We start from the raw sequence: 230,686 nt of genomic DNA, 5'->3' as shown, positions 1-230,686 counted from the left end.
GGCGGCATTATACATATCGGGCGTGTCGATGACGGAGTCGGCCATCGAGCGTTCGATGCCTACCACACGCTTGAACTCCGACCACCAGTTGTGCTTGCGTCCTTTCAGACTCTCAATCTCCTCTACGGTGAGGTTATATTTCTCCATGAGAGCCTGTACGAGTGCCTTGTCGTAGAAGGGAACACCCAGTTTCTCGGCCACCTTTGAGCCAACGGTGCGTCCGCCAGAGCCAGCCTCACGGTTGATGGTGATGACAAATTTTTCGTTCTTGTTCATATCTGTAGGATTGATGGGTTGTTAAAAGAATAGGAGAGAAAGAAGATAGGCCACGATGGTCGACGTGGTGACGCAGACCAGTCCAGGCATCATAAACGAGTGGTTCAGCAGGTATTTGCCGATGACTGTGGTGCCAGAGCGGTCGAAGTTGACCGTGGCAATATCCGATGGATAGTTGGGGATGAAGAAGTAGCCATAGACCGACGGCAGCACGCCCAGGAGTACAGGGCCCTCGATGCCGAGGGAATAGGCCAGGGGCAGCATGGCCACGACAACGGCTCCCTGCGAGTTGATGAGCACAGAGACCAGGAAGAACACAAAGGCGATGCTCCATGGGTATTCCTTCACAATCTCCGTCAGCGCCGTCTGCATCTCGCCCAGATAGTTCGAGAAATAGGTGTCGGCCAGCCATGCAATGCCATAGATGGCCACCACAGCCACCATGCCCGACTGCCACACAGGACCTGCCACGGCTTTCTTGGGCGATGCATTACAGAAGATAATCATCAGGGCAGCCGCCGTGATCATCACAATCTGAATCACGATGCTCATCTTCAGCGACTTGCCGTCCCACGACGGAAGCAAGGAGGGCACAGCGGCAAACAGTACGATGACGCAGAGGGCTGCCAGGAAGATATAGACGGCGCGCTTGGCCTCAACGGGAATCACCTTGTCGAGGGTAGTGGCGCTGCTGCCATAGATATATTCGCGCTGTTCAGGAATTCTGAGTCGTGCCTGAAAGACGGGGTCTTTGTCAAGGTCGAGTCCACGCTTGTACGAGGCTGTGGCCGCCAGCATCAGTCCACACAGGCAGGAAGGGATGCTCACCATCAGCACCTGGGGAATGGTGATGTCGAAGCCGTTGGTGTTCGAGATGCTCACAAAGGCCACCACGGCAGCGGCTATGGGTGAACAGGTGATGCCCACCTGCGAGGCAATGCTGGCCACACCACACGGGCGCTCAGGACGGATGCCTTTCTTCAGGGCGATGTCGCAGATGATGGGCATCAGCGTGTAGACCACATGACCCGTTCCCACCAATACGGTGAGGAAGAACGTACTCAGGGGAGCCAGAAAGGTGATGCGGTCTGGATGCTTGCGCAGCAGTTTCTCGGCCACCTGAATCAGCCAGTCCATACCACCTGAGGCCTGCATGATGCCTGCACAGGTGACAGCAGCGATGATAATATAGATGACCTCCGTAGGCGGGGTGCCTGGTTTCAGTCCGAACCCCAATACAAGTATGGCCAGTCCGATGCCAGAGATGGCTCCAAGGGCAAGTGATCCGTATCGTGATCCTACCCATAATGCTCCCAGCACAATGAGGAGCTGCAAGATCATTATCAGCATGTTCGAATGTTATTAGGTTAGTAATGATGCAAATGTAGTCATCTTTTCAACAAAAAACAAATAAAACGACGAAAATTTTCAAATACTTGTGTGAATAACTAAAAAAAAAGCCACAAACTACTTAATTTTCTTTAAAAACTAAAGCAATTAGTTACATCGAACTAAAATTTTTAGTTACTTTGCCAACGGATACAGATATTGGCGCTCCCTTTTGAAAATGAACCAAGGTGAAATGAGTAGAAAGGACAAGAGCTGAAACGAACTTAAAACGTTGGAACAATGAAAAGACTAACCACGAAAGAACGGGAAATCATGGAGCTGTACTGGGAGCACGGCCCAATGTTCGTCAAGGAACTCCTCGAGTACTACGACGAGCCGCGACCCCACTTCAATACGCTTTCTACCACGGTCCGCATCCTTGAGAAGAAAGGATTCCTGGGTCATAAGCAGTATGGCACTTCCTATCAGTATTTCCCACTCGTCACGGAGAAAGAATACGGACGCAGCAGTCTGACGGGCATCATCAAAGACTATTTTAATGATTCCTATATGAGTGCCGTCTCGGCCTTCGTGAAGGAAGAAAAAATCTCCGTGGAAGAGTTGAGAGAACTGATTGATAAGATAGAAAGTCAAGAAGCGCTTTAGAAAATAATAAAGTGTTTAACCGTTAAAAAGAAAAAGAGTATGATGGAGTTTTTGGCATACGACCTGAAGGTAGCTGTGTTGGTGGCAGTATTCTATATGTTCTACCGACTGTTACTGAGTCGCGAGACGTTCCATGGTGTCAACCGCGTGGTGTTGCTCCTCACGGCAGTGGCCTCGTTTGTGCTGCCGCTGTGTGTCATCACACTGCACAAAACGGTGGTACTCAACCTCGCTGAGGGTGATGTGGCCATCGGCTGTCTGGATGCCGAGGTGGTGGACGACGCTGCGATGCCGTTCTGGCAGATGGCCGCCATTGCTATCTTCTTCATCGGCATGATAGTCACACTGGGCTATACGATCATGAGCGTGGTGCGTGTGTGGCTGCTCATCCAGCATAGTGAGCAACATCAGCAGACAGATGGTACCGTGATCTGCGTGGCTCCTGGCGACGTGTCGCCATTCAGTTGGATGAAGTATATTGTACTCTCTCGTAGCGACTATGAGGCTAACGATGCCTCTATCCTCGCTCATGAACGGGGGCATATCCGTCGGCACCATTCGCTCGACCTGCTCCTCGTTGATTCGCTCACCGCTTTGCAGTGGTTCAACCCCGCCATGTGGATGCTGCGCCAGGACTTGCGCGCCATCCACGAGTACGAGGCCGATGCAGCGGTACTCTCTCAAGGCATCAATATGTGCCAATATCAGTATCTGTTAATCCAAAAAGCCGTCAGCCAGTGTGGGTACTCGGTGGCCAACGGTATTAGTCATAGTACCCTTAAAAACCGCATAAATATGATGCTACATAAGAATTCAAGTCGCGCCAGCTTGCTGAAGCTGCTGGCACTGACACCCATCGTGGGTATGACCCTGGCCCTGCAGGCCGAAACCGTGAACGACTACGTGATTGAACAGCCGCAGAACCAGACAAAGGTAGTGAAGAAGGGCAACCAGAATGCCCAGGTGAAGGTAGGTACGAAGAAGGTCGAGGTGAAGGCTGTCAAGCCTGCCGCCCCAGTTCAGAACAAGGCCAAGAAGGATGCTGCTGTCAAGAACGTCGTGGTGAAGGCCAAGAAGGATGCCACCGTTTCGAATGTTGTTGTTAAAAAGAAGAATCCTGTGGCAGACGAGAAAGTGGCCATTGGTGTTATCGACGATGACAAGGATGACCGAGTATGGAATGTTGTTGAGCAGATGCCAAAGTTCCCTGGTGGCGATGCGGGCTTGATGTCGTTCTTGAAAGACAATATCAAGTATCCAGCTGAGGCTGAGAAGGCTGGCAAGCAGGGACGCGTCGTTGTGACGTTCGTTGTCGGCAAGGATGGCGCTGTGAACAATGCCAAGGTGGTGAGAAGTGTTGACGAAAAGCTGGATGCTGAGGCTCTGCGTGTTGTCAACGCCATGCCGAAGTGGCAGCCTGGTAAGCAGAGAGGTCAGGAAGTTAATGTGATGTATACTATTCCCGTAACGTTCAAACTCAATAAACCAGCTGAGAAGAAATAAGAAACATAACTATATGTATGTTGTTCTAACCGAATCGAACTTTTTCGATTCGGTTTTTTTTGTCTGTACAGAAAAAATTCTTACCTTTGCATGCACAAAACCGTAAACAATGGAAGAACTGCTTCACTACGTCTGGAAACACAAGCTGCTGCCGCTGACAGAGCTGCAGACCACGGACGGACGTGTCATCGAGATACTGGACCCTGGATTGTATAATCGTAATGCAGGGCCTGACTTTTTTAATGCCAAGGTGAAAATTGGCGGCACCCTGTGGGTGGGCAACGTGGAGATTCATATGAAGTCGAGCGACTGGTATCGCCATGGGCACGACCGCGATGCGCACTATAACAATGTGGTGCTCCATGTGGTGGCGCTGGCCGACATGGAGGCCAAGACGCAGGACGGCAACTACCTGCCGCAGATGGTACTCCAGATTCCGCAGCCCTTGAAGGACAACTACGAAGAACTGCTGCACAACGACCAGTATCCGCCTTGCTATCGCATCATTCCTGACCTCACCCGACTAACGGTTCACTCCTGGATGGCTGCCCTCCAGACGGAGCGCCTGGAACAGAAGACGGAGGCCATCCAGAGGCGGGTTGACCAGTGCGACGGCTCGTGGGAGGATGCCTACTTTGTGACCTTGGCGCGCAACTATGGCTTTGGCATCAATGGTGAGGCCTTCGAGCAGTGGGCGCTCAACGTGCCGCTGCGTGCTGTGGGTAAGCATCGCGACGACCTGTTTCAGATAGAGGCCATCTTCATGGGACAGGCTGGACTGCTGCAGCTGGAGAGCATCCCTGAGCGTTACCAGGCGGATGCCCTGAACGAGGGCTACTTTGCCAAGTTGCGCAACGAGTACCTCTATCTGGCCCATAAGTTCACGCTTACCCCCATGAGTTACGAGCCGTGGCAGTTCCTGCGTTTGCGTCCGCAGAACTTCCCCCATATCCGTATTGCCCAACTGGCCAACCTCTATTACGAGCGCAAGGCAGGACTGAGTGTGCTGCTGGAGTGCGAAACGCTGGAGCAGTTGCGCCAGTTGCTCCAGACGCATGTCACGCCTTATTGGGAAACCCACTTCCTCTTTGGAGCCGAGAGTCCGCAGAGCAGTAAAAAAACTTCGATTTCATCGGCCAATCTTTTGATTATCAATACGGCCATCCCCATGCTCTTTGCCGTGGGTCGCCATCGTCAGAACGAGAAATACTGCGACCGTGCCTTCGACTTCCTCGAGCAGTTGAAGGCGGAGGACAACCATATCATCCGCATGTGGAAGGCTTGCGGTCTGGAGGTGAACACGGCTGGCGACTCGCAGGCCCTGATACAACTCAAAAAACAATACTGCGACAAGCGCGACTGCCTTCGCTGCCGCATTGGCTATGAATACCTGAGGAAAGGTGAAAGATGATAGATGAAAGATGAAAAATTAAAATAAACCGCATATGAATTATATCTTTGAAGCGCGCATGGAAGTGCGCGACTACGAGTGCGACATCGAAGGCATTGTGAACAATGCCCAGTATGTTCATTATTGTGAGCACACACGCCACCTTTTCTTGAAGGAGTGCGGCCTGTCATTTGCCGATATGCACGCCAAGGGCGTTGATGCCGTGGTGGCTCGCATGCAGTTGCAGTATAAGGTGCCCTTGCGCCCTGACGATGAGTTTATCTCGCGTCTGAACCTGACGAAGGAAGGCATCAAGTATGTGTTCCATCAGGACATCTATCGCGCCAGCGACGAGCAGCTCTGCTTCCGTGGCAAGATCGAGCTGGTGTGCCTGGTCAACGGCCGACTGTCGAACAGTGCTGACTACGATGCAGCGTTTGCAAAGTATATCGCATGAACGAGCAGGAAGTCTATTACACCATTGCCCTGACGCGCATGACGGGCTTCAACTTCCAGACGGCACTGCGCCTGTATAGGGAGTTGGGCAGTGGACAGGCTGTCTACGAGCATCGGCTGGACATGAAGGACGTACTGCCTGAATGCACCGACCGCCTGGCCGAGAGTCTGAAGGACTGGACGGTGGCACTGGCGCGTGCTGCCCAGGAGATGGAGTTCATCACCAAGCACCACGTACAGCCGCTGTTGCTGGGCGATGAGGCCTATCCGCAGCGCCTGGCCGAATGTCCCGATGCGCCCATCATCATGTATTATATGGGTACGGCTCCCCTGAACCAGCGGCGTGTGGTGAATATCGTGGGCACACGTCAGTGCACCATCTATGGTCAGGACCTCATCCGCCGCTTTGTCCGAGACCTCAAGCAGATGTGCCCAGAGGTGCTCATTGTCAGCGGACTGGCCTATGGCGTGGATATCTGCGCCCATCATGAAGCGTTGGAAAACGGCTACGAAACGGTGGGCGTCTTGGCGCATGGTCTGGATGTGATCTATCCCAGTAGTCATCGCGATGCGGCCAAGCTGATGGTGAAGCATGGTGGACTGCTCACGGAGTATATGACCGAGACGCGTGCCGACAAGTTGAACTTCGTAAGGCGCAACCGTATTGTGGCGGGCATATGCGATGCCACCATCCTGGTGGAGAGTGCTGCCAAGGGTGGGGGACTCATCACCGCTGGCATCGCGATGGACTACGACCGTGCGGTCTTTGCCTTCCCTGGTCCTGTGGGGGCACCCTATAGCGAGGGCTGCAACAACCTGATTCGCGACAATGGGGCTTCGCTCATCACCAGTGCCGACGATTTTGTCAAGGCCATGGGATGGCAGATGGATGCCAAACTGCGTCAGGCACAGACCGAGGGTATTGAGCGCTCGATGTTTCCAGAACTGAGTGACGAGGAACAAAAAATCGCCAGAATCCTCGATGAATTCGGCGATTTTCAACTCAACCAGTTGTCGGTGAAATCAAATATTCCTATTGGCCAACTCACGGCGCTGCTCTTCCAGATGGAGATGAAGGGCGTGGTGCGTGCAATGGCCGGCGGCAGTTATCATCTCTTGAGATAAGACTTGTCGGCCTTCTTCATCCAGAGGTTCAACTGATAGATGGCTGGGATGAGGATGAGCAGCGAAAAGCCTGTTGAAATAAGAGCTTGTCTCTCTGAGCCCATAATTTGGGTGAGGGTGATGTCGGGGTCCTGATAGAGGCGGGTCATCAGATAGGCCACGGTGTTGTTGGCCCAGTGATAGGCAATGCCTGGCAGGATGCTGCCCGTGCGCTCGTACATCCAGCCCAGCAGGATGCCGATGAGCAACGGATGAATCATCTGTGCTGGGTTCATGTGGGCCACGGCAAAGAGCACGGCCGAGAAGATAATCATCAGCCAGCGATGCTCAGGCTTCCATTCCAACAGCTTGCGCAGCACGGCGCCACGAAACACCAGCTCTTCGGCAATGGGCGCCAGCAGACAGATCACGGCATAGCCGCCCCTCGTGTTCATGATGCCAATCAACTGCTGGGCGTTCTGTTCTATCAGCTTCTGAATGGCATCGGGCCATTCGGGCATCTGCTCCTGCAGGAAGGCCGATGGAACCACGGCGCCAAGGGCGGCAACAACGCTCCATGCCAGGGTGGCCCAGGGGCGTGTCATGATGTAGTTTCTCGACACCTCGGCCCATTTCCACTTCAGGAAAACGGCGATGGCCACCAGCGTATAGACCGCCAGCGAGATGATGACGCCCATATACGACAGACCCGTTGTTGGTTCGTCACTAATCAACTTCTCAATGCCCATGGCCAGATACTGGCACACCACCTGGATGAACAGGAACATCAGCACATAGGCGATGGCTATGTAGGGGAATAGTTTTTTGTTCATATCGTCTTTTTACCTTTTTTATCTTTCTAATCCTTTTAATTTTCCAAGCATCTCTTCCGCTTGCGCTTTGTCTTTCTTAATCTGGTCGGCCAGTGCTTCGGCCGAGGGGAACTGCTGCTCGCTGCGCAAACGACCGATGAAATGGATCACCAGGCGCTGTCCGTACAGGTTGCCAACGGGCTCCAGCAGGTTGGTCTCCAGCGTGCGGTTGGTGCCGTTGAACGTGGGGCGCGTGCCAATGTTCATGATGCCGGGCTTCTGCATGCCGTTGTCCAGGTCCACCATCACGGCATAGACGCCGTCCTGCGGAATCAACAGGTTGTCGTCGGGCTGCAGGTTGGCCGTTGGAAAGCCGATGGTGCGACCTATCTGCTCGCCGTGAACCACCTGTCCACTGATGTTATAGGGGCGTCCCAGACATTGGGTGGCCTCCTCAATGTTGCCTTCCTTCAGCAGCTGGCGCACCCTCGACGAGCTCACGTTCTGCTCGCCCAGCGACAGGGCCTCATGGCACAGCACCTCGATGCCAATCTCCTGTCCGTGGCGCTGATAGTCCTCAAAGCCCTCCGTCCTGTCGTGGCCAAAGCGGTTGTCATAGCCCGTCAGCAGCATCCTCACGCCCAGCCGGTCGTGCATCAGCTGCATAAACTCGCCTGCCGACAGGTCTGCCATCTGGCGGTTGAAGCGCAACACCACCACCACGTCGATGCCTGTGGCCTTCAGCAGCTTCAGCTTTTCGTGAAGCTCCGTCAGGAACTCTGGCTTCCAATCCCCCTGCACCACTTGGCGCGGATGGCGCTCAAAGGTGATGGCCATCGACAGTAGTCCACGTTCTGCCGCTTCTCTCTTCAGGCGTTCCATCAGAAACTGGTGCCCTTTGTGCACGCCGTCGAAGAAGCCGATGGTGGCAGCGTATGTGCCATCATGTACTGTCTGGTCTGGGAAAAAAATCGTCTTCATATGGGTGCAAAGTTACTAATAAGTGCGCAAAAAGCAAAAGAATCGTGGTCGTTTTACGTCTTTTTACACAAATTATTTGGATAATTCACATTTTACTCGTACCTTTGCAGCCGCAAAAAACTTTTGCTCGGACTTGTAGCTCAGTTGGTTAGAGCAACAGACTCATAATCTGGAGGTCCCAGGTTCAAGCCCTGGCTGGTCCACACTGAAAATCAAGCACTTACGAGTTTCTCGCAAGTGCTTTTTTATGTCTGCGTAAACAATGCGTAAACAAACTATTTCAGTCCCCGCTTTTCTGCAACATAATATGAATGCCACAGGGACTAATATTAAAAGAGCGCTTGACGCCAGTGAAGGGAAGGTATTTCAGCGACAATAAGAAAATCGCCCGCAGTCTACACAGACTGCGGGCGACACACTAACTAACAATCTTATCATCAAATAAAACTACTAACCAAACCTAACTATTTAACAATAACTTTCTTTCCATTGACGATATACAGGCCTTTAGCAGGATGAGCGACACGCTGACCAGCGAGGTTGAAGTATTGGCTGTTGGCAGTTTGCTCTTGGCTCTTGGCAACGGCAGCAATGCTAGTAGCACCATCCTTGACGAGCACGACGGCTGTAAAGTTGAAAGGATCGCCAGCCTCCTTGTTGCACTGAATCATAAGGCGGTCAACATCAGCAAGGGCTGCTGCCATATCGATATTCTCTACATTGAGCTCTGCATACTCGTTGGTCATAGTCATCGTGGTCTGATCGCCCAGTTTGCCACCTTCACCCCACTTGGTCAGAACATTGATGACGTAGTCGGTACGGTTGGCCTCAGAATAGAAGCGGATAGCCTTGACCTTGCTCCAGTCGACGCCAGCGAAACAGTTCTTTGTAATCTCCAGCGTGCTCCAATCGTCCATCCAGAAGAAGCCGCTCCATGCGGTGTTCTCATCAATATTATCCTTGCCATCGCCATACCATATCTTGGTAGCGGTGAAGTTGACACCGCAGACTTCAAGGCCATACTCCTTCAGGGATGCAAGCATTGCAGGGGTAGCGAAGACCTCAACACTGCTCTGGTCGGGGAAAATGTGATGTTCAAAGCGTGTGCCGGGGAGCATTCCTGCGTTGCTGTGCAGCTCGATAACCTCGCCTGCAGCGTCCTTAAACTCAATGACGAGTTTGTCGCCAACCTTCATATCTGTAAACTTACCCTTTTCGATTGTCAGGGTGTTACTCCAGCTAACAGCATGCTCTCCTTCCCAAACGTCGGTTGCTGAAGCGATAACTGTGGTTGCCATCAGGCACATGAGTAAAAATACTTTTTTCATAAGCGTTGTTGTTTTAGAGTTAATATTGTTTTTTGTTGCTGCAAAATTAGTATCAAATTACAATAAGTACTATCAATAATGTTTCATAGAATAAAAAAAATGTTCAAGGTAACATTTTTACGTTACCTTGAACGATTTTTCTTATTTGTCGCTAATAATCTCTTACTGCTGACTAATCTTCAAGTCGCTAATGGTGATGTTACCACCATAGTTGTTGATGCTCCAGCAGTTCTTCTGGATGCCATAGATGCGGTGGGTGCAGCAGACGATGTCGTTGATGTACATGACGAGGACACTATTGTCGGTATAGATGTCGATGTTGTACTCGTTGTTCTCGGGACGATAGAATCCATAGCCGTCGGCACCTTCGATGAAGCCCTTGCCATAGACCTTCTTCTCCACCATCTTCTGCTCTTCCTCGCTCCACTCTTCTACGATGCGATAGCCTTCCTGTTCGAAGTTTACCTTACGGATGTTCTCCTCATCATCATCCTGCTTCTCGGGCTGGACAACGAGCGTATAGTAGTAGTCGGGGTCAGTGCTGCGTACAAAGGAGACTCCGAACTTATCCTTGTTGTTGGAGGTGGTCACCTTGAACGAGATGTGGTTGCAGGTGCCCAGACGACTGTAGAGCACATAGGCATCGTCGCCGCTGAGCTTGCCATTGTCGTAGCCATTGGATGCCATCACCTTGGCTTCCTGGGGCTTGCTGTACTTGGCAGCCATAGCGGGCACGGCACCCATCGACAGCGTACCATCGGCATGCTGGATGAGTTTGTGGCATACCAGTGCACCACTCCAGTTGGGTTCATTGCCGTCGCCTGCACCCACGTTGACATTCTTCTCGTGGATATCGGCACCAGAGCGGTATGGTGTCCAGCCCCAGATGAAGCGGTCGGTGCCGTTAGAGGCTGTCTTGCCTGCATAGAAGGCACGGGTGTCGAGATTGCCCTCGCGCCACAGCGGACCATCGGCAGGCCACTTGGGACCGTTGTTGAAGCAGTCCTTCAGTGCATCCCAGCTGTCGGCGAACATATACTTCACCTTGCGGCTCCAGCTGGCGCGGAAGCTCTGACTGTAGACCAGATACCAGTAGTCGCCCATCTTGAAGATGTCAGGGCACTCCAGCATGCGGTCCCAGATCATCTTGAAGGGACCGACATGTTCCCAGTTCTTCAGGTCGCTGGACTTGAACTCAGCAAACTGCGGGTCGCCGCCATTCTTGGGATAGGTAGAGATCACCATGCGGTAGAGTCCATCGTCAGCTACGAAGATTTGCGGGTCGCGGAAGTCGTTGGCAGAATAGCCGTAGTCGGGACCATTGAGTGCCCACAGCTCGTCCTTTGTCCACGTCTTGAAATCGGTAGAGGTGGCACGCATGACAACCTCACGATACTGGCAGTTGCCATTGTGACCGGTATAGTAGATGTAGTACAGGCCGTTTGCCTCGTCGTAGTAGGCACAGCCGGTACCTAGCGCAGCATCCTGCACATAGTCGTTGCTGCCGTAGGGCAGCACTTCGCCCAGTGACTGGTAGCTGGCGCCGTCCTTGGTAGAGACGCCCCAGATGGGATGGAAGCGGTGACTCATATTGTTGTCGAACTCCTGCAGGTAGAGCACCTTGAAGTCGCCAGCCTTCTTATCGTAGAAAGGCATGGGGTCTCCGACGCGTCCGATAGCTGGCATGTAGTAGGTGCCAAAGCCTTGTTCGTCAGTGGGGGTGAACGCATTTGTTGTACCTGCCCAGTTGCGAGCGGCATCGCCCGTCACACCGTCGTCGCTGCTGCATGCTGTCAGCGCAGAGGCTGACAGGATGAGTGCGATTGCTGAATATATCATTGTCTTCATATTATTCCTTATTTTTTATCACTATTCACTTTTCACTTTTCACTATTGACCTACGGTCGAGCCTGCTTACGCTCGGCATTGCTCATGCAAGCATGGCACTGCTCTCGCTTAATCGCAGCCTTCTCTATTCACTTACCAAGGTACTCCAGTGCGTTGAGCATAATCTGACCCATGTTGTCGTGGTATACAGAGGTGTAAGGAGTCGGAGAGTTCCAGTCGAAGACACCAGTACCGAAGCAGACGATGCCTCCCTTACCGTAGTTGCCTGCGGCATTCTTCAACTCCCATGAAGAGACATTGCCGTCGCCACCGAGGACACGACCGCCAGTCCTGGCAGCCACAGCATTCTCGTCAGGATAGTCACCCCAGAAGCCGTACTGTGATGTGGTGTTACAGATGGTGTAGCCCTCGTCGAGTGTGATGATGCGGTCGTCGCCCAGTCCTGTTGAGCGCTTCAGGTCCTTCCACAATGGATGGTTGATGTCAGCAACACGATAGGTCCAAGGCTCTGGTCCCATCACGTCGGAACCTTCTCCGTTGCCACCCCAGACGTTGTTAGGATAAGAGTCCTCAGGCTGTGCACCCAGTGCGATGGCATAGTTGACAGCTGAGCGCTGCAGTACGAAGCCTACTCCGTTCTGGTAGAGTTCCTTCATCTTGGGCAGTGCAGTCATAGCGCCTGTCTCGGCATCGGCAAAGCCATTGTAGTTGCCATAAGCCGGGCAGTGGCGATGGAAGAATACCAGGCGAACCTTGTCAAGCGACACGCTGCCAGAGTTAATGTCACTCCATGAGAGATATGCCGAACCGGCGACATTACTTGTCAGCCACTTGGCAGCAGCCTTCTCCTCGTCGTTCAGTGCCTCTACATTTTCAGCGTCGCCCACGAAGATAGCGACAGGAGCCTGTATCAACGTCACATTGACGGTATATACATTGGTTGCCGTATTGTCATTGACGGTCAGCAGGAAAGGCTCTGTGAAGTTGCCCTTCGTACCGCTGGCAGGACTGCAGGTGGCATCCTCGCTAACCACAGCCTCGAAGGTGGCATTAGAGAGGTCGATGCCGCTGCTGGCCATCATACTGACGGTAATCGTCTTGTCATCCTGGTTGATGGCACCCTTGACACCCTCCAGCAGGAACTGTTTCAGCAGGGCCTCATCGTTGCGTACGCTAACCTGATACTCCAGCTGCAGGTCGCCATTGGTGACGCGCAGTGTCTTGTCAGCATTCAGATTGATGTGGTCGCCCAACTTAAAGTTAGCAGAGGCGCCAGCAGGAAGTGTGAGACTGGTAATCTCCATGTCGCCCTTCTGTGCAAAGGTCTCAGGGACCTTGATTTTGATGAGACGCTTCTCATGGCTGATGGTAGCCTTGAACTGGTTGTTGAGTTCAAAAGACTCTACCAGACACGAGCCGCCAACATTGATGCTGCCCGTATGGTCGTCGTTGCAGGCAGTGAACCCGCAAAGCAGACAAACCATGCAAATGATACTATATATCGTTTTCATAACTTTCAACTATAAACTTTAAACTTTAAACTCTTCATTACCACTCGCCACAGTTCTGTGTATAGTGACCGTTAGAGGCTGACAACTGCTCCCAGGGAATAGGGAGATACTCGTTCTTGTCGGCAGTGAACCGGGCGCCCTTCAGGAAGCTCATCTTCTCGCTCTCCGAAGTATAGAATTTGTTGATGACGGTAGCAGCATCGCCCCAACGCACGAGGTCAAAGAAGCGCTCGCTCTCCATAGCCAGTTCCAGACGACGCTCAGTCTTCACAATCTCCATAGCAGCATCCTTGTCGTAGGTGCCTTTATAGCTATTGATGGCAAAGTGTACACCATATTTATTAGGATAGTTAGACACGACGCTGTTGGCAGCCATCGCCTTAGCACGCTCACGCACCTGGTTGACCAGTGCGATGGCCTCGGCAGTTTTGTTCTGCTGAGCCAGCGCCTCGGCACGCATGAGCAGCACGTCAGCATAGCGGAAGACGACGCGGTTCATAGAGCTGGCCCACTGGTTGTCGGCATTGAAGATGTACTCGTTGATGGTTGCGGGGTCTACGTTCTGCTTCAGCGACACGAAGTAGCCATACTTACCACCTGAGCGGCTCCAGGTATTGGTCTTACTCATCATGTAGTTGGTGTTGAACATGTAGGGAGTACCTGGCAGACCAACGGTGACGAAAAGACGTGGATCGACAGTCTGTGCAGAGCCCACCTCGTAGTCCTTGGTGGCTGCTGTAGCCACGAGAGGCAGTCCGTCGGCATTGGTACGATAGGCATTGACTAGGTTGATAGAGGGCTTGTAGAAGTCGCAACCAGAGTCATGCACCTTAGGAATACAGGGTACTATCAGACGGTTAGAGAAATTCAAGTTGCCCCAAGTGGTACCGTCGTTCTTAGAGTACTGGATGGCCCAGATGCTCTCCTTGCCATTCTCATACTGCTCCTCCGGACGGAAGTTGTTGTGCATATCACTCTCCAAGCCATAGCCGGCAGCGGCATAGATAGAAGGATTCGTATAGTCAACGACCTTCTGCAGGTCAGCCTCATTGATGCTGGTCACCTGGTTGTTGTTGGCATTGTCCTGATGGTAAGCCTTATAGAGATAGACCTTTGCCAGGAAGGCTGCTGCAGCGGCCTTGGTGGGACGGCCCTTCTCGCTCTGTGTCACGGGCAGTACGGCATAGGCATCCTCCAGGTCGTTGATGATCTGTTGCCAGCCCTCGTCGTTGGTATACTCCGTGTTCGACATGTTGTTATAGTCGTCCTCTGTCATGTTCAGTTTGTTGACAAAAGGAATCTTCTTGAACAGGCGCTTCAGCTGGAAGTGGCCATAGGCACGCAGGAACTTCATCTCGGCAGTGCGCTGCTGGATGGTAGCATTGCTCTGGTCGGCCTCGTTCAGCATGTCGAGTGACAAGCTTACACGTGACAAGAATTTATAGAAGCGCTGCCAGATGTCATTGTATGGCCAGTCTTTGGTCATCACGGTGGTGTGCAGCTCCAGGATATGGAAAGGTTCACCATCGGAGAAGTCGGCACCGCCTACATAAGCATCGTCGGAACGAGTGTCGTAGTTCCATAGAGAGAACGAGGAGTTCATGTCCTCAATGCTGAGCAGTCCGGCATAGGCAGAAATCAGCACATTATCGATATACTCAGGTTTCTTCACCTCGTCCTGAGTCAGCGTAGCCTGTGGCACCTGCTCCTCTAGGAAATCAGAACAAGCCGTCAGACCGCAGATGGCGCACATGGCACAGATGTATTTTATATATGTTGTTTTCATAACTTTTATTCGTTTAATTGCATTCGTGGTCTTTAGAATCCTACATTCACGCCGAAGGTGAGGTTGAGAGGAATAGGATAGTCAAATCCAGGACGCTCAGGATCGTTGCCAGTGAACTTGCCGCTCTTGATGGTCAGCAGGTTCTGGGCAGAGACGTACAGACGGATGCGGTCCATCTTCAGCTTCTCAGTAATGCTCTTTGGCATGTTATAGCCCAGCTGTACGGTACGTAGCTTGGCGTAAGAGCCATTCTCGATGTAGTAGGTTTACAGACGACCCTCGCGGTTGGTGTCTGATGTGGTCAGTGCGGGGATGTCGCTGTCTGGATTGGCAGGACTCCAGGCGTTCAACACGCGTGTACCCTTGTTCAGGTAAGGCACGTTGACATTAGAGTTGGCCCAGAAGTCGGTCTGCGACTTATAACCAATACAGTTGACATCAACACCCTGCACACCCTGCCAGAACATGGTGAAGTCGAAGTCCTTGTACTGCAGGTAGATGTTCAGACCCCATGTGAAGTCGGGTGTCGGGTCGTAAATCCAGTCCTGGTCGGCCTCGGTAATCTTGCCATCACCGTTCAAGTCCTTATAGCGGATGCGACCAAGTCCTGCACCGTCCTGCTGTGCATGGTTGTCAATTTCCTCCTGACTCTTGAAGATGCCGTCAGCGACATAGCCCACCTCAGAAAACATGGGGCGACCAACGACGCTCTTCACGCCATTACCACCATACGTACCCTTGGCAGCCACCGTCTCAGGCAACTTCGTAATCTCATTCTTATAACGGCTGATGTTACCATTGATGTCCCATGAGAAGCCATTGGCCAGCTTATGACGGTAGCCCAGGCTGAATTCCCAACCGGTATTCTTCACCTCACCGGCATTGATCCACTGTGAGGCACCCTCGCCCATCGCGGCGATGCCGTCCATGAAGAGCAGGATGTCGGTGGTCTTCTTGTCGAACCAGTCAAAGCTACCATAGATGCAGTTGTGCAGGAAGGCGAAGTCGACACCGATGTTATGCTGCGTGGTGGTCTCCCACTTGATGTCCTCATTGGCACGCTGCTGACGAACGTAGCCATTGCTCAGGTCGTAGCCGCCGTTACGGCCGGTGATGTCATAGGCAGAACCTGCCTGACCACTGCCCCACAAGCCTGTAGATACCACAGACTTATAGATGGTATAGCGTGCGATGTTGGAGATTTCCTGGTTACCCGTCTGTCCCCAAGAGTAGCGAACCTTCAGGTTGTCCAGCCAGCTCTTGGTGAAGTTCATGAACGACTCCTCAGAAAGGCGCCAACCGGCACTGACAGAGGGGAAGGTACCATACTGGTTGTTCTTACCGAAACGGCTGGAACCGTCACGACGGATGGTGAACGAAGCCAGGTACTTGTCATTATAGGTGTAGTTGATCTTACCAAAGAAGGACACCAGTGAATAGCCATCGCCAGAACCTAAAGCCAACTGCTTGCCAGAACCGGCTGACGGCCACATATAGTCTGTATTCAAGATAGCCAGCTCATAGCGCTGGGCACTGCTCCACTTGGTCTGTTCGCGGTTGACCTCCATACCAATCATAGCATCACCACGGTGCTTGCCAATCTCCAGGTTATAGGTAGCAATGGCGTTCCACATCCAGCGCATCCAGTGCTCCTGCTTGCTCTCTACGGCTGTGTCGGTGCGCTTTACCTTACCATTGGCAATGGGGTACATGAAGAAGCGCTGCTCCTTCTGGGTGTAGTCCAAGCCTAAAGTGGTGCGCAGGGTAAAGTTCTTGAACGGGGTTACGCTCAGGTGAACGTCACCGAACATGCGCCACAGGGTATACTCGTTGTCCTTAGCATTGCGAATCATGCTCAGCGGATTCTCACGCTCTGAGTAAGCACCCAGAGCCTGAGCATACTGGCCGTTCTCTGCATAGATGGGGAAGTTGGGGTTGAACTGCAGTGCATTCTGCAGGATACCGCCAGGAGCATCGACACCCTTGTTGCGGTTCAGCGTGAAGTTCTCACCAATGGTCAGTTTGCCATCAAAGAGCTTATAGTCTGCATTAGCACGGGCAGACAGACGGTTGAACCAAGAGTCCTTGATGGTACCCTGGTTGTCGTAGTAACCTAATGAGAAGAAGGAGTTGCCCTTCTCTGAGCCATTGCTGACAGAGAGGTTATACTGCTGAACGACACCCGTACGCGTCACCTCCTTGAACCAGTCCGTGTCACCGGCACGTACGGTACCATTCTCGTCGAGGTACATGTTCATGGTCATCTTGTTCAGCACGGGGTTGCCATTCTGGTCGTAGCTCCAGTCGTAGTTGTAACCCAGGTTGTTGTTCGAGGGGTTCATACCATCGTTGACGTTAGCCTGCCAGAAGGCACGTCCCCACTCCGAGGCATTCATGGTCTCTATCTTGTTGGTATAGAACGAGGCAGCGACAGAACCGTCGAAGTTGACCTTGATCTTACCCTCCTTACCCTTCTTCGTGGTGATAATAATCACACCATTGGCAGCACGCGAACCATAGATAGATGCCGAGGCTGCATCCTTCAGAATCTGGATGCTCTCGATATCGTTGCCGTTCAACTCGTGCATACCGGCAGTGGTGGGCACACCATCAATAATATAAAGAGGATCGTTATGCTCCAGTGAACCATTACCACGGATGCGCACGGTAGCAGCACCCGAAGGATTACCGTCGGCAGAGATGTTCATGCCTGGAACACGACCCTGCAGGGCCTTCATCGGGTTGTTCTCGTTCTGCTTAGCCATCTCGTCAACGCTGACGGTAGAGATAGCACCCGTCAGGTCGGCCTTGCGCTGGGTAGTGTAACCTGTCACTACTACTTCCTGCAGCTGCTTGCTGTCTTCTTTCAGCATCACCTGCATGCCATTCTGAGCAGGCAACTCCTGTGTCAGACAGCCCACATAGCTAAACACCAGCGTAGTGCCGGCTTTCACTTTGAGTGTAAAGTTTCCGTCGAAGTCAGTCACCGTGCCATTGGTGGTTCCTTTCTCCATGACTGTAGCTCCAATCACTGGCCCAAAAGAGTCAGACACAGTTCCTGTCACCTTCTGTGCGTACGTCATCGTAGCGACCAGCATCGTCAAGAAACTTAAAAACAATCGTTTCGTTTGTTTCATTTGCTTTTGTTTTTAGTTAATACTCTTGTTTCAGATTCTGTCGCAAAAATAGTAATGATATAGTTATTGGTATGAAAAATATCGTTCATCCCATTCAAAAATTGTTGCAATGTAACAAAATTACAATGGAATGAACGAATAATCTTAGTATTACAAGTATTTCCGTACTATTTCCGGATGTCGCCAGGCACCATGCCGTACTCCTCTTTGAAACATTTGGAGAAGTAGCTGGGGGCAGTGAATCCGACAGCGTATGCCACCTCGCTGACACTCTTGTCGGTGGTGAGCAGCATCTGATAGGCGCGCTTCAAGCGCGTGGTGCGCAGCAGTTCTACGGGTGAGGAACCAGTTATCGTCTTAATCTTACGATAGAGTTGTACACGACTGAGGTTCATCTCTGCTGCCAGGTCGTCGACACTGACCTCGCTATCTTCCATGCGAGCCTCAACGACCTCGCGGAACCGTGCGAGGAAAGCACTTTCGGCAACGACGGACGGTTTCTCGTCTGCCGAGCTGTCTACTGTCTGCTCCTTTGTTTCGTCAGCAACAGGTGCTGGCTCTATCTCCATATTCCACAGGGTACTGACGACACGCTCTTGCTGCAACTTCACCTTACGGAGATGATACAGATAGAACAACACGATGGTTACCACCAAGAGCAGAATGACACCCATCGACATCCAGTTGACGACATGCTGCGTAGCTAACTCTTTCAGATAGGTGTCTGCCCTGCTATGCAACTGGTCGAGATACTCAGCCTGGTGCATCATCTCTTCGCTTTGCATCAACAGCACCTTAGCATTGTCGCGAGTAACCAGTGCTGACTGCAGAAGAGTTTCCTTCTCGTAGGGTTTGCCTTCAAGGATGTTGATAGCCAATTCTATGATTTTGTCACCATGGGTAGGATAGATATAGGAAGCATCCAGGATGCTGTCGCGTACCAGACGGATGCCGCCATCTTCACCAGGCAGACCGTCAATGCCACAGTAGAGTGGCTGATGGCTGTCAGCTGTTAGCTGTTGGCTTTCTTGCAAGGCACGACGGGCACCCATAGCCATACGGTCGTTCTGCCCAAAGACAAAGTCGATATGGTCTAGATTGCCAGGATAGGCTTTCACGGCCTTGACGGCACTCTCCTCTGTCCAGTCGCCTTGCAGGGTGGCAACAACAGTGATATCAGGGTAATTCTTCAGGGCATCAGCGAAACCGTTGTGGCGCTCGATGGCCGGTGACGAGCCCTTGAGTCCCATGATTTCCATGACACGTCCTTTGCCATGCAGTCGACTGGCGATGTATTCACCCATAATGCGCCCCATCTCGTAGTTGTCGGCACTGATGAATGACGTATATTTCTGTGAATTGGTCTTTCGTTCAAAGACAATAACAGGAATACCCTTATCGTAGGCACGGTCGATGGCAGGCGAGATAGTCTGCACCTGGTTGGGAGCAACAATCAGCAGGTCAATGCCGCTGTTCACCAGCGAGTCTATCTGTTGCACCTGACGCTCGTCGCTATCGTGGGCTGCAGCGAAACGCAGCTCTACATTTTCCTGACAATAGGCACCCATACGCAGCTCGGCATTCTGCTTCTCACGCCAGATATCTGCCGAACACTGAGATACACCTATTATATAATGAGGTTTAGGGTTGGCACATCCTAATATAGTCAGTAGCAACGCCAACAGCAAGCCCCCCAAAAGTTGTTTATGCATCATCGTAGAATTGTATTAACAGGTTTTGTTGGCAAAAATACGAAAAAAAATAGAAAATACGTTCATTGTCTGTCTTTTTTATTGCAATGAACGTTTTTTATTAGCTTTTGTATCATAATTTATAGAAGCAAAAAGAGAAATCATGTATATTTGCAACAAATTTCTACGCTAAAACATCAAACGACAATGAAGAAAAGATTTTTACTGACACTGATGACTGTCATGCTAACCTGTACGGTTGGAGCACAGGTGAAGCCTATCGTGCTGGGCGACAAGCACGCCATGTTGAAAATGGAGCAAAGCTCCCGCTATCTGCTGTTGCCTGTACAGGAAACGGAAGACATCGCAGCCATCGCCGTGTTAGACAACTATAATAATATGATACAACGCCTCAACGTGAAGCTGGCCGTTGACCGCGTAGACTATTATGTGCCTTACGAACTGAAGGGTGTTTGCCTGTTGGATATCGAATTCCACGGAGACCGCCGCCAGAAGGGTGCTGTGGGTGAGTTCGCTTGCTGGCGAGAGATGAAGTACTCCAACACTTTCGACACTCAGAACCGTGAGCACTTCCGTCCTGTCTACCACCACACCCCACTCTATGGTTGGATGAACGATCCCAACGGAATGTTTTACAAGGATGGTGTGTGGCACCTCTACTACCAGTATAATCCTTACGGCAGTCAGTGGGAGAATATGACATGGGGGCACAGCACCTCGAAGGACTTAATACACTGGGAGGCTCAGCCACTGGCTATTGAGGCCGATTGGTTAGGTTCTATCTTCAGCGGCTCATGTGTGACGAATGGAAACGATGTGGTGGCTTTCTACACTTCCGCAGGCCATCATCAAACACAATCCATGGCGGTATCAAAGGATGGCGGCAGTACCTTTAAGAAGTATAGTGGCAATCCCATACTGACGACCAGCGACATACCCGACTTCCGCGACCCCAAAGCATTCTGGAACGAGGATGCCAAGATGTGGAACCTCATTCTGGCTGCAGGTCAAGAGATGCGCATCTACTCGTCGAAGGACTTGAAGGCATGGAAGTATGAGTCGTCATTCGGCAAGGAGTATGGCAACCACAGCGGTGTGTGGGAGTGTCCTGACCTGTTCAAGATAGACAACAAGTGGGTGCTCATCTGCAACATCAATCCTGGTGGACCCTTTGGCGGTAGTGCTACGCAATATTTCGTAGGACAGTTCGATGGTCACAAGTTCACGTGCGAGTCGATGCCGAAGGTGACGAAGTGGCTGGACTACGGCAAAGACCACTATGCTACGGTGTCGTTCTACAATGCACCCGACAACCGCCGCACGGTACTGGCATGGATGTCTAACTGGCAGTATGCCAACCAGGTACCCACCAAGCAGTTCCGCTCAGCCAACTCCATACCCCGCGACCTGGGACTGTTCCATCATGGTGAAGAGACTTACGTCAGCGTAACACCGTCCAAGGAGATGCTGGCCGTGCGTGGCGCAAAGATAAAGAATCCTACCGAGGCCTGCGAGATTCTCATCGACACAAAGAGTCAGACGGAGATAGTGCTCTCCAACAACAAGGGCGAAAAGGTGACGATGAAATACGACGGCCAACAGCAGACGTTTATGATGGAGCGTGTGAAGAGTGGCGACGTCAGCTTCAGCGAGGCATTCCCTGCTGAGACGGTAGCCCCAACGTTTGGCACCATCAAACAACTGCGCATCTTCATCGACCGCTGCAGCATCGAGGTGTTTGATGCAGAGGGCAAGATGGCTATGACCAACTTGGTATTCCCGTCAGAGCCCTACAACACCCTCAAGGTGAAAGGTGGAAAGGCTACGATCTATCAAGTTAAGAATTAAGAATTAAGAGTTAAGAAAGATAGTGAAGAGCTAACAGCTAAGAATTGATAATTATAAAATATTATGACTAAGCAAAACAAAACGATTTACCTGATTCCCGTGATGCTCTGCTTCTTCTGCATGGGCTTCGTGGACTTGGTGGGCATTGCCTCCAACTATGTAAAGGAAGACCTCGCACTGAGCGACTCAGTTGCCAACGTACTGCCATCGCTAGTATTCTTCTGGTTCCTCATCTTCAGCGTACCCACGGGCATGCTGATGAACAGAATCGGTCGTAAGAAGACTGTATTGCTGTCGCTGGTGGTGACTGTCGTGTCGCTACTCTTGCCACTGTTTGGCGAGACGTTCAGCATTATGCTGGTAGCCTTCTCACTGCTGGGCATCGGCAACGCATTGATGCAGACCTCGCTGAACCCGCTGGTATCGACGGTGATGGGGGGCGGCAACCTGGCAGCAACGCTGACCTTCGGTCAGTTCATCAAGGCTATTGCCTCCTTCTCGGCACCTTATCTGGCTATGTGGGGCGCTACACTGGTCATTCCTGAGTTCGGACTGAACTGGCGCGTGCTCTTCGGCATCTTCTTCGTGGTGGGCATCCTGTCTACGGTGCTGCTCTTCGTAACACCTATCGAGGAGCCACCCATTGAGGGCAGGCCGTCGACCTTTGTAGAGTGCTTCAAACTGCTGGGAACACCTATCGTCCTCTTGTCGTTCTTGGGAATCATGTGCCATGTGGGTATTGACGTAGGTACTAACACTACCGCACCGAAGATTCTGATGGAGCGCCTGGGAATGACGCTCAACGAGGCGGCATTTGCCACAAGTCTGTACTTCATCTTCCGTACCCTGGGCTGTCTGACGGGTTCGTTCTTCCTCCGCGTGCTGAAGATGCGCACCTTCTTCACCATCTCTATCGCCATGATGGCCCTGTCGATGTGCGGACTGTTCATCGGCACTGAGCAGTGGATGCTCTATACTGCCATAGCTCTGGTGGGTTACGGCAACTCGAATGTCTTCTCCATGTGTTTCGCTACCGCTCTGGAGTCGATGCCTGAGAAACAGAACGAGGTGAGCGGCCTGATGATAATGGGACTGTTTGGTGGTACCATCTTCCCGCTGCTGATGGGCTTCATGAGCGATGCCATGGGACAGGCTGGCGCCGTGTTGGTAATGGCTGTTGGCGTCATCTACCTCTTTACGTATATCAAACAATTAAAAACCGCATAAGACAATGGAACAGAAACGATTTATAGTAGGTCTCGGAGAGGCTTTATGGGATGTTCTTCCCGAAGGAAAGAAACTGGGCGGTGCCCCCGCTAACTTTGCTTATCATGCCGGACAGTTTGGCTTGCAGACACTGGCCATCAGTGCACTGGGTGAGGATGCGCTGGCCGAAGAGACCATCGAGGCGCTGAAAGAACACGGACTGAACTACCTGATGCCACGGGTGCCCTTCCCCACAGGTACAGTACATGTTACGCTGTCAGGCGATGGCATTCCTGCCTATGAGATCAAGGAGAATGTGGCATGGGACAACATTCCCTACACACCAGATATTGCAGAGATTGCCCGTCAGTGCCGTGCCGTTTGTTTCGGTTCACTGGCTCAGCGCAATGTCACTTCCTGGGCCACCATCCGCCAGTTCCTTGACAACACGCCAGAGGACTGCCTAAAGATTTTCGATATCAATCTGCGCCAGCAGTTCTATACCAAGGATGTCATTGAGGAGTCGCTGAAGCGCTGCAACATCCTGAAGATTAACGATGAAGAATTGGTTGTCATCAAGCGCATGTATGGCTATGACGATCTGGACATGCGTGGCATCTGCGAGAAGATGCTGGCAGAATATAAGCTGAAGATGCTGGTTCTGACGTGTGGCACCAATGGTTCGTACGTCTTTGCGCCTGGTCTGACGTCTTTCCAGGAGACGCCGAAGGTGACCGTTGCTGACACGGTAGGTGCTGGCGACTCGTTCACGGGCTCGTTCTGCGCAGCCATCCTCAACGGCAAATCTCTGGAGGCTGCTCACCGCATAGCTGTAGAGGTCAGTGCCTATGTCTGCACACAGAATGGTGCTATGCCCAAATACCCTGACACACTGATTGCCAAGATATAACACATCAGTTCTAAACGACAGTCTGTCCTTTGACGACGATCTGGATGATGATGATATCCTAAGATAAAAGACAGAATAGGATTTTATTCGTAAATCAGCGTAGTGAGGTGGTCTGTGGCAAAGATGTCGCAGGCCACTTTTTGTAAGTCCTCGGGGGTGAGGCAGTCGATGTGGCGCATGATGTCGCTGAGGTCGCGCTCCTTGCCGCTGTGCAAATAGTTCTTGGCAAAGTCGAGGGCAAACTGCTCGCGACTGTCGCTGGCAATGGCCAACTGACCTTGCAGCTGCTGCTTCGCCTTGCGCAGTTGGGTGGGCGACAGGGGGCGCTCCATGAGTTTGCTGAGCTCGCGGCTCACCAGTCGGCAGCAGCGTTTCACATCGTGTGGATCGCAACCAAAATACACGCACCAGCAGCCTGTGTCGCCATAGCACACCATGCTGCTCTCCACGCTATATACCAGTCCGTTGCGCTCACGGAGCGACAGGTTCAGGCGCGAGTTGAGGCCTGGGCCGCCCAGGATGTTGTTCAGCAGGTAGAGGGCCCAACGGCGCTTATCGTCGGCTGCATAGGCACGCGAGCCGATGATGACGTGAGCCTGGTGGGTGCCGCGATGGCGGATAAAAGACCCAGCAGACCCAACGGACCCACTCCCGGCCCCTCCCTGTGAGGGAGGGGAGTAGATAGTTTGGTGGTCGAGGGGTTCTGTGATATTATTTGTGTTCTTTCCTAATAGCTTTGTTAGTTCTTTGAAGTTGATGTCACCACTGGCGAAGAACACGCAGTTGTTGGGGCGGTAGTAGCGACTGGTGAAGCGATGGGCATCCTCGCTGTTGTACTGACGCACCTGCTCGCTGGTGCCCAGGATGTTGTGGCCCAGGGGATGGCCCTTGAACAAAATATTCTCGATTTCATCGAAGATTAGCTCGGCTGGCGTGTCCTCGTAACTCTCAATCTCGTCGCACACCACCTCGCGTTCCTTTTCTACCTCGCTCTGTGGATAGGTGCTGTGGAACACGATGTCGCAGAGCACGTTGACCGCCTTCATGAAATGACGTGCCTGGATGGCGCAATAGAACACCGTGTCCTCCTTGTTGGTGAAGGCGTTCAACTCGCCGCCCAGTCCCTCGATGGCGTTGATAATCTGTACGGCACTGCGCTGCTCCGTGCCCTTGAACGACAGGTGCTCGCAGAAATGGGCCAGTCCCTCCTCGCCAGGCATTTCGTGGCGGGTGCCGGCCTTCACGGCAATGCCGCAATAAACCACCTGCGAGTCGGAGGGCAGGTGGATGATGCGCAAGCCGTTTTCCAGTGTTATTGTATTGTATTTTGTCATTTGCGATGCAAAGGTACGAAAAATAATTCATAGTTCATAGTTCGTAGTTCATAATTAATTCGTATCTTTGCAGCCAACAAAAAATAAGAGACTATGAGAAAAGTAATAGGTATTGGCGAGACTGTTCTCGACATTATATTCAAGGACGACCAGCCCATGGCGGCTGTTCCTGGTGGCAGCACGTTTAACTGTCTGATTTCGTTGGGCCGTTGTGGTGTGAACGCATCGTTTATCAGCGAGACTGGTAACGACCGTGTGGGTCGCCGCATCATCAGCTTCCTCGAGGAGAACGGCGTGGATGCCAAGTCGGTGTCGGTGTATCCCGACTCGAAGTCGCCCCTTTCGCTGGCATTCCTCAACGAGCGCAACGATGCCGAGTATATCTTCTATAAGGACCATCCCAAGGACCGCCTGGACTTCAACTATCCTGAGGTCAACGAGAACGACGTGGTGGTGTTCGGCTCGTATTATGCCGTGAACCCCGTGATCCGTCCGCAGGTGCATGGCTTCCTCGACTATGCCAAGTCGCACGGCGCCATCCTCTACTACGACGTGAACTTCCGTTCTTCGCATAAGGATGAGGTGATGAAACTCACGCCCAACATCCTTGAAAACCTGGAGTTGGCCGACATCCTTCGCGGCTCAACCGAAGACTTCGAGGTGATGTTTCGCAAGACCGATGCCGACGCCATCTATCGCTCGCAGGTGTCGTTCTATACCAAGAAGTTCATCTGCACCAACGGCTCAGAGCCCGTGGAACTGCGTGCCGACAACGGTTTCAAGAAGCAGTATCCCATCCTGAAGAACGACCATGTGGTGAGCACCATCGGTGCTGGCGATAACTTCAATGCCGGCTTTATCTACGGACTCCTGAAGCACAACATCACCCGTGAGGTGATTGACAACGGACTCAGCGAGGCCCAGTGGGATGCAGTTATCGACTACGCCATGAAGTTCTCGGCCAACGTCTGCAAGAGCATCAACAACTATGTAGACGAGGATTTTGCCAAGAGTATGAAGTAAGCGTGATGAATACGCGAATAAGAAAACGCTTATCCGAGTAAATCCTTGATTTCATCGAGGGTGTCAACCACTTTGATGCCGTTGCGCCACTCGCCACGAATAACCCCCTTTTGCTGCAGGTCGTCCATGCAGGCAATGAACGAATTCCAGAAGCCCTTCATATTCCACAATATGAGGGGCTTCTGGTGATATTGCAGGGTGGCTGCCGCCGCTGTGGTGAAGAGTTCGTCGAGGGTGCCAATGCCGCCAGGCAGCACGATGAACGCATCGCCCTGCAGCATCATCAGGTCCTTGCGGTCGGTCAGGTTCTCCGTAGGGATGTGCACATCCAGGTAAGGACTCAGTCGCCCCATCTCTTCAATCTTTCGTGGCACCACGCCAATCACCTGGCCGCCGTTCTCGTGCGCTGCCTTACTCACAGCATGCATCAGTCCTGCGTCATGGCCGCCAAACACGATGGAATGGCCGTTTTTGGCAGCCCACTCGCCCAATTCATGGGTCATCTCGAAAAAAACTGGGTCAATATTCTGATTGGCCGAACAGAAAATACATAGTTTCATGATGCAAAAGTAGTAAAATAATTCGTAATTCATAGTTCATAGTTCATAATTAATTCGTATCTTTGCACAGATTAAATATTTAAGATGAAGACATTTGAAGAATTAGGTGTGAGCGTAGAGATACGCCGAGCCATTGAAGAAATGGGATTTGTACAGCCCATGCCTGTACAGGAGGAGGTCATTCCAAGACTACTGACCAGCACACAAGACATGATTGCTTTGGCGCAGACCGGAACGGGCAAAACAGCCTCGTTCGGCATACCGCTGTTGATGAGACTTGACTTGAGTAACCGCGACACGCAGGCGCTGGTGTTGAGTCCCACGCGTGAACTGTGTCTGCAGATTGCCGACGATCTGCGCGACTTCTCGAAATATATGGATGGTGTTCATGTGGAGGCCGTTTATGGCGGTGCCGCCATCGAGCAGCAGATACGCGCGCTGAAGAAGGGTGTGCAGGTGATCGTGGCCACGCCAGGTCGCTTGATTGACTTGAAGAACCGTGGCTTTGCCAAATTGGAAAACGTTACCAATATTGTGCTCGACGAGGCCGACGAGATGCTGAACATGGGCTTCTCGGATGCCATCAACGAGATATTCGAGTCGCTGCCTGCCGACCACAGCACGCTGATGTTCTCGGCCACGATGAGCCGTGAGGTGGAGCGCGTGGCCAAGAAATACCTGACCGACTACGAGGAGGTGGTGGTAGGCTCGCGCAACGAGGGTGCCGAGAGTGTGAACCACATCTATTATATGGTGCAGGCCAAGGACAAGTATCTGGCCCTGAAGCGCATCGTTGACTATTACCCCAAGATCTTTGCGATTATCTTCTGTCGCACCAAGTTGGAGACGCAGGAGATTGCCGACAAGCTGATTCGCGACGGCTATAATGCCGAGTCGCTGCATGGCGACCTGAGTCAGCAGCAGCGCGACCTCACCATGCAGAAGTTCCGCCAGCATCTCACCCAACTGCTCGTGGCCACCGATGTGGCTGCCCGTGGTCTGGATGTGGACGACCTGACGCACGTTATCAACTTCGGTCTGCCCGATGATACGGAGAGCTACACCCACCGTTCTGGCCGTACGGGCCGTGCCGGCAAGAAGGGTACCAGCATCTCGATTGTTCACTCCAAGGAGAAACATAAGATTCGCGATATCGAAAAGATTATTGGTAAGAAGTTCATAGAAACGCCCATTCCATCGGCCGAGGAGATCTGTAAGAAGCAGCTCTATAAGGTGATGGACCAGATTGTGAAGACCGATGTGGACGACGATGAGATAGCGCCTTTCCTGCAGGATATCAACCGCTATTTCGAGTTTATCGACAAGGACGAGCTCATCAAGAAGATTGTTTCACTGGAGTTTGGTAAGTTCCTGGCCTACTATGCCGATGCACCTGAGATTGAGGCACCCGTTAAGGAAAAAGAGAAGAAGCCCCAGAGCGATCGCGAGAAGCGCCTCAATAAGGCTCAGAAGGGCTATAAGCGCCTCTTTATCAACCTGGGCAAGAAGGACGGCTTCTTCCCTGGCGTGCTGATGCAGACGCTGAACCGCTATGTGGGCGGCCGTCAGGAGGTGGGACATATCGACCTGCTGGACACCATCTCGTATTTCGAGGTGCCCGAGAAGGACGCCCGCAAGGTGATGACCCAGCTCACAGGCATCCGCTATAAGGGTCGCACGGTGCGCTGTAACGCCGAGGACGACAAGGACGCTGGTCAGCGCCGAGATGACAGTCCCAGAAAGAAAGGGCATAAAAAAGACGACTGGCGCTCATTGATGAACCCCAGTCGTGTGGATTTTAAAGGCGAGGTGCCCGACTTCTCGGAGGAAGGCTGGGCCCGTCGTAAGCCTAAGAAGAAATAACAGTGCCATGAAGGCCGTCGATGGCCGTGGCCTGCGTGATAATGACGCGCTTGACGCCAGCATCTGTGGCGGCGAGCGCGTTTTCTATTTTCGGCAGCATGCCGCCGCTGATAGTGCCGTCGGCCTTATACACCTCGAAGTCGGCATGGTTAATGGTGGCAATCACTGAGTTGTCGTCGTCAGGATTGCGCAGCACGCCAGGCTTCTCGAAGGCATAGATCAGCGTCACGTCGAAGCCCACGGCAGCCATGGCCTTGGCCGTCTCGGAGGCCATTGTGTCGGCGTTGGTGTTCAGCATGTGGCCCTCGCCGTCGTGCGTCAGCGGCGCAATCACAGGAATGAGTCCGGTATCGATGAAATGGGCAATTTTTGTACCGTTAGCCTGTTTGACGTCGCCCACGAAGCCATAGTCAACGGGTGTGCCGTCCACCATCTTGACAGGGCGCTTTGCCGAGAGCAGAATGTTGGCGTCGGCACCAGTGAGTCCGATGGCATCGCAGCCCAGGGCCTGCAGTCGTGCCACCACGTTTTTGTTCACCAGTCCGCCGTAGACCATCGTCACCACCTCGAGCATCTCGGCATCCGTGATGCGTCGGCCGTTCACCATCTTCGTCTCGATGTTCAGTCGCTCGGCTATCTTCGTAGCCCTGCGGCCGCCGCCGTGCACCAGTATCTTTGGTCCGTCGATAGCGCAGAAGTCCTGAAGCAGGCGACTCAGTTGTGCTTCGTCTTCGACAACGGCGCCGCCCACTTTCACGATTGTTATCTTGGGTATCATTTAAACTCGAACAGATTAGTGAAGCCCGTCATGGCAAACACCTGACGGAGGTCATCGTTCAAGCCACGGATAAACACGTGACTGCCTTTGGGTTTAGCATTTTTCAGGATAGCCAGGAAGATACGCAGACCGCTTGATGAGATATATTCCAGCTGCGAGCAGTCAAGGATGATATCATGACCGGTGCAGTCGTTCAGGGGTGTCATCTCGCTCTCAACTGCAGGTGCGGCGGCAGTGTCAAGACGTCCTTCGAAATACATCACGAAATCGTTGTTTTCTTCTTTAAATGTCGTTTTCATAAGGGTAGAATTTAGTATAATGGATAAATAATGTTCACAAGAATCAGTGCCAGCGCCAGTAGCACGATGTGCATCACGATGCCCAGGCGGGCAAAGTCGGTAAACTTAAACGAGCCAGGACCGTAAATCAGCATGTGCGTGTTGCTGCCGATGGGCGAGGCGAAGCTGATGGTGACGCTTAGCATCAGCGACATGACGAACGGCATGGGGTTGCATCCCAGTAGGTCGGCCTGCTGAAACATGATGGGGAAGAACACGGCACTCGAGCCCACGTCGCTCACAAACTCGCTCACCAGTGATGCCAGCAGACACATCACGGCCATGACCACATAGGGGTTTCGGCCGCACAGCTGCAGCACCTGGTTGGCAATATTGTCGGCAATGCCCGTCTTGGTGATGGCCACAGAAAAGACCACCGTGGCACCCAGGATGAGCAGCAGTTCCCATTCAATATATTTGGTGACGCCCGTGATGCGACAACAGCCCAGGAGCATCATCAGTCCTGCCGCCATCATCGTCGAGGCCATCAGCGGCATCAGGTGGAGCGATGAAATGAGGAACATCAGCACCAGAATGATAGCCGAGGTGATGGTCTTTTTGCCCAGATGCGGCACGAAATGACTGTCGAAGAAGGTCACCGTGTGGCGGGTTTCCTGCTCCAGCAGTCGGTCGCCCTTAGGCGGACACTCCAGCAGCAGCGTATCGCCAGCTTCCAGCTTGATCTCGCGTGGCTGACCATCTACGCGGTAGCCCTGGCGCGCCACAGCCACCAATGCCACGTTGTTCTTCTGCTCAAAATGACATTGCGCCATGGAGCGTCCAATCAGACTGCTGCCAAAGTCCACGTAGGCCGTGCGCATCTTGCGCTTGGTGTCAATGTCGTTGATGCTCCACACATGGTGGTCGGCAGCTGCCAGTCCGTGTGTGCGTTTCAGTTCCAGTATCTCGTTAATCTGGCCGGCATAAATCAGTCGGTCGCCGCCCAGCACCCATTCATCCTTAGGCACGGGCATGATAATCTCGCGGTCGAAGCGCACAATCTCCACCAGCGAGCCACCCTTCACGCTATAGAGGCCAGCCTCTTCCACCGTCTCGCCCACGGCAGGGTTGTCTGTGGGCACCAGCAGTTCCACAGTATAGTCGCTGGTGGTCTCGAACGATTGCTCAGCCGACCTGCGCGAGGGGATGTAATGCTGCAGCATCATCACCATGAGCACGCCCACCACGGTGAGCACCAGTCCTGGCAGCAGTGGCTCGAAGAGGTTCATCGACTGGCCCGTCTTATTCAGATAGAGGCCTGCCACCACCAGGTTCGACGAGTTGCCCAGCAGTGTGCACATGCCGCCCAGCGTGGCCGCATAGCTCAGGGGAAGCAGAAGCTTTGAGGGAGAGATATTCAGTTTGCGTGCCCAAATCTTTACCGCATCGATAAAGAGGGCCACCACGTTGACCGAGTTAAGAAGAGCTGCCAGGATGCTCGTGGGCACCATCAGTCGCAGCAGCGCGTTGTTATAGTTCTTAGGATCGCCCAGCACGTTCTTGGTGAGCCAGTAGAGCACACCCGTCTGCATCAGTCCGGCGATGATGACAAAGAAGGCCGCATGGATCACTACCGGCTCGCTGCCGAAGCCCGCCATGCCTTCTTCCTCGCTCACCACGCCCGTCACCAGCAGTACGGTGAGTGCACCCAGGAAAGCCACCTCGGCAGGAATGCGCGAGCGGGCCATCACCACAAAGATGCTGACCACCGTCAGAAGGGTGATCCACGCCTCAATGCTGAATCCTAGGAATATAAACTCGCTTAACATTGTTTTATATTATAGCTTTTTGACGAGCGTAAGGACGTTGCGTCCGTTATTGCGTTCGTAGTTAATACTGTCCATCAGCTGACGAATAAGGTGAATGCCCAGTCCGCCAATGCCGCGTTCCTCGGCCGACAGGGTGGTGTCCACCTCTCCCTTGGCCGTGGGGTCGAAGGGCGTACCGTTGTCGATGATGACAAAGGTGAGCGTCGTTCCATCGGCCTTGGCGTCGATGGTCACCGTGCCCTCCTCGCCAGCGGGATAGGCGTAGTTCATCACGTTGACCACCGCTTCCTCGATGGCCAGGTTCATCTTCATGGCCGTGCCCATGTCCAGACCTGTGGTCTCGCATACCTCCTCTACAAACTCGGCCAGTTGCGGCACCGTCTGTACGTCGTTGGGCAGGGTCAGACTGCGCTCATAGCGTGTGTCAGCCTCTTGGTTTGTCATGTTATCATAATTTAGTGTTTACTTCTCCTTGTAGGGCGGCTTTTACTGCTCCAGGTAGGTGTAGCCGTAGAGTCCGCTGCGATAGTTGCTCAGGAACTCCTTACCCTCCTCCAGCGAGATTCTGCCTTCCTTCACACTCTTCGACACCCAGATCTCCAGCTGGCGCACCAGCTTCTTGGGGTTATACTGCACATATTCCAGCACCTCGGCCACGGTCTCACCGTCGAAGATCTGGTCGATGTGGTACTTGCCGTCCTTCACCGATACGTGAACGGCCGTGGTGTCGCCAAAGAGGTTGTGCATGTCGCCCAGAATCTCCTGGTAGGCACCCACGAGGAACACGCCCAGATAGTAGGTCTCGTTCTTCTTCAGCGCATGAACGGGCAGTGAGTGTGAGTTGTGACGGTTGGTCACGAAGTTCACAATCTTGCCATCGCTGTCGCAGGTGATATCCTGCAGCGTGGCATTGCGCGTGGGGCGCTCGTCCAGTCGCTGGATGGGCATGATGGGGAACATTTGGTCGATGGCCCATGAGTCGGGCAGACTCTGGAACAGTGAGAAGTTACAGAAGTATTTGTCTGCCAGCAGCTTATCAATATTCATCAGCTCCTCAGGGATATGCTTCAGGTTCTTCGCCAGGGCGTTGATCTCGTGACACACACTCCAGTACATCGCCTCGATTTCGGCACGCGTCTTCAGATCCACGATGCCGTGTGAGAACAGGTCGAGCACCTCCTCGCGAATCTGCTCAGCGTCGTGCCAGTCCTCCAGCACGTTGCGAGGCGAGAGGTTGTCCCAGATCTCGTACAGGTCCTTCACCAGCTGGTGCGAGTTTTCATCGGGCTCAAACTCCTCGGGCATCTCAGGCAGCGAGGCCGTCTCCAGCACGTCGATCACCAGCACAGAATGGTGGGCAGCCAGCGAGCGGCCGCTCTCCGTGATGATGTTGGGGTGGGGGATGTTATTCTTGTTGGCCGCATCCACAAAGGTGTAGATACAATCGTTCACATACTCCTGGATAGAGTAGTTCACAGAACTCTCACTCGATGGTGAGCGCGTGCCGTCGTAGTCGACGCCCAGACCGCCACCGCAGTCCACGAAGTCCACGTTGTAACCCATCTTATGCAGCTGGATATAAAACTGTGAGGCCTCGCGCAGGGCCGTCTGGATGCGGCGTATCTTGGTGATCTGCGAGCCGATGTGGAAGTGAATCAGGCGCAGACAGTCGCGCATGCCCTTCTTGTCGAGCAGTTCCAGGGCCTCCAGCAGCTCGGCACTGGTCAGTCCAAACTTCGAGGCGTCGCCGCCGCTCTCCTCCCATTTGCCACTGCCGCTCGATGCCAGCTTGATGCGGATGCCGATGTTGGGGCGCACGTTCAACTGCTTGGCCACGCGTGCAATGATGTCGAGCTCGTTCAACTTCTCAACCACGATGAAGATCTGCTTACCCATCTTCTGCGCCAGCAGGGCCAACTCGATGTAGCTCTCGTCCTTGTAGCCGTTGCACACGATAATCGAGTCGCTCTGACACTGTACGGCGATGACGGCGTGCAACTCAGGCTTCGAGCCTGCCTCAACACCCAGGTTGAACTTGCGGCCGTGACTGATAATCTCCTCGACCACAGGCTGCATCTGGTTCACCTTGATGGGGTAGACCACGTAATTCTCGGCCTTGTAGTCGTATTCCTTGGCTGCCTTCTTAAAGCAGCTCCAGGTCTTCTCGATTCTATTGTCCAGAATATCTGGGAAACGCAGCAGCACAGGGGCGGTCACGTCGCGCAGCGACAGCTCGTCCATCACCTCGCGCAGGTCTATCTGTGCATCGTCTTTGCTGGGCGTCACATAGACGTCGCCCTTGTCGTTAATTCCAAAGTAACTTGTGCCCCATCCGTTGATGTTGTACAACTCGCGGGCATCATCCAAGGTCCATTTCTTCATCTTTTGTTTTATTTTTGACTGCAAAGATAAGTTTTTTTTTGCTTATACGTGCGTAAAATAAAGAAAAACATCAAAATATATAAGAATTTGATGTTTTTTTCTTTTTAACAAAGAACCCTCAACCCTCTCTTACCTTCAACGAATTATTTTTTTTCACAACCACCCAACCCTCCTTGCCTAAGGAGGGCTTCGACCTACCCCCGGCCCCCTCCCTTTCCAGGGAGGGCTCCAACCGCGACTACTCGTCGCTCTTACATTAAGGTAAGTTGACCTTCGGTCCCCCTCCTCCTCGTAAGGCATAGTTCGAACAAGTTCGACTCTGCCCTTACTTCGTTCGTCGGCTCGGACCATCAAAGGTCCGGCTTGTCTCTTATTTCGGCTGGCGCGACGTCCGCCTCGCGTTTGTTCATTGTACATTGTTCATTGTTCATTGTACATTGTTCATTGTACATTGTTCATTGTACATTGTTCATTGTACATTGTTCATTGTATATTGTAAAGAAATAGTGCCGAAAAAAGGGGTTCTGAAAAAATGCAAACTAGAACGCAAAAATGGGGTAAAAATGACCTTTCGGAGGACCCCTATCGATTTTAGGATGCAACGGAGGCTGTTTTACGATGCAACTCATGCTGTTTTACCATGCAAAACAGGCTCCGTTGCAGTGTAACTCAGGCTCCGTTACAACCTAAACGAATATTCGATTGCGTTCTAAATCATTACACTTTTCGAGCCAATTTTGTAAACCCCTCATTTTCAGTGATTTACAAACATGCTCATATTTCGCCTGTACGCACAGAAAAAATTTTTGGCTCAGAATTTTTAAATCTCAGAGGCGCTATTGTAAAATAATATCAAAGCAAAAGCGGTTGGAAAGCATGCACTTTCCAACCGCTTGTTATTGTTGTTCTCACAGAGCCTTAGATGCCCAGCAGCGAGCGAAGCTTGTTGACGGTGATCTGGATCTTCTCGTAGTTCTCCATCAGGTCGACATTGAGCGTGAACTGCGCCTGCGTATAGTAGGGCTCACGCTGTTTGAGTTGCGCCTTGATGAAGTCCAGCAGTTCCTCCTTACTCTTGTTCTTCAGGAGCGGACGCTCCGTCTTACCCATGAGCAGATGACCATGCAGCACCTCGGGCGAGGCCTGCAGATAGACCACCTGGCCCTGCTGGTTCATATACGCCATATTGTCGAAGAAGCAAGGCGTGCCGCCACCACAGCTGATGATGACATCCTCGAACTCGGCCACCTCGTGCAGCATGCTACGCTCTATCTCGCGGAACCCTGCTTCGCCCACCTCGGCAAAGAGCTGGGGCACCGTCTTGCGACGGCGACTCTCGATATACCAGTCGAGGTCGTAGAAGGGGATGTTCAGCTCCTTGGAGAGCGCCTTGCCGACGGTGGTCTTGCCGGCTCCCATATAGCCTATGAGAATGATTCTTTTCATGACGGGTTAAGCCTCGGGCTTCTGACCTTTATTCACAATCTTCATGCACTCCTCGTAGGTCAGGTCCTTAGCACGCTCGTGCATGGCCTTGGGCAGGCGGTAGTTGGTGCCGTCGTAGGCCAGGTAGGGGCCGTAGCGACCGTTGAGCACCTCCAACTTAGCGTCCTCGCTGAACGTCTTCAGGTGCTTCTGTGCCTCTGCCTTACGCTTGCTCTCGATGATCTTCACGGCCTCGCCAATGGTGATGGTCATGGGATCGGTACCCTTGGGCAGTGAGGTATAGGTCTTCTTGTGGAGCACGTAGGGACCAAAACGACCAGTGCCGATGGTCACAGGCTCGTTCTCGTAGGCACCCAGCATGCGTGGCAACTTAAACAGTTCCAGTGCCTGCTCCAGGGTGATGGTCTCCATGCTCAGCTCCTTGGGCATGTGGGCAAACTGAGGCTTCTCCACATCCTCGGCCGAGCCAATCTGAATGACGGGTCCGAAGCGACCGATCTTCACGAACACGGGCTTGCCGCTCTTGGGGTCGATGCCCAGTTCGCGCTCGCCGGCCTTGTGCTCAGAACGGGCGTTGAGGGTTTTTTCGACCACGGGCTCGAAGTCCTTGTAGAAGTCCTTCATCATCTTGCCCCACTTCTGCTTGCCTTCGGCAATCTTATCGAACGACTGCTCCACCTTGGCGGTGAAGTTGTAGTCCATGATGCCAGGGAAGTTCTCCATGAGGAAGTCGTTCACCACGATACCGATGTCGGTAGGCATCAGCTTACCCTTGTCGGAACCAGTGAGCTCAGTGCGATATTTTGTAGCTATCTGCTTGCCTTTCAGGCTGATAACAGCATACTGATGCTCCTCGCCCTTGTGATCACCCTTCACCACATACTCGCGCTGCTGGATGGTGCTGATGGTGGGAGCGTAGGTAGAAGGACGACCGATGCCCAACTCCTCGAGCTTGTGCACCAGCGAGGCCTCCGTATAGCGCTGGGGGCCCTGACTGTTGCGCTCTGTGGCGTTGATCTCGCGACGAACCAGTTCCATGCCCTTCTTCAGTGGGGGCAGGATGTGCGAGAACTCGTCCTTGTTGTTGTCGTCGTCATCGTCCACCGACTCGCGATAAACCTTCAGGAAGCCGTCGAACTTCACCACCTCGCCCTGAGCCACAAACTGCTCGGTGCTGGTGCTGATGGTGATATTCACTGTGGTCTTCTCGATCTCGGCATCGGCCATCTGACAGGCCACCGTGCGCTTCCAGATAAGGTCGTAGAGGCGCTTCTCCTGTGCTGTGCCCTCGATGTTCTCCTGATTCAGGTAGGTGGGACGGATGGCCTCGTGAGCCTCCTGTGCACCCTTCGATGAGGTGTGATACTGGCGCACCTTGCTGTACTGCTCGCCATAGCGGTTGGTAATCTCCTCCTTGGCAGCCTCGACGCACAGTGACGACAGGTTCACTGAGTCGGTACGCATGTAGGTGATGCGTCCGTTCTCGTAGAGGTGCTGCGCCACCATCATGGTCTGACTCACCGTGAAGCCCAACTTACGGGCGGCCTCCTGCTGAAGGGTAGAGGTGGTGAATGGGGGAGCAGGGGTGCGCTTGGTGGGCTTCTTCTGGGTTGACTCCACCGTGAAGGTGGCGTCCTTACAAAGCTCCAGGAACTTCTGCACCTCGTCCTCGGTCTTCAGGCGCTGGGCCAGCGTGGCCTTCACCTCGCTCATCGAACCGTCAGGGTTGGTGATGGCGAAGATGCCGTTCACACTATAGTAGGTCTCGCTCTTGAAGGCCTGCAACTCGCGCTCGCGCTCAACGATGAGGCGCACGGCCACACTCTGTACACGGCCAGCCGAGAGGGCGGGCTTTACTTTTCTCCAAAGCACGGGTGACAGTTTAAAACCTACCAGGCGGTCCAGTACACGACGTGCCTGCTGGGCGTTCACCAGGTTCATATCCAGCGTACGTGGATGCTCAATGGCATCGAGGATGGCTGGCTTGGTAATCTCGTGAAAGACAATACGCTTGGTCTTCTCCTCGTCGAGGCCCAGGACCTCGCACAGGTGCCATGAGATGGCTTCTCCCTCGCGGTCTTCATCGGATGCCAACCACACCTGATCGGCTTTCTTGGCTTGCGCCTTCAGTTCGTTCACCAGTTTAGTCTTTTCCTCGGGAATCTCGTACTCGGGTTCCAGCGAGTTGTCGTCGATGCTTAGTTCGCGCTTTTTCAGGTCGCGAATATGTCCGTAGCTGGACATCACCTTATAGTCTCCGCCCAGGAACTTCTCAATTGTTTTGGCCTTGGCAGGCGACTCCACAATTACAAGATTTTTCTGCATACTTTTGCTTGTTATGATAATTTGGGGTGCAAAAGTAAGCAAAAAGTTTGTTTCCACCTTATATATATAGGAGATTTTTTATTTTCTTAACGATTTAGCTAGAAAATAGGGATGGGTACGCAGTTTTTTATCTGAATAGGAATCGTTGTTGTCTTGACTTGGCTTTTGGTCACTTCGACCTTCACCACGCATGCCTTACTGTTCAGTGGCTTTTGCTGGTCGAAGATGAAATTGCCGATGCTATAGTAGATGGGCTTTCCACGATAGTTCTCGATGGTTTGCAGCGTGTGGGTGTGGTGACAGATCAGGGCGTCGGCACCAGCGTTGATCAGTCGGTGAGCCTCCAGCCGCTGACTGGGAACGGGCTTCAGCGTGTGCTCGCCACCCCAGTGGAGCGACACGATGACCACGGCCTGCGGGTCGGCCTTTTTGAGTTGCCTGACGCGCAAAATCACTGATTCCATCGGCTCCTGACTCACGCAGGCCTTCTCTGGCAGATAGGCGTAGTTTTCCAATGCCAGACGGAGCGAAGGCACCAGCCATACCTTGCGTGGGTGGGAGCAAAGGAGCACGGGTTGCACGGCCTCCTGCATGTTGCGACCAGCGCCGACGGGCGTCATGCCCGCCTTACGGATCCTTTCTGTCGTGTCCAGGAGTCCCTGGCGTCCTTGGTCTATGCTGTGGTTGTTGGCCAGGTTCAAATGTGTAAAACCATGCTGACGGAGCACCGTCAGCCATTCTGGCTCGGCACGGAAGATGAAGCGCTTTTGTACAGGAGCCTTCGTCTTGGTGGCAGGGCATTCCAGGTTGCCCACCACCACCTGCGACGCCCTGAGGAGCGAGTCCATCTGTGGGGTGAACAGGTGATGCATGCCGTGCTTGTCGATGACGGTGCGCACCCCTCGGTCCAGAAGGATGTCGCCAGTAAAAAGCAAACATGTCTCTCTGGATTCCTTGGAAAAACCAGAGAGACATGTTATACTAGCAACCAGAGCTATAAAAAACGCTTTCATTATCTATGGGTGCCTGATTCAACGGCACAATGATGGGGTTCATCCATTCTGGCACGCCCCATCTGGGGTGGTGCTCCAGATACTGCTGCCATTCCTCGTCGTTCATGCGCTGTTCGTCGATGGGACGGTCGAACTCGCGATACGAGAAGACAGCGCCACGGGTGAGCCACAGGTAGCCGCCAATCTCCACCACCACGTAGATCTCGTCGGCATCGCCGATGGCCTCGTAGAGGATGCTCTTGTCTGGGTTGTTGTCGGCATTGGCGGTATAGACATCGGCCACCAGCGCCACCTTGCGGTCGGGGCCCTGGATGGCTTCCCAGCTCCAGAACTCGTGCTCGCTGTCGCGCAGCAGGTCTAAAGACATGTTTTCGAACTTCGCGCCGATATATTCCAGCTGGTCGTACTCCACGTCTTTCAATACCTCGCCCTTGAGTTCTTTCTTACTCATGGCCAGCAGGAACTCAGCCTGCTCGATGAGTTGCTGGTTGGCGTTGGCAATCTTTTCTGTGAGCAGGTCGTGGGTGCTCAGTATCTTCTTGTTCTCCTTCAGCAGGTCGATGGCCTTCTGCCAGAACTGGATGTTGGGCTCCACATAGCCCTTGACGATGGGGTCGGGAGGACCAGCGCCTCCACACTCGGCACCCATGGGCTGCTTGGCATAGAGGATGGCGTCGTGTTTCAGTTCTGTCCAGGAGCCCAGCATGGCGTTCAGCGACTTCTTATCCCATTCGGGCGTGAGCATGAAGTAAGGTGCATGCTGGGGTTTGTCGGCGATGGTCTTCAGCGCGCTCATCCACTGGGTCGAGGCATTCTCGCTCCATTTGATCTCGTTCATGCGCTTCTTCATGCGTTTCAGGTTGGTGGTGTACTTGCCCCAGCGATTGGGCTCGTTCAACTCGTCAACGAGAATCTTTTCGGCAGCACTCACGCCCATGGCGGCAAACACGTCCAAGCCCTTGGGTGCTTTGCGCTTGGTGGTCTCAGAATCGTAGTCCACCATCTCCTGCAGCACCTCAGCATCGGGCTGATAGCGCTGGGGCATCAGGCGCACCTTGTTTCTGCTCGTACGCAGGAACTTCGGACGGATGCGTGTTTGTTTTTCTGCGATTTCATCGATCTTTTTGCAGAGTTTCTTGAAGTCGGGCTCTTGCTGGTGTAACTGCCAAACCTGCAGGATACTCACGTCGTCGGGCTGTCCCATCAGATAGGTCATGGGTTCTGTCAACTGCTTGTAGAGCTTCGTTAACTTGGTGTTGTGACCAATGAGTTGGGCCAGCATGAGTGCCTTTTTCATATCCTCTTCCTTGTCGGTCTGGAAAGGTACGGTTTGCAGCCACATCATGGTGCGGAAGTAACGGCCTAACGCCTCGTTGCGGGTGTAATGGCCGCGAGGGCGGAACAGACTGTAGTTGAACAAGACGTCCGTATAACCCAGGAACTCCGACGGGGCGTCCTCGCTCTCCATCACCTTTTTATATTCTGTTTGTGCCGTTTCATCGGTGGTTAAAGGGCATCCGTCCAACAGGGCGTTGGCCACGGTGAAGTAGGTGGAGAGCCACTGTTCTGCTGGGTCGTCGTTCTCTGTCGACAACTTGTTGCGGGCTTCTTTGCAGAACTCATCCAAGAGTGGTATGAACTTCTCCTGCTCTACCTCACGCAACATGCAGTCGAAATAGAGGTGATAGAGCTGTAGGAAGAGGTCGGTGGTGACGAAGGCAGGGAACTCGTGGTAGTCGTTCTGCTCATAGACATGGAACAGTTGCTGGTGCTGGGCAGGTACGATGGCAAAGCCGTTGCGTCCCAGGTAGTCCCATAGTTGCTGGTCTGGATCTTTCAGCAAGGCAGGGTTCACGATATTGAGGATGTTCACCTTGTCGCCTTCCTTCTCTGACTTGAAGTTCAGCTTGCGCAACTCGTCCTCGCGCTGTCGCACACGGTTCACAAAGGCGCGCTGTTCGTCGGTATAGGCGATGAATTCGGGCTTTATGCTGTTATAGTAGCTTTCGCGATACGACATGTTTTCGTTGTATGGGGCGTCGACGAAGTGTTGCTCGTTCTGGTCGAATTCCCACATCAGCGAGTCGTACCATGTTGTTGAACCATAGACACTGCGGATGTAGGCATCTTCAAAGGGATAGCCTTTTTGTGCCAGGAAGACGTTTTCCAGGATGCGCAGGTCGCTGAGTGACAGACCCGTGATGTCCATGTCGAGGTCCACACTGTCGCGCAGACTTTCCACGTCGAGTGTGCTCACGGGTGCCGTCTGGTCTTTGGTGGCACAGCCCACCAGGAGCATGGCGGCGAAAACCAAGGAAATGATTATTCTCATAGATTAAATTGTTTTATGGCGTTATTTTTATTGGTGTCTTTGATGATGAACCGTTTGAAGGCCGGTCCGAAGTCCTTCCAGGTATAGTCTACCACCGCATAATGGCCCTTTTCATCGGTCTCCAGGGCCCTGATGCAGCCATCAACGAAACGGAAGTCTACCAGGGTGGCTCCCAAGCGCGAGCCTAACCACAGGGGGCGCACCTTGCCATCTACCTGTTTGAAGATGAAGATACGGCGTGCTACCTCCCGATGGAATCGCGTGTTTTTGACGACGCCCACCAATGCGTCGAGGCTCCCGTCTCCATCCACGTCGCCTGTGCAGAAACGGTACACAGGGTAGGGCAGCCGCCAGTCGTTCAGCCAGTAGAGACTATCGCTTACTTGGCTGAGCTGGTAGGGTTTGCCAGGAGCGTGCGAATCTCGGCCTCCACGTCGTTCATCTGCGACGAACGCTTGTAGAGCGTGTTGCTGCGGTCAATCAGGAAGTACTCGGGCAGGTCCTGCACGTTATAGCGCTGGGCCGAGGCATAGGTGGGATCGTATACGCATATCCAGGGCAGATTGTCTGTCTGCTGCTTCCAAAAATGCTCGTTTTCATCGAGTCCTACCTGATAGATCTCAAAGCCCTGGGCATGGTATTTGTTGTACAGCTCGCGCAGACTCAGGATGCGGGCAGCCGACTCCTTCATGCCAAAGAGGTGGAAGTCGAGCAGTACCACCTTGCCATTGAGACTGGTGAGTGTGCGCGTGCGTCCGCTGGCATCGGGCAACTCCAGGTCGAGGATGCCAGAGGTCACCACCTTCTCGGCTGTCTCGGCGGCCATCATCTCGCGGGCCATGGCCTGACGGTTGTCGTTCATGCCCTTCAATGCCATGTTGTGCAGGTGCTTGGCACGGTCTGACTCAGGATAAAATGTGTCCCAACTGGTGGCCACGGCGGCAAAGATGGGCACATCCTCGGCCACCTGACGGTCGAAGAGGTTCCACTGACCTAAGGTCTGGAATAGACCGAAGTAGGCGTAGATGGTCTTGGGATCAGGGTAGATGTAGTTCCGCACCACGTCGTATTTATAAGCCTTGACCAGCGTCTGGATAGAGTCGAGGGCCTGCTGGCGACTCAGGTCGAGGTTTTGCTCTAGGGCGATGGCCTGCTGCTGCAACTGCTGCTGCTTCAGCGCCAGCTCCTTGATCTTCTGACAGTTTTCCGAGCCCTCTACCTCGTAGCGCTGACTCATGTTGGGATATTTCGCCTTGATGGTGACCGTCTCGGTTGAGTCGATACCGATATAGATGATCTGATTGTCAATGTTCAGGCAATAGAGGTCGGGTGCCTGCGGTGCCTCGCTCTCGAAGCAGAACGCACCGTCCTTGCCCAACTTCACAGAGTCGAGTTTTACAGGACCGCTCAGTGAGTTGTTGTAGAGATAAAGGACTGAGTCCTGAGCACCCTCTACGGTGCCCTTGACAGTGAACACTGGTTTCTTCTCGCCGCAGGCTGCAAAGGCTAATGTAGCGATGGCCAAAACAAAGATATTCTTCATCGTTTCTTCAAATTTTGCGTGCAAAGTTACGATTAAACGACAACAAAACAAAAAAAAACTCTTTTTTTTAACAAGAAACGGATTTTTTTAATCGAAACGCCATTAAAATCATAAAAAAGAGTAAAATATTCATTTTTCGTGCACTAAATACTAAAATAATATGTATCTTTGCACGATTTTATTTTTTTAGATGTTTTAAACAAGATGAACGTAATTACAAAAACCATTCAATTGGCTGATGGCAGAACCATCACCATTGAAACCGGGAAAGTGGCAAAACAGACCGACGGTGCTGTCATGCTGAAGATGAACAACACTGTGCTCCTGGCCACTGTTTGTGCCGCAAAAGATGCAGTTCCCGGAACCGATTTTATGCCTTTGCAGGTAGACTATCGCGAGCAGTATAGTGCTGCTGGCCGTTTCCCCGGTGGATTCACCAAGCGCGAAGGTAAAGCCTCTGATAACGAAATCCTGACCAGTCGTCTGGTGGACCGTGTGCTCCGTCCTCTGTTCCCCAGCAATTATCACGCAGAAGTTTTCGTCAACGTGATGCTGCTTTCTGCAGATGGCGTTGATCAGCCCGATGCATTGGCTGGCTTTGCTGCTTCGGCTGCACTGGCCTGCTCGGATATTCCCTTCGAGTGCCCCATCTCTGAGGTGCGCGTGGCTCGTATCAATGGCGAGTATGTAATCGATCCTACCTTCGAGCAGATGAAGGAGGCCGACATGGATATCATGGTTGGTGCCTCTGCCGAGAACATCATGATGGTGGAAGGTGAGATGAAGGAGGTTTCTGAGCAGGATCTGCTCGGTGCCCTGAAAGCTGCCATGGATGCTATCAAGCCTATGTGCGAACTGCAGAAGGAGTTGAGCAAGGAGCTCGGCAAGGATGTAAAGCGCGAGTACAACCATGAGATCAACGACGAGGACTTGCGCGCACGCATGAATAAAGAGTTGTATCAGCCCGCATACGATATCACCAAGCAGGCTCTGCCCAAGCAGGACCGTGCCGACGCTTTCGAGAAACTGCTCGAGGACTTCAAGGAGAAGTTCTTCGCTGAGCGCGCTGCTGCTCCAGAAACTCCGGAAAATTCAGAAACTCCGGTCATCTCTGACGACGAGTACAGCGCTATGATGGATCGCTACTACCACGATGTGGAGCGCGACGCTATGCGCCGTTGCATTCTGGACGAGGGTATCCGTCTGGATGGTCGTAAGACCACCGATATCCGCCCCATCTGGTGCGAGGTATCTCCCCTGCCCATGCCTCACGGAAGTGCCATCTTTACCCGTGGTGAGACACAGTCACTTTCTACCTGTACGCTGGGTACCAAGCTCGACGAGAAGATGGTTGACGATGTGCTCGACAAGAGCTACATGCGCTTCCTGCTTCACTATAACTTCCCTCCATTCTGTACTGGTGAGGCTAAGGCTCAGCGCGGCGTAGGCCGTCGTGAGATTGGTCATGGTCACCTGGCATGGCGCGGTCTGAAGGGTCAGATTCCTGAGGACTTCCCTTACACCGTACGTCTGGTTTCTCAGATCCTCGAGTCAAACGGTTCTTCATCAATGGCTACCGTTTGTGCTGGTACCCTCGCCCTGATGGACGCTGGTGTGCCCATGAAGAAGCCCGTTTCTGGTATCGCCATGGGTCTGATCAAGAATCCTGGAGAAGATAAATACGCTGTATTGAGCGATATCCTCGGCGACGAGGACCACCTGGGTGATATGGACTTCAAGACTACTGGTACAAAGGATGGTCTGACTGCTACCCAGATGGATATCAAGTGCGACGGTCTGAGCTTCGACATCCTCGAGAAGGCTCTGATGCAGGCTAAGGCTGGTCGTGAGCACATCCTGAAGTGTCTCACCGATACTATCGCTGAGCCACGTGCTGAGTTCAAGCCTCAGGTTCCCCGCATTGTTCAGATCGAGATTCCTAAGGAGTTCATCGGTGCTGTCATCGGCCCTGGCGGTAAGATCATTCAGCAGATGCAGGAGGATACCAAGACCACTATCACCATCGAGGAAACCGACGGTGTTGGTAAGGTACAGGTGTCTGGTCCCGATAAGGATAGCATCGACGCTGCCCTGGCTAAGATCAAGGCTATCGTTGCTATTCCTGAGGTAGGCGAGGTTTATGATGGTGTGGTTCGCAGCATCATGCCTTACGGCTGCTTCGTAGAGATTATGCCTGGTAAGGATGGCCTGCTTCATATCTCTGAGATCGACTGGAAGCGCCTCGAGACTGTCGAGGAGGCTGGCATCAAGGAGGGTGACCACATCCAGGTGAAGCTCCTTGAGATCGATCCTAAGACAGGTAAGTATAAGCTCTCACACCGCGTGCTGATTGAGAAGCCCGCCGATTATGTAGAGCGTCCTGCCCGTGGCGAGCGCCGTGAGCGCCCTGAGCGTGGTGACCGTCGCGACCGTGGTGATCGCCGCGACCGTCGTGAGCGCCCTGAGCGTGGCGAGCGTCGTCCCCGTCCTGAACAGCAGCAACAGCAAGAGGCTGAGCCCTATCGTGATCCTACCGAGAGTAAGGAGCCGAAGGACTTCAGCGACGCGCTGGACCACATGGATTTTTAATTAAATCCGTTTTAAGTTTTCATATTTTGCCTCGCGACCTCAACGGGTTGCGAGGCTTTCATTTTTCTCAGTGTTTCATGAACACTATATTTTTTTGTTAAATTCAAAAAAAACTTCAATTTTTGATACGAGTTATTAAAAAAATAACTATATTTGCACCCGAATTGGCCTAAAGTGGGTCTTTTCACCAATAACAATATGTGAAATTTAACTCTTTTAATTAACTTTATATTTTTACTAACTTACTAATTAAGGCTTATGAAAATTTCAAGACTACTAGTTTTGTCGGCGCTCTGGTTGGGATTAACCGGAACTGTTCAGGCAACGATTGTAGATGGCGTACGTCAGAAGCCCGCTCCTGCTCAGACCCAGGGTTTTGAGGCAAGCGAGACTACTGATACGTATTTCTATCTCTACAATGTTGATGCCAAAGCTTTCTTCACCGAAGGCAATGCTTGGGGTACCCAGGTGAGTATCGGTGACAAAGGCTTGAAGGTCGCTTTCACGGTTGATGGAAATTATGACCTCACCTATTTGTTTAACGACTTCTCTCTTGCTAAGAACGCATGGAAACTGACGTTCTTCGACAACGAGAATTCTATGTTCGTTGACCTTGGCAACCAGGCTAACTACCGTTGGGGTGTTGAGGATAATGGTGCGACATTCCGACTCTTTGCTCAGAGTGAGGAGAATGGTAACCCCGGTTGGGATGCTACTACCGATGCAGAGACTGGTGAGACCATTGAACATCCTGCATATCGTGAGGGAATGTATATGGGTTGGAAGACCGGCAGCACAAGTACCGCATGCGTACCTTATCTTCCCGTGGAAGAGGGTAACTGCATTAACTGGGCTTTCGTGACTGAAGAGAACTATGCTCCCTATGCTGAGGCTATTGATGTTTGGGTTGTTGCCGAGAAATTACGTGTCTTGATTGAGGACGTGAAGGCAAAGGGCTTTACCGAGACTTCTGCATATGAGGCTATCTATGCTAATGAGGCTGCAACTAAGGCTGAGCTTGAGAAGGCTATCAGCGATTTGAATGCAGCATTCGTAGAGTGGGGTAAGACCAATGCTTCTTTGGAGAATCCTGCTGACTTGACCAATAAGATTGTGAACCCCAGCTTCGATGGAAACGACCTTACTACTGGTTGGAGCACTAAGTTCAACGCAAATGGTGGTAAAGAGAATGCTGAGTACTGGAACATGAACTACAATACCTATCAGGATATTAAGGAACTTCCTGAAGGTGTGTATGCTTTGGGCGTAAACGCATTCTATCGTGCTGGTAGCAATGGCTCAAGCGCCATCCAGAACTGGTTGGCTCACAACGAGGCTTCTAAGTATGCTAAGTTGTATGCTGTAGCAGGTGGCAATACACGTCAGACCGCTATTGCTAATGTGTTTAGCGGTGCTCAGGCTGAGAACCAGAATGTTGGTGACGTTGCTGTAACATATGACGATCCTGAAAGTGGTGAGAGCGTAACTGTTTACGTTCCTAACAACATGGGTGCTGCAGAGTATTATATGCACACTCTGGGACAGTACAAGAATACCCTTTATTTGGCTGTTAACGCTGGTGACACCCTGCGTATCGGTGTGAAGAAGGATGTTAATATTGGTGATGAGTGGTCTATCTTCGATGACTTCTCTCTGACTTATTATGGTAAGGCTGCCGATGCTTGTCAGTTCTACCTGCAAAAGGCTATGGAAGATTACAGTGATTATGTAATCGAGCCAGGTACTCTCTACACCAAGTCTTATTTGGAGGCTTATCAGGCTGCTTACTCAAACAATAGCGCTTCTGCTTCTTCTTTGGCTGAGGTTAACGCTATCCTGAAGAGCGTTGACGAGACCAAGGCTGCTCTGGATAAGAACATCAAACTCTGGAAGGAATATACTTCTGTTATTAATGAAGCTAGAAATATGGTTGTAAATCCTGATTATGAAGAGATGGAACCTGCACAGGATTTGGCAGACTATATTGAAGATGATGAGGAGGGCTATGAGTTCTTTATTGACGAACTTAGCTTGACTAATGAGGAAATTGAGGCTGAGATCGCTAAGGTTAAAGCTTGGATGAATGAAATTATTGAACTTGATAAGCTTGGCGTTTACGAAGGCAAGAACATGACCAAGTTCATTACCAATCCTACTTTCGAGAAGAGCACAACAGAGAACAGCGGTACCAGCGAGGGCTGGACTGTTGATCGTGTAGATGGCGGTAACGTAACTCCTGGTCCTATCAATGGCGATGGTGATACCTTCCTGTCTACTGTTGGCTACTACAATGCTTGCTTCGAGTCTTGGCACTGTCACAAGTGGGATGTATGGCAGGAGATTAAGAATCTGCCTGTAGGTATGTATGAGTTGCAGGTTCAGGGTTATGTTCGTTGCGAGGTTGGTGGATACCAGCGTGGTGATGAGCTTGTAGAGCCCTATACTTCTCCTGTATACCTCTATATGAACAATGCTATGAGTCAGTTCCCCAGTGTTTACTCAGAGATTCCTGCTGAGGCTGGTGTTAACTTCCAGATTGTTGAGAGCTGGACTAAGGAGGAAGTTAATGGCAATGAATTCCCCAACTCAATGGGTGGCGCTGCTCAGTGCTTCCATATTGACGAGGAGGCTGGCTTGTATGGTATGTATAAGACAACTGCCTATGGTCTGATTGCCAAGGAGGGCGATACCTTCCGTATTGGTGTGAAGATGGATAAGAATGAAGACTGGTGGTGTATCTGGGATAACTTCAAGTTGATTTACCACGAGCCCACAGCTGAGCTGGTTCAGCCTGTACTTGAGGAGGCTCTGAAGAGTTTGAACCTTGACCAGGCTATGGGTAAGGATATCTATGAGCAGGCTTCTGCTTTGAATCAGGAGGCTCAGGACGCTATTGCTGCTAAGGATGGTAAGGCAATGTTCGCTGTGCTGACTAAGGTTTATGACCTGAGTGCTGCTATCATTAAGTCTGTAGCCCTGTTCCAGAAGTTGAGTTCTGCTGCAGAATCACTCAATGAGGCTATTAGCAGTTCTGAGAACCAGGATGCTAAGGATGAGGCTAATAATCTGTACACTACCATTATGAATGGTATTGAGGAACACTCTATTACTGATGCTGAGGCTACTGAATACCTTGAGAAGATTGCTGTCGTGTACACCAAGTTGATGTTGCCCTCTGATTGGGCTTCTGCAAGCGACGATGATCCTAAGGATGTTACTGCAGTGATCAAGTCTGCAAGCTTCTCTGACGTTGACGAGACTGCTAACTCTTCAGAGGGTTGGACAAATCCTGGTAACCTGGGTAATGATGATACTCAGAAGAGCGCTCTGGCTATCGAGTTCTGGCAGTCAGCATTCGATATGTATCAGACCATCAAGGGTCTGCCCGAGGGTACTTATGAGCTGACTGTTGACGCTTGGGTACGTAACGGTGAAAACGATGAGAACTTCACTGGCTGGAAGGAAGATCCTTCTAACTCAATGGCTCTGCTCTATGGTGTTGATGGTGACAGCGTTGTTTACACTGCTCCTATCGCCAACATGATGGCTGCTGGTGACGCAATGCTCGAGTCTACTGGCTATGAAGGTGAGGGTGAATTCTCTGTTGATGGCGTTACCTACTATGTACCTGGTTCACTGGTAAGCGGTAAGGGTCTCATCGAGATGAATCCTGGAACTTACACCAATAAGGCTATCGTGAAGGTGAAGGCCGACGAGACGCTGACCATCGGTATCAAGAAGGCTCAGGAAAAGACAAGTAGCTGGGTTGTTGCTGACGACTTCAAGCTCTATTACCTCGGTAAGAACAGCTCTAAGGCTGGCAGCCCCGACCTCACTGGTATCGCTACTGTGGAAGGCAAGACCGCTAAGGTTGAGTACTTCACACTGGATGGCCGCAAGGCTACCAAGGCTCATAAGGGCATCATGATCCAGAAGGTAACCCTGAGCAATGGCGCTACCCTGATTCAGAAGATTCGTAACTAAAGAAATGTTCAGAAATAAAAAACTGACCAATCTCTCATAAAAAGGGACTGGGGGCAGCCGAAAAGGCTGTCTCCGGTTCCTTCGTTTATTTAATTGACAACCAAAACCACCAGAGAAATGAATTTGCTAACTCTGCTCCTCTATGGAGCCCCAAATATGGAAGACCATGATCCTGGCAACAGGACTCAATATATATAGACGACGGACGAAACATAAACAACCGTTGAAACTAAGGAAAGAAGCATAAACAATAATTACATATTAAATAACTAACAAAACTTATGGAACGTAAAACTATCGTAAAGCAAGGACGAAGCGTGGCTCTGGCTGCCTGTGCACTGCTGATAGGGGCCTCCGTGATGCAGTCGTGTAAAGACGACGATCTGATCCTGACAGGACAGCCTGACTGGCTGGGAAACTCTATCTATGAGCGTTTGCAGGAAGACGGTAACTACAAGACCATGCTGCGTTTAATCGACGACCTTGGCCAAAAGGAAGTCCTTAGCCACACTGGTTCAAAAACTCTGTTCGTTGCCTCAGACAGCGCATTCAATGCGTGGTTCGGTTCGAACAAATGGGGCGTGAAGAGTTATGATGAACTGAGCGATGCAAAGAAGAAAATGCTGTTGAAGAATGCTATGATCAACAACGCTTATCTTCTGGAGCTTATGTCTAACGGAAAGGCACAGGGTGATGCCGCCACACCTGAGTGGGGACGTACCATGCGCCGCGAGTCTTCTGTGGAAATCTATGACTCTGTCTATGTGATGCCACTGGACTCTATGCCTAAAGTGAAGTATTGGGATTATCTGCGTCAGCGTGGAAAGGCTGTTCCCTTGTTCAAGGACGCTACCAAGCCTACGATGATTCACTTCCTTCCTGCTTACATGGAAAACAACAACATTACGGCTGAAGACTTGAAGGTGCTGACCAATGGTCGTGCCAGCAGTCTGAACGAGGCTTGGGTGAACGGCATACAGGTGCTGAACTCTGGTGATCCCAACCGTAAGAAGATTGACTATGATATCACTTGTAAGAACGGTTATATCCACAAGGTGGACGGCGTGATTGAGTCAAGTCCCAACATGGCGGAGATTATCCGTCAGGATGCGTCTACCTCTATCTGGAGTCACTTGCTGGACCGCTTCTCGGCTCCTTACTTCTATGAGGTGGGTACCCGTGAGTACGACCGTATCTATAACACCGAGGACTCTGCCTTCGTGCTGCGCTACTTCAGTCAGCGTTGCTATGATCACAGAACCGGTCGTATTGTGAACTACACCAACAAGAATACTGACAAGCCTACCGATCCCGAGGGAAACTTGGTATATGCTTACTTGAAGTATGATCCCGCTTGGAACCAGTATATCGATAACAACTCTAAGAACGATAACGACGTGCACTATGATGCCGGTGTGATGATTGTGCCTACCAATAAGGCTATCCTTGACTGGTGGAACGGTTCTGGTAAGGAGTTGCAGGACGAGTACAAGGAGATGGACTCTATTCCTGACGATATCATCGCTAAGCTGATCAACGTGAACATGCTGACCACATTCTCGGAGGCTGTTCCTTCTAAGTTCGACATGGTGCTGAACGATGCCAAGGAGTCTCTGGGTATCAAGGCTTCCGACGTGATTGGTACCTACATGGGCTGTAACGGTGTTGTCTATAAGACTAATAAGGTGTTCACTCCTGCCGAGTTCTCATCAGTGGCTTATCCCGCTCTGGCTCATGTGTCAAACATGAACATTATCTATCGCGGTGGTATTGATGCACGCGGCTTCCTGCCTTATCTGCTTTCTATGGACTCTAAGTACGCCCTGCTGTTGCCTACCAACGGTGCACTGCTGAACTATGTGGACCAGGGTTCGTATGGTAAGACCACAAAGATGGAGATCGACGGCGATAGCGTTGTTGTGGAGACTCCCGATATCTTCGAGTTTAAGTGGGACCTCACCAGCAAGAGCGTGAAGGCTAGCCGTTACGAGGGTCAGGTGGATGCCGATGGTAACATCACCAAGGGCACTCGTAAGCAGCTTCAGGTGGCCGACAACGTGATTAACACGGTGTTCGACGGTATGATGGACCAGCTGATCATTGTCATTCCCGACAAGAGCATGACTGTGGAAGACTATGTGAAGGCTGGCTATAACTACTTCAAGACCAAGGGTGGTGCTATCATCCGCGCTTCTTACGAAGGCGACAGCCTCTGCTTTGAGGGTGGCTGGCAGATGGAGCACAACGGCAGAAAGATTACCAGTGTGCAGCGCTATGACAAGCAGAATGGTAACTCTTATCAGTTGGAGAGCCAGTGCCCCATGGGCGCACAGTCTACTGTGTACCTCACACTGCAGGCTCATCCCGAATTCCATGGCTTCCTGAATATCTTGAAGAACGACTACTGCGACCTGCTTGCAACGACGATTAAGGGTTCTACCACTTACTATGCTGGTCAGACCGCTCAGGGTAGTGAGAACCTGCGTATCCTCGATAACTACAACTACACCGTTTATGTGCCAACAAACGAGGCCATCAAGAAGTTGCAGGATGAGAAGAAACTGCCTACCGACGAAGAACTCTCTCGTGGCGATTTCAGTGAGGTGACTGAGGAAGAGCCTGCCGTTGACAGCATGTGCGTGGCTGAGGGCTGGTATCAGTACAACTCTGACCAGAAGAAGGTGCGTAAGGCCGTTATCGAGGCTATCCGTGGCGTTGTGAACGACTTCGTTCGCTATCACGTGCAGGATAACTCAGTGGCCATCGGCCTGGCTAAGGCTGCTAATGCCTCTACCTCTTTCGAGAGTATGAAGCGTAATCCTAACACTGGCCGTTACTATCCTATCAAGGCTGTCTATGACAATACAAGCCTGACCGTGACCGACGCCTTCGGTAAGCCCCACCAGGTGCTGAAGGACAAAAATCTGTATAACAAGATCTGTCGTGAGTACTGGTTCGAGACCAAGCCTTATACAAACACTTCACGTATGTTCATGGCAAGTAACGTGGTTCTGCACCAGATTGACGGTGCTATGTGCTACGGTTATAAGTATGCCGACGGTAAGACTGTTGACATGCGTCCTTGGCGTGAGGTTGTGGTTGAAGCACTGAAAGCACTTAAATAAAAGAGAGGAGGAAACAACGTATGAAAATACTTAAATCAGTCATGTTTATCCTGGCGCTGATGTTCTCAACAACACTGAGCGCACAGAATATTACGTCTGTACACGGTACGGTAAGTGACGATATGGGACCTCTGATGGGTGCCGCCGTACGAGAGATTGATGCCAACGATCGTAACATCAACTCAACAATCACAGACTTGAACGGTAACTTCACTATGAAGGTGAGTGGTAACTCAAAGAACAAGCTGAAGATTACCTATGTGGGTATGACCGACGTGGTGCTGCCCATCAACAAGAACTCTTTCAAGATTACAATGAAATCGAAGACCGTGCTGAAGCCCGTTGTCATCAAGGGTGAAAGACGTCTGCAGGGTAACACACTGCCTATCCCTCAGCGAGAGATTTCTTATGCTACTCAGACCATTAACATGAAGGAATTCGAGGGTCTGGGTATCACCTCAGTGGATGAGGCTCTGCAGGGACGTATTGCAGGTCTGGATATTATCGGTAACTCAGGTAACCTGGGTTCTGGCTCTACCATGCGTCTGCGTGGTGCTTCTTCTCTGTCAACACTGACTGACGCTAACCCGCTGATCGTGGTCGATGGTAACATCCGCGAGGTGAACCTCGATAACTTCGATATGCAGGGCGCCAACGATGAGAAGTTTGCTGAGTTGCTGAACATCAACCCTGAGGATATCGCTTCTATCACGGTGTTGAAGGATGCTGCTGCTTGTGCCGTTTATGGTTCACAGGGTGGTAACGGTGTTATCGAGTTGACCACGAAGCGTGGTACTCAGGGTAAGCCTCACGTAACCTACTCTCTGAAGCTGACTGGTACTTATCAGCCTAAGGGCTACGACCTGCTGAATGGTGACGACTACACCATGATGCTGAAGGAGTCGTACTTCAACCCCCGTCAGGACGATAACGCTTCAGACGGTGACCGTATTCCTGAGATTAACTACCTGGACAATACCTCTGGTTACTCAGAGTGGCGTCAGTATCGCGACAACACTGACTGGCGTGATGCCGTTACTCAGTGGGGTCTGCGTCAGAACCACTATGCTACCATTACTGGTGGTGGTGAGAAGGCCAGCTTCCGTATCGGTGCCGGTTTCGACCATGAGACGGGTACGATTATCAAGCAGAAGTTGAGTCGTTTCTCTACACGTGTGAACTTGGACTATAATGTCAGCCAGCGTATCCGTGTGAGCACCAACTTCTCAATGACCTACACGAACAATAAGCGTAACTACGAGGAGCTTCTGCCTATCGCCCTGAAGAAGATGCCTAACATGAGCATCTACGAGAAGAATCCTTTGACAGGCGAGGACACCGACACCTATTATAATATGTTGCAGAGTGGTCCTTACATCGGATCAAGTGTATTCGAGAAAGACCAGCGTACATACTCTAACCCTGTGGCTGTGGCCAACCTGGCTCGCAGAAACCAGCGTAACTACGACATGAACCCTGAGTTGGTTGTTAGCTACAACCTGTTGGGTCTGGACAGCGACCACTGGCAGTTGAACTGGCGTGGTTCGGTTTACATGAACATCTCTAACGGCTATAACGATGCCTTCTATCCTCAGGAACTGGTTTCTAAGTCATGGAAGGATAAGCTGAACACCGCTTCTTCTGGTTCTTCAAAGAGTGTTTCGTTCAACACCAAGCACACCCTGACCTTGATTCCTGCATTTGCAAACAAGGATCACAGTGCCATGATGATGGGCCGCTTCGAGCTGACTTCTGGTTCAAGCAACTCGCAGTCAACCTCTGCTTACGGTCTGCCTTCTACTGGTAGTGTTATCGTATCGCCTACTGCTGGTATGATTGACTCGCCTTCTTCTGGCTTCAGCCAGTGGCGTTCAATGTACTACACATTCTCTGCTCACTATGCTTATAAGGGACGCTACGTGGCCGACGTGACTCTGCGTGCCGATGGTACCACCAAGTTCGGCCCTGATAACCGCTGGGGTTACTTCCCCTCTGTATCTCTGAAGTGGATTGTTAGTGACGAGCCTTGGATGCAGAAACTGAAGCCCCTGCTCTCTATGTTTGCTATCCGTCCTAGCTGGGGTCTGAATGGTAGCCAGCCTGGACAGAACTACCTCTATACCTCTAAGTATGGTTCTGCTGCGAAGTATATCGATATGCCTGCCATGAAGCCTCTGAACATCCGCCTGTCAGACTTGCGTTGGGAGCAGATTCAGAGTTATAACTTCGGTATCGACCTGGGCTTCTTCGACGGTAAGTTGAACCTGACCCTCGAGGGTTATCAGTCTACACGTTCTGACATGTTGCTCGGTGGCTTCCATATTCCTTCAAACTCTGGTTTCGAGACCGTTCCTACTCATAATAACGGTAGAATGCGTAACACCGGTTGGGAGTTCCACATCAACACCAACCAGTTGATCAAGGCTGGTAAGTTCAAGATGGATATGAACGTGAACTTCGGTAACAACCGCAACGAGATCCTGGAGATGGATGCTAATATCCTTGAAAGTAAGAACCCCGACTTTGGCTATGCTAACCGTGAGACCTTGAAGCGCGTACAGTTGCACAACCCGTTCGGCGCTATCTACGGCTTCAAGTACCTGGGTGTTTACCAGTATAACTACAACACCTTTAAGAATGCTGTGGCTGGTATGACTCCTGAGGAGATTCAGGCTTACTGGCAGAAGTTCCGCGCAGAGGGCAAGACGGCTCCTGTGGCTGTTGACGCTAATGGCAACCTGATTCTGAGTGGTAACAACGTGCCTGTTCGTATGCGTTACGACTATCGTATCGATGGTACTGGTCACGACCAGAACTTCCCCGGCTTTAACGGTGGTGATGCTATTTACGAGGATTTGAACCACGATGGTCAGATCAACGCTCTGGATATTACCTACCTGGGTTCTTCTCTGCCTAAGCTGACTGGTGGTTTCGGCTTCAACTTCAGCTATGGCGACTGGCGTCTGTCAACCCAGTTCACTTATCGTGTGGGTAACAAGATCATCAACCTGGCTCGTCTGGATGCCGAGGCAATGATCGGTAACGACAACCAGAGCCAAGCTGTGAACTACCGCTGGCGTCAGGAGGGTGACGTAACTGTTATCCCACGCGCTATGTATGGTAATACCAGTAACTACAACACGCTGATCAGTGACCGCTTCGTTGAGGATGGTAGCTATCTGCGTATGAGCTATGCTCAGCTGAACTACAACGTGAAGAAGAAGTACTTGACATGGCTGGGTCTGAACCGCCTCTCGTTCTATGCAAGTATCAACAACCCCTTCGTCATCACCAAATACTCTGGTGTTGACCCCGATATCGCATTCGGCGGCGAGTCGCCTGCAACCGACGGTGCACAGACTCCTCGTTCACGTTCGTATACGCTCGGTATAACTGTTGATTTCTAATAAGTGGATTGACAACTCTAAAGAAACATGAAGATTATGAAAAAGAATTATTATAAAATAATCAGTGCCATCTGTGTCATCTGCGGTCTCACGTCGTGTGCCGACTTCTTGGAAATCAAGGACCAGCGTGAGATTATTCTGGAGGACTTCTGGAATGAAAAGGCCGACGTGGAGAATATCGTTTCTGGCTGCTATTCCGCACTTCAGGATGGCGAAGCCCGTAAACGTATGATGGTGTGGGGTGAGTTCCGCAGCGATAACATCATGTCGGGTAACAATATCAATAGTGATATGAACCTGGCTAATGTGCTGAAGGAGAATATCACCGCCAAGAACCCTTTTACCAAATGGGTGTATTTCTATGATGTGATTAACCGTTGTAACACCGTGATTAAGTATGCTCCTGAGGTGGCTGCCAAGGACCCCGCTTATACGGAGGGTGACTTGAAGGCTAATATCGCCGAGGTGACTGCTCTGCGCTCACTGTGTTACTTCTACCTGATCCGTACGTTCCGCGACGTACCTTTCTCTCGTGAGGCTTATACGGATGATAATCAGGTGATGGACCTGCCCGCAACACCTTTTAAAGATGTGCTGCATAATATTATCGATGATCTGGAGAGCGTGAAGGGCGATGCCGTGAAGCGTTATCCTGTCACCAAGGACCGTTATCAGACGGGTCGTATCACCTATGACGCTATCAATGCCATGCTCTGTGAGATGTATCTCTGGGATGGTAACTATGACATGTGTATTGCCCGAGCAGACGATGTGATTAAATCTAAGAAGGCTTATGCTGAGGATTACTACAAGGAGTACTATCGTAACTTCAGCTATCAGACACAGGTTGATAAGCGTCTGAATGGCTTCCCCTTGATTTATCACACTTTGAATGGATCAACCTTTGGTGATGCCTATGCTACACTCTTTACGGCTGAAAGTAGAACAGAGGCTGCCAAAGAGATTATCTTTGAGTTGAACTATGACAGAGACCCCAATTCAACAAAAGGTACCAATAACAGCGCCATCGCTTCGTACTATGGTAATGAAAGAAACGATGTGGGCTTGGTAACTGGTTCTTCTTATGTTGACGGTGAGGTGAAAGAGCCTAAGGCTAAGGAAATCTTCGAGATGGAGTCATCTAAGGACAATGATGTGCGTCGTTACATCTACTATAGCTCAAACGTGCAAGCCATCCTCAAGTTTGCTTGTGAAGAGGTGCTCGTTTCTGGCTCAGGAACAACAAAGTCAACCTCAAGGTCGGTTTATCCTGATAACAGCAATGGTAGCCACTGGCCCATCTACCGCCTGGCAGACATCATGCTGATGAAGGCAGAGGCCCTGTGTGAGAAGATGGTTGACGGAACCGATGAGGAGGCTATGGCAATCAACGAGCCATTGAGAACGGAGGCCTTCTGGTTGGTTAACGCCGTTTACAAGCGTTCTCTCATGAAACCTGTGACCCAGCTCTTGACCGATGCCGATACGATTAAGTATGCCGACTATGGATCAAAGACTTTGATGACAGAGTTGGTGAAGCGTGAGCGTCGCCGTGAGCTGATGTTCGAGGGTAAGCGCTGGTACGACCTGGTACGCTATGCTATGCGTGCCGGCAATACCCAAGAGATTATGTCGGCTGTAGGTAAGCGTGATGATGTGAACGGTACGTTCGCTCAGAACTTCTTCAGAAAGATGGATGCTATTTTCTGGCCTTATAACTATGACGAGCTGAAGGTGAACCACAACTTGGTTCAGAACCCGTCGTTCGGAAGTGGTGTGAACACAAGCACGGAGAAAACAGCCAAATAATAATGAATACTCAAAATAAGAAAACTATGAATATCAAGAAAAATATTAGAGTTGCTTTCATGGCACTGGCTGCCCTCCTGGCTTCAGGTTCGCTGACCAGCTGCTCTGATGAGCCCGATAGCGAGTATTTCTATGCGTTCACGGGTGAAATGATGAGCGACTATCTGAAAAACCGTGAGCAGTACAGCGAGTTTGCTGCCATCGTAGAGAAGGCTGGCCTGATGCCAACACTGTCTACCTATGGTAAGTATACTTGCTTCCTGCCAGACAATGATGCTATCAACGTGTACCTGCAGGACCGCGGCATGAAGAGCGTTGAGGAGCTGACAAAGGAAGACTGCGACACCATTGCACGTACGCACTTGGTGAATAATATCTACTCTACCTTTGAGATGACACAGGACCGTCTGCCTAATGCCAACCTGCTGGGTCGTTATATCGCTACCTCACAGGGCGTGGATGCCGACAGCAATGCTGTGGTTTATCTGGAGGGCCTGAGTCATATTATTTTCGAGAAGACTTATCCCAACGGAAGTATTGTTCATCAGAACGACTCTGTCGAGAATGGTATCGTTCAGCCTATCGACATGGTGATCGAGAAGTCGAACAGCACCGTGACTGATATCCTGCGTGATAACCCCAAGATTAGTCTGTTCTATAAGGCTTTCGAGGCTACAGGCCTGAAGGACCTGCTCGTTGAGAAGGTGGCCGATGAGAACTGGGATCCCAAGAAGTATCCTAAGTACTACTATAAGTCGCACATCAGAAAAGAGGTGGGTTGGGTGCCTGATACCAGAAAGTATGGCTTCACAGCTTTCGTAGAGCCCGACTCAATCTATCGAGAGTATTTCAAGAATGGTTATAAGGGTCAGCCTATTGACACCAGCAAGGGTGATCTCTATGCACTCTATGACCTGGCATGTAAGGTATATGGTCCTGTTTATGGACATGACGAGGAAGGTAACTTGCTCGATGAGGCTAAGGATGGCTGGAAGTTTGAGAACCTGACAGACAGCATCAACCCTCTGAAGCGTTTCATCCAGTATCATATCATGACTCGCTACGTGGCCGGTACTGCCGACCTCACCGCTCTTGTTATTGATAAGCCACAGGCTGCTGCGTCTGTAAGAGAGGCTTTCGGTACAGAGACGAAATGGGTGAACCCTGTTGACTGGTACGAGACTCTGCTGCCTCACACCATGCTGAAGATTGAACAGCTGAGTAAGAACAAGCGTGAGGACGTGAATGGTAAGGCTCTGCCTGTGGACATCTGGGGTCCTGATGCTGACAAGAAACTGGGTCACTTTGTGAACCGCCGCTATGAGTCTCCTGAGTATGAGTACCGTGGCTCTTATGTGGATGGTACTGTTGAGAAGACACCTAACCACGATGCCTTGAATGGTCACTACTTCTATGTGGACGATCTGGTGGTGTTCAGTAAGGAGGTTCGCGACGTGGTACAGAACATGCGTATCCGTATGGACTTCTCGACGGTGTTCCCCGAAATCATGACCAATGATATGCGTCTGAAGGGCAACTACGACCAGGATGATAATCAGGATGTGCCTGATGACTCTGAGCAGCCAAAGAACGGTAAGAACCGTTACTTCCCCATGGGCTATCTGGAGAACGTGAAGTTCAATACCAACTGTCACCTGGTTTATCGCCGTCCTCACTGGGAGTTCTGGTCTTGGCAGGGTGATGAGGTGAACCTCTTTGGTGACTATGACTTCATCTTCCGTATTCCTCCCGTGCCCTATAGCGGTGAGTGGCAGCTGCGCTTAGGCTTCGCTCCGCTGGAGACCCGTGGTGTGATGCAGGTGTACTTCGATGGTGTACCTCAGGGTATCCCCTTGGATATGATGAACACACTGGATTCTGAGATGTATCTTGGTGACCGTGCAAAGGACGATCCTCAGCTCAGTACTTATAAGACCACCTCTATCGAGGATTTGGCTTCTGAGCAGAAACTGCTGAAGAACTTGGGTGCTTACCGCGGACCGCGTTCATGCTACAACATTGGTAACAACGGTCAGCAGAAGAACTACTCATGGGGCATTGTTCACATGATGCGCCGTGTGCTGTGCCAGACTTACATCGATGCTACGAAGGACCACTACCTGCGTTTCCGTGTGGCTTCGGATGGTAAGCAAGGTAATGATAACGAGTTCATGCTCGACTTCTTCGAGATGGTTCCGAAGAGTGTCTACAGTGTTGACGGCTCTGGTGAGATGGAGGATGACCTCTAAAAGAACAACAGACAATTTGAAAATTGATAACTATGATTTCCAAAAAACTATTATACAATAAGGTGTTAGGGCTGGCAGTAGCCGCCCTCACCTTCGTGGCTTGTACCGATACTTGGGACGACCACTATGAGAGCCTGGGTGGTGGCGCCAATGGCATGCATGAGGGTACTCTGTGGCAGGCTATCTCTAACAATCAGAACCTGTCAAACTTCGCCAAAGTTCTGGAGAAGTGCCAGTATAAGCCCATCTTGGACGGTAGTCAGGTGTTCACGGTCTTCGCTCCTACAAACGATCAGTTTACACTGGAGCAGGCTAATGCCCTGATTAAAGATTATGAGGAGCAGGTGGCTGCTAACGTGAATCAGGAGAACAATACGGTGTTGAAGGAGTTCGTTCAGAACCACATCGCTCTCTACAACCACTCTGTAACGAGCCTGAGAACAGACTCTATCGTGCTGATGAATGGTAAGTATGCCGTGCTGAGCGATACCGCTATTAATAACGTGAAGCTGCTCGACAAGAACCAGCTTTATGAGAATGGCGTGCTCTTTACGCTGAACAATAAGGTGAAATTCTTGCCAACTGTATTTGAGTATATTGCCAAGGATCCTGAGTTGGACAGCTTGAGAAGCTTCCTCTATAACAGTCATTACTACTATAGAGAGTTTGATCCGGGTCAGAGTGTACCTGGTAGTATCGTAAATGGTAAGATGCAGTATCTGGACTCTGTGTTCTATCAGGTTAATGAGCTGTTCAGCTATGTTGGCCGCATCAACTCGGAGGATAGTACTTACCTGTATCTGGCTCCCACCAACGAGGCGTGGAAGGAGCTTGTGGCTAAGTATGAGCCTTACTTCGTTTATCCTGAGAAGCTGGTTCAGCGCGACTCTTTGATGTACACCATGCCGCGTCTGTATACCATCGCAGGCTCTTCGTTCAGCCGTACCTTCAACTCTGATAAGCAGTTGCAGGACTCAGCCATGTCTACTGAGTGCACCGTCAACTATCAGTCTCGTTTGTCAGACTGGTTCCGCCCGTTTGAGTACTACCAGTACTACAAGCCCCTCGAGGCCAATGGCGCTATGGGACAGGTGGAGAAGGTGGATTGTAGTAACGGTCAGGTGCTGAAGACCTCAAAGTGGAACATCAGCGATCTGAATACGTTCAACACGTATAAGTTCTCTATTTCAAGATTCAAGGAGGTTAGTAAGATCAGAGACCCGAAGAGTACCAGCGAGAAGGACTCTATCGAGACAATTAGACCCGTGGTTCACTACGTGACCTCTGACAATAAGTTCTACAACAAGTTGTGGGGCAACCAGTATATCGAGTTTGAGCAGGAGACCACTGCATTGAACCATACGGTGACCTATATCCTGCCCAGCGTACTCTCTAACATGGGCTATGATATCTACCTGATTAGCGCTCCAGCCTTGGCAGGTGACTCTACCGCTTCTGACTACGAACGTCTGCCAACGGAAGTACGTTGCTACATTTATAGCCCAGGTAAGGGTGAGGAGCAGCTGATGGGTGCTGATGGCTCTCACAAGTCGTTCGTAACGGCTACCGATGCTGTTGACTATATCTTGCTGGCAGAAAACTATAAGTTTGATAACTGTACCTATGGTGTCACAGATGAAGATCTGCAGGCGTTGCTGAAGATTGAGACACGTGTAAGTAACTCAGATATTCGTAACGGTAAGAAGACACGTACCATGCGTTTTAACTGTGTGCTTCTGGTGCCTCACGGAACACTTGAGCTTGTTGACGCTCTGCCCGGTGAGGTTGGTAATCCTGGTGTGGCTATTCCTGCCAAGCATCAGGGCACTCCCGGTGTTCTGCTGTATCCTCACGGAAAATACAATGACAGGTCGTATAAAGCCTGGTATTTGCAACGCTAATGTTCACATAAATAAAGAAAGAACGATATGAAACGATATATCTTATTCGGATTTTCGCTGCTGATGGCTTTCCCCTTGAGTATCTCTGCTCAGGATTATGAAGACGATGAGGAGGAGGTTGTAGAGGAAGCTCAGGTACAGCGTGTTGTAAAGAAAATCAAGCAGTATGAGACTCGCTCGGTTAAGGGCTTCGTCTATGATGCTGCTACCAAGCAGCCCGTTTCGGGTGCTATTGTTCGTGCTGCCGAGATCGATGGTTACAGTGCGCTGACCGGTGATGATGGTAGCTACACAGTGAAGGTGCCTGTCTTCGCTTCTGGTATCTATTTCACAACACCAGACCACAACCCTGTGAAGATTGGTTTGCAGGCTGGTGAGAAGCAGAAGGATGTGTATCTGTATCCTACTGTCTTTAAGTCGGAATATGGCACGCAGACCAATGTACGTGGTGACTATCAAGTGAAGGACTTTAAGTATACCAATGCACTGAATATCAAGGACGAGATTCAGAAGCAGCTGGGTGCTCAGGTCTATACCACTACCTTCAATGGCACACCTGGTGTGGGCAGCGTGATGTTCATTCAGGGTCTGAACTCTCTGAACGTGAACGCACAGCCTCTGGTTGTCATCGATGATGTGATTATCGACCAGCAGTATGGTCGTACGCTGCTTCACGATGGCTTCTATAACGACGTGCTGACCAACCTGAACCCTTCTGATATCGAGAAGGTGACGGTGATGCGCAACGGTACGGCTCTCTATGGTTCAAAGGGCGCTAACGGTGTGATTCTGATTCAGACTCGCCGTAACAAGTCTATGGCTACCCGCATTACTGCCAACATCTCGGCTGGTGTGGTGCTCGAGCCTAAGTATCTGTCAGTGATGGATGCCGGTCAGTATCGCAGCTATGCATCTGAGATGCTGAAGACCACCAACACCAAGTTGCAGGAGTTCAGCTTCTTGATGCCTGAATACGACCAGAAGGGTAAGAAGTACTACTACTATGATCAGTATCATCAGAGTACTGACTGGAAGGACTACGTTTATCAGACAGCAATGACTCAGAACTATGGTATTAACATTGAGGGAGGTGACGCTGTGGCTAACTACAACCTGTCAGTGGGCTATACCAGTGCTGAGAGTACCTTGAAGTACAACGATATGGACCGCCTGAACGTACGCTTCAACACGGATATCTCGCTGAGCCGCAAGTTGTCTGTTCGCTTCGACGCTTCGTTTGCCAACCAAACACGCGACATCCGTAACGACGGTGCTCCTGAGAGCTATGATGAGGGTACACCTACATCGCCCGCTTTCCTGGCTTATGTGAAGAGCCCATTCTTGAGTCCTTATAGCTATGGTCACGATGGAAAGGGTAACGGTCGCTTCTCTGACTCTCACTGGGATATCGATCCTGAGACATACCTGACCGAGGCGCTGTACAACTACACCAAATACAACTGGAAGTTGGGTAACCCCGCTGCTATTAACGAGTATGCTGAGGGTGAGTCGAAGAACCGCTTCGAGACTTCTATGCTGAACCTGACTGTGACTCCGAAGTATGAGATTAACCAGAATCTCTCGGTGAGTGAGCACTTCAGCTACAACCTGGTGAACACCAACGAACTGTTCTATATTCCTATCAATGGTACGCCTGACAACTACTATGTAAGTCGTCTGGGTGGCTTCCGTCAGAACGAGACCCGCTCGCTGGCTTCTAAGCAGAACTCTGTGATGAGTGACACTCGTGTTGACTGGGAGAACCGCTTCGATGCTCACTACCTCCATCTGTTTGGTGGTGCCCGCATCAACTGGGAGAGCTTCTCAACCAACTCTTCTGTAGGTTATAACACCGGTAGTGATAAGACTCCTCAGATCTCTGGTCAGTTGGCCGATAAGGATGCTCAGGGTGTGAACGAGAACTGGAACACACTGTCATGGTATGCTCAGGCTGACTATAACTACTTGAGCCGCTACTTCCTGCAGGCTAACCTGACTATCGACGGTTCTTCACGCTTCGGTCAGGACGGTGGTGACTTCCGTCTGTTTAAAGCCGCTTGGGCTGTGTTCCCCGGCATCCAGGCTTCATGGGTACTCACTAACGAACCTTGGATGGCTGGTGTTAAGGGTCTGGATTACCTGCGTCTCTCTGCTGGTTATGACATCAGTGGTAACGACGATATCAACTACTACGCTGCTCGCAGCTTCTTCCGTTCTGGTCAGTTCCTGCATACCATCTCTACGCTGTCGTTCGATGGTATCGGTAACACCAAGATCAAGTGGGAGACCACTCGCCGCTTTAATGTAGGTCTGGAGGCCAGCCTCTTGAACAACCGCTTGAGCGTTGGCTTCAACTACTTCCGTTCGAACACCGACAACCTGCTGGCTCTTCAGCAGTTGGGCTTCCTCAGCGGTCTGAAAGAGAACTGGTCTAACGAGGGTAAGCTGAAGAACCAGGGCTTCGACGTGAACTTCAATGCTAAGGTGCTGAACCTGAAGGATTGGCAGTGGGAACTCGGTGCCAGCATAGGTCACTACAAGAACGAGATCACTGCTCTGCCTGATGCTGCTACTTATCTGGACAACGAGATTTATGGTGCTACTGTTCGCACACAGGTGGGCAGCGCTGCTAACCTGTTCTATGGTTATAAGTCTCTCGGTGTGTTCTCAACAACTGCTGAGGCTCAGGGTGCTTCTGCACATGCTGCCGGTACTGCTACTTATGATCCTCAGGGTCTCTACTTCATGGATAAGAACGGTATCGATCGTGTGTACTTCGAGGCTGGTGACGTTCATTTCGCCGACCTGAACGGTGACGGCATGATTAATGAGGCCGACCAGACCATCATCGGTGATCCTAACCCCGATATCTATGGTAATATCTTCACTTCGCTGTCTTGGAAGAACTTCAAGCTCGATTTGAACTTCAACTATTCGCTGGGTAATGATATCTACAACTATATGCGCTCACAACTCGAGGGTGGCTCACGCTTCATGAACCAGAGCACAGCTATGCTGCGCCGCTGGCAGGTGGAAGGTCAGGAGACCGATATGCCACGTATCGCCTTTCAGGATCCTAAGGGTAATTCTCGCTTCAGCGACCGCTGGATTGAGGATGGCTCATACCTCCGTCTGAAGACCGTTACCCTGAGCTACAACCTGCCTCTGAAGTCTGAGTATATCCAGGGTGTTCAGTTCTGGATCCAGGGCAACAACCTGCTCACCTTCACGAAGTATCTGGGTAGCGATCCTGAGGCTACCATGACCTCAAGTGTTCTTGGTCAGGGTATCGACCTGGGTCGTCTTCCTCAGAGCCGTAGCATTGTGGCTGGTGTGAAGTTTAACTTGTAATCGAAAGTGAATATTGAAACAAGAAAAAAGATAATTATGATTACCAAGATTTATAAAATATTCTGCGCAGGTGTGATTGGTTGCGGTATTGCCGCAACCCTCACCTCTTGCGAGGACTTTTTCAATCAAGAGAGCGATGACGTGCTTTATGCAGAGAATGAGCACTTGAATAATGCTGTGGATACGATCTACTCTGTGACTGGTATCCTGGCAAAGCTGCAGACTCTGGCAGACCGCACCATCCTGTTTGGTGAGTTGCGTGCCGACCTGGTTGACCTGACCAGTGTTGCTAACAAGGACTTGCACGAAATCGCCGAGTTTAATGTGACCGATGATAACGAGTATAACCAGCCCAGTGACTATTATGCTGTTATCAACAACTGTAACTATTTCATCGCACATGCTGACACCGCCCTGAAGAGCAACCGTAACCAGGATATCTTCATGAAGGAGTTCTGCGCTGTGAAGGCTATCCGTGCATGGACCTACCTGCAGTTAGGTCTTGTTTATGGTAAGGTGCCCTTCTTCACTGAGCCCTTGCTGACCAAGGACGCTGCCGAAGAAGCAGAGAAGACCACCAAGACACTTGAGGAGATCTGTGATTACTTCATTGATGACTTGAGCTCACTGCCCATTCGCTATAACTCCGAATATCCTGGCTATCGTGATATCCGTGGCGTGGAATCTCGTTTGATGTTCTTCCCCTTGAGCATCGTACGTGGTGACTTGAAACTCTGGAAGGCTTCTTTCCATAAGGATAATAAGGCTTTGTATCTGGATGCTGCCAAGGAGTACTATGACTACATTAACCAGCGTAATGGTGAAAACAGTGCTTACCCAACCACCATCTCTCAGCGTATCATGTGGAAGCCTGGTACAACCGAGTGGCTTAGCCCTTCTGGTTCTCTCTTCCCTGTTGCTGAGAGAGTTGGTCTTGAGACGGAGTTGATTACCTTGATTCCTGGCGACTCTATCCCTGCGGAGGGTCACTACAGTGAGTTGCGTAACCTCTTCACCTCTCGTGAGGAGAATGAGTACAAGGTGAGCATCAAGCCTTCTGCACGTCTGTTTGAGATCTCTGAGTCTCAGAACAACTGTGTACTCGGAAACGACGGTATGTCTATGATGTTTGCTCCTAAGGGCCTGGCTGACTATATGTCTGGTGACCTGCGTCTGAGTGACTACTATAGAAAGAGCTGGGATATCGATGATGTGACTGGTCAGCGTATTGAGACTCAGTATATCTATAAGTACAGTTCTCAGCGTAACGTTCATATCTATCGCCGTACAATGGTTTACCTGCGCCTGGCCGAGGCTCTGAACATGGCTGGCTATCCTCGTATGGCTTACGAGATCCTGGCTCAGGGTCTGAGTAACGATGTGATTGACGATGAGGTGAGACCCTACTATCCTACTATGGAGGACTCTCTCAACCTGAACTACTTCGACTTCAACAATACTCGTTATGAGGTTTGTGATGTTTACGACTTCATCCGCGATGGCCAGTATTCGGTTGAGAGTCACAACATGATGGGTATCCACGCTCGTGGTTGTGGCTTTACTCCGATGGATACCACTTATGTGCTGCCTAACGATACCATTGAGCTTGATGCCGAGAAGCGTGCTCAGCTCATCAAGGAGCATCAGGCTTATGTTGATAAGCTCATCTTGACTGAGTCGGCTCTGGAGTTCGCACTCGAGGGAACACGTTACTATGACATTATGCGCTATGCATTGCGTCAGGATGACCCAGGTGCTACGATGATGAAGATTATCGGTGCCCGCAAGGGTCAGAATAACCCCACTACCTTTAACCTTGCTAACCAGCAGAACTGGTTCATTAAGTGGAAGAACAAGGTGGGATATTAATCTGAATTGCATAAAAAAAATAGCGCGAAGCGAAATGCCTCGCGCTATTTTTTTTATGTTTTACTTTCGTTGTTCTTACAGGCTGTACTCCAGCATGATGAAGGAGTAGGGAGCAACATCAAGTGTGAACTTCTTCTGAGCCTTGATGGTCTCCTTCTTGGGAACGATGGGCTGCTGGTCGTAGTTGTTCTCGTCGTTGGCATTACCGGCAATAACGGTCTTTACAGCGTTCTTCTTGATGCCAAAACGACTCAGGTTGATGTTGGCCTTCTTTGCCTCGTCTGATGCGTTACAAACCTTTACATAGAGCTTGCGGGTCTTGGCATTGAGGATGACCGACTGACCGTAGTGAACGTTCTCCATGGGCTGGATAGCGTCCTTGGCGTCGCCTTCGAACTTCACGCAGTCACCATAGTAGTACTGACCGCTTGACTGGCCAAAGAGCTGCTGAACATAATAGCTGCAGGTGAGGTAGGCACGCTCGTTGTCGAAGTAGATCATGTCGGGGTTCCAGTTGGTGTTGTCCTTGCGGGCAAACAAAGGTGCATAAGAAGTCATCGATACAATGTCGCCATTACGCTCAACGTGGAGCAGATACAGACCCTCGGCCAGGGCGTCAATGAGTTTCTTGTCCTTAGCAGCGTACTCGCCCAGATAGACCTTTGTCTTGCGGTCGCGGGGGTAGTTGTCGTACTGACGCTTGTTGAGGAAGTAGTTGTTGGGCTCATAGTAGTGCTCGTCGATGATGGGCATACCCAGCTCGTCGGCCAACTTCCAACCGTTCTCCAGGTCGGGATTGCCAGGATGAGAACCTGGGCCGGCGGTACCTACGATAACAATCTCGGGGTGAGCCTTCGTCACGCGCTCATAGATATATTTGAAACGTTCAGCGAACTCGGGTGTGATCTTCTCCTCGTTGCCCAGACCCAGGTACTTCAGGCCGAAGGGCTTGGGATGGCCGGCGTCGGCACGCATCTTTGCCCATTTGTTAGTGGCGGGATCACCATTGGCCCATTCAATCAGGTCGATAGCCTCGGCTACCCACTCGTCCATCTCGCTCATGGGAACAACGTCCTGAGCTTGTGTGCGCATGCTCCAACCGCCATTGGTGCCCTGACAACTTACACCGCAAGGCAGAATAGGCAGGGGCTCCATGCCCAGGTCCTCGCAGAACTGGAAATACTCGAAGTAGCCCAGTCCCATGCTCTGATGATAACCCCAGGTGTTCTTCAGACTCTTACGCTGCTCCTTCGGACCGATGGTGTTCTTCCAACGGTAGGTGTCCCAGAAACCGTCGCCGCCACCATGAACAACACAACCGCCAGGGAAACGCATGAACTTAGGCTGTAGGTCGGCCAGCGCCTGGGCCAGGTCCTTACGAAGTCCGTGACCTTTATAGGTATCCTCGGGCATCAGTGATACCTGGTCGATGTCCATGTCGCCGGTGTTGAGAACTAGAATCTGGAGGTTAGCATTCTTGCAGTCTTCGGTGGGTGTGAGAACAGCCTCGTACTTCTGCCATGATTTGTTGCTGATATCAAGGGTTGCCTCTGCCAGTACGGTGGGCTCTGCACCCCAACCCTGTCCAGGCTTTGCCAATACCACGCGTACGCTCTTAGCAGCACCATTCACATTGCGGAGGAATACCGAGAAGTCGTACTTAGCGCCAGCCTTGACACTGATGCCGTTGAAACCGTCGTTCTGCAGGCCGAAACCTTTCCATCCCTTGTAATCGTAGAACTCCTTCACGCGCTCTGTGTGCAGTCGCATATAGGTAGGGTTGTTGGGGTGGATGGGGTTGTCCATACGTACCTGTAGGGTGCCCAGTGAGTGACCGGGACGAACCTGCTTCCATGCTGTGCCAGGACCCCAACCATCACGCTCGGCAGGGTTAAACTCAAACGAGCCATTCTGAAGCAATTCGGCATACAGACCGCCATCTGCGGCACTGCTGATGTCTTCAAAGAAGATGCCGATAAGTTCGTCACTGATAGCCTTGCCGCCAGAAGGGGCCGACATAGGCTTCTGGGCGTTGAGGCCCAGGGAGGCTGCCAAGAGGGCAGCGCCAAGTGTCATTCTTTTGTTCATTATCTTTTTTAGTTTATTGGAAAATAATTGTTGCAAAGGTAGTTAGAAAAATCCGAATACCCATCGTTTTCACCTAAAAAGTCAAAATAGTGAGCCAAATATTTGCACAGTTCACGGAAATTTTGTACCTTTGCAGCCGTTCAGTGGAATGAGAGGCTCGAAAGGGTCTCTCATTTCTGTTATTAAAACACGTTAGAATGATAACGAAAGAAACATTAAAGACATTAGTAGAGGAGTGGCTCGCAAAGGGCGACTACTTCTTGGTAGACATTCAGATGGATGGTGGTGACGACCGTATCGTCATCGAGATTGATCACGCTGATGGCGTGTGGATTGAGGATTGCGCCGAGTTGAGCCGTTTCCTGCAAGAGAAACTAGGCGAGGAACTGGGTGACTACGAACTGGAGGTTGGATCAGCCGGTTTGGGACAGCCCTTTAAGGTGGCTCAGCAGTATGTTAACCATGTGGGTGACAATATTGAGGTGATTGATGCTACAGGCAAGAAAATGACAGGTGTACTGAAGAGTGTTGATGGTCGTCAGTTTGTGATGACCACTCAGGAGAAGCAGATTCCCGAGGGAAAGAAGCGCCCTGTTAAGGTGGATGTGGATAAGACTTTCTCAATGGACGAGGTGAAGTCGACCAAATACCTCCTGACCTTTAAGTAACCAATCAAAGAGGAAAAGTAAAAAAGAAAAGATATCAAATGGCAACAAAGAAAGAATTGGCGGGTCCCAGTATGTTTGAGACCTTTCAGGAATTTAAAGAGACAAAGAACATTGACCGTACTACACTGGTGAGCGTGCTTGAGGAGAGCTTCCGCAACGTGCTGGCCAAGATTTTCGGTTCTGACGAGAACTTCGACGTGATTGTAAACCCTGACAAGGGTGACTTCGAGATTCACCGTAACCGTGTGGTGGTGGCCGACGGCGATGTACAGGATGAGAACAAAGAGATTTCTTTGACCGACGCCCAGAAGATTGAACCCGACTACGAGGTAGGCGAGGAGGTAAGTGAGGCCGTTGACTTTACAAAGTTCGGCCGTCGCGCAATCCTGAACCTGCGTCAGACACTGGCTTCAAAGATTCTGGAATTGGATCATGATGCACTCTATCAGAAGTACAAGGACAAGGTAGGTACTATCGTTAGCGGTGAGGTTTATCAGATGTGGAAGCGTGAGGTGCTGCTCATGGACGATGAGGGCAACGAGCTCCACCTGCTGAAGGGTGACCAGATTCCTGCTGACACTTATCATAAGGGTGAGACCGTACGTGCCGTGGTGAAGGAGGTGAACAATGAGAACAACAACCCCCGCATCATGCTGAGCCGTACCAGTCCTGAGTTCCTGAAGCGCCTGCTTGAGGCTGAGGTGCCCGAGATTGCAGATGGACTTATCGCCATCCGTAAGGTGGCCCGCATGCCGGGTGAGCGCGCTAAGGTGGCTGTGGAGAGCTTTGACGATCGTATCGATCCCGTAGGCGCTTGCGTAGGTGTGAAGGGTAGTCGTGTGCATGGCATCGTCCGTGAGCTCTGCAACGAGAATATCGATGTGATTAACTATACCAGCAATGTTCAGCTGTTCATTCAGCGTGCGCTGTCACCCGCTAAGGTGACCAGTATCAGTCTCGATGAGGAGAACCACAAGGCTGAGGTTTATCTGCAGCCCGAGGAGGTTTCTCTGGCCATTGGTAAGGGTGGAATGAACATTAAGCTGGCTTCTATGCTCACTGAGCACACTATCGACGTGTTCCGTGTTGTTAACGAGGGTGAGACTGATGAGGATATCTACCTCGATGAATTTGCCGATGAGGTTGATCAGTGGGTTATCGATGCTATCAAGGCTCTTGGCTACGATACTGCTAAGGAGGTACTCAATGCTCCCCGTGAGTTGCTTATTGAGAAGGCTGACCTCGAGGAAGAGACCGTTGACCATCTGCTGGATGTGCTCCGTGCGGAGTTTGAGTAATTATCATTTTTCAACTATCAATTTTTCAATTTGACTAAATGGGAGTAAGATTAAATAAAGTTTTAACAGAACTGAATATAGGACTTCAAACGGCAGTTGATTTCCTAAAGAAAAAGAATAGTTTGGGCGAGATTCGCGACGACGTCACTACCAATACCAAGATCTCTGACGAACAGTATGAGGCTTTGGTACAGGCATTCAGTGGCGACAAGGCCGTGAAGACACAGGCCGAGAAACTCTTTATCAATAAGAAAAAAGAGAAGAAGCCTGAGAAGTCTGTCAAAGCAGAGTCTGAGGAAAGTACGGTTGCGAATCAGCCACGACAGCAGTTTAAGCCTCTGGGTAAGATTGACCTGGATGCCTTGAACAAGCCGAAGGCTGCTAAGTCGGAACCTGCCCAGGAGGTGAAGCCGGAGCCCGCTGCCGAGAGCCCGGTCAAGGAGGAACCCAAGCCCGAGCCAAAGCCCGTAGTGGTAGAGGCTCCTAAAGAGCCAAAGAAAGAAGAGGTGAAGGTTGTTGAGACTCCCAAACCCGAACCTAAAGTAGAGAAGGAGGTTGAACCTGTTCAGCCCGTTCAGGCTGCTCAGCCTGTTGAGGAACTTAAGGATAATCAGCCCGCTGCCTCGGACGACAAGGAGATCTTTACTCTGAGAAGTGAATCGAAATTAACTCCGAAGGTGAACGTGTTGGGTAAGATAGACTTGTCTACCCTGAACCAGAGCACTCGTCCTAAAAAGAAGACTAAGGAGGAGAAGCGTAAACAGCGCGAGGAGAAGGCTGCCCAGATGCACGGTGGAGCCAATAACGCACAGAATGGTGAGAAGCGCAAACGTGAGCGCATCCGCGGTGGCAAGGTTGACATCGAGGAGGCTGCTAAGCAGCAGCAGAACCAGCAGGGCGGCGGAAAGAAAAAGAACAAGGGTGGAAACCAAAACTTCCAGGACAACAACCAGCAGGGGGGAAAGAAGAATAAGAACAAGAATCACCAGCCTGCTCGTCCTTTGGAGGCTAACGAAGAGGATGTAGCACGTCAGGTGAAGGAGACGCTGGCTCGTCTTACCTCAAAGACCTCTCAGAACAAGAAGGGTGCTAAGTACCGCAAGGAGAAGCGCGATGCTGTTCAGGAGCGTATGAGCGAGGAGATGGCAGCAGAGGCAGCACAGAGCAAGGTGCTGAAGCTCACCGAGTTCGTGACGGTGTCTGAGTTGGCTACCATGATGGACGTGCCCGTTGTGAAGGTCATCGGTACCTGTATGTCAGTGGGTATCATGGTGTCTATCAACCAGCGTCTGAATGCTGAGACTATCAACCTCGTTGCCGAGGAGTTTGGTTTCACCACAGAATATGTTTCTGCCGAGGTGCAGGAAGCAATCACCGAGGAGGTGGATGACGAGAACGATCTGATTTCTCGCGCACCTATCGTAACGGTGATGGGTCACGTAGACCATGGTAAGACCTCATTGCTCGACCATATCCGTAATACGAACGTGATTGCCGGTGAGGCTGGTGGTATTACCCAGCATATCGGTGCTTATAACGTGAAGTTGAAGGACGGTCGTCAGATTACATTCCTGGATACTCCTGGTCACGAGGCTTTCACCGCCATGCGTGCCCGTGGTGCTCAGGTAACGGATATTGCTATCATCATCGTGGCTGCTGACGACTCTGTGATGCCTACCACTAAGGAGGCTATTGCTCATGCTCAGGCAGCTAACGTACCTATGGTGTTTGCGATTAATAAGATTGATAAGCCGGGTGCTAACCCTGATAAGATTCGTGAGGACTTGGCTAACATGAACCTGCTCGTAGAGGAGTGGGGTGGTAAGTATCAGTGTCAGGAGATCTCCGCCAAGAAAGGTGTTGGCGTGGAGGAACTGCTGGAGAAGGTTCTGCTCGAGGCCGAGATGCTCGACTTGAAGGCAAACCCCAACCGTAAAGCTACTGGTTCTATCATCGAGAGCTCGCTTGATAAGGGTCGTGGTTACGTGTCTACCGTGCTTGTGTCTAATGGTACACTGAAGGTGGGCGACATCGTTATCGCAGGTACTGCCTGGGGTAAGGTGAAGGCCATGTTCAACGAACGTAACCAGCGCATTGAGAAGGCCGGTCCTGCCGAGCCCGCTATCATCCTGGGTCTGAATGGTGCTCCTACTGCTGGTGACTCTTTCCATGTGATGGAGACTGAACAGGAGGCTCGTGATATTGCTAACAAACGTGTACAGCTGCAACGCGAACAGTCGTTGCGTACTACCACGAAGTTGGGTCTTGACGAACTCTCACATCGTATTGCCTTGGGTGAGTTCCATGAGCTTAATATCATTGTTAAGGGTGATACTGACGGATCTATCGAGGCCCTGTCAGACTCATTCATCAAGCTCTCTACCGAGAAGGTACAGGTTAACGTTATCTCGAAGGCTGTTGGCCAGATCTCTGAGAACGACGTTATGCTGGCTTCTGCTTCTCAGGCTATCATCGTGGGCTTCCAGGTGCGTCCTTCAAGTGAGGCACGCCGCTTGGCTGATCGCGAGGGCGTGGAGATTAATACCTACTCAATCATTTATGATGCTATCGACGAGGTGAAGAGCACCATGCAGGGTATGCTTGACAAGGTGAAGAAGGAAATCGTCTGTGGTATGATTGAGGTGAAGCAGGTGTTCAAGATTTCTAAGGTGGGTACTGTGGCCGGTGGTCTGGTGACCGAGGGTAAGGTACACAACAAAGATAAGGCCCGTGTGATCCGAGACGGTATTGTGGTTCATACTGCTCCTGTTGATGCCCTGAAGCGTTATAAGGACGACGCTAAGGAGGTGGCTACAGGTCTGGAGTGTGGTATCTCACTGGTTAACTTCAATGATATTCAGGTTGGTGATATGATTGAAACCTTCACTGAGATTGAGGTAGAGCAGAAACTGTAAGAATAGAAACTCGATACGAAAATCCCGAATGGTCGTGGCCGTTCGGGATTTTAATCGCTTTTAGCATCTGAGATAGTAGTATGAAGAAAACAATTCTGATAGTCTTTCTCGCTGTTGTGCAGGTACTGTTATGTGCTTGTTCACAGAAGAAGGGTGGTGAGGCCGTTTCCAGTGATGCTGACAGCATACTGAATACCGATACGCTGGTCGTGGAACACTTTGGTTGTGTTGACTCTGCTAAGTACGCTTACCTGACTATAGATGTTGAGTTGCCTCAGGCTGTGAACGAGGCTGCAGGGGCTATCCGTGGCTATCTGCTGTCTTTGGTGGGAGATCGTCTCAGTTATGTATGTTCTTATGAGTCGGAACGCTCATATCCGCTATATCATGGCAAGAGCAACGAGACTTCCGAACAGTTGGCATACTACTTCAAAGAGACCATGCGTCTCTTGGACAGACTGTCGACAAACGAGATGAGAGAGCGTCGCAGTTATCTGGAGGAGGATTCTACACTTAGTGCCGAACAAAAAGCCAATGCATTAAGTGACATGCCGCGCTGGGGCTATGAATACAAGTTGGTTAAGACGGCTGATACCTTGGACTATGTGGTATTCCTCTCGCAAGACTACATCTTCATGGGGGGCGCTCATGGTGGGGTAGGAGGAGATGGCTATCTCACGTTCAGCAAAACAGATGGTCATATGATTAGTCAGTTTGTGGATACTACCCGTGTGGCCGAAATGCAGCCATTACTTATTCAGGGATTAAAACAGTACTACACAGAGGCTGGCGAAGAGCCGATGACCACTGCCCAGCTGTTTGAGCGCTTGCAGCTGCCCTACGATGGTCCAAATGACCAGATTCCTCTGCCCGCGACTCTTCCTTGTCCTACCAGTGAGGGACTGCTGTTCTGTTACGGGCAGTATGAGATTGCTTGCTATGCTGATGGTATGCCTGCTTTCGTTGTTCCTTACGACAAGGTGAAGCCTTTCCTTAGTAAGGATGCCCTGCAACTATTGGATGCTTATCTTAAATAAAACGATATAAAAAACAAAGATTTCGCTCATTTTATTGTAATTTTGTACGCGAAAAATATTTGTGATGGAAGAAAAAAATAAATTTGTCCGTGAAGTAGCCGAACAGAAATACGAGTTTGGCTTTACTACGGACATACATACGGAAATCATCCCCGTTGGTCTTAATGAGGATGTGGTCCGTTTGATATCAGCAAAAAAAGGGGAACCTGAGTGGATGCTTGAGTTTCGCCTAAAGGCGTTCCGCTACTGGAAAGAGCAGCAGGAACCCAAATGGGGTCATGTGCATGTGCCGGAGATTGACTATCAGGCCATCAGTTACTATGCCGACCCATTGGCCAAGAAGCCTGAGGGTGATGGTAAGATTGACCCTGAACTCGAGAAAACCTTCGATAAGTTGGGTATCCCCTTGGAAGAGCGTCTGGCTTTGAGTGGCAATACTGCTGTTGATGCAATCATGGACTCTGTCAGCGTAAAGACCACTTTCAAAGAGAAGTTGCGCGAAAAAGGCGTTATCTTCTGCTCTATCGGTGAGGCCATCAAGGAGCACGGCGATCTGGTGCGTCAGTATCTGGGAACCGTAGTACCTTACAAGGATAACTTCTTTGCCGCACTCAACTCGGCAGTGTTCAGCGACGGCTCGTTTGTGTATATCCCCAAGGGCGTTCGCTGTCCCATGGAGCTGAGTTCTTACTTCCGTATCAACGCCCGAAATACGGGTCAGTTTGAACGTACACTGATTATTGCGGACGACGATGCTTATGTGTCGTATCTGGAAGGTTGTACAGCTCCGATGCGTGATGAGAACCAGTTGCATGCTGCCATCGTTGAGATTGTTGTGATGAACCGTGCTGAAGTGAAGTACTCTACTGTTCAGAACTGGTATCCAGGTGATGAGAATGGTAAGGGTGGTGTGCTGAATCTGGTCACCAAACGTGGTGATTTGCGTGGCGTTGACTCTAAACTGTCATGGACTCAAGTGGAGACGGGTTCTGCCATTACATGGAAGTATCCCTCATGTATTCTGCGTGGCGACCGCTCGCAGGCGGAGTTCTATAGTGTGGCTGTGACCAACAACTACCAGGAGGCTGATACAGGTACGAAGATGATCCATTTGGGTAAGGATACGAAGTCGACAATTATCTCTAAGGGTATTTCGGCAGGTCACTCACAGAACTCGTATCGTGGATTGGTTCGTGCTGCGGCAACGGCGGATAATGCACGTAACTACTCTAGCTGCGACTCGCTGTTGTTGGGTTCTGACTGTGGCGCACATACCTTCCCATATATGGATGTACATAATGACACGGCAATCTTCGAACACGAGGCTACCACCTCGAAGATATCGGAGGACCAGCTTTTCTATTGCAATCAGCGTGGTATTCCCACCGAGCAGGCCGTAGGACTCATTGTTAACGGCTATGCCAAGGAGGTGCTGCAGAAGTTGCCTATGGAGTTTGCCGTTGAGGCTCAGAAACTTTTATCAGTATCATTAGAAGGAACTGTAGGATAAATATTATGATTCAGAAACTTTTCGGATTTGATTCCTCCACAATGACTTTGCGCAAGGAGGTTATTGGTGGTATTACCACCTTTTTGACAATGGCTTATATCTTAGCCGTTAACCCAAGCATCCTCTCAGCAACAGGTATGGATGCTGGTGCAGTGTTTACAACCACATGTATCTCAGCAATAGTTGGTACATTGGTAATGGCTCTCTATGCCAAGTTGCCTTTTGCATTGGCGCCTGGTATGGGATTGAATGCATTCTTTGCGTTCACTGTAGTGCTTACCATGGGTTACACATGGCAGTTCGCGCTTACTGCTGTGCTGATAGAGGGATTGATATTCATCCTGCTAACAGTAACAGGGCTTCGCAAACATATTGTTAATGCCATACCTCTGATATTGCGTCGAGCCATCAGTCCTGGTATCGGATTGTTTATCGCTTTTGTAGGCCTGAAAGGAGCTGGTATCGTGAGTGCGTCAGAAGCTACATTCATCACCTTAGGTGATCTGCACGATCCCGCAGTGCTACTGGCTATCTTTGGCATTATCCTTACAGCAGCCTTGCTGGTAAGAAAGGTTACAGGTTCATTGCTTATTGGTATCTTGGTAACCACCATCGTGGGAATTCCTCTGGGTGTCACCAATTATACAGGCATTATGTCTACACCCCCTTCAATCAGCCCTATCTTCTGGCAGTTTGAGTTCCACAACATCTTTACAGTCGACATGGTGGTGGTTGTATTAACCTTCCTGTTTATCGATATGTTTGACACTATCGGTACTCTGATTGGTGTATCAAATCGTGCCGGTATGGTGGATGATGACGGTAATGTGAAGAACCTGAATCAGGCCTTTATGGCTGATGCCATTGGTACCACCGTTGGTGCTATGCTGGGTACTTCAACTGTTACCACTTATGTTGAGAGCGCATCGGGTGTTAATGTCGGTGGACGTTCAGGTCTGACCAGTTTGACTACAGCCCTCTGTTTTGCTGTTGCACTACTTTTTGCACCGCTGTTCCTGGCTATCCCTGCCCAGGCTACAGCCGCAGCGCTGATATTGGTAGGTGTGATGATGATGCACGACATCCGCAAGGTTGACTTTACCGATTATGTTACGGCTATCCCTTGCTTTGTGTGTATCGTACTGATGCCCCTTACATATAGTATATCAGACGGTATCCTGATGGGTGTTATTTCATACGTACTCATCCACATGCTGTCAGGCACACTCAAAGATAAGGACGAGCGTAACAATATTAACTGGGCTACGATCCTGCTGGCCGTATTGTTTGTTTGCCGATATGCATTCCTATAGTTTTTTAGTTCGAAGAATAAAAAAATAAACATGTTAGAAGTAAAGAACTTACACGCCAAGATTGGCGATAAAGAGATATTAAAAGGCATCGACCTCGTGATCAACGACGGTGAGACACATGCTATCATGGGCCCTAACGGTTCAGGAAAATCGACCCTGAGCGCCGTGCTCGTAGGCAATCCTCTCTACGAGGTTACCGAGGGCGAGGCTTTCTTCAACGGTAAGAACTTGCTGGAGATGAAGCCTGAGGACCGTGCCCACGAGGGTCTGTTCCTCTCGTTCCAGTATCCCGTTGAGATTCCTGGTGTGTCGATGACTAACTTTATGAAGGCTGCCATCAACGAGAAGCGTAAGTATCAGGGATTGGAACCAATGAACGCTGCCGAGTTTCTGAAGCTGCAGCGCGAGAAACGTAAGATTGTTGAACTCGACTCAAAGTTGGCAAACCGCTCGGTGAACGAAGGGTTCAGTGGTGGTGAGAAGAAACGCAATGAGATTTTCCAGATGGCTATGCTGGAGCCTAAGCTCAGTATCCTCGATGAGACCGACTCAGGTCTTGATGTTGACGCTATGCGCATTGTGGCCGAGGGTGTGAACAAACTGCAGACACCTGAAACCTCGTGCATCGTCATTACCCACTACGACCGTCTGCTGGAGATGATCAAACCTCAGTTTGTGCATGTGCTCTACAAGGGACGTATTGTGAAGACTGGTGGACCAGAGTTGGCTGTGCAGATTCAGGAGCATGGCTACGATTGGATTAAGGAAGAAATAGGCGAGGAATAATGAATAGCGAACAACAATATATTGACCTCTATCAGCAGGCACGTGAGATGATTATCTCGCATGCCCCAGAGTCGATGAACGTGGTGCGCGACCAGGCTTTTGACGACTTCCGTAACCAGGGTTTCCCTTCAAAAAAGGTGGAGCGATATAAGTACACCGATATGCAGAAGTTGTTTGAGCCCGACTATGGTGTAAACCTGAATCGCCTGCAGATTCCTGTCGATCCCTATGAGGCTTTCCATTGCGATGTGCCCAATCTGAGCACAAGCCTCTATTTTGTGGTTAACGACATGTTCTATAGAGGTGATGGCGTAGAGGTGAAAGGTGAGAGAAAGCCTCAAGCCAACCATCATCTTCCTGAGGGCGTTGTTATCGGCTCCATGCGCGATTACCCTGAGCTGGTGAGTAAGTACTACACGAAGCTGGCTAAAACCAGTGAGGATGCTGTTACGGCACTCAATACGATGCTGGCGCAGGACGGCTTGTTGGTTTACGTGCCCAAGAATGTGAAGGTGGACCGTGCCATTCAGGTTATTAACATCCTGAAGGCAACACCAAAGAATGCCCAGCATGTGGTGTCCGATTTGATGGTGAACCGTCGTGTACTGATTGTTCTGGAGGAGAGCGCCGAGATAAAGATGCTGTTTTGTGATCACTCTGCCGACGATTGCAACTTTCTGGCAACACAGGTTATCGAGGCTTTCGTAGGCGAGAATGCATCGTTAGACCTCTATTGCATGGAGGAGACCCATCATAAGAATGTGCGTGTCAGTAACGTATATATTGATCAGCAGGCTAATAGTCGTGTAAAGCACAATGTGATCACGTTACATAACGGTATTACCCGTAACAAGCTCGACCTTACCTTCAGTGGTGAGGGTGCCGAGTGCCAGTGCTATGGTTGTGTGATTGCCGATAAGCAGCAGCATGTGGATAACAATACGCTGATAGTTCACAAGGTGCCTCACTGCAACTCGCAAGAGCTCTATAAATATGTGCTCGATGAAAAGGCTGTAGGTGCTTTTGCTGGTCGTGTGCTGGTGGAGCATGGCGCTCAGAAAACCACCTCGCAGATGACCAATCAGAACCTGACTGCCACCAAAGAGGCACGTATGTACACCCAGCCCATGCTCGAGATTTATGCCGACGATGTGAAGTGTGCCCATGGTTCTACGGTTGGACAACTGAACGATGCTGCGCTTTTCTATATGCGCCAGCGTGGTATTTCTCTACGGGAGGCAAAGTTGTTGCTGCAGAACGCCTTTATCAACGAGGTGATTGATAAGATACAACTGGAACCGCTGCGAGACCGCTTGCATTATCTGGTCGAGAAGCGCTTCCGTGGGGAGCTTAATAAATGCTCTGGATGTAAGTTGTGTCACTAAAACATATAAGAAAGCCTGCAAATCTATATGACTTGCAGGCTTTTTCTATATTACTTAACCGTAACTTTCTTACCGTCTTGAATGTGGAGTCCTTTAGCACTCTTGTTCACCTTGCGGCCATTGAGGTCGTAGGTGTTGTCTGTGGCGTTCTGAATGTTCGTGTTGTTAATCTTTGTAAGCTCGCCCTGTGAGAGGTGTACAATGCGCAACTCCTTGGCTGAGGCGTTTTGCTGATTCCAAGTGAAGCCACAGCGGGTGGGCAGGAACTTCTTGTCGGCATTTGTTCTTACTAGGACAGCCTCAAGAGGCGTAACATCCTGTTGGGCGGGAATACCATAGCGACCCACCTTCTCGATGGTCTCCCATCCGCTGCCAAAGGTCACCGTGTTGCCATTCTTGTCGCTCATGCGGATTACCTTCAACTCATTGCCAATGGTCATGGCATCGCTGTTCTTAACACGAAAATACTGACTCTTTGGAGAATATACCAGATAGGGAACGCCTGCTTGGATACCTTCGTTGGTGCACTCTACGAAATAGAGGTTCAGGATATTGCCTTCCTGTTCAATGCCTTGGAAACGCTCCACCTTGATGTCGCCCAACTGCTCTGCGCTAACCGACATGGGCAGGCACAGTGTGTTGTAGCCAGCAAAGAAATAGCGGTTCAACTGGATTGGCTGCTCACTCTGTAGCATCTCCACATCCAGTTTAGAAGAACTGGCATAAACATTCTTCACTTTGTTTTGTGCAAAGGCCGATGTGCTAATAGCCGTTGCCATCATCATTGCAAGTACTAATTGTTTCATACGCTATTATGTTTTAAGTGTTTAGTCTGGGTGCAAAGATAGAAAATATTTATGAAATGACAATTGAAAATTGAGATTTATTTTTTAACTTTGCACACAATTTAAGAGAAAACATGTTAGACGTCAATAAAATACGAGAAGACTTCCCTATTTTGCAGCGGGAGGTATATGGTAAGCCATTGGTCTATCTGGACAATGCTGCCACCACGCAGAAACCTTTGTGCGTGCTTGATGCCATGCGCGAAGAGTATCTGAATGTGAATGCCAACGTACACCGTGGTGTTCATTACCTTAGTCAGCAGGCCACCGACCTGCATGAGGCAGCTCGCGAGAAAGTGCGCGCCTTTATCAACGCCAAGAAGACGGAGGAGATTGTCTTTACCCGTGGTACGACTGAGGCTATTAACCTGGTCGCCTCATCGTTCTGTGAGAGTCAGATGAAGGCTGGTGATGAAGTGTTAGTGACAGAGATGGAACATCACTCAAACATCGTTTCATGGCAATTGCAGGCCCAGCGCCGGGGTATTGTGGTGAAACATCTTCCGATAACAGACGAGGGGCTGCTGTGCCTCGATGATATAGAGACCTATCTGACGGAGAAGACAAAGCTGGTGAGTGTCGCCCATGTGAGTAATGTGCTGGGCACTATCAATCCTGTGAAGGATATCATTCGCTTGGCCCACGAACGTGGCATTCCCGTCTTGGTAGATGCTGCTCAGAGTGCGCCTCATATGAAGATTGATGTCCAGGATATGGACTGCGACTTCCTGGCTTTCAGTGGCCACAAGATGTACGGTCCTACAGGCATCGGCGTGCTCTATGGAAAAGAAGTGTGGTTAGAGAAACTGCCTCCCTATCAGGGTGGTGGCGAGATGATTGATAAGGTGACGTGGGAGAAAACCACTTTTGAGCGTCTGCCGTTTAAGTTTGAGGCTGGTACTCCCGACTATGTGGCAACCCACGGTTTGGCAACGGCCATCAAGTATATGGAGTCTGTTGGTCTTGATAATATTGAGGCCCACGAGCAGGAACTGACCCGCTATTGTATGGAACAGATGCGTTCCATTCCTAATATCCGTTTCTTCGGCGAGGCCCCCAAGAAGGATGCTGTCGTATCATTCCTGGTTGGTGATATTCATCACCTGGATCTAGGCACGCTCCTTGATCGTCTCGGCATCGCTGTTCGTACTGGACATCACTGTGCCCAGCCTCTGATGGATCGCCTCGGTATCGCAGGTACTGTTCGCGCATCATTTGCAATGTATAACACCAAGGAAGAGATAGATATCCTTGTTGCAGGAATTCTTCGTGTGGCTAAGATGTTTTAAGCGATGCTGTTGAATCATTATTACGAGGGACTTGTTGAGGCTGGTTGTGATGAGGCTGGTCGTGGATGTCTGGCTGGCAGTGTGTATGCTGCTGCTGTGATACTGCCTGATGGCTACGAAAACGAACTGCTGAACGACTCGAAACAGTTGACAGAGAAGAAACGTTACCTGCTGCGTGAGATTATTCAGCGTGATGCTGTGGCATGGGCTGTGGGTGTTGTGACGCCAGAGGAGATAGATAAGATTAATATCCTGAACGCCTCGATACTGGCTATGCATCGTGCCTTGGATCAACTCCAGGTTCGTCCGCAGGCCGTTATTGTAGATGGTAACCGCTTTAAGAAGTATCAGGATTTGCCTCATACCACTATTGTAAAAGGCGATGGCAAATATCTGAGTATTGCAGCCGCCTCGATATTGGCTAAGACCTATCGTGATGACTATATGAACGAGTTGGCAGAGAAATACCCCTATTATGATTGGGCTTCAAATAAAGGCTATCCCACCAAGAAACACCGCGAGGCTATTCGGCAGTATGGCACTTCTCCATACCACAGAATGTCGTATAACTTGTTGGGTGATGGCCAACTATCAATAGATTTTGGTGAATAATGATGGATTCGTGGATGAAAAACGAATCCATTTTTTTATGAGATGCGCTTGAGGTATTTTCTCACCTCTTTGCGGGCAATACCTAAGCGATATTCCGTAGATTTATAGTCGCTGTTCAGATGGTGGGCAATGTCGCTCACCTTCATGCCTTCATAGATATGCAGACGATAGATGTCGCGGCAGGGCTCAGCAATACGTGCTAGTCCGCGTTCTAAGAATTCTGTCACCTCACGAATGGAAAGAACAGACTCAGCCTCTTTCTCGCTGGTGGCTGGGTTGGTGGACAACTGCTGTGTGAACGTGATTCGATAGTTGCGACGACGGTAGTAGTCGTTGATGAGATGGCGAGCAATCGTGAGAGTGAGGGCTGATAAGGTGCACTCCATGATAGGTTGGGGGGTGCAAAGCAGTCTCAGGAAAACATCCTGAACGATGTCTTCTGCCAAGTCGCGGTTGTCAAGTCGGGAACATACAAAGGTTAGAAGTTCTGCTTGATGAAGGCGATAGTAGGTTTCTATAATTTCTCGGTTGTCCATTAAAACGGTTACTTCCGTAATTTCCGCTGCAAAGTTATAGAAAAAAAATATAATTGCCATTATTCTTTGTATCAGAATGTTTTCATCCAACGAAAAAAAATGTATCATCTGGCCTATTTAGTATCAAATCGTTTAGAATTTGTCTCACAGGTGCACAATAAGTTCAAGTTTTCAACGTTTTATATGTTGTATGAGACATGATAAGCTAGAAAGAGAATTAAAGTTGCTGCTTCTCTTGATAGAGAATCACAACTATACTGTGCCCGAGATATGCGATCGTATTGGTATCTCGCGTCGCAACCTGTATTATTACCTGGAATTCTTCCGTGATATAGGTTTTAAGGTTGAGAACACAAAACCTTATTATCGTATTCGTAAGGATTCGCCATGGCTCAGAAAGCTTAATGCGGCAGTACAATTTTCTGAGGACGAGGCGTTGCTGATGCATCAGATTTTGGAAAAGGCGGGCGATGACATTCCTCATGTACAACAGTTGCTGCATAAGTTGAACAAGATTTATGATCTCGATATCGCAGAGAAGGTGGAGATGCGTGAGCAGGTGGCACGCAACTTTAAGACTATCAATGAGGCCATAAAGATGAAACGTGTGGTTGTACTCAAAGGTTATTCTTCGCCGCATAGCAATACCACTTCCGACCGTACCGTTGAGCCTTTCATGCTTCTGAATGGCAATCAGGATGTGAGATGTTATGAAGTATCCACGAAAATGAACAAAACATTTAAACTCTCACGTGTACGTGACGTCCAAGTGTTGGACCTGCTTTGGAGCAATGAGCAGTATCATCGTGAGATGTTTACCGATGTGTTTATGTTCAGTGGTGAGCAGCCAATCGTCGTAAAACTACGATTAGGCCGATTGTCGTATGCTGTCCTGCGTGAGGAATATCCGTATTCTGAACAGTATATCACCCAGGAAGACGATAATCATTGGCTGGCCGAGATTCCAGTGTGCTCGTATCTGGGCGTGGGCAGGTTTGTGCTGGGACTGTTGGAGGATATCGAAGTTGTTGACAACGAAGAGTTCTGCGTGTTCCTGCGCGAGAAGATCTGTATGATGGCTCAAAAAATGAACAACAAACAATAATAACCTAATTAAACGTATTAAACAATGAAAAAGATTTTTGTCTCAATGGTAGCTGTAGCCTTGATGGTATGCGGATGTGGAACGAACAGTGGTTTGGATTCTATTGGTAATGCAGTGCTGACAGACGTGCTGTCTGGTGGTCAGAATGGTAGTAGCGCAACAAACACTGGCGCTGTCGTAGGTAATATCCTGGCGAGTGTGTTGGGAGCTAATACAGCGGTGACGCAGAAGTCGCTGATTGGCACTTGGAGCTACACACGTCCTGGTTGTGCTTTTACCAGCGAGAAACTCCTTGCTCAGGCAGGTGGTGAAGTGGTGGCTTCTGAGATTAAAACGAAGTTGCAGCCAACCTATCAGAAGGTAGGAATTAATGCCAATAACACTCAGGTGACTTTCAAGGAGGATGGTACTTTCACTGCGAAGATTGCTGGTAAGAGCTGGAGTGGTAAGTATACCTTTGATGCTGCCAACAGCAAGATTACGATGCAGGGACTGTTGCTCAATGTCAACTGCTACGCAAAGCGTAACTCTGATGGTATCGGTCTGCTGTTCGAGTCGAAGAAACTCCTGACACTTCTTCAGACGATGTCTGCCTTGAGTGGTAATCAGACTCTACAGACCGTTGGCGAGCTTTCAAAGAGCTATGATGGTCTGCGCATGGGCTTCGATATGAAGTAAGTGTGTTTTAACTCCCTTTAACTCGACAAAGTCCTGTTAACTCCTTAAAAATGTGTAACTTTGCACCCTAAAAGCAGAGTTACACATTTTTTATACGAAATATTATGGCAAAGAAAGCATTATTGATGATTCTCGATGGATGGGGAATCGGTAAGCATGGTAAGGGTGACGTTATCTTCAATACACCTACTCCTTACCTCGATTTGTTAACAGCTACTTCAGCTCACTCTCAGCTACAGGCATCTGGTGAGGATGTTGGTCTGCCCGATGGACAGATGGGTAACTCTGAGGTGGGTCACCTGAATATTGGTGCTGGTCGCATCGTTTATCAGGATCTCGTGAAAATCAACCGTGCCTGCAAGGACGGCTCTATCATGGAGAATCCTCAGGTTAAGGCTGCTTACACCTATGCCAAGGAGAACAACAAGAAGCTGCACCTGATGGGTCTGACCTCTGACGGTGGTGTGCACTCATCACTCGACCACCTGTTCAAGCTCATCGAGATTGGTAAAGCCTATGGCTTGAAGAACCAGACTTTCGTTCACTGCTTCATGGACGGTCGTGACACTGACCCCAAGAGCGGTAAGGGCTTTATCGAGCAGATCAGCAAGGTTTGTGCTGATAACGATGCTGCTATCGCATCTATCATTGGTCGTTTCTATGCTATGGACCGCGATAAGCGCTGGGAGCGTGTGAAGGAGGGTTACGACCTGGTTGTAAAGGGCACTGGTAAGCAGGCTACTGATATGGTGAAGGCTGTAGAAGAGAGCTATGCTGATGGCGTTACAGACGAGTTCATCAAGCCTATCCACAATGCTGCTGTTAACGGTTGCGTAGAAGAGGGCGATGTGGTTATCTTCATCAACTTCCGTAACGACCGTGCCAAGGAGATGACCATCGTTCTGACTCAGGAGGATATGCCAGAGCAGGGCATGAAGACCATCCCTGGATTGCAGTACTACTGTATGACACCTTACGACGCTAACTTCAAGGGCGTGAACATCCTCTTCCCCAAGGAGAACGTTGAGAATACGCTGGGCGAGTACCTGAGCAAGCAGGGCAAAAAGCAACTGCACACTGCCGAGACAGAGAAGTATGCTCACGTAACCTTCTTCTTCAACGGTGGTCGCGAGCAGCCATATGAGGGCGAGGACCGTATCTTAGTTCCTTCACCAAAGGTTGCTACCTACGACCTGAAGCCTGAGATGAGCGCCTTCGAGGTAAAGGATAAACTGGTGGCAGCCATCAACGAGGCTAAGTACGACTTCATCGTTGTGAACTTCGCTAACGGCGATATGGTGGGTCATACTGGTATCTACAACGCTATTGCCAAGGCTGTTTGGGCTGTTGACAATTGCGTGAAGGATGTCATCGAGGCTGCTAAGGCTAACGATTACGAGGCTATCATCATTGCCGACCACGGTAATGCCGATAACGCTATCAACGCCGATGGTACTCCAAATACCGCTCACTCTCTGAATCCCGTTCCTTTCATCTATGTAACCAACAACAATTCGGCTACAGTGAAAGACGGTCGTCTGGCCGACGTGGCTCCTTCAATCCTGCATATCATGGGTCTGGAGCAGCCTCAGGATATGACTGGCGAGAACTTGATTTGTGACTAATGACACAACAGCAGTTTCAGACTTGTATTGACAAGTGTCGATACGAGATTGATGAGATTAAGGATCATGCTCATATGCTGCACGACAGTGTGAACCAGCGTTATGACATGAATCATCCTTATAGCTATCACCTCGACATGGTGGCAGACTCGGTGTTCAAATATGGATACCTGGTCTGCCAGCACGAGGCTGATGTCCTGCCTCTGTTCTTTGGCGCATTCTATCACGATAGTATTGAGGATGCGCGTATGTCGTATAACGACGTGAAGAAGGGAGCAGCTCACTTTATGAACGACGAGCAGGCATATATGGCTGCCGAGATGGTGTATGCCCTGACCAATGAGAAGGGACGTACGCGTGCTGAGCGCGCTAACGACCGCTATTATGCTGGCATCCGTGAGACGCCTTATGCACCGTTCCTGAAACTGGCCGACCGTTTGGCCAACATCACCTATTCATGCTCCAAGGAGAACGGACTGAATAGTAGGATGAGGCTGGTATATAAAGAAGAGCTTCCGCATTTCCTAGAAGCTATCAATGCGCATAGCGATGACCCTCGCTTTGCTCTTCCCCAGGTGATGATTGACGAAATCTATAGACTGCTATGAACGTACAGATAGAGGATTCTTGGAAACGGCATCTGCAGGAGGAGTTTGAAAAACCGTATTTTGCTGGACTCACAGAGAAGGTGAGACAGGAATATATGGCAGGCACGTGTTACCCTCCTGGGAAGCTGATCTTTAATGCCTTCAACCTTTGTCCGTTTGACCAAGTGAAGGTGGTTATTATCGGTCAGGATCCTTATCATGAGCCAGGACAGGCTCATGGACTGAGTTTCTCTGTGCAGGATGGGGTGCAGTTCCCACCCTCGCTGCAGAATATCTTCAAGGAGATTCACGACGACCTGGGCACACCGATGCCCGATAGTGGTGACCTGTCACGTTGGGCCGAGCAGGGCGTGTTGCTGCTCAACGCTACGCTCACCGTTCGAGCTCATCAGGCTAACAGTCATGCCTCGTTGGGATGGCAGAACTTCACGGATGCAGCCATCAAGGCTCTGGCCACAGAGCGTGAGCATTTAGTGTATATGCTTTGGGGCGGTTTTGCCCGTTCTAAGGCCTATATGATTGATAAACAGAAGAATCTGGTGCTCGAGTCTGTACACCCTTCGCCCCTGTCGGCTAATCGTGGTGGCTGGTTTGGCCAGCATCAGTTCTCTTGTTGTAATGAATATCTGAAACAGAATAAGATTGAGCCAATTCGTTGGTAGAGTCAGAATTGTATGAGTAAGCTTCCTCCCATATTGCAAGTGGCAGATGTGTTAATATCGTCAGACATCCTCACAGAAGAGTTCTGTTGTGATTTGGAGGCGTGTCATGGCATCTGCTGCGTGGAAGGCGATGCAGGCGCACCTGTTACCCTCGACGAGGTCATGGAGATAGAGAACAGTGTCGATGCTGTGTGGCATGACCTGAGTGCCTCTGCGCAGGCGGTTATTGATCGTCAGGGAGTGGCCTATACCGACGAGGAAGGTGATTTGGTGACGAGCATCGTAGGAGGTAAGGATTGTGTCTTTACATGTTACGATGATCTGGAACTGTCAGAGGATGCAGATCAGGCTGCGCCTGTTGTTGTTAAGAACTGCTGTCTTTGTGCGCTGGAAAAAGCTTGCCGTGTTGGTAAGACACAGTTTGTGAAGCCCATCAGTTGCGCCCTTTACCCCATTCGCGAAAAGGTGTTCTCTGATGGTACCATTGCCCTTAACTATCATCAATGGGATATCTGTCGTTGCGGCCGTGAGAAAGGTCGTCAGCTCCATCTGCCTCTTTATAAATTCCTCAAGGGACCGCTTGTTCGCCGCTTTGGTGAGGCCTGGTATGAGGAGTTGTGTGTGATGGCTCGAGAGCTACAATCGCAGGGCTATCTACAGTGATGACTATTTGTCATTCTGCGAATTTTCTTTGAACAACACATTTTAGCATATTTTTTATGGTGTTTTCAAGATAAATCGCTAATTTTGCACCTTAATATTACACTATTAAGATGAAAATTCAAGTTGTTAACAAAGGACACCAACCCCTGCCTGCTTATGCCACCGTGCAAAGTGCTGGCATGGACTTGCGTGCCAATATTGATGAACCCATCGTGTTGAAACCCCTGGAGCGCCGACTCATTCCCACAGGCTTGCATATTGCTCTGCCTGCCGGCTATGAGGCACAGGTGCGTCCACGCAGTGGCCTGGCCCTGAAGAAGGGTATCACCGTGTTGAACTCGCCAGGAACTGTTGATGCAGACTATCGTGGGGAGGTGGGTGTACTGTTGATTAATCTGTCGCAGGAAGATTTTGTTGTTAATGATGGCGAACGCATTGCTCAGATGGTTATTGCACGCCATGAACAGGCTGAGTTCGTTGAGGTGGAAGTACTTGACGAAACGGAACGTGGCGAAGGTGGCTACGGTCATACAGGTGTGAAATGATGAGAAAAAGGTTCTATATCGTGCTGCTCTGGTTTGTTGGCTTGACTGTCAACGCTCAGACGGCTGTTCAGGAACCAGAGGATGTGCAGCGCAGATACAACATCCTTTTCAATGAGGCCATGCTGCAGAGACAGCGTGGAAAGCACGACGCTTCGTTCGATTTGCTGACGCGTTGTCTGGAACTGAAACCTGATGCGTCGGAGTCTTGCTTCTTCCTGGCTCAGTATTATTCAGAGATGAAGAACACGGATAAGGCTCTGGAACTCTTTAAGAGAGCCACAGAGTTGAGTCCGAATAACATGACCTACATGGAGACGTTGGGTCGTTCCTATATCGGCAAAGGCCAGTATGCAGAGGCTATTCCTGTGTTCGAGAAGATGTACGAGCAGGACAAGAGTCGTGAAGAACTGCTCGAGACCATCTATCGACTGTATATCCAGGAGAAAGACTATAAGAAGGCTGTTGGCGTACTCGACAGGATTGAGACGATTGATGGCAAAAATGAGCGTATCTCGCTGGCTAAGAGTGCTCTTTACGTGCAGATGGGCGACCATCAGAGTGCTGTAGAGGCTGTGAAGTCTTTGTCTGAAGAACATCCTTACGATATGGACTATCGTACGCTTTATGCCAACACACTGATGGGAAATGACGAGTTGGACGAGGCTTACGATGTGCTGAAGAAGATCTTGGTCGAGGAGCCTGATAATGCGAAGGCACAACTGTCGCTCCGTTCGTATTATATCCATATGGGGGATGATATGGCTGTCGACTCTCTGACCTACTGCATTCTGCTGAATAAACATACTGCCACAGAGGAGCGTGTCAACATGATGCGCCAGCTTATAGGCGAGAATGAACGTGAGGGTGGCGATAGTACTGAAATCCTGAACGTCTTCGGAAAACTGCTGGCACAGCCAGAGCCTGATGTTGATATGGCCATGCTGAAGGCGGCTTATATGGACCTGAAGAAGATGCCTAAAGATAGCATTGCCTCTGCATTGAAACTGGTGCTGAAGATGGCTCCCGACTATGCACCTGCGCGCCTGCAGTTGGTGCAGTATGCTTGGGAGGATGAGGATAATGCCAGTATCATCAGATTGTGTCAGGCTGCTCGTCAGTATAACCCTGAGGAGATGGCTTTTTATTACTATCAGGGCATGGCCTATTATCGTATTGACGACAAGGATCATGCCTTGGATGCCTTCAAGAATGGTATCAGTGTGATCAATGATGAGAGCTCGCCAGAGATCGTATCCGATTTCTATGCCGTGTTGGGCGATCTGCTTTTCCAGAAGGATCGCGAGCAGGAGGCTTATGCTGCCTATGACTCGTGCTTGCAGTGGAAGCCCGATAATATTGGCTGCTTGAATAACTACGCTTATTATCTCAGTCTGAAGGGCGACAACCTGGAAAGGGCCGAGGAGATGAGTTTCAAGACCATCAAGGCAGAACCAAGAAACGCCACTTATCTGGACACCTATGCATGGATTCTGTTTATGCAGAAACGCTATGCTGAGGCTCGCGTCTATATCGATCAGGCCTTACAGAACGACTCTACGCCTGGCTCTGTGGTCATTGAGCATGCTGGCGATATCTATATGATGGCAGGTGATCCTGAGGGGGCTGTCAATCTGTGGCAGCAGGCTTTGGGATTGGATCCTGGTAATAAGCTACTCATGAAGAAGATTAAACGAAAAAAATATATTAAGCAATGAAAATCTCGTCTATCTTAAAGGTTGCCGTATTGGCACTTCCATTGTTTATGGCATCTTGCCACGTTCATAAAAAAGCTGTTAAAGACACGCCAGAGACTGTTGTTTCTGCAGAGACACAGCAACAGACTGCTTTCTTGGAGAAGGTGAACGATAACACCTCGAAGCCACAGTTCGTGACGTCGAAACTGAAGTTCTCAATTGAGTATGGACCACAGCAGGTGTCGTTGACAGGCAACTTGAAGATGAAGCGTGACGACGTGATTCAGTTGCAGTTGATGGCCTTTGGCTTCGTGGAAGCAGGACGTATTGAGTTTACCAAGGACTATGTGCTGATCATCGACCGTATCAACAAGCAGTTCCTGAAGGCACCCTATAACTATGTGGACTTCCTGCGTAATAGTGGCATCAACTTCTTCACGTTGCAGGCTCTGTTCTGGAATGAGCTCTTTGTGCCTGGTCGTCAGAGTGTCGACAAGGAGGCTTTGGAGAAGTTCTCTACGAACATGGATGCTGAGGATGTGGTCATCACTTTGGACGAGGGAAAGATGAACTACAGTTGGCTGGCCAACAACAAGTCGGGCCGCATCAAGATGGCGAACATTGCCTATCGTGATCAGTTGAAGGGCAACACCCAGTTGAACTGGGACTACAAGGAGTTTACAAGAATGGGCAGCATTGCCTTCCCCAGCAACATGGGTATCTCCTTGACAACTCCTGAAAGCGAGATCAAGTTGGGCATCCGTTTGAATTATCTGAAGAACGAGAGCGACTGGGCTACTCGTACAAAGGTTTCTGATAAATATCGCGAGGTGACGGTTGACCAGATTCTGCGTCGCTTCATGGCTCTATAAAAGAATAAAGATAAAGTATGAGAAGACTCATTGTCCTGCTCTTGGCTCTTGTTGTTTGTGTGATGGCTCCGGCTCAGAAGTCGAAGACCACACAGCGTAAGAAGACCACAACACAGGTACAGAATAAGAAAAAAACAAAGAAAACAACAACCAAGAAGCCTGCGGCCAAGAAACCGCTGACTGAAAGGGAGAAGATGCAGGCTTCGCAGAAGCAGTTGCGTCAGGATATCGAGAAGAAGAAAAAACAGAAGGCAGAGCTGGACCGCAGGGTGAAGCAGCAGATGCAGGATGTGCTGGTACTTGGAGGCGAGATTGACGATAAGAAACGACTGATTGATACGATTCGCACGCATATCGCTACGCTGGACAGTGCGCTCACCACGCTCAATGCCGAGATGAAGGTGCTCGAGAAGGAACTGGCCGACCGCCAGCAGCGTTATGTCAAGTCGATGCGCTATATGTATCGCAATCGCAACTCGCAGAGCAAGATGATGTTTGTGTTCAGTGCCAAGAACGTCAACCAGATGTATCGTCGCTCACGTTTTATGAAGGAGTATGCCACCTATCAAAAGGCGCAGGGCGAGGCAGTGAAGGTGAAGCAGGCACAGATCACGGCCAAGCAGCAGGAGATTGAGAGTAACCGTCAGGAGAAGAATATCAAGTTGCGAGAGGGCCAGACGGAGCAACAGAACCTGGAGCGTAAGCAGGCTGAGCAGAAACAGATGGTGGTGAAGCTGCAGAAGGAACAGCGAACAGTTCAGGAACTGATTAAGAAGGAACAGAAGCAGGAGGCTGAGCTGAATGCTAAGATTGAAAAGCTGATTGCCGAGGAGATTGCTCGCGAGAAGGCGCGCATCGAGGCTGAGAAGAAACGCAAGGCTGAGGAACTGGCACGCAAGGAGCGTGAGCGCAAGGAGCGCGAGAAGCGACTGGCTGAGGCAAGAGCGAAGGAGGAGGCTGCCAAGGCTCAGGCGCGTGCGGCCAAGACTGAACGTGAAAAGGCTGAGGCTGCTCAGCGTGCAAAGGCTGCCGAGAAGGATCGTGTGACGGCCGAGCGCCATGTGGAAGAGACTAAAAAGGAGATTGACAGCTTTGTCAATGCCGATCCAGATAAGAAACTCACTGGCAACTTTGCCAGCAACAAGGGTAAGTTGCCTATGCCCATCACAGGTCCTTACCAGGTTGTTCGTGGCTTTGGTTCCAACGTTGTCGAGGGCTTGGGTAATGTTCATTTGAGCAGCAAGGGCTTGCACTTGAAAGGACAGCCAGGCGCCATGGCTCGTTGTGTGTTCGATGGCGAGGTGAGTAAGATCTTCTATTCTGGTTCTTCTTATGTGGTGATGGTGCGCCATGGCAGATACATCTCTGTGTATTGCGACTTGGCCAGCGTCTCAGTGAAGGCAGGACAGAAGGTATCCACCAATCAGACACTTGGACGACTGGGTGCATCAAACACCATGCAGTTCCAATTGCGTAACTGGACCGAATTGCTCAATCCTCGTCCTTGGCTCAGAGGATAATCTTCAGATAGGTGTCAAGGGCTTGTTCTATCTCGTCAATGCGGATAAACTCGTTGGCGCTGTGACTGCGTGACGATTCACCAGGACCCAGTTTGAACGAGGGGAAGGGCATCAGGGCCTGATCCGATAGGGTGGGCGAGCCGAAAGGCTTGAGTCCCAATGCTATGCAGCGCTTCACCAGCGGATGGTCTGTGGGGATGCATGATGAGTGCAGACGGAATGAACGTGGCTTCAGGATGCACTTCTTCATATGCTTCTGAAGGAAGTTGAAGACGAATTCGTTGTGATAGTATTCGTTAGTGCGAATGTCGAGCACGAAGTGTAGTGCGTCTGGAATAACGTTGTGTTGGGTGCCACTCTCTACCTGTGTCACGGTCATCTTGCTGAATCCCAGCAGCGGACTCTCCTTCTTGAACTTATAATCGCGCAGCCAGACAAGGTCGTCCAAAGCTTCGTAGATAGCATTCACACCTTCGTTTCTTGCAGCATGACCACTCACCCCCCTTGCATATCCGTCAATCACCATCAGTCCCTTTTCGGCTATGGCTGGCTGCATGCCAGTAGGCTCGCCAACGATGGCCACGTCAATCTTGGGCAACAGTGGCAATACGCGCTCAACACCGTTTTTTCCAGATACTTCCTCTTCGGCCGAAGCCAGATAGACAAGGTTGAAGGGCAACTCACGTTCTTTTAAGATACGGAACACCTGTAAGAGGGTCACCAGTCCGCCGCCGCAGTCGTTGGCACCTATGCCGTAGAGGCAATTGTCAATGATGGCAGGCTCGTGAGGGTCGCGTGTCCATGTCCTTACAGGTTTCACAGTGTCGATATGCGCATTGAGGAGGATGGTCTGCTTGGTTTCGTCGAAGTTGTCCGATACTGCCCACAGGTTGTTGGCCTCGCGTTGTGGGTTCAGTCCCCACTGCTTCATGCGTTCTTCCATCAAGTCGGCAGCGGCCGTCTCGTCTCTGCTCACGCGTGGTGTGGCAATCAGTTCCTTCAGCAGTTCCACTGCATCGTTCACATATCTGCTTTTATCCTCAATACCCATATCGACATTGTTTTTTAATACTTTCGTCTGCAAAATTACACTTTTTTATTCTAAAAAGAATTCTTTTTGGTCTATAAAAAGGGTACTAATCATGGCAATTGTACTTTTTCTTATTATTATTTGGATGAAAAAGGAATATTTTTTAACTTTGCATCAAATTTAAAATATTTTGTCATGTTAAAAAAATACCTGCTTATTGTTGCTGCAGCCCTTTTTGGCAGCTTGGCTTCTGTTGAGGCGAAAATAAACTATGTTCCCCTCTATCTTGTAGTCACTCAGACAGACTCGACAGATGCAACACAAACATTGGCTAATACATTGTTCGTTACACAGGATGACCATAAATTCATCCTTCCTGAATCTGAAGATAGTTTGACATTCATGCTCTTCAAGGGTGATGAAAGTGTATACGCAGTACCTTGCAAACGCTGTCAGCCAGTTTATCTGCCTACGACAATCGATGGTGACTATGAAGTGCGTCTCTGTGCCGATAACTATTATTATTACGGCTATGTCACGTTAGATAAGCGAATCAGTGGACAGGACAGCATTCCAACAGAGAATACCAATTGGGAGAATATCAAACTCTTGGGAAGCGATACGCCTCAGCAGTTTATCTTGGATAATATTCTGGGCTTGCATGTGGTTGAATACACTATGAAGCCTAATTCTGGAATGTCAGAAGAAGACCTCAGTTATCTGAGTGAGGAAGAGAGAGAGGCCTATATTCATCATTTGGAACAGATGAATGAGGAGATGCGCTCAAAGTTGCGTTACGGCTTATTGCCTGAGGAACTTAAGGCAATATTTCCCTCGTTAGTTGTGAAGATTCCAGATGGATTTGGAATCAATTATACTGATCTTATTCCCATCTTGATCAGTTGTATTCAGGAACTGAAAGTGCAAATTGACAGTCGTACGGAAAAGTTTGTTGATGTCATGATGGCACGTGGTGGTGATGCTACTGACGTGGGTTCCGTTCGTTCGATTATGGGCAATACGCTTATCTCAGCAGTACCTTCATCTGTCAATGAGCCGGCCACTGTGCGATATCTTTTGGCAGAAGATGTTTCCAATGCCTATCTTCTTGTTACAAACATGGCTGGTCGTGTGATGACAAGAGTACCACTTTCTCCAGCCGATACAAGTGCCACAATCGATAGCAGCATTTTGGATAAGGGAATCTTCCTATGCACGATGTTTGTTAATGGAGAGGTCGTAGAAACCAAGCGTTTGGTAAAGACGAAATAACAATTATCTCCGAGCCGACAAGCGACTCGGAGATTTTTTTTTGTTTTTCTTGGAAGTTTCATTTATATTCCTTATCTTTGCGCCAAATAATGTAATATTTGTAATGAGTCCAGTCTTTAGACGCGAAAGCGAAGGTAGCAGCACATCGGCAAGCGTATTGATGATTAATGCGCAAGGCATTATGCTATCCGTGCTTGGTAACGATTACTTCCTCTCTTATAATCGTATACCCTGGATGAAAGATGCACCTATTAGTAGTGTGCTAAATGTGCAGATGTCTGGCTCGGAAGCTATAGAATGGCCGGATCTTGACGTGGACCTTGAGATTGAAAGTCTGCGTCACCCAGACCGTTATCCGCTAGTCATCAAACGTAATCCATTGGATTATGTAGAAGCATAAGATATAATAATGTAGAACCCATTAATTATTGATGCCTATGGGCTGAAAAAAAAGATAAAGTATAACAAGGACATATAGGATAGAACATCCACTTTTTGATTCTTGTCTCCCTAATATCGCCAAATATATGAGACAATCAAGAACGAAAGATGGGGTTCGCGCCTGATGGCGTGGACTTTTACTCGTTTAGATTGTTAGGCGTTTGGCGACGCTTGGGAGACGTAGACAGAGTAATTTGTCCACGTTTTTTTGTATATATCTAGTTCAAATAACCAATTAATAAATTAAAACTAAAAATTATGAAAACAATTAGATTTTGGAGCATGATGCTCGCTGTATTGGCCTTGCCATTTGTTACATCTTGTGGAAGCGACGATAACGATGAAGACAATGTGGATACATCCCCAATTTCCATCTACTCTGACGGTGAAAAGGTAATCGAATGGGCTGATACTATTACATCTTCAAATCCATTTGTAGCATATGCAACGGGAAATAAAGTATCTGCTTTCCATGTTGGTGAAACAAGTCTCTTGGTGAATGGTAAACATACTATATCGATAAAAGTAAAACCATTGTATAATCTCTATGATGATCCTGTCAATAATTGGGGATGCACTGTGGATTACGTTAAGAGCCATCAGACTCAGGGTACTTTAAGCGACAAGTCAACAGAAACAACGTTGACTTATGAAAATGCTGGTGGTGCCAGTTATTTAGTCTATATGTTTGAAAATGGTAAATTAGCTAGTATAGGAGCTGTAGTTAGTACAAATCATGCTTCTACTTATGGGAAGTATTTGGCTGAACGCTATATTATGACGACATACTATGAGGGTAGCAAATCCTATTTTATCGGAATCGATGGACTGACATCAGAAACATCAACTACCTTTATTCGAATGGAGGTTTCAAGTGCGAATTATATAACAACGATTTACGTTCCCGTAAGTTCAGCGAAATCTAGAGAGACTCGCTCAATAGACAATCAAGATAGATTTAATCAGTATGCCAAGAAACTTTTGGAAGTTGTTTCTGAATGATTGATTTATGAAAAGGAATAGAATATACTTGTTGTTTCTCAGATAAGAAGCAGGCAGTACCAACAGAAGTACTGCCTGCGATTTTTGTTTACCACTCATAATCCTCGACGAACCCATCGAAAAGGACGTCGCCGTTCCAGCCAGCCTCGTGGGAATACTGGCGTATCTGTCTGTAATCTGTTTGCTATCTATAAGAAATATGCTAGATATGCAGGTAGATACTTCATGGATTCTTCTCGTGCATAATCTTTGGTATAGATAAGATAACGCTCATTGGTGATACGTGACGAGAATTTCTTGCAAAATGCATCTATGGATGCATGTGTTTTGTATGAAGAGGACTTTACCTCGATTGGAAGTATCTTAGTCCCGCGAGACAACAGGAAATCGACCTCATAATTGTGTTTCCCACTTTCTGTTGGCCATGAATGATAGAATAGTTTATTGCCGGAAGCTGTAAGCATCTGAGCCACAATATTCTCATATAGGTAGCCAAGGTTAGTGGCAAGCTTGTCGCTGAGAAGTCTTTCGTAGATGACGTTTTCTGTAAATGCTTTGTCTCGAAATGCCAGCGTTACAAAGAGACCTGTGTCACCAACAAACATTTTGTACGACTCCAAATCCTCTGTACTTCCAAGACCTATATTGGGATCATCACAGTGGTGTGAGATATTCACTGTTTTTGTCTTTTCCATCTCTGAGATAAGTTCTATGTAATCTTCAGTCCTTGCCTTTGGAATAACACTGGAAATCTTATAGCGAGAGGCATTGCTGTTGAGTTGCGCAGGTATAGCTGCAAATATGCGTGCAGCCTTTCCTGATGGGTCGATTTTTCCCCAATCCTCGTCATATAAGTCCAAAATAAGCCTTTTGGCTCGGTCTACCATTTCAAAGTTGTTTGTCTCCAAATAGGCATCAACAGACTGAGGCATACCACCAACAAGCATATAGAGACGGAAATCTCGCATCAGTTTTCTATGTGCTTCCTTTAATGGGTATGGATTATCCCAGATAGTACGGAGTAATGGGATAGTTGCCGTATCGCCTAAGGCCCATCGAAACTCTTCATAATCCATTGGATACATACAGATGCGTTCTTCTTCGCTGGGAATGAGTATGTTCTTTGTGTTTTTTCGAATAGAAATAAGGGAGCCAGTTTCTATATAATCGTAACGATGGTCTTCCACAAACGACTTGATTGCCTGACGAGCAAGAGGCTGGAACTGCACCTCATCAAAAATAATAAGGGATTCTCGTTCGATTAATTGCACACCATAAATCAGCTGAAGCCTCAGAAAAATATAATTGAGGTCAGATATGTCGTTAAAGAGATCCTTGACTTCCTTTGAGCATTTGGTGAAATCGATAAAGATGAAGGACTTGTACTCGTTCTTGGCAAAGCTCTTAACGATAGTTGATTTGCCGATTCGACGAGCACCTTCTATGAGGAGAGCACTGTTTCCATTGCTCTGCTGCTTCCACTTGAGTAGCTGGTCGTATATTTTACGTTTGAAAAGTCTCTTAGGCTCCATAATTTCCTTGTTTTGACGTTGCAAATATAGGGAATTATTTTCTTTCCTCAAAATTTTTTAGGGGCAAAACCACAAAATTCTCAAAATTTATTTGGCAGTATTTCGCAAAAATCTCAAAATCTTCGTGTTTTTCCTGTAGTATATCGTTTGAGTAGACAACAACGCTCTTAGACTGAAAACATAATGGAAACAGAGTGTTTCTATAATGGAAACAAAGTGTATCCATAATGGAAACAGAGTGTTTCTATAAAGGAAACAAAGTGTTTCGCTTATGGAAACAAAGTGGAAACTGTAGTTTAACGATTTTAGTTGACTACTTCCAGTCTTATTAATGATAAGAGTTGACTCAATTAAACTTAATTTTTATTTCACGTTGACTCTATTTGGAATTAGTTATAAATCGGGTTTACACCTATTCTGATGCAAAGATACCTATTTAATTTTATGCAGCCAAAGCTTTGAGTGCAATTTCTCTGTGACTCTTCCATTTCTTCTTCAATTCGCCAGTACAGAGAGCAGCCTGAGCTGGTGTTTTCCAGTCAAGGCTCATATGTGGACGCTCGTTGTTATAGAAGTCAATAGCTACTTTCAGGGCTCTTTTTACCTCATCAATAGAGAAAAACGACATGTCCATAAGCAATTCGTTCTTGATAATGCCGTTGACACGTTCGGCTACTGCATTCTCCTTGGGATCTCCACACTCAGTCATGCTGATCTTGATATTGTTTGCTTTCAGAATATCCGTATAGGCGTAGCTGGCGTATTGGACGCCGCGGTCAGAGTGGTGGATGAGGTCATGGGCAGGATTTCCGCCAAGACGCTTCAAAGCCATGTTGAGCGCGTTAATGGCAAACTTGGCCTCCAGCGTATCGCCCACGCACCAGCCGATAATCTCTTTCGTATAGTAGTCCGTCACCAGCGACAGGTAGCAGAAATCGTACTCGCCAGTCTGGCCATTGAGATAGACGACCATATAGGTGATGTCGCTCACCCATAGTTGGTTGGGACGTAACGGGATGAGCTTCTTCACAAGGTTGGGATACAAGGGCAGGTCGTGGTCGGAGTCCGTTGTCCTGGTACGACGCTTCTTCTTGCGCACCTTCAAGCCGTATTTGTCAATGATGTCGTAGAAACGGTTGTAGCCCACACTGTGTTCCTCGCCGAATGTATCTGTATACTTATGCCACAGCGGACCACCGCCCATGCCGCGGTCCTTCTTGCGGATATTCTTGATAAACTCCACTACAAATGTCTCTTCTGCGAGCTTACGCATCTGACTGTTGCCGTGTTTGTAGTAGGCCTGTGTACTCACACCAAGCAGCTCACACTGCGACGTGACAGGATAAGCCTTCGCGTCGCGAGTGTAAAGCCTACTCACTACTTGGTGCCAGCTTTTTTTAAGTCAATGCCGTACACTTCCTTGCCAAAAGCCACCATCTCCTCATAGAAGTCTGCACGAAGCTTCTCTTTCTTCAGTTGAGACTTCAGGGTTGACACCTCCTCAAGTAACTTCTTGTAGTCCTCCGGAGTTACATCATTGCCTTTTTTCTTCATTTGATCTGCTAAATCTGGATATTCCGCAGCAAAGGTACGAAGAATTTTGTAATAACGAGTTCTATTTAGACCTGTACGTGATAAAATTTCACTCTCACGGAGGTGCTGGACATAACGCATATCAAAGACATCCTTCATCTCGTTAATCAGATTTACATCTCTAGAATAACATTTTTCTTTGGGTTGTTTCACCATAATGTTGAACTTTTGGTGTCAACCTTATTTAAAACAAGACAAACAAAAATTAAAGGAGAAAAAGCCTTTGTTAAACGGGGAAAAAGCCTTGCGGTTTACTGAAACAACTCCTGCAGAACGGGGAGAGAACGGAGTTCAGGGAATTGGGGAATGTGAAGGCGATAGTACTGGATGATAAGTTCCAGGATGCGGTTGCGGTCGGCACGACCCATGCGGAAAAGATGCATAGAGAAAAAATCCATGCGCATGAGCAGGCGGATGCGACTGGCCTCGTTGGGCATCAGGAAATCGCGATGCAGCGGTGTGTGCTCGCAGAAACAGGCCGCACGTAGGTCGAAATACAGATTGTCCTCGCTTCGTTGGGCCTTTTCGCCTTCATGCCTTGGTGCCTCCAGGTTGGGATAGAAGCCCAGGAAACGACTGAGGTGCATCAGGAACACCAGGTGGAAATTGGCAAAGTCGCTCTCGCGTTGATCCAGCCACTGAATGCTGGTGCAGACATACTCGAACAAAGGCTCATTCTGCTGCTCGCCACGCAAGGCATGATAAAGAAACTCGCAGATGAAAAGTCCGATGGCCAACTTCGAAGGATCGCTCAGTAGCGAGGGCAGAGGGGCCAGCAGCGAGGCCTCGCTAATCTTCTGCAGTTGAGACTGTAGGTTGACGTCGGCCTCTATATTTAATAAGGTAAGTGGCTGGAAATACTGCTTCTTGATCTTGCCATGAGCGCTGCGAGGCATGGGAACCATGAACGAAAGACGCCCATGACTTTTGGTGAATGTGTCGACCACTAATTTCGACTCGCCATATTTGAAAGTATGCAGTATAATTGCCTCAGTCTTAACCTTCATGGCTGCGAAATTAGCAAAAAAAACACAAAAAAGAGCAGTTTTCTTTGGGAAAATTTGGCTAAACCAGAAAAAAGTAGTAATTTTGCACCCGCTTTAAGCGTCGATGGTCCCTTCGTCTATCGGTTAGGACGAGAGATTTTCATTCTCTAAAGAGGAGTTCGACTCTCCTAGGGACTACAAAATTAAAATCCGTCATCTGCGCAGTGGTGCGCTACCAGCAGGAGTTGGGAAGGGGTGGCGGAGGATTTTTTTTGAAGAGGCCACTCTTCTGAAAGGTCCGCCCAGGGCATCCCTTGAGGAGCAAGACCCATAAGCTTTAAATTTAACAACAAAAAATTAATTAAAAAATGGCAAACCACAAATCATCGGTGAAGAGAATTCGCCAGGACAAGAAGAAGGCATTGCACAACAAGTACTATGCTAAGACCATGCGTAACGCTGTTCGCAAGCTGCGCGCTATGACAAACAAGGAAGAGGCTACTGCTCTCTATCCCAAAGTTCAGAAGATGCTGGACAAGTTGGCTAAGACCAACATTATTCACAAGAACAAGGCTGCTAACCTGAAGTCAAGCCTCGCTCAGCACGTGAATAAGCTGGCTTAATAAGCCTCAAAAATACAACAAAGCCGCTCAAGTTCGCTTGGGCGGCTTTTTTTATCGTTTTTTTCGCACGAAAAAATTCGTCATTCTCGCTTTTATTTTGTACCTTTGCACCAATTTAGTACAATAAAGAAAATGGCAGAAGAACTGAACCAAACAGAACAAAATTATTCCGCGAGTAACATTCAGGTACTTGAGGGATTGGAAGCCGTGCGCAAGCGCCCTGCTATGTATATCGGCGACATCAGTGAAAAAGGTCTGCACCACTTGGTGAACGAGACTGTCGATAACTCTATCGATGAGGCTATGGCAGGCTATTGCACGCACATCGAAGTGACCATTAACGAAGATAATTCTATCACCGTTCAGGATAATGGACGTGGTATCCCTGTAGACGAACACGAGAAGATGCACAAGAGCGCCCTTGAGGTGGTTATGACGGTGCTTCACGCTGGTGGTAAGTTTGATAAAGGCTCTTATAAGGTTTCTGGTGGTCTTCATGGTGTGGGTGTGAGCTGTGTGAACGCTCTGTCTACTCATATGAAGTCGCAGGTGTTCCGTAATGGTCATATCTATCAGCAGGAGTACGAGAAGGGTAAGCCCCTGTACGACGTGAAGATTGTGGGCGACACCGACAAGACAGGTACCCGTCAGCAGTTCTGGCCCGACGGCTCTATCTTCACCACCACCCTCTATAAGTACGACATCATCGCCAAGCGTATGCGCGAGCTGGCCTATCTGAATGCCGGCATCACCATCACGCTCACCGACCTGCGTCCTGATGAGGAGGGTAAGCTGCGCGAGCCCGAGGTGTTCCACGCCAAGGAAGGCCTGAAGGAGTTTGTGCGCTACGTGGACCGTCATCGTACCTCTATCATCGGCGACCCTATCTGTCTGAAGACCGAGAAGGACGGTGTGCCCATCGAGGTGGCTCTGCTGTATAATAGCGACTATTCAGAGAATATCCACTCTTACGTTAACAATATCAACACCATTGAAGGTGGTACCCACCTGACAGGTTTCCGCATTGCCCTGGCCCGTACACTGAAGAAGTATGCCGACGAGGACGATCAGTTGCGCAAGCAGATTGAGAAGGCCAAGATTGAGGTGGCACAGGACGACTTCCGCGAGGGTCTTACTGCCATCATCTCAGTAAAGGTGGCCGAGCCTCAGTTCGAGGGTCAGACCAAGACAAAGCTGGGTAACAGCGAGGTGAACGGTGCTGTACAGAAGGCCGTAGGCGAGGCTATGACCAACTACCTGGAGGAGAACCCCAAGGAGGCTCATACCATCTGCGAGAAAGTGATTCTGGCTGCCACAGCCCGTATTGCTGCCCGTAAGGCACGTGAGAGCGTACAGCGTAAGAATCCTATGACTGGCGGTGGCCTGCCTGGTAAGTTGGCCGACTGCTCGAACAAGGATCCTAAGGAATGTGAGATCTTCCTCGTCGAGGGTGACTCGGCCGGTGGTTCTGCCAAGCAGGGTCGCGACCGTCATTTCCAGGCTATCCTGCCCTTGCGTGGTAAGATCCTGAACGTTGAGAAGGTACAGTGGCACCGTGTGTTCGAGGCCGAGTCTGTGATGAACATCATCCAGAGTATTGGTGTGCGCTTCGGCGTTGACGGCGAGGACTCAAAGGATGCCAATATCGATAAGCTGCGTTACGACAAGATTATCATCATGACCGACGCCGACGTCGATGGCTCGCACATCGACACGCTGATCATGACGCTCTTCTATCGCTTTATGCCGCAGGTTATTCAGGGTGGTCACCTCTATATTGCCACACCTCCCCTTTACAAGTGCACCTATAAGAAGGTCTCTGAGTACTGCTACACTGAGCAGCAGCGTCAGGCTTTCATCGACAAGTATGTGGCTGGCGACGAGAACTCTTCTGCCCTGCACACACAGCGCTACAAAGGTCTGGGTGAGATGAACCCAGAGCAGTTGTGGGAGACGACAATGAATCCTGAGAACCGACTGCTGAAGCAGGTAACCATCGAGAATGCTGCTGAGGCTGATGAGATCTTCTCAATGCTGATGGGCGACGATGTGGAGCCACGTCGTGAGTTCATCGAGAAGAACGCTACTTATGCTAATATCGACGCTTAATATAACAAATAAAGGCTGACCAACGGGTCAGCCTTTATTTTTATTCGTATATCTTCACTTCTCGCTTCCCTCGCAGCACAGCCAGCGCATTCAGAGCCAGGGCTTCCATTTCATCTTCGCCAGGGAAACAATAGGTGGGTGCCAGGAACTCAATACGCTGACGCAATCGGCTGATCACATATTCCGAGCGAGCCAGTCCGCCAGTGAGCAGGATGGCATCAACCTTGCCACAGAACACAGCCCCAAGTCCCACGATGTTCTTTGCCACGTGATAGATCATGGCGTTCAGAATCATCTCAGCATGCTCGTCGCCATTGGCTATGCGCTGCTCTATCTCCTTCACGTTGCTGGTGCCCAGGTGGGCATTTAGTCCGGCCTTGCCAGCCAGGCGCTTGAGTAGTTGCTTCTCAGAATACTTGCCACTGAAACTCAGTCGGATAAGGTCGGCAGCAGGCAGACTGCCTGCGCGCTCAGGCGAGAACGGTCCCTCGCCATCCAGTGCGTTGTTGGCATCGACAGCCCTTCCGTGCTGATGGGCCGCCACAGAGATGCCTCCACCTAAGTGGCAGATAATCAGGTCGAGGTCCTCGTAGCGTTTGCCAATCTCGTTGGCAAAGCGTCGTGCGATGGCGCGTTGGTTCAAGGCATGCCAGATGCAGATGCGGTTCATCAAGGGTGAGCCGCTGATGCGAGCATAGTCGTTCAACTCGTCCACCACGCCTGGGTCGGCAATAAATGAACGGCAACCAGGAATGGTTTGAGCAATCTCGTGCGCAATCAGGCATCCCAGATTGCAGGCGTGGTTGTGCATCGCAATGCCGTTGAGTGTGTCGTCCAGCATCTGCTGGTTAATCTCATATACGCCACCCGCAATAGGCTTTACCAATCCGCCGCGACCAATCACGGCATCGAAGCGCATCGGCTCGTTCATGCGGTTCAGTTCGTCGAGTATCAACTGTTTGCGATACTCCAATTGGTTCAGTACGTCGTCGCCAAACTTCGCCAACTCCTCGTTGGTATGATTGATGCCACGCAATATCCTTGGCTTCTCGTCCTCGAAGACAGCCATCTTCGTGGATGTGGAACCAGGATTAATGACCAATATATACATAGGCAAAAAAATGTTGAATGCTTAATGGGAACGTGCTATACGCAGGCCAATGCCAGCGAATAGAACTTATTGTCGGCCGAGTCGGCACGCGAGGTGAGTACCACAGGCACCTGAGGACCCTGCAGGATGGCAGCTGTCTGAGCTTCGCAGAACAACGTGATAGTCTTATAGAAGACATTGCCAGCCTGGATATCCGAGAAGATAAGGCCGTCCGACTTTCCTTCCAGAGGCGACTGGATGCCCTTCTTGTGCAAGGCAGCAGGCGAGAGCGATGTCTTCAGGTCGAGCGGTCCGTCCACGATACATGGACCAAAAGCGCCTGTCTTGGTCTTCTCTACCAGCTCCTGATACTCCACGGTGCAAGGGAAATGCTTGGGGTTCACCTTCTCAGAGCAACTGATAAGGGCAATACGCGGCTCCTCAACGCCCATCTTTCTGCATAGGGTCAGCAGATACTGCAGCTGCTGCTCGCGCTGCTCCTTGGTGGGGTAGGGAATCACGGCCACATCGGTCATGAACAGTAACTTATCGTACATGGGAAGTTTGGCGCAAGTAAGGTGGGTGAGCACCTGTCCCTTGGGCAGGATGCCCGTCTCTTTGTTGAGGATGGCCTTCAGCAGGTTGTCCGTGTTGAGCAGACCCTTCATAATGACGTCGGCCTGACCTTCGCGAACCAGCGCCACAGCCTTGGCTGCCGCCACGTCCACATCGTCATCGTCAACGAAGATAGGCTCTGCGAAACCAGCCTCCTTGGCTCGCATCACAGCACCCTTCGTGCTTTCGTCTTGTCCGCAAACTACGGCCACTCTGCGCCTAGTGCCACTGGCTTTCAGATGTTCGGCCAATTCATCAAAACACTGTATAGCTTTCATCGTCTATGAGTTTATTGGTTGTTTGTTGGTACAAAGTTACGAAAAAGTTTTTATATCAGCGTACTTTTCCAGATATTTTTCTTATCTTTGCATCCAACAATCCAACATTTAAAACTTACTTATGAAACAAGTACTGACTCTGGCGTTTCTTACATGCGCCCTCGCCGTTCAGGCGCAGACTTACACGATTAATCCGAAAAGCCCGCAGCAGACCATCGAGCATTTCGGAGCTTCTGACGCGTGGTCTATGCAGAACATCGGTCTATGGCCTGAAGAAAATGTCCAACAGCAGATTGCCGATTGGCTCTTTTCTACAGAGAACGACGCTAATGGACAGCCTCGTGGCATAGGTCTTTCATTGTGGCGCTTCAACCTGGGGGCAGGCAGTGCTGAGCAGGGCGACTCCTCGTATATTAATAGGGACACTCGTACGGAGTGCTTCCTGCGCTTTGACGGTACCTACGACTGGTCTCGTCAGGCTGGTCAGGTGAAGTTTCTCAAGATGGCCAAGCAGCGTGGTGTGCCCTATATCCTAGCCTTCCTCAACTCACCCCCTGTGTATTTCACTGAGAATGAGTTGGCCACCAACACTGGTCGTGATGGTACGCTGAACCTGCGCTATGAGTGCTACGATGACTTTGCCAAGTTCATGGCCGAATCGGTCAGCGGCTTGGAGCGCGAGCATGGTGTGCATATCGACTATATATCGCCTGTCAACGAGCCTGATGGCCACTGGAACTGGCAGGGCCCCAAGCAGGAGGGCTCGCCTGCCACCAATTGGGAGATAGCCGAGGTGGCGCGCAAGACGAGTAAGGCCTTTACAGAAAAGGGACTCAAGACGCAAATCATGGTCAACGAGTCGAGCGACCTGCGCTGTCTTCTGGGCGTCTATAAGACGTCTTGGGAGCGTGGCAACGCCATTGCCTCGTTCTGGTCGAAGGACAGTACACAGACCTATCTGGGCGATACGCCATTGGTGCCCCACTTGATGCTGGCACACAGCTATTGGACTAACACGCCTGTCAGTTATATGAAGCGTATCCGTCAGGACCTGCGTAAGACATTGAAGAAATATGGCGTGAAGTTCTGGCAGTCGGAGATCTGTATTATGAGTAATGACGAGGAGATTGGTGGTGGCGGTGGTTATGACTTTACGATGAAAACCGCCCTCTATGTGGCTCGCGTCATTCATCACGACCTCTGCTATGCCAATGCCGAGAGCTGGTCTTGGTGGCGTGCCTGTGGTGGTAACTATAAGGACGGTCTTATCCGTGTGTATGACCGCCAGCATCGTGCCCAAGACAGTCGCCTGATGTGGGCACTGGGTAACTATAGTCGCTTTGTGCGTCCTGGTGCCGTGCGCTACGACGTTGACTCAAAACAGAAGGAAGACCCCTATGGCGTGATGGTCTCGGCCTATCAGAACAAAGACGGCTCGTGGGTCGTTGTGGCCATCAACTATAGCGAGAACAGTCAGCCCTTCTCCTTCACAGTGGGCCGCAACGATGTTGCGGCGTGCAGCTGGCAGCCCTATCGCACCAGCGATGCCGATGGAGAGACACTTAAACCATTAACCCCATGCAGCGGTGAGACCACCCTGGCTCCTCGCAGCATCACTACATTCGTTTCGAAACAATGAACCATAAGATATACACCCTTCTCCTGTCGCTCAGCCTCTGTCTCACGGCCAATGCCCAGCATGCCCTTGATAGTATCAAAAGTATGCTGATGAACGCACCTGTGCAGGAGAAGGTGTATCTACATCTTGATAACCAATGCTATTTCAAAGGAGATACCATCTGGTATAAGGCCTATGTGATGAGGGCCGACGATCTGACCTATTCCAATATGAGTCGCATCCTCTACGTGGAACTGGTGTCGCCCGATGGCATGGTGGTGGAACGCCAAAGCATCATTGCATCGGAAAAGGGCTATGGCGACGGCAACTTTGCCCTGGAGGACTCGATCTATTCTGGTTTCTATGAGGTAAGGGCCTATACGCGCTGGATGCTGAACTTCTGTGTCAGTGAACATAAATATGGCTATAAGGACTATGTCCATTTTTACGACCGCCAGATGGCGCATGACTTCTTCCGTCAGTTTGATGCCGTCTATTCGCGTGTGGTTCCTGTCTATGAACGACCAGAGAAGCCTGGCGACTATTCAGGCAAGTATATTGTGAGCAGACCAAAGTCGCGTGCTGAGAAGGAACTCAAGGAAAGACTTACTGTGAACTTCTATCCTGAAGGCGGACATCTGATTGCTGGGCAGACCTGTACGGTGGCCTTCGAGGCCCTTGATGAGGAAGGGGAGCAGCAGAACATCAGCGGCTTCCTACGTATTCCTGACAGGAAGGATAGTCTGGCCATCCGTACGACACATCAGGGACGTGGATGCTTCACTGTCAAGGTGCCTGATAGTGGACGACTTTCTGCCCAGTTCATGTGGCATGGCAAGCGTTATTCCATCGACCTGCCAAAGACGGAGAAGCTGGGATGCGCCTTGCATCTGGATGCTGTGAGCAGTCGGTTGAAAGCGGATATCAAGTTGAGTGGACTGCCCGATGACCAGCAGTATGGCGTGGCCGTGCTCTGTCGTGGCGTTCTTAAGTATTTCGAGACGATTACTGGCAGTAAGCAACTCGTTATCAACAAGGCCGACCTGCCAACGGGTGTCAACAACCTGGTGGTATTCGACGAAACAGGACAGCCCCTGGCCGACCGTTTGTTCTTTGTTAACCATCATGACTACGACGACGCAACTATTGCTGTGGATGCCACCACCAGGACCTACGAGCCATTCGAGCAGATAGACCTGAACTTCAAGGCGCCTGGTGATGCCCAGCATATCTCTATTGCTGTGCGCGATGGCGCTACTGACGAATTGACCTACGACACGGGTAATATGCTGACCGATCTGCTGCTGAGTAGTGAGCTGAAGGGCTTTGTGGCCTATCCCGACTACTATTTCGAGGCCGATGACGCTGCGCATCGTCAGCATCTTGACCTCCTGCTGATGGTGCAGGGATGGCGACGCTACGACTATCAGACGTTGACCAGCGGACAACCTTTGCGCTATGCGCCAGAACAGCAGATGGTGGTGGAGGGTGCAGTCTATCCGATGCCAGAAACGCCAAGCTATCAGCCTGACGAGGTGCGCTATTGGGCCAAAGGTGTCTTTGGCTACAGTCCTTCGCTGCTGGGCGAACTTGATGGCCCGAAATACCTGCTTGAGGAGTTGGCCGAGCGTACGGCAAGTGCACAGAGTTCTTCGTCGGATGCCAGTGGTAGCGAGGAGTCTGGTGGAACGGCTCCACCTCCAGGCGGTGTCTCTACCTTATATAAGGAGGGTACGGCGCTGACTATCCGTGGCATTAACAGTGAATATGATTTATTCCAGGCTCGTGGCGGACTTAAAAAGGAGGTGACCCTTGAGGCTGAGTTGGTTTATGGTAAGGATGTGGCAACGGTCCAGATGGAAACCGACCATGGTGGTCGTTTCTCGTTTAATGTGCCACCTTATTATGGTCAGGCTATCCTCTTTATTAAGGCCTATGATACGGATATCAGTGACAGAAAACACCGTCGCATTGAGAACAAGGGTGTGCTTGACGAGACAGCCATTCCTGAGTACTATGTGAAGCGTGATCTCTTCTATCCAGTCTTTGCGAAGAAATTTTCGTTCTATCAGGTGCACCAGCCTGAGGACGAATATTCGATGTCTACGATGGACGATAGCGAGTTGCCTGAGGTGGAGAGAATATCGAAGATGGACACGAAGTTGAAAAATGTCAGCGTAAAGGGCCGTCGCCGTCGTGGCCGTCGTAAGATTGACTATAGTAAGCCGGCGTGTGTTTACGATACGCAGGAACTTTATAACCTGGTCACTGACCGTGGACTCTCTTTTGGCTATTACGATGCGCGAGAGTTCCCCTTCCAGGTGAGCATGGCGCTGTTGGGTAATTACAATAGTGATGAGCCCATGCATGTGTTGGCGCGACACAATGATGGCATGCTGGTGCCTTATGTCTTCTATCGTAACTTTGACCCAGGTGTTTCGATGGAGCAGTTTAAGAGCGACTACCTGATAAATCAGGATATCATGCTCAACCGCCAGGACAAAATACGTCTGTATACTGATTTTGAGTTGCGCAATGAGGAAAAGCGTGTGGAACAGAATATCAATGCGCCTGATGTGACACTCGACTTCATGTTGTTTGAAGATGGTGGAAAGACCTATACTTATCGTGACCGTCGACTTATTTTGCAGGGTATGTATGCTCCTTATGAGTTTTATCATCCCAATTACAGTCAGCGCCCTTTGCCAGACAGTTTGCAGGATTATCGTCGCACGCTCTATTGGAACCCTAACGCCCGTCTTGACGAGGAAGGTCGTTTCTCTTGCTCGTTCTACAACAATGGCAAGCAGACACGCATCAGAGTGGCGGCCGTTGGACTGACTCAGGATGGCAAACCAGTCTTTAACAGAATGGATGGCAACATGAGAAAAGAATAAATATCATTTAATAATAAACAAACACTACTACTATGAACATTTTCAAGCATCTTGCCCTCGCGGCATTGTTGTTGGCAGCACCTGCTTCGATGCAGGCAGCCAGCAAGCCTGGTACGTTTACCACGGGCAACAAGACGTTCCTTCTCAACGGCAAACCCTTCGTGGTGAAGGCAGCCGAGGTTCACTATCCCCGTATCCCCCGTGCTTACTGGGATCATCGCATTAAGATGTGTAAGGCTCTGGGCATGAACACGGTGTGTATCTATGTGTTCTGGAATATCCATGAGCAGAAAGAGGGCCAGTTTGACTTCACTGGTAATAACGATGTGGCTGAGTTTTGCCGTATCGCACAGAAGAACGGCATGTATGTCATCGTGCGCCCTGGACCATACGTTTGTGCAGAATGGGAGATGGGCGGTCTGCCTTGGTGGCTACTGAAGAAGAAGGATATTAAACTGCGTGAGCGCGACCCATACTTCATGGAACGCGTAAAGATCTTCGAGCAGAAGGTGGGTGAGCAGTTGAAGCCGCTGACTATCCAGAATGGTGGTCCTATCATTATGGTGCAGGTAGAGAACGAGTATGGCTCGTATGGCGAGGATAAGCCTTACGTCAGCGAGATTCGCGACTGTCTGCGTGGTATTTATGGCAAGGAATTGGCATTGTTCCAGTGCGACTGGTCGAGCAACTTCGAGAAGAACGGATTGGACGACCTTACCTGGACGATGAACTTCGGCACGGGTGCCAACATCAACGATCAGTTCCGTCGTCTTGGCGAGTTGCGTCCTAACGCACCAAAGATGTGCTCTGAGTTCTGGAGCGGCTGGTTCGACAAGTGGGGCGCTCGCCACGAGACGCGTCCTGCAAAGGATATGGTGGAGGGCATGGATGAAATGCTCAGCAAAGGCATCTCGTTCTCGCTCTATATGACTCACGGAGGTACCTCTTTTGGCCACTGGGCCGGCGCTAACTCTCCTGGCTTTGCACCTGATGTTACCTCGTATGACTATGACGCCCCCATCAACGAGTATGGTCAGGCCACGCCGAAGTTCTGGGAACTGCGTAAGATGATGGAGAAGTATAACGACGGCAAGAAGATGCCTAATGTGCCTAAGGCGCCTATGCCCATCATCACTGTGCCTAAGTTTGAGCTGACAGAGTTTGCACCACTTTTAAGTGCAATAACCAAGCCCGTTAATGGTGAAATTAAGACCTTTGAGGAAATGGATATGGGTTGGGGCACAATGATGTACTCCACCCGTCTGCCCGAGATTACTTCTCAGAGTGTGCTCAGTGGTGAGTTCCATGATTTTGCTCAGGTGTTTATTGATCAGCAGTATATTGGAAAGATTGATCGTGTGAAGAACGAGAAGTCGCTTATCATCCCTGCAGTCAAGAAAGGTGCCGAGTTGATTATCATCGTTGAAGGTATGGGTCGCATCAACTTCGGTCGTGCCATCAAGGATTTTAAGGGCATCGTTGGCAACGTCACGCTAACTACCGAGACTGACAATGTAGAGATGATGCTGACGCCGAAACAATGGACGAATGTAGCCATTCCCGATGATTATCAGACCGCAGTAAGAGCTCTTGATAGGGTGAAAGGTGTCAACGATCAGGTGACTGCAGGCAAGGTGAAAGGGAGTGTTCCTGCACTTGCCTTAACACAAGGCTATGAGGGCTCGAAGAAACTTGGCGACATCATGAAAGCTGGCTATCATCGTGGCTACTTCAATCTAAAGAAGGTGGGTGACACGTTCTTGAACTTCGAGACTTGGGGTAAAGGACAGGTTTATGTGAATGGTCATGCCATGGGCCGCATCTGGAGCATTGGTCCGCAACAGACGCTCTATGTGCCTGGCTGCTGGCTGAAGAAGGGCAAGAACGAGATTATCGTACTTGACGTGGTTGGTCCTCGTGAGGCTGTGGTATGGGGACAGGCTGAGCCTGAACTGAATAAGTTGCAGCTGGAAAAGAGTAATAAGCACAATAATATTGGCGATAAGCCCGACTTGAACAGTGCTACGCCCGTGGCTACTGGCGCCTTCAAGGCTGGCAACGGCTGGCAGACCATCCAGTTTGGTAAGACCGCGAAGGGTCGTTACCTCGCTATTGAGTGTCTTTCTACACAGAAGGACGGCGATCGTGTAGCCATCGCTGAGCTTTACTTGCAGGGACAAGACGGCAAGCGACTCTCTCGCGAGCCTTGGAAGACCAAGTATGCCAACTCGGAGGATGAGGGTGGCAACCACCTGGGTGATAAGGTGTTCGACCTGCAGGAGTCAACTTACTGGCAGACAGAGAAGGGTGCCTCGGCTCCTCATCTCCTTGTCATTGACCTCGGCTCAGAGCAGAGCGTGAAGGCTCTTGAGTACCTGCCTCGTGCAGAGCAGGGTGCTCCAGGCAGTGTGAAGAACTTCAAGGTTTACCTCTATTAAGGTATTTTTGTTAATAAGAAAGGCGGCATCCCGTGTGTGTGGGGTGCCGCCTTGTTTTATCCTGAGAATCTTTCAAGCCTTAAAAGCCGCTAACATTGTATGATGTTCTCTCACCGAAAAGAATTTTTGTGATTGCCAACTCTTGCTCAGGCTTCTCCATCAGCTCCTGTGCTTTGTTTGTTGCCTCTCTCAAACTCTCTGCCTCAATGGTCACATCCTTGTTCATGATGATGCTTACATTCATTTTGGATTCCATTTTATTTGTTTTGTGTGATAATTGTAATTTCAATTTGAGATGCAAAGTTACTAAAAGGGGATGCCAAGTAAGTATTACCTGGCAAAGTTTTAAATACCTTTAAGTAAATTCAAAATTAATTCTACAGGATTATAATGTATTTTAACTCTCTGTGTTTATGAACGATAGAAAATACAATTATTAGATAATTGGTAGCGAGATGCCGCAGATCTTCTGATAGACATCGAGGGCATAGACATCGGTCATGCCGCTGATATAATCGATAACTGCCATGAGACGGGTCTCGAGGTCAGGACTATCTATTTCGTATTGACTGCTGACACGCCCAATGAGTTGCTGAGAGTAATAGCGTTCAGGATGCTCGATGGCCTCAACCATGAGTTCCATGAGGGTGGCCATGATGCGATAACCAGAGAGCTCGACATCGAGCACAGGGCGACTGCGATAAATGCGAGCCTTGGATACCTTGGTGCAATTGACGTAGGCTTCGTTCGGAATGGACGGGATGTAGTCAATGAGCGAACCTATGAAAGAACCTTCGAGAATCTCTCTTTCGTGATTGATGAAGACTTGAACACATTCGTACTCGAGTTTGCCGATGACACAGGCACGCAGGTATTGTATCTTCTCGTTGGGGTCGGTGAGTTCTTCGTCGCTGATGCGTTTCAGAATTCTATTTTTGCTGTCTTCATTAAAGAATGAGAGCATCAGTTGTACGGTTTCATCGCAGGATAAGATCTTCAATTTATAAGCATCCTCGATGTCCATAATCTCGTAGCAGATGTCGTCGGCAGCCTCGACAAGATAGACCAACGGATAGCGAGCCCAGCGTTGCTGTCCCTCAGCGCCTGGCTTTATCTGAGGGATGCCAAGATGGTGGGCAATGGTGAGATAGTTATCCTGCTCGCTGCAGAAGAACCCAAACTTGTTCTTGGGCGCATGAAACGAGGCGTAGGGATACTTCACAATAGAGGCCAGTGTGCTATAGGTCATAGCAAAGCCGCCTTTGCGACGGCCCTTAAAACTGTGAGTGAGCAGGCGGAAGGCGTTAGCATTACCATCGAAACGGGTGATGTCTTCCCAAAACTCGGGCGAAACTTTCTCTTTCAGATAGTTGCCTTTGCCCTCGGTGAAGAAGGTCTGGATGGCCTTCTCGCCGCTATGACCGAAAGGTGGATTGCCCAGGTCGTGGGCTAAGCAGGCGGCAGCTACTATCTGTCCAATCTCGGATACCAGCGGACTGAGTGCTTCGCCATAACGTTTGTGCAGGTGCTGATAGACATCGTTGCCAAGCGACATGCCCACACTGGCCACCTCAAGGGAATGAGTGAGGCGGTTGTGGACAAAGATGCTGCCAGGCAAGGGGAATACCTGGGTTTTGTTTTGCAGACGACGGAAAGGGGCCGAGAAGATAAGTCGATCATAGTCGCGCTTGAATTCGGTACGATCGTCGTGGCGTTCCAGATGACGATTCTCTTGGCCTAGGCGACAATTAGAAATAAGTTGATTCCATTCCATGATGTCTGCTTATTTGTTGTGTAATATTATTTTGAATTTCTATATTCTTTTGGACTCATGCCTACGTGCTCTTTGAAGTACTTTCCCAAAAACGATTGATTGGGGAAGTGTAACTCCTGGGCAATAACCTTGATGGTTTTTGTTGTTTCTTTGAGGGCAATGCGTAGTTCCTGAATAACATAGAAGTCAATCCAATCGTTGGGTGTGCGATGACTTACTGTCTTAATACACTCGCTGAGGTATTTTGGTGTGATATTGAGTTGCTCGGCATACCATCCAACGCGGCGCTCGTTTCGACAGTGAACTTCAAGAAGTGCGATGAAATCGGTGAAAATTGCATCGGAACGCATGTGACGTCTGCCTGATGAAGGTAGGCGATAGTTGTAGATAACATTGCTTAATTCATAGAACATGGCGAGTAGCAGGGTACGTGCCAAGTCTCGACGATAATGATTGTTAGGATCACTAATCTTTTTCTGAAGCACGTTGAAGTAGTCTTTAAAGGTTTTTTGCTCCTGTTCTGAGAGAGCCAGTACGGGGTTGTTACGTGCGTAAAGAAAGAGCGTTGATATATCGCTGACGTTACGTATCGTTTCGTGATAGAAATCTTTGGAAAGGGCGATATAGAGTCCCTTTGAGTCGTGCGAGGTTTGTAGCTCGTCGACGACATGGTGATCGGAAACAATGATGAAGTCGCCAGCGCTGATTTTCTGTTTTTGCGTATCGAGGTGATAGCTGACATTACCTTCGGTACAAAGACCTAATAGAATGAAATTCATGCGACGGGGTACCTCTAATTGAGGGGCTGTGCATGACTGTTCGATGAGTACGATGTCTTCATCGATATTGCTGATTGCCATGCTCTGGCATAGCGTCTGTATATTACTTTCTCTTATTGCTTTCGTCATGGATGTGTTTAGTGAAATGATAACCACAGGGCCTATTTACCCCAGTGTGATATTATCTACTTGAACGGGCTCGTGAAGGAATATCTGCGCTGACTCCTTAAACTTGTCAGGGTTTTCGGTAGTGAGATAGTGTACTTGACCATCTTTTGCACAACGCTGTTCCATCTCAGGGTGACGTTGAAGGTAGTCGGCAAGACTATTGGCTACATACTCTCCTTGTGACACAACCTGTACGCCTTGCGGCAGATATTTCTGTATCTTCGGCATGAGAAGAGGGTAGTGGGTGCAACCAAGGATGAGTGTATCGATGGCAGGATCAAGTGCCATTATCTGATTAATGCGTTTTTCCACAAAGTAGTCTGCTCCAGGGGAGTCAGCTTCATTGTATTCGACCAAAGGTACCCAAAAGGGACAAGCCACGCCAGAAACGAAGACATCGGGGTAGAGCTTTTGTATCTCCATATTGTAGCTCTCGCTTTTGATGGTTCCTTCGGTGGCTAGTACGCCAACGTGGCGACTATGTGTGAGTTCTCCAATAATCTCAGCTGTAGGGCGTATGACACCTAATACGCGTCGATGTGCGTCCCACTGAGGCAGGTCGTGCTGTTGAATGGTGCGCAGTGCCTTCGCTGAGGCTGTGTTGCAGCCCAGAATAACTAGATGGCATCCCATTTCGAACAGACGGAGCACGGCCTGACGAGTGAACTCGTAGACAACATCGAACGAACGGGGACCGTAAGGCGCACGAGCATTATCGCCCAGGTACATGTAGTTGTACTGGTGGAGGCGCTGACGGATTCCATGAAGGATGGTAAGTCCGCCGTAGCCGCTATCGAAGATGCCAATGGGCCCTGGATTCTGCGGGAGGGTCATTTTTGAAGTTTTTCTTTGATTTCCGTATTGAGATCAACACCCATAGCCGGCTCAATAAATGGACAGGCATTGGAGTCTGTGTTGATAACAAGTGCCAAATGGCGCTGACGGGCTACTGTGGCGATTGCCTCGTTGAGACGTGCGCGTAAAGGAGCCAGGGTCTTGCGCTCTGCTTCGGCCAAATCAAGTTTACCTTGCTGCTTGAACTTTAAATTGCGTTGCATCATATCCTGCAACTCACTCTGACGCTTCAGTAGAATAGTACGTGGATAGTCCTTCTGTCCTTCGAGGAAATCCTCGTACTTGCGGTTGAACTCTTCCTCGGCGCGCTGAAGCTCTTTTTCGTAAGCCTCACGCAGGATGTTCAACTGTTGTTGCGCGCTCTCGTATTCGGGCATAGCTGTCAAGGCGGCTTCGTAGCTTAGATAACCGAAGCGTACCTGAGTGGCAACAGAGTCCTCCCCTTGTGCCATACTGGGCACAGCGAGGAGGACCATGATAGCGATAATGATATGTTTTATCATATTACTTCAAACCAAGTTTTGCTTTTACCTGTGCAGTCACGTCAGAAGACAGCGTGGTGCTGATATAGGGAATGCCAGCGCCCATCTCCATGATATAGACGAAGTTGCCTTCCTGACCAACGGTTTTGATAGCGTCAAGCACCTTGGTGGTGATGGCCTGCATCTTCTCCTGCTGAGCCTTCTGCATAGCCTGCTGGTTGTCTTGATAGGTCTGCTGGATACGCTGATAGAGGTCGTTCAACTCCTGATTGCGACGGGTCTTGATGTTCTCGGGAAGGGTAGCCTGCTCTTTCTCAAAGGCATCTGCTTTCTTCTGCAGTTCGTCCTGCATTGACTTCAGATCAGCCTCATACTGCTCGGCTAGTTTCTGAATCTCGGTCTGAGCAGCGGTGAACTCGGGCATGCTCTGGATAATTTCCTGAGTGTTAACGTGGCCGAACTTGGCCTGTGCTGAAGCGGTGAGACCGCAGAGTGCGCAGATTGCGCAAAGAATAAACTTTTTCATTTTGTTTTAATTGTTTTATTATTGCTTTTTATGAATTCTGTCTGAGCCCTTTGGGGCTTCTTTGTTTGAATGAGTTAAAGGTTTTTGTTAATTAGCATAACCCAGTTTGCGAAGCACCTCTTCAGAGATGTCAATCTTCGGCGAACCAAAGATGATGCCGGCATCGCTGGCACGGTCGAGTACCAATTGATAGCCGCGAAGGTCGGCTACATCCTTGATGGCATTGTATACCTCTTCCTGGATAGGCGACATCAGGGCAGCACGTTTCTTATAGAGCTCGCCCTCAGGACCAAAGTACTTGCGCTTCAGATCGCTGGCTTGCTTCTCTTTCTCCATGATGGCATCCTGCTTGGCTTTCTTCTGCTCTTTTGATAGGAACACCACCTCGTTCTGGTAGTTCTTGTACATGGTCTGGGCCTCGGTGTTCAATGCGTCAACCTCTGCCTGCCATTTCTTTGATACCTGTGTGAGTTGTTCGTTGGCACGCTCGTAGGCGGGAATGTTTTTGAAGATATAGTCCATGTCGACTAACGCGAACTTTTGAGCCTGCATCGATATTGACGATGCGAGTACTGCAATCATTACTAATAGTTTCTTCATAGTCTTTCGTTTTTTTGTTATGACATGTTGTTGTTATTCAGGGTTAGAACTCTTGGCCTAGCACGAAGTGGAACTGACCACCGCCACGCTGCCATCCGCCATTGTATACCTTGTCGAAACCATAGGCCCAGTCGATACCCATCAGACCAACCATAGGTAGATAAAGGCGTACACCGAAACCAGCAGAGCGCTTCATGTCGAAGGGGTTGAAGTCGCGGGTCTTGGCCCATGCGTTACCGCCTTCAAGGAAGCCCAGTCCATAGATGGTGGTGTTGCCCAGCATGAATGGATAGCGGAGCTCGAGTGTGAAGCGGTCGTAAGCATAGGCATCATAGGCACTGTAGCGGCTACCTGTCCACTCGCCACCCAGTACATAGGCTGTTGACGAAATAGAACCATTATCGTAACCACGCAAGCCAATGGTCTCCTCTGCATAGCTGGTAGAATAGCCACTCATACCATCACCACCCACATAGAAGGTCTCGAAAGGTGATTTCTTGTTCTTGTTATACGATCCCAAGATACCGAACTCTACACGGGTCATCAGGACGAAACACTTCTGACCACTGCTGAGAGAAGTATAGGTGCGACTCTTGAACTTCCACTTGTGATACTCTACCCATTTGTATTTGCTGGCCTGCTCGTCCTGCCAACGGTTCTGATCCTTGTTGTAGGTCTCTTGAGTGGCCATGTTTGAGTAGTTCTTGTTGTCGAAAGCCGACCAAGGTGGTGTGAGCGAGACAGAAAGTGCAAACTCTGAACCACGGCGGGGGAACAATGGGTTGTCGGTAGAGTTACGTGTCAGTGCCAGATTCAAGTTGATATTGTTGCAGTTACCATTCGAAATGATGAAGTACTGCCAGTCTTTCAACATGTAGCGCTGGTATGACAAAGTGGCTGATAACTGGAAGTAGTCATCGGGCCAGCGCAGACGCTTACCCCAACCTACAGAGACACCAAGAAGTTTGATGTATTTGTCGTCGTCGAGGAAGGCTTCGTAGTTGTTATAATAACCACTATTATATGAACTTGAGCCATACATGTAGTTATAGATATTGTTCATGTATGCCGAGTTGTAATAGGTGCTCGACACGTCACTTTGTTTCGAATAGTATACGCCTACGTTAAAGGCATTGGGACGCTTGCCACCGAACCAACCAGTAGAGTAGTTGGCATTGTATGAGCGGTAGTAACGGCCATTGGTTTGGAAGTTCAAACCAATCTGCTCACCATCACCGGCAGGTAGGAAACCGCGGTGCAGTTTATTTTTTCCCAGAAGGTTGCGTAAAGAGAAGTTGTTGAACTTGATACCAACGCGGCCGATAACACCTGTCTGACCCCAACCCAATGAGAGCTCTAGCTGGTCGTTGGATTTCTGCTCCAGGTTCCAGTCGATATCCACGGTACCATCTTCCAGATTAGGCTTTACATCGGGGTTCACCGATTCGGGGTCGAAATAACCCATAGAGGCAATCTCTCGGGCAGAACGCATCAAAGCATCCTTTGAGAACAGATCACCCGGCTTGGTACGCAGTTCACGTCTTACAACCTCTTCGTAGAGTCGGTCGTTACCAAAGATTCGCACCATATTGAGATGTGCTTGTGTGCCTTCCATAATGCGTATCTCTACGTCGATAGAGTCGCCAACGATGTTGATATCTGTAGGCTCTACACTAGAGAAGATGTAACCATTGTTATAATAGTTGTTGTGAACAGCATCGTCATCGTCAATCAAACGCTTGTTCATAAACTTCTGGTTGTAGACATCACCTTTTTTCATTTCGAGAACCTTATCAAGGAAGTCTGATTCATAGACAGTGTTGCCCACCCAGGTAATATTACGGATATAATATTTCTCACCCTCATCTACCTTAACATAGATGTTGATGTGCTTGTCGTCTACGGTCCAGATGGAGTCGTCCTCAATAGTGGCATCGCGGAAACCCAACTCGTTATACTTGTCGAGAAGGGCCTGCTTGGCTTCTGCATAGCGCTCAGGGGTGTATTTCTTGGCTTTGAGGAAGTTGTATATCTTACCCGACTCGTGAATTTTACCGAAAGCACCCTTTGAGAACAGTTTGCCCTTAATCTTGCTGTCGCTCAGTTTCTCGTTACCTTCGAAGATGATACGACGTACGCGCATCTTTTCTTTCTTATCAATGTTTACCTCAAGCACGACTTGATTCTTGCCTGTAACATCGTCATGTTGTGAGATTTCAATCTCTGCATTCTTATAACCCTTATCGTCGAAATATTTGCGGGCTAAGATCTTAGCTCTGTCGATGATGTTCTTTGTCAGACTCATGCCTCTGGTCATACCTAGCTTTGCCTCGAGATCAGTGCGCTCACTCTTTTTAACGCCGTGATACTCAATGTTACTGATGCGCGGACGTGTTGCTAAATGAATGCACAGGTATACTTGTGAATCGATAATAGAGTCGGCGGTGATAGATACCTCTGAGAACAAACCGTGCTTCCAATAGCGCTTTACTGCTTCGGTTATCTCGTTGCCAGGCACCTCAATGCGCTGACCCACGTGGAGCCCCGACAAGTTGATAATCATCATGTCCTCGTAGTCTTCTACGCCTTTTACAGTAATGCCGCCAATTTCGCATTGACGTGGGGTGCCGGCATAAGAGATGTCGGGGTTTACTATCTTATTCTGTGCAGAAACACTGCCAGGTAAAAAGGCGAGAAGGTAAAGGGCAAATATGCCTTTTACCAATCCTTTTACCTTATTAATAATGTTATTACAGGTCACGTTGCTAATTATTTTTTTCTTTTTTACTTTCCTTCTTCTTCAACCTGGGCTTCGGTTTTTCCAAAGCGGCGCTGGCGACTCTGAAAACTTAGGATGGCCTTGTGTAACTCAGCCTCGTCAAAGTCGGGCCAATAGGTGTCGCAGAAATACAACTCAGAATAGGCAATTTGCCACAATAGATAATTTGAGATGCGAAGTTCTCCACCTGTGCGAATCAGTAAGTCGGGATCCGGCATGAAACTGGTGCATAGGTGTTCGCTGATAAATTCCTCGGTAATGTCTTCGGCACGGATTCCACCAGTCTTAATGCGTTTAAGGAAGTTCTTGGGAAGTTCATCCATGTCGTGTATCTCGTTGACAATCTGGCGAACGGCATTGGTAATCTCCCAGCGACTGCTATAGCTTAGAGCTACCACCATGGTCATGGCATCGTTTTTGGCTGTGTGTTCCTCGGTTTCGTGCAACTTTTGCTGTACGGCATCTGGAAGTCGTTTGATATCGCCGATGACGCGGAAACGGACATTGTTTTTCATGAAGATCTCATCCTCGAGTGAGCTGAGAACCAACCCCATCAGTGCAGCTACCTCGTCGTCGGGGCGATTCCAGTTCTCTGTTGAGAACGTGTAGAGTGTCAGATATTTAACACCGAGTCGGGTGCATTCTGATGTGATGCGGCGAACGGCTTCTACGCCAGCCTGATGACCAACGGTGCGCTCCTTGCCACGTTCCATGGCCCAACGTCCATTGCCGTCCATAATGATGGCAATGTGCTGAGGGATGCGCTTCATATCTAGTTCCTTATTCATATCTTTGTTTATTATTCTCTGTCGTTGTGACAGGTCTTGCATTTCTCCATAAACTCGTAGGTGAGTGTGAGTTGCAGACCCTGATAGCAATCGGTGTTTTTAAACAGGTCGGAGCTCTTGATGCCGTAAGGGTCGCTAACACCGTCTAGGCGGTCGCTGCCCGAGAAGTGCATCATCCATTCCAAAGCGAGATTTAGTCTTTTTTGTAACTTGTATTTCACACCGAAGCCAATGGGCATTTGGAATGCGGTGGCAGTCTCGTCGCCTTTGGCAAAAGCCAATCCTGCTCCCAAGGCAATGAATGGTGTGATGGCTTTAGCGCCATAGTATTCGTTGCCAGTGCCGAAGGGCCAGAAGTTGTATTCAAACCTAATGCTGAAGTCGGTCAACTTGGTTGAGAAACTGATGGGGGCTCCTGCATAGTCTGGGTAGTAGGTTTTCTCGTTTCCTGAGTTACCTTTCAGCGTGCCATAGTTGAGCACGGCACTCCATGCTGTTCTAGGGTTTACTTTGTATTTTGCAACGATGCCAGCCATGGGCTGGATGTCTCTTGTTAGGTTGCCGTTGAAGTCGCCCAGGTAGTTTGTCAGTCCAACACCACCGCCCAATTCCATTTTATACTCGGGCTCGTCTTGTGCAGCCGAAGTAATGGTCAAAAGCGAACATGGCAACAGCAGGAGCAGTGCCAGTACAAACGTTTTGCTGGTGTTGTAGGCGTACATCATTCTTACCATTTCCAAATTTGTCCGGCGTTTGTAATAAGCCAAAGAGAACCTAGGGAATCGACTGTTATAGCATATTCTGAACCTTGTGCACTTGAGGGAAGGGCATAAGTGGAAATTTTTTTCCAGGTGATACCTTGGTCGCGCGAAACATACACAATCAAGTTATCGCCTACTGCATAGATATTGCCATTTACATAAGCCATTGAGAGATGGTTCTGGGCGGGCATGGTAAAACGGTTGTTGCTTTCTATGGGCATATAGACCCACTGACCAGCATTATCTTTCTGACTAATCTTTCGCCAGAAACACATCTCGCCATTCTGATTAAGTCCGGCCATCAAAGTGCAATAAGCATCATTAAGTGGAGCGTAGGCCCATGTGGTTGTGGTAATCTGACTCTTAGGCAATAATGATGCTTCTGCATCGATGGCCTCGTCAATCCATGTTACTCCATTGTCTAGAGAACGTTTCAACTGCCCATCGGTGCCTAGGGCGTAGATCTCATAAGAATTGGTACCCAACAGTTGACTTAGGGGTGCTGTGGTGATGTCGCTCCAGTTAATCAGGTCTGTGGACTGTTGAACTGTAGTGTCCTTCATTCTGAAAGCGGTGCTGCCTTTTACCACGATGCCTTTGTCTACCAACTGTACGGTGTCGTTCCAAGCTATAAGACTTTTGTTCGTCCAATCTTTCAGTAAATCGTCAGTAGCAATCTTTACCCAGCTCTCAGTGGCGTTCTGTGTCTTACTGACTGTCAGCGTTATGGTGTAGTCGCGGAAATAGTCAAAAGTGTTCGAGAAGACACGGAAGACTCTTGGCTGAGAGAAGTCGATAGAATCGCTTGTGGTTATAAGTGTGTAGTCGTCTCTGTCAAGAGGCTTTATTGTGGCAATGCCGTTGTTCCTTGTTGAGATACTGCTGATGAGTACATGCTGAAGGTCGGTGCCTACAGGCAATTCCGTGGCATTGTAAATGCGATTGCTGTTTTGGTCAATAGTCATGGGGTAATTGCTGCCGGTTAACACTGTCTTGATGATGGTGTCGTTACCAGTAGTAGACGAAGTTGACTCCGTATAGCAATTAATATTTCCTAAAACAAAGCCGGTGATGGCTGTTTCGTTAGAGGGTGTAACGCTTTCCGTTTCATCGCCTTTCAGACATGATGTCATCGTCAAGGAGATGATGAGAAATGCGCATAGCAACTGATAAAATCTTTTCATTTGATCTTGTTTAAACAAATTCTGCTGCAAATTTACGCACAAAAAAGCAAAAAGCGGCCAAAATGACCGCTTAATTAAATAAAATATATCTTTATGGGCTTGATTTTAAGTTGTTTTTAGTTTTTGCACACTATTTTTTGCCAAAAAATACATTTTTTTGTGTTTAGAATTTATCTGTTTTCACAATTCTGATGTCACTCGTATCGGTTGCGCGACCTAACAAGAACTTGTCAATGAAGGCCTGAACTTCTGGCATCTGACTTTCTGGCAACTGGCAATGGCCATGACCGTCAACGATACTCCAGCCCATACGGTCGGCTATACCGAACTTCTCCCAGACTTTGCGGGCGGCTTGTGCCGAGGGTAACATGGCTTTGTCGGCTAACCATTTGTAGTCGGGATTTCCTAGGAGCAAAAGGGCACGAGGGAATACCAACGCACATAGTTCATGTTGATCGTAGGGTAGAAGATATACCGAGTCGCCGGCGAAATTGGTGCGTTGACTCTCTTTGAACCAGTGGTAATCGGTGTGATCGAGGTCTTCTACGCCTTCCAAAGTGTGAGAGACACGCCATGCGGCAGCTCCACCGCCACCGGGCTCCTGAGCGATAGTTAGGGCTACTCGCTCGTCAAAAGCGCCACAGTATAGTGCCATCTTTCCTGCATATGAGCAACCAGTGACACCGATGTGCTTCGTATCAATCTTGGTTACCTCAGGGCCTAGTTGTTGAAGACCGTCGATGATACGGCTGAGTCCCCATGCCCATTCGCTATAAGCTCCGTTATCCTTGAGCTCTGGGTATAGGCGGTCGAAATTATGCTCTCCACGTTCATGGTGTCTGCCAAATTGCCCGTAGTCGTTAACTTGCTTCTCATGGAACACCATTGTGGCAATTGGGCGGTCGTTAAACAGCTGGCGAGGAAGTGAGATGCCGCTGGTGCCAATCATTACAGCATAGGGCGCTTGGCCTGTCTTTGGGTAACGGATCTCTGAGCGTAGGGTCAGTGTCTGCCCGTTTACGGTCACGTCGACAATCAGGGTATCCCCATCCATGTGCGCTTTAACCTGCTCAGGTTTTACTAGTGGCTTCTCACCAATGCCGTAGTGCTGAATCTGTGCGGCAATCTCTGCACGTCGCTTGCCCCAATCTTTGTAGTTTTTTACGCCCTGCAAGGGGTTGGGCAACTCTTTGATTACTGGCAGGTCTTCTACCTTTGGCAACTTAGGTTTTTTGTAGTTGGCAAAGGTGTTCTCTGCGTTCATAACAAGGGGCACATTGTTGCCCGACTGTGCCATGGCCGACATGGGGGCCACAGCGAGGAGTAACTTGATTAAAGCTCTCATGATGATTTTTAGTTAAAGATGAATAGTTTATTTGATAAATACTTTTTTGCCATTCTTTAGGTAGAGTCCCTTTTGTACCCCTCTGTTTTCCTTCATCGGACGGCCTTGAAGGTCGTATAACTGACTGCTGACAGCTGTTTTTTGACTCAGTGTGCTGATGCCAGTGAGGTCTTCGTTGGTGAGGTAGATGTCCTCTAGTTTGATGGTGAGGGCTGTTGTTGAATAGAGGCTCACAATGCAAATATGCGACGGGTCGTATGTTTTGTTAGAACGTACCATGTCATGGAGGTCTATAACAACTTGTGAATTGGTGCTGATAGCCTTGTTGTAGTATGCACTTGAAGTAGGTTTGTTCTGCTCGTAGATCCTGATGTTACAACCGTTTTTCTCGGGCTTTTGAACCTTGACCACAAGATATTTGTAATTCGACATGTCTGCTCCTGCTTCATAGCACCATCCAATCTGTGTTCCTGACTTCATGATAATGGTGCTGTCGGACTCGTTGAAAGTGGGTTCTCCTTTGAACACTGTGAGAGATTCTTTTTTGATTGGAAAGAACTTGATGTCGAGTGTGGTGGTTACTTTTTTCTCATTTCTCAGGAAGTCGGTATATGTTATTTCTGCGGTGCCCGTTCCTTGGAAATTGGCAGCCAATGCTCCATTTTCTATTGGGAGGTCTTCGCTGCTGACCGTCAGGAATTTAGATGATGATACGTCCTCCGTGTGATTGTCTTTGAATGTGACTGTGGCGGGAATGCGCTGGCCGGGCATGGCCGACATGCTTGAAGGAACATTGATTTTCGAAACGGTATAGAAGTTCTTGTAGGTATATGTGATGTGGTAAGCCGAGTCACAAATGAGGTCCTTACCCATCAATTCTAGTGCACTTGCAGCGTAACGACGGCCCAGAATACGGTATCCCAAGGCGCTGAAGTGCCAGGGGTCTTGTCCGTTGCCTGGCAGTCCTTCGGAACTGATGACGTGCGAGGTGGGTACGACACTAGGCATGCGGTTCACCTGTGTGTTGTGCCCATAGCATGAACCGCCGTTCTCCTGTCTAAGAGTTTCTCCAACAAACAAAGGGACGGTGTCAGCCGAAAGTCCGAGATCGTTCAACATGTCATTATAGATTTTTTTGACCATGTTAGGCCAATTGGGGTCTCCGTTGTTCGAGCAGCCTTGGTGAAGAAGTATTCCCTTGATAACACCGACCTCTTTGGCCTTCTTTGCCATTTCAATGAGTCGTCCATAGGGGTTGCCTCCATAGTAGTTCTTGGCAATCTGTGCCCACCATTCGTTGGGGTTTTGTGTCAGTTTCTGCTGGTATTTGTCTTTGTCGAACATTTCAATAGGACTACCACCCATGGCCACGGGTACTACTCCAATTTTGACGTTGGCTGGCAGGGCTGCTACCATGGTGCGTCCAAAATAGTCTGTAGGGCCAAGACCTCCTATTGGGTTTACCAATGGTGGTTTTGCGTCGTACCATTGTCCTAAGGTGCGTGATGGACTGCTGTAGTTGCAGGTGGCTAATAGACGGAATCGCTTATCGACAGTATTGTCCATGCTCTCTGCTTTTGCGTTGCCTTCCATGTTTGATTGGCCGAAGCAGAGGTAAATGTAAAAGTTGGGATCCACTTCTGCTTTGATGGTAAGAGGATTGGTAAGGGCGGTGAGGCCCAGGGTGAGCGCAAGTATTGTTTTTCTCATGTTGTAATATTTAAGTTTGATTTATTTTCTTTTTTGACTTTGCAAAAGTACTAATATTATTGGAAGAGTCTTTCTTCTTATGTTTCACTTGCTATGCCTTATGTTTCATTTTGTACTATTCTACTTTATAAAATGTGTTTTCATAGTGCCAAATTGGCTTTTATGTCCTTCGGTAAAGGATGTAGTGTCTTTCGTTTATTGGCAATGTAAGAAATGATGTAAAATTTAATTATACATTATAGAATTCTTGAATATTGTATAATTTTTGTTGACATATTTGGCTTGGATATAAAAAGAGCGCGGTATGAATCGCTCACCCCGCGCTCCTTTCAACGGATGTTGGTGCGCATCAGAGTGATAACACTCAGAATAGTGGAAATAGCCACTGACACCAACACACACGTTGTTTGTAAATCTAATAACATAATCTTTACCTTAAATCTATTAACTACTAACCTAATGAATAACGTGTGTAGTCATCACGACTACGGTGCAAAGGTAATATTTCTTGAAAACAGAATAGTATTATCTTTACATTGTTTTCGCAAACGGTTATTTTTCTTGATTTATGTCAAGTCCAATACAAGGGTGTATTGTAAAAAACTGTGCTTTTATTGTTTTTCCTTGTAGATGACTTTGTTGGCTCCGCTGGTTATCTTAAGAGCCTCTGGATGCTCTTTGATAAATGAATCAATATGGCGTACGCGTTTCTCCTCAAGAACCTCGTCCATGGCTATTAAAATGCCAGTTTCTTCTACGTCTCCAAAGCCGTAGTTAATGGCAGTTCCGAATAGTTTCATGGTGGGCGAAAGGCTCATGTATGCATTAACCAATGGAGGAATGTTGTAGCCAAGTGCGCGAATCTTCTGGTTTAGGATGCGATAATCCTCTTTGAAATTGCTCTCAGTGAAGATGGCCTCTAATTCTTTTTCATCAGTCTCAATCTTCAGCGGGTGCATTGGGATGACCAATCCATCCTTGTCGTCAAAGTGTTTCTTAAGGAAGTACAAAATCATATCACGTCCTTCGCGAATATAGCTGGGATACATGGTCATTTTGCCAAAGAAGTATTTGACATTAGGCATGATGACTGTGAGTGCGCCCAGGCCATCCCAAAGATTGTCAAGTGCAAATAAACTTTTTGCACCCATCTTAGAACTTTGATAGGGAAGGCTGACGAACGAGCGGCCCAACTCGATGGTGTAGGGCATGTAATCTTTGATGAACTTATCAGAGAAATGGAACATGTGACTAGTTGCAAGGATGGGCTGGCCTTTCTTGTCCATTTCCCATTTTGTTCCTTCCAAATAGCGATAACCGCCAATGATCTCCTCGGCCTCGGGGTTCCATACGATAAGTTGCTTGTAGCAGTTCTCGCAGGTGTCGAACTCGTCGATGTCTACCTCTTTTCCGGTGCCGCCTCCTGCTTCACGAAAGGCCATTTCGCGTAGTCGACCTATCTCACGCATCACGTTTGGTGCGTTATGCGCGGTGATGATGTAGATCTTGTTGTTGCTCTTGTTTGTCATGCGCAACTGGCGATCGGGTGTTAGTTCCTTTTTTAGGAGTTCTACAGGAATCGGATCAATGATTGGCTGTTCCATTTTTTTTATTGGTTTGTTGTTTGTTGTCTTGTGTTATGATAGTTTGTAGACTTCGTCTTTGACAAATTTTGCCCATTCCATCGGTGTTTTTTCTTTGCTGAAAGTTTCCCAAGGAATGGGTTTGCCGATGGTAATGGTGAAAGTGTTGCCAGTGTTTTTGAACATCTCGTCAGAGAGAAAGAGCATGGCAATATTGATTTTCTTGACGTAGCGGTCGCTGATATTCGACAGACGATAAAAGAAATTGCTGTTACGGCCTTCAAAATGAATGGGGACAACATCGCGTTGGGTTTCTATGCTCTTGCTGATGAATGTTTTCTTCCATTCAAGGTCACGAATAATACCATTCCTGCGACGTGAGCATAGGCCAGCTGGGAACATCAGAATGTGGGCGTTGCTATGGAAACCCGCTTCCACCATCGCGGGAAAGTCGCGTCCATTCTTACCGGTCTTGTTGATGGGAATACAGAGGGGCGCTAAACCCGGTAGGTTCATTAAAAGGTCGTTTACCAGATAGCGGAAATTGTCATCGTAGTGTTCGCCAATAATCGAACCGATGGCAATGCCGTCGATACCTCCCAGAGGATGGTTGCTGACAAAGGTGTAGCGGCGTGGGTCATTCTTGTCAGGCAGGTTTTCAAGGCCTTTTACTTCGATGTGGACATTCAAATAGTCCAATGTCGCCTTGAGCCAAGGGGTGCCTTTTAAGTTGCGCGAATTCCATAGATGGGTGTTGACCTGATCTTCATGAACAATGTGCTTCAGCCACAAAACCAATGGACGAGGAACCCAACGGCTCTTCTTCCCAAGTTTGTTTTTGAGAATCTTGTCTATATCGATAACCTTCTCCATCCGTACTTTAGAAATAGCTTTTAGTAAAATCGAACTGCAAAATTACAGAAAAACTTTCTTTTTCTATCTTTTTTTAAAAAATTAATGCACATTTTTACACATATTTAGTTCTTTTCATGACAAGATGCGTTAGAAATGGACAAAAAAACGATTGCACAAATCGATCGAAATGTGTAATTGGAAAGTGCGAAAATGAATGGAAAAAAGAAAATATTCATTTTTCACTAAAAAAAGTGGGGAATTGTGGAGGATTGTGGAGGAAAATGCGTAACTTTGCACCGAAGTCTCTTTATAATATGTTCGTATGCGATTTTTAGGTAATATAGAAGCCAAGACTGATGCGAAAGGACGCGTCTTCCTGCCTGCCACTTTTAGAAAGGTGCTGCAGATGGCAGGTGAAGATGTGCTGGTGATGCGCAAGGATGTGCATCAGCAGTGTCTTGTGCTCTATCCGGAGAGTACTTGGAATCGTAGAATGGACGCTCTTTTAGAAAGAGTGAATGAGTGGGATGATGTGGGTCAGCAGGTGCTGCGTCAGTATGTGTCGGAAGCAGAGGTCCTTACACTTGACGGAAATGGACGCTTCTTAATACCAAAACGCTATCTTCAGATGGCCGACATTGTTCAAGGCGTAAGATTCATCGGTATTAATGATGCTATTGAGATATGGGCTGTGGAAAAGACGCTGCAGCCGTTCTTGTCGCAAGAGGAATTTGCAGAGAAGCTTAAGTCTATTATGACAGTAACCCAATGACGAATGATAAAAACAGCTGAGACATATCATGTTTCCGTTCTTCTGAAGGAGAGCGTTGACGGGCTGGCTGTCCAGCCTGGAGGTATTTATGTGGACGTAACCTTTGGAGGAGGCGGCCATTCTCGTGAGATACTTGGTCGTCTGGGGAAAAATGGTCGGTTGTTTGGCTTTGACCAGGATGCTGATGCAGAGTCGAATATCATGAACGACAACCGCTTCACTTTTGTTAGGAGCAACTTCCGTTATCTGAAAAATTGGATGCGTTTCCATAATGTGGAGCAGATAGATGGACTGTTAGCTGACTTGGGCGTTTCGTCGCATCATTTTGATGACGAGACACGTGGTTTCTCGTTTCGTTTTGATGCCCCCCTTGATATGAGAATGAATAAGCGGGCGGGAATGACGGCCGCCGATGTGTTGAATAACTACACAGAGGAGCAACTAGCAGATATCTTCTATCTCTATGGAGAGTTGAAGAATGCCAGGAAGTTGGCTTCTGTTTTGGTAAAAGCTCGTCAGGAGTCCTCCATAGAGACAACGGGACAGTTGCTTCAACTGACGGAGAAAATCTTTGCCCGTGAACGTGAGAAAAAGGAGGTGACGAAGCTATTTCAGGCCCTCCGCATTGAGGTAAATCACGAGATGGATGCCTTGCGTGAAATGCTGAATGGCGCCTGTCAGATGCTTAGACCTGGTGGACGATTGAGCGTTATTACCTACCACTCGTTGGAAGACCGTATCGTGAAGAATGTGATGCGTACAGGTAATGCCGAGGGTAAGGTGGAACAAGACTTCTTTGGTAGAACAAAGTCGCCTTTACACCTTATTAATAATAGGGTGATTGTGCCTACCGATGACGAGTTGGAACGTAACCCTAGAAGTAGAAGCGCCAAACTGAGAATTGCAGAGAAAAACAATGATGATGAAGGACGAGAATAATGAACCGCAGATGACCATTGAAATGGATGGTGAGCTGATGGACGAGCAGGTGCAGAAAGTGTCGGAGGATGAACTTCCCGCGACACTGAAACGCATGAAAGAATCGGCCAGTGAGGGCGATGAGGCTCCTGTTGGGTCACTTAGTCTGAAACAGATCGTGGGTGGTGATTATCTATTTTCGTTGGTTCGTCACCACATTTGGCTTATTATGCTTATTGTTCTCATCACAATTGTTTATGTGGGTGTGCGCTATCAGTGTGAGCAGGATGTGCTGGAGATTGATCAATTGGAAAAAGACCTGGTAAATGCCAAGTATAAGGCGATGTCCAGTTCAAGTAACCTAACAGAGTTGTGTCGTCAGAGTAATGTTCTTAAAGTCCTGCACGAGAATGAGGATACTCTGCTTCAGTTCAGTGACCAACCGCCCTATATTATTGATGTACCTGAGGAGTAAGAAAAGAAGAAGTCGACAATGAGTAAGTTTAACAGCGATAAAGTTCTGCCCCGCTATCTGTTTCTGGCTGTGGTTCTGACCATTATTGGCCTGGCTGTCATCACCAAGGCCAGTATTACCATGACTATAAAGAAAGGCTATTGGGAGACTGTGGCCAGCAAGATGAGAAGCGATAGCGATAGCGTGCGACCTAATCGCGGCAACATATTGAGTAGCGATGGTCAATTGCTGGCCAGTAGCATTCCGGAATACAAGATATTTATGGATTATCAGGCTGGAAGCAAGGAGGATACAGCCTGGACTCATAAGCGCGACAGTATTTGGTATGCAGATTTGGATAGCCTGTGCAGAGGACTCAGTCAGATATTCCCAGAATGGACTTCGGAGCAGTTTAAAAAGCGTCTGGAGGAAGGTAAAAACAAGGTGATGCGAAACGGCTCTGTGGGTGCTCGTCACTGGGCAATATGGCCCAAGCGCATCAGTTACAATACCTATTGTGAGGTGCAGGAGTTGCCATTCTTTAACATGCCCGCCAATAAGGGTGGCTTCCATGCTGAGAAGTTTGAGGCTCGTCGTCGTCCGTTTGGTTCGCTGGCAGAGCGTACCATTGGCGATATCCGTAGTTTTGAAGGTGGCAAGGATACTGCCCGTTTTGGTATTGAGTTGTCGTACGACTCCATCCTTCGTGGAAAATTTGGTATAGAGCATAAGGAAAAAGTGCTCAATAAAAAAGTGTCGTTCACAGTTAAACCACCTATTGATGGCGCCGATGTGGTGACAACTATTGATGTAGGAATGCAGGACCTGGCCGAGCAAGCTGTGGTAGAAGGTCTTAAGAAATGGAATGCCTCAATGGGTGTTGCCATTTTGATGGAGGTGAAGACGGGCGATGTGAAGGCTATTGTCAATATGCGACGTGGTGAAGATGGTGAATATCACGAGCGTTTTAATGATGCCATTAGCTATCGTTGTGAGCCAGGTTCGGTATTCAAAGTTGCCTCTTTTCTTGTGGCTCTTGACGATGGCGTGGTTGATACCAGCTATGTCATTAACACTGGTTGTGGTGTGATGAAGATGCATGGCGCTAATATGAAAGACCACAACTGGCATCATGGCGGCTATGGCCCCATCAATGTGGCACGCGCCTTGGAGGTGAGTAGTAATATTGGTGTAAGTTACGTGATAGATAAATACTATGGACATAATCCAAGAAAATATGTGGAGGGTCTTTACCGTGTAGGTATCGGACAAGACCTGAAGCTTCCAATCGTGGGCTATCTGCCTCCCAATATCCGTATGCCGGATACGAAGACGACTAACAGGTCGCTTTATTGGAGTAAAACTACGTTGCCTTGGATGTCAATTGGTTATGAGACACAGATTGCACCTATCAATACGGTGACTTTCTATAACGCCATTGCCAATAATGGTCGCATGATGCGTCCGCGCTTTGTGAAACGATTTGTAAAAGACGGGCAGGTGGTGCTGGAGACCCAGCCAGAGGTCATCAAGGAACAGATAGCAAAGCCTCAGACAATCAAGACTATGCAGACGGTATTGCGTCATGTCGTCAGTCAAGGTCTGGGAAAGAAGGCAGGTTCGCATTCGTTTCAAGTGTCTGGAAAAACAGGAACTGCTCAGGTGGCTAAGGCTGGCGGCTATAAGTCGGGTACGGTAGAGTATTGGCTGTCGTTCTGCGGTTATTTCCCCTCAGACAATCCTAAGTATTCTTGCATCGTTTGTATCAAGAAAATGGGACTTCCTGCCTCTGGTGGTTTGATGTCGGGTGGCATCTTCCATAATATCTCAGAGGGTGTGATGGCCAAGAAGTTGAAACTTCGTGTGGAAGATGCGCGTGATTCGTTGTCGGTACTCATTCCCGAAGTGAAGGCTGGTGATAATGCAGCTACCTCTTTCGTGTTGGAAAAATTAGGAATCAATGCCAGCAAGGTCTCATTGCCCGAGCGTAAGTCAACCCCCAACAAGATGCCCGATATGAAGGGCTTGGGTGCTCGTGATGCTGTGTATCAGTTGGAGCGTATAGGCGTGAAGGTGAAACTGCGAGGCACAGGAATGGTAAGACGTCAGGATATTGCACCGGGTACAATCCTAAAACCTGGCATGCTTTGTACATTGGAATTGAATTAAAAAAGAAAAAAGATATGAAACTGGAAGAACTTCTCAAGAATATTTCTATTAAGACCATCGAAGGCTCTGCCAATGTGGATATTGTGGATGTTGACATTGATTCACGTAAGGTTGGACCTGGACATCTGTTTGTGGCCATTAAGGGCACACAGACGGATGGACATCAGTATATCCAAAAGGCTATCGAATTAGGTGCTGCAGCTATCCTTTGTGAGGATATGCCCGCAGAGCGTCAGGCTGACGTGACCTATGTTCAGGTAACTTCGACGGAGTCGGCTATCGGTCCTGTGGCTACCACGTTCCATGGAGACCCCACCTCGAGGTTGACGTTGGTTGGTGTGACGGGTACTAATGGTAAGACAACAATTGCCACCTTATTGTATAATATGTTCCGTCGATTAGGCTATAAGTGTGGTCTTCTTTCTACAGTATGCAACTATATTGAGGACGAGGCTGTTCCCGCTAGTCATACAACACCAGACCCCATTGAGTTGAACCGTTTACTTGCTCGCATGGTAGAGGCAGGTTGTCAGTATGCTTTCATGGAGTGCTCGAGTCATGCCATCGCCCAGCAGCGTATTGGTGGTTTGAAATTCGCTGGCGGCATCTTTACTAATCTGACTCGTGATCACTTGGATTATCATAAGACCGTAGAGAACTATCGCGATGCCAAGAAGGCGTTTTTCGATATGTTGCCAAAGGGAGCCTTTGCTGTTACGAATGCCGATGATAAGAATGGCTTGTTTATGGTGCAGAACACCAAAGCAACTGTCAAGACTTATAGCATTCGTAGCATGGCCGATTTTAAAGCCCGTATTGTGGAGTGCCATTTCGAGGGCATGTATCTGGAGGTTGATGGCCATGAGGTAGGTGTGCAGTTTATTGGCAAGTTCAATGTCAGTAACTTGCTTGCTGTCTATGGCGCTGCTGTGATGCTTGGTCAGAAACCAGAGGATGTGCTATTGGTTCTCAGTACACTGAAGAGTGTGGCAGGACGCTTGGAGCCAATTCACTCGCCAGAGGGTTATACAGCAGTGGTAGACTACGCTCACACACCCGATGCTTTAGAGAATGTGCTGAATGCTATTCATGAGGTACTCGATGGAAAGGAAGGACAGATTATCACCGTATGTGGTGCAGGTGGCAACCGCGACAAGGGTAAGCGCCCGCTTATGGCTCAGGAGGCTGTGAAGCAGAGTGATCGTGTGATTATTACTAGCGATAATCCCCGTTTTGAGGAACCGCAGGATATTATCAACGATATGTTGGCAGGACTTACCCCTCAGCAGATGAAGAAAGTGGTGAGTATTGTTGACCGTAAGGAAGCCATTCGTACAGCCTGTATGATGGCTCAGAAGGGTGATGTGATCCTTATTGCCGGCAAAGGTCATGAGGATTACCAGGAGATTAAGGGAGTGAAGCATCATTTCGACGACCGTGAGGTGGTGCGCGAGATATTTAATTTATAATGTGTTAACCTATGCTGTACTATTTATTCCGATTTCTTGAACAATATAATATCCCAGGCTCGCACCTATGGAGTTATATCTCGTTCCGTGCCTTGTTGGCACTCATCTTGTCGTTGTTTATCTCTGCTTGGTTTGGTGAGTTCTTTATCAAGTGGATGAAACGTCGTAAGATCTTTGAGACGGAACGTGATCCTGCTATCGACCCCTTTGGTGTTGAGAAAAAAGGTGTGCCAACGATGGGTGGTATCATTATTATTATAAGTATACTGGTTCCAGTGCTTTTGCTTGGACGTATCCGCAATACGTATCTGATACTGATGGTTGTCACCACCTTGTGGCTTGGTTTCCTGGGCTTGATGGACGATTATATCAAAATCTTCCGTCGTAACAAAGATGGCTTGAAAGGAAAATATAAGATTGTAGGACAGGTTTCAATAGGCTTTATTGTTGGTCTGGTGCTTTATCTGAGTCCTGATGTGGTAATGCGTGAGAATATCAGTGTGCCGCAGCAAGGACAGACTACCGAGGTCGTAAAGCACGAGTCAAAAGCCCATAAGTCACTGAAGACCACACTTCCTTTTACCAAACATCATAACTTGAGCTACTCAGATTTGATGTCGTTTGTTGGAAAACATAAGGTGGCTGCGGGATGGATTCTCTTTGTCATTATGACCATCTTTGTTGTGACAGCTGTTTCTAACGGTGCCAACCTGAACGACGGCATGGACGGAATGTGTGCGGGCAATTCGGCCATCATCGGTGTGGCACTGGGCATCTTTGCCTATGTGTCGTCACATATCGGGTATGCCTCTTATTTCGATATCATGTACATTCCGCATTCAGAAGAACTGGTGGTGTTCCTCAGTGCTTTCGTAGGTGCTATGATTGGCTTTTTATGGTATAATGCTTTCCCCGCTCAGATTTTTATGGGCGATACGGGTTCGCTGACCATTGGTGGTATTATTGGTGTCTGTGCGGTAATCATCCACAAAGAATTGATGTTGCCCATCCTTTGTGGCATCTTCTTTGTTGAAAGTCTCAGCGTCATCATTCAAACGCAATGGTTCAAGTTCATGAAGCGCAAGGGACAACGTGTGCGCGTGTTCCGTGCAACGCCTATTCACGATAACTTCAGAAAACTAGACTCACAACTCGACCAAACGTCGCGTTATATTCTGTCGGGTTGGCCTCACCGTCCTTTCCACGAGTCGAAGATTACCATTCGTTTCTGGATTGTGACCATTATCCTGGCCGCCCTAACCATCATTACATTGAAAATCAGATAAAAAGAAATGAAAAGAATTGTTATTTTAGGAGCAGGAGAAAGTGGTGCCGGAGCAGCTGTTCTGGCAAAGAAAGAAGGTTTTGACGTGTTTGTTTCAGATATGTCTAAGATTGCGCCACGTTACAAGCAGATGCTTGATGACCGTCATATCCTATGGGAGGAAGGTCAGCACACCGAGTCGCTGATTCTTAATGCCGATGAGATTATCAAGTCGCCAGGTATCCCCGAGACAGCTCCTATGGTAGTAAAGGCCAAAGAAAAAGGCATCAATATCATCAGTGAGATTGAGTTCGCTGGCCGTTATACCAACTCAAAGATGATTTGTATAACGGGTTCTAATGGTAAGACTACCACAACTTCTTTGATATACCATATTTTCAAAAAGGCCGGCTATGATGCCGGACTGGCAGGTAACATTGGCAACTCGCTGGCTCTGCAGGTGGCTGAAGATCCACACGAGTATTATATCATTGAACTGTCGTCATTCCAACTTGACAATATGTATGACTTCCATGCCAACATTGCTATTCTGCTGAACATCACCCCCGACCATCTGGATCGTTATGGTTTCGAGATGCAGAACTATGTGGATGCTAAGATGCGAATTATTCGTAACCAGACAGCACAGGATGCCTTCATTTACTGGAACGACGATCCCATTATCCAGAAAGAGTTGAAGAAATATGATATCCAGGCTATCCAGTATCCGTTCTCGGAACTCCGTGAAAAGGGCTCTATCGGTTATATCTCAGAAGGAGAGTACACTATTGAGGAACCCGAGCCATTTAATATGGAGCAGGAACAACTTAGTCTGACGGGCCGCCATAATATCTATAACTCTCTGGCCGCAGGTATCGCAGGTGATATCGCAGGTATTAAAAAAGACGTTATTCGTCAGAGTCTGAGTGACTTCCCTGGTGTAGAACATCGTCTTGAGAAAGTGGCAACAGTACGTGGTGTTCAGTATGTCAACGATTCAAAGGCCACCAATGTGGATGCCTGTTGGTATGCACTCGACTCCATGAAAACTAAGGTTGTGCTCATCGTGGGTGGTAAGGATAAGGGTAACGACTACGAGCCCATTAAGCCTCTCATTCGCGAGAAATGTTCAGCAATCGTGTATCTGGGCGCCGACAACCAAAAGTTGCACGACAACTTCGATGCGCTGGGACTGCCCGTCCGCGATACCCACTCTATGAAGGACTGTGTAGCTGCCTGCTATGAACTAGCAAAGCCCGGTGAGACGGTACTTTTGTCGCCTTGCTGCGCTTCGTTCGACCTCTTTAAGAACATGGAGGATCGTGGCGAACAGTTCAAGGAACTGGTTAGAAATCTCTAAACCCAATAGACTCATAGCAATCACTGTGATCTAGAAACAAAAAAGAAGAATGGAAAAGAAAATTGGCAATCTTTTCAAAGGCGATAAAGGTATATGGACAGTGTTTCTGTTCCTGTGTCTTATCAGTATTGTCGAGGTGTTTTCGGCTTCGAGCACGCTGACCTATAAGACACACAACTACCTGAGTCCGCTCATCTATCACTGCGGCATGATTTTTCTGGGTGTCGTTGTGGCCATCGTCATACTGAATATCCCATGCCGCTATTTTAAGTTGATGACGCCACTACTACTGCTCATCACCTACGCCACATTGCTGTGGGTACTTCTGTGGGGTGAAAGTATCAATGGTGCTAACCGCGTCATCCAGTTGCCAGGTTTTACTTTCCAACCCTCAGAGATTGCTAAGGGTACCATGGTACTCACCGCTGCACAGATACTGAGTGCTATGCAACGCGACGATGACAGCGGTGCCGACCCCATGGCAATGAAGTATGTGCTGTTCTTGGTGGTACCTGCTACCATGCTAATAGGTCTAGAGAACTTGTCAACAGCCATTCTTTTGTTTGGTGTCATCTTTGTGATGATGTTTTTGGCCCGCGTACCTCTCAAACAGATGGGTAAGCTTACAGGTGTGCTGGTGTTGCTAGCAGGTATGTTTCTCGGACTCGTTTTCTGGATGGCCAATCTCGACAAGGAGGGACAGGAGATGGAACAGGCCCAACTGAATGGCCAGACCGAGCAGGTAGTTCAGGTCGATAAGAAGGATAAGTCAGCATGGGAAAAGCTGACCCATCGTTTCTGGACTTGGAAAAACCGTATTGCCGGTAAGGACGATAAGGATGTGCCAGCTGAGGAGTATAAGGTTACCGACAAGAACTTCCAGGTGACCCATGCTAATCTGGCTATTGCTACGTCAGGAATTATCGGCAAGGGACCAGGCAACTCTGTGGAGCGTGACTATCTGCCACAGGCTTTCTCGGATTTTATCTATGCTATTATCATTGAGGAGATGGGAATCATAGGTGCAGTTGCCGTGGTATTCCTTTATGTGATATTATTATTCCGAACGGCCCGTATTGCCAGTCGGTGCGAGAATAACTTCCCGGCCTTCCTGGTGATGGGACTCACATTACTGCTTGTGTTCCAGGCTGTAATTAATATGTGTGTGGCTGTCGATTTTGGTATTGTTACCGGTCAGCCGTTACCTTTGGTATCAAAAGGTGGTACCTCTACTATTGTGAACTGTGCATATATTGGCATGATACTTAGTGTTAGCCGTAGTGCCAAGCATAAAGAAAAGTCAGTTAATACTATTGAAGCATGAAAGAGTTAAGAGTCGTTATCAGTGGTGGCGGAACCGGAGGCCATATCTTCCCCGCCGTATCCATAGCAAATGCCATTCGTGAGTTACGTCCTGATGCCCAGATACTGTTTGTTGGCGCTCAGGGCCGTATGGAGATGCAGCGTGTGCCGCAGGCCGGTTACGAGATTAAAGGTCTGCCCATTCGTGGTTTCTTCCGTCCATTGTGGAAACCGGCAAATATAGGTGTGGCTCTCGACTATCTGAAAAGTAAGCATATGGCCAAGCAAATTTTGCGAGAGTTCCAACCGCAGGTGGCTGTAGGTGTCGGTGGCTATGCCAGTAGTGCCGCCCTTGGTGCAGCCAATAGTTTGGGTATTCCCACGCTGATTCAAGAGCAGAATAGCTATGCCGGCTTGGCTAATAAGAACCTGGCAGCTAAAGCCTGCAAGATTTGTGTGGCTTACGATGGAATGGAACGTTTCTTTCCTGCTGATAAGATTATGATGACCGGCAATCCCGTTCGTCAGCAGTTGCTCGATTCTAAGATGACACGCGAAGAAGCCTTGAAAACTTTCGACCTCAGTCCCGATAAGAAAACCGTCCTGCTGGTGGGTGGTAGCCTGGGTGCACGCACTATCAACGAGAGCGTGTTGAATCATCTTGATGAGATCCGTGAGTCGGGTCTGCAGTTCATCTGGCAGACGGGAAAATACTATAGTGCCGAAATCGCAGAGGCCTTGAAGAGAAAAGGACAGCCCGAGAACTTGCATCTGCGTGTCATGGACTTTATCAGCGATATGGCTGCCGCCTATCGTGCTGCTGATCTTGTTATCAGTCGTGCAGGCGCCAGCAGTATCTCCGAGTTTTGCCTGATTGGTAAACCAGTTATCTTGGTGCCAAGTCCAAATGTGGCCGAGGATCATCAAACCAAGAATGCCTTGGCTCTGGTTAACAAGGATGCTGCTCTCTATGTGAAGGATGCTGAGGCTAAGGATCAACTTATTCCTTTGGCCATCAAGACTGTAGCCGATGACGCCCGTCTGAAGGCCCTCAGCGAGAACGTATTGAAGTTGGGTCTGCCCAACTCCGCTAAGATAATTGCTCAGGAAGTATTGAAATTAGCAAATGCAGAATAACAATAAATCAATGGAAGCAAAAGATATTAAAGCCGTCTATTTTGTAGGTGCCGGTGGTATCGGCATGAGCGCTTTGGTGCGCTATTTCATTCACTGTGGTTTGGTTGTCGGTGGTTATGATAAGACTCCGTCAGACCTGACTCGTCGACTGGAGCAGGAAGGAGCCCTTATTCACTATGAAGAGAACGTTGGCGCGATTCCTCAGGCATGTATGGATCCCAACCACTGTCTAGTGGTCTATACACCTGCTATTCCCACCGAACATAAAGAACTGCAGTATTTCCGTCAAAACGGCTTTGATATTCAGAAACGTGCTCAGGTACTGGGCACCCTGACCCGTCAGATGAAAGGTCTTTGTGTGGCAGGTACTCATGGCAAGACCACCACGTCGAGCATGTGTGCCCATATTATGCATCAGAGTCATCTGGACTGCAATGCTTTTCTTGGTGGTATCACCAAAAATTATGGCACCAACTATATCGTTAGTAATTCCGACTATGTGGTGATCGAGGCCGACGAGTTCGATCGTTCGTTCCATTGGCTCTCTCCATGGATGAGTGTCATTACCTCTACCGATCCCGACCATCTCGATATCTATGGCACCAAGGAAGCCTATTTGGAGAGTTTCCGCCATTATACTGAACTTATTCAGCCAGGTGGCGCACTCATCATTCATCGTGATCTTGAGATGAAAGACCATTTGCTGGATGGTGTTCGTCGTTATGATTATGCCCTTAACGAGGGTGACTTCCATGCTGAGAATATCAAGATTGAGAATGGTGAGATTACTTTCGACTTTATCTCGCCCATTGAGAATGTACCTCAAGTGCAGTTAGGTCAGCCCATTCCCATTAACATTGAGAACGGAATTGCTGCCATGGCCATGGCGCAACTGAATGGCTGCACCGCCGATGAGCTCCGTCATGGCATGAAGACCTATGGAGGCGTAGACCGTCGTTTCGATTTCGCTATTAAAACACCTGAACTCGTGTTCCTTAGCGACTACGCCCACCATCCTAAGGAAATTTATCAGAGTGCGCGCAGCATTCGTGAACTCTATAAGAACCGTCATATCACTGCTATCTTCCAACCTCACCTCTACACTCGCACCCGCGATTTCTATCAGGACTTTGCCGATGCGTTGAGTCAGTTGGACGAGGTGATACTGACCGAGATCTATCCCGCCCGCGAACTACCTATTGAAGGTGTTACGTCAGAACTGATTTACGACCGTCTGGCTCCCAGTGTCAAGAAACAGCTTGTCAAGAAGGACGATGTACTGTCGCTGGTTAAGAGTCGTTCGTTCGATGTACTCATTGTTCTTGGCGCTGGCGATCTGGATAATCAGGTACCCCAGATGGCCGAGATTCTCCGTAGCAAGATGAAAAACAAGTAAGACAAGATATAATGAACTGGAAAAAGGTTGCATTGGTATTCTTCGGCATTGTCCTGGCTGTCTATATGGTGATGGCTATGACCATCTTCAATACGCCTGATGAGGAGGTTATCTGTAAGGGCGTGTCTATCAACATGGCCAACGGGCATGTGAAGGGCTTCCTGACCGAAGATGATGTCAAGCGAATGCTCACTGTGGATCATATTAATCCTCAGGGCCAGTCTATGCCTCACGTCAACGTGCGTATCATTGAGGAGACCCTTCGTGGCAAGGAACTCATCGACAGCGTGGAGTGTTACAAAGGGCAAGATGGCTTTGTGTGCATTGACATCTACCAGCGCATACCTGTTGTCAGGGTGATGAGTCAGGATGGTGCCAACTATTATGTTGACAACCACGGCAAGCCCATGCCTGGCACCGATTATCCTTGTAACCTTATTGTGGCCACTGGACACATTACCAAAGCCTATGCCGAGAAATGGCTGGTGCCGATGGTTAACATCATCCTTCAGGATCCCTTCTGGCAGAACCAGATAGAACAGTTGAATGTCCTTGGCGATGGCTCCGTTGAGTTGGTTCCTCGAGTGGGCGAGCATATTGCCTACTTAGGTCAGCCGAATAATATCGATAAGAAGTTAGACCGCCTTCGCAAGTTCTATCGCTACGGACTCAGTCAGGCCGGATGGAATAAATACTCGCGTGTCAGCGTGGAATTCGATAATCAAATTGTGTGCATAAGGAAATAAAAACAGATAATAGAGTATGGCAGAATTAAAGGATTTTATTGTGGCAATCGAACTCGGTTCATCTAAGGTGACGGGTATTGCCGGACAAAAGAGACCTGATGGCAGCATCTCTGTGTTGTCATTGGTCCGCGAAGAGTCATCTTCGTTCATCCGTAAGGGTGTTGTTTACAACATCGACAAGACGGCTCAGTGCCTCACATCGATGATTAAGAAGATGGAGGCCCAGTTGCAAACGCGCATCACCCAGGTTTTTGTGGGTGTAGGCGGACAGTCTATTCGTAGTGTCAAGAATACCATTGTCAAGGATCTGCCGGCCGATACTATTATCACGCAGGACATGGTGGTGGAACTGATGGATGCAAACTGGGGTATGGACTATCCCGATCAGAAGATTCTGGATGTGGCCGAACAGGAGTATCGTGTAGATACGAATCTTCAGATGGATCCTGTTGGTATCCGTGCCAATCGTCTAGAGGGTAATTTCCTGAATATCCTGGAGCGTACGGCTTTCTTCCAAAACCTGAACAGATGCTTCGAGACAGCTAACATCAAGGTGGCTGATATGTATCTGGCTCCTTTGGCATTGGCCAACGCCGTGCTGACCGAGGTTGAGAAACGATCAGGTTGCGCACTCGTTGATATCGGTGCCGACACCACCACAGTTTCCGTGTTCTGGAAAAACGTACTACGTCATCTTGCCGTTATTCCTTTAGGCTCTAACAACGTCACCAAGGATATTGCTTCTCTCCAGATGGAGGACAGCGATGCCGAGAAGATGAAGTTGAAGTATGCTTCGGCCTATACCGACAATAATGATATCGATCCCGATATGAAATACTCTATCGATGCCGAGCGTCAGGTGGAAACTCGCCGTTTTATCGAGATTGTTGAGGCTCGTGTCGAGGAGATTATAGAGAACGTACGCTATCAGATTCCTGCCGAATACTATGATAAGTTGCTGGGTGGTATCATCCTGACAGGTGGCGGCTCCAACATGGAGAACATTGAGCAGGCCTTTGCAAAGTATACCCATATAGACAAGGTGCGTACGGCTAAGTTTGTCACCACCACCATCAACTCAAGCAACGAGCAGATTAATGCCAAGAACGGTATGCTCAACACCGTTTTGGGTCTGCTTATCAAGGGCGATATCAACTGTGCAGGCAATTTTATAGATCCCAACGGTAATCTGTTTGAAGAGCAGGAGCAGCTGGGTCAGCAGCCTATTGTTGAACGCCGTCCGCGTCAGTTGGGTGATCTCGAAACTGGCACCATCCGCACGGCTCGTGAGGAGGAACTCGCTGCCGAGGAGGCTCGTCGCAAGAAAGAAGAGGAAGACCGCATTCGCCGCGAGGAGGAAGAACGTCAAGCCGAAGAGGAGCGTAAGCGCAAGAAGGAGAATAGTCTTTGGAACAAGACAAAGAAATGGCTCGAAGGGCTCGCTTCTCCTGAAGAGTAATCCTTCTTTCTCATTTTCAATTCTCATTACTCATTTCTTAATTTAAATAGATATGGAAGACTTCAATAAGACAAACGAGATACTCGATTTCGGCGTACCCGAAGAGAAGCATAGCATCATCAAGGTCATCGGCGTAGGTGGCGGTGGCGGCAATGCTGTTAACCACATGTATAAGGAAGGTATTCACGATGTAACCTTCGTTGTTTGTAACACCGACAATCAGGCTCTGAACGATTCTCCTGTGCCCGTTAAGTTGCAGCTGGGTCACGAGGGACTTGGTGCAGGCAATCGTCCTGAGAAGGCTCGTGCCGCTGCCGAGGAGAGTCTGCAGGACATCCACAATATGCTGAACGATGGCACCCGCATGGCCTTCATCACCGCTGGTATGGGTGGTGGCACAGGTACAGGCGCAGCGCCTGTCATTGCCCGTGTCTCTAAGGAGATGGACATCCTCACTGTGGGTATCGTCACCATCCCCTTCCGTTTCGAGGGTAATAAGAAGATTGACCAGGCCCTTGATGGTGTGGAAGAGATGCAGAAGCATGTCGATGCCCTATTGGTTATCAACAATGAGCGTCTGCGTGAGATCTATCCCGACCTCTCGTTCCTCGATGCCTTTGGTAAGGCCGACGACACCCTGTCGGTTGCCGCTAAGAGTATTGCTGAGATTATCACCCTTCACGGTACTATGAACCTCGACTTCAACGATGTGAAGACCGTACTTCAGGATGGTGGTGTGGCCATCATGTCAACCGGTTATGGCGAAGGTGAGGACCGTGTGAAGAAGGCTATCGATGATGCCCTCAATTCACCTTTGCTCAATGATAACGATATCTTCAACTCAAAGAAGATTCTGCTCAATATCTCGTTCTCACATCAGAAGGACTCTAAGGACAACTTCATGATGGAAGAGATGAACTATGTTCATGAGTTTATGGACCGCTTTGGCAACGACTTCGTCTTTAAATGGGGTGTTGCTGTCGATCCCGAGTTGGGCAAGCGTGTCAAGGTTACCATCCTGGCCACTGGCTTTGGTATCCAGAGCATCGATGGTATGGAGGAGCGTCTCATGAAGCAGCAGACTCGCGAGGACGCTAACCGCCTGGCCGAGGAGGCTGAGCAGGCTGCCAAGCGCGAGGAGCGTCGTGGTCATTTCTATGGCGACAACGCAGCTGCCAAGCGCTATAAGCGTCGTCCCAATATCTATATCTTCGGTCCCGAGGATTTGGATAACGACGATGTTATCTCTGCTGTAGAGCAAACGCCAACCTACAAACGCACCCGCGAGATTCTGGCCAGCATCGGCAATCAGAATGTGGTAGAGGACTCTCAGCCCGCCGAGACTGCCGAGCCTCAGCAAGGTGTTATTAGCTTTGTGTAAGTGACAATCATTCAATAAGTAAAACAGTCGAAGGCATTCGCTTTCGGCTGTTTTTTGTTTTTTTTTGAGTAACCCTCACCATATCCTCATCATTCTCTCAACTGGCATCATTTCTTTCTATTCATCACTTCCCAATATACAGGCCCATTAATATATTCCAATGCGATAAAATTCTCAACTTCACCTTCTGGAACCCAAGTGAGACAGAAATACAGATTATCCTTTATCCAATGGTGGGTAGGAAACTCTGAGATGGGGAGTTCCGTATACATATGATGCAGGGAGTCGGCGCCATAGACGCCTTTGAAATAGGTGGCTACCGCCTCGAAATCTGCTTTCGTCAGTATGTCACCTCTAACCCCCTTATAGTTCAAATATAAACTCTTATAATATAGTTGTCCGTTAGCATAATATTCTGTGCCACCTGATGCTTGGAAATAGGTGTTATTGACGATCAGTTTGATTTGGTCACACTCTATTCTCTCCAATTTGTCATACGCAGCTGTATACTCCTTTTCGTTCATGCCAAATCTGAAGCCTGCCATGAGTTCTTTCACAGTGACAGGGGCTTTTTCTGTTGCCCTTACAAAGGGTCTCACCTGCACAGGAATCCGAGGCAGAGAATCTTCTCCTAGGGACCAACGGCATCGTTTCTCATACTCCCACCCTTCATCCGTTCCTTCTCTGGAAGCCTCACGATAAGACCACCAACCATTTCCGAGATACTCATCTGCAGGCGAGAACTCTGCTGCTCCAATATCCAAATCCTCACTATCAGGAATGCGGAACGCACCCCAACGGCACTTTTGTTCGCCATACTCTGGAGAGATTAAGGTGCCAGTAAACTGATTGTTGCAATAGGGGTCGCTCCCTAGGTTAATATCGTCAAAAACGGCCTTTCCATCGAGGATATAGAACGTTGAAGCCATCTGTCCATTAATGGTTTCACCTTCTCTTATGCAGATTGACGTGCTCTTCAACTCCCACTTGGAAATCAAATCATACACCTGGGCATCATAGTGTTCCAACTCAGGACTAAAATGTGTTTCCTTCTCAGAAATATCCATGACACGAACCTGTCCTTCATAGTCAATAATATCCCATTTGATGCGATATTTTCCCCAGACATGATACAGGAGCGTATCCTCGGCATCGACCTGCATACTGTCTATCAAGAAATAGAAACGCTCAAAATTGTCGCCTACATAGCCATAAACATTATCTTGATAAGCCATCCAGACAGCAGAGAAATCCAAAGGTCCCTGAGCCTCATTATCACTACCTGTCTGACTACGCTGCACTCCGCCTCCACAACTCAACAAAATGGAAGCAAACAGAAGCATTAACAAAAAACTCTTTGTTTTCATATAATCTATTTAATTTTTGTCGTTCTAAATTAGCGAATGCAAAGATACTAACAATTTTTCTAACAACCAAAATACAAACAAATATTTCAGAAGGACACTGGACAGTAAAAACAGTAGTTTTTCAAAATACTCTTTGCGTGCGTGCACATATGTACGTACGCGATAACTTTTCATTTTTCACTATATTTACTGTCCACTGTCCATAAGTATATCACTTAGCACCTGTAAATGCCATACTTAGGCATCGTAAACAACATACTTAGCAATCAAAAATAACATAGCAAACACCTACCTCGTCCCAAACCCTTTGCTGCATGGTATTTCCTGCAATCAGGGTTAGGTGTTGCGGAAAAATGTTTCTACCGTAAAAAACTTGATTAAGAAAATAATGTAGAAGAAAAGCGGATATATCGGAAAAAATGATTAATTTTGCAGTCAAAAAGAGAACTAACCCGAAGAAAACCAGAGTTAAACATCAAATACAATACTAAACTTATGGCTAAACGACTCTTAATCGTTTTTATTTTGATTGGCTTGTGCGTGATGCACGCCACGGCACAAGAACCACGGGAACGGACGATTAGCGGCAATGTGCAGGATGCCGATTTGAAAGAACCGATGGGTCAACGCCACGGGTCGTAGCGACACTAGATACAACAGCATTAACTCTTATGCCATGCTTCATGTGCGCTATCGTCTGAATATGTTTGGCGGCAAGGTCGATACCGAAGGACGCTACGACAAGAAGTGGGGCAACAACGACAGACGTCGATAGAATAACTTAAACTAAAAACTAAAGATTATGAAAGACTTTAATTACTATGCACCCACTGAGGTGGTGTTTGGAAAGAAAAGTGAGGAGCAGGTAGCTGCTCTGGTCAAGAAATATGGTGGCACCAAAGTACTGGTACATTATGGCGGAAAGAGTGCCGTGAAGTCGGGACTCCTTGATAAGGTCTGCAACCTGCTCAAAGCGGGTGGGGTAGACTATGTGTCCCTTGGTGGCGTGGTACCCAATCCTCGTTTGTCATTGGCTCAGCAGGGCATCGACCTGTGTCGTAAGGAAGGTGTCGACTTCATCCTTGCCGTGGGAGGTGGCAGTGTGATCGACTCTTCGAAGTGTATTGGCTATGGCGTGCCTTACGAGGGTAATGTGTGGGATTTCTATCTGGGAAAGGCCACACCTACTAAGATGCTGCCCATTGCCTGCGTGCTCACCATCCCTGCTGCAGGTAGCGAGATGAGTGAGTCGAGTGTGATCACCAACGAGGATGGCGACGTGAAACTTGGCTATTCCAATAATCTGTCGCGCCCCAAGTTTGCCATCATGAATCCCTGCAGAACCTTCACACTGCCTCCTTATCAGACGGCTGCTGGCGTCACCGATATGATGATGCACACCATGGAGCGCTATTTCACCAAGGACGACGATATGGACCTGACTACAGACATCGCCGAGGCCATGCTTCGCTCTATGAAAGATGCCATCTTTGCTGTGCTTAAGAATCCTGAGGACTATCGCTATCGTGCACAGATCATGTGGGGTGGCTCGTTGATGCATAATGGTCTGACGGGCTGTGGCGTTAGCGACGACTGGGCTACCCATCAGTTGGAGCACGAGCTCAGTGGTATGTTCGACGTGACCCATGGTGCCGGTCTGGCTGCCGTATGGCCCAGTTGGGCACGCTATGTGATGCACGAGAACCTCTCACGTTTCGTACGTTTCGCTGTCAATGTGATGGATGTGCCCAACGACTTCACCAATCCTGAGGCTACAGCCCTCAAGGGCATTGAGGCCATGGAACGTTTCTATCATGCCATCGGCATGCCAATCAATATCAAGGAACTGATTGGTAAGGAAATCTCCGACGAGGAAATCAAGGAGATGGTACGCAAGTGCAGTCGCAACTATCAGCGCACCTGCGGCTGCTTGAAGGTGCTCCAGGCTGCCGATATGGAGACGATCTATAAGATGGCACGCGGATAATCATTCTTTTTTTTTAATAATCAGGCCTATGACTATTTTCCAGAAGATTCGCAGATCGTTCACCATACAGCTGGCGCTGTGGGTGGGCGGTTTCGTCGTTGTCACCTCTTGTGTGGTTGTCGGCCTGTTGGCCAGCTTCTCGGAGGATGTCATCCGCGACGAGTCTATTGACACCACACTCCAGGCACTCGAGAACACCGCCCTGCGTATTGACAATACATTGCGAAGGACAGAACTGATGGCACGGTTGGAGGGCAGAACGCTTCAGGTGGACCGCTCACTGATAGAGCAGCTCCTCGAAAAGAATGGGTCCTTGAAACAGTTACGTCAGTCGTTGCCTCATGCACAACTCTTTGTGACCATGCGTGATAGCAGTCAACTGGATACCTATATCACTGGTGCCGAAAGTGGCTATCGCCAGTTGGTGCACGATGGACGCGAAATGTATGTCTTCTCGCAGTCTGTTGGCGACCGTCAGTTCAGTTTGGCAGCCGTCTGCCCAGCCGAGGATATCTATAACAAGTACTCATATATGTATGGCGTGCTGTTGGAGTGGGGCATTGGCGGCGTGTTGGTCCTCATCTTTATCTTGTATCTTGTCATCGCCCGTCATCTTCGTCCGTTGCACATCCTTGCCGATGCTGCCCAGAGTATTGCCGAAGGAAATCTTGAGACGCCTATTCCAGATACGCGCTATGAACACGAATTTGCCCGACTGCAGTCGAGTCTGAAAAAGATGCAGAGCGCGCAGAAGGACTATATTGACGAGATGCAGCAGAAACAGGTGAAGCTGAATGTGCAACACGCAGAACTGAAAGCAGCCTATGACGAGGCGCAGGCTTACGAAGAGAAAAAGGCGAGGTTTCTGCGCGATATGACCGACCGCATGGTGGCACCGGTGGATAAGGTATGCCGAAGCACCGATACCATCTGTTGCGACTACTCACAACTCTCAAAAGACGACATGACAGCCCTGAATGAGGATATCATGTGTGGTACTACGGAGATCACGGAACTGTTAGATCAACTGATTAAAGACCCTGCTGGCTCATGAAAAGAATCCTGAATCATTTTCGGCGGCGTCTGTCCATCCGCCTCGGCCTTCTCATTGTCCTTATCGTGACGGTCGCTTTCTCCCTGCTGTTTGGCAATCTCTTCTATCGTGGGAAGCGCTATATCCAGCATGCGGCCATCGAACGTGCCACGAAGTTGCTGGACAATACAGCCGAGCGTATCAATGGCATTATGGACGAAACTGAAACGGTGACAAATTTCATGGCACAGACCACACCACGTCACCTCAGTCCCGACTCACTCCTTGTGTTCACTCGTCGTGCCATCGAGGAGAATTCTTTCCTAACAGGCATGGCCATCTCTATGGAACCCTATTATTTTCCTGAGATGGGACGTTATTACTCGGCCTATTCGCTACGGTATATGGCCTATGATGACGACAACCCCATAGACAGTATCACCACCGTGCGCGAAGGACCGTTCGAGTATTTCGATGCCGTATGGTATAAAACATCGCGTACCTTGGGTACATCCTCGTGGATTGATGCTTATGATGATTATAACGAGGGCACACTGTCCTCGCCCGATATCCTGACGTCGTATTGCTGTCCCATGCGCAATGCCGATGGTCATTTCATTGGTTCCATCACAGCCAGTCTCACGTTGAAATGGCTCAGTGCTGCTGTCAGCGACTTGAAACCCTATCCCAACTCATCGGCCATTATGATTGGTCGCAACGGTACTTACCTTGTCCACCCCGACACGGCAAAGCTCTATCGCGAGACAATCTTCAGTGACGCTGCTCCTGAGTCTCGCCGCGAGATAGAGGCTTTAGGAAAAGATATGCTTGCCGGACATAGTGGCATGGTCAAGACCATTGTCGATGGTGTTCCTGCCTACATCTTCTATCGTCCGTTGGAACGAACAGGTTGGAGTATTGCCATAGTCTGTCCTGAGAGCGATATCTTTGCTCGTTACAACAAGTTAGTGCATATCGTGTGGTTTGTTGTCTCTATCGGTCTTGTGCTGTTGATGCTCTTCTGTTATCAAACGGTACGTCGGGCGGTGCTGCCGATTAAGCAGCTGGATAAGGCAGCCCGTCGTATCTCCAATGGCCATTTTGATGTTCCTCTATCTACGAATAACAGGCACGACAGTCTGGGTCGCCTCATAGATAGTTTTGCCCGCATGCAGCAGTCGCTGGCCGATAATGTGCAGAATTTGCAGCATGTCAATGCAGAACTGCAACAGCAAAATGAGGAGTTGGCCAATGCCTATCAGCTAAAGCTCGAGACCAACCGTCGTAAGACAGCTTTTATCCAGGATATGTATCACGAAATCCGCACGCCTCTGAATATCATTAGTGGTTTTGCACAGGTGCTCTTTGCCAGTCTGCATGCTTTACCCGAAGAAGAGGTGAACGATATCATGACCCGCATGCGCTCCAGTGCAAAGGATATCAGTCGATTGACGCGTGAACTGAGTGAAGTTTCTAATACAACCAAAACAACCGATACAAAATGAAAAGATTAATCGTATTTGCCAGTTGCTGTCTGATGGCTTTGGGTAGCATGGCGCAGCAGCAGTTGGGACAACGTCCCAGAGTGAAATCACCTATCGTGAATGCCGATGGTTCGGTGACGTTCAATTTCTACGACCCCACGGCACAGCGGGTGAGCATCAATGGCGATTTCAAGGAAATCAGCAGCCAGCGCTTAGAGATGAACAAGCAGGACAATGGTGTGTGGACGGTAACCACCTCGCCGCTTAATCCTGAACTCTACTCCTATAGCATTTCCGTGGATGGCCAGCGTTTTGTCGACCCCGCCAACAGCTATGTAAACCGCGACATCTCTACGCTGAGTAATATCTTCATCGTTTCGAAGTCGAACGATGATAAAGGTCATCTTTATCAGGTGAATAATGTGCCTCATGGCACTCTCTCCAGAGTCTGGTACGACAGTCCTACACTGGGCCAGCAGCGCCGCATGACCGTCTATCTCCCTGCAGCCTATGATGGCAAGAAGCGTTTCCCCGTGATGTACCTGCTGCATGGACATGGTGGCGATGAGACAGCTTGGGCCGACCTGGGCCGAGCCTCTCAGATTATGGACAACCTCATTGCCGAGGGAAAATGCGTACCTATGATTGTGGTGATGCCTAATGGTAATCCTACGTGCAATGCCGCTCCCGGTTGGTGGCACGAGGGCATGTATACGCCCGATGGCAATGCATTCAACCAGCGTGGTGCCAAGGCCACCATGGAAGAGAGTTTTATGGATATCGTCCGTTTCGTTGACTCGCATTATCAGACCATTGCCAAACGCTCAGGTCGTGCCGTTACAGGACTCTCAATGGGTGGTGGTCATACCTTTGGCATCTCTCGTCTCTATCCCGATACCTTCGACTATTACGGCCTGCAGTCAGCAGCCACACGGATGGCCTTTGGCGGTTCCGACAGTCAGGCGAAGTTTGACGAGCAGATGGCCCGTCTGTTCAACTCAAAGCCAAAGCTCTATTGGATTGCCATCGGCAAGGAAGATTTCCTCATGCAGATGAACAAAGACCTGAGGAAATACCTCGACCAGAAGGGCTATCCCTATGAGTATTACGAGAACGACGGTGGCCACATCTGGCGCAACTGGCGCATTTATCTGACAATGTTTGCACAAAAGATATTCAAATAACTAAAAATGAAAAGACCTTTCCTTTTATCGACCTTGGCTGCACTCTTCGTGCTGCCCCTGTCGGCCCAGACAGCAGCCTTGCCGTATCAGAACCCTAAACTCAGTGCCGAGCAGCGTGCCGACGACCTGTTGGGCCGATTGACATTAGACGAGAAAGTGAAGCTAATGATGGACGTGTCGCCTGCCATCGACCGTCTTAACGTGCCGCAGTTCCAATGGTGGAACGAGGCCCTGCATGGTGTGGGTCGCAATGGCTATGCCACCGTATTCCCCATCACCATGGCTATGGCAGCCTCGTGGGACGATGCCCTTCTGCATCGTGCCTTCACGGCTGTCAGCGATGAGGCCCGTGTAAAGGCACAGCAGGCCAAGCAGTCAGGCAACATCCGTCGCTATCAGAGTCTGTCGTTCTGGACCCCTAACATCAACATCTTCCGTGACCCACGCTGGGGCCGTGGCCAGGAGACCTATGGTGAGGACCCGTTCCTTACGTCGAAGATGGGACTGGCCGTGGTACGTGGCCTGCAGGGCTATACCTACGATGGCAAGCAAATCTCCGATCCATCTCCCCTGGCCCCTCATCCCTATAAAAAACTGTTGGCCTGTGCCAAGCACTTCGCCGTGCATAGCGGACCAGAGTGGAACCGCCATACGTTCAATGTGGAGGACCTGCCCGAGCGCGACCTGTGGGAGACCTATCTGCCCGCCTTTAAGTCACTGGTGCAGGAAGGCGAGGTGGCCGAGGTGATGTGCGCCTACCAGCGCATTGACGGTCAGCCCTGTTGCAGTCAAACCCGCTACGAGCAGCAGATACTTCGCGAGGAGTGGGGCTTCAAGGGACTCATCACCAGCGACTGTGGTGCTATTCGCGACTTCCTGCCCCGTTGGCACAACACTGCCAAGGACAGTCCTGAGGCCTCTGCCCAGGCCGTGCTGGCTGGCACCGATGTGGAGTGTGGCTCTGAATACAGAAACCTGCCCGAGGCTGTCAGCCGTGGCGATATCAAGGAGGCCGACCTCGACCGCTCGTTGCGTCGCCTGCTCATCGCCCGCTTCGAGTTGGGCGACTTCGACGATGATGCCCTCGTGTCGTGGACCAAGATTCCTGCCAGTGTGGTGGCTTCGAAAGCGCATAAGCAACTGGCCCTCGACATGGGACGCAAGAGCATCGTGTTGCTGAAGAACAACGGTGTGTTGCCTATAGGTTCTCAACCCGTATCCCCTTCCTCAATCCTTGTCATGGGACCTAATGCCAACGACTCAGTGATGCAGTGGGGCAACTACTCAGGCTATCCCACTAAGACCGTCACTGCCCTCGAGGGCATCCGCCAACAGCTGGGCAATGTGCCTTATGTGCTGGGCTGCGGCTTGACTCGTAACGAAAGCATTGAGAGTCGCTTTGGCGAGATCAAGGCCCCTCTGGGCAACCAGGGCATGCAGGCCACCTATTATAATAATACAGAGATGACAGGCACCCCCGCTGCCACCGTCACCCTCACTGAGCCCGTCAAGTTGAGCAATGGTGGTAACACCGTCTTTGCGCCTGGTGTCAACCTCGAAAACTTCTCGGCACGCCTTGACGGCACCCTCATTCCCACTCGCGATGAGACCCTCATCTTCACTGTTGGTGGCGACGATAAGATACGTTTGCTGGTCAATGGCGACACACTCGTGAACATGTGGCAGGCCCGCCAGCGCATCCAGAACGGTCAGAAGGAACTGCAGGTGAAGGCCGGCCAGCACTATCGCATACAGATTGACTATGTGCAGGAGTCGGGCTATGGTGCCCTCAACTTCGACATCCAGCATAAGGCTGCCCCCACGCCCCAGCAGTTGCTGGCCCAGGTGGGCGATGCCCAGACCATCATCTTCATTGGTGGCATCTCGCCCCGTCTGGAGGGCGAAGAGATGCGCGTCAGCGAAGCAGGTTTCCGTGGTGGCGACCGTACCAGTATCGAACTGCCACAGGCACAGCGCGATGTGCTGCGCTGGCTTCACGAGGCAGGCAAGAAGGTGGTCTTTGTCAACTGCTCTGGTGGTGCCATGGCCATGGTGCCCGAACTTGAAACCTGTGATGCCATCCTTCAGTGGTGGTATGGTGGCGAACAGGGTGGCACGGCCTTGGCCGATGTCCTGACGGGCCGCTATAACCCCAGTGGTAAGTTGCCTGTGACGTTCTATAAGAGTACCGACGACCTGCCCGACTTCCTCGACTACACGATGAAGAATCGCACCTATCGCTATTTCACTGGCGAGCCCCTGTTCCCCTTCGGCCATGGCTTGAGCTACACCACGTTCGCGTTCTCGAAACCCATTGTCAAGGTGAAGGGCGATGCCGTTGCTCTCACTTTCACGTTGAAGAACACTGGCAGGGTGGACGGCACAGAGACTGCCCAGGTCTATTTCCGTCGTACAGCCGATAAGGAAGGTCCGATGAAGACCCTCTGCGGCTATCAGCAGGTGAGTCTGAAGGCAGGCCAGACGCGCACCGTTACCATCACCCTGCCCAAAAAGCAGTTGGAGAGCTGGGATGCTCAGACCAACACCATGCGCTTTGTGCCAGGCCAGTATCAGTTGATGGTAGGCTCGTCGAGTGCCGACAGCGCTCTGTTAAAGATTAATGCAAAACTGTAAAAACAATGAGAAGAATCCTTTTCGTGATGGGCTGTCTTATGGCCATTGGCCTGACAACTGTCTCTGCCCAGCGTGGCATGCGTGTGAGGAAGAATGTGCCGCTGGACTCTATACGACTGAGTGACCCAGCTATTCTGGCCGACCAGAAAACGAAGATGTATTATATGACAGGCACGGGCGGCATGATGTGGCGCTCGGCCGACTTGAAACTGTGGGAAGGCCCCATGCGTGTGACAGAGTTCGAGGCCGACTCGTGGATGGGAGCGCGCCCCATGATATGGGCGGCCGAGCTGCACCAGACGGGCGATGGCTGGTATTATTATTTCGCCACGTTCACCAATCAGGCTGTCATCATCGACACCGTTCGCGGCAATGCCATTGAGCGCCGTGCCTCGCAGGTGCTCCGTGCTGATAGTCCCATGGGACCCTATCGTGCCTTTGGCGATGCCACCTATCTGCCAGCCAATCGTCCTACACTCGATGGCACCTATTGGAAGGATAAGGACGGCAAACCCTATATGGTTTTCTGTGGCGAGTGGCTGCAGAACTGGAATGGCACGATGGAAAAGATAGAGCTTAAGCCCGACCTCAGTGGCACCATTGGCGAACCAAAGGTGCTCTTCCGTGCCAGCGACTCACCATGGAGTCGCGAGAAGAACGACAAGGGCGAGATTACCTGGAACAAGGTGACCGATGGGCCTTACCTCTTCCGTACAGGCACTGGTCGCTTGGGTATGCTTTGGACCTCATGGGTCTTCGACGTCTATACCCAGGGCGTGGCCTATTCAGAGAGTGGCACTCTCGATGGTCCTTGGGTTCAGGAACCAGAGCCAATCACCCCTCCAGGCTATGGCCATTCCATGCTCTTTCAGCGTTTCGATGGCCAGTGGATGATGTCTGTTCACCACCATTCCAAGGACGACCGTGGTCGTACGGTGCGTATTCCCCATCTCTTTGAGGTGGACCTCAGTGGCGATAAACTGATTATTAAACTATAACTATTCAAATGAAACGAACACTTTTATTGATTCTTGTCGCACTCATGACCCTGTCGGCAGCGGCGAAACCCAAGCGTGCGCTCACCGAGAAGGATATGGGCGCCTATCTCTTCACCTACTTTAGTGACCCCACCCACGGCTTGTTCATGGCCATCAGCTACGATGGCTATACCTTTACGGCCGTCAACAACGCTGAGCCCATCATCTCAGGCGACTCTATCGCCGAGCAGCATGGCATCCGCGATCCGCATATCTATCGTGCGCCCAATGGCAAGTTCTATATTGCCATGACCGACCTCCATATCTTTGGCAAGCAGAAGGGCATCCGCACCACCCAGTGGGAGCGCCCCGACGAGTTTGGCTGGGGCAACAACCGCGGCTTGGTGTTGATGGCTTCAGACGACCTTATCCACTGGACACACCATGTGGCCCGCATCGATAAACTCTTCCCTGAGAAGTTTGGTGAGGTGGCTTGTGCCTGGGCTCCTCAAACCATTTGGGACCCTGCCGTGGGCAAACCGATGGTTTATTTCACCATCCGTCAGAAGGCAGGTGGCCGCACCAAGCTCTACTATAGCTATGCCAACGAGGATTTTACTACGCTCGAGACTGAGCCACAACTGCTCTTTGAGTATCCTGATACCTCTATCCAAGTGCTCGATGCTGATATCTGCCCCATGCCCGATGGCCGCTATTTCATGACCTACGTGTCGCAGGAGAACCCTGGCGGCATCAAGTATATGATCAGCGACCGTATCAACCACTTCGACGATTACCATGCCGAGCAGATTGACACAGAGCGCACTGGCTGCGAGGCACCCAACGTATGGAAGCGCATAGGCGAGAAGAAATGGGTGGTGATGTACGACATCTATACCATCCGTCCCAATAACTTCGGTTTTGTCGAGACCTCCGACTTCAAGACCTTCAAGCCTCTGGGCCGCTTTGGCGAGGGAAAGATGAAGATGACCAACTTCGTATCGCCCAAGCACGGCTCTGTTATCCACATCACCAAGGCCGAGGCCAAGCGCCTGGAGCAGTATTGGAACGACCAGCAGGCACGCAAAAAGCAGAAGACCATTCGCTCTGGCGAGCTGTGGCGCGACGATACGGGTCGCCACATCAACGCCCATGGTGGTGGCGTGATGAAATATGGCGACACCTACTATTGGTTTGGCGAGCACAAGAGCGAGCGCACCAGCGATGCCCTGGTGGGTGTGATGTGCTATGCCTCGAAGGATCTGGTCAACTGGCGCAACTGTGGCGTGGCACTCAGCGTGAGCAACGAGCGTGGTCACGACATTGAGCGTGGCTGTATCCTGGAGCGCCCCAAGGTGATCTATAATCCTGTAACGAAGAAGTTCTGCATGTGGTTCCATCTCGAGATGAAGGGCCGTGGCTACGATGCTGCCCGCTATGGTGTGGCTGTGGCCGACCGTCCTGAAGGCCCCTATAAGTTCCTCTATTCTCAGCGTGCCGATGCAGGCACCTGGCCTGTGGAGTTCAATAAGAACGACATTGCCACTGCCGACACCCTGAACGAGAACAACTTCAAGGAGTGGTGGACACCCACCTGGCGCAAGGCCGTTGACCAAGGACTTATCCTGAAGCGCGACTTCGCCACTGGTCAGATGTCGCGCGATATGACCCTCTATATCGACGATGATGGCAAGGCCTATCATATCTTCTCGTCGGAAGAGAACCTCACGCTGCATATTGCCGAGCTCACCGACGACTATCTGCACCATACAGGCCGCTACACCCGTGTGGCTCCTGGCGGACAGAATGAGGCCCCTGCCATCTTCAAGCACAATGGCACCTATTGGATGATCACCTCAGGCTGCACAGGCTGGGCTCCCAACGAGGCTCGCATGTTCTCGGCTCCCAGCATCTGGGGACCCTGGAAGCAGCATCCTAACCCCTGTCGTGGTCCGAAGGCCGACAAGACCTTCGACGGCCAGAGCACCTATGTGCTCACACTCGACGATGGTCGTCACATCTTTATGGCCGACATCTGGCGTCCGCGTCATCCCATTGATGCCCGTTACATCTGGCTGCCCATCGAGTTTGAGAACGGCAAGCCCGTTGTTCGTTGGCAGGACGAGTGGCACCTCTAAACGATACATTCATAAAAAGAAATCCTGAAAGGCGTTTTGCTTTTCAGGATTTCTTTTTGTTTATCGTGCGTTCAGCCATTTGCCAAGCGTGGCCAGCATCTCGTCGTGGTATTTGAACCAAGGGCCGAAGCCATAGCCGTGGCCGCCGTTGGGATAGATCATCATGGCGCACTCGTTGCCTGCCTCCTTCATGGCCTTATAGTATTCCAGACCGTTGGTCACTGGCGGCACCAGGTTGTCGTCGGTCGACATGATGATGATGGCAGGGGGCGTCTCGCCTTTCTTCACAGCGTTCTGTGTCGAGAAGTCGTGCACCAGGGCAGCATCTTTCTGTCCCTCTTCGCCCAGGAAGTTCTTGCACGACCACTTATGACTCACGTTCTCGTCCATCGAGATAACGGGATAGAACAGAATTGAGAAGTTAGGGCGCACCTCCTTGGGCGAGTGTGTCGAGATGACCGATGCCAGGTGGCCGCCGGCCGAGAAGCCCATGATGCCCACCTTATCGGGGTTGATGCCCCAGGTCTGGGCCGAGTCGCGCACAATGCGGATACCTTTCTCCACATCGCTCATGGGTATGCTGCGGTCGCCATTGGGCAGTCGGTAGTTCACCACGAAATAGGCAATGCCCTGCTTGTTCAGCCATTCGTGGGCCAGCGTTCCCTCATGGGTGTTCGATAACATAGAGTAGCCACCGCCAGGAATACCCATAATGGCTTTTCCGTTGGGTGTCTGTGGCAGGAAGCACACCATCTGTGCCTTGCCGTCTTGGGTCAGGTTCAGGGTAAATTCCCTTGCGGTCTGTGCCTGTGTGCCACTCGCAAGTAGCAGCAATGCCGCTGTCATTAAATGAAAAACGTGTTTCATACTTCAATGGATTGTTATTTATAGTTTTTGTTTTATCGGGCGCAAATATACAAAAAAATCCTGAATGCGCAACGCTTTGCGTCTGTTTTTTAGTGTGTCAGACCATTCATTATATATAATATGGTGTAACTTTGCAAAGTCTAATCCAACACAAAAGGATATAGAATATCATAGCATTTTTCGTTTGGCCATCTGCCTGGGAAGGTGGATGGCCATTACTGTATATATATGTATGTCTTTTCTTTATACATACAAAATATTGTTCTATTTCCGCATTTTTATCATCAAAACCACGTCTTTATGCGAATATTTTTGTAACTTTGCACCCCGATAAACCATATATATACAATGAAGAAAATTTCTATTCTCATCGTTGCTATGCTTTGCATGGCACTCAACATCAAGGCTGGAGGCCTGATGACCAACACAAACTATCACATTGCTTTCGACCGTATGATGGCTCGTGGAGCCTCGTTTGATATCGATGCCACGTTCAGTAACCCTGCTGGTTTGGCATGGGGACACGAGGGCTGGCAACTGTCGCTCAACTTCCAGAAGCCCTGGCAGAACCGCGATATTGAGTTGACGGGCGATGCTACTGCTCCCGACTTTTTCAACAAGAAATACCCTGGTAGGGCGTCGGCCCCCATTGTTCCTGCTCTGTTCCTGCAATGGGCAGTCAGCAACTCATCGACCTGCAGCTCGACTGCCTGCAGAAGGGTTGGGGCTTCACGCCTATCGTCAGCTTCGACTATCGTGAGGGACCACTCACCGTTGCCCTGCGCTATGAGTTCCGTACCAAGATCAATACTGAGAACGACACCAAGGAACTATCGGCTACGATGATGGGTGCCGATGCCCTGGCGCAGTTTGCCGACAAGGTGGCTCCCTATGAGGATGGCGCCAAGACGCGCTACGACATGCCTGCCCTCATGTCTATTGCCCTGGGCTACGAGCTCACGCCCCAGTTGCGTGCCACCCTCGAGTATCATAACTTCGACGACAAGCACGCCAAGATGGCTGGCGACCGCCAGAAGAACCTGACCCACGGCACCGATGAGTATCTGCTGGGCGTTGAGTACGACATCAACGATAAGTTCACCATCTCGTGTGGTGGCCAGCGTACCGACTACGGACTGGACGACGACTATCAGAGCAACACCTCGTTTGCCTGCGACAGCTGGTCGTTTGGTCTGGGTGGCGCCTGGAACATCAGCGAGAAGGTACGCCTCAACGCCGGCTATTTCTGCACTATCTATAGCGACTACACCAAGGAGCAGGCCAACTATCAGGCCACGTCCTGGTCGGCCAAGGAGGTCTATTCGCGCACCAACCACGTCATTGGTCTGGGCATCGACTATAAGTTCTAATCCCCTTAGGAAGCTGATTTTAAGGCCCTTTTGGGTTCATTATACCAAGCTCCGAGTCGCCATGCGATTCGGAGCTTTTTTGTTTCCGTCATTTCTCAATATTGGAAACAAAATGTTTCCGAATTGTTTCAACGTTGGAAACACTTTGTTTCTCCTATGGAAACACTTTGTATCCATTATCGAAATAAAGTGTTTCCATTATAGAAACAAACTGTATCCTTGGGAGAAACAAACGTCACATCGTTTGTTCATTGTACATTGTACATTGTTCATTGTGCATTGTAAAGAAATACTGCAAAAAAACAGGGTTCTGAAAAAATGCAAACTAGAACGCAAAAATGGGTCAAAAACGACCTTTCGGAGGACCCCTATCGATTTCACCATGCAACGGAGGCTGTTTTACGATGCAACCTAAACGAATATTCGAACGCTTTCTAAATCTTTACACTTTTCGAGCCAATTTCGTAAGTCTCTCATTTTCAGTGATTTACAAACTCTCTCATATTTCGCCTGTACGCACAGAAAAAATTTTTGGCTCAGAATTTTTAAATCTCAGAGGCGCTATTGTTAAGATTATTCGTTAATTTAGTTTAAAAGACTTGTCATGGATGATCAACGAATGAGAATTAATTGTATATTTGCAACGATATTAAACTTCAACCATTTATGAGAAAATATCTGCTACTTGCTCTTTTGATAGCTAGTACTTTTATAGGATTGCAGGCTAGAAATTATCCTGTATTAACAGTTCATTCCGTGAAATGCATTGAACACAATGATACCAGTATTTATGTGTTAAGGCCTAATGGACTTAAGGTCGTCAACAAGTTAACTGGCAAGATAACGGTCTACGACATGAGCACAGGCTATTTCGAAGATCAGTGGCGGATAAAAGACATGACACGACCTAATGCCTGGGTGGGATTGAATGCTCTGGCGATAAGGCCTGACACCATCTGGGTGGGTAGCAATGATGGTGTGCTGACCAGTATTACCGATGGCAGGGCCGACACTACGGTACATTATGTAGACCATGATACATACGCTGCACATGTTTTAAACTTACCACTCGGCATTAACAGCATCGTGTTCGACTCTAATGGAACAGTCGTTATTGGTGGAGACAATTGTCTCTCTATTGTCCGCCGTTCTGGAGAGAGGTTTGCGTTTGCTTTTCCTAGTGCTGATATGGGAAACGAGATTTGGCAGATGGTAGTTGACCAAGATGACTACATTTGGATTGGTTCTACGGAGGCTCCAGGTAATAGTTTGATGAGATATCATGTGGGTGGGACTTTAGAGGTGATGGGTCAAGATAACCAACCTTTTAGTTCTGGAAATGTCCAAGGCATGACCTTTGACAACGAAGGGAATTTGTGGTTTGGCAGCGATCATTATGACTCAATTAATGCTGAAAAAAGTGAGTGGAGAGCCAAATTGCTGAAATACGATGGTAATAACTATACAAGTTATGATGTGGGTACGTCGTGGGAAGTGCCCATGTCCATGAAAAGTGATGGTCAAGGGCGAATCTGGTTTCTGCCCCAAGCTCCAGGTGACCTTGATAAAATGATAGGTGGATATTCCAAAGGTCCCCTTTGCTGCTTCGACCATGGTGTGATAACCCGCTATGAATGGGATGTGGAGACTGGATACTGCTATTGCGTGGATGTGGATGGCGACTCCGTCTATATTGGCACAGACAATGGTGTGCTGGTGTTCTCTGATGGCTTATTCCACTGGCTGAATGACACTGAAGCAGGCGTTGCAGAGCCAACCGTAAACAAGAGCATGCCATCACAATTCTTCGACCTCCAAGGCCGCCCCATTCAAGGCTCGACCAAGCATGGGGTGTATATCCAGAATGGAAGGAAGGTGATGAGGTGAGCAGATGTATGAAGAAAAATATCACTTTAAGATGGGTAAGAGAATTGTTGAACAAAATAAAATGAGTATGTTTTTAAGACCCCTTAGAATATTAACAATATTGGTCTTTCTGCCAATAATAGCACATGGTGAAACATATTATGGCGAATTGCTTTGCGATGGTCTAAGTTGGCTTTATGAAGAACGCTATTGTTCCGAGCAGTGTATGATAACAGGCTTGAAAGAGTTAAATGGCAAGACATACGGCGTAATGAGTCTTGAATCTCCTGTGTTTTGGGATGGGGCTAGAGGACAGAGTGTTCCTCGTCGTTCTTTAGAAAGATTTACTGTCGGCGTTCGTGACGAAGGTGGGCGCATTCTGGTGGATAAAGAAGAGTATCTGAATCTGTTGAATCAGATAGTAGAGTGCGAAGACTGGAGCTGGTTTGTTCGTAGTGACTCGCTACCGTATGAGACTACGGTTAATGGTGAGCTGATTATTTATGATTTTACGAAAAAACAGGGAGAAGTCTATTGTCAGATGGCTGATGGGACAGCGCTGACGGTCGTCAAGGCCGAAGTTCTGAATACGGAGGATGGTATATCACGTCGCCACCTGACACTGAGTAACGGCTATGAACTGATAGAAGGTGTGGGATGTGTGAACTCTCAAGGGATGCTTCTATTCTGGTTGAATCCAAAATCAAGGAACAAGAACACCGTCTTGCTTACCAGCTATGGACATAGAGGCGCTGATGGGCAGTATACCCCCGTTCTTGCACGTGATTACAATGCAACGGTATCACCTAACAAGTTGTTAAGACAAAATCGTCGCTGGGTGTATGACTATGATAACGGACAAATGAAGGGAACACTGACATATACAATTAAGGGAGACACCCTGTTGAATGCTTATAGACGCTCTAAGATTTATATGACATTGATAGATAATGCCACAAACAAGATTATGCGCTCTGGTTTTATTGGAATGATAAACGAAAGACAGGATACAATATTCCTGAGGACTCCAGATACTCCCAAAGACATCTCATTGTATTATTTTACAGAGAGTTGTTTGTCGACCTTTAAATGCGGTGAAACTTCGCGTTATGTTGTTAATACAGACAAATTGACTATAGGTGAAAATACGTATTCCAGGATGCTATTGGTTAATAAAGAATATGATGATGCACTTCCCAAGGAAAAAGACAGCTTATATTGTTGGGTGGATGGTATAGGCAGTTCCAAAGGATTCCTTGACACTCAGACAGGCATCTTGAAAGACAGCATAAAATTCGTTGCTTGTTACGATGGCGAAGAGTGTCTGTTTACAAATGAAGATTTCTGGAAAGATAGTGGACAGCCTTCAAAGTTTAAAACCTTAATGGCAGTAGATTCTGTGGTTTATTATCTTGAGAAATCGACCTTGTCAGCTGTTATGCGTCAGCCAATCTATGGAGCATCATTGGGTGATATCGTTGTTCCCTATTCCATAAATCTTTGGGGAGATGAATATGTTGTGAATGAAATCGCCAAAGAGGCTTTCTCACTCTTTCCGCATGTCGGTCCTACATCAATAGTCCTGCCTGATGGCGTGGTTAAGATAGGAGAAAAAGCCTTCTGGGGATGTAGTGATTTGACTTCAGTTGTATTACCTTCCAGACTTAAGACTATTGAAAATGCTGTCTTTGCAAATTGTGAGAATTTGCAGTCGGTAAAGTTGCCAGATAGTTTAGAGACAGTTGGCCCGTCTGCGTTTTCGAACACTCGTCTGACTACGGTTGATTTGCCTGCTACTATCGTTAGTGTTGAGAAGAGTGCATTTGCTTATTGCACAAGTCTAATGGATGTTTATTGCAGGTCAACGAGTGTCCCACATATTGAAGACACAGCATTTCGCAGAGCAAATCCAGAGGCGACACTTCATGTGCCAGCATCCTTAATTGAGGCATATAAAAAAGCCGCCACTTGGAAAGATTTTAAGTATATTGTTCCCATCAATGACATAGATGGAATCACATCTCCTAAGGTTCCCATCTACAACTATCAGCTCTTCGACCTTCAAGGTCGCCCAGTCCAGGGCTCGCCCAAGCATGGGATGTACATCCAGAATGGGAAGAAGGTGATGAAGTGAGTAGATGTATGAAGAATCAAAGACCTGCCCCTATAATTTCTCTGTCCCTATGATCTCTTATGATTGCAAGTAACAAAAAAATCGGTTTTTATTTAGGTGTCTTTTTGGTGCTTAGCATGTTGCCATCTTGTATACCAATAATTGATTGGGGGAAATCAGCAGTTTTCAATAACTGCACTGAGGATACTCTGTTTATCGGTGCATCTCATTACGATAATATTGATAGCGTAGAATATCAATTAATTCCTCATTATAATATGCTTGCCAATAGCGGCCTAGATACTGCAGACGTTTCCATATGGAAGAATATTGAGAAAACATATGAACACGGTATTGTCTATATTTCATTTAGGAAAGATTTTTTTATTTATCCGGATTCCACAGGCATAATGGACTATTATTATTTATTTCCAGATGATAACGACACCTGCTATTTCTTTTTAGTTAAATGGCAGGATGCGAAGCAGTATTCGTGGGATGAAATCCGTGCGAAGAAATTATATCGCAGATGGGTGACAGTAAAGAACAAGGATGGCGAATTTGATAAAGATATAAAATATGATTAGAGTGGTAAGAAAAAGAAGGTGATGAGGTGAGTAGATGTATGAAGAATCAAAGACCTGTCCACTTGATCTTCGAAAACCATTAAAAAATCTTAATTGTTTACGTTTTGTCTCGCATTTTTTAGCTTTGTGTGTCACTTATGTCAGATACTCACAAAAATAATTATTAATTTCGCACATCGAAAAAATATTAAAAATCAAATTAACAAAACTTAGACAATGACAAAACAGCAGCTTACCGCACTTGCCACAGTAATTCGCAGCATCATGCGCAGGAGACCAAACATACAGATACAGATGATACAGATGTTTTCTAAGAGTTATTCGCGTACATGTGCACGCATGTACGCGTAGAGTTTTTAAATTTCATCTGTATATCTGTATTGATGATACTTTTCACATGTAACTATCATATTTACCACTCGTAAACACCATATTTACCACTCGTAAACATCATATTTACCTTATGCAAATAATATACAAACAAGAGTCTGAACCTGGAAGCCTCGCTGCGAAGAGCACAGATCAGCGGGACAGGCACTTGATTTCATGACAAATGAGACATCAAAAACCTGTTCCAGTGATTGTTTTGTCGCAAAAATTGTGTATCTTTGTCGCCGCAAAGTCATTTGATTACAACCAACAATGAAGAAAACAATCCTATTAATCATCCTCGCCATCACAGCTATTACAGCCGATGCGCAGTTCCTTTTCCGTGTCAGCGGCAATGGATTGAAAGAGCCGTCATACATACTCGGCACCATCCACACACTGCCAAGTTCTGTGAAAATAGACAGTATACCTGAATACGTTGAGGCGGAAGCAAAGTGCCGACAGCTCTATGCCGAGTCGGACACGAGTGCCACGCAAGTGATTGCTAACGCACTGGCCGTCGAGAAAGAGAATATGTTCCTGCCCGAAGGAAAGACCATTGGCGACCTGTTGACCCCAGAGCAGTTTGACCTGCTGAAGACCTGGGTCAAGAAGGTGCTGAACAAGAACCTGAGCCCACGCAACAACTTGAAACCCATCAATTACCTGTTGCTCTTCAACAATGCCATCGAAAACGAGGCTATGACGTGAGTGACTGGAAACGCAATCCGTTGCGCAACAGTTTGTGAATTGTTGCGTTGTAATATAAAGTAAAGGCTGTAAATTTGCGGAAAATTAGACTAGTATGAAACGAATTTCACAGCGAGACATTGCACGACAGTTGGGTATCAACGTGAGTACGGTGTCAAGAGCACTCAGAGGACTGGACGGCGTGAGTCCAGAACTGAAGAAGCAGATAGAGCAGTTGGCCGAGGAGGGAGGCTACAGGCCCAACCCCTTTGCGGTGAGTCTGCGCTACGATACTACACGCACCATCGGCATTGTGGTGCCCGACGTGGCTTTTAACCATTATGCACAGATAGTGAAACGCATCGAGGCAGAGGCCCGTAATGCTGGTTATATGAGTATTATCACTGATACCAACGATATGTATGGCAACGAGGTGAACTGCGTGGAGCTGTTGATAAACATGCATGTGGAAGGCATTATCATCTGTCCTGCACAGGATACGGTGGACTTTACGCATCTGTTGCGCTTAAGAGAGTTGCATATTCCTGTGGTGATCTTTGACCGTGCACCCGATATTGACATCTCGTCGGTGATGATTAATGATGTGGCTTCGGCCCGTTATGCCACCAACTGTTTGATAGAGAGTGGCGCCAGACGCATAGCGTTCTTGGGTGGACTGAACCAGGTGAAGCAGACTATAGACCGCAAACACGGCTATCTGGAGGCTCTGCGTGAGCACAATATCCCCATCAGGACGGAGCTGGTGAAGTGTCATCACATCAGTTATAACTCTGGTCTTACTGACACGCTGGAGTTGCTCCGCCTGCCAGAACCGCCCGATGCCATCGTGGCTTCGCATGGCCTGTTGGCCATCTCGGTGCTCTCGGCCGTGACAAGTCTTGGACTGCGCATACCTGATGATGTGGCCGTTATTGCCTACATGACCGACTGGGTGTCGGAGATGTCGCATCCACGCCTCTCGTTTATCAAGCAGAACCTGCGCGAGATAGGTATTAGGGCCTTCCGCCTGCTGCAAGACCAGTTGGATGGCGACGACAGCGTGCAACACATCATCGTGAAGGCCAATCTGGAACTGAGGGACAGTACAAAGAATATGAACCAATAATAAAAAACTAAAGGAGAATGAAACGCTTTTCACTTTTTCTGATGCTCTCGGCAGCAGCAGTCTGCCAGGCTCAGAATGATTCCGTGTCATCTCATCGTATTGCAGGTGGCATGACGACCGAGCAAACTTGGGCCTTGAACGAAATCGTCGTGACAGGCACGCGCAACCCTGTTGACGTGCGTCAGTTGCCTATGACCGTGACCGTTATTGATCGCGAGACCTTGACCAAACAACACCAGACGAGTATCCTGCCCACAGTGATGCAGCAGGTGCCTGGACTATTCATTACCAGTCGTGGCATGATGGGCTATGGCGCATCGACAGGTGCGGCTGGCGGCATCAACCTGCGTGGCGTCTCAGGAGGCGCTGGTCAGATGCTGGTGCTCATCGATGGTCATCCACAGTACCAAGGCATCTATGGTCATCCTCTCAGCGACAGCTACCAGACGCTGATCGCAGGTCGTGTGGAGGTGTTGCGTGGCCCTGCCTCTGTGATATACGGCTCAAACGCCATGGGTGGTGTCATCAACATCGTCACCCGTCCTATGTTCTTTGAAGGTGGCAGCACAACCCAGGTCAATGTGGGTGCTGGCAGCTATGGCACCGTTCAGGCCGAGGCCTCGAACTCAACGGCCTTTGGAGGAAGATTTAAGACCACCGTTGCTGGCCAGTATAACCGTTCGGACAACCATCGTCCCAACATGGGCTTCGAGCAGTATGGCGGCATGCTGAAGTTGGACTATGACATTAACAATGTGTGGAGTGCCAGGGTAAGTGGTAATATCACCCATTGGAATGCCTCGAACCCAGGTACTGAGAGTCAGCCGAAGTTGGAGAACGACCAGTATATCACGCGTGGCGAGGTGTCGGCCATGCTGTCGAACCATTACGGCCGTACCAGTGGTGCGTTGAGTGTTTATTCTAACTTTGGTCGCCATAAGATTAACGACGGCTATAATCCTTTTGATCCAGATCCTAGGAATACCGTTCCCCAGACCGACCTCTTCCGTTCGAAGGATGCCGTGTCGGGCGTGTCGGTCTATCAGTCGGCCCAGCTGTTCTATGGCAACCGTACCACCGTGGGTTTCGACTATCAGCACATCTACGGACGTGCCTATTACACAGACCGCCAGACGGATTCGTTGGTTACCACACAGAAGCGCCTAGTGCAGAGCTCACACTCGCATGCCGACGAGGTGGCTGGCTATGTGGACTTCCGTCAGGAACTCCTCTCATGGCTCTCCTTTGATGCTGGTCTGCGCTACGACCACCACTCTGTGGCTGGCAGTGAGTGGGTGCCTCAGGTGGGTGTCGTTGCCCGTCCTGAGTCCACCAGCGAGATCAAGGCCATGGTGAGTAAGGGCTTCCGCAATGCCACTCCCAAGGAGATGTATCTGTATAAGTCGGCCAACGACGAGCTGGAGCCTGAGCGCTTGTGGAACTACGAGCTGTCGTGGCATCAGCGCTTGGAAGACGGTTTCGTCTATGGCATCAACGCCTATTATATCAAGGGCGACAACATGATTCAGACGGTGACCGTTGGCGGCACGCCCAAGAACATCAACACAGGCGAGATTGAGAACTGGGGTGTGGAGACCGACCTCAGATATCCTGTGAATCAGTATTTCGACGTGATGTGCACGGCCTCTTATCTGCACATGAAAAACAAGGTGATTGCTTCGCCTGAGTCATCGGCCTATGTGGGTGTCGACTTCCACAAGGACAAGTGGGCAGCCACACTGGGCTTGCAGCGTGTGGAGAACCTCTATACCGAGGTGGGTGCCAACGAGACCAAGGAGAACTTCTCACTGCTGAACGCCACTGTGAACTATGCTGTCAACGAGATGGTGACCCTGTGGGCACGCGGCGAGAACCTGCTGGCACAGAAGTACGAGATTAACGCAGGCTATCCCATGCCTCGTGCCACGTTTATGGGTGGCGTGAACGTGAAGTTCTAAAAAGGTAAAAAAGTAAAAAACGAAACAATAACATAATAATATAAAAACATAAAACTATGGAAGCAAGTGTAAAACTCTATGCATTGAACTATGACGAGGTGAAGACCTATCTGTGGACAGCCGTGTTCGTGGCCTGTAACCTGGTGTTGCCTCAGCTGTTTCATCTGATTCCTCAGGGCGGCGTCATCTTCTCGCCCCTGTCGCTGGTGATTCTCGCTGGCGCCTATAAGTTTGGTTGGAAAACAGGCCTCTTGGCTGCCTTGCTGTCGCCATTGGTGAACCATGTGGTGAGTGGCATGCCAGCATGGGAGGTGATGCCCGTGATGACCATGAAGTTGGTCGTGCTGGCTGTGGTGGCAGGTCTGATAGCCCAGCATTTCAAGGCTGTGAGTATGATGCTGCTGATTGGCGTGGTGCTGGTGAGCAAGGCTATTGGCGGTTTTGGCGAACTGCTGCTGACGGGTGGTATTGATGCCACCATGGCCGACTTCATCATTGGTTGGCCTGGCTTGCTGATGCAGGTCGTAGGTGCCTGGCTCATATTGAAATACGTGCGTTGACTGAGCAGCCGTTGCCACAAAATAGTTGGTGAAAGATTTGGCAGTCTGACCTATTTTGAGTAATTTTGCATCATCAATTAAAATGGGTTACTATGCAAATCAATAGCCATCTCTCCCGAATGGTGCATGACGTGGCCGCTAAATATGGCGACCGTGAAGCACTGATTTACAAGAACTTCGGGGGGCAACAGTGGAAATCGTGTACGTGGAATCAGTTCTCTGGCGTCGTCAAGCAATTGTCCGACGCCCTTTTGGCATTGGGCGTTGGCGTCCAAGAGAACTTGGGCATCTTCTCGCAGAACTCGGTGCAGTATCTGTTCACCGACTTCGGCGCATGGGGTGTTCGTGCCGTCACCATTCCGTTCTATGCCACCAGCAGTGAGCAACAGATACAGTTTATGATTAACGATGCTCAGATTCGCTTCCTCTTCGTGGGCGAAAAAGAGCAGTATGAGAAAGCGCGCCGTGTGTTTCCCACTTGTCGTTCGCTGGAGCGAATTATCGTGTTCGATCCTGCTGTGGCACTGCCCGAAGACGACGCAACAGTGATGTCGTTTGCCGACTTCCTGAAGATGGGCGAGGGACTGACGCGACAGGCTGAGGTGGCCAAGCGCCAAGAGGAGGCCACAATGAAAGATATCGCTAATATCCTCTATACCAGTGGCACGACGGGCGACTCGAAGGGTGTGATCCTGAGCATGGGACAGTTCCATGCGGCCATAGAGGCCAACCATAAGGATGTGCCCGTTGACGAGAACGACCGTGTGATGAACTTCCTGCCCTTTACGCATATCTTCGAGCGCGGCTGGGCCTTGCTGTGTATCAGTGTGGGTGCCCGCCTCATTGTGAACACCTATCCGCAGGAGGTACAGAAGTCGATGCGCGAACAGCATCCTACGTGTATGAGTAGTGTGCCTCGCTTCTGGGAGAAGGTGTATCAGGGTGTGCAGGAGAAGATTGAGACCAGCGGTGCCGTGCAGCGCAAGCTGTTCAGACATGCCTTCGAGGTGGGTCGTAAGCATAATATCGACTACCTGGCAGCTGGTAAGCAGCCGCCATTGGGCCTGCACCTGGAATATGAGTTACTGAACAAGACGGTGTTCTCGCTGGTGCGCAAGGAACTGGGACTGGAGAATGCCCACTTCTTCCCCACGGCTGGTGCCACCGTATCGGCCCACGTGGAGGAGTTTGTTCATGCCATTGGCATCAACATGGTGGTGGGCTACGGTCTGACTGAGAGTCTGGCTACCGTGTCGTGTGACCATCTTGGCAAGCCTTTCCAACTGGGTTCTGTGGGTCATCCTATCCAGGGCATCAAGATTAAGATTAGCAGTGAGGGCGAGATTCTGCTGAAGGGTCCCACCATCACGCGTGGCTACTATAACCGTGACGACATCACACGTCAGTCGTTTACGGAGGATGGGTTCTTCCGTACTGGCGACTCTGGCTATATCAAGGACGGCGAGTTGTTCCTGAAGGAGCGTATCAAGGACTTGTTCAAGACCTCGAACGGTAAGTATATCGCGCCACAGATGATTGAGTCGAAGCTTCTGGTGGATAAGTATATCGACCAGATTGCCATCATTGCCGACCAGCGTAAGTTCGTGTCGGCACTCATCGTGCCCGTGTATAAGTTGCTGGAAGAATATGCGCGTACGCACGACATCGCTTACAACAGTCGTGAGGATCTGTGTAATGACAAGCGTATCGTCCGCATGCTCACTGAGCGTATCGACACCTTGCAACAGCAGTTGGCCCACTACGAGCAGGTGAAGCGCTTCACCCTGTTGCCCCACGCCTTCTCGATGGAGCGTGGCGAGTTGACCAACACCCTGAAAATCAAGCGCCGCGTGCTCAACGAGAACTACAAGGCGGAAATAGATAAGATGTACCAAGAATAGACTATGATAACACAAGATCAGTTAAAAGACGTATTAGACAGAGCAGAGAAGCTGTTTCATTATCTGAAGATAGATCAGAAACAGATAGAATGGGAGGAGGAAGACCTCCGTACACAGGCTCCCGACTTCTGGGAAGATCCCAAGCGTGCCGAGGAGCAGATGAAGAAGGTGAAGGGCATCAAGAAATGGATTGATGGCTATAACGACGTGCGTACCAAGGCCGACGAACTGCAACTGGCCTTTGATTTTTATAAAGACGAGATGGTGACCGAGGAAGAGGTGGACGAGGACTACCAGAAGGCCATCGACGCCATCGAGGAGCTGGAGCTGATGAACATGCTGCGCCAGAAAGAGGACCCTATGGACTGCGTACTCAAGATCAACTCGGGTGCTGGCGGTACGGAGGCTCAGGACTGGGCACAGATGCTGATGCGTATGTATATGCGCTGGGCTGAGGCTCACGGCTATAAGGTGACCATCAGTAGTTTGCTGGATGGCGATGAGGCTGGCATCAAGAGTGTGACCATGCAGATTGAAGGCGGCGAGTTTGCCTATGGCTTCCTGAAGAGCGAGAACGGTGTGCACCGTCTGGTGCGCGTGTCGCCCTATAATGCTCAGGGTAAGCGCATGACATCCTTTGCTTCTGTCTTTGTGTCGCCCCTGGTCGACGATACTATCGAGGTGTATGTGGATCCTGCTAAGTTGTCGTGGGATACCTTCCGTTCAAGCGGTGCCGGTGGTCAGAATGTGAACAAAGTGGAGTCGGGTGTACGCCTGCGCTACTGGTATACCGACCCTGACACGGGTGAGGAGGAGGAAATCCTGATTGAGAATACGGAGACGCGCGACCAGCCCAAGAACAAGGAGCGTGCCATGGCATTGCTGCGCTCGCAACTGTACGACCGCGCCATGAAGAAGCGTCTGGAGGCTCAGGCCAAGATTGAGGCTGGTAAGAAGAAGATTGAGTGGGGTTCGCAGATCCGTTCGTATGTGTTCGACGATAAGCGTGTGAAAGACCATCGCACCAACTTCGAGACACGCGACGTGGACAGCGTGATGAACGGTAAACTGGATGGCTTTATCAAGGCCTATCTGATGGAGTTCCCCGTTTCGGACGAAGACTGATAACTAACCATAAATATTTTTTCATTATGTCAAACAAGAAAGTAAATCAAAAGCGTGAGGCTTATGCTAAGAAGCAGGAGCAGGAGGGTCGTAAGATTGTTAACTGGATCTTTGGTGTCCTCGTCGTGTTGGCCATTGCTTTCTGTGCTTATAGCATCTTTAAATATGCTTAAGCTATGAGTGGCATGGAGATTGAACGCAAATTCTTGGTGCGCGGCAACGACTATAAGAGCCGCGCACACAAGAGTTTTCGCATTAAGCAGGGTTATATCTGTAGTGAGAAAGGTCGCACCGTACGTGTTCGTACGCGCGACGATCAGGCTTTTCTCACCATCAAAGGGCCTTCGTATGACGGCGGCTTAGGGCGCTATGAGTTTGAGAAGGAGATATCGATGGAAGAGGCTGAGGAACTCTTCAAGCTTTGTGCTGGTGGGTTTATCGACAAAACGCGGTTCTTGGTGGCCAGTGGAAAGCATACCTTCGAGGTGGATGAGTTCTATGGCGACAACGAGGGACTGGTGATGGCCGAGGTGGAACTATCGGATGCTGATGAGCCTTACGAGAAGTTGGACTTTATAGGCAAGGAGGTGACGGGTGATAAGCGGTATTACAACGCGCACCTCTTGAAGAATCCTTATAAGATGTGGAAGGACGAGGCCTAACCTCTCTTCCACTTTTTTCATCTTTTATCTTTTATCTTCCTTATAGTTAGTCCAACGCCTACGGCCAGCGTGCATCCCACGGCATCGGCTACGAAATCGAGAAACTCGCCTGAGCGGGTGGCTGTGCAGGTGCCTTGGACGATTTCGATGAGACCGCCCATCAGTACGGGTGCGAGCCACGCCCATAGAAAGAGCTTCTTTCTGTCGAGGGTGTGATGATGGCGCAGATACTCGAACCAGATGACGGAGCACGTGCCGCCATACATCACGAAGTGGGTCCATTTGTCGAGGAAGTTGATGCTGGGCAGTTCGAGTTCCTCGGGTGGCATGAACCAGATGGACAGGTACCAGACGAGGGCGATGCAGAGGATGGATAGGGGATATCTCTTGATGATTGACAGCATACGGAATTGTTTTTTATTTAGTGTTGGGCGCAAAATTACAAATATTTTCGTAATTTTGCAACGGAAATAACTAAAAAGCAAGTATTCATGAAAGAAGCTGAGGCAGGCGGTCGCCGCCGTATAGAGGAGTTGGACTATCTGAAATGTCTGTTGATTGTCCTGATGATTAGTTTTCATCTGGTCTATATCGGCGATTCGTATCCTTACGCCAAGCAGGTGGTCTATACCTTTCATATGCCTGTGTTCCTGGTGCTGTCTGGCTTCCTGATGAATGTCGAGAAGTCGGATACGCAATATCTGCGTACGCTGATGTTCTATTTCATCCCTTATCTGGTGATGGAGAGTGGCTATACGCTGATGGCCTCGCTGCTGCCCATCCGTGAGCATATCGACAACCTGACGATAGGCGTGTTCTTTGATAAGTTGCTGCTGCATCCCTTGGGGCCGTATTGGTATCTGCACACGCTGGTACTCTGTGGACTCACGTATTTCGCGGTCTTCCGCCTGTGGCCGTTTAACACCATCTCGCGACTTATCCTGCTGGGCATCCTCTATGCTGTGATGGCGCTGTGGGGTGGGGTGATGTCGATAACGATGGCTTTCTATTTCCTGGCAGGTGTGGTGATTCGCCATAGTGGACTGTCTGTGTTGCAGGTGTTCCGCCCGTCGTGGCTGGCACTGGCGGCGTTTGTCTTACTGGCCATGTATCCCTCTAACCTGCAGTCGTCGGCCCCTGGTGGCATCCTGATGGGGTATCTCTTTGTCAGCTTCGCCCTGGCTACTTATCCCGTGGTGAGCTTTGTCTGTCGCAGACCACTGCTGTTCATTGGTAGAAACACGCTGTCGCTACTACTCTTCTCGCCCATCTTCACCATCCTGTGTAAGCCGTTGGTGCAGGTGTTGTCGTTCGATGCAACGGGTATGGCGTTCCTCGCGGTATCGCTGGTTATATGTATCACGGGTAGTCTGCTGATTACCTTCGTTATGGATTGGTTTGGCATCTCTGCGATGTTCTTTGGTCGCCGCAGGGCACTTGTTTCAAGTTAATATATTGCGCCAAAAACAAATAATCCGTTATTTTTCGTGCTCTTTTCGTAATTATTTGCTAATTTTGCACGCGAAAAAATAACAAAGTTGAAATGAATCAGACAGAGAGAGCAAACTTTGGAACAAAACTGGGCATTATCTTGGCTACGGCTGGTTCGGCCGTAGGATTGGGTAATGTGTGGCGTTTCCCCTATATGACGGGTCAGAATGGTGGCGCCGCCTTTATTCTTATCTATATCGCATGTGTGCTGATACTGGGTATTCCCTGCATGCTCAATGAGTTTATCATCGGACGCAGGGCACAGGCCAATACGGCACGTTCCTATGCCAGTCTGGCCAATGGTACGCCCTGGCGCCTCATTGGTCTCTTCGGTGTGTTTACGGGTTTCATGATTACGGGCTATTATGTTGTGGTGTCGGGCTGGTGCCTGCAGTATATCTATGCCTCGGCAGCTGGCCACCTGACGGGTGATGCCGACTATGTGAAGACGTACTTTGAGAACTTCTCGTCGCACCCCTGGAAGCCCATTCTGTGGATGCTGGTATTCATGCTGATGTGCCATTTTATCATCACTCGCGGTGTGGAGAAGGGTATCGAGAAGGGGTCGAAGATGATGATGCCATTGCTCTTTATTCTATTGATTATCATCGCGGTGGCCTCGTGCATGTTGCCTGGTGCCGGCAGGGGCATCACGTTCTTGTTTAATCCTGATTTCTCGAAGGTGAATAGTGATGTGTTTCTGGGCGCACTGGGACAGGCGTTCTATTCGCTCAGCGTGGGCATGGGCTGTCTGTGTACCTATGCCAGTTACTTTAAGAAAGACACGCATCTGACGAAGTCGGCCGTCCAGATTGTCAGCATTGACTCGCTGATAGCCATCCTGGCTGGCCTGATGATATTCCCTGCATTCTTTGCCATCTATCCCAACGCTTCTGAGTTGATGAGCGACCCCAGTCAGGCAAGTCAGTACTGCGGTCCTGGACTGGTGTTCATCACATTGCCTAGCGTCTTTCAGCAGGCCTTCGGTGGTGCGCCCTTCCTGGGTGAGATCGTTGCCTTGCTGTTCTATGCACTGTTGTCATTGGCGGCATTGACATCGCTCATGTCACTGCACGAGGTGAGCACGGCCTTTTTCCATGAGGAACTGAAGGTGTCGCGTCGTTGGGGTGCCACCATCGTCACCCTGTTGTGTGCGACTATTGGCGTGTTTTGCTCGCTGTCGTTTGGTGACGGACGTGAGTGGCTGATGATTGGCGGAACGTCGTTGTTTAACTGGTTCGACTTCCTGACAGGACAGATCTTCCTGCCTACGGGCGGCCTGCTCACCTGTCTGTTCTTGGGATGGTATGTACCTAAGCATATTGTGAGGGATGAGTTTACGAATGGTGGCACGTTGCGCGGACGCTTCTTCAGCATCTATCTGTTTGCCGTGCGCTTCATCTGTCCTATCTGCATCCTGCTCATCTTCCTTCATCAGTTTGGTGTGATATGATCTTTCTCGAGAAGCTGTACTATCTGAATCGTCATGACCGTCGTGGACTCCTGATGCTGCTAACGGTGGCAGCAGCGGCCTTTGGCCTGATGTTTTGGGTTGGTCCGACAGAGCCGACGGCTCCTGATGCGGCTGTACAGCCTGAAAAAGCGGGGGCTTTCACTAATTCCGCTACGGAGGATGAATCTCACCAATACTATGCACAGGGTGAACGCCAGGCTGAGCGTTTTGCCTTCGATCCAAACAGTGCCGATAGCACACAGTTATTGCGCTTAGGTCTGCCGTCGTGGATGGTGCGCAACATCTATAAGTATCGCGCTGCGGGAGGTGTCTATCGCACCAAGGAGGATTTTGCCCAGACGTATGGACTCACCGCTAAGCAATACAAGGAGTTGGCACCCTATATTCATATCTCTGACGACTATCAGCTGGCGTCAACTCAGGTGCACAGAACGCAGCCGGCGTTTGAACGCGACACCACGTATCACCGTCAGGAGAAGTTGACCCAGGGCGAGACCATCGACCTGAATGCTGGCGATACGGCCATCTATAAGAAGGTGCCTGGCATCGGCAGTTATTATGCACGGAAGATAAACGACTATAAGAATAGGTTAGGTGGTTTTGTGAGTATCGACCAACTGGACGAGATCGCCAATCTGCCGCAGGATGTGAAGACCTATTTCTCCATAGGAACAAGTGAGCCGTTGAGGCTCAAAATCAATAAGTTGACGGCCGACGAGCTACGCCGGCATCCTTATATTAATTATGCGCAGGCGCGTGCCATCACCGACTATCGTCGACTGCATGGCAAGATTCACTCACTGCATGACCTGGGATTGCTGGATGCATTCTCGCCTGCTGCTATTCGCCGTTTGGAACCTTATATCAATTACGATTAAAATATGAACAACTCACTGAAAGGGTACACACTGGGAGCATTGGCTGCTGCCAGCTACGGTACCAACCCTCTTTTCGCATTGCCGCTACTGTCGGCAGGTATTGATGCCTATAGCGTTTTGTTTCTGCGCTATCTGTTTGCCATCCCAATGCTGGCCGTGATGATGATGGTGCGTGGACGTGGCTTTGGCTTGCGTCGTAATCAGATTATACCCTTGATCATCATGGGACTGCTGATGGCAATGTCGTCGCTGACGCTGTATGTGTCGTATGCCTATATCGGTGCGGCCATCGCCTCCACACTGCTGTTTATCTATCCCATCCTGGTGACGCTTATCATGGCCGTTGGCTTTCACGAGCGCACATCCTGGCTCACCATTGTCTGTATCATCCTGGCCACCACGGGTATTGGTCTGCTCTATCGTGGCGACGGCGGCGAGGTGCTGTCGGCCATGGGACTGCTGCTGGTGTTCCTTTCGGCCCTGTCGTATGCTATCTATTTGGTGGCCGTCAACGGCAAGACGATGCGCGAGATTCCTACGCTGAAGCTCACGTTTTATGTCATCGTGTTCGGCCTGTTCCTGTTTGCGTTCAACTTCGATCCCGACTGTATCCATACGCTGAACAGCAATTGGATACTCTGGCCTTCGGCCTTTGGCATGGCTTTGTTTCCCACAGCCTTCTCGCTGATATGCACCAGTGCTGCCATCCAGAAGATTGGCAGTACGCCTGTGGCGATTCTTGGTGCCGTGGAACCAGTGACGGCTGTGGCTATTGCTGTTTTGCTGTTTAACGAGACCATGACTGTTCGACTGGCCATTGGTATGGCGCTAGTCATCTTTGCCGTCACGCTGATTATCTCTGGCGGCAAGCTCTCGCAGCCTCTTTTGCGTGTCAGGAAGATGTTTCCACGCATCCGCAAGGGTAGGGGATAAGAAAAAAAAGATGGGGCACAGCGATGTGCTCCATCTTTTTTTATGAAAAAGTGAAAAAAGTGAGAAATTGTTGTAATAAACTGACTGGTGTTGTCGTCTAACGAGTAGAAATCAATAATTAAAACAGCGAACGACAATGAAAAAGTTAGTATTTGCAATCATGATGTGTGTATCGGCTATGAGTGCCAACGCACAGGTTCTTACCTCAGAGACTGTTAACAAGGTTTATGAGGATGTGTCGAACAACTCAAAGGGCGAGTATTACTACAACGCTGAGCGAAAGGGAAACAACATCTCCACGATGTATGTCTATATGAATACAGGTAGTAGAAAAGGTGATGTGGTGCTGAAGCCCCATCGTAAGTATGAGTACGACTATGCTGCCGACGGCACTCTGAAGAGTCGCGTGACCTATCGTTGGAACGCTGGCGAGCGCAATTGGGAGTGTGCCTCACGCCACGACTATACTCTGGCCAGCAACTCTTACTTCGCCGAGTACAGTCGCTATAATCATCAGAAGCAGTGCTTCGACCAGCCTGTTGACAAGATGGTGTACAGTCTGCATGACAAGGATAGTGTTAACCACGTTATCTGCTACCATCGTGATCGTCCCTCAGATCTCTATCGCATGATCAGTGATACGGCTGTCAACGAGTCGCTTTACCTCTTTGCTAAAAAATAAATCTTATTAATATAACAAATCTCTCTCGACAGGCGGGTATCTGTGACAGACACCTGCCTGTCATTTTCTTTTTAAATTTCTTGCATGTTTCATGTATTCTTTCTATCTTTGCATCGCAATTAATAACCAAAAATGTTTAACTAACCATAAAACAATGATGACAATCGTAAACAAACTGAAGGTGTTGGCCTTGCTTTTGATGCTTGGTCAAGGCTGTGTGTGCATGGCACAGAATCAAATGACTGCAACTGCTGCAGATGGACAATCTAATGGAATGCTCGATGTTCAGGAAGTGAAGGCGGCGCGCGCCAGCAACCAATGGTTCAAGGTGGAGACCTCCATTCATTGTCACAGCAAGTATGCGGCATTAAACAGGGCCATCACGCGTATCCTGTTTGGTAAGGAGAAAGCGTCCGACTCGCTGGAGGAGGGATTGAAACAGCATATGGCGGAATATGAGTCTGTCGTTGATCCCAGTACGGTGAAGGAAACCATCGGTCAGCGCGAGAAGATGGTGGTGCAGTTCAAGGGTGGCGTGGAACAGCGTTATCTGAATTACTTCGTGGGATACATGCAACTGGCTCTTCATGGCAACGAGTCGTCGCAGAAGAACCGTGAGCGCAACTTCGTGTTCGATGTGGTCCACAATAAGGTGCTCTCGCTGGGCGATGTGCTGAAGCCCGAGTTGGTGGAGCGCATCAAAGGTGATGCAGGAAAAACCACCATTCATATGTCGATGGATGAGAAGAACTTCAAGGTGTCGTACAAGAAGAACGGCCGCATGGTGGAACAAAACTATGTGTATCACAATGATAAAAACAAGTTTACCGACGCTATCAAGGAACTGGTCGACTGGCAGGCTGTGGAGAAACGCGAACAGGATATCCTGGCCCAGAATGCTAAGTTGCAGAAGGAGATAGAAGAGGCTTATGGTGGCGTGATAAAATGGACGGAGAAGGACAAACTGGAGCGTGTGCCCTCCTTCCCTGGTGGCGACCAGGCCATGATGATGTGGGTGTTCAGGAACCTGAAATATCCTGCCGAGGCTAAGGCAAAGGGCATCCGTGGCAATGTGATCTGTGCGTTTATCGTAGAGCCCGACGGTCAGTTATCGACGGTGAAGGTGATCAAGGGCCTCGATCCCGATCTTGATGCTGAGGCCATCCGCCTTGTCAACGCCATGCCAAAGTGGACGCCAGGAAAACAGAATGGTGAGCCCGTCAGAGTGAGATACGACCTCACCGTGAACTTCTTTATGCGATAGCTGAAGACGTACATCTTAAAGGTTGTGAATTATTTTGAGAGTTCGGAAAAATGTTTTATCTTTGCAGACAAAAGCATGAACCGATGAAACAGCGATTACCTATTGTAGTGCTCTTTGCACTGATTGTGGCTTCAAGCCTGTTTAGTCTGAACAGTTATAGGACAACAGAGGTGATGGTGACTGAGGAGATGAACCAGGCACTGGCTAAGGCTCTGGAAGAACAGCAGTCAGAAGTGATTAGCGCCGACACCATCAGGGTGTTTAACAACTACCTTCAGACAGAGGATCTGAAGGGAAAGGCCGTGTTGGCGTTGGACACAGAAAAGGGGTTCCAGCCGCGTCCGCAGGTGTCTACTGCCACCATTCTTGCATTATCAGACCAAAGACCGTCGATGGTGCTGTGGTCGATGGTGGTGCTTTGGGGTATGTATTGTCTCTATCAGCATCGTAGACGCATGGCCATGGGCATGTTTGGCGGACTGGCTCTGCAGGAAGGTAACTTTGTTGATGCGAAGGGATGTGTGGTGAGGTTGACGCCCATGCAGCAGCAACTAATGGAGATGCTGTGGCAGTCGCCCTCCCACAAACTATCGAAAACGGAGATATGTGATGCGCTTTGGCCCAAGAAAGAGGATGCCAGCGAGACGCTCTATACGCTTGTCCGCAGATTGAAACCAATCATCGAGGAGCATTCCAACCTGAAAATTGAGGTAGATAGAGGTCGTGCGTATGGCTTGACTATCAGATAGATAGATTCCTGACAGGTAATTGTCAGACAAATGTCAGGAAGTATTTTTGGCTTCCCTTTATCCTTTTCATACTTTTGCAGCGATAAAACTGCAAACGTATGATACAAGAAAAAACTTTTTCGAGATTAAACACCATGACGGCGTGGCTGTGTTTTTCCACTGCCGCCGTGGTGTATTGTATGACGGTGGAGCCTACGGCCAGCTTGTGGGACTGCCCAGAGTTCATTGCGTGTGGCTATAAACTGGAGATTGGTCATCCGCCTGGCGCCCCTTTCTTTATGCTCGTGGCCAACTTCTTCTCACAGTTTGCCAGTGAGCCGTCGCATGTGGCATTGATGGTGAATATCCTGTCGGCACTCCTGAGTGCGGGCTGTATCTTCTTCTTGTTCCTGACCATCACACACCTCGTTCGCAAACTGATAAAGCCTGAGGGCGTGGCGCAAGTCATCATCATCGAGGCCTGTGGCGTGGTGGGTGCACTGGTCTATACCTTTAGCGACACGTTCTGGTTCTCGGCAGTCGAGGCCGAGGTCTATGCCTTCTCCAGCTTCCTTACGGCCCTGATGTTTTGGCTGATTCTGAAGTGGGAAGATGAGGCCGACAGTCCTCGCAGTAGTCGATGGATTGTCTTGATAGCCTATATCACGGGTTTGTCCATTGGCGTTCATCTGCTGTGCCTTCTCTGTTTGCCAGCCATGTTCTTTGTGATCCTTTTTCGTAAGGCAAAGCGCACCTCCTGGAAGCGTAGACTTCGACTGTCGCTGGTCTGTCTGTTTGTAATGCTGATTGGCTTCAGCAGCTATGGTGTCATTCTGATAAGGGCCAACGCCAACCCGCCAATGTGCGAGAATGCACCCAGTAGTGTGGAGCGACTCACTAAGTACCTGAGTCGTGAGCAGTATGGCAAGACGCCTCTCTTCCCCAGAATCTACTCCCAGCGCCATGCCAAGGCCTATTCCGATTGGCTTGGCAGCATCAAAACCAAGGATGGCGTGCCCACCAAAGATGAGAACCTGCGCTATTTCATTAGTTATCAGGTGAACTTCATGTATTGGCGCTACTTCTTGTGGAACTTTGTGGGTCGACAGAACAATATCCAGGGCAATGGCGAGGTGGAGCACGGCAACTGGATAACAGGCTTCCGATGGATAGATGACTGGTTGCTGGGGTGCGACACGTCGAAGTTGCCCTCCGACCTCAGGCATAACAAGGGGCGCAACGTGTTCTATGGTCTCCCCTTGTTACTCGGTTTGATGGGCATCCTTTGGCAATGGCGCAGAGGGCGCGAGGGGCGACAGCAATTCCTGATTGTCTCGCTGCTGTTCGTGATGACGGGTCTTGCCATTGTTGTCTATCTGAACCAAACACCACTCCAGCCACGTGAACGCGACTATGCCTATGTGGGGTCGTTCTATGCCTTTGCCATTTGGATAGGCATGGGTGTGGCTTCCCTCTATCATTTCTTTGAAAAGCGGGCAGGCAAGCACTTGGTGCCGTTGGCTGGCATCGTGGCATTGGCGGGGATGACTGTCCCCATCCAGATGGTCTCGCAGACTTGGGACGATCACGATCGCTCTGGCCGCTATACCTGTCGCGACTTTGGTGCCAACTATCTGGAGAGTATGCAGCGCGAAGGCTATCCCGTGATCTTCACCAATGGCGACAACGACACGTTCCCACTGTGGTATAACCACGAGGTGGAAGGGGTGCGAACAGATACGCGCGACTGTAACCTGGAGTATCTGAATACCGACTGGTATATCGACCAGATGAAACGCCCGGCCTACGACTCGCCAGCCTTGCCTATCGCCTTGCGTCATGAAGACTATCAGGAAGGACGACTGGACTGTGTGCCCATTGATGTTGATAGTGTCACCATTGGTCAGACGGTCATCTCGCTCAAGGACGTGCACTACCTGTTTAAGAACGAACTGATGGTGCTCCACATGTTGCAGCAGTCCCAATGGCAGCGTCCCTTCTATCTCTCCATCAGTACGGGCAACAGCACGCTGTCGTTCCTTCGCAATCATCTGGTGCTCGAGGGACTGGCCTATCGCATCAGTCCTACGGCCACAGAACAGCGGGTGGACGTGGAACGACTCTACGACAACATTATGCATCGTTTCCGCTATGGCGGTCTCAATACGAAAGGCATCTATGTGGACGAGGATGTGAAGCGCATGGCCGACAGTCACCAGTTGATCATGGGCATATTGATTGACTCCTTGCTCCGGCAGGGTGATGTGAAGCGGGCCCTGACCGTCTGTGAAAAATGGCAGCATGAGATGCCGCACGAGAATGTGCCCTATACAGATGCAGCTCTTTCCATGGCGCGCTGCTATTATATGGCAGGACAATATCAGCAGGGCGATGCCATCGCAAACGATCTGCTCCGTCGTTCTGACGAGTGGCTTTCGTGGATACAGACCATCCGTCCCAAGCGTCGCAATGGCTCACGCTACTCGCAGTATGTGTGGCTGCAGACGATGGAGCGTGCCCTCACCGTGGCTGCGCAATACAACAGAACAGAACTCTTTTATCAATACAGTAAATCCTATGAACAGTATGTCAAACAATACCCCAAAGACTAAGTGGCTTTCCTTTCTGACCACCAGTCGTTTCATCATCCTCTTGTCGCTCCTCCTCATTGCTATTGGCTATCTGCTGATGTATGGACCAGACAGTACTGAGCAGGCTTTCAATCCCGATATCTTTTCGCCTCAGCGTATTGTGGTGGCTCCCATGCTGTGTTTGGCGGGCTATCTGTTGATGGTGGTGGGAATACTTCGATGGAAATAAAAAAAGGTGGTTGAACATCGTGTTCGACCACCTTTTGTTTTTTATAAGTCGGGATGAGGCGACTCGAACGCCCGACCCCTACGTCCCGAACGTAGTGCGCTACCAACTGCGCTACATCCCGATTGATTTCAGAATGCACGAAATCGGCTGCAAAGGTAGTGCTTTTTTGCGAGTTAAGCAAATTTTTATTGAAAAAGTTATGTTATCTCGATTTTTTGTTGTACCTTTGCAGCCGTAATTAAAAAAGGTGCCTTAGCTCAGTTGGTAGAGCATCGGACTGAAAATCCGTGTGTCCCCGGTTCGATTCCTGGAGGCACCACCACAAAAGCGCTTATCAACCGAAAGGTGGATGAGCGTTTTTTGTATTCATATGTCACCTATTAACCAAGACATGAAACATCTGAAACTCCTTATCTTGATAGCATGGTTGACTGTCGCCTATACGACAAAGGCACAGATTGTGGTCGAGGCTGGCAATGCCGAGAGTCTGTTGAATGCCATCGAACGGGCTAACCTTCAGAATGCCGATACGCTGTCAGAACGACTCTTTATCCTGATTCCTGATGGCGTCTACGACCTGGGCGAACGAGTGCTGACATCCATCAGTGGTCATAACATCGCCTTGGTGGGTCAGAGCATGGAGGGCACCATCATTGTGAATGCACCAAAGGTCGAGAACGAGGGCATCAGTACGACGGCCACCTTACTGAATCGCGGCCATCACACCTATGTGCAGGATCTCACCCTGAAGAATGCGCTCGACTACTATCACTCGGGTGCGGCAGGCAGGGCTGTCTGCTGGCAAGACAAGGGCGACAGCACCATCTTCAAGCATGTGAGAATGCTGTCGTATCAGGATACTTACTATAGTAACAACGAGCATGGCCACTCGTACTTCGAGGACTCCGAGATTCATGGCACGGTCGACTTCATCTGTGGTGCCGGCGATGTGTTCTTTTATCATTGTCTGCTGGTGATGGAGAAACGCAGGCAGAACGGTGGCGGACGTGACATCATCGCTGCTCCTCGCACGTCGAAGACTGACTGGGGGTATGTGTTCAGTCATTGCACCATCCGTAGCAACAACACGGACTTTGTCTATGCCCGTGGCTGGAGGGAGCAGCCCCACTGCACGTGGCTCTACACCACGATAGAACAGCCAGAGCACCTACAGTCATCGCGCTTTGAGCCTCGCGGCATGCGCACCATTCAGAGTCGCTTCCAAGAGTATGGCACGATGGATGCCCATGGGCGCAACATCACGCCGAAGTCGAACGTGGCGACCTTTACGCTGAACGGCGAGAAGAACACCACAGAGACGATTATCACTAAGAAAGAGGCCGAGCGTTATGCCCTGAAGAACGTCTACTCCCAGTGGCGACCAGACAAAAAGACGCGCACCCTGCAGAAACAGAGCGCGCGTATGATGAAGCGTTACCTGAAATTATAGCAGCTCAGGCAACTGATAGAGCTTCGTTCCGTTGGAACCCTTGATGAGAATCAGGTGACCAGCGGGACGATTTTTTTGTATCTCGGCCTTTACCTCTTCCACGTCCTTGAACTTGCGGAACTGCGTGTTGGTTTTGCCAAACTCTTCGCCCACCAGCCATACGTTCGTTAGACTCGATGCTGCCAGCAGGTCAACCGTCTTCTGATGTTCCTCCAGACTCACCTCGCCCAACTCGCGCATGTCGCCCAGGATGGCCATCTTCGTCTCACCCTCGTGAGGCACCACCATCTGGAAGTTCTCCAGGGCGGCAGCCATGCTCGAAGGGTTGGCATTATAGGCATCCACGATGAGTCGGTTGTAAGGCGTCTCAGTGAGTTGCGAGCGGTTGTTCGTAGGCACATAAGTCTCCAGAGCATGACAGATCTGCTTGCGGTCCACGCTGAAGTTGATGCCCACAGCGATGGCAGCCAGCAGGTTGTCTATGTTGTAGGCGCCAATAAGGTTGGTCTGCACCTTATGCCACTTCTGCGAGGCACCCGTCTCTTCCAGTTCCATCAAAGGCCTGCGCCAGCGGAACTTCAGCAGAGGGTCGCAGCTCAGCACCTCGCCCGATATGCAGGCATACTGCTTCTCAGGGTCGGTAGAGTAGGGTGTGCACCACATCTCGTCGGTCAGCATGTCGCACAGGTAGTCGTTGTCGGCATTGACAAACACCAGTCCGTCCTCCTTGGTGCGCAGGTAGTCGTAGAGTTCGCCCTTGGTCTTGATGACACCCTCGAACGAACCAAAGCCCTGCAGATGGGCACGTCCCACGTTGGTGATGAGGCCGCAGGTGGGCTCTGCCGTTTCAACCAGCGTCTTGATGTCGCCAGGATGACTGGCACCCATCTCAATGATGGCAATCTCGTGCTCCTTGTTCAGGCGCAACAGCGTCTTGGGCACACCCACGTCGTTATTGAAGTTGCCCTCAGTGGCCAGCACGTTGTATTTCTCAGAGAGCACGGCCTTGATGAGTTCCTTGGTGGTAGTCTTACCATTGGTACCAGTGATGCCGATGACAGGGATATTGAACTGGCGGCGATGCTCGCGGGCGATGTCCTTGAAGGTCTGCAGACAGTTGTCAACAAGGATGTAACGATGGTCTTTCACTACATCGGGGTTGTCAACGATGGCATAGGCGCAACCCTTCTCGAGGGCGCCCTCTGCATATTGGTTGCCATCAAACTTCTCGCCTTTCAGGGCCAGAAAGATGCTGCCCTCAGGGCAGTCGCGGCTATCCGTGGTGATGCATGGATGCTGCTGATAGAGATGATATAATTCCTTGATATCCATTTGTGGGTTTATACTAATTCAGTTTCTTGACGGGGAAGGTGAAGTACGTGTCAGGGAACGGTTCGTCCTTCAGGGTGAAGTGCCACCACTCAGTGGGGAATGGCTTGAAACCATGGCGCATCATCGCTGCACGCAGAATCATGCGATTGTGGAACTGCTCTGGGGTGATGCTTCTGCCAGCAGGACTCTTACTATTTTCGCCAGTATATTCGCCTGTCTCAGGATTGCCGCAGAAGTCGGGATGACTCTCTGGGCCAAACCAGTCGAAGGTGCCGCCCATGTCGACTTCCTTCTCTGTGGTCATATCGAAGAGGGTCAGGTCGAGTGTGGAGCCGCGTGTGTGGCCGCTTCTCTCGCAGATATACTCCTGTGGAAAGAGTACCTCCTTGGTGAGGTCAGGATAGAAGTAGGGCTTCATCAGCGTGTCGGCGATGTCGGCACCCCAACGCATAAAATGGTCGACACCCATCTGCGGACGATAGGCATCGTAGATCTTCAGGCGATAGCCTAGCGCCTTGACATCATTGCTCACAGCCAACAGACTGTCGGCAGCAACCTTGGTCAGCAGGGCTGTAGGCTCCAGATAACCATCAATACGCGTGCCCACAAAGTTGTAAGTGCCAAAGTAGCGAATTTCCAAGATGGCGTCAGGCACGACGTCTGTGAGGGTCACGAACTGACTGCTGTCTTCTGTGGGGTCAACAGCAGAAGCGTTGTCCTCCGAAGAACAGGCCATTGTAGCCATGATGCCACAAATCAAGATGATGGCGCTGGCAAGTGTGAATGTTGTTTTTTTCATGTGACAATGATTTGATGGGTTATACTGATTGCAAAGTTACAACTTATTTTTCTATTCCGTCACGTTTCCACAAAAAATATTGAAAACATTTGGCTATATTTATCAAATAACGTACCTTTGCAGAACGATGAATTATACACTGAATATGAAAGGCCAACTGATGGATTTGTCAGAGCCGAAGGTGATGGGAATCCTGAATGTGACGCCCGACTCTTTTTTTGCAGGCAGTCGCAAGCAGACTGAGTATGATATTGCCCAGAGGGCTAACGAAATAATAGAACAGGGTGGTGCCATGATCGATGTGGGCGCCTATTCCACTCGCCCTGGTGCCGCCAAAGTGAGTGCCGAGGAGGAGATGCGCCGCTTGCGTATGGCTTTGGCTGTGGTGAGGCACGAACAACCCAACGTGCCCCTGTCGGTCGACACGTTCCGTGCCGATGTGGCGCGTATGGTGGTCGAGGAGTTTGGTGCCGACATCATCAACGACGTGGGTGAGGGTGCCGATCCTGATATGTTTCGCATGGTGGCACGCCTGCAGGTGCCGTATATCCTGATGTCTGTCCAAAAGGATTTGCACGACACGCTGATGGTCTTTGCCCAGAAGGTGCAGCAGTTGCGCGACTTGGGACAGAAAGACATCATCCTGGACCCAGGCTTTGGCTTTGGCAAGACACTCGACGATAATTATCGCCTGATGAACGAGATGGAGAAACTGCAGGTGCTGCAACTGCCTTTGCTGGTGGGCATCTCGCGCAAGTCGATGATCTACAAACTGCTAGGCATCACTCAAGACGAGGCCCTTAATGGCACCACGTTCCTCAATACCATTGCGCTGATGAAGGGCGCCGACATCCTGCGTGTGCATGATGTGAAGGAGGCCGTAGAAATAGTGAAGATGTATGATAGACTTCGGAGTTAAGGATATTATTGACATTCTGTTGGTAGCCGTACTGTTGTACAACACCTACAGGCTGATGCGCGAATCGCGTTCGCTGAACGTGTTCGTGGGCATCATGATTTTTATCTTGGTGTGGGTGTTCGTGTCGCAGGTGCTCGAGATGAAGCTCCTTGGCGCCATCCTCGACAAACTCGTGTCGGTGGGTGTCATCGTCATCGTGGTCATCTTTCAGGAGGACATCCGCAAGGTGCTCTATAACCTAGGTGCCCATCGTCGCATCCGTACGCTGGTGCGCCTCTTCTCGCCCAAACGTGTAGAGGAGAAGGATGCTGCGAAGGTGAAGAAGAATATCATGCCTATTGTGATGGCTGCCATGTCGATGGCAAAAGGCAAGGTGGGTGCGCTCATCGTCATCGAGTGTAACATGCCCCTGAACGATATCGTGGCTACTGGCGAGGTGATTGATGCGGCTGTGAACCAGCGACTTATCGAGAATATTTTCTTTAAGAACTCGCCCCTGCACGATGGCGCGATGGTTATCAGTAATCATCGCATCAAAGCGGCTGGCTGTATCCTGCCAGTGAGTCACGACCTGGATATACCAAAGTACCTGGGACTGCGTCATCGCGCGGCCTTGGGCATGTCTCAGGAGAGTGACGCCCTCTGCGTCATCGTCTCAGAAGAGACGGGTGGCATCAGCATTGCCCGCAATGGTCATCTGAAGCTGCGCTTGTCGGCCGAGGAGTTGGAATCCACGCTGACAGACCTGATGAAGGCATAGAACTGTGTGAAAGACTAAATAAACAAAAATAATCCGGATATCTGGCAGATGTTCGGATTATTTTTTGTAATTTTGCATGCATCATATGAAAAATTTCTAAATCGATATAAAAACATGGGATTAATTGAACAAATCATTGCGCGTGCTAAGAGTAACAAGCAGCGCATTGTGCTCCCTGAAGCTGAAGAGGAGCGCACTCTGATGGCTGCCGACCGTGTGTTGGCAGATGACATGGCAGACCTTATTCTGATTGGTAACCCTGAGAAGGTTCACGCTCTGGCAAAGGAGAAGGGCCTCACTCATATTGATAAGGCCACCCTCATCGACCCGCTGAACTACGAGAAGAGCGAGGAACTGGCTCAGCTCCTGCAGAAGTTGCGTGAGAAGAAGGGTATGACCATCGAGAAGGCTCGCGAGCTGGTGAAGGATCCCCTCTATCTGGGTTGTATGATCATCAAAACCGAGGGTGCCGACGGCCAGATTTCTGGTGCACTCTCAACAACAGGTGAGACCCTGCGTCCTGCCCTCCAGATTATCAAGTGTGCCCCTGGCATCACCTGCGTGAGCGGTGCTATGCTGATGATTACCGACAAGCCTGAGTATGGCGAGAACGGTGTGCTCGTGATGGGCGACGTTGCCGTTACGCCTATGCCCGATGCCAACCAGCTGAGTCAGATTGCTGTTTGCACAGCTCAGACTGCCAAGAGCGTGGCTGGCTTTGCTGATCCTCGCGTGGCTATGCTGAGCTTCTCTACCAAGGGTTCTGCTTCTCATGAGGTGGTTGACAAGGTGGTTGAGGCTACGAAGCTGGCCAAGGAACTCGATCCCAACCTGAAGATTGACGGTGAGCTGCAGGCTGATGCTGCACTCGTTCCCTCTGTAGGTTCTAAGAAGGCTCCTGGTTCAGAAATTGCTGGTAAGGCCAACGTGCTGGTGATGCCTTGTCTTGAGGTAGGTAACATCGCCTATAAGCTGGTGCAGCGTCTGGCTGGTGCTACTGCTATCGGCCCCATCCTGCAGGGTATCGCTCGTCCTGTCAACGACCTGTCTCGTGGCTGCTCAGTAGAGGATATCTATTATCTGGTAGCTATCACCGCTTGTCAGGCTATGGACGCTAAGAAGTAAAACAAAAAAAGGTCAAAAAGTAAAAAGGTAGAAAACAATGAAAATCCTTGTATTGAATTGCGGTTCTTCGTCTATCAAGTACGCTCTGTACAACATGGACGACAAGAGTGTGATGACCAGCGGTGGCGCTGAGCGCGTTGGCTTGGACAATGCTTTCGTAAAGGTGAAGCTCGCTAATGGCGAGAAGAAGCAGATTATGCACGACATCCCTGAGCATACTGAGGGTGTGAAGTTCATCTTCTCTCTGCTCACCGATCCTGAGATTGGTGTGATTAAAGACCTGAAGGAGATCGATGCCGTGGGTCACCGTATGGTGCATGGCGGCGAGAAGTTCAACAAGTCAGTGGTGCTGACCGACGAGGTGCTGAAGGCCTTTGAGGAGTGCTCTGACCTGGCTCCCCTGCACAACCCTGCCAACCTGAAGGGCGTGAACGCCGTGAAGGAGCTGATGCCTGGCCTGCCTCAGGTGGGTGTGTTCGACACTGCCTTCCATCAGACCATGCCTGCCAAGGCTTATATGTATGCCATTCCTTACGAGCTCTACGAGAAGTATGGCGTGCGTCGCTATGGCTTCCACGGCACCTCTCACCGCTATGTGTCAGCTCGCGCCTGCGAGTTCCTGGGTATCAAGGCCGAAGGTACCAAGATGATTACCTGTCATATTGGTAACGGTGGCTCTGTGGCTGCTGTGCTCGATGGCAAGTGTGTCGACACCTCAATGGGTCTCACACCTCTGGAGGGTCTCGTCATGGGTACTCGCTCTGGCGATATCGACGGTGGCGCTGTCACCTTCCTCGAGAAGAAGCTGGGTCTCGATGCCGATGGCATGAGCAACCTGCTCAACAAGAAGAGTGGTGTGGCTGGTATCATTGGTGGCTCAAGCGATATGCGCGACGTGGAGAACGCTGCCAAGGCTGGCGAGCCTCGTGCTATCCTGGCTCAGCAGATGTACTTCTATCGCATTAAGAAGTATATCGGTGCCTATGCAGCCGCTATGGGTGGTGTCGATGTGATTGTCTTCACCGCTGGTGTGGGCGAGAACCAAATCTCTATGCGTTCTGAGGTCTGCAAGGGTCTGGAGTTCCTGGGCGTGAAGTTCGACGAGCAGAAGAACCAGGTGCGTGGCGAGGAAGCTGTTATCTCGGCCGACGACTCAAAGGTGAAGGTTGTTGTCATCCCCACCGACGAGGAGCTGATGATTGCTACCGATACGATGAACCTGCTCTAAGCAGCATCGTCTCAAACAAAATAAGAAAGGTGCCGGGCATTCGTTTGCTCGGCACCTTTTCCGTTTTTTAAGTGTGTCTTTCTTAGTGATTTAATGTCATAATCTTCGTGGGGCATGCCAGCACGCACTTGCCGCATTTAATGCAGTCGGGGTGCAGATAGCCCTCTTCCTGGCCGCGACTGTCGTAGGGGGTCAGTTGCATGGGGCACACACGTGCGCAACTCTTACACTTCATCTGGCAGGCGCTCGTCACGTGGATGTTTGTGAAGGCCTTGGGCAGTGGCGCATGCTTGGGTGCCACCCATCGTGAGATGGTGCCCATGGGGCAGAACGAACACCAGGTGCGTGGAGCATAGATAAAGCTCAGGATGACGCCCACCATGGTGGTTGCTACGATGATGGTCCAGAACACGCGACCAATGTCGCCCCACATGGTGAGGCCGCCTTCGCTCCAGCGCACCATACTCAGTTGGATGCCAAACATGGTGAAGATGAAGATCACCATGAACAGGCGGAAGCCGAAGGTGCGCACGAACTTGGGTATCTCGCGATGGGGCGAGTACTTCGACAGCAAGCGGTCGTACATATTGCCGCGTGGACAGATGTGGCCGCACCAGTAACGGCCTTTCCAGATGCTGGTCAGCACTGGACCAATCATGCAGATCAGTGCCAGCAGTCCTATCACTGGGAAGAACCATGCCAGGATGATGTAGGCAATGATAATCCAGTAGAGTGGCAGCCCTGGGGTGGCAAAATGCCTATGGAATCGTTTTTGTGTCATTTGCAATGTTTACTGGTATTTCGTGAATTGATATTTCTTTCTCAGCTCTGCTTTCTTTTCTTCATCCAGACTTGTGAAGTATGCCTTCCAACCTGGACAGAAATTGATGTGCCAGCGCCAGAACTTACCCAACATGGAATTGGGCTTTTGATCGTAATGAGCTCTGAATTTGCAATTCTCGCATTGATGTGCCATAATATTATTTTTCTCTGTTTTTAAGTGTTTCTATAATCGTGTCGAGTTCGCTGGCAAACTTGGCGTAGTCTTCCAGTTGGAAGGGACATGCACGCAACTCACGACCCATGCCGGCAGGAATCACCTTATAGGCCTCTTCCTCCATCGCCTTGCCTTTTTCCGTCAGCGATACTATCTGCTGACGCTTGTCCTGCTCGCCACGCTGACGGGTGACAACGCCCAGTTTCTCCATACGCTGGAGTAGGGGAGTCACTGTGTTGGTTTCGAGCAGCAGTCTGTGGGCAATGTCGTTCACAGGCTGTTTGTCCTGCTCCCACAGCACCATCAGTACCAGGTACTGCGGATAGGTGATGCCCAGTGTGTTGAGCAGTGGGGTGTAGGCCTGCGTAATCAGTCGTGCCGCCGTATAAAGGCGAAAGCAAATCTGCTTGTCGAGTCGCAATTCTTCGTGCATATTTCTTCTTTTAATTTCTTATGTCTTTCTTCTTCCTTCTTCTTATTTCAAGAAAGCCTCGATGTCCTTTTCAAATTCCTGAGGTTCCGTAGTGGGTGCATAGCGCTTGATGGTCTCACCGTCCTTCGAGATGAGGAACTTGGTGAAGTTCCACTTGATGTCGCTGTCCTTCTCCACACTCTTGCTGATAACCTTGAAGAGGGCCTTGGCTGCTTTGGCCTTCAGACCTTTATACTCCTCGGTGGGAGCCTGAGTCTTCAGATACTCGAAGATGGGCTGTGCATCAGGACCGTTCACGTCGCCTTTCTTCATAATCTGGAAGGTCACGCCGTAGTTCAGTTGGCAGAACTCTTCAATCTTACTGTCGTTTGCGGGATCCTGTTCCTTAAACTGGTTGCAGGGAAAACCAACAATCACCAGTCCCTGATCCTTGTACTTCTGGTTCAGTGCCTCCAGACCTTCAAACTGAGGCGTGAATCCGCACTTGCTGGCTGTGTTCACCACCAGCAGCACCTTGCCTTGAAACTGTGAGAAATCAATCTCTTTGCCTTTGCTCGTCTGAGCCTTGAAATCATAGATCTTTGCCATAATATATAATGTGTTTTGTGTTGAATCCAATACTTATTTCCTGATAATTATACTTTGTTTATATCGTTCACGATGCAAAGGTACAAAGAATATTTTATATCGCAAGCGATTCAAGTGAAACTTTAAGAGTTTTTAACGATATATCGCGGACGATACATCTCAAAAGCAGCCCCTCTTCATCAACCGTTATTATTGTTGAAACAATTTCTATTTTTGTTTCCAATGTGTTTCAACGTTGGAAACACTTTGTTTCGCACAAGGAAACACTTTGTATCCATTATCAAAACAGACTGTTTCCATTATAGAAACAAACCGTTTCTCTGTAGTTTAACGATTTTAGTTGACTACTTCCAGTCTTATTAATGATAAGAGTTGACTCAATTAAACTTAATTTTTATTTCACGTTGACTCTATTTGGAATTAGTTATAAATCGGGTTTACACCTATTCTGATGCAAAGATACCTATTTAATTTTATGCAGCCAAAGCTTTGAGTGCAATTTCTCTGTGACTCTTCCATTTCTTCTTCAATTCGCCAGTACAGAGAGCAGCCTGAGCTGGTGTTTTCCAGTCAAGGCTCATATGTGGACGCTCGTTGTTATAGAAGTCAATAGCTACTTTCAGGGCTCTTTTTACCTCATCAATAGAGAAAAACGACATGTCCATAAGCAATTCGTTCTTGATAATGCCGTTGACACGTTCGGCTACTGCATTCTCCTTGGGATCTCCACACTCAGTCATGCTGATCTTGATATTGTTTGCTTTCAGAATATCCGTATAGGCGTAGCTGGCGTATTGGACGCCGCGGTCAGAGTGGTGGATGAGGTCATGGGCAGGATTTCCGCCAAGACGCTTCAAAGCCATGTTGAGCGCGTTAATGGCAAACTTGGCCTCCAGCGTATCGCCCACGCACCAGCCGATAATCTCTTTCGTATAGTAGTCCGTCACCAGCGACAGGTAGCAGAAATCGTACTCGCCAGTCTGGCCATTGAGATAGACGACCATATAGGTGATGTCGCTCACCCATAGTTGGTTGGGACGTAACGGGATGAGCTTCTTCACAAGGTTGGGATACAAGGGCAGGTCGTGGTCGGAGTCCGTTGTCCTGGTACGACGCTTCTTCTTGCGCACCTTCAAGCCGTATTTGTCAATGATGTCGTAGAAACGGTTGTAGCCCACACTGTGTTCCTCGCCGAATGTATCTGTATACTTATGCCACAGCGGACCACCGCCCATGCCGCGGTCCTTCTTGCGGATATTCTTGATAAACTCCACTACAAATGTCTCTTCTGCGAGCTTACGCATCTGACTGTTGCCGTGTTTGTAGTAGGCCTGTGTACTCACACCAAGCAGCTCACACTGCGACGTGACAGGATAAGCCTTCGCGTCGCGAGTGTAAAGCCTACTCACTACTTGGTGCCAGCTTTTTTTAAGTCAATGCCGTACACTTCCTTGCCAAAAGCCACCATCTCCTCATAGAAGTCTGCACGAAGCTTCTCTTTCTTCAGTTGAGACTTCAGGGTTGACACCTCCTCAAGTAACTTCTTGTAGTCCTCCGGAGTTACATCATTGCCTTTTTTCTTCATTTGATCTGCTAAATCTGGATATTCCGCAGCAAAGGTACGAAGAATTTTGTAATAACGAGTTCTATTTAGACCTGTACGTGATAAAATTTCACTCTCACGGAGGTGCTGGACATAACGCATATCAAAGACATCCTTCATCTCGTTAATCAGATTTACATCTCTAGAATAACATTTTTCTTTGGGTTGTTTCACCATAATGTTGAACTTTTGGTGTCAACCTTATTTAAAACAAGACACTCCCATAGAAACAAACTGCGAACAAGAAGATAATAAAAAAGAAACGGGAAAAGTCAATTGGCTTTTCCCGTTTTATATGATTATTTCATCTTTTCTGTTTCTTCCTCAATGTGCTTTACGAATCGGTCTGTGAATTAAATCTCGTTAGTTTTTGTCTTTACCTGTTCGACCTTATACCCGGCCTCTCGTAGCTTTGCGATGATGCCCTCCTCGCCTACAAGATGGCCTGAGCCGAAGACGAACATCGTTGGCTTTTCGCGCATCGCTGCCAATATCTTGGGGAGCCACTTCTTGTTGCGGTCCCTCAATATCGGCTGGTTGGTTTCTGGAAGACAGAAAGTGGCGAAACTTTCATAATCGCCTGACATCCAATACTTGCAGATTTTATCAAGAGAACCATCTCTTCCTTCAGTCCTTTCCATGAGTTTCTGCTTACGTTCATCGTAGGTCTTCAGAAAAGCCATCAGCGAGTCGGCCTGCTCCTCGATAGTCTGAGGCGTTTGTCTCAGAGACCCAATGACGTCTTGTACCAACAAATTCTCACCATCGAGTCCTCCCACCTGCCAGCCGCGTGCCTTCGCCTTTTGCATGAGTTGAAAATCCATGATAATATTCTTTTGGATTTTCTTGATATATTCTCTCATGATAGGGTCAAAAAGGAAGTCTTGAAAAACGGATGGAGACCAGTTCCACATTTCCTTCCAGGTTGGGTCATCCAGATTGATGGGTAATATCTCCTTGAACTTCACCTTCAGAATCTCGGCACTTTCCTTGTCAATGACGTCGAAGATATTCTTGCCGTCAGGATACTTGGTCGTTTGCTTCTCCTTCCCTGGGCGAGACGTTCTTCCTATAGCATCCTGAAGAGTGTTTTCTGGGGGAAGATATTCAATGTACATCTGCTGACATTGTGCCTCGGCCTCTTGATATTCAGGTATGCTGTCGAGCAGCGAAGCAGACAGCGGATGTATCGTGCCAAGCAGATACGACGGCTCTGTCAGTCCACTGCCGCTGATGCGAAACAGGAACTGTGCATCGGCAGTAATGGCGGCAAGGCCAAGGATGGTTGACAGGATGATTTTCTTCATGTGTTTATAGTTTGCTCTCGCCTTCGATATACTCTTGCATCAGCAGGTGTTCGCCATCGTAGACCACGTAGGAGAACTGACTGATCCAATCGCCGAGGATGATGACGCGCGCCTTCTTTGTGAGTTGCTTGTCGACCTCGATATGGCGATGGCCGTAGATGAAGTAGTCCACGTTGGAGTGGTACTGGATGTACTTCTTGGTATAGAGAATCAAGTGCTCCTTGTCGTCGCCCATATAGACAGGCACCCCTTCGCCCTCGTGCTTGATGCGCGAGTGCTTGGCCCAGGAGAGACCAAACCACAGTCCCCAACGGGGATGGATGGCCGAGAAGAGCCATTGGCATGTCTTGTTATGGAAGATGCTGCGGATGAGTTTGAACGACTTGTTAGGGTCGCCCAGTCCGTCGCCATGAGCCAGGTAGAAGATCTTGCCATAGAGTTCCACGGTCTGCGGCTGCTTGTGCAGAATGACGCCACACTCCTTCTCCAGATAGTCGTAGGCCCAGATGTCGTGGTTGCCTGTGAAGTAGTGCACCTCGACGCCCATGTCGGTGAGCTCAGATATCTTGCCCAGGAAGCGGGTGAAGCCCTTTGGTACCACATATTTATATTCGTACCAGAAGTCGAACATGTCGCCCAGCAGATAGACGGCTGCCGCCTTATCCTTGATAGAGTCAAGGAAGCGCACCAATCGGCGCTCTTGCATGCGTCTGTGGTCAATGGCCCATGAGCCAAGGTGGGCATCAGATAAAAAATAAATATTCTTCATATCTTTCATCTCTCATCTTTCATCTGTTAGGCTTAGTCAAAGCCTAACTCCACTCGTGCTTCCTCTGACATCATGCTCTGGTCCCAGGCGGGCTCGAACACCAGGTTGACGTTGGCGCCCTTGACGCCCTCTACGCTCTCTACCTTGGTGCGTACATCCTCGAGGATGAAGTCGGCAGCAGGGCAGTTGGGAGCCGTAAATGTCATATCCAGTTCCACGGATGAGTCGTCCTGGACATCGATCTTATAGATCATGCCCAGGTCGTAGATGTTGACAGGAATCTCAGGGTCGTAGACGGTCTTGAGCACGTCGACAATCCGCTCTTCTATTGTTGTCTTCTCTTGTTGTGTCATATATATATAATATTGTGTAGTTGTTTAAAGTCCCCTTGCGCGAAGTAGACTACTGGCATCGGGCTGCTCCATGCCAGTGAAGTCGGAGAACATCTGCATGAGGTCGCCAGTGTTGCCACGACTCAGAATCTTGTCGCGCATGTCCTGACCAGTGGCAGGGTTGAGGGCGCCACGCTGGGCAAAGACATCGGCCACGTTGACAGCCAGCACCTCGGTCCACAGATAGCTATAGTAGCCAGCAGCATAGCCACCACCAAAGACGTGGTTGAAATAGCTGGTGTGATAGCGTGGGGGAATCTGGTTGTTGAGCAGTCCCACCTGGCGCAGGGCCTCGGCCTCGAAGGCATCTGCCTGTTCAGGCGTGGGAATATCCTTTGAGGCCAGCATGTGCCAAGCCAGGTCGACGCAGGTGGCAGCGAGGTTCTCGCCCAGGGCATAGGCCGACTGGAAGTTGATGCTCTTCAGCATGCGCTCCTTCAGGTCCTCAGGCATGGGCTTGCCAGTCTTATAGTGCAGGGCATAGTGGTCGAAGACCTCGGGGATAGAGGCGAACGACTCGTTGAACTGTGAGGGCATCTCGACGAAGTCGCGAGCCACAGAAGTACCACTCAGACGGTTGTACTGGCAATCAGAGAGGATGCCGTGGAGGGCGTGGCCAAACTCATGGAACATGGTGGTCACCTCGTCCCAGGTGAGCAGCGAGGGCTGTCCCTCAGGTGCCTTGGCACTGTTGCAGACGTTGAAGATGATGGGCAACTGGTTCCACTGGCGACTCTGCTTCTGGAAACCATCCATCCAAGCGCCACCACGCTTGGTGGGACGACGGAAATAGTCGGTATAGAACAGTGCCTTACTCTTGCCATCCTTGTCAATCACCTCGTATGCCTTCATGTCGGGATGATAGAGGGGGATATCCTTGCGCTCCTTGAAGGTGAGGCCATATGCACGGTTGGCGGCATAGAACACACCATTGATAAGTACGCTGTCAATATTGAAATAAGGCTTCACCTCGTCCTCGCTCACGTTGAGCAACTGCTTCTTCATCTTGGCAGAATAGTAAAAACGGTCGTAGGGCTCGAGGTTGAAGGCAGGACCTTCGGTTTGGCGTGCAAAGGCCTCGATCTCCTTGGTCTCGGCATCGGCCTTAGGTGCATACTGACTGATGAGGTTCTTCAGGAAGGCATAGACATTCTCTGGTGTCTTGGCCATGGTCTTCTCCAACGAGTAAGAGGCGTAGTTGGGATAACCCATGATCTCGGCCTGCTCGGCACGCAACTTGGCAATCTCGCAGACGATGGGGTAGGTGTTGTATTTACCAGTGCCGTCGGCACGATGAACGCTGGCCTCAAAGACCTTCTTGCGCAACTCGCGATTGTCGAGCGAGGTGAGGATGGCCTGCTGGGTGGTGTTCACGATGACGATGGCATAGGGTGCCTTCTTACCCAGGTTCTCGGCATCCTTGGCACACTGGGCGATGTCGGCCTCAGAGAGTCCTGCCAGGTCTTCCTTCTTGTTGACCCACACCACAGCATCGTTGGTGGCATTGGGCACCATGTCGCCCCACTGCTGCTGCAGGTCGGCGATGCGCAGGTTAATCTCCTTCATGCGTGCCATCTTGTCGTCGGGCAGCAGGGCACCTTTGCGCACAAACTCTTTATAGGTCTCTTCCAGGAGTTTCTGGTCCTCGCCCTGCAGACTGTCGTGTTGGTTGTCGTACACCTGCTTGATGCGCTCGAAGAGCGCCTTGTTGAACATAATCTCGTTCTCGAGGTCGGTGAGCATGGGCTGCACCTTCTTCTCGATCTCGGCCAACTCGGGTGTCTTGTCGGCCTCAATGAGTGCAAAGAAGATTCGGCTCACACGGTCGAGCAGACGTCCACTCTCCTCGAAAGCCAGGATGGTGTTCTCGAAGGTGGCAGAGTCTGGACAGTCCACAATCTTCTGGATATTCTCACGCTGGTCCTTGATGGCTGCCTCGAAGGCAGGCAGATAGTCGGACACCTGAATCATGTCGAAGTCAGGAATGTTATAAGGAGAGTCACTCTCCTGTAACAATGGGTTTTCGGTCTTTGCCTGCTGACAGGCAGTCATGGATGTAATCATTACTGTTGAAATAGCGATTGACATGAATGTGTTAATGAACTTCATAGATATAAAAGTTTAAGTTTAGTTGTTGTTATATTCGTCCATTCTCGCGATAGGAGAAATAATTTCCATCAGTGATGATGATGTGATCGGCAAAATAGATGCGCATCACGTCGCAGGCCCTTCTGATGCTCTCGGTCAGGTCGTCGTCGGCCCTGCTAGGACGCAGGTTGCCAGAAGGGTGGTTGTGGCAGACGGCCAGGATGGTGGTGTTGCAGAGCACGGCCTCGCGCATGATGATGCGGATGTCGACACTCACCTCCGAGATGCCGCCGTGGGCAATGCACACCTCCTTGATAAGTCGGTGGTTCTGGTTCATCAGCAGAATCCAGAACTCCTCCACGTCTTTGTCCTGGAGCAGGGGATGCATGTGGTTGTATATTCTTGTGGCAGTGCCCAGGTCAGGGCGCACCTCTACCTTTTCTTGCTGGCGACGCTTGCCCAGTTCGCAGGCCGCCATGATGGTGATGGCCTTGGCTGGTCCAACGCCATTATACAGGCACAGGTCGTGAATACTCTTCTTGCCCAGCGTGTTAAGGTTGTTGCCACAGTCGCAGAGAATGCGCTTCATCAATGTCACGGCATCCTCCTTTGGTGAACCAGAGCCGATGAGGATGGCCAGCAGCTCGGCATCACTCAGCGCCTGAGGTCCCAGACGCTCCAACTTCTCGCGTGGACGGTCTTCCTCAGCCCATTGAGTGATGTTGAGTTTCGAGTTGAAACCTCTCTCTTCTGTGTTAATCTGCTCCATCGGTTTTTTAGATTTGCATGCAAAGTTATACAATAAATCCGAGTTATTGGCATTTTTTTTCTTTTATTAGAAATAAATTAGTACTTTTGTGGCGAGGAAAAGAATAAAATCCTCTATTAACCGATTCTAAAAACCAGGAAGATGATACTAAAGATCGCAAAAACAGTTTGTTTGATTGTCCTACTCCTGACAATGGGTTGGTCTGTTGTTAGGGCCGAAGAGCCGTTGCCGTTAAGGCTTCAGGAACTGTCGGACGAGACTTATCGCCTATATAGCGCGAGAGAGACGGACGATTTCTTTGAGGCCGTGAAGATGTTGAAGTCGGCCACTGAGTATTCCAAGTATCAGGAAACCTATTATAGGGCGTGCAGTTACGAGGCCATCTATATGTTCGAGTATGTGGATCGCAAGAAGGGCGTACAGTTGGCTTACGACATCTATCATCGTGCCAAGAGCAACAATAGTAACATCGGTATGTATTTCGCCACCTTCTCGCTGGGCACCATTCGCGAGCAGTCGGGCAACATGGGACTGGCCGAGAAGAGTTTCCTGCAGGCACTGAAACTCAAGGAGAAATACCTGCCTGAAGAGAGTGCTGCTCCCTGTTACCTAGGCCTCTGCGAGGTGGCGCTGCACAGGAATGATTATGAGAAAGTGAAGGAATATGCACATCGTGCGCTGAATGAGCCCACCATCATCCCCATGAACCAGATTACGGCTTGGAGCTATAAGTGTCTGGCGCGATATAATCAGCATGACAGTCTGGGTTTTGAGGAGGCTTATAAGGAACGCGCCAAACTGATTGAAGAGAATGGCGGTCAGGGCGGACTCTTCGGCGAGCTTATCAATGTCTATCAGGCCAAGAACCGCAAACTGTGGAAACTGGCTCTGCAAAGAGCAGAGAAACTGATTCACCAGCAAAACAAATGCGCACAGATGGCCTCTATCTATGAGCACATGGGCGACTATCGCCAGGCACTATATTGGCAGAAGCGCACGCGTACTGTTATAGACTCTATCCAGTCGTCGGAAGCGCGCTCGCAGATGAACGAGTTTGACACAGAACTCTCTATCACCTATGCCGAGAACGAGACCAAGGAGCAGGAACTGGCCAAGGAGCAGACGATGCTCTTGGCAGGAGGAGCTATCGCCCTCCTTGTCATTATCTTTTTGGTTGTATATGGCTACCGATGCAATAGGCATACGAAACGTATGAAGTTTATTAACAATAAGTTGCGTCAGGCTTACGTCCAACTGGAGGAGACCACGAAAGCCAAAGAACGCGTGGAGAGTGAGTTGCGCATTGCCCGCCAGATACAGCAACAGATGCTGCCTCGCGTGTTCCCTCGTCGCGAAGATGTGGATATGTATGCCATGATGACGCCTGCCAAGGAGGTTGGTGGTGACCTCTATGCCTATGCGTTGTTCGACGATCAGTTGTATTTCTGTGTGGGCGATGTGAGTGGCAAGGGGGTGCCTGCTGCCCTGTTTATGGCCGAGGTGACACGTATGTTCCGTACGCTTGTTGATGGACGACTCCTGCCTAATGCCATTGCCACGCGCCTGAACCATGCGCTGTCCGAGGATAACGACCAGGGCATGTTTGTTACTATGTTTATTGGTCTTATCAATATCAAGTCCGGTCACATGGCATTTTGTAACGCAGGACATAACCCGCCCCTGCTCGATGGCGAGTTTATGCAGATGGAACCGAATGCGCCCATAGGCTTGTGGCCAGAGCTCGACTATATGGGTGAGGAAGTTGACGATATGCACGGTAAAACGCTCTTTGTCTATACGGACGGCATCAACGAGGCCGAGAACAATGAGCGAGAGCAGTTTGGCGACGATCGTCTGAGGGCTCTGCTACGACAGAATCTGGGCGATGCCCGTCAGACCTCAGAGGCCATCCATAAGGCTGTGGCCGACTTTGTGGGCGATGCTGAGCCCAGTGATGACTTGACGAAGATGTGTATTAAGTTATAAACAAAATAAATTTTATTATGATTTTATCAACAACCCCAACAATTGAAGGTCACACCATCCGCGAGTATAAGGGTGTGGTGACAGGTGAAACAATTATCGGTGCTAACATCTTTAAGGATATCTTCGCAGGCATCCGCGACATAGTGGGCGGACGTTCTGCCAGTTATGAGAGTGTGCTGCGCGAGGCCAAGGATACATCACTCAAAGAGATGATGTTACGTGCTCAATCTTTGGGAGCTAATGCCATCGTGGGCATCGATATCGACTACGAGACTGTGGGCAATGGTGGCTCTATGCTGATGGTGGCCACCAGCGGTACGGCTGTGGTTATCTGATGATGTGACATACAAAAATTGGGTCGGAGAACATGACTTCTCCGACCCAATTTCGTTTCTATTGTTTTTCTTATTTATAGAAGTTCTTCTCGAAGGCAGTAAACTCGTCCTGCTTCAAGATGCAACGTTTCCACCATGACTCGATGAAGCCTAGACCGTAGCCCATGAGTTGTACAAAGGCAGCAGGGATGCTGAGGAGACCCACCCAAAGACTCTTGTTCTTGAGACTAGAGTCAAGCAAGATGACAGCGCTATAAAATAGAATGGGGATAAGTGTCAAGATGCTGAATACGGACAGTAACAGCAGACCAATGACGCCAAGGGTGAAGACCGTTGGTAGCAGATGTACCAGTTTCAGCGTGCCTGGATGGCGCTTCGTTAGGTTGATACGGGCAATGCCGCTGTTGTAGACCTGACGGAAGAACTTACGGAAATCGGTACGGCGCTTGTGCCATACCCAAGCCTCAGGGATGAGCGCTGTCTTATAGCCTGCTTCAACGATGCGATAAGAGAAGTCGATATCCTCGCCAAAGCGCATCTTCGTAAAGCCTCCCAACTCCTGATAGACCTCACGGCGGATGCCCATGTTATAAGAACGGGGGAAGAACTTGTCGAGCTTCTTGCCTTTGCCACCACGGATGCCGCCTGTGGTGAAGAACGATGTCATCGAATAGGAGATGGCCTTTTGGATGGGCGTGAAAGAAGGATGCGAAGCATCAGGACCGCCAAAGGCATCAATTTCCATCTTTAATCTTTCATCTACGGCACGTAGATAACCGGCTGGTAGCACCACATCAGAGTCGAGCACGATGAGCCAGTCGCCCTTGGCACGCTCAGCACCATAGTTGCGACTCTGGCCAGGGCCGCTGTTCTCCTTATAGTAATAATGCAAATCAAGGATGCCTGCGTATTTGTCGCAGACATCCTTGCATGGTTTCTTCGATCCGTCTTCAACGATGATAACCTCAAAGTTGTTTACCTCCTGATGACAGAGGCTCTCCAACAATTCGTCGACTTCGTCAGGACGATTGAAGACGGGAACGATGATAGAATATTTCATTATTCCTTTGCGCGAGCCAGGTAAGAACCGTCGCGGGTGTCAACCTGAATCAGGTCGCCCTCGTTGATGAACAGGGGAACGCGAACCTCAACACCAGTCTCCAAAGTAGCGGGCTTCAGGGTGTTGGTGGCAGTGTCGCCCTTGATGCCGGGCTCAGAGTGAGTAACGCGCAGGATAGTCTTCACGGGCATCTCAGCATAGAGGATGGTGCCATCGGTAGTGTCAGAAACAACCTCCACGATGTCGCTCTCCTTCATGAACTCGTGGCCGATAACCAACTCGTTGTCGATGGGAATCTGCTCGAAAGTCTCCTGGTTCATGAAGATACGACCAGACTGGTCCTCGTACAGATACTGGTAGGGACGACGCTCGATGATAACGTCCTCCAGCTTCTCACCAATGTTGAAACGACGCTCCAGCACGCGGCCATCGCTTACGTTCTTCAACTTGATAATCATGATGGTGTTGCCCTTACCAGGCTTACGGTGCTGGAAATCGATGCAAACCCAAATAGCACCGTCCATGCGGATGGCGGTACCCTTCTTAATGTCTTGTGAGTTAATCATATAAATATAATATAATGTATTTTGTTATTTTCGGGTGCAAAGGTACAAAAAAAAGTGAAAAGTGAAAAGTGAAAAGTGAAAAATTTAGCAATAAACTTGTGTAATTCAAAAGATTTGTGTAATTTTGCAGCCCGAAATGTGGCATCGCGTCATATTTTAAAGGTGAATAATAGTAAATAAATTAAGAATAAAGCAATGAAAAGAACATTTCAGCCGCACAATCGTCGCCGCGTGAACAAGCATGGTTTCCGCGAGCGCATGGCCACAAAGAATGGCCGTCGCGTCCTGGCTTCTCGCCGTGCAAAGGGCCGCAAGAAGTTGACCGTTTCTGACGAGAGACACGGAAAGTAAGCCGTTCGTTGGCAACAGACCAATAGGCGGGATGAGGCTCATGGCTTCATCCCGTTTATTTTTTTTCTGAAAAAGTCTTTGTTATCAGATTATTTTAGTACTTTTGCATTCAGAAAGCATTATTGACTGATGAACGCAAAAGAATTCTATAAGAAACTATCGGCACCCATGGTATGGGGCAACCTGCTGGCCATGTTTGTGGTCGTTATACTGCTGTGCTTCGGTCTGAAGTGGTGGCTGTCGGCCTATACACATCATGGCGAGGGCGTGAAGGTGCCCGACCTCTATGGCTTGAAGCATCAGGAGGCTGTGGAGAAGTTTGAGGCCGATGAGCTGGTGGTGGTCGTTAACGACTCAACCTATGTCAACGGCATGCCGGCTGGCGCCATCGTGTCGCAGTCGCCGGAGCCTGGTATGGAGGTGAAGAGGGGTCGCGTGATCTATGTGACCATCAACTCGCTGACAATGCCATGCGAACGTATACCCGATTTGATTGACAACTGTAGCTTCCGTGAGGCACAGGCGCGTTTGAAGTCGCTCGGCTTTGTGTTGCTTGCCCCAAAACTTATTGATGGCGAGAAGGACTGGGTCTATGGCATTCAGTTTCGCGGCCGCAACCTCGTGGCTGGCGATAATGTGCCACGCGAGTCGGAACTGACGTTGGTCATTGGTAATGGCTCGGCTGGCGAAGATGTTAGCTCGGAGGACGGCGAGGTGGACGAAAGTGGTCTGTCCGACGTCATGGGCGATGATATTGATGATTTCCTGGAAGTTGAGTAGGAAACTAAAAGAAGAGAATTTGATAGACGAGGATTATATAGAGGATGAGCTCCTGGAAGAGGGAGAGTCAACAGAGACTGAAGGTCAGGGCCTTTATGAACATTTTCGCATAGAGGTGGACCGCGGTCAGGAGCCCTTGCGCATTGACAAGTATCTGACGGAGCATACCCAGCATTCTTCACGAAACCGCATTCAACAGGCTGCTGAGGCGGGTTTCCTGTTTGTGAACGACCGTCCTGTGAAAAGCAACTATAAGGTGCGCTCGGGTGATGTCATTACGCTGATGCTGGATCGTCCGCATTTCGATACGACCATTGAACCCGAGGATATTCCCCTTGATGTGCGCTACGAGGACGACGAGCTGATGGTGATCTATAAGCCCGCCGGAATGGTGGTACATCCAGGCTGTGGCAACTTCCACGGCACGTTGGTGCATGCCATCGCCTGGCATCTGCGCAACCTGCCTACCTACGACCCAAATGATCCGCAGGTGGGACTGGTGCATCGTATCGACAAGGATACCAGTGGACTGCTGGTGGTGGCTAAGACGCCTGAGGCGAAGTCGCACCTGGGAAAGCAGTTCTTTAAGCACGACACCCATCGCAGTTATCATGCGCTGGTGTGGGGCAACTTTGTTGAGGATGAGGGACGCATTGAGGGTAATATCGGTCGTGATCCCAAGGACCGTTTGCGCATGGCAGTCTTTCCACCCGATTCGGAGATAGGAAAGCCTGCCGTTACGCATTATCGCGTGTTGGAACGTTATGGCTATACCACGTTGGTGGAGTGTGTGCTCGAGACGGGGCGCACGCACCAGATTCGTGCTCACATGAAGCATATCGGTCACCCACTGTTTGCCGACGAGCGCTATGGTGGCGACCAGATTCTGCGTGGCGAACGTACGGCCTCGTATAAGGCTTATATCCAGAATTGCTTCAAACTCTGTCCACGTCAGGCTCTGCATGCTAAGACGCTGGGTTTTGTGCATCCAAAGACTGGCGAGCAGATGGACTTTACCAGTACGCTGCCCGATGATATGAGCGCTGTTATTGAGAAATGGCGCAACCGTCTGAAGAATAACGAGATAAAAGAATTAATATCATAAATACTATGCAACAGCAGAAACGCACAATTGCCATCGTTTGTGGTGGCGACTCTTCTGAGCACGACGTGTCTCTTCGCTCGGCTCAGGGTCTTTATTCGTTCTTTGACAAAGAGCGATATAATGTCTATGTGGTGGAAATGAAAGGTACCGACTGGCAGGTTTATCTGCATGATGGTACCAAGGCACGTATGACGGTGCACGACTTCTCGTTTAAGGAGGAGGGTAAGACTCGACATTTCGACTATGTCTATATCACTATCCATGGTACTCCTGGTGAGAATGGTATCCTGCAGGGCTTCCTGGAGATTCTTCATATTCCTTACAGCACCAGTGGTGTGCTAGTAGAGGCTATGACGTTCGATAAGTTTGTGCTGAACAACTATCTGCGCAGTTTTGGCGTGAAAGTGGCCGACAGTGTGTTGGTGCGCCGCGGACAGGAGAAGTTGATTAGCAAGAAGGATATCATCGACACCATTGGCATGCCTTGCTTCGTGAAGCCCGCCAACGATGGTAGTTCGTTTGGCGTGTCGAAGGTGGTGAAGCCCGATCAGTTGGCTGCTGCCATGCGCAAGGCTATGATGGAGAGCGACGAGGTGATGATCGAACAGTTCCTAGAAGGAACCGAGATCTCTATCGGTTGCTATAAGACGAGGAACAAGTCGGTCGTGTTCCCTGCCACCGAGGTGGTCAGTGAGAACGACTTCTTTGACTATGATGCGAAGTATAACGGTCAGGTAAAGGAGATTACCCCTGCTCGTATCCCTGAGGAGACCGCTAAGCGTGTGGCCGAGATTACCAGTCATATCTATGATATCCTGCATTGTAATGGCATCATCCGTATTGACTATATCATCTCGAAGGACCAACAGATCTCGATGCTTGAGATAAACACCACACCTGGTATGACGCCTACCAGCTTTATTCCCCAGCAGGTGCGTGCCGCTGGTCTGGAAATGAAGGATGTGCTGACAGAAATCGTTGAAAACCAATTCTAATAGCTTATGATTGAGGGCTTAGAGCAGTTTGACGCCATCCGACCCTACGAGCCGGAGGAGATGAGGCAGGCCTTTGAGGATCTGCTGAGCGACCGCCAGTTTAATCTCATTATGAAGGGCTTTGCTCCCTGGCTGCCCAAGTTCGTTCGTAATGGCGTGTTGCGCTTAGCCTTCATGGGCGTGAAGTCGCCTCTGGACTTTCAGATGCGCTTCATGAAGCCTGTGGTAAGATATATCATTCGCAAGCATACTGATGGCTGTGTGTTCCTTCATGAGAACCTGTTGGCCGACAAGCAGACACCACGCTACACCTTTGTGAGTAACCATCGCGACATCGTGCTCGACTCGGCCTTCCTTGACCTGAAACTCATTGAGGCGGGCTATCCCACAACTGTCGAAATTGGTATTGGCGATAATCTGCTTATTTATCCTTGGATTAAGCGTCTGGTACGCATGAACAAAGCCTTCACGGTACGTCGCGGACTGACGCCTAAGGAGATGTTTGCATCGAGTCAGCTGATGAGTCAGTATATCCATTTCGCTGTGACTAAGAAGAAGGAGAATATCTGGATTGCGCAGCGTGAGGGACGTGCCAAGGACTCTGACGACCGTACGCAGGAGTCGGTGTTAAAGATGATGGCGATGGGGGGCGATTTGAAGGAACTGAACATCGTACCACTGACCATCAGCTATGAGTTTGACCCTTGCGACTATCTCAAGGCGCAGGAGTTCCAGCAGAAACGCGATAATCCTGGCTTTAAGAAGAGTAAGCAGGATGACCTGGACAACATGAAGACGGGTATCCTGGGCTATAAGGGTCGTGTGACTTATCACTGTGGCACACCCGTTAACCAATGGCTCGACGAGATGGCTGACATGCCTAAGAACGAGTTCTTCGCTGAGTTGGCGCATCGTATGGACCGCGAGATTCATCGTGGCTATACACTCTATCCTTGTAATTATATTGCGCTCGATGAGTTGAATGGCAACAGGGAGCAAGCTACTCACTATACAGAAGCCGATCGTCAGCGCTTTGAGACCTACCTGGCTGGTCAGTTGGCAAAGATACGCATTGCTAACAAGGATGAGGCTTTCTTGCGCCATAAGATGTTAGAGATGTATGCTAATCCTGTTAGGAATCAGTTTGCTGCCCAATGAGAAACCTGCTCTGTCTGCTGATGGTCTTTGCAGCCGTTGCCTGTACTCAGGATGCTTATGAGAAGGGCGAGGGTGCTTATTCTGAGATGACCGCTCAGTTGGCAGATGCTCATGTGAACAGCGACAAACGTGTGGACTATGTGGATACCGACGAAGGCGAACACCTGATGCTCAGTCAGTCAGCATCCGCCAGGTTCATCACGAAGGCCGACACGACCTACCGAGTGTCTTTCTATTATAAGATGGTGGAAGGGAAGGCGGAACCGTTGTCTATGGGGCGTGTAACGGTTTTCTCGCCACAGGTAATCAAGGCGATGAAGATCGACCCAGTGCGAATGGAGGGCATGTGGATAGGGCGATCGAAGAAGTATCTGAACATGAGCTTCTATGTGATGACGGGCACAACGGGCGATGACGATGTAAAGCAGACGCTAGGATGCCGCCGTGATGGCGTTACAAAGAACGCTGACGGCACGCAGACGCTTCGTCTGACACTTTATCACGATCAGGGTGGTGTGCCGGAGTATTACTCGCAACGTGTTTATGTGAGTATTCCGATACAAGGCATCAAGGTCGACTCTATTTCCCTTCAGGTGAATACTTACGATGGTGAGAAAATATTAAAGGATTGTCTGTGATTACAGGCAATCCTTTAATGTTTTCAGGTCATCGTCGGTGGTGGCCCAGCTGGTGACGAAGCGACAAATCATGTTACGGTCGTCGTAAGGGCCCCAGTGCGTGAACTGTATGTTCTTCTCCAACTGCTGTACTTTCGCATTGGGAATAATCACAAACTGTTGGTTGGTGGGCGAGTCCAAATAGAATTTGTAGCCGGCCTCCTTGAACATTTGTTTCATCTCCATGGCCTTCTCTATGGCATGGCGTGCCAATTTGAAGTAGAGGTCGTCGGTGAACAAGGCCTCGAACTGCAGACCAATGAGTGCACCCTTGGCTATCACGGCGCCGTGCTGCTTCTGAATCGAGAAGAAGTGCTTGTGGGCATTGCCGTGTGTGAACACCACAGCCTCGCCACACAGGGCGCCAATCTTCGTTCCTCCGATATAGAATACATCGCAATGACGTGCCAGATAGGGCAGGGTGATATCACACCCCTCGGCCATCAGACCATAGCCCAGACGGGCTCCGTCTACATAGAGAGGAATATCGAAACTGCGACACACCTGATAGATATCATCAAGCTCGCGTGCTGTATAGAGTGTGCCTAACTCCGTGGGGAAGGTGATATAGACCAGTCCAGGATGAACGGCATGGTTCTTGTTGCCGTCGGCCATGAAGTCGTCAAGATACTTACGCAGAACGCGCGCCTCCATCTTGCCTTGCGTCTCGGGCAGGGTGATAATCTTATGCTCTGTAAACTCCACGGCACCAGCTTCGTGCACGTTGATATGGCCAGTACCCACGCAGATCACACCCTCATACTGATAGAGCATCGAGTCGATGGTGGTGGCATTGGTCTGTGTGCCGCCGGTCAGGAAGAATATCTGTGCATCGGGCAGTCCGCAGGCCTGACGAATACGTCGCTTGGCGCGCTCCGAGAACTCGTCGAAGCCGTAGGGTGTGGGACGGGCGTTGTTGTGTTTTACTAAGGCGTCAATCACCAATGGGTGGGCGCCGTTATCATAGTCACATTCAAATGAAATCATTTTCTAATTAGTTCTTATTTGGTTTTGATATAAGGTATGAGAGTCCCATAGATAGTATCAATGTGCCGAAGATGAACGCCAGCGACCATATCGTGGGAATCTCAATATGAGGCATGTGCAGGTCGAAGCCCAGCCAGGCGGCTCCCATGTTGATATACTCGTTCATGGCCAAGAGCATCTTGACGCCCACAAAGATGAGGATGATGCCTAAGCCATACTTCAGATAGGTGAAGTACTTGGCCACGGCTGCCAGTGCGAAGTATAGCGCACGCAGACCCAGAATGGCGAAGATGTTCGAGGTGAGCACGATAAACGGGTCGCGACTCACAGAGAACACTGCAGGGATGGAGTCGACGGCGAAGGCCACGTCGGTGGTTTCGATAACCAGCAGCGTGATGAACAGCGGCGTGGCCAGTCGTTTGGTGCCCTGCTTGATGAAGAACTTCTCACCGTGCATCTGGTCGGTGACGGGGAAGAACTTCTTAAACAGGCGCACAATGATGTTTTGCGATGGATCGCTCTCTGCTTCCTCGCTATGGCTGAACATCTTACTGCCAGTGTAGAGCAGGAACAAGCCAAAAAGACCCAGTACCCACTCGAACTGCTCTACCATTGCTGCGCCAGCAAAGATAAAGATGCTGCGCAGGACCAAGGCACCGAAGATGCCCCAGAACAGTACTTCGTGCTGGTATTTGCGTTCAACACCGAAGAAAGAGAACAGCATGAGGAACACGAAGAGGTTGTCCATCGAGAGCGATTTCTCGATGAGATAGCCTGCCAGAAACTCCATTGCCTTCTCGTGAGGCTCTACGGGATAGAGCAGATAGATGCCAGCACAAAATACGAGTGAAACGCCAATCCAGACGCCCGTCATCTTCAGGGCTTCCTTGATGCTCACCTCATGCTCGCCTTTTTTGCCGAACATCTTCAGGTCGGCAATCAGCATAATGAAAACCAAGACGTAGAACAGAAGCCACGCCCAAAGTGGAAGAATGTCCATATCGTTCAGATGATAATGTTTAGAGTGTCTCCAGCATTCGCTTGAGTACTACCGAGCATGATATCTCGCGGTTGGCTGCCTCAGGAATGACTAGCGAGTTCTTTGACTCAATCACATCGTCGGTCACGATGAGGTTACGGCGCACAGGCAGACAGTGCATGAACTTACCATTATTGGTCCACGACATATGCTCTGTATCCACCGTCCATGAACGGTCCTCACAGGTAATCTTGCCATAGTCGGCAGGGTTCGTCACACCAGGGTTACTCCAGTTCTTGGCGTAGATGAAGTCAGCCCCCTCGAAGGCTTTTCTCTGGTCGTACTCCACACGGGCATTGCCCACGAACTTCGGATCGAGCTCGTAGCCCTTAGGATGCGTAATTACCAGGTCCACATCCTCAGCAGCGTTCATCCATTCAGCGAACGAGTTGGGCACGGCCTGAGGCAGAGCGCGGCAATGAGGCGCCCAGGTCAATACAACCTTAGGCTTCTTTACCGTCTTATGCTCTTCGATGGTGATGAGGTCGGCAAAGGCCTGCAGGGGGTGTACTGTGGCAGTCTCCATGGCGAAGACAGGCTTGCCGCTATACTTGATAAACTGGTGCAGTACCGTCTCGGCATAGTCGTACTCACGGTCGGTGAGTCCTGCAAACGAGCGTACACCAATCAGGTCGCAGTAGCATCCCATCACGGGAATAGCCTCGAGCAGGTGCTCACTCTTGTCGCCGTCCATGATGACGCCACGTTCCGTCTCCAACTTCCAGGCGCCAGCGTTCACGTCGAGCACGATGACGTTCATGCCCAGGTTCATGGCAGCCTTCTGTGTAGAGAGGCGGGTGCGCAGACTATTATTGAAGAAGATCATCATCAGGGTCTTGTTCTTGCCCAGATGCTGATACTTAAAACGGTCGTTCTTAATCTCAAATGCTTCGGCCATGGCCTTTTCCAGCGGGCCAAGGTCCTGTACATTAATAAATGATTTCATATCTTTTTTGTTTTTTACTATCTTCTTTTAGTCGCTACGCTTTGTAAAAGCGCTAAAGCGACTCCCTTTTTACCCTTTTTCCTTTTTATGCACGTATTTGTCCTTCGCCCTCAATGAGCCACTTGTAGGTACAGATCTCCTCAAGCGCCATAGGACCGCGAGGACCCAGCTTCTGGGTGCTGATGCCAATCTCGGCGCCAAGACCGAACTGTGCGCCATCAGTAAACGAGGTGGGCGCGTTCCAATAGACGCAAGCCGCATCAACATGAGCTTGGAACGTGCGAGCTGTCTGCTCGTTCTGCGTGATGATGGCCTCGCTGTGTCCGCTGCCGTGCTGGTCGATGTGGGCCAGTGCCTCTTCGAGCGACGATACAGTGACTACATTCATCTTGTAGTCCATGAACTCCGTGTCATACAGGCTTTCGTCGTTATAGTAGAACGTAACTTTTCCCTGCATCGGTGCCAGCAGTTGGGGGATGTCGGCCTCACGGTCCTTGTGGACGAGCAGCGTGTCGAGCGCATTGCAAACGCTGACGCGACGCGTCTTGGCGTTGTTGATGATGGCCTTTCCCATCTCCAGGTCGCCCTCCTTATCGAAGTACGTGTGTACCACACCGGCTCCTGTCTCGATGACAGGCACACGGGCTGTGTCGCGAACAAAGTCGATGAGTTTTCTACCACCGCGAGGAATGCACAGGTCAATATAGCCCACAGCATTCAGCATCTCGCCCGTAGCCTCATGGGTAGCGGGCAGCAATGCCACCACATCCTTTGATACGCCAAACCTTTCCAGTACCTCGTGAATCAGTGCCACCTCCTCGCGATTCGAGTTGTCGGCATCCTTGCCACCTTTCAGCACGCAGGCGTTGCCACTCTTGAAGCAAAGTGAAAAAACGTCGAACGTGACGTTAGGTCGAGCCTCATAGATCATGCCGATGACGCCGAAGGGTACAGACACACGACAGAGGCGCAAGCCGTTGGGCAGCGTTTTCTGTTTGGTGATATGACCAAGTGGGGTGGGCAGGGTGGCCACATTACGCATGTCGCCAGCAATACCTTCCAGTCTGCTTGCAGTCAGTTGCAGTCGGTCGTAGAGAGGGTTAGACTTGTCCATCTTGGCCAGGTCCTCAGCGTTGGCCTTCAGGATACGCTCCTGTTGGTCGATAATGGCGTCGGCCACGGCCAGCAGTATCTCGTTGCGTTGCTGGTCGCTCAGCAGTGCCAGACTCTTGCTGGCCCGTTTGGTCTTTACGAATAGTTCGTTCATGTTGTTTCAGTCTTAATGTTCTGTCGGTAGAAATTCTGTGTGTGGTGTGGTTGCCCTGCGTTCCATCAGATCCACCAGGATGTTCTCTCGTTCGCCGTTGGCAATAATCACTCGGATGCCAGCCTGTGACACCTTCGATGCTGTGGTATATTTAGAGTGCATTCCACCACGGCCAAAGGCACTTTTCTCGGCCTTGATGTATTGCGAGAGGTCGCGCCCAGGTTCCACCTGAGGGATAATCTTTGAGGCAGGGTCGTCAGGATGACCGTCATAGATGCCGTCGATATTTGAGAGAAGAATCAGCGTGTCGGCGTTCATCATCTGGGCGATGAGGCCGCTTAGTTCGTCGTTATCAGTAAACATCAGCTCAGTTACAGAAACCGTGTCGTTCTCGTTGACGATGGGCAGCACGTCGTTCTCCAGCATCACCTTCATACAAGCCTGCTGGTTTTGGTATTGCTCGCCTGGCTCAAAGTTCTCTTTCATGGTGAGCACCTGACCCACGTGAATGCCGAACTCGCGAAACAGGTCGTAGTAAAGACCTACCAGTTTCACCTGTCCCACAGCCGAGAAAAGCTGGCGCTGTTCCACACTGTCGAGCGAGTGGTCCACGGTCAGTTCTCTGCGTCCGCAGGCCACAGCACCTGATGATACGAGAACCACCTCGATATCCTGTTTGCGCAGCCATGCAATCTGGTCTACAAGGGCCGACATACGGGTCACGTCGAGCTTACCGTCTTTGCGTGTCAGAACGTTTGACCCCACCTTGATGACGATTCTTTTCTTCATGATTTTCTACTTTCTCCGATAAAACACATAAACTGCTGCAAATTTACGAAAAATAAATTGTAATTTTGCATCCAATTTAGTTAAATTGAGAAAAAGAAGCACTTTTGTAAGATGATTACTGTGATGGCTACACTTTTTGTCATTGTCATTGTGGGATACATGGCAGGCAAACTGGGATATATGGGAGGAGATTTTGATAGAAAACTGTCGAGTCTGGTGCTCAACTGGACCTGTCCGGCGTTGATTCTCTCGTCGGCCATGACGGGCGAACTGCCCGACCGTCGTTTCATCCTGCCGCTCCTTGCCATCAGCGTGGTGACCTATGTGGTACTCACGGGCGTGGCCTTCTGGCTGCCCCGTTTCCTGACCAAACGAAAGGAAGACGAGGGTGTGGTGGGTTTCGCCATGATGTTTGGAAACGTAGGGTTCATGGGCTATCCCGTGGTGGCCAGCATCTTTGGTCATGAAGCCGTCTTTTATGCCGCCGTGCTCAATGTGGTCAACACATTTGCCGTCTTTACTGTTGGAACGGTGCTCGTAACAGGTAAAACCGAAGTCGAGGGCCCTCGCTTCCAGAAGAAAGTGCTCTATGGCTCGCCCATGCTGTCAGCCTATCTCACCATGCTCATTGTGGCGTTGCAAATAGAAAACATCCCAGCCTTTATCAGTCAGCCACTCACCATGATAGGCAACATCACCGTGCCTGCGGCCCTGCTCATCATTGGCTCCAGCATGTCGCAACTGCCACTCAAGGCGCTGATGGGCAACACCACCGTCTATGTAACCACCGTGATGCGACTGGCCGTGGTGCCCATTGCCATGTATTTCCTGTGCATGCTGTTGGGCTTCGATCCCTATGTGGTGAACATCAATACCGTGGTCATCGCCATGCCTGTGGCCACCTATGGCACCATCCTCTGCCTGAAATATGGGCGCGACACCTCGTTGATGGCCGAAGTAACCTTCATCACCACACTCCTGTCGATGATAACCATCCCACTCTTGGTGATGATGTTCTGAAACACAAGAAAGGACTGCATGCTGGCAGTCCTTTCTTTGTATCATCTTGTTTCCCGCTTTATTTCTCAGCGTCTTTCTTACGAATCTCCACGCGACGGATCTTTCCACTGATGGTCTTGGGTAGCTCGTCGACAAACTCCACAATACGAGGGTACTTATAAGGAGCCGTCTCCTTCTTGACGTGCTGCTGCAGTTCCTTCACCAGGTCGTCGCCAGCCTTGTCCTTCCATTCCTTGCCCAGTACCACAGTAGCCTTCACCACCATGCCGCGGATGTCGTCGGGCACACCAGTGATGGCACATTCAACCACAGCGGGGTGGGTCATCAGTGCGCTCTCCACCTCGAACGGGCCGATGCGATAGCCAGACGACTTGATCACATCGTCAATACGACCCTCGAACCAGTAGTAGCCGTCCTCATCGCGCCAAGCCATGTCGCCAGTGTGATAGATGCCGTCGTGCCAAGCCTCGCGCGTCTTCTCCTCGTCGCGATAGTAGCCCTTGAACAGACCGATAGGCTTCTTGTCACCCACGCGCACCACAATCTCGCCCTTCTCACCGTCCTCACAGCTGGTGCCGTCGGCACGCAGCAAGTCGATGTTGTACTGTGCATTGGGAATACCCATTGAGCCGGGCTTTGGCGTCATCCAGGGGAAGGTGCCCAGCGTCATGGTGGTCTCAGTCTGGCCGAAGCCCTCCATCATGCGGATGCCAGTCTTCTCGAGGAACTTATCATAGACAGCGGGGTTCAGAGCCTCACCAGCCGTGCAGCAATACTGCAGACTACTCAGGTCGTACTTGCTCAGGTCCTCGCGAATCATGAAGCGATAGATGGTGGGAGGTGCGCAGAAACTTGTCACCTTGTATTTCTCCATCTGGCGCAGCAGGGTGTCGGCATTGAACTTCTCGTGGTCGAACACGAACACCGTGGCGCCAGCAAACCACTGGCCATAGAACTTACCCCATACAGCCTTACCCCAGCCAGTGTCGGCCACGGTGAGGTGCAGCGAACCCTCGTGCAGGTTGTGCCAGAACACACCTGTGGTCAGGTGTCCCATGGCATAGAGGTAGTCGTGTGCCACCATCTTGGGCTCGCCACTCGTACCACTTGTGAAGTACATGATCATCGTGTCCTCGTTGTTGTTGACGAAGGCAGGACGCTCAAACTTAGGAGCCTGCTGCCATTCGGCCTTCCAGTTGTGGAAACCTTCCTCGTCGCGCAAGGTGATATAATGCTTCACCGTGGGACTCTCAGGCATGGCTAGCTTAATCTGACTGATGATATAGTCGTCGTCGGCACAGATGATGGCCTTCACAGAGGCACGCTGATTGCGATAGACGTAGTCGTGCTTGGTCAGCATGTGGGTGGCAGGAATCACGATGGCACCAATCTTACACAGGGCCAGCATGATGATCCACCACTCGTAGTGACGCTTCAGGATCAGCATCACAGGGTCGCCCTTGCCAATGCCCAGCGACTGCAGGTAGGCTGCAGCCTGGTCGCTCTGCTCTTTCAGTTGTGCGTATGTGGCGCGAATCTCTTTGCCTTGGTCGTTGGTCCAAAGCAGGGCAAGTTTCTCTGGAGCTTCTTCAGCCCATGCGTCCATCACGTCGTAGGCAAAGTTAAAGTGCTCTGGAACGATAAACTCCAGGTTCTTATTGTAATCCTCTACAGACTCGAAATGCGTCTGCTTTAAAAATCTTTCTATCATGTCTAGTTTATTCTACTGTAAATGCTAAGAATTTCACGGGTTTGTTGCCTACGGCCAGCATGCCGTGGGGCTTGGTAGAGTCGAAATAAATGCTGTCGCCCTCTTCCAGTACGATGGTCTTGCCTGCAATATAGAGTTCCATTTTACCCTCCAACACGAGGTTGAATTCCTGGCCGGCATGTGTGTTCTTATAAATGGTGTGAGCCTCAGGCTTAGGCTCTACGGTGACGATAAATACGTCGGCCTTGTGATTCACGAAGCCGCCCACCAGACTCTGATACTTATAGGCCTTGGTGCGCTCAATGCTCATACCCTGTCCCTTGCGTGTCACATAGTATGACTTCATGTGAGGTGCCTCGGCAAAGATCAATTCTTCTGTCGATACGCCATACTTCTTGGCAATCTTCATCAGGTTCGAAATGGTGATGTCCACCTCGCCAGCCTCAATCTTTTCATACTTCTCCGATGAGATGCCAATCGTGTCGGCCATCTCGCTCACGGGGATGTCGAGTACGTCGCGCAGTCCTTTCAGACGCTCGCCAATCTGTTTCAGTTGTTCGTCCATTTTGTGTTTATTTTGTTATGGAATGATACATGTTTATTTTGCGCCAGCCTTCAATCCGCGGATTACGGCCGAGGTAAAGCCAGCATGCTCCATCTCGTTCAAGCCCTTGATGGTCACGCCACCAGGTGTGGTCACCAGATCGATGGCAGCCTCAGGATGCAGTCCGCTGGCCTCCAGCAGTTTCACGGCACCCAGCATAGTTTGCATCACAATCTCCTTGGCCTGGTCGGCCTTGAAGCCCAGTTCCACGCCGCCTTCCGAGGCAGCGCGCACATAGCGCATGGCATAGGCAATACCACAAGAGGCGAGGGTAGTGCCTGCGGCGAGGTGTGCCTCGTCAGTGAGGATGGTGTTGCCCATGGCGTCGAAGATGGCCTTCACCATTTCTGTCTGGCGCTGTGACGCAGCGCCACAGTCAACGAGAAACGTCATGGATGCCAGTTCAGCGATGGCGATGTTGGGGATGCAGAGGAACAGCGGTGGACAATATTCACCCAACCATTCCTTGATGCTCTCAGACTTTACGCCAGCGGCGATGACAACGAGAATCTGCTTTTCAGGGTTCAGACTCTCCTTGATGCCTTTCAGAACCGTCTCCACCAGCCATGGCTTGACGAATACCATCACCATGTCGGCCTCCTTGGCGGCCAGTGCGTTGTCGGTGGTGGTGCGGATGCCCTGTTCTGAGAATTTCTTGGTGACGGCCTCAGAGGGGTCGCTCACCACGATGCTGTTGTTGTCGAAGTAGTCGGCCTTGATCATGCCTTCTACGGTGGCACCGCCCATAGCGCCGGCACCTATTACTGATATTTTCATAATGCTTTCTGTAAACGTTCAACGAATTCGTCGGCCATCTCCTTGGTGAAGGTCAACGGTGGCAGCAGGCGAAGTACATTCTCGCCTGAGCAGCCTGTGAAGACGTGCTGCTCGTAGACCAAGCGCTGGCGTACGGGTTTCTGTGGGGTGTAGAGCTCGATGCCAATCATCAGACCACGGCCACGCACCTCTTTAATCTTGTCGTTCTTCAGGTTGCGAATCTTGTCCATCAGGTAGTCGCCCACCTCGCGAGCGTTCTCCACCAGGTTCTCCTGTTCCATCACGTCGATGACAGACAATGCGGCTGTGCAGGCCAGATGGTTGCCGCCAAAAGTGGTGCCCAACTGTCCGTAGACAGCCTCAAACTCAGGCGAGATGAGTACGGCACTCATGGGAAAACCATTGCCGATTCCCTTGGCTACGGTGATGATGTCGGGCTTGATGCCCAGCCACTGGTGGGCAAAGAACTTACCGCTGCGTCCGTAGCCACACTGAATCTCGTCGCAGATGAGCACGGCACCATAGCGCTTGCAGGCGTAGGCCAGCTTCTGAGCAAACTCAGGTGTAGCCATCTGGATGCCGCCCACACCCTGGATGCACTCCAGAATGACGGCAGCAATGCCACCACGGGTCAACTCGCGTACCCACGGCTCAATATCGTTGAGGGGCAGGAAGCGCACATGATGATTATCGTTGATGGGGGCCACAATCTTGGGGTTGTTGGTTACCTCGACAGCCAGAGACGTGCGTCCGTGGAAAGCCTTTTCGCACGACAGCACGCGAATGTTGCCCGTCTTAAACGACGCTAGCTTCAGCGCGTTCTCGTTGGCCTCGGCACCGCTGTTCACCAAGAATAGCTGATAGTCCTCATAACCAGAAATCTTGCCCAGTCGCTCTGCCAGTTCCACCTGCAACTTGTTCTGCACGGAGTTACTGTAGAATCCCAGTGTCTGCAACTGACCATTCAACTTCTCCACATAGTGGGGGTGACAATGTCCGATGGAAATGACGGCGTGTCCGCCGTAGAGGTCCAGATACTCCTGACCTTTATCGTCCCATACCTTACAACCTTGGCCCTTGACGATGTTGACGTCGAAAAGGGGATAGACATCGAATAGTTTCATCTTTGCGCTAATCTTTCTTATATAATCGACTGCAAAGTTACGAAAAAGGGGCGATATAATGCAAGAAACCCAAGTTTTTTTTGCATTTTAATGCTGTTGCTGCATAATTATACAAGAAATGTTTGATAACGCCTTTCTTTTTTCATTTTTTTCTTGAGATTGTGAATAAAAACACGTATCTTTGCATCCCAGAAACTAAAAACGTAAATCATTAAACGCATGAAAAGATTCTTTCTGGCGATGGCTGCCTCGCTGTGCTGCGTGGCACTTTTCGCTCAAGCGGAGGACCATAACCCTTCTGACTCAAAACAACGCAACGACTCGTTGCTGATGGCTCATCTGGATATCATTGAACAGCAGGAGATACCTCTCGACACCACTGTCAGGCAAGGCGTTCTGAAGAATGGCCTCACCTATTATGTGCGTCGATGCACACAGTCAGACAAAAAGGTAGATTTCACTTTTCTGGTGAAGGGAGGATGCATCATCGAGAAGGATAATGAACGCGGCGTGGCCCATTTTGTGGAGCACATGGTGTTTAATGGTACGAAACACTTCCCTGGTCAGGAGGCGATCGCCTTTATGGGAAGATGTGGCTTGAAGTTCGGACATGATAGCAATGCCTTTACAGACTATACCAACGTGCGCTATCTCCTCAATTCCATGCCTAATGATGAGCTGGTGGTTGACTCATGTCTCCTTCTGATGCGAGATTGGGCCAGCGATGCCACGATGGATGACGCTGCCATTGAGAGTGAACGCAACGTGATTGTGGAGGAATGGCGTGGCAGAACCTCAAAGGCTTATCAAATGAGTATCGTCAATGAAATTCTCAATACGCCCTGTTATGTTGATTGGACGCCCATTGGTGATATGGATGTCGTGAAGAACTGCTCGCCCAAGACCATTCGTGACTTCTACAAGCGTTGGTATCAGCCACAAAACCAGGCTGTGGTTGTGGTGGGAGACATTGATGCCGACGAGGTGGTGGCGAAGATCAAGAAGCTGTTTGGCAACCTGAAGCGAGGCAAGAACGTGGTTCCTCCTTCTCCTGCGCTTCATGATGAAGAGTCACCCCGTATCCGCTTCTTTTCAAACGCGACCTCGCCCTATCACTTCAGCGCGATGATGATGCGACTGCCTGCTGACGATGCTGCGAAAGAGAATACCGTTGGCGCGTTGAGGTCGGAGCAGGTATATAACCATCTGAGTGGGTTGATGCTCAATCAACTCAATGGCATGAAAGACAAGAATACTGTCTATGCGGCTTCGGCGATGGCAAAACCCGTCGAAGTGAAAGGCATCGAGACGATGATATTCGAGTTGGGCTCGAAGCCGGACGACTGGAAAAAGGCGCTTGAGAAGTTGGCCAAGCGCGTGGAGTATGTTCGCAGAAAAGGGTTCACGGACGACGATAAGGTGAAGTTTGCTGAGCACCCTAAGTATAATGATGACTTTACGGCTATCGACTTTGCCGACACGACAGCTGTTGACAAAGTGGGGGCTCGCTCATCGTGGACAACCTTGATAACCAATAGTTTCTTTCATGGCACCAAGCTCCTGGATATGAAGAGCACAGAGGCCAGTAGGGAACACATTCGCAGCACCATCACAAAGGAGCAGTTGAGCGATGCGTTCAGAAAACTGGTTAGTGGAAGGAATATGGCTATTGTCGAGACGTTTCCTGAAGGCGTGGCCTTCCCAACAGAGAAGGAGGTGGCGGACATCCTGAAGCGCGTGAAGCAGATGAAGGATGAGGAACTGGCGGAAGCAACTGTGGAGGCGCCTAAGAAACTGGAGTCGCTCCATGTGGATAGCGTTGACATCAATCCGACACCAGGCACCATAAGGAAAACCACCGTTCTCAACGATAGTATTAGCGAGGTGCTTCTGTCGAATGGCGTGAAGGTGGTGTTCTGGAAAAAGAAGCTCCATCATAATGGTGTCAAGATGAAGCTGGACCGTCCTATGGGTTACTCGGCACTTAGCGATGAAGATTTCCAATACAGCAAGATGCTGAGTTGCAGAAGAAAATATAAATACCAGGCAAGCACTCATGCGTTTGTCCTCGCTAGGCCGTTTGACGACGTCTTTGATTTGTTTTGCAGTTCAGCAGAGAAGGATGAGGCGTATTGGACAGACATCGAGCAGGCGTTGAAGATGTTCTATGCCTCGTTGACAACAACAGAGGTTGACTCCGTCGCAGCATCTGAGATTATCACCACTTTACAGAATGTCGCCACGCAGAGTAGCGTCGCTTCCGTTCAGGCAGCTAATCGCCTCAATTGCCTGCCCTTTGAATCAAGCAAGCGACTCATGCCGCCTACGGTGGAAGAGGCAGGGAGATTATCGGTGGAACGCCTCAGGGAACTGGTGAAGGACTATTATTCTAACTTCAACGGTACGCTGTTCCTCGTTTGTGGTGATGTGAATCAAGACTCCATCATGCCCTTGGTTCTGAAGTATATCGGCTCACTGCCTTCGAAGCCTGAACCAGTGAAGCGCCTGGTGTGGAGTGCTGACCATTATAAGACAACCAACACGACTGCTGTGGAGAAGTTTAGTAATCCGTCGCCGCTTTGTGTCACAGCTCTTTACTATACTTGGGAGAAGGGTTTCCAGTTGAATCAGGATGTGCGCGCGCTGAACCATGCGCTGCAAAGTGTGATTAGTGAACTCCTGATGAACAGAATCCGAGTGCAACATGGTGATGTCTATACGCCGGTGTGTCAGGTGGTGGACGACCTGTTGCCTGTTCCTCGCATGAGATGCGCCATTTCCTATACTTGCAATCCCACCCAGCGTGAACGCATTGCCCAGGACGTGAAGCAACTCGTCAACGAAATGGCTGAGGGCAACCTGATTACGCAGGAACTTGTTGATAACTACATCAAGAATCGTGAGAGTGCTAGAAAGCCTTATGAGGATGGTGTTGACGGACCTTGCTCTGACTATATCGAGCGCGAACTCAATGGCGTCTTATTGAAAAACGACGATCTGACCTGCGATAAGAAGGTCACACCGTCGTCTTTGAAGGATCATCTGAAGCAGTTGCTCAAGAAGGGCAACTTGCATGTGGGCTATTTGACCACGGAATGATACGACTTCGTTTGTTGCTTGTTTGGGGGTGGCGCAGTGTGGTAATGTCAAAAAATACTGCCGAAAAACAGGGTCCTGAAAAAATGCAAACTAGAACGAAAAAATGGGGCTTTTTGCCCCTTTTTTATACCCCTATCGATTTTAGGTTGCAACGGAGGCTGTTTTACGATGCAACTCATGCTGTTTTACCATGCAAAACAGGCTCCGTTGCAGTGTAACTCAGGCTCCGTTACAACCTAAACGAATATTCGATTGCGTTCTAAATCTTTACACTTTTCGAGCTAATTTCGTAAGCCCCTCATTTTCAGTAATTTACGAACGTGCTCATATTTCGCCTGTACGCACAGAAAAAATTTTTGGCTCAGAATTTTTAAATCTCAGAGGTGCTATTGTAAAGATTATTCGTTAATTTAGCTTAAAAGAACCGTCATGGATGACTGTCGAATGAGAATTAGTTGTATATTTGCAACAGAATTCTTTAACCAATGATTTAGCAAAAATGCAAAACAGATTTTTTGAATACGCTCGCAGAATCGTGTTATGCTCCTCTCTGCTGTTCGCCCTTCAAACAACGGCGCAAACGGTCGTCACCTATCATAACAAGGTCATAGAGGAAAGTAAGGATTACGTGAAGGGCAACGATTATCAGAAGGATTTTCTGCTTTTCATGGATATGCTCCAGACCACGCATCCTGCCTTTGAAAAAGGGACTCCCATCAATGTAAAGAAGGCGTTGAAGCAGGGGTATAAACGTTGTGGAAAGTGTGAGAGTGAGCAGGCTTTCGTCTATACTTTGCAGCAAGTTGCAGCCAAGTTGCATGATGGGCATACGGGTTTGCAAAACGCAGCTAGTTCGGATCTGTACTATCCCATGCGTTTCTATATTGATGATAAGGGGATGTATCTGGATGCTGTGCTGAAAAGTATGGAATCATCGTTGGGAAAACAGGTTCTGAAGATTAATGGAAAGGATATGTTGTTCATCTATGACCAGTTCAGGGACTTCTTCAGTACGACTAACGACGTGGACTACAAGAAGACGTTCAAGCAATTCTCAAATGCTTTCTATCTATGGAAGGAACTGGGACTCTGTGAGTCTGACTCATCCATAACGCTGTCTTTTTCGGATGGCAACACACTGAAAATGAAACCCATCAAAATCCAGAACAAGGATATCTGTGGGGTGGAAAACAAGTCGCAGGTTCAACAGATGAGGCTGCGTGCAGGTGGAATGCCTTTCTCGTTTCAGATACTCGACGGAGGGGTGTGCTATATGTTGTTTGACCAGTGTGCCGATCGCAACACTCTTAGACAGCAGTATCTGCCTCAGGTGGCTGGCAATGAAAAGTTGCTTGCGCGATTGGAGCAACAGCTGAAGCGTATCCCCGTCTTCACAGAATTTCTTGATTCTATGTTCCAGACCATGGCGAAGCAGGACGTTAAGACGCTTGTTGTGGATGTAAGGGAGAACTCTGGTGGCAATAGTGCACTGTGTGACGAACTGCTAGGCAGACTTAAGTCAGCCATCGTGGGTCCAAGAGTATCTGTACGTCCCTCTCAGATGGCAGAAGCATACTATCAGGCCATAGGTCTTGACAAATCCCTATTGTATAGTGCAACGGATGCTCATAGTCAGTTGCAGGGATCAGCGTCACCGTTTCTGGGCAACGTCATCTTTATCCAAGGCGAGCGTACTTTTAGTAGCGCAGGACTGCTGATGACGATGGCTATCGACAATAATATTGGCATCGCCATTGGCGAACCGGCTTCTTACGCTGCCACCCATTATGGTGACATGATATCCTGGAGCCTGCCTAACACTCAGACCAAAGGTTATATCTCTCATAAATGCTTTGTTCGTCCAGACGAGACAAAGGGCCAGGATGTTCCTTTGGCAAAAACCCTTTCCACCTCCTTCCAAGACTACCAGAAGGGCATAGATCCCTGCTTTAACTGGGTGATGGAGAATTATGGAAGCGCTAGGAAATAATTATCAATCAGCGGTTTGTTTACTCATTGTTTACTCATTGTTTAGTTTCTGTTTAATTGTTTTCTTTCTGAAAATTTGGAGACAAAGAAATTAGGAATTACCTTTGTAGCGTGGTTATCAACTAAAAGCCAAAGACAATGAAAACAAGAATGAAAACGATGTTGATGAGTCTACTGATATGCTCAGCTTGTTGTGCTCAGCATGTCAAGCTAAGGCCATCTTTTCCTGGAGGGTATAAAGCTTTGCAGGAATTTATAGAGAAAGAAAAGAAATACCCCGATGAAGCCTTAAAGAAAAGAGAGGCTGGAACAGTTTACGTTGTTTTTACCGTCGACACACTTGGTAATGTAGTTCATCCTAAAGTCGCTACTAGTGTCTCACCCTCGTTAGACAGAGAGGCACTACGCATCGTTAGAAAAATGCCCAAATGGATTCCCGCAAAGGAAGGGAATAAAAATATCAACATGGATTTTACCCTAATCATCAGGTTCAGTGCACCTCCATTACCGCTAGATCCTGAAGAACATGTAATTAGGATGAAATGTAACAATCTTCCAGAGGAGCTAGAGGCGCCTGCTGATACCAACAAGATATACGATGTTGTTGACACTTATCCGTCTTTCCAGGGTGACCTGATGACCTATTTATATAATGAAACACGTTATCCCGCTATTGCAGAAGGAACAAGTGCAGAAGGGCATGCAATAGTAAGGTTTGTTGTAGAGAGAGACGGATCTATCAGTCACGTTAAATTAATCAGATCATTGGCTTCCTCATATGCCATTCCCATCATAGACAGCATGACAGCCGAGTATCGTCAGAAAGCCGAGGCACACAACAAAGCACTTCAGCCCATGGACGATGAAGTCGTTCGTGTTATCAAAGCCATGCCTAAATGGAATCCGGGTAAGTATCACGGTGAATTTGTTCGTGTTTGGAATGTGGCCCCCATCCCCGTATCCTTTAAGGTCCACTTGAAATAAATAATATGAAACGCATAAAACCGCTCTCACTTGCAACCATCCTTTTATGTTCCGTGCTGCATTTGTTGGTCGACGGATTATGCGTATGCAGTCTTTACCTGATAGCATCATCATTTTCTGCGTTGCATCTTGTAGGCATCTTTCTTACCTATAATATATTGGCCTTCCTGACACAGCCGTTGACGGGATTGTGGGCAGACAGCTTGAAGCGCCATCACTGGATGCTGTTGGCATCTGTCCTATTGCTGACGGTGGCAGTCTTGGCAACATCGATTGTCGTCAGTTTCAGGTTGTCAACTGTGGGTATGATGGTGATACCTATATTACTGGGAATGGGAAACTCGCTGTTTCATGTGTGGGGAGGCAAACAAGTGGCCGTTACGACGGGTAATGATATGCGTGCCCTTGGTGCTTTTGTCTCAACAGGAGCTTTTGGCTTGGCCCTTGGCATTGTTTTCTTCTCGTGGCCTTTACTCTATACAGTTTTGCTTACTATCTGTGTGTTGTCAACGGCTTACGTGCACCTGGACCTCAAAGCGGGCATCTCTGCCATCAATAGTCAGGAGGCGGAATGTCGATTCAGTAAGCTGTTCATATGGATGTCGTTGTTGGTTCTGATGCTTGTGGTCATGCTGCGCTCTTTTGTGGGAGAGACGTTCAGTGGTGAGATGTCGAGGACCAGCAGTGTGGTACTTCTGATAGGATTGCTCTCAATGTTGGGAAAGATGGCTGGCGGATGGCTGGCGCATCATCTGGGCATCGTCAGGATGTTTGCATTGGTCATCGTCTTAGTGCTGGTCTGCTTGGTGTTCAGGAGTCAGGAGATGGTGATAGCTCTAGTTGGCTTGTTCGCTGTCAACTGTACGATGCCCGTCACCCTTTATCTGGCAAATGTGGTGCTGCCTAAGCGCGAAGGACTGGCCTTCGGATTGCTGGCTGCTGCACTTATTCCAGGATATTTATTAGCTTTCATTTAGCCTATGATGATATTTCCGATGCTATTACTTGCCCTCGTGCCAACGATCATGATAGAATTCGTGGTCCTGTTGCTCTTACGCGAACGTCGTAGGCTGGTGCTGGGCTCGTCTGTTGTCATCAACATTCTCACAAATATTCCCTTGAATCTTTACATCGTTTATGTTGATAGCAGCGTGATGACGATTGTTATGGGTGAATTGCTGGTGGTTGCTGTAGAGGCATTATGGTACTATCTTTTCATTCGTATCTTGTCGCGCGCATTCATCTATAGTTTTCTGTGTAATGCCATCAGTTTCCTGACAGGACTATTGGTGCAACTCCTTATGGCGTATTATCAACTTATTAGCATATAAACCCTATAAAACTATTGTATTATGACATTATTAGACATTATCATTGACCCAAATGACTCCCTGTTCCGCTCACATTCAGAAACTCCAGTTCCTGCACCCGAACCTGAAGTCCCTTACTCTGTAATTCCTACTGAAACAATGGATACCATTACTGTGACATCTGATGTGATTTCAGGTAAACAGCAGTTGGCAGACATTGCTCCCGATCCTACGGAGACTGTGGGAATGGTAAGTGATAATCTTCTTCTGACAATCATCGTTGTTTTGGTTGCCTTGTGTTTGTGTTTCTACTTCGTTTGGAAATATCGAAAGAATAAAGCCTAGTGAATACTAAAAAAAGTATCTGTAATGTTTGCATGGTAAAAAGGATTTACCTACCTTTGCACCACATAAAAAACTTAACAGATATTTTTCAGGAACAAATGCAATTGAAATCAAGATCTAGGATTGAAAAGGGTAACGCCGTGGTGCTTTCGCTGGCATGCGTGTGCACCCTTCTCTTATCGTCGTGTGCTATTATAAGGGGCTATCGGGCCGATGGACAAAGTGGGCCGGATATCTATAGTTTTGAGCATCATGTGCACGACACCATCGCCAATGGAACGTCGACGTTCTCGTTTCCTCATGCCAAGCAACAGTCCGCATGGATAGACACGCTCCACTTTTTTAATCAGGGTAAGCGCTATAAGAACGTGACGCTATGGGAGGCCCTGAAGGGTAAGACGGATACGCAGGGCGTCCTCATCATCCACAACGACAGCATCGTCTATGAGCATTATGTGGGCGACATCACCATCGATAGGTTGGGAACGGTGTTCTCTGTGTCGAAGTCTATCACGTCGCTGATGTGTGGCATTGCTGTCTATGAGGGTTACATCAAGAGTGTGGACGATGTGGTGACTGACTATCTGCCTGAACTCAAGAAGAAAGACCCTATGTGGCAGAAACTCACCATCCGACACCTGCTCGACATGCGGAGTGGACTGGACTTCGACGATACCTACTCGCTGCGATTGAAGGAATTGAAGCGTCTCAACGCCATGGCGAAGCTGAACTACGGCCATAACCTGATGAAGCAGATTCGTGGGCTGAAGTTCAGGTGCGAGCCTGGCAAGGAACATCGCTATGAGAGTATGACGGCCCAGATCCTTGGTGTTGTCATCGAACGGGCCACTGGCCAGCGCTATATTGACTATCTCAGCGAGAAGGTGTGGAAGCCCTTGCAGATGGAGTCGCCTGCCATTGTCAATATCGACAGTCGTAAGCATGGGGTGGCGCATGCCTTTGGTGGCATATCGACCACGATGCAGGACCTGGCCAAGATTGGTCGGCTTTACATGAACGGTGGTGTGTGGAACGGCCAGCGCATCGTCAGCGAGGAGTGGATACATCAGACCACCGACTATTCTGAGGACAACGACGGCTATCACTTCAACTGGTATAACCTAAGTAGTATTGGGGCCGACAAGGCGCCATATCCTGGCTATTATGCCCATGGCATTCGTGGACAGGTGCTTTATGTGAACCCCTATAAGCGCCTTATCATGGTGAGAATGGGTAGGCAGGACAATACTTTTGCGTCGATTCCTTATGTTTTTGAACAATTGAGCAACTTTTTTTAGTATCTTTGCACCCAGAAGATAACGTTGTTAATGATATAAATTTAATAATGATGAACCTGAATCTAACATCTACTATCAATTTCGATCATATCGCTGACCGTCAGTTGCGAAGCGATGTGATTGCTCTTTGCCTCAAAACGGGAAAGCCTGTGCTGAAGCTTTCGACGAAGGATTATGTGGACAACGGCATGCAGCACTATGTCGAAGAATATGGATCGGCAGGATTGGTGAACATCGCTGTGTTCAACATCCTGCAGCACACCATCACTGGCTGGCCTGGAGGAAAGCCTAATGCTGACGATTCTACGCGTCCAGAGCGTGCGCTGCCTTATCCCAAGCGTGTCATTGTCTTCTCGCCGCATCCTGACGATGATGTTATCTCGATGGGTGGCACTATCCGTCGACTGAAGCAGCAGGGGCACGACGTGCATATTGCCTATGAGACTTCAGGTAATATTGCTGTGGCCGACGAGGAGGTGAGACTCTACATGCATTTCCTGCGTTCTTTCAATGAGGTGTTTGCCAATGGCAGCGATGAACTCATCAAGCGTTATGCCGATGAGGTGTTGGGATTCATCAAACGGAAGCAGGAGGGCGACTTTGACAGTCGCGATGTGCTGACCGTCAAGGGACTCATCCGTCGTGGTGAGGCGCGCAATGCCTGTGGATATAATGGTGTTAAGAAGGATCATATTCATTTCCTCGACCTGCCTTTCTATGAGAGTGGCAAGATTGAGAAGTTGCCCATGTCGGAGCGCGATGTGCACATCATTCAGGAGTTGCTGCAGCAGATCAAGCCGCATCAGATATACGTGGCTGCCGACCTAGCCGATCCTCATGGCACGCATCGCAAGTGTACTGATGCTGTGCTGGCTGCCATCGACGAGGAGAAGAAGGCTGGCGCTGAATGGCTCAACGAGTGTCGCGTGTGGATGTATCGTGGGGCCTGGTCTGAATGGGAGATTGAGAATATTGAGATGTGCGTGCCCATGAGTCCTGAGGAGTTGCGCGAGAAACGCAACGCCATCCTTCGCCATCAGAGTCAGATGGAGAGTGCACCGTTTCTGGGTAACGACGAGCGTCTGTTCTGGCAGCGTGCCGAGGATCGTAACCGTGCCACGGCCAAACTCTACGACGACCTGGGCCTGGCCTGCTACGAGGCCATGGAGGCCTTCGTTGAGTATAAGTTCTGAAAAAAGCCGCACAAGACATGATGTTCATGTTTTGTACGGCCTTATCCTATTCTCCTGGCTAGGTTATCGATGCAGGAGATGATGAGTAGTTTGTTGTTGTCAGCGAACGATTATCTTCTTGCCGTTGTTGATATACAGACCCTTATCAACTGTCTGACTGTTTACTTTTCGTCCTTGCAGGTCGTAAGATGCGCCATTCGTGAATAAGGCATCCATGGCGACGCTATGAACATTTGATTCGATGTTGAAGTAGTCCTTCCATATATTTGCGGCCTTGTATAACTCTATACTTGCTTCAGGAACATATAGCTTGCAGGCTTGCTTGTCGGTATTGGAGAAAACATAGTTGCTACATACGGGTGGAGTCGTTGCAAGACATGTAATGGTGTTCACGTTTTCACATGCGGTGAATCCAAATTCAGCCACAGAAGGCACGCTCCTCAATTGACTTCATCGTGTTAGGAAACTTAACGGATGTAACATCATAGCATTGGTCGAATGCCAACTCGCCAACGCCTGTAACAGTATAGCCTGATACCTCTTCTGGTATGACGATATCGCCATGATAACCTCCTTGGATGCGCTCCCATGTGCCGTCGCCTAATTGTCTCATGCGATACGTCACCTTTGCCGTCCTCGTTGCATTGTCAAAGGAGTACTCTAAATCTTGTGCTCCTGCATTTAGTGCAGTGAGCATCAGTACGAGTGTAAATAGATTCTTTTTTCATAGTCGTAATAATATTGTTTGTTATTAGATTGTTTGCAAATATACGAAATGTGTTGAAAAAAGGTACTCTCATATTCGCAGAAAAACATTGCAAAATCACAGAAAAGCAGTGGAATAACGAAAGAACCGACTAACACTATGAAAAATGTTAGTCGGTTCCTGTATTTTTATTGTTTGTTCGCTTAGAAGGCTGAAGCTTTTAACTTTAATCCTGCAGCTTCGTCGATGCCAAACATGATGTTCATGTTTTGTACGGCCTGACCAACGGCGCCCTTCAGCAGATTGTCGATGGCCGAGGTGATGAGCAGTTTGTTGCCAAACTTCTCGCAGTGCACCAATGCCTTGTTGGTATTTACCACCTGCTTCAGGTCGATGGCCTTGTCGGTATAGTGCGTAAAGGCGGCATCGGCATAGAAGTCCTTATAGGTGCTGATAATCTCTTCTGCAGGTACTGCGGTCTTTACCACGGCTGTACAGAAGATGCCACGGGCAAAGTCGCCACGATAGGGGATGAAGTCGATGTCGGCATCCAAATAGCCCTGCACCTGCTTCAGACTCTGACGGATCTCGGCGATATGCTGATGCTGGAAGGGCTTATAGATGCTCAGGTTATTGTTGCGCCATGAGAAGTGGGTGGTGGCGCCTGGTTTCTGACCAGCACCAGTGGATCCCGTGATGGCGTTGACGGCCACATCTTCCTTCAGCAGGTTCATATGGGCGGCAGGGAGGAGCGCCAACTGGATGGCGGTGGCAAAGCAGCCTGGGTTGGCCAGATGCTGTGCCTGCGCGATGTCGGCCTTGTTGATTTCTGGCAGACCATACACGTAGTCGTGGTCGCCCTTGATGCGGAAGTCCTGCGCCAGGTCGATAATCTTCACGCTTGCAGGGATGGTGTGTTCCTTGAGGAAGGCTTCGCTCTTGCCATGGCCGAAGCAGAAGAAGACAACGTCGACCTTGTCGAAGGGCATCTCGTCAGTGAACTTCAGATCGGTCTCGCCGATGAGGCCTTCGTGTACGTCAGAAACCAGATTGCCTGCATTACTCTCAGAG

Annotated in this window: 185 protein-coding genes, 4 tRNA genes and 4 pseudogenes (2 of these 193 only partly in view); 114 read left to right on the top strand and 79 right to left on the bottom strand. The window is 49.7% G+C overall.

Features of this window, described 5'->3' with window-relative positions:
* A protein-coding gene (locus M1D30_RS12600) for an AAA family ATPase (RefSeq protein ID WP_248504520.1) crosses the window boundary here: on the bottom strand, positions 1-276 show its 5' portion. Its footprint begins 348 nt before the window's first position; only the first 276 of its 624 coding nucleotides appear in the window; the start codon lies at positions 274-276; the stop codon falls past the left edge of the window.
* 21 nt (positions 277-297) lie between these two features.
* Complete coding sequence (locus tag M1D30_RS12595) at positions 298-1,626, bottom strand: anaerobic C4-dicarboxylate transporter (protein ID WP_248504519.1); 1,329 nt, start codon at positions 1,624-1,626, stop codon at positions 298-300.
* 279 nt (positions 1,627-1,905) lie between these two features.
* Between M1D30_RS12595 and M1D30_RS12590 the strand changes: the two genes are divergently transcribed.
* The 5 genes from M1D30_RS12590 (at position 1,906) to dprA (ending at position 6,745) form a co-directional block, all read left to right on the top strand.
* A complete protein-coding gene (locus M1D30_RS12590; RefSeq protein ID WP_248504516.1) occupies positions 1,906-2,271 on the top strand; it encodes a BlaI/MecI/CopY family transcriptional regulator in 366 nt (121 codons plus the stop codon).
* Between the two features lie 39 nt (positions 2,272-2,310).
* Complete coding sequence (locus M1D30_RS12585) at positions 2,311-3,774, top strand: M56 family metallopeptidase (protein ID WP_248504514.1); 1,464 nt, start codon at positions 2,311-2,313, stop codon at positions 3,772-3,774.
* 109 nt (positions 3,775-3,883) lie between these two features.
* Positions 3,884-5,185, top strand: coding sequence for a DUF2851 family protein (locus tag M1D30_RS12580; protein ID WP_248504512.1), 1,302 nt, complete (start codon positions 3,884-3,886; stop codon positions 5,183-5,185).
* A 34-nt stretch (positions 5,186-5,219) separates the two neighbouring features.
* Positions 5,220-5,621 carry a thioesterase family protein gene (locus M1D30_RS12575; protein ID WP_248504510.1) on the top strand — a complete coding sequence of 134 codons (402 nt, stop codon included), beginning with the start codon at positions 5,220-5,222 and terminating at the stop codon, positions 5,619-5,621.
* Complete coding sequence (dprA, locus tag M1D30_RS12570; protein ID WP_248504507.1) at positions 5,618-6,745, top strand: DNA-processing protein DprA; 1,128 nt, start codon at positions 5,618-5,620, stop codon at positions 6,743-6,745. Before M1D30_RS12575 ends, dprA begins: the two co-directional genes overlap by 4 nt.
* Here the strand turns inward: dprA and M1D30_RS12565 are convergent.
* Both M1D30_RS12565 and M1D30_RS12560 read right to left on the bottom strand, forming a co-directional pair.
* The gene (locus M1D30_RS12565) at positions 6,730-7,557 is read right to left on the bottom strand and encodes a CPBP family intramembrane glutamic endopeptidase (protein ID WP_248504496.1); all 828 of its coding nucleotides are present in this window, start codon (positions 7,555-7,557) and stop codon (positions 6,730-6,732) included. The two genes, dprA and M1D30_RS12565, sit on opposite strands and share 16 nt — an antisense overlap.
* An 18-nt stretch (positions 7,558-7,575) precedes the next feature.
* Positions 7,576-8,517, bottom strand: coding sequence for a bifunctional riboflavin kinase/FAD synthetase (locus tag M1D30_RS12560; protein WP_248504494.1), 942 nt, complete (start codon positions 8,515-8,517; stop codon positions 7,576-7,578).
* Positions 8,518-8,646: 129 nt separating this feature from the next.
* Here M1D30_RS12560 and M1D30_RS12555 point away from each other — a divergent pair.
* A tRNA-Ile gene (locus M1D30_RS12555) sits at positions 8,647-8,720 on the top strand.
* 261 nt (positions 8,721-8,981) lie between these two features.
* Here the strand turns inward: M1D30_RS12555 and M1D30_RS12550 are convergent.
* The 6 genes and pseudogenes from M1D30_RS12550 to M1D30_RS12525 all read right to left on the bottom strand — a co-directional run bounded on the left by M1D30_RS12550 (position 8,982) and on the right by M1D30_RS12525 (position 19,842).
* Complete coding sequence (locus M1D30_RS12550) at positions 8,982-9,845, bottom strand: hypothetical protein (RefSeq protein WP_248504492.1); 864 nt, start codon at positions 9,843-9,845, stop codon at positions 8,982-8,984.
* A gap of 162 nt (positions 9,846-10,007) precedes the next feature.
* A complete protein-coding gene (locus M1D30_RS12545) occupies positions 10,008-11,693 on the bottom strand; it encodes a glycoside hydrolase family 32 protein (protein ID WP_248504490.1) in 1,686 nt (561 codons plus the stop codon).
* Positions 11,694-11,821: 128 nt separating this feature from the next.
* Positions 11,822-13,204, bottom strand: a complete 1,383-nt coding sequence (locus M1D30_RS12540; RefSeq protein WP_248504488.1) for a DUF4960 domain-containing protein — start codon at positions 13,202-13,204, stop codon at positions 11,822-11,824.
* Positions 13,205-13,241: 37 nt separating this feature from the next.
* Positions 13,242-14,990, bottom strand: a complete 1,749-nt coding sequence (locus M1D30_RS12535; protein WP_248504486.1) for a RagB/SusD family nutrient uptake outer membrane protein — start codon at positions 14,988-14,990, stop codon at positions 13,242-13,244.
* A gap of 32 nt (positions 14,991-15,022) precedes the next feature.
* Positions 15,023-18,127 (bottom strand): annotated as a pseudogene (locus M1D30_RS12530) (SusC/RagA family TonB-linked outer membrane protein).
* 167 nt (positions 18,128-18,294) lie between these two features.
* A complete protein-coding gene (locus M1D30_RS12525; protein ID WP_248504484.1) occupies positions 18,295-19,842 on the bottom strand; it encodes a substrate-binding domain-containing protein in 1,548 nt (515 codons plus the stop codon).
* Positions 19,843-20,025: 183 nt separating this feature from the next.
* On the opposite strand from M1D30_RS12525, the gene M1D30_RS12520 reads away from it, so the two are divergent.
* The 3 genes from M1D30_RS12520 to M1D30_RS12510 all read left to right on the top strand — a co-directional run bounded on the left by M1D30_RS12520 (position 20,026) and on the right by M1D30_RS12510 (position 23,803).
* A complete protein-coding gene (locus M1D30_RS12520) occupies positions 20,026-21,687 on the top strand; it encodes a DUF4980 domain-containing protein (RefSeq protein ID WP_248504482.1) in 1,662 nt (553 codons plus the stop codon).
* Between the two features lie 63 nt (positions 21,688-21,750).
* Positions 21,751-22,914, top strand: a complete 1,164-nt coding sequence (locus M1D30_RS12515) for an MFS transporter (RefSeq protein ID WP_248504480.1) — start codon at positions 21,751-21,753, stop codon at positions 22,912-22,914.
* A 4-nt stretch (positions 22,915-22,918) separates the two neighbouring features.
* Complete coding sequence (locus tag M1D30_RS12510; protein ID WP_248504478.1) at positions 22,919-23,803, top strand: carbohydrate kinase; 885 nt, start codon at positions 22,919-22,921, stop codon at positions 23,801-23,803.
* 83 nt (positions 23,804-23,886) lie between these two features.
* Here M1D30_RS12510 and M1D30_RS12505 read toward each other — a convergent pair whose 3' ends face one another.
* Positions 23,887-25,137 carry a pitrilysin family protein gene (locus M1D30_RS12505; protein ID WP_248504476.1) on the bottom strand — a complete coding sequence of 417 codons (1,251 nt, stop codon included), beginning with the start codon at positions 25,135-25,137 and terminating at the stop codon, positions 23,887-23,889.
* 93 nt (positions 25,138-25,230) lie between these two features.
* Between M1D30_RS12505 and M1D30_RS12500 the strand changes: the two genes are divergently transcribed.
* Positions 25,231-26,160 (top strand): carbohydrate kinase, encoded by a 930-nt coding sequence (locus tag M1D30_RS12500; RefSeq protein WP_248504474.1) that lies wholly within the window; start codon positions 25,231-25,233, stop codon positions 26,158-26,160.
* Between the two features lie 29 nt (positions 26,161-26,189).
* Here the strand turns inward: M1D30_RS12500 and M1D30_RS12495 are convergent, their stop codons facing one another.
* Positions 26,190-26,720 (bottom strand): TIGR00730 family Rossman fold protein, encoded by a 531-nt coding sequence (locus tag M1D30_RS12495; RefSeq protein ID WP_248504472.1) that lies wholly within the window; start codon positions 26,718-26,720, stop codon positions 26,190-26,192.
* Between the two features lie 84 nt (positions 26,721-26,804).
* Between M1D30_RS12495 and M1D30_RS12490 the strand changes: the two genes are divergently transcribed.
* Positions 26,805-28,583 (top strand): DEAD/DEAH box helicase, encoded by a 1,779-nt coding sequence (locus M1D30_RS12490; protein ID WP_248504470.1) that lies wholly within the window; start codon positions 26,805-26,807, stop codon positions 28,581-28,583.
* Here the strand turns inward: M1D30_RS12490 and argB are convergent.
* The 11 genes from argB to M1D30_RS12435 all read right to left on the bottom strand — a co-directional run bounded on the left by argB (position 28,570) and on the right by M1D30_RS12435 (position 42,509).
* Entirely contained in the window at positions 28,570-29,361 is a 792-nt protein-coding gene (argB, locus tag M1D30_RS12485; RefSeq protein WP_248504468.1) for an acetylglutamate kinase, read from the bottom strand. The two genes, M1D30_RS12490 and argB, sit on opposite strands and share 14 nt — an antisense overlap.
* Positions 29,358-29,660 (bottom strand): STAS domain-containing protein, encoded by a 303-nt coding sequence (locus M1D30_RS12480; protein ID WP_248504467.1) that lies wholly within the window; start codon positions 29,658-29,660, stop codon positions 29,358-29,360. Before M1D30_RS12480 ends, argB begins: the two co-directional genes overlap by 4 nt.
* 11 nt (positions 29,661-29,671) lie before the next feature.
* Positions 29,672-31,468, bottom strand: coding sequence for an SLC13 family permease (locus M1D30_RS12475; RefSeq protein ID WP_248504465.1), 1,797 nt, complete (start codon positions 31,466-31,468; stop codon positions 29,672-29,674).
* A gap of 9 nt (positions 31,469-31,477) precedes the next feature.
* The gene (locus tag M1D30_RS12470) at positions 31,478-31,912 is read right to left on the bottom strand and encodes an ATP-binding protein (protein WP_248504462.1); all 435 of its coding nucleotides are present in this window, start codon (positions 31,910-31,912) and stop codon (positions 31,478-31,480) included.
* Between the two features lie 42 nt (positions 31,913-31,954).
* Positions 31,955-33,850 (bottom strand): biosynthetic arginine decarboxylase, encoded by a 1,896-nt coding sequence (gene speA / locus M1D30_RS12465; protein ID WP_248504460.1) that lies wholly within the window; start codon positions 33,848-33,850, stop codon positions 31,955-31,957.
* Between the two features lie 918 nt (positions 33,851-34,768).
* On the bottom strand, positions 34,769-35,296 hold the full coding sequence (locus tag M1D30_RS12460) for a shikimate kinase (protein ID WP_248504458.1): 528 nt from the start codon (positions 35,294-35,296) through the stop codon (positions 34,769-34,771).
* Between the two features lie 6 nt (positions 35,297-35,302).
* Positions 35,303-37,621 carry a type I DNA topoisomerase gene (gene topA / locus M1D30_RS12455; RefSeq protein WP_248504456.1) on the bottom strand — a complete coding sequence of 773 codons (2,319 nt, stop codon included), beginning with the start codon at positions 37,619-37,621 and terminating at the stop codon, positions 35,303-35,305.
* Positions 37,622-37,719: 98 nt separating this feature from the next.
* Positions 37,720-38,634, bottom strand: a complete 915-nt coding sequence (locus M1D30_RS12450; protein WP_248504453.1) for a CapA family protein — start codon at positions 38,632-38,634, stop codon at positions 37,720-37,722.
* Positions 38,603-40,966, bottom strand: a complete 2,364-nt coding sequence (locus M1D30_RS12445; protein WP_248504451.1) for a DUF3160 domain-containing protein — start codon at positions 40,964-40,966, stop codon at positions 38,603-38,605. Before M1D30_RS12445 ends, M1D30_RS12450 begins: the two co-directional genes overlap by 32 nt.
* Complete coding sequence (locus tag M1D30_RS12440; RefSeq protein WP_248504449.1) at positions 40,963-41,301, bottom strand: hypothetical protein; 339 nt, start codon at positions 41,299-41,301, stop codon at positions 40,963-40,965. Before M1D30_RS12440 ends, M1D30_RS12445 begins: the two co-directional genes overlap by 4 nt.
* 44 nt (positions 41,302-41,345) lie before the next feature.
* A complete protein-coding gene (locus M1D30_RS12435) occupies positions 41,346-42,509 on the bottom strand; it encodes a TlpA disulfide reductase family protein (RefSeq protein ID WP_248504448.1) in 1,164 nt (387 codons plus the stop codon).
* Positions 42,510-42,713: 204 nt separating this feature from the next.
* Here M1D30_RS12435 and M1D30_RS12430 point away from each other — a divergent pair, with 204 nt between their 5' ends.
* From M1D30_RS12430 to M1D30_RS12390, 9 genes are all read left to right on the top strand, one after another.
* Complete coding sequence (locus M1D30_RS12430; RefSeq protein ID WP_248504446.1) at positions 42,714-45,098, top strand: polyribonucleotide nucleotidyltransferase; 2,385 nt, start codon at positions 42,714-42,716, stop codon at positions 45,096-45,098.
* A gap of 258 nt (positions 45,099-45,356) precedes the next feature.
* A complete protein-coding gene (locus M1D30_RS12425; RefSeq protein ID WP_248504444.1) occupies positions 45,357-49,082 on the top strand; it encodes a hypothetical protein in 3,726 nt (1,241 codons plus the stop codon).
* Between the two features lie 281 nt (positions 49,083-49,363).
* On the top strand, positions 49,364-52,207 hold the full coding sequence (locus M1D30_RS12420) for a fasciclin domain-containing protein (protein WP_248504442.1): 2,844 nt from the start codon (positions 49,364-49,366) through the stop codon (positions 52,205-52,207).
* A 20-nt stretch (positions 52,208-52,227) separates the two neighbouring features.
* Complete coding sequence (locus tag M1D30_RS12415; protein WP_248504440.1) at positions 52,228-55,614, top strand: SusC/RagA family TonB-linked outer membrane protein; 3,387 nt, start codon at positions 52,228-52,230, stop codon at positions 55,612-55,614.
* A 27-nt stretch (positions 55,615-55,641) separates the two neighbouring features.
* Entirely contained in the window at positions 55,642-57,423 is a 1,782-nt protein-coding gene (locus M1D30_RS12410; protein ID WP_248504438.1) for a RagB/SusD family nutrient uptake outer membrane protein, read from the top strand.
* Positions 57,424-57,449: 26 nt separating this feature from the next.
* Positions 57,450-59,672, top strand: coding sequence for a fasciclin domain-containing protein (locus M1D30_RS12405; protein WP_248504436.1), 2,223 nt, complete (start codon positions 57,450-57,452; stop codon positions 59,670-59,672).
* A 32-nt stretch (positions 59,673-59,704) separates the two neighbouring features.
* Positions 59,705-61,573, top strand: a complete 1,869-nt coding sequence (locus tag M1D30_RS12400) for a fasciclin domain-containing protein (protein WP_248504434.1) — start codon at positions 59,705-59,707, stop codon at positions 61,571-61,573.
* A 27-nt stretch (positions 61,574-61,600) separates the two neighbouring features.
* Positions 61,601-64,924, top strand: coding sequence for a SusC/RagA family TonB-linked outer membrane protein (locus tag M1D30_RS12395; protein ID WP_248504432.1), 3,324 nt, complete (start codon positions 61,601-61,603; stop codon positions 64,922-64,924).
* Between the two features lie 36 nt (positions 64,925-64,960).
* The gene (locus tag M1D30_RS12390; RefSeq protein WP_248504430.1) at positions 64,961-66,793 is read left to right on the top strand and encodes a RagB/SusD family nutrient uptake outer membrane protein; all 1,833 of its coding nucleotides are present in this window, start codon (positions 64,961-64,963) and stop codon (positions 66,791-66,793) included.
* A 75-nt stretch (positions 66,794-66,868) separates the two neighbouring features.
* On the opposite strand, the gene M1D30_RS12385 is transcribed toward M1D30_RS12390, so the two are convergent.
* On the bottom strand, positions 66,869-68,881 hold the full coding sequence (locus tag M1D30_RS12385; protein WP_248504429.1) for an alpha-L-arabinofuranosidase C-terminal domain-containing protein: 2,013 nt from the start codon (positions 68,879-68,881) through the stop codon (positions 66,869-66,871).
* A 197-nt stretch (positions 68,882-69,078) separates the two neighbouring features.
* On the opposite strand from M1D30_RS12385, the gene rimP reads away from it, so the two are divergent.
* The 8 genes from rimP to sufD all read left to right on the top strand — a co-directional run bounded on the left by rimP (position 69,079) and on the right by sufD (position 79,793).
* On the top strand, positions 69,079-69,549 hold the full coding sequence (rimP, locus tag M1D30_RS12380) for a ribosome assembly cofactor RimP (protein WP_248504427.1): 471 nt from the start codon (positions 69,079-69,081) through the stop codon (positions 69,547-69,549).
* A gap of 38 nt (positions 69,550-69,587) precedes the next feature.
* Positions 69,588-70,847: a transcription termination factor NusA gene (nusA, locus tag M1D30_RS12375; protein WP_248504425.1), complete on the top strand. Its 1,260-nt coding sequence runs from the start codon at positions 69,588-69,590 to the stop codon at positions 70,845-70,847.
* 38 nt (positions 70,848-70,885) lie between these two features.
* The gene (infB, locus tag M1D30_RS12370; RefSeq protein ID WP_248504423.1) at positions 70,886-73,762 is read left to right on the top strand and encodes a translation initiation factor IF-2; all 2,877 of its coding nucleotides are present in this window, start codon (positions 70,886-70,888) and stop codon (positions 73,760-73,762) included.
* An 80-nt stretch (positions 73,763-73,842) separates the two neighbouring features.
* Positions 73,843-74,799: an RsiV family protein gene (locus M1D30_RS12365; RefSeq protein WP_248504421.1), complete on the top strand. Its 957-nt coding sequence runs from the start codon at positions 73,843-73,845 to the stop codon at positions 74,797-74,799.
* Positions 74,800-74,863: 64 nt separating this feature from the next.
* Positions 74,864-76,309: a Fe-S cluster assembly protein SufB gene (sufB, locus tag M1D30_RS12360; protein WP_248504419.1), complete on the top strand. Its 1,446-nt coding sequence runs from the start codon at positions 74,864-74,866 to the stop codon at positions 76,307-76,309.
* A gap of 5 nt (positions 76,310-76,314) precedes the next feature.
* Positions 76,315-77,622, top strand: coding sequence for an NCS2 family permease (locus tag M1D30_RS12355; RefSeq protein ID WP_248504416.1), 1,308 nt, complete (start codon positions 76,315-76,317; stop codon positions 77,620-77,622).
* A 30-nt stretch (positions 77,623-77,652) separates the two neighbouring features.
* Positions 77,653-78,408: a Fe-S cluster assembly ATPase SufC gene (gene sufC, locus M1D30_RS12350; protein ID WP_013064590.1), complete on the top strand. Its 756-nt coding sequence runs from the start codon at positions 77,653-77,655 to the stop codon at positions 78,406-78,408.
* Positions 78,408-79,793, top strand: coding sequence for a Fe-S cluster assembly protein SufD (gene sufD / locus M1D30_RS12345; protein ID WP_248504413.1), 1,386 nt, complete (start codon positions 78,408-78,410; stop codon positions 79,791-79,793). The genes sufC and sufD overlap by 1 nt, the downstream gene beginning before the upstream one ends.
* A gap of 50 nt (positions 79,794-79,843) precedes the next feature.
* On the opposite strand, the gene M1D30_RS12340 is transcribed toward sufD, so the two are convergent.
* Complete coding sequence (locus M1D30_RS12340) at positions 79,844-80,599, bottom strand: hypothetical protein (protein WP_248504411.1); 756 nt, start codon at positions 80,597-80,599, stop codon at positions 79,844-79,846.
* Between the two features lie 113 nt (positions 80,600-80,712).
* On the opposite strand from M1D30_RS12340, the gene M1D30_RS12335 reads away from it, so the two are divergent.
* Positions 80,713-81,927 carry an aminotransferase class V-fold PLP-dependent enzyme gene (locus tag M1D30_RS12335; protein ID WP_248504409.1) on the top strand — a complete coding sequence of 405 codons (1,215 nt, stop codon included), beginning with the start codon at positions 80,713-80,715 and terminating at the stop codon, positions 81,925-81,927.
* A gap of 3 nt (positions 81,928-81,930) precedes the next feature.
* Positions 81,931-82,539 carry a ribonuclease HII gene (locus tag M1D30_RS12330; protein WP_248504407.1) on the top strand — a complete coding sequence of 203 codons (609 nt, stop codon included), beginning with the start codon at positions 81,931-81,933 and terminating at the stop codon, positions 82,537-82,539.
* A 35-nt stretch (positions 82,540-82,574) separates the two neighbouring features.
* Here M1D30_RS12330 and M1D30_RS12325 read toward each other — a convergent pair whose 3' ends face one another.
* Entirely contained in the window at positions 82,575-83,075 is a 501-nt protein-coding gene (locus tag M1D30_RS12325) for an RNA polymerase sigma factor (protein WP_248504405.1), read from the bottom strand.
* 190 nt (positions 83,076-83,265) lie between these two features.
* On the opposite strand from M1D30_RS12325, the gene M1D30_RS12320 reads away from it, so the two are divergent.
* From M1D30_RS12320 to M1D30_RS12275, 10 genes are all read left to right on the top strand, one after another.
* A complete protein-coding gene (locus M1D30_RS12320; protein WP_248504403.1) occupies positions 83,266-84,180 on the top strand; it encodes a YafY family protein in 915 nt (304 codons plus the stop codon).
* Between the two features lie 24 nt (positions 84,181-84,204).
* Complete coding sequence (locus tag M1D30_RS12315; RefSeq protein ID WP_248504401.1) at positions 84,205-84,858, top strand: DUF4923 family protein; 654 nt, start codon at positions 84,205-84,207, stop codon at positions 84,856-84,858.
* Positions 84,859-84,962: 104 nt separating this feature from the next.
* Positions 84,963-86,483, top strand: coding sequence for a 2,3-bisphosphoglycerate-independent phosphoglycerate mutase (gene gpmI, locus M1D30_RS12310; RefSeq protein WP_248504399.1), 1,521 nt, complete (start codon positions 84,963-84,965; stop codon positions 86,481-86,483).
* A complete protein-coding gene (locus M1D30_RS12305; RefSeq protein WP_248504397.1) occupies positions 86,483-87,091 on the top strand; it encodes a hypothetical protein in 609 nt (202 codons plus the stop codon). The genes gpmI and M1D30_RS12305 overlap by 1 nt, the downstream gene beginning before the upstream one ends.
* Complete coding sequence (gene ung / locus M1D30_RS12300) at positions 87,088-87,753, top strand: uracil-DNA glycosylase (protein ID WP_248504395.1); 666 nt, start codon at positions 87,088-87,090, stop codon at positions 87,751-87,753. The genes M1D30_RS12305 and ung overlap by 4 nt, the downstream gene beginning before the upstream one ends.
* A gap of 12 nt (positions 87,754-87,765) precedes the next feature.
* The gene (locus M1D30_RS12295) at positions 87,766-88,416 is read left to right on the top strand and encodes a DUF3109 family protein (protein WP_248504393.1); all 651 of its coding nucleotides are present in this window, start codon (positions 87,766-87,768) and stop codon (positions 88,414-88,416) included.
* Positions 88,417-88,526: 110 nt separating this feature from the next.
* Complete coding sequence (dut, locus tag M1D30_RS12290; protein WP_248504391.1) at positions 88,527-88,961, top strand: dUTP diphosphatase; 435 nt, start codon at positions 88,527-88,529, stop codon at positions 88,959-88,961.
* Positions 88,961-90,676: a tetratricopeptide repeat protein gene (locus M1D30_RS12285; RefSeq protein ID WP_248504389.1), complete on the top strand. Its 1,716-nt coding sequence runs from the start codon at positions 88,961-88,963 to the stop codon at positions 90,674-90,676. Before dut ends, M1D30_RS12285 begins: the two co-directional genes overlap by 1 nt.
* Complete coding sequence (locus tag M1D30_RS12280; RefSeq protein ID WP_248504387.1) at positions 90,673-91,527, top strand: DUF4292 domain-containing protein; 855 nt, start codon at positions 90,673-90,675, stop codon at positions 91,525-91,527. The genes M1D30_RS12285 and M1D30_RS12280 overlap by 4 nt, the downstream gene beginning before the upstream one ends.
* A gap of 17 nt (positions 91,528-91,544) precedes the next feature.
* On the top strand, positions 91,545-93,047 hold the full coding sequence (locus tag M1D30_RS12275; RefSeq protein ID WP_248504385.1) for a murein hydrolase activator EnvC: 1,503 nt from the start codon (positions 91,545-91,547) through the stop codon (positions 93,045-93,047).
* On the opposite strand, the gene M1D30_RS12270 is transcribed toward M1D30_RS12275, so the two are convergent.
* Entirely contained in the window at positions 93,037-94,098 is a 1,062-nt protein-coding gene (locus M1D30_RS12270) for a M20 family metallo-hydrolase (RefSeq protein ID WP_248504383.1), read from the bottom strand. The two genes, M1D30_RS12275 and M1D30_RS12270, sit on opposite strands and share 11 nt — an antisense overlap.
* Positions 94,099-94,272: 174 nt before the next feature.
* Between M1D30_RS12270 and M1D30_RS12265 the strand changes: the two genes are divergently transcribed.
* The 3 genes from M1D30_RS12265 to M1D30_RS12255 all read left to right on the top strand — a co-directional run bounded on the left by M1D30_RS12265 (position 94,273) and on the right by M1D30_RS12255 (position 96,792).
* Positions 94,273-95,349: a hypothetical protein gene (locus M1D30_RS12265; RefSeq protein WP_248504381.1), complete on the top strand. Its 1,077-nt coding sequence runs from the start codon at positions 94,273-94,275 to the stop codon at positions 95,347-95,349.
* 160 nt (positions 95,350-95,509) lie between these two features.
* Positions 95,510-95,749, top strand: coding sequence for a DUF2442 domain-containing protein (locus tag M1D30_RS12260; RefSeq protein ID WP_248507856.1), 240 nt, complete (start codon positions 95,510-95,512; stop codon positions 95,747-95,749).
* 299 nt (positions 95,750-96,048) lie between these two features.
* Positions 96,049-96,792, top strand: a complete 744-nt coding sequence (locus tag M1D30_RS12255) for a hypothetical protein (RefSeq protein ID WP_248504379.1) — start codon at positions 96,049-96,051, stop codon at positions 96,790-96,792.
* Positions 96,793-96,980: 188 nt separating this feature from the next.
* Here M1D30_RS12255 and M1D30_RS12250 read toward each other — a convergent pair whose 3' ends face one another.
* The 4 genes from M1D30_RS12250 to recO all read right to left on the bottom strand — a co-directional run bounded on the left by M1D30_RS12250 (position 96,981) and on the right by recO (position 100,924).
* Positions 96,981-98,324 (bottom strand): ATP-binding protein, encoded by a 1,344-nt coding sequence (locus M1D30_RS12250; protein ID WP_248504376.1) that lies wholly within the window; start codon positions 98,322-98,324, stop codon positions 96,981-96,983.
* 442 nt (positions 98,325-98,766) lie between these two features.
* Positions 98,767-99,702, bottom strand: coding sequence for an IS3 family transposase (locus M1D30_RS12245; RefSeq protein WP_248504218.1), 936 nt, complete (start codon positions 99,700-99,702; stop codon positions 98,767-98,769).
* Entirely contained in the window at positions 99,702-100,073 is a 372-nt protein-coding gene (locus M1D30_RS12240) for a hypothetical protein (protein WP_248504216.1), read from the bottom strand. The genes M1D30_RS12245 and M1D30_RS12240 overlap by 1 nt, the downstream gene beginning before the upstream one ends.
* Before the next feature lie 95 nt (positions 100,074-100,168).
* Positions 100,169-100,924: a DNA repair protein RecO gene (gene recO, locus M1D30_RS12235; RefSeq protein WP_248504374.1), complete on the bottom strand. Its 756-nt coding sequence runs from the start codon at positions 100,922-100,924 to the stop codon at positions 100,169-100,171.
* 105 nt (positions 100,925-101,029) lie between these two features.
* On the opposite strand from recO, the gene M1D30_RS12230 reads away from it, so the two are divergent.
* The 3 genes from M1D30_RS12230 (at position 101,030) to gyrB (ending at position 103,635) form a co-directional block, all read left to right on the top strand.
* Positions 101,030-101,101: transfer RNA gene (locus M1D30_RS12230), tRNA-Glu, on the top strand.
* 170 nt (positions 101,102-101,271) lie between these two features.
* Positions 101,272-101,526 (top strand): 30S ribosomal protein S20, encoded by a 255-nt coding sequence (gene rpsT / locus M1D30_RS12225; protein WP_248504372.1) that lies wholly within the window; start codon positions 101,272-101,274, stop codon positions 101,524-101,526.
* Between the two features lie 132 nt (positions 101,527-101,658).
* Complete coding sequence (gene gyrB, locus M1D30_RS12220) at positions 101,659-103,635, top strand: DNA topoisomerase (ATP-hydrolyzing) subunit B (RefSeq protein WP_248504371.1); 1,977 nt, start codon at positions 101,659-101,661, stop codon at positions 103,633-103,635.
* A 40-nt stretch (positions 103,636-103,675) separates the two neighbouring features.
* On the opposite strand, the gene buk is transcribed toward gyrB, so the two are convergent.
* Together buk and M1D30_RS12210 are read right to left on the bottom strand one after the other, a co-directional pair.
* Positions 103,676-104,746, bottom strand: coding sequence for a butyrate kinase (buk, locus tag M1D30_RS12215; protein WP_248504370.1), 1,071 nt, complete (start codon positions 104,744-104,746; stop codon positions 103,676-103,678).
* A 35-nt stretch (positions 104,747-104,781) separates the two neighbouring features.
* Positions 104,782-105,618, bottom strand: coding sequence for a phosphate acyltransferase (locus M1D30_RS12210; RefSeq protein ID WP_248504369.1), 837 nt, complete (start codon positions 105,616-105,618; stop codon positions 104,782-104,784).
* A gap of 121 nt (positions 105,619-105,739) precedes the next feature.
* Here M1D30_RS12210 and M1D30_RS12205 point away from each other — a divergent pair, with 121 nt between their 5' ends.
* From M1D30_RS12205 to M1D30_RS12195, 3 genes are read left to right on the top strand one after another with little or no spacing between them, the layout of a single operon-like run.
* A complete protein-coding gene (locus tag M1D30_RS12205) occupies positions 105,740-107,257 on the top strand; it encodes a glycoside hydrolase family 30 protein (RefSeq protein ID WP_248504368.1) in 1,518 nt (505 codons plus the stop codon).
* The gene (locus tag M1D30_RS12200) at positions 107,254-110,133 is read left to right on the top strand and encodes a hypothetical protein (protein ID WP_248504367.1); all 2,880 of its coding nucleotides are present in this window, start codon (positions 107,254-107,256) and stop codon (positions 110,131-110,133) included. Before M1D30_RS12205 ends, M1D30_RS12200 begins: the two co-directional genes overlap by 4 nt.
* 32 nt (positions 110,134-110,165) lie before the next feature.
* The gene (locus M1D30_RS12195; RefSeq protein WP_248504365.1) at positions 110,166-112,571 is read left to right on the top strand and encodes a beta-galactosidase; all 2,406 of its coding nucleotides are present in this window, start codon (positions 110,166-110,168) and stop codon (positions 112,569-112,571) included.
* Positions 112,572-112,650: 79 nt separating this feature from the next.
* On the opposite strand, the gene M1D30_RS12190 is transcribed toward M1D30_RS12195, so the two are convergent.
* From M1D30_RS12190 to M1D30_RS12120, 15 genes are all read right to left on the bottom strand, one after another.
* Positions 112,651-112,827: a hypothetical protein gene (locus M1D30_RS12190; protein WP_248504363.1), complete on the bottom strand. Its 177-nt coding sequence runs from the start codon at positions 112,825-112,827 to the stop codon at positions 112,651-112,653.
* A gap of 180 nt (positions 112,828-113,007) precedes the next feature.
* On the bottom strand, positions 113,008-114,345 hold the full coding sequence (dgt, locus tag M1D30_RS12185) for a dGTP triphosphohydrolase (RefSeq protein WP_248504361.1): 1,338 nt from the start codon (positions 114,343-114,345) through the stop codon (positions 113,008-113,010).
* 26 nt (positions 114,346-114,371) lie between these two features.
* Positions 114,372-115,253, bottom strand: coding sequence for a helix-turn-helix domain-containing protein (locus tag M1D30_RS12180; protein ID WP_248504359.1), 882 nt, complete (start codon positions 115,251-115,253; stop codon positions 114,372-114,374).
* A 36-nt stretch (positions 115,254-115,289) separates the two neighbouring features.
* A complete protein-coding gene (gene murI, locus M1D30_RS12175; RefSeq protein WP_248504357.1) occupies positions 115,290-116,126 on the bottom strand; it encodes a glutamate racemase in 837 nt (278 codons plus the stop codon).
* A complete protein-coding gene (locus M1D30_RS12170; protein ID WP_248504355.1) occupies positions 116,123-116,650 on the bottom strand; it encodes an OmpH family outer membrane protein in 528 nt (175 codons plus the stop codon). Before M1D30_RS12170 ends, murI begins: the two co-directional genes overlap by 4 nt.
* Before the next feature lies 1 nt (position 116,651).
* The gene (locus M1D30_RS12165; RefSeq protein WP_248504353.1) at positions 116,652-117,155 is read right to left on the bottom strand and encodes an OmpH family outer membrane protein; all 504 of its coding nucleotides are present in this window, start codon (positions 117,153-117,155) and stop codon (positions 116,652-116,654) included.
* Positions 117,156-117,242: 87 nt separating this feature from the next.
* Positions 117,243-117,755, bottom strand: a complete 513-nt coding sequence (locus M1D30_RS12160) for an OmpH family outer membrane protein (RefSeq protein ID WP_248504351.1) — start codon at positions 117,753-117,755, stop codon at positions 117,243-117,245.
* 43 nt (positions 117,756-117,798) lie between these two features.
* Positions 117,799-120,480 (bottom strand): outer membrane protein assembly factor, encoded by a 2,682-nt coding sequence (locus tag M1D30_RS12155; RefSeq protein ID WP_248507854.1) that lies wholly within the window; start codon positions 120,478-120,480, stop codon positions 117,799-117,801.
* Between the two features lie 59 nt (positions 120,481-120,539).
* Positions 120,540-121,322 (bottom strand): isoprenyl transferase, encoded by a 783-nt coding sequence (locus tag M1D30_RS12150; RefSeq protein ID WP_248504349.1) that lies wholly within the window; start codon positions 121,320-121,322, stop codon positions 120,540-120,542.
* Positions 121,323-121,333: 11 nt separating this feature from the next.
* On the bottom strand, positions 121,334-122,056 hold the full coding sequence (locus tag M1D30_RS12145) for a DUF6089 family protein (protein WP_248507846.1): 723 nt from the start codon (positions 122,054-122,056) through the stop codon (positions 121,334-121,336).
* Positions 122,050-123,267 (bottom strand): DUF6242 domain-containing protein, encoded by a 1,218-nt coding sequence (locus M1D30_RS12140; RefSeq protein ID WP_248504347.1) that lies wholly within the window; start codon positions 123,265-123,267, stop codon positions 122,050-122,052. The genes M1D30_RS12145 and M1D30_RS12140 overlap by 7 nt, the downstream gene beginning before the upstream one ends.
* A 163-nt stretch (positions 123,268-123,430) precedes the next feature.
* The gene (locus M1D30_RS12135) at positions 123,431-124,612 is read right to left on the bottom strand and encodes a hypothetical protein (protein WP_248504345.1); all 1,182 of its coding nucleotides are present in this window, start codon (positions 124,610-124,612) and stop codon (positions 123,431-123,433) included.
* Between the two features lie 27 nt (positions 124,613-124,639).
* The gene (locus M1D30_RS12130) at positions 124,640-126,322 is read right to left on the bottom strand and encodes a sialate O-acetylesterase (protein WP_248504343.1); all 1,683 of its coding nucleotides are present in this window, start codon (positions 126,320-126,322) and stop codon (positions 124,640-124,642) included.
* A 611-nt stretch (positions 126,323-126,933) separates the two neighbouring features.
* Entirely contained in the window at positions 126,934-127,926 is a 993-nt protein-coding gene (locus M1D30_RS12125) for a GNAT family N-acetyltransferase (protein WP_248504341.1), read from the bottom strand.
* Positions 127,927-127,959: 33 nt separating this feature from the next.
* Positions 127,960-128,778 (bottom strand): 1-acyl-sn-glycerol-3-phosphate acyltransferase, encoded by an 819-nt coding sequence (locus M1D30_RS12120; RefSeq protein ID WP_248504338.1) that lies wholly within the window; start codon positions 128,776-128,778, stop codon positions 127,960-127,962.
* 304 nt (positions 128,779-129,082) lie between these two features.
* Here M1D30_RS12120 and M1D30_RS12115 point away from each other — a divergent pair, with 304 nt between their 5' ends.
* From M1D30_RS12115 to ftsZ, 13 genes are read left to right on the top strand one after another with little or no spacing between them, the layout of a single operon-like run.
* Positions 129,083-129,532: a division/cell wall cluster transcriptional repressor MraZ gene (locus M1D30_RS12115; protein WP_248504336.1), complete on the top strand. Its 450-nt coding sequence runs from the start codon at positions 129,083-129,085 to the stop codon at positions 129,530-129,532.
* 3 nt (positions 129,533-129,535) lie between these two features.
* Positions 129,536-130,471, top strand: a complete 936-nt coding sequence (rsmH, locus tag M1D30_RS12110; protein WP_248504334.1) for a 16S rRNA (cytosine(1402)-N(4))-methyltransferase RsmH — start codon at positions 129,536-129,538, stop codon at positions 130,469-130,471.
* Positions 130,449-130,925 (top strand): FtsL-like putative cell division protein, encoded by a 477-nt coding sequence (locus M1D30_RS12105; RefSeq protein WP_248504332.1) that lies wholly within the window; start codon positions 130,449-130,451, stop codon positions 130,923-130,925. Before rsmH ends, M1D30_RS12105 begins: the two co-directional genes overlap by 23 nt.
* Before the next feature lie 18 nt (positions 130,926-130,943).
* Positions 130,944-133,073: a penicillin-binding protein gene (locus tag M1D30_RS12100; RefSeq protein WP_248504330.1), complete on the top strand. Its 2,130-nt coding sequence runs from the start codon at positions 130,944-130,946 to the stop codon at positions 133,071-133,073.
* Positions 133,074-133,087: 14 nt separating this feature from the next.
* The gene (locus M1D30_RS12095; protein WP_248504328.1) at positions 133,088-134,542 is read left to right on the top strand and encodes a UDP-N-acetylmuramoyl-L-alanyl-D-glutamate--2,6-diaminopimelate ligase; all 1,455 of its coding nucleotides are present in this window, start codon (positions 133,088-133,090) and stop codon (positions 134,540-134,542) included.
* 11 nt (positions 134,543-134,553) lie between these two features.
* Complete coding sequence (locus tag M1D30_RS12090; RefSeq protein ID WP_248504326.1) at positions 134,554-135,828, top strand: phospho-N-acetylmuramoyl-pentapeptide-transferase; 1,275 nt, start codon at positions 134,554-134,556, stop codon at positions 135,826-135,828.
* A 6-nt stretch (positions 135,829-135,834) separates the two neighbouring features.
* Entirely contained in the window at positions 135,835-137,166 is a 1,332-nt protein-coding gene (gene murD / locus M1D30_RS12085) for a UDP-N-acetylmuramoyl-L-alanine--D-glutamate ligase (protein WP_248504324.1), read from the top strand.
* Between the two features lie 49 nt (positions 137,167-137,215).
* Positions 137,216-138,490: an FtsW/RodA/SpoVE family cell cycle protein gene (locus M1D30_RS12080; protein WP_248504322.1), complete on the top strand. Its 1,275-nt coding sequence runs from the start codon at positions 137,216-137,218 to the stop codon at positions 138,488-138,490.
* Positions 138,487-139,605 carry an undecaprenyldiphospho-muramoylpentapeptide beta-N-acetylglucosaminyltransferase gene (murG, locus tag M1D30_RS12075; protein ID WP_248504320.1) on the top strand — a complete coding sequence of 373 codons (1,119 nt, stop codon included), beginning with the start codon at positions 138,487-138,489 and terminating at the stop codon, positions 139,603-139,605. The genes M1D30_RS12080 and murG overlap by 4 nt, the downstream gene beginning before the upstream one ends.
* A gap of 10 nt (positions 139,606-139,615) precedes the next feature.
* Entirely contained in the window at positions 139,616-141,001 is a 1,386-nt protein-coding gene (gene murC, locus M1D30_RS12070; RefSeq protein WP_248504318.1) for a UDP-N-acetylmuramate--L-alanine ligase, read from the top strand.
* A gap of 11 nt (positions 141,002-141,012) precedes the next feature.
* Positions 141,013-141,747 carry a cell division protein FtsQ/DivIB gene (locus M1D30_RS12065; protein ID WP_248504316.1) on the top strand — a complete coding sequence of 245 codons (735 nt, stop codon included), beginning with the start codon at positions 141,013-141,015 and terminating at the stop codon, positions 141,745-141,747.
* Between the two features lie 16 nt (positions 141,748-141,763).
* On the top strand, positions 141,764-143,206 hold the full coding sequence (gene ftsA, locus M1D30_RS12060) for a cell division protein FtsA (protein ID WP_248504314.1): 1,443 nt from the start codon (positions 141,764-141,766) through the stop codon (positions 143,204-143,206).
* Between the two features lie 52 nt (positions 143,207-143,258).
* Positions 143,259-144,587 carry a cell division protein FtsZ gene (gene ftsZ / locus M1D30_RS12055; protein WP_248504312.1) on the top strand — a complete coding sequence of 443 codons (1,329 nt, stop codon included), beginning with the start codon at positions 143,259-143,261 and terminating at the stop codon, positions 144,585-144,587.
* A 107-nt stretch (positions 144,588-144,694) separates the two neighbouring features.
* On the opposite strand, the gene M1D30_RS12050 is transcribed toward ftsZ, so the two are convergent.
* Positions 144,695-145,954 (bottom strand): hypothetical protein, encoded by a 1,260-nt coding sequence (locus tag M1D30_RS12050; protein WP_248504310.1) that lies wholly within the window; start codon positions 145,952-145,954, stop codon positions 144,695-144,697.
* An 802-nt stretch (positions 145,955-146,756) separates the two neighbouring features.
* On the opposite strand from M1D30_RS12050, the gene M1D30_RS12045 reads away from it, so the two are divergent.
* From M1D30_RS12045 to M1D30_RS12015, 7 genes are all read left to right on the top strand, one after another.
* Positions 146,757-147,941, top strand: a complete 1,185-nt coding sequence (locus tag M1D30_RS12045) for an iron-containing alcohol dehydrogenase (RefSeq protein ID WP_248504308.1) — start codon at positions 146,757-146,759, stop codon at positions 147,939-147,941.
* A gap of 28 nt (positions 147,942-147,969) precedes the next feature.
* A complete protein-coding gene (locus M1D30_RS12040) occupies positions 147,970-148,995 on the top strand; it encodes a sensor histidine kinase (RefSeq protein WP_248504306.1) in 1,026 nt (341 codons plus the stop codon).
* Positions 148,992-150,479 carry a cache domain-containing protein gene (locus tag M1D30_RS12035; RefSeq protein WP_248504304.1) on the top strand — a complete coding sequence of 496 codons (1,488 nt, stop codon included), beginning with the start codon at positions 148,992-148,994 and terminating at the stop codon, positions 150,477-150,479. Before M1D30_RS12040 ends, M1D30_RS12035 begins: the two co-directional genes overlap by 4 nt.
* Positions 150,476-151,642, top strand: coding sequence for an esterase (locus M1D30_RS12030; RefSeq protein WP_248504301.1), 1,167 nt, complete (start codon positions 150,476-150,478; stop codon positions 151,640-151,642). The genes M1D30_RS12035 and M1D30_RS12030 overlap by 4 nt, the downstream gene beginning before the upstream one ends.
* A gap of 6 nt (positions 151,643-151,648) precedes the next feature.
* Positions 151,649-154,276, top strand: coding sequence for a glycoside hydrolase family 3 C-terminal domain-containing protein (locus M1D30_RS12025; protein WP_248504299.1), 2,628 nt, complete (start codon positions 151,649-151,651; stop codon positions 154,274-154,276).
* Positions 154,277-154,281: 5 nt separating this feature from the next.
* The gene (locus tag M1D30_RS12020) at positions 154,282-155,274 is read left to right on the top strand and encodes a glycoside hydrolase family 43 protein (protein WP_371874093.1); all 993 of its coding nucleotides are present in this window, start codon (positions 154,282-154,284) and stop codon (positions 155,272-155,274) included.
* 1,031 nt (positions 155,275-156,305) lie between these two features.
* Entirely contained in the window at positions 156,306-157,391 is a 1,086-nt protein-coding gene (locus M1D30_RS12015; protein ID WP_248507842.1) for a glycoside hydrolase family 43 protein, read from the top strand.
* 60 nt (positions 157,392-157,451) lie between these two features.
* On the opposite strand, the gene M1D30_RS12010 is transcribed toward M1D30_RS12015, so the two are convergent.
* Positions 157,452-158,258, bottom strand: coding sequence for an alpha/beta hydrolase (locus M1D30_RS12010; protein WP_248504297.1), 807 nt, complete (start codon positions 158,256-158,258; stop codon positions 157,452-157,454).
* Between the two features lie 348 nt (positions 158,259-158,606).
* Here M1D30_RS12010 and M1D30_RS12005 point away from each other — a divergent pair, with 348 nt between their 5' ends.
* The 13 genes from M1D30_RS12005 to M1D30_RS11945 all read left to right on the top strand — a co-directional run bounded on the left by M1D30_RS12005 (position 158,607) and on the right by M1D30_RS11945 (position 172,585).
* Positions 158,607-159,104, top strand: a complete 498-nt coding sequence (locus tag M1D30_RS12005) for a hypothetical protein (RefSeq protein ID WP_248504295.1) — start codon at positions 158,607-158,609, stop codon at positions 159,102-159,104.
* Entirely contained in the window at positions 158,996-159,628 is a 633-nt protein-coding gene (locus M1D30_RS12000; RefSeq protein WP_371874191.1) for a porin, read from the top strand. The genes M1D30_RS12005 and M1D30_RS12000 overlap by 109 nt, the downstream gene beginning before the upstream one ends.
* Positions 159,629-160,384: 756 nt before the next feature.
* Positions 160,385-161,515, top strand: coding sequence for a two-component regulator propeller domain-containing protein (locus tag M1D30_RS11995; protein WP_248504281.1), 1,131 nt, complete (start codon positions 160,385-160,387; stop codon positions 161,513-161,515).
* Positions 161,516-161,519: 4 nt separating this feature from the next.
* Positions 161,520-163,628: a leucine-rich repeat domain-containing protein gene (locus M1D30_RS11990; protein ID WP_248504280.1), complete on the top strand. Its 2,109-nt coding sequence runs from the start codon at positions 161,520-161,522 to the stop codon at positions 163,626-163,628.
* 59 nt (positions 163,629-163,687) lie between these two features.
* Entirely contained in the window at positions 163,688-164,194 is a 507-nt protein-coding gene (locus tag M1D30_RS11985) for a hypothetical protein (RefSeq protein ID WP_248504279.1), read from the top strand.
* A 642-nt stretch (positions 164,195-164,836) separates the two neighbouring features.
* Positions 164,837-165,274: a TraB/GumN family protein gene (locus M1D30_RS11980; RefSeq protein WP_248504278.1), complete on the top strand. Its 438-nt coding sequence runs from the start codon at positions 164,837-164,839 to the stop codon at positions 165,272-165,274.
* Between the two features lie 94 nt (positions 165,275-165,368).
* Positions 165,369-166,379, top strand: coding sequence for a LacI family DNA-binding transcriptional regulator (locus tag M1D30_RS11975; protein WP_248504277.1), 1,011 nt, complete (start codon positions 165,369-165,371; stop codon positions 166,377-166,379).
* A 17-nt stretch (positions 166,380-166,396) separates the two neighbouring features.
* Complete coding sequence (locus M1D30_RS11970) at positions 166,397-168,337, top strand: TonB-dependent receptor (RefSeq protein ID WP_248504276.1); 1,941 nt, start codon at positions 166,397-166,399, stop codon at positions 168,335-168,337.
* A 56-nt stretch (positions 168,338-168,393) separates the two neighbouring features.
* Positions 168,394-168,897 (top strand): ECF transporter S component, encoded by a 504-nt coding sequence (locus M1D30_RS11965; RefSeq protein WP_248504275.1) that lies wholly within the window; start codon positions 168,394-168,396, stop codon positions 168,895-168,897.
* A 92-nt stretch (positions 168,898-168,989) separates the two neighbouring features.
* A complete protein-coding gene (locus M1D30_RS11960; protein ID WP_248504274.1) occupies positions 168,990-170,798 on the top strand; it encodes a long-chain fatty acid--CoA ligase in 1,809 nt (602 codons plus the stop codon).
* A gap of 3 nt (positions 170,799-170,801) precedes the next feature.
* A complete protein-coding gene (gene prfB / locus M1D30_RS11955) occupies positions 170,802-171,923 on the top strand; it encodes a peptide chain release factor 2 (RefSeq protein ID WP_248504272.1) in 1,122 nt (373 codons plus the stop codon).
* 26 nt (positions 171,924-171,949) lie between these two features.
* Positions 171,950-172,096, top strand: a complete 147-nt coding sequence (locus M1D30_RS11950; protein ID WP_248504270.1) for a hypothetical protein — start codon at positions 171,950-171,952, stop codon at positions 172,094-172,096.
* A 3-nt stretch (positions 172,097-172,099) separates the two neighbouring features.
* Complete coding sequence (locus M1D30_RS11945) at positions 172,100-172,585, top strand: CYTH domain-containing protein (RefSeq protein ID WP_248504268.1); 486 nt, start codon at positions 172,100-172,102, stop codon at positions 172,583-172,585.
* 17 nt (positions 172,586-172,602) lie between these two features.
* Here the strand turns inward: M1D30_RS11945 and M1D30_RS11940 are convergent, their stop codons facing one another.
* On the bottom strand, positions 172,603-172,989 hold the full coding sequence (locus M1D30_RS11940; RefSeq protein ID WP_248504266.1) for a VanZ family protein: 387 nt from the start codon (positions 172,987-172,989) through the stop codon (positions 172,603-172,605).
* A gap of 87 nt (positions 172,990-173,076) precedes the next feature.
* On the opposite strand from M1D30_RS11940, the gene M1D30_RS11935 reads away from it, so the two are divergent.
* From M1D30_RS11935 to M1D30_RS11895, 9 genes and pseudogenes are all read left to right on the top strand, one after another.
* A complete protein-coding gene (locus M1D30_RS11935; RefSeq protein WP_248504264.1) occupies positions 173,077-174,036 on the top strand; it encodes an acyltransferase family protein in 960 nt (319 codons plus the stop codon).
* 92 nt (positions 174,037-174,128) lie between these two features.
* Positions 174,129-175,529 carry a sodium-dependent transporter gene (locus M1D30_RS11930; protein WP_248504262.1) on the top strand — a complete coding sequence of 467 codons (1,401 nt, stop codon included), beginning with the start codon at positions 174,129-174,131 and terminating at the stop codon, positions 175,527-175,529.
* On the top strand, positions 175,526-176,428 hold the full coding sequence (locus M1D30_RS11925) for a helix-hairpin-helix domain-containing protein (RefSeq protein WP_248504260.1): 903 nt from the start codon (positions 175,526-175,528) through the stop codon (positions 176,426-176,428). The genes M1D30_RS11930 and M1D30_RS11925 overlap by 4 nt, the downstream gene beginning before the upstream one ends.
* 3 nt (positions 176,429-176,431) lie before the next feature.
* Positions 176,432-177,361 (top strand): DMT family transporter, encoded by a 930-nt coding sequence (locus M1D30_RS11920; protein ID WP_248504258.1) that lies wholly within the window; start codon positions 176,432-176,434, stop codon positions 177,359-177,361.
* 133 nt (positions 177,362-177,494) lie between these two features.
* Positions 177,495-178,043 (top strand): annotated as a pseudogene (locus tag M1D30_RS11915) (DUF3836 domain-containing protein); the annotation flags it as partial.
* Between the two features lie 154 nt (positions 178,044-178,197).
* Positions 178,198-179,307: an energy transducer TonB gene (locus tag M1D30_RS11910; RefSeq protein ID WP_248504254.1), complete on the top strand. Its 1,110-nt coding sequence runs from the start codon at positions 178,198-178,200 to the stop codon at positions 179,305-179,307.
* 83 nt (positions 179,308-179,390) lie between these two features.
* Positions 179,391-180,056, top strand: coding sequence for a helix-turn-helix domain-containing protein (locus tag M1D30_RS11905; protein ID WP_248504252.1), 666 nt, complete (start codon positions 179,391-179,393; stop codon positions 180,054-180,056).
* A gap of 98 nt (positions 180,057-180,154) precedes the next feature.
* A complete protein-coding gene (locus tag M1D30_RS11900; protein WP_248504250.1) occupies positions 180,155-182,647 on the top strand; it encodes a DUF2723 domain-containing protein in 2,493 nt (830 codons plus the stop codon).
* Complete coding sequence (locus M1D30_RS11895; protein WP_248504248.1) at positions 182,622-182,855, top strand: DUF3098 domain-containing protein; 234 nt, start codon at positions 182,622-182,624, stop codon at positions 182,853-182,855. Before M1D30_RS11900 ends, M1D30_RS11895 begins: the two co-directional genes overlap by 26 nt.
* A 48-nt stretch (positions 182,856-182,903) precedes the next feature.
* Here M1D30_RS11895 and M1D30_RS11890 read toward each other — a convergent pair.
* Positions 182,904-182,976 (bottom strand) — tRNA-Pro (locus M1D30_RS11890).
* A 125-nt stretch (positions 182,977-183,101) separates the two neighbouring features.
* Here M1D30_RS11890 and M1D30_RS11885 point away from each other — a divergent pair.
* Both M1D30_RS11885 and M1D30_RS11880 read left to right on the top strand, forming a co-directional pair.
* A tRNA-Phe gene (locus M1D30_RS11885) sits at positions 183,102-183,177 on the top strand.
* A gap of 69 nt (positions 183,178-183,246) precedes the next feature.
* Entirely contained in the window at positions 183,247-184,305 is a 1,059-nt protein-coding gene (locus tag M1D30_RS11880) for a pectinesterase family protein (RefSeq protein ID WP_248504246.1), read from the top strand.
* On the opposite strand, the gene murF is transcribed toward M1D30_RS11880, so the two are convergent.
* Both murF and M1D30_RS11870 read right to left on the bottom strand, forming a co-directional pair.
* Entirely contained in the window at positions 184,300-185,637 is a 1,338-nt protein-coding gene (gene murF / locus M1D30_RS11875) for a UDP-N-acetylmuramoyl-tripeptide--D-alanyl-D-alanine ligase (RefSeq protein WP_248504244.1), read from the bottom strand. The genes M1D30_RS11880 and murF overlap by 6 nt on opposite strands.
* A gap of 13 nt (positions 185,638-185,650) precedes the next feature.
* Complete coding sequence (locus M1D30_RS11870) at positions 185,651-186,436, bottom strand: M15 family metallopeptidase (RefSeq protein ID WP_248504235.1); 786 nt, start codon at positions 186,434-186,436, stop codon at positions 185,651-185,653.
* A gap of 127 nt (positions 186,437-186,563) precedes the next feature.
* Here M1D30_RS11870 and folP point away from each other — a divergent pair, with 127 nt between their 5' ends.
* From folP to M1D30_RS11850, 4 genes are all read left to right on the top strand, one after another.
* Positions 186,564-187,355 carry a dihydropteroate synthase gene (gene folP, locus M1D30_RS11865; RefSeq protein ID WP_248504234.1) on the top strand — a complete coding sequence of 264 codons (792 nt, stop codon included), beginning with the start codon at positions 186,564-186,566 and terminating at the stop codon, positions 187,353-187,355.
* Positions 187,336-188,115, top strand: coding sequence for a diadenylate cyclase CdaA (cdaA, locus tag M1D30_RS11860; protein ID WP_248504232.1), 780 nt, complete (start codon positions 187,336-187,338; stop codon positions 188,113-188,115). Before folP ends, cdaA begins: the two co-directional genes overlap by 20 nt.
* A 114-nt stretch (positions 188,116-188,229) precedes the next feature.
* The gene (pta, locus tag M1D30_RS11855; protein ID WP_248504230.1) at positions 188,230-189,240 is read left to right on the top strand and encodes a phosphate acetyltransferase; all 1,011 of its coding nucleotides are present in this window, start codon (positions 188,230-188,232) and stop codon (positions 189,238-189,240) included.
* A 37-nt stretch (positions 189,241-189,277) separates the two neighbouring features.
* Positions 189,278-190,468, top strand: coding sequence for an acetate kinase (locus M1D30_RS11850; RefSeq protein ID WP_248504228.1), 1,191 nt, complete (start codon positions 189,278-189,280; stop codon positions 190,466-190,468).
* Between the two features lie 82 nt (positions 190,469-190,550).
* On the opposite strand, the gene M1D30_RS11845 is transcribed toward M1D30_RS11850, so the two are convergent.
* The 11 genes from M1D30_RS11845 to radC form a co-directional block, all read right to left on the bottom strand.
* Positions 190,551-191,249, bottom strand: a complete 699-nt coding sequence (locus tag M1D30_RS11845) for a 4Fe-4S binding protein (protein WP_248504226.1) — start codon at positions 191,247-191,249, stop codon at positions 190,551-190,553.
* A 9-nt stretch (positions 191,250-191,258) separates the two neighbouring features.
* Complete coding sequence (locus M1D30_RS11840) at positions 191,259-191,444, bottom strand: hypothetical protein (RefSeq protein WP_248504224.1); 186 nt, start codon at positions 191,442-191,444, stop codon at positions 191,259-191,261.
* Between the two features lie 4 nt (positions 191,445-191,448).
* Positions 191,449-191,898, bottom strand: a complete 450-nt coding sequence (locus M1D30_RS11835; RefSeq protein WP_248504222.1) for a MarR family winged helix-turn-helix transcriptional regulator — start codon at positions 191,896-191,898, stop codon at positions 191,449-191,451.
* A gap of 42 nt (positions 191,899-191,940) precedes the next feature.
* Positions 191,941-192,486 carry a glutathione peroxidase gene (locus tag M1D30_RS11830; protein WP_248504220.1) on the bottom strand — a complete coding sequence of 182 codons (546 nt, stop codon included), beginning with the start codon at positions 192,484-192,486 and terminating at the stop codon, positions 191,941-191,943.
* 473 nt (positions 192,487-192,959) lie between these two features.
* On the bottom strand, positions 192,960-193,895 hold the full coding sequence (locus M1D30_RS11825; RefSeq protein WP_248504218.1) for an IS3 family transposase: 936 nt from the start codon (positions 193,893-193,895) through the stop codon (positions 192,960-192,962).
* Positions 193,895-194,266, bottom strand: a complete 372-nt coding sequence (locus tag M1D30_RS11820) for a hypothetical protein (protein WP_248504216.1) — start codon at positions 194,264-194,266, stop codon at positions 193,895-193,897. The genes M1D30_RS11825 and M1D30_RS11820 overlap by 1 nt, the downstream gene beginning before the upstream one ends.
* Positions 194,267-194,442: 176 nt before the next feature.
* The gene (locus M1D30_RS11815) at positions 194,443-195,396 is read right to left on the bottom strand and encodes a TraB/GumN family protein (protein ID WP_248504214.1); all 954 of its coding nucleotides are present in this window, start codon (positions 195,394-195,396) and stop codon (positions 194,443-194,445) included.
* Between the two features lie 4 nt (positions 195,397-195,400).
* Positions 195,401-196,165, bottom strand: a complete 765-nt coding sequence (locus M1D30_RS11810; RefSeq protein WP_248504212.1) for a UDP-2,3-diacylglucosamine diphosphatase — start codon at positions 196,163-196,165, stop codon at positions 195,401-195,403.
* Between the two features lie 32 nt (positions 196,166-196,197).
* Positions 196,198-196,518: a metal-sulfur cluster assembly factor gene (locus tag M1D30_RS11805; protein ID WP_248504210.1), complete on the bottom strand. Its 321-nt coding sequence runs from the start codon at positions 196,516-196,518 to the stop codon at positions 196,198-196,200.
* 24 nt (positions 196,519-196,542) lie between these two features.
* Positions 196,543-198,621: a M3 family metallopeptidase gene (locus tag M1D30_RS11800; protein WP_371874190.1), complete on the bottom strand. Its 2,079-nt coding sequence runs from the start codon at positions 198,619-198,621 to the stop codon at positions 196,543-196,545.
* A gap of 73 nt (positions 198,622-198,694) precedes the next feature.
* A complete protein-coding gene (radC, locus tag M1D30_RS11795) occupies positions 198,695-199,414 on the bottom strand; it encodes a DNA repair protein RadC (RefSeq protein WP_248504200.1) in 720 nt (239 codons plus the stop codon).
* Positions 199,415-199,555: 141 nt separating this feature from the next.
* On the opposite strand from radC, the gene M1D30_RS11790 reads away from it, so the two are divergent.
* Positions 199,556-201,400 (top strand): PP2C family protein-serine/threonine phosphatase, encoded by a 1,845-nt coding sequence (locus M1D30_RS11790; RefSeq protein WP_248504198.1) that lies wholly within the window; start codon positions 199,556-199,558, stop codon positions 201,398-201,400.
* Positions 201,401-201,417: 17 nt separating this feature from the next.
* Positions 201,418-201,735, top strand: coding sequence for a heavy metal-binding domain-containing protein (locus tag M1D30_RS11785; protein ID WP_248504196.1), 318 nt, complete (start codon positions 201,418-201,420; stop codon positions 201,733-201,735).
* A 70-nt stretch (positions 201,736-201,805) separates the two neighbouring features.
* Here the strand turns inward: M1D30_RS11785 and M1D30_RS11780 are convergent, their stop codons facing one another.
* Positions 201,806-202,795 carry a glycosyltransferase family 2 protein gene (locus M1D30_RS11780; protein ID WP_248504194.1) on the bottom strand — a complete coding sequence of 330 codons (990 nt, stop codon included), beginning with the start codon at positions 202,793-202,795 and terminating at the stop codon, positions 201,806-201,808.
* Positions 202,795-203,361, bottom strand: a complete 567-nt coding sequence (gene efp, locus M1D30_RS11775) for an elongation factor P (protein ID WP_091818822.1) — start codon at positions 203,359-203,361, stop codon at positions 202,795-202,797. Before efp ends, M1D30_RS11780 begins: the two co-directional genes overlap by 1 nt.
* Before the next feature lie 195 nt (positions 203,362-203,556).
* Between efp and rpmH the strand changes: the two genes are divergently transcribed.
* From rpmH to M1D30_RS11745, 6 genes are all read left to right on the top strand, one after another.
* Positions 203,557-203,712 (top strand): 50S ribosomal protein L34, encoded by a 156-nt coding sequence (gene rpmH / locus M1D30_RS11770; RefSeq protein ID WP_091818823.1) that lies wholly within the window; start codon positions 203,557-203,559, stop codon positions 203,710-203,712.
* A 129-nt stretch (positions 203,713-203,841) separates the two neighbouring features.
* Positions 203,842-204,492, top strand: coding sequence for a PASTA domain-containing protein (locus M1D30_RS11765; protein ID WP_248504192.1), 651 nt, complete (start codon positions 203,842-203,844; stop codon positions 204,490-204,492).
* Positions 204,461-205,597: an RluA family pseudouridine synthase gene (locus M1D30_RS11760; RefSeq protein WP_371874092.1), complete on the top strand. Its 1,137-nt coding sequence runs from the start codon at positions 204,461-204,463 to the stop codon at positions 205,595-205,597. The genes M1D30_RS11765 and M1D30_RS11760 overlap by 32 nt, the downstream gene beginning before the upstream one ends.
* Positions 205,598-205,602: 5 nt before the next feature.
* The gene (locus M1D30_RS11755; protein WP_248504190.1) at positions 205,603-206,592 is read left to right on the top strand and encodes a D-alanine--D-alanine ligase; all 990 of its coding nucleotides are present in this window, start codon (positions 205,603-205,605) and stop codon (positions 206,590-206,592) included.
* Between the two features lie 6 nt (positions 206,593-206,598).
* Complete coding sequence (locus tag M1D30_RS11750) at positions 206,599-207,750, top strand: acyltransferase (RefSeq protein WP_248504188.1); 1,152 nt, start codon at positions 206,599-206,601, stop codon at positions 207,748-207,750.
* Entirely contained in the window at positions 207,747-208,388 is a 642-nt protein-coding gene (locus M1D30_RS11745; protein ID WP_248504186.1) for a NigD-like C-terminal domain-containing protein, read from the top strand. Before M1D30_RS11750 ends, M1D30_RS11745 begins: the two co-directional genes overlap by 4 nt.
* Here the strand turns inward: M1D30_RS11745 and M1D30_RS11740 are convergent, their stop codons facing one another.
* From M1D30_RS11740 to proB, 5 genes and pseudogenes are all read right to left on the bottom strand, one after another.
* Positions 208,389-209,414, bottom strand: coding sequence for a low specificity L-threonine aldolase (locus tag M1D30_RS11740; protein ID WP_248504184.1), 1,026 nt, complete (start codon positions 209,412-209,414; stop codon positions 208,389-208,391).
* A gap of 7 nt (positions 209,415-209,421) precedes the next feature.
* Positions 209,422-210,414, bottom strand: coding sequence for a TerC family protein (locus M1D30_RS11735; protein ID WP_248504182.1), 993 nt, complete (start codon positions 210,412-210,414; stop codon positions 209,422-209,424).
* Between the two features lie 19 nt (positions 210,415-210,433).
* Positions 210,434-211,399, bottom strand: coding sequence for an acetylornithine carbamoyltransferase (locus tag M1D30_RS11730; RefSeq protein ID WP_248504180.1), 966 nt, complete (start codon positions 211,397-211,399; stop codon positions 210,434-210,436).
* 85 nt (positions 211,400-211,484) lie between these two features.
* Positions 211,485-212,666, bottom strand: a complete 1,182-nt coding sequence (locus M1D30_RS11725; RefSeq protein WP_248504178.1) for a glutamate-5-semialdehyde dehydrogenase — start codon at positions 212,664-212,666, stop codon at positions 211,485-211,487.
* A gap of 24 nt (positions 212,667-212,690) precedes the next feature.
* Positions 212,691-213,455: pseudogene (gene proB, locus M1D30_RS11720) on the bottom strand (glutamate 5-kinase); the annotation flags it as partial.
* A gap of 111 nt (positions 213,456-213,566) precedes the next feature.
* Between proB and M1D30_RS11715 the strand changes: the two are divergent.
* Positions 213,567-214,475: an AEC family transporter gene (locus M1D30_RS11715; RefSeq protein ID WP_248504176.1), complete on the top strand. Its 909-nt coding sequence runs from the start codon at positions 213,567-213,569 to the stop codon at positions 214,473-214,475.
* Between the two features lie 58 nt (positions 214,476-214,533).
* Here the strand turns inward: M1D30_RS11715 and M1D30_RS11710 are convergent, their stop codons facing one another.
* Genes M1D30_RS11710 through M1D30_RS11695 form a run of 4 tightly spaced genes read right to left on the bottom strand, consistent with a single transcriptional unit; the run spans position 214,534 to position 218,691 of the window.
* Positions 214,534-216,186: an AMP-binding protein gene (locus M1D30_RS11710; RefSeq protein ID WP_248504174.1), complete on the bottom strand. Its 1,653-nt coding sequence runs from the start codon at positions 216,184-216,186 to the stop codon at positions 214,534-214,536.
* A gap of 7 nt (positions 216,187-216,193) precedes the next feature.
* Positions 216,194-216,751 (bottom strand): helix-turn-helix domain-containing protein, encoded by a 558-nt coding sequence (locus M1D30_RS11705; protein WP_248504173.1) that lies wholly within the window; start codon positions 216,749-216,751, stop codon positions 216,194-216,196.
* A 33-nt stretch (positions 216,752-216,784) separates the two neighbouring features.
* Positions 216,785-217,567 (bottom strand): pyrroline-5-carboxylate reductase, encoded by a 783-nt coding sequence (locus M1D30_RS11700; RefSeq protein WP_248504171.1) that lies wholly within the window; start codon positions 217,565-217,567, stop codon positions 216,785-216,787.
* Positions 217,564-218,691: an aspartate aminotransferase family protein gene (locus tag M1D30_RS11695; protein ID WP_248504169.1), complete on the bottom strand. Its 1,128-nt coding sequence runs from the start codon at positions 218,689-218,691 to the stop codon at positions 217,564-217,566. Before M1D30_RS11695 ends, M1D30_RS11700 begins: the two co-directional genes overlap by 4 nt.
* 219 nt (positions 218,692-218,910) lie before the next feature.
* Here M1D30_RS11695 and M1D30_RS11690 point away from each other — a divergent pair, with 219 nt between their 5' ends.
* The 8 genes and pseudogenes from M1D30_RS11690 to M1D30_RS11655 all read left to right on the top strand — a co-directional run.
* On the top strand, positions 218,911-221,790 hold the full coding sequence (locus M1D30_RS11690) for a M16 family metallopeptidase (protein WP_248504167.1): 2,880 nt from the start codon (positions 218,911-218,913) through the stop codon (positions 221,788-221,790).
* Positions 221,791-222,289: 499 nt separating this feature from the next.
* On the top strand, positions 222,290-223,780 hold the full coding sequence (locus M1D30_RS11685; protein WP_248504165.1) for a S41 family peptidase: 1,491 nt from the start codon (positions 222,290-222,292) through the stop codon (positions 223,778-223,780).
* 137 nt (positions 223,781-223,917) lie between these two features.
* The gene (locus tag M1D30_RS11680) at positions 223,918-224,763 is read left to right on the top strand and encodes a TonB family protein (RefSeq protein WP_248504156.1); all 846 of its coding nucleotides are present in this window, start codon (positions 223,918-223,920) and stop codon (positions 224,761-224,763) included.
* Between the two features lie 5 nt (positions 224,764-224,768).
* Positions 224,769-225,740: a hypothetical protein gene (locus tag M1D30_RS11675; RefSeq protein ID WP_248504154.1), complete on the top strand. Its 972-nt coding sequence runs from the start codon at positions 224,769-224,771 to the stop codon at positions 225,738-225,740.
* 48 nt (positions 225,741-225,788) lie between these two features.
* Positions 225,789-226,094, top strand: a complete 306-nt coding sequence (locus M1D30_RS11670) for a hypothetical protein (protein WP_248504152.1) — start codon at positions 225,789-225,791, stop codon at positions 226,092-226,094.
* A 21-nt stretch (positions 226,095-226,115) separates the two neighbouring features.
* Positions 226,116-226,418 (top strand): hypothetical protein, encoded by a 303-nt coding sequence (locus tag M1D30_RS11665; protein WP_248504150.1) that lies wholly within the window; start codon positions 226,116-226,118, stop codon positions 226,416-226,418.
* A 104-nt stretch (positions 226,419-226,522) separates the two neighbouring features.
* Positions 226,523-227,716, top strand: a complete 1,194-nt coding sequence (locus M1D30_RS11660) for a serine hydrolase (RefSeq protein ID WP_248504148.1) — start codon at positions 226,523-226,525, stop codon at positions 227,714-227,716.
* Positions 227,717-227,811: 95 nt separating this feature from the next.
* Positions 227,812-228,909: pseudogene (locus M1D30_RS11655) on the top strand (PIG-L family deacetylase); the annotation flags it as partial.
* Positions 228,910-229,008: 99 nt separating this feature from the next.
* On the opposite strand, the gene M1D30_RS11650 reads toward M1D30_RS11655, so the two are convergent.
* The 3 genes from M1D30_RS11650 to argC all read right to left on the bottom strand — a co-directional run.
* The gene (locus M1D30_RS11650; protein ID WP_248504146.1) at positions 229,009-229,335 is read right to left on the bottom strand and encodes a hypothetical protein; all 327 of its coding nucleotides are present in this window, start codon (positions 229,333-229,335) and stop codon (positions 229,009-229,011) included.
* Positions 229,328-229,606 (bottom strand): leucine-rich repeat domain-containing protein, encoded by a 279-nt coding sequence (locus M1D30_RS11645; protein ID WP_248504144.1) that lies wholly within the window; start codon positions 229,604-229,606, stop codon positions 229,328-229,330. Before M1D30_RS11645 ends, M1D30_RS11650 begins: the two co-directional genes overlap by 8 nt.
* Before the next feature lie 212 nt (positions 229,607-229,818).
* A protein-coding gene (gene argC / locus M1D30_RS11640; RefSeq protein ID WP_248504135.1) for an N-acetyl-gamma-glutamyl-phosphate reductase crosses the window boundary here: on the bottom strand, positions 229,819-230,686 show its 3' portion. The gene runs 98 nt beyond the window's last position; the window shows 868 of its 966 coding nt (coding positions 99-966); the start codon falls outside the window, past its right edge; its stop codon occupies positions 229,819-229,821.

The sequence above is a fragment of the Prevotella sp. E15-22 genome, assembly GCF_023204875.1.
Classification (GTDB): domain Bacteria; phylum Bacteroidota; class Bacteroidia; order Bacteroidales; family Bacteroidaceae; genus Prevotella.
This window is presented reverse-complemented; position numbering and strand designations above follow the sequence as displayed.

Excerpts from the sequence above, each read along its gene's own strand:
- M1D30_RS12595 (WP_248504519.1), bottom strand. The coding sequence starts at position 1,626 with ATGCTGATAATGATCTTGCAGCTCCTCATTGTGCTGGGAGCATTATGG.
- M1D30_RS12590 (WP_248504516.1), top strand. The coding sequence starts at position 1,906 with ATGAAAAGACTAACCACGAAAGAACGGGAAATCATGGAGCTGTACTGG.
- M1D30_RS12585 (WP_248504514.1), top strand. The coding sequence starts at position 2,311 with ATGATGGAGTTTTTGGCATACGACCTGAAGGTAGCTGTGTTGGTGGCA.
- M1D30_RS12580 (WP_248504512.1), top strand. The coding sequence starts at position 3,884 with ATGGAAGAACTGCTTCACTACGTCTGGAAACACAAGCTGCTGCCGCTG.
- M1D30_RS12575 (WP_248504510.1), top strand. The coding sequence starts at position 5,220 with ATGAATTATATCTTTGAAGCGCGCATGGAAGTGCGCGACTACGAGTGC.
- dprA (WP_248504507.1), top strand. The coding sequence starts at position 5,618 with ATGAACGAGCAGGAAGTCTATTACACCATTGCCCTGACGCGCATGACG.
- M1D30_RS12565 (WP_248504496.1), bottom strand. The coding sequence starts at position 7,557 with ATGAACAAAAAACTATTCCCCTACATAGCCATCGCCTATGTGCTGATG.
- M1D30_RS12560 (WP_248504494.1), bottom strand. The coding sequence starts at position 8,517 with ATGAAGACGATTTTTTTCCCAGACCAGACAGTACATGATGGCACATAC.
- M1D30_RS12550 (WP_248504492.1), bottom strand. The coding sequence starts at position 9,845 with ATGAAAAAAGTATTTTTACTCATGTGCCTGATGGCAACCACAGTTATC.
- M1D30_RS12545 (WP_248504490.1), bottom strand. The coding sequence starts at position 11,693 with ATGAAGACAATGATATATTCAGCAATCGCACTCATCCTGTCAGCCTCT.
- M1D30_RS12540 (WP_248504488.1), bottom strand. The coding sequence starts at position 13,204 with ATGAAAACGATATATAGTATCATTTGCATGGTTTGTCTGCTTTGCGGG.
- M1D30_RS12535 (WP_248504486.1), bottom strand. The coding sequence starts at position 14,990 with ATGAAAACAACATATATAAAATACATCTGTGCCATGTGCGCCATCTGC.
- M1D30_RS12525 (WP_248504484.1), bottom strand. The coding sequence starts at position 19,842 with ATGATGCATAAACAACTTTTGGGGGGCTTGCTGTTGGCGTTGCTACTG.
- M1D30_RS12520 (WP_248504482.1), top strand. The coding sequence starts at position 20,026 with ATGAAGAAAAGATTTTTACTGACACTGATGACTGTCATGCTAACCTGT.
- M1D30_RS12515 (WP_248504480.1), top strand. The coding sequence starts at position 21,751 with ATGACTAAGCAAAACAAAACGATTTACCTGATTCCCGTGATGCTCTGC.
- M1D30_RS12510 (WP_248504478.1), top strand. The coding sequence starts at position 22,919 with ATGGAACAGAAACGATTTATAGTAGGTCTCGGAGAGGCTTTATGGGAT.
- M1D30_RS12505 (WP_248504476.1), bottom strand. The coding sequence starts at position 25,137 with ATGACAAAATACAATACAATAACACTGGAAAACGGCTTGCGCATCATC.
- M1D30_RS12500 (WP_248504474.1), top strand. The coding sequence starts at position 25,231 with ATGAGAAAAGTAATAGGTATTGGCGAGACTGTTCTCGACATTATATTC.
- M1D30_RS12495 (WP_248504472.1), bottom strand. The coding sequence starts at position 26,720 with ATGAAACTATGTATTTTCTGTTCGGCCAATCAGAATATTGACCCAGTT.
- M1D30_RS12490 (WP_248504470.1), top strand. The coding sequence starts at position 26,805 with ATGAAGACATTTGAAGAATTAGGTGTGAGCGTAGAGATACGCCGAGCC.
- argB (WP_248504468.1), bottom strand. The coding sequence starts at position 29,361 with ATGATACCCAAGATAACAATCGTGAAAGTGGGCGGCGCCGTTGTCGAA.
- M1D30_RS12480 (WP_248504467.1), bottom strand. The coding sequence starts at position 29,660 with ATGAAAACGACATTTAAAGAAGAAAACAACGATTTCGTGATGTATTTC.
- M1D30_RS12475 (WP_248504465.1), bottom strand. The coding sequence starts at position 31,468 with ATGTTAAGCGAGTTTATATTCCTAGGATTCAGCATTGAGGCGTGGATC.
- M1D30_RS12470 (WP_248504462.1), bottom strand. The coding sequence starts at position 31,912 with ATGACAAACCAAGAGGCTGACACACGCTATGAGCGCAGTCTGACCCTG.
- speA (WP_248504460.1), bottom strand. The coding sequence starts at position 33,850 with ATGAAGAAATGGACCTTGGATGATGCCCGCGAGTTGTACAACATCAAC.
- M1D30_RS12460 (WP_248504458.1), bottom strand. The coding sequence starts at position 35,296 with ATGAAAAGAATCATTCTCATAGGCTATATGGGAGCCGGCAAGACCACC.
- topA (WP_248504456.1), bottom strand. The coding sequence starts at position 37,621 with ATGCAGAAAAATCTTGTAATTGTGGAGTCGCCTGCCAAGGCCAAAACA.
- M1D30_RS12450 (WP_248504453.1), bottom strand. The coding sequence starts at position 38,634 with ATGAAAGCGTTTTTTATAGCTCTGGTTGCTAGTATAACATGTCTCTCT.
- M1D30_RS12445 (WP_248504451.1), bottom strand. The coding sequence starts at position 40,966 with ATGAGAATAATCATTTCCTTGGTTTTCGCCGCCATGCTCCTGGTGGGC.
- M1D30_RS12435 (WP_248504448.1), bottom strand. The coding sequence starts at position 42,509 with ATGAAGAATATCTTTGTTTTGGCCATCGCTACATTAGCCTTTGCAGCC.
- M1D30_RS12430 (WP_248504446.1), top strand. The coding sequence starts at position 42,714 with ATGAACGTAATTACAAAAACCATTCAATTGGCTGATGGCAGAACCATC.
- M1D30_RS12425 (WP_248504444.1), top strand. The coding sequence starts at position 45,357 with ATGAAAATTTCAAGACTACTAGTTTTGTCGGCGCTCTGGTTGGGATTA.
- M1D30_RS12420 (WP_248504442.1), top strand. The coding sequence starts at position 49,364 with ATGGAACGTAAAACTATCGTAAAGCAAGGACGAAGCGTGGCTCTGGCT.
- M1D30_RS12415 (WP_248504440.1), top strand. The coding sequence starts at position 52,228 with ATGAAAATACTTAAATCAGTCATGTTTATCCTGGCGCTGATGTTCTCA.
- M1D30_RS12410 (WP_248504438.1), top strand. The coding sequence starts at position 55,642 with ATGAAGATTATGAAAAAGAATTATTATAAAATAATCAGTGCCATCTGT.
- M1D30_RS12405 (WP_248504436.1), top strand. The coding sequence starts at position 57,450 with ATGAATATCAAGAAAAATATTAGAGTTGCTTTCATGGCACTGGCTGCC.
- M1D30_RS12400 (WP_248504434.1), top strand. The coding sequence starts at position 59,705 with ATGATTTCCAAAAAACTATTATACAATAAGGTGTTAGGGCTGGCAGTA.
- M1D30_RS12395 (WP_248504432.1), top strand. The coding sequence starts at position 61,601 with ATGAAACGATATATCTTATTCGGATTTTCGCTGCTGATGGCTTTCCCC.
- M1D30_RS12390 (WP_248504430.1), top strand. The coding sequence starts at position 64,961 with ATGATTACCAAGATTTATAAAATATTCTGCGCAGGTGTGATTGGTTGC.
- M1D30_RS12385 (WP_248504429.1), bottom strand. The coding sequence starts at position 68,881 with ATGAACAAAAGAATGACACTTGGCGCTGCCCTCTTGGCAGCCTCCCTG.
- rimP (WP_248504427.1), top strand. The coding sequence starts at position 69,079 with ATGATAACGAAAGAAACATTAAAGACATTAGTAGAGGAGTGGCTCGCA.
- nusA (WP_248504425.1), top strand. The coding sequence starts at position 69,588 with ATGGCAACAAAGAAAGAATTGGCGGGTCCCAGTATGTTTGAGACCTTT.
- infB (WP_248504423.1), top strand. The coding sequence starts at position 70,886 with ATGGGAGTAAGATTAAATAAAGTTTTAACAGAACTGAATATAGGACTT.
- M1D30_RS12365 (WP_248504421.1), top strand. The coding sequence starts at position 73,843 with ATGAAGAAAACAATTCTGATAGTCTTTCTCGCTGTTGTGCAGGTACTG.
- sufB (WP_248504419.1), top strand. The coding sequence starts at position 74,864 with ATGGAAGAAAAAAATAAATTTGTCCGTGAAGTAGCCGAACAGAAATAC.
- M1D30_RS12355 (WP_248504416.1), top strand. The coding sequence starts at position 76,315 with ATGATTCAGAAACTTTTCGGATTTGATTCCTCCACAATGACTTTGCGC.
- sufC (WP_013064590.1), top strand. The coding sequence starts at position 77,653 with ATGTTAGAAGTAAAGAACTTACACGCCAAGATTGGCGATAAAGAGATA.
- sufD (WP_248504413.1), top strand. The coding sequence starts at position 78,408 with ATGAATAGCGAACAACAATATATTGACCTCTATCAGCAGGCACGTGAG.
- M1D30_RS12340 (WP_248504411.1), bottom strand. The coding sequence starts at position 80,599 with ATGAAACAATTAGTACTTGCAATGATGATGGCAACGGCTATTAGCACA.
- M1D30_RS12335 (WP_248504409.1), top strand. The coding sequence starts at position 80,713 with ATGTTAGACGTCAATAAAATACGAGAAGACTTCCCTATTTTGCAGCGG.
- M1D30_RS12330 (WP_248504407.1), top strand. The coding sequence starts at position 81,931 with ATGCTGTTGAATCATTATTACGAGGGACTTGTTGAGGCTGGTTGTGAT.
- M1D30_RS12325 (WP_248504405.1), bottom strand. The coding sequence starts at position 83,075 with ATGGACAACCGAGAAATTATAGAAACCTACTATCGCCTTCATCAAGCA.
- M1D30_RS12320 (WP_248504403.1), top strand. The coding sequence starts at position 83,266 with ATGAGACATGATAAGCTAGAAAGAGAATTAAAGTTGCTGCTTCTCTTG.
- M1D30_RS12315 (WP_248504401.1), top strand. The coding sequence starts at position 84,205 with ATGAAAAAGATTTTTGTCTCAATGGTAGCTGTAGCCTTGATGGTATGC.
- gpmI (WP_248504399.1), top strand. The coding sequence starts at position 84,963 with ATGGCAAAGAAAGCATTATTGATGATTCTCGATGGATGGGGAATCGGT.
- M1D30_RS12305 (WP_248504397.1), top strand. The coding sequence starts at position 86,483 with ATGACACAACAGCAGTTTCAGACTTGTATTGACAAGTGTCGATACGAG.
- ung (WP_248504395.1), top strand. The coding sequence starts at position 87,088 with ATGAACGTACAGATAGAGGATTCTTGGAAACGGCATCTGCAGGAGGAG.
- M1D30_RS12295 (WP_248504393.1), top strand. The coding sequence starts at position 87,766 with ATGAGTAAGCTTCCTCCCATATTGCAAGTGGCAGATGTGTTAATATCG.
- dut (WP_248504391.1), top strand. The coding sequence starts at position 88,527 with ATGAAAATTCAAGTTGTTAACAAAGGACACCAACCCCTGCCTGCTTAT.
- M1D30_RS12285 (WP_248504389.1), top strand. The coding sequence starts at position 88,961 with ATGAGAAAAAGGTTCTATATCGTGCTGCTCTGGTTTGTTGGCTTGACT.
- M1D30_RS12280 (WP_248504387.1), top strand. The coding sequence starts at position 90,673 with ATGAAAATCTCGTCTATCTTAAAGGTTGCCGTATTGGCACTTCCATTG.
- M1D30_RS12275 (WP_248504385.1), top strand. The coding sequence starts at position 91,545 with ATGAGAAGACTCATTGTCCTGCTCTTGGCTCTTGTTGTTTGTGTGATG.
- M1D30_RS12270 (WP_248504383.1), bottom strand. The coding sequence starts at position 94,098 with ATGGGTATTGAGGATAAAAGCAGATATGTGAACGATGCAGTGGAACTG.
- M1D30_RS12265 (WP_248504381.1), top strand. The coding sequence starts at position 94,273 with ATGTTAAAAAAATACCTGCTTATTGTTGCTGCAGCCCTTTTTGGCAGC.
- M1D30_RS12260 (WP_248507856.1), top strand. The coding sequence starts at position 95,510 with ATGATTAATGCGCAAGGCATTATGCTATCCGTGCTTGGTAACGATTAC.
- M1D30_RS12255 (WP_248504379.1), top strand. The coding sequence starts at position 96,049 with ATGAAAACAATTAGATTTTGGAGCATGATGCTCGCTGTATTGGCCTTG.
- M1D30_RS12250 (WP_248504376.1), bottom strand. The coding sequence starts at position 98,324 with ATGGAGCCTAAGAGACTTTTCAAACGTAAAATATACGACCAGCTACTC.
- M1D30_RS12240 (WP_248504216.1), bottom strand. The coding sequence starts at position 100,073 with ATGGTGAAACAACCCAAAGAAAAATGTTATTCTAGAGATGTAAATCTG.
- recO (WP_248504374.1), bottom strand. The coding sequence starts at position 100,924 with ATGAAGGTTAAGACTGAGGCAATTATACTGCATACTTTCAAATATGGC.
- rpsT (WP_248504372.1), top strand. The coding sequence starts at position 101,272 with ATGGCAAACCACAAATCATCGGTGAAGAGAATTCGCCAGGACAAGAAG.
- gyrB (WP_248504371.1), top strand. The coding sequence starts at position 101,659 with ATGGCAGAAGAACTGAACCAAACAGAACAAAATTATTCCGCGAGTAAC.
- buk (WP_248504370.1), bottom strand. The coding sequence starts at position 104,746 with ATGTATATATTGGTCATTAATCCTGGTTCCACATCCACGAAGATGGCT.
- M1D30_RS12210 (WP_248504369.1), bottom strand. The coding sequence starts at position 105,618 with ATGAAAGCTATACAGTGTTTTGATGAATTGGCCGAACATCTGAAAGCC.
- M1D30_RS12205 (WP_248504368.1), top strand. The coding sequence starts at position 105,740 with ATGAAACAAGTACTGACTCTGGCGTTTCTTACATGCGCCCTCGCCGTT.
- M1D30_RS12200 (WP_248504367.1), top strand. The coding sequence starts at position 107,254 with ATGAACCATAAGATATACACCCTTCTCCTGTCGCTCAGCCTCTGTCTC.
- M1D30_RS12195 (WP_248504365.1), top strand. The coding sequence starts at position 110,166 with ATGAACATTTTCAAGCATCTTGCCCTCGCGGCATTGTTGTTGGCAGCA.
- M1D30_RS12190 (WP_248504363.1), bottom strand. The coding sequence starts at position 112,827 with ATGGAATCCAAAATGAATGTAAGCATCATCATGAACAAGGATGTGACC.
- dgt (WP_248504361.1), bottom strand. The coding sequence starts at position 114,345 with ATGGAATGGAATCAACTTATTTCTAATTGTCGCCTAGGCCAAGAGAAT.
- M1D30_RS12180 (WP_248504359.1), bottom strand. The coding sequence starts at position 115,253 with ATGACGAAAGCAATAAGAGAAAGTAATATACAGACGCTATGCCAGAGC.
- murI (WP_248504357.1), bottom strand. The coding sequence starts at position 116,126 with ATGACCCTCCCGCAGAATCCAGGGCCCATTGGCATCTTCGATAGCGGC.
- M1D30_RS12170 (WP_248504355.1), bottom strand. The coding sequence starts at position 116,650 with ATGATAAAACATATCATTATCGCTATCATGGTCCTCCTCGCTGTGCCC.
- M1D30_RS12165 (WP_248504353.1), bottom strand. The coding sequence starts at position 117,155 with ATGAAAAAGTTTATTCTTTGCGCAATCTGCGCACTCTGCGGTCTCACC.
- M1D30_RS12160 (WP_248504351.1), bottom strand. The coding sequence starts at position 117,755 with ATGAAGAAACTATTAGTAATGATTGCAGTACTCGCATCGTCAATATCG.
- M1D30_RS12150 (WP_248504349.1), bottom strand. The coding sequence starts at position 121,322 with ATGAATAAGGAACTAGATATGAAGCGCATCCCTCAGCACATTGCCATC.
- M1D30_RS12145 (WP_248507846.1), bottom strand. The coding sequence starts at position 122,056 with ATGGTAAGAATGATGTACGCCTACAACACCAGCAAAACGTTTGTACTG.
- M1D30_RS12140 (WP_248504347.1), bottom strand. The coding sequence starts at position 123,267 with ATGAAAAGATTTTATCAGTTGCTATGCGCATTTCTCATCATCTCCTTG.
- M1D30_RS12135 (WP_248504345.1), bottom strand. The coding sequence starts at position 124,612 with ATGAGAGCTTTAATCAAGTTACTCCTCGCTGTGGCCCCCATGTCGGCC.
- M1D30_RS12130 (WP_248504343.1), bottom strand. The coding sequence starts at position 126,322 with ATGAGAAAAACAATACTTGCGCTCACCCTGGGCCTCACCGCCCTTACC.
- M1D30_RS12125 (WP_248504341.1), bottom strand. The coding sequence starts at position 127,926 with ATGGAACAGCCAATCATTGATCCGATTCCTGTAGAACTCCTAAAAAAG.
- M1D30_RS12120 (WP_248504338.1), bottom strand. The coding sequence starts at position 128,778 with ATGGAGAAGGTTATCGATATAGACAAGATTCTCAAAAACAAACTTGGG.
- M1D30_RS12115 (WP_248504336.1), top strand. The coding sequence starts at position 129,083 with ATGCGATTTTTAGGTAATATAGAAGCCAAGACTGATGCGAAAGGACGC.
- rsmH (WP_248504334.1), top strand. The coding sequence starts at position 129,536 with ATGATAAAAACAGCTGAGACATATCATGTTTCCGTTCTTCTGAAGGAG.
- M1D30_RS12105 (WP_248504332.1), top strand. The coding sequence starts at position 130,449 with ATGATGATGAAGGACGAGAATAATGAACCGCAGATGACCATTGAAATG.
- M1D30_RS12100 (WP_248504330.1), top strand. The coding sequence starts at position 130,944 with ATGAGTAAGTTTAACAGCGATAAAGTTCTGCCCCGCTATCTGTTTCTG.
- M1D30_RS12095 (WP_248504328.1), top strand. The coding sequence starts at position 133,088 with ATGAAACTGGAAGAACTTCTCAAGAATATTTCTATTAAGACCATCGAA.
- M1D30_RS12090 (WP_248504326.1), top strand. The coding sequence starts at position 134,554 with ATGCTGTACTATTTATTCCGATTTCTTGAACAATATAATATCCCAGGC.
- murD (WP_248504324.1), top strand. The coding sequence starts at position 135,835 with ATGAAAAGAATTGTTATTTTAGGAGCAGGAGAAAGTGGTGCCGGAGCA.
- M1D30_RS12080 (WP_248504322.1), top strand. The coding sequence starts at position 137,216 with ATGGAAAAGAAAATTGGCAATCTTTTCAAAGGCGATAAAGGTATATGG.
- murG (WP_248504320.1), top strand. The coding sequence starts at position 138,487 with ATGAAAGAGTTAAGAGTCGTTATCAGTGGTGGCGGAACCGGAGGCCAT.
- murC (WP_248504318.1), top strand. The coding sequence starts at position 139,616 with ATGGAAGCAAAAGATATTAAAGCCGTCTATTTTGTAGGTGCCGGTGGT.
- M1D30_RS12065 (WP_248504316.1), top strand. The coding sequence starts at position 141,013 with ATGAACTGGAAAAAGGTTGCATTGGTATTCTTCGGCATTGTCCTGGCT.
- ftsA (WP_248504314.1), top strand. The coding sequence starts at position 141,764 with ATGGCAGAATTAAAGGATTTTATTGTGGCAATCGAACTCGGTTCATCT.
- ftsZ (WP_248504312.1), top strand. The coding sequence starts at position 143,259 with ATGGAAGACTTCAATAAGACAAACGAGATACTCGATTTCGGCGTACCC.
- M1D30_RS12050 (WP_248504310.1), bottom strand. The coding sequence starts at position 145,954 with ATGAAAACAAAGAGTTTTTTGTTAATGCTTCTGTTTGCTTCCATTTTG.
- M1D30_RS12045 (WP_248504308.1), top strand. The coding sequence starts at position 146,757 with ATGAAAGACTTTAATTACTATGCACCCACTGAGGTGGTGTTTGGAAAG.
- M1D30_RS12040 (WP_248504306.1), top strand. The coding sequence starts at position 147,970 with ATGACTATTTTCCAGAAGATTCGCAGATCGTTCACCATACAGCTGGCG.
- M1D30_RS12035 (WP_248504304.1), top strand. The coding sequence starts at position 148,992 with ATGAAAAGAATCCTGAATCATTTTCGGCGGCGTCTGTCCATCCGCCTC.
- M1D30_RS12030 (WP_248504301.1), top strand. The coding sequence starts at position 150,476 with ATGAAAAGATTAATCGTATTTGCCAGTTGCTGTCTGATGGCTTTGGGT.
- M1D30_RS12025 (WP_248504299.1), top strand. The coding sequence starts at position 151,649 with ATGAAAAGACCTTTCCTTTTATCGACCTTGGCTGCACTCTTCGTGCTG.
- M1D30_RS12020 (WP_371874093.1), top strand. The coding sequence starts at position 154,282 with ATGAGAAGAATCCTTTTCGTGATGGGCTGTCTTATGGCCATTGGCCTG.
- M1D30_RS12010 (WP_248504297.1), bottom strand. The coding sequence starts at position 158,258 with ATGAAACACGTTTTTCATTTAATGACAGCGGCATTGCTGCTACTTGCG.
- M1D30_RS12005 (WP_248504295.1), top strand. The coding sequence starts at position 158,607 with ATGAAGAAAATTTCTATTCTCATCGTTGCTATGCTTTGCATGGCACTC.
- M1D30_RS11990 (WP_248504280.1), top strand. The coding sequence starts at position 161,520 with ATGTATGAAGAAAAATATCACTTTAAGATGGGTAAGAGAATTGTTGAA.
- M1D30_RS11985 (WP_248504279.1), top strand. The coding sequence starts at position 163,688 with ATGATTGCAAGTAACAAAAAAATCGGTTTTTATTTAGGTGTCTTTTTG.
- M1D30_RS11980 (WP_248504278.1), top strand. The coding sequence starts at position 164,837 with ATGAAGAAAACAATCCTATTAATCATCCTCGCCATCACAGCTATTACA.
- M1D30_RS11975 (WP_248504277.1), top strand. The coding sequence starts at position 165,369 with ATGAAACGAATTTCACAGCGAGACATTGCACGACAGTTGGGTATCAAC.
- M1D30_RS11970 (WP_248504276.1), top strand. The coding sequence starts at position 166,397 with ATGAAACGCTTTTCACTTTTTCTGATGCTCTCGGCAGCAGCAGTCTGC.
- M1D30_RS11965 (WP_248504275.1), top strand. The coding sequence starts at position 168,394 with ATGGAAGCAAGTGTAAAACTCTATGCATTGAACTATGACGAGGTGAAG.
- M1D30_RS11960 (WP_248504274.1), top strand. The coding sequence starts at position 168,990 with ATGCAAATCAATAGCCATCTCTCCCGAATGGTGCATGACGTGGCCGCT.
- prfB (WP_248504272.1), top strand. The coding sequence starts at position 170,802 with ATGATAACACAAGATCAGTTAAAAGACGTATTAGACAGAGCAGAGAAG.
- M1D30_RS11950 (WP_248504270.1), top strand. The coding sequence starts at position 171,950 with ATGTCAAACAAGAAAGTAAATCAAAAGCGTGAGGCTTATGCTAAGAAG.
- M1D30_RS11945 (WP_248504268.1), top strand. The coding sequence starts at position 172,100 with ATGAGTGGCATGGAGATTGAACGCAAATTCTTGGTGCGCGGCAACGAC.
- M1D30_RS11940 (WP_248504266.1), bottom strand. The coding sequence starts at position 172,989 with ATGCTGTCAATCATCAAGAGATATCCCCTATCCATCCTCTGCATCGCC.
- M1D30_RS11935 (WP_248504264.1), top strand. The coding sequence starts at position 173,077 with ATGAAAGAAGCTGAGGCAGGCGGTCGCCGCCGTATAGAGGAGTTGGAC.
- M1D30_RS11930 (WP_248504262.1), top strand. The coding sequence starts at position 174,129 with ATGAATCAGACAGAGAGAGCAAACTTTGGAACAAAACTGGGCATTATC.
- M1D30_RS11925 (WP_248504260.1), top strand. The coding sequence starts at position 175,526 with ATGATCTTTCTCGAGAAGCTGTACTATCTGAATCGTCATGACCGTCGT.
- M1D30_RS11920 (WP_248504258.1), top strand. The coding sequence starts at position 176,432 with ATGAACAACTCACTGAAAGGGTACACACTGGGAGCATTGGCTGCTGCC.
- M1D30_RS11910 (WP_248504254.1), top strand. The coding sequence starts at position 178,198 with ATGATGACAATCGTAAACAAACTGAAGGTGTTGGCCTTGCTTTTGATG.
- M1D30_RS11905 (WP_248504252.1), top strand. The coding sequence starts at position 179,391 with ATGAAACAGCGATTACCTATTGTAGTGCTCTTTGCACTGATTGTGGCT.
- M1D30_RS11900 (WP_248504250.1), top strand. The coding sequence starts at position 180,155 with ATGATACAAGAAAAAACTTTTTCGAGATTAAACACCATGACGGCGTGG.
- M1D30_RS11895 (WP_248504248.1), top strand. The coding sequence starts at position 182,622 with ATGTCAAACAATACCCCAAAGACTAAGTGGCTTTCCTTTCTGACCACC.
- M1D30_RS11880 (WP_248504246.1), top strand. The coding sequence starts at position 183,247 with ATGAAACATCTGAAACTCCTTATCTTGATAGCATGGTTGACTGTCGCC.
- murF (WP_248504244.1), bottom strand. The coding sequence starts at position 185,637 with ATGGATATCAAGGAATTATATCATCTCTATCAGCAGCATCCATGCATC.
- M1D30_RS11870 (WP_248504235.1), bottom strand. The coding sequence starts at position 186,436 with ATGAAAAAAACAACATTCACACTTGCCAGCGCCATCATCTTGATTTGT.
- folP (WP_248504234.1), top strand. The coding sequence starts at position 186,564 with ATGAATTATACACTGAATATGAAAGGCCAACTGATGGATTTGTCAGAG.
- cdaA (WP_248504232.1), top strand. The coding sequence starts at position 187,336 with ATGATAGACTTCGGAGTTAAGGATATTATTGACATTCTGTTGGTAGCC.
- pta (WP_248504230.1), top strand. The coding sequence starts at position 188,230 with ATGGGATTAATTGAACAAATCATTGCGCGTGCTAAGAGTAACAAGCAG.
- M1D30_RS11850 (WP_248504228.1), top strand. The coding sequence starts at position 189,278 with ATGAAAATCCTTGTATTGAATTGCGGTTCTTCGTCTATCAAGTACGCT.
- M1D30_RS11845 (WP_248504226.1), bottom strand. The coding sequence starts at position 191,249 with ATGACACAAAAACGATTCCATAGGCATTTTGCCACCCCAGGGCTGCCA.
- M1D30_RS11840 (WP_248504224.1), bottom strand. The coding sequence starts at position 191,444 with ATGGCACATCAATGCGAGAATTGCAAATTCAGAGCTCATTACGATCAA.
- M1D30_RS11835 (WP_248504222.1), bottom strand. The coding sequence starts at position 191,898 with ATGCACGAAGAATTGCGACTCGACAAGCAGATTTGCTTTCGCCTTTAT.
- M1D30_RS11830 (WP_248504220.1), bottom strand. The coding sequence starts at position 192,486 with ATGGCAAAGATCTATGATTTCAAGGCTCAGACGAGCAAAGGCAAAGAG.
- M1D30_RS11820 (WP_248504216.1), bottom strand. The coding sequence starts at position 194,266 with ATGGTGAAACAACCCAAAGAAAAATGTTATTCTAGAGATGTAAATCTG.
- M1D30_RS11815 (WP_248504214.1), bottom strand. The coding sequence starts at position 195,396 with ATGAAGAAAATCATCCTGTCAACCATCCTTGGCCTTGCCGCCATTACT.
- M1D30_RS11810 (WP_248504212.1), bottom strand. The coding sequence starts at position 196,165 with ATGAAGAATATTTATTTTTTATCTGATGCCCACCTTGGCTCATGGGCC.
- M1D30_RS11805 (WP_248504210.1), bottom strand. The coding sequence starts at position 196,518 with ATGACACAACAAGAGAAGACAACAATAGAAGAGCGGATTGTCGACGTG.
- M1D30_RS11800 (WP_371874190.1), bottom strand. The coding sequence starts at position 198,621 with ATGATTACATCCATGACTGCCTGTCAGCAGGCAAAGACCGAAAACCCA.
- radC (WP_248504200.1), bottom strand. The coding sequence starts at position 199,414 with ATGGAGCAGATTAACACAGAAGAGAGAGGTTTCAACTCGAAACTCAAC.
- M1D30_RS11790 (WP_248504198.1), top strand. The coding sequence starts at position 199,556 with ATGATACTAAAGATCGCAAAAACAGTTTGTTTGATTGTCCTACTCCTG.
- M1D30_RS11785 (WP_248504196.1), top strand. The coding sequence starts at position 201,418 with ATGATTTTATCAACAACCCCAACAATTGAAGGTCACACCATCCGCGAG.
- M1D30_RS11780 (WP_248504194.1), bottom strand. The coding sequence starts at position 202,795 with ATGAAATATTCTATCATCGTTCCCGTCTTCAATCGTCCTGACGAAGTC.
- efp (WP_091818822.1), bottom strand. The coding sequence starts at position 203,361 with ATGATTAACTCACAAGACATTAAGAAGGGTACCGCCATCCGCATGGAC.
- rpmH (WP_091818823.1), top strand. The coding sequence starts at position 203,557 with ATGAAAAGAACATTTCAGCCGCACAATCGTCGCCGCGTGAACAAGCAT.
- M1D30_RS11765 (WP_248504192.1), top strand. The coding sequence starts at position 203,842 with ATGAACGCAAAAGAATTCTATAAGAAACTATCGGCACCCATGGTATGG.
- M1D30_RS11760 (WP_371874092.1), top strand. The coding sequence starts at position 204,461 with ATGATATTGATGATTTCCTGGAAGTTGAGTAGGAAACTAAAAGAAGAG.
- M1D30_RS11755 (WP_248504190.1), top strand. The coding sequence starts at position 205,603 with ATGCAACAGCAGAAACGCACAATTGCCATCGTTTGTGGTGGCGACTCT.
- M1D30_RS11750 (WP_248504188.1), top strand. The coding sequence starts at position 206,599 with ATGATTGAGGGCTTAGAGCAGTTTGACGCCATCCGACCCTACGAGCCG.
- M1D30_RS11745 (WP_248504186.1), top strand. The coding sequence starts at position 207,747 with ATGAGAAACCTGCTCTGTCTGCTGATGGTCTTTGCAGCCGTTGCCTGT.
- M1D30_RS11740 (WP_248504184.1), bottom strand. The coding sequence starts at position 209,414 with ATGATTTCATTTGAATGTGACTATGATAACGGCGCCCACCCATTGGTG.
- M1D30_RS11735 (WP_248504182.1), bottom strand. The coding sequence starts at position 210,414 with ATGGACATTCTTCCACTTTGGGCGTGGCTTCTGTTCTACGTCTTGGTT.
- M1D30_RS11730 (WP_248504180.1), bottom strand. The coding sequence starts at position 211,399 with ATGAAATCATTTATTAATGTACAGGACCTTGGCCCGCTGGAAAAGGCC.
- M1D30_RS11725 (WP_248504178.1), bottom strand. The coding sequence starts at position 212,666 with ATGAACGAACTATTCGTAAAGACCAAACGGGCCAGCAAGAGTCTGGCA.
- M1D30_RS11715 (WP_248504176.1), top strand. The coding sequence starts at position 213,567 with ATGATTACTGTGATGGCTACACTTTTTGTCATTGTCATTGTGGGATAC.
- M1D30_RS11710 (WP_248504174.1), bottom strand. The coding sequence starts at position 216,186 with ATGATAGAAAGATTTTTAAAGCAGACGCATTTCGAGTCTGTAGAGGAT.
- M1D30_RS11705 (WP_248504173.1), bottom strand. The coding sequence starts at position 216,751 with ATGGACGAACAACTGAAACAGATTGGCGAGCGTCTGAAAGGACTGCGC.
- M1D30_RS11700 (WP_248504171.1), bottom strand. The coding sequence starts at position 217,567 with ATGAAAATATCAGTAATAGGTGCCGGCGCTATGGGCGGTGCCACCGTA.
- M1D30_RS11695 (WP_248504169.1), bottom strand. The coding sequence starts at position 218,691 with ATGAAACTATTCGATGTCTATCCCCTTTTCGACGTCAACATCGTCAAG.
- M1D30_RS11690 (WP_248504167.1), top strand. The coding sequence starts at position 218,911 with ATGAAAAGATTCTTTCTGGCGATGGCTGCCTCGCTGTGCTGCGTGGCA.
- M1D30_RS11685 (WP_248504165.1), top strand. The coding sequence starts at position 222,290 with ATGCAAAACAGATTTTTTGAATACGCTCGCAGAATCGTGTTATGCTCC.
- M1D30_RS11680 (WP_248504156.1), top strand. The coding sequence starts at position 223,918 with ATGAAAACAAGAATGAAAACGATGTTGATGAGTCTACTGATATGCTCA.
- M1D30_RS11675 (WP_248504154.1), top strand. The coding sequence starts at position 224,769 with ATGAAACGCATAAAACCGCTCTCACTTGCAACCATCCTTTTATGTTCC.
- M1D30_RS11670 (WP_248504152.1), top strand. The coding sequence starts at position 225,789 with ATGATAGAATTCGTGGTCCTGTTGCTCTTACGCGAACGTCGTAGGCTG.
- M1D30_RS11665 (WP_248504150.1), top strand. The coding sequence starts at position 226,116 with ATGACATTATTAGACATTATCATTGACCCAAATGACTCCCTGTTCCGC.
- M1D30_RS11645 (WP_248504144.1), bottom strand. The coding sequence starts at position 229,606 with ATGCTCACTGCACTAAATGCAGGAGCACAAGATTTAGAGTACTCCTTT.